At 65.0% G+C, this 227,275-nt stretch carries 218 protein-coding genes, 1 tRNA gene and 3 rRNA genes (2 of these 222 running past the window's edge); 135 read left to right on the forward strand and 87 right to left on the reverse strand.

The annotated features are described in order from the left end of the window. From C3E77_RS05370 to C3E77_RS05410, 9 genes are all read left to right on the forward strand, one after another. A protein-coding gene (locus C3E77_RS05370; protein ID WP_108390688.1) for a DEAD/DEAH box helicase crosses the window boundary here: on the forward strand, positions 1-1,117 show its 3' end. 1,406 nt of this gene lie to the left of the window's left edge; 1,117 of the gene's 2,523 nt are visible here — the last part of the coding sequence; the start codon falls outside the window, past its left edge; its stop codon occupies positions 1,115-1,117. Positions 1,118-1,349: 232 nt separating this feature from the next. Beyond that, complete coding sequence (argC, locus tag C3E77_RS05375) at positions 1,350-2,405, forward strand: N-acetyl-gamma-glutamyl-phosphate reductase (protein WP_108390689.1); 1,056 nt, start codon at positions 1,350-1,352, stop codon at positions 2,403-2,405. After that, positions 2,402-3,553, forward strand: a complete 1,152-nt coding sequence (argJ, locus tag C3E77_RS05380) for a bifunctional glutamate N-acetyltransferase/amino-acid acetyltransferase ArgJ (protein WP_108390690.1) — start codon at positions 2,402-2,404, stop codon at positions 3,551-3,553. The genes argC and argJ overlap by 4 nt, the downstream gene beginning before the upstream one ends. Positions 3,554-3,555: 2 nt before the next feature. After that, a complete protein-coding gene (argB, locus tag C3E77_RS05385) occupies positions 3,556-4,482 on the forward strand; it encodes an acetylglutamate kinase (RefSeq protein ID WP_108390691.1) in 927 nt (308 codons plus the stop codon). After that, on the forward strand, positions 4,479-5,714 hold the full coding sequence (locus C3E77_RS05390) for an acetylornithine transaminase (protein WP_108390692.1): 1,236 nt from the start codon (positions 4,479-4,481) through the stop codon (positions 5,712-5,714). Before argB ends, C3E77_RS05390 begins: the two co-directional genes overlap by 4 nt. Beyond that, a complete protein-coding gene (argF, locus tag C3E77_RS05395) occupies positions 5,711-6,634 on the forward strand; it encodes an ornithine carbamoyltransferase (RefSeq protein ID WP_108390693.1) in 924 nt (307 codons plus the stop codon). Before C3E77_RS05390 ends, argF begins: the two co-directional genes overlap by 4 nt. Positions 6,635-6,706: 72 nt before the next feature. Next, a complete protein-coding gene (locus C3E77_RS05400) occupies positions 6,707-7,906 on the forward strand; it encodes an argininosuccinate synthase (RefSeq protein WP_108390694.1) in 1,200 nt (399 codons plus the stop codon). Positions 7,907-7,910: 4 nt separating this feature from the next. After that, positions 7,911-9,347, forward strand: coding sequence for an argininosuccinate lyase (gene argH / locus C3E77_RS05405; RefSeq protein ID WP_108390695.1), 1,437 nt, complete (start codon positions 7,911-7,913; stop codon positions 9,345-9,347). A 2-nt stretch (positions 9,348-9,349) separates the two neighbouring features. After that, positions 9,350-9,940 carry a DNA-3-methyladenine glycosylase gene (locus tag C3E77_RS05410; RefSeq protein WP_198410459.1) on the forward strand — a complete coding sequence of 197 codons (591 nt, stop codon included), beginning with the start codon at positions 9,350-9,352 and terminating at the stop codon, positions 9,938-9,940. Positions 9,941-10,156: 216 nt separating this feature from the next. Here the strand turns inward: C3E77_RS05410 and C3E77_RS05415 are convergent, their stop codons facing one another. Then, positions 10,157-10,765, reverse strand: a complete 609-nt coding sequence (locus C3E77_RS05415) for a hypothetical protein (protein ID WP_108390697.1) — start codon at positions 10,763-10,765, stop codon at positions 10,157-10,159. Beyond that, positions 10,762-11,391, reverse strand: a complete 630-nt coding sequence (locus C3E77_RS05420) for a DNA-binding protein (protein ID WP_108390698.1) — start codon at positions 11,389-11,391, stop codon at positions 10,762-10,764. The genes C3E77_RS05415 and C3E77_RS05420 overlap by 4 nt, the downstream gene beginning before the upstream one ends. Positions 11,392-11,523: 132 nt before the next feature. Between C3E77_RS05420 and tyrS the strand changes: the two genes are divergently transcribed. From tyrS to rrf, 4 genes are all read left to right on the forward strand, one after another. Continuing rightward, positions 11,524-12,819, forward strand: a complete 1,296-nt coding sequence (gene tyrS / locus C3E77_RS05425) for a tyrosine--tRNA ligase (protein WP_108390699.1) — start codon at positions 11,524-11,526, stop codon at positions 12,817-12,819. Between the two features lie 576 nt (positions 12,820-13,395). Further along, positions 13,396-14,919: ribosomal RNA gene (locus tag C3E77_RS05430) — 16S ribosomal RNA — on the forward strand. A 452-nt stretch (positions 14,920-15,371) separates the two neighbouring features. Continuing rightward, a 23S ribosomal RNA gene (locus C3E77_RS05435) occupies positions 15,372-18,492 on the forward strand. Positions 18,493-18,660: 168 nt separating this feature from the next. Continuing rightward, positions 18,661-18,777 (forward strand): 5S ribosomal RNA (gene rrf / locus C3E77_RS05440). Together the 16S, 23S and 5S rRNA genes form the textbook arrangement of a ribosomal RNA operon. Before the next feature lie 461 nt (positions 18,778-19,238). On the opposite strand, the gene C3E77_RS15595 is transcribed toward rrf, so the two are convergent. After that, positions 19,239-19,865: a hypothetical protein gene (locus C3E77_RS15595; protein WP_234031301.1), complete on the reverse strand. Its 627-nt coding sequence runs from the start codon at positions 19,863-19,865 to the stop codon at positions 19,239-19,241. Between C3E77_RS15595 and C3E77_RS05450 the strand changes: the two genes are divergently transcribed. From C3E77_RS05450 to der, 16 genes are all read left to right on the forward strand, one after another. Then, the gene (locus C3E77_RS05450) at positions 19,833-20,900 is read left to right on the forward strand and encodes a hypothetical protein (RefSeq protein ID WP_234031302.1); all 1,068 of its coding nucleotides are present in this window, start codon (positions 19,833-19,835) and stop codon (positions 20,898-20,900) included. The genes C3E77_RS15595 and C3E77_RS05450 overlap by 33 nt on opposite strands. Further along, complete coding sequence (locus tag C3E77_RS05455; protein WP_108390701.1) at positions 20,872-21,900, forward strand: HAD-IIA family hydrolase; 1,029 nt, start codon at positions 20,872-20,874, stop codon at positions 21,898-21,900. Before C3E77_RS05450 ends, C3E77_RS05455 begins: the two co-directional genes overlap by 29 nt. A gap of 22 nt (positions 21,901-21,922) precedes the next feature. Next, positions 21,923-22,087 carry a hypothetical protein gene (locus tag C3E77_RS15380; protein ID WP_162924917.1) on the forward strand — a complete coding sequence of 55 codons (165 nt, stop codon included), beginning with the start codon at positions 21,923-21,925 and terminating at the stop codon, positions 22,085-22,087. Next, positions 22,084-22,932: a TlyA family RNA methyltransferase gene (locus C3E77_RS05460; RefSeq protein ID WP_234031303.1), complete on the forward strand. Its 849-nt coding sequence runs from the start codon at positions 22,084-22,086 to the stop codon at positions 22,930-22,932. The genes C3E77_RS15380 and C3E77_RS05460 overlap by 4 nt, the downstream gene beginning before the upstream one ends. Before the next feature lie 5 nt (positions 22,933-22,937). Continuing rightward, the gene (locus C3E77_RS05465) at positions 22,938-23,855 is read left to right on the forward strand and encodes an NAD kinase (RefSeq protein ID WP_108390702.1); all 918 of its coding nucleotides are present in this window, start codon (positions 22,938-22,940) and stop codon (positions 23,853-23,855) included. Further along, positions 23,848-25,566, forward strand: a complete 1,719-nt coding sequence (gene recN / locus C3E77_RS05470; protein WP_108390703.1) for a DNA repair protein RecN — start codon at positions 23,848-23,850, stop codon at positions 25,564-25,566. Before C3E77_RS05465 ends, recN begins: the two co-directional genes overlap by 8 nt. A gap of 9 nt (positions 25,567-25,575) precedes the next feature. Beyond that, positions 25,576-27,261 (forward strand): CTP synthase, encoded by a 1,686-nt coding sequence (gene pyrG, locus C3E77_RS05475; protein WP_108393098.1) that lies wholly within the window; start codon positions 25,576-25,578, stop codon positions 27,259-27,261. Between the two features lie 67 nt (positions 27,262-27,328). Then, entirely contained in the window at positions 27,329-27,964 is a 636-nt protein-coding gene (locus tag C3E77_RS05480) for an NUDIX domain-containing protein (RefSeq protein ID WP_234031347.1), read from the forward strand. Between the two features lies 1 nt (position 27,965). Further along, positions 27,966-28,871 carry a site-specific tyrosine recombinase XerD gene (xerD, locus tag C3E77_RS05485; protein WP_234031304.1) on the forward strand — a complete coding sequence of 302 codons (906 nt, stop codon included), beginning with the start codon at positions 27,966-27,968 and terminating at the stop codon, positions 28,869-28,871. A 300-nt stretch (positions 28,872-29,171) separates the two neighbouring features. Beyond that, on the forward strand, positions 29,172-30,056 hold the full coding sequence (locus C3E77_RS05490) for a ParA family protein (RefSeq protein ID WP_108390705.1): 885 nt from the start codon (positions 29,172-29,174) through the stop codon (positions 30,054-30,056). After that, a complete protein-coding gene (locus C3E77_RS05495; RefSeq protein ID WP_108390706.1) occupies positions 30,040-30,882 on the forward strand; it encodes a segregation and condensation protein A in 843 nt (280 codons plus the stop codon). Before C3E77_RS05490 ends, C3E77_RS05495 begins: the two co-directional genes overlap by 17 nt. Next, the gene (gene scpB / locus C3E77_RS05500; protein WP_234031305.1) at positions 30,872-31,534 is read left to right on the forward strand and encodes an SMC-Scp complex subunit ScpB; all 663 of its coding nucleotides are present in this window, start codon (positions 30,872-30,874) and stop codon (positions 31,532-31,534) included. Before C3E77_RS05495 ends, scpB begins: the two co-directional genes overlap by 11 nt. Before the next feature lie 88 nt (positions 31,535-31,622). Beyond that, positions 31,623-32,417 (forward strand): pseudouridine synthase, encoded by a 795-nt coding sequence (locus tag C3E77_RS05505; RefSeq protein ID WP_232529014.1) that lies wholly within the window; start codon positions 31,623-31,625, stop codon positions 32,415-32,417. 14 nt (positions 32,418-32,431) lie between these two features. Continuing rightward, the gene (locus C3E77_RS05510; RefSeq protein WP_108390709.1) at positions 32,432-33,517 is read left to right on the forward strand and encodes a prephenate dehydrogenase; all 1,086 of its coding nucleotides are present in this window, start codon (positions 32,432-32,434) and stop codon (positions 33,515-33,517) included. A 2-nt stretch (positions 33,518-33,519) separates the two neighbouring features. After that, positions 33,520-34,188: a (d)CMP kinase gene (gene cmk / locus C3E77_RS05515; protein WP_108390710.1), complete on the forward strand. Its 669-nt coding sequence runs from the start codon at positions 33,520-33,522 to the stop codon at positions 34,186-34,188. Positions 34,189-34,233: 45 nt separating this feature from the next. Continuing rightward, the gene (gene der / locus C3E77_RS05520; protein WP_108390711.1) at positions 34,234-35,748 is read left to right on the forward strand and encodes a ribosome biogenesis GTPase Der; all 1,515 of its coding nucleotides are present in this window, start codon (positions 34,234-34,236) and stop codon (positions 35,746-35,748) included. A 3-nt stretch (positions 35,749-35,751) separates the two neighbouring features. Here der and C3E77_RS05525 read toward each other — a convergent pair whose 3' ends face one another. After that, entirely contained in the window at positions 35,752-36,354 is a 603-nt protein-coding gene (locus C3E77_RS05525; RefSeq protein ID WP_108390712.1) for a TetR/AcrR family transcriptional regulator, read from the reverse strand. A gap of 86 nt (positions 36,355-36,440) precedes the next feature. Here C3E77_RS05525 and C3E77_RS05530 point away from each other — a divergent pair, with 86 nt between their 5' ends. From C3E77_RS05530 to C3E77_RS05540, 3 genes are all read left to right on the forward strand, one after another. Next, a complete protein-coding gene (locus tag C3E77_RS05530) occupies positions 36,441-37,145 on the forward strand; it encodes a type 1 glutamine amidotransferase domain-containing protein (protein WP_108390713.1) in 705 nt (234 codons plus the stop codon). A gap of 62 nt (positions 37,146-37,207) precedes the next feature. Beyond that, complete coding sequence (locus C3E77_RS05535; RefSeq protein ID WP_108390714.1) at positions 37,208-38,206, forward strand: NADP-dependent oxidoreductase; 999 nt, start codon at positions 37,208-37,210, stop codon at positions 38,204-38,206. A 120-nt stretch (positions 38,207-38,326) separates the two neighbouring features. Next, complete coding sequence (locus C3E77_RS05540; protein ID WP_108390715.1) at positions 38,327-39,226, forward strand: NUDIX hydrolase; 900 nt, start codon at positions 38,327-38,329, stop codon at positions 39,224-39,226. Between the two features lie 179 nt (positions 39,227-39,405). Here the strand turns inward: C3E77_RS05540 and C3E77_RS15725 are convergent, their stop codons facing one another. Beyond that, the gene (locus C3E77_RS15725; RefSeq protein ID WP_257791024.1) at positions 39,406-39,528 is read right to left on the reverse strand and encodes a hypothetical protein; all 123 of its coding nucleotides are present in this window, start codon (positions 39,526-39,528) and stop codon (positions 39,406-39,408) included. Positions 39,529-39,570: 42 nt separating this feature from the next. On the opposite strand from C3E77_RS15725, the gene C3E77_RS05550 reads away from it, so the two are divergent. Continuing rightward, positions 39,571-40,530, forward strand: a complete 960-nt coding sequence (locus C3E77_RS05550; RefSeq protein ID WP_108390717.1) for a nucleoside hydrolase — start codon at positions 39,571-39,573, stop codon at positions 40,528-40,530. A 6-nt stretch (positions 40,531-40,536) separates the two neighbouring features. On the opposite strand, the gene C3E77_RS05555 is transcribed toward C3E77_RS05550, so the two are convergent. The 6 genes from C3E77_RS05555 to C3E77_RS05580 all read right to left on the reverse strand — a co-directional run bounded on the left by C3E77_RS05555 (position 40,537) and on the right by C3E77_RS05580 (position 47,226). Next, a complete protein-coding gene (locus C3E77_RS05555; RefSeq protein WP_108390718.1) occupies positions 40,537-41,133 on the reverse strand; it encodes a GNAT family N-acetyltransferase in 597 nt (198 codons plus the stop codon). Between the two features lie 112 nt (positions 41,134-41,245). After that, positions 41,246-42,259 carry a glutaminase A gene (glsA, locus tag C3E77_RS05560; RefSeq protein WP_108390719.1) on the reverse strand — a complete coding sequence of 338 codons (1,014 nt, stop codon included), beginning with the start codon at positions 42,257-42,259 and terminating at the stop codon, positions 41,246-41,248. A gap of 87 nt (positions 42,260-42,346) precedes the next feature. Continuing rightward, the gene (locus tag C3E77_RS05565) at positions 42,347-44,002 is read right to left on the reverse strand and encodes a glycoside hydrolase family 13 protein (protein ID WP_108390720.1); all 1,656 of its coding nucleotides are present in this window, start codon (positions 44,000-44,002) and stop codon (positions 42,347-42,349) included. After that, a complete protein-coding gene (locus C3E77_RS05570) occupies positions 43,986-44,906 on the reverse strand; it encodes a carbohydrate ABC transporter permease (RefSeq protein ID WP_108390721.1) in 921 nt (306 codons plus the stop codon). The genes C3E77_RS05565 and C3E77_RS05570 overlap by 17 nt, the downstream gene beginning before the upstream one ends. Next, complete coding sequence (locus tag C3E77_RS05575) at positions 44,903-45,868, reverse strand: carbohydrate ABC transporter permease (RefSeq protein ID WP_108390722.1); 966 nt, start codon at positions 45,866-45,868, stop codon at positions 44,903-44,905. The genes C3E77_RS05570 and C3E77_RS05575 overlap by 4 nt, the downstream gene beginning before the upstream one ends. A 95-nt stretch (positions 45,869-45,963) precedes the next feature. Then, positions 45,964-47,226, reverse strand: coding sequence for an ABC transporter substrate-binding protein (locus tag C3E77_RS05580; RefSeq protein ID WP_418288072.1), 1,263 nt, complete (start codon positions 47,224-47,226; stop codon positions 45,964-45,966). 144 nt (positions 47,227-47,370) lie between these two features. Here C3E77_RS05580 and C3E77_RS05585 point away from each other — a divergent pair, with 144 nt between their 5' ends. Next, complete coding sequence (locus C3E77_RS05585; RefSeq protein WP_108390723.1) at positions 47,371-48,630, forward strand: ROK family protein; 1,260 nt, start codon at positions 47,371-47,373, stop codon at positions 48,628-48,630. 46 nt (positions 48,631-48,676) lie between these two features. On the opposite strand, the gene C3E77_RS05590 is transcribed toward C3E77_RS05585, so the two are convergent. The 3 genes from C3E77_RS05590 to C3E77_RS05600 are packed head-to-tail and all read right to left on the reverse strand — an operon-like array spanning position 48,677 to position 51,949. After that, positions 48,677-50,350, reverse strand: coding sequence for a tripartite tricarboxylate transporter permease (locus C3E77_RS05590; protein WP_108390724.1), 1,674 nt, complete (start codon positions 50,348-50,350; stop codon positions 48,677-48,679). Between the two features lies 1 nt (position 50,351). Further along, the gene (locus C3E77_RS05595; RefSeq protein WP_108390725.1) at positions 50,352-50,942 is read right to left on the reverse strand and encodes a tripartite tricarboxylate transporter TctB family protein; all 591 of its coding nucleotides are present in this window, start codon (positions 50,940-50,942) and stop codon (positions 50,352-50,354) included. A 2-nt stretch (positions 50,943-50,944) separates the two neighbouring features. Further along, positions 50,945-51,949 carry a Bug family tripartite tricarboxylate transporter substrate binding protein gene (locus C3E77_RS05600; protein ID WP_108390726.1) on the reverse strand — a complete coding sequence of 335 codons (1,005 nt, stop codon included), beginning with the start codon at positions 51,947-51,949 and terminating at the stop codon, positions 50,945-50,947. Between the two features lie 185 nt (positions 51,950-52,134). Here C3E77_RS05600 and C3E77_RS05605 point away from each other — a divergent pair, with 185 nt between their 5' ends. The 12 genes from C3E77_RS05605 (at position 52,135) to C3E77_RS05660 (ending at position 66,062) form a co-directional block, all read left to right on the forward strand. Continuing rightward, the gene (locus C3E77_RS05605; protein WP_108393104.1) at positions 52,135-53,802 is read left to right on the forward strand and encodes an ATP-binding protein; all 1,668 of its coding nucleotides are present in this window, start codon (positions 52,135-52,137) and stop codon (positions 53,800-53,802) included. Then, on the forward strand, positions 53,799-54,497 hold the full coding sequence (locus C3E77_RS05610; protein ID WP_162924918.1) for a response regulator: 699 nt from the start codon (positions 53,799-53,801) through the stop codon (positions 54,495-54,497). Before C3E77_RS05605 ends, C3E77_RS05610 begins: the two co-directional genes overlap by 4 nt. A gap of 46 nt (positions 54,498-54,543) precedes the next feature. Then, the gene (locus C3E77_RS05615) at positions 54,544-58,023 is read left to right on the forward strand and encodes an FUSC family protein (RefSeq protein ID WP_108390728.1); all 3,480 of its coding nucleotides are present in this window, start codon (positions 54,544-54,546) and stop codon (positions 58,021-58,023) included. A gap of 123 nt (positions 58,024-58,146) precedes the next feature. Next, on the forward strand, positions 58,147-58,452 hold the full coding sequence (locus C3E77_RS05620) for an urease subunit gamma (RefSeq protein WP_108390729.1): 306 nt from the start codon (positions 58,147-58,149) through the stop codon (positions 58,450-58,452). A 1-nt stretch (position 58,453) separates the two neighbouring features. Then, positions 58,454-59,389 (forward strand): sirohydrochlorin chelatase family protein, encoded by a 936-nt coding sequence (locus C3E77_RS05625; RefSeq protein WP_108390730.1) that lies wholly within the window; start codon positions 58,454-58,456, stop codon positions 59,387-59,389. 16 nt (positions 59,390-59,405) lie between these two features. After that, complete coding sequence (locus C3E77_RS05630; RefSeq protein ID WP_108390731.1) at positions 59,406-59,834, forward strand: urease subunit beta; 429 nt, start codon at positions 59,406-59,408, stop codon at positions 59,832-59,834. Next, complete coding sequence (ureC, locus tag C3E77_RS05635; protein WP_108390732.1) at positions 59,834-61,558, forward strand: urease subunit alpha; 1,725 nt, start codon at positions 59,834-59,836, stop codon at positions 61,556-61,558. Before C3E77_RS05630 ends, ureC begins: the two co-directional genes overlap by 1 nt. 7 nt (positions 61,559-61,565) lie before the next feature. After that, entirely contained in the window at positions 61,566-62,261 is a 696-nt protein-coding gene (locus C3E77_RS05640) for an urease accessory protein UreF (RefSeq protein ID WP_108390733.1), read from the forward strand. Between the two features lie 39 nt (positions 62,262-62,300). After that, positions 62,301-62,936 carry an urease accessory protein UreG gene (gene ureG / locus C3E77_RS05645; RefSeq protein ID WP_108390734.1) on the forward strand — a complete coding sequence of 212 codons (636 nt, stop codon included), beginning with the start codon at positions 62,301-62,303 and terminating at the stop codon, positions 62,934-62,936. Continuing rightward, positions 62,933-64,012: an urease accessory protein UreD gene (locus C3E77_RS05650; RefSeq protein ID WP_108390735.1), complete on the forward strand. Its 1,080-nt coding sequence runs from the start codon at positions 62,933-62,935 to the stop codon at positions 64,010-64,012. Before ureG ends, C3E77_RS05650 begins: the two co-directional genes overlap by 4 nt. A gap of 22 nt (positions 64,013-64,034) precedes the next feature. Beyond that, positions 64,035-65,132, forward strand: a complete 1,098-nt coding sequence (gene nicT, locus C3E77_RS05655; protein ID WP_162924919.1) for a Nickel transporter NicT — start codon at positions 64,035-64,037, stop codon at positions 65,130-65,132. Beyond that, a complete protein-coding gene (locus C3E77_RS05660) occupies positions 65,133-66,062 on the forward strand; it encodes an urea transporter (protein ID WP_108390737.1) in 930 nt (309 codons plus the stop codon). Positions 66,063-66,275: 213 nt separating this feature from the next. On the opposite strand, the gene crcB (C3E77_RS05665) is transcribed toward C3E77_RS05660, so the two are convergent. From crcB (C3E77_RS05665) to C3E77_RS05675, 3 genes are all read right to left on the reverse strand, one after another. Then, on the reverse strand, positions 66,276-66,653 hold the full coding sequence (gene crcB, locus C3E77_RS05665) for a fluoride efflux transporter CrcB (RefSeq protein ID WP_108390738.1): 378 nt from the start codon (positions 66,651-66,653) through the stop codon (positions 66,276-66,278). Beyond that, positions 66,650-67,114: a fluoride efflux transporter CrcB gene (gene crcB, locus C3E77_RS05670; protein ID WP_232529007.1), complete on the reverse strand. Its 465-nt coding sequence runs from the start codon at positions 67,112-67,114 to the stop codon at positions 66,650-66,652. Before crcB (C3E77_RS05670) ends, crcB (C3E77_RS05665) begins: the two co-directional genes overlap by 4 nt. 114 nt (positions 67,115-67,228) lie before the next feature. After that, positions 67,229-67,789, reverse strand: a complete 561-nt coding sequence (locus tag C3E77_RS05675; protein ID WP_108390740.1) for a TetR/AcrR family transcriptional regulator — start codon at positions 67,787-67,789, stop codon at positions 67,229-67,231. 115 nt (positions 67,790-67,904) lie between these two features. Here C3E77_RS05675 and C3E77_RS05680 point away from each other — a divergent pair, with 115 nt between their 5' ends. The 10 genes from C3E77_RS05680 to C3E77_RS05720 all read left to right on the forward strand — a co-directional run bounded on the left by C3E77_RS05680 (position 67,905) and on the right by C3E77_RS05720 (position 76,574). Then, positions 67,905-68,948 (forward strand): hypothetical protein, encoded by a 1,044-nt coding sequence (locus C3E77_RS05680; RefSeq protein WP_198412197.1) that lies wholly within the window; start codon positions 67,905-67,907, stop codon positions 68,946-68,948. A 125-nt stretch (positions 68,949-69,073) separates the two neighbouring features. Continuing rightward, positions 69,074-69,147 (forward strand) — tRNA-Pro (locus C3E77_RS05685). A gap of 181 nt (positions 69,148-69,328) precedes the next feature. Then, entirely contained in the window at positions 69,329-69,583 is a 255-nt protein-coding gene (locus tag C3E77_RS05690) for a helix-turn-helix domain-containing protein (protein ID WP_234031306.1), read from the forward strand. Positions 69,584-69,604: 21 nt separating this feature from the next. After that, a complete protein-coding gene (locus C3E77_RS15600) occupies positions 69,605-69,832 on the forward strand; it encodes a hypothetical protein (protein WP_234031307.1) in 228 nt (75 codons plus the stop codon). Beyond that, on the forward strand, positions 69,829-70,353 hold the full coding sequence (locus C3E77_RS15605) for a tyrosine-type recombinase/integrase (RefSeq protein ID WP_234031308.1): 525 nt from the start codon (positions 69,829-69,831) through the stop codon (positions 70,351-70,353). Before C3E77_RS15600 ends, C3E77_RS15605 begins: the two co-directional genes overlap by 4 nt. Then, positions 70,247-70,774 (forward strand): tyrosine-type recombinase/integrase, encoded by a 528-nt coding sequence (locus tag C3E77_RS15610; RefSeq protein ID WP_234031350.1) that lies wholly within the window; start codon positions 70,247-70,249, stop codon positions 70,772-70,774. The genes C3E77_RS15605 and C3E77_RS15610 overlap by 107 nt, the downstream gene beginning before the upstream one ends. Before the next feature lie 408 nt (positions 70,775-71,182). Then, positions 71,183-71,713 carry a hypothetical protein gene (locus C3E77_RS05705; RefSeq protein WP_162924920.1) on the forward strand — a complete coding sequence of 177 codons (531 nt, stop codon included), beginning with the start codon at positions 71,183-71,185 and terminating at the stop codon, positions 71,711-71,713. 351 nt (positions 71,714-72,064) lie between these two features. Next, positions 72,065-73,687 (forward strand): SIR2 family protein, encoded by a 1,623-nt coding sequence (locus C3E77_RS05710; RefSeq protein ID WP_162924921.1) that lies wholly within the window; start codon positions 72,065-72,067, stop codon positions 73,685-73,687. Beyond that, on the forward strand, positions 73,684-74,199 hold the full coding sequence (locus C3E77_RS05715) for a hypothetical protein (protein WP_108390745.1): 516 nt from the start codon (positions 73,684-73,686) through the stop codon (positions 74,197-74,199). The genes C3E77_RS05710 and C3E77_RS05715 overlap by 4 nt, the downstream gene beginning before the upstream one ends. After that, on the forward strand, positions 74,196-76,574 hold the full coding sequence (locus tag C3E77_RS05720; protein WP_108390746.1) for an AAA family ATPase: 2,379 nt from the start codon (positions 74,196-74,198) through the stop codon (positions 76,572-76,574). Before C3E77_RS05715 ends, C3E77_RS05720 begins: the two co-directional genes overlap by 4 nt. Positions 76,575-76,725: 151 nt before the next feature. Here the strand turns inward: C3E77_RS05720 and C3E77_RS05725 are convergent, their stop codons facing one another. Both C3E77_RS05725 and C3E77_RS05730 read right to left on the reverse strand, forming a co-directional pair. After that, on the reverse strand, positions 76,726-77,514 hold the full coding sequence (locus C3E77_RS05725; RefSeq protein ID WP_108390747.1) for an MBL fold metallo-hydrolase: 789 nt from the start codon (positions 77,512-77,514) through the stop codon (positions 76,726-76,728). Then, on the reverse strand, positions 77,515-78,039 hold the full coding sequence (locus C3E77_RS05730; RefSeq protein WP_108390748.1) for a GNAT family N-acetyltransferase: 525 nt from the start codon (positions 78,037-78,039) through the stop codon (positions 77,515-77,517). Between the two features lie 17 nt (positions 78,040-78,056). Here C3E77_RS05730 and C3E77_RS05735 point away from each other — a divergent pair, with 17 nt between their 5' ends. Further along, positions 78,057-78,620 (forward strand): helix-turn-helix domain-containing protein, encoded by a 564-nt coding sequence (locus C3E77_RS05735; protein WP_108390749.1) that lies wholly within the window; start codon positions 78,057-78,059, stop codon positions 78,618-78,620. A 516-nt stretch (positions 78,621-79,136) separates the two neighbouring features. Further along, the gene (locus tag C3E77_RS05740; protein ID WP_108390750.1) at positions 79,137-81,542 is read left to right on the forward strand and encodes an MFS transporter; all 2,406 of its coding nucleotides are present in this window, start codon (positions 79,137-79,139) and stop codon (positions 81,540-81,542) included. A gap of 518 nt (positions 81,543-82,060) precedes the next feature. Here the strand turns inward: C3E77_RS05740 and C3E77_RS05745 are convergent. The 5 genes from C3E77_RS05745 to C3E77_RS05765 all read right to left on the reverse strand — a co-directional run bounded on the left by C3E77_RS05745 (position 82,061) and on the right by C3E77_RS05765 (position 85,352). Further along, entirely contained in the window at positions 82,061-82,528 is a 468-nt protein-coding gene (locus C3E77_RS05745; RefSeq protein WP_234031310.1) for a single-stranded DNA-binding protein, read from the reverse strand. Positions 82,529-82,673: 145 nt separating this feature from the next. Further along, the gene (locus tag C3E77_RS05750; protein WP_234031311.1) at positions 82,674-83,447 is read right to left on the reverse strand and encodes a glycosyltransferase; all 774 of its coding nucleotides are present in this window, start codon (positions 83,445-83,447) and stop codon (positions 82,674-82,676) included. Between the two features lie 153 nt (positions 83,448-83,600). Further along, on the reverse strand, positions 83,601-83,939 hold the full coding sequence (locus C3E77_RS15805; RefSeq protein WP_108390752.1) for a glycosyltransferase: 339 nt from the start codon (positions 83,937-83,939) through the stop codon (positions 83,601-83,603). 212 nt (positions 83,940-84,151) lie between these two features. Beyond that, positions 84,152-84,763: a hypothetical protein gene (locus C3E77_RS05760; protein WP_108393110.1), complete on the reverse strand. Its 612-nt coding sequence runs from the start codon at positions 84,761-84,763 to the stop codon at positions 84,152-84,154. Between the two features lie 76 nt (positions 84,764-84,839). Continuing rightward, positions 84,840-85,352: a DUF421 domain-containing protein gene (locus C3E77_RS05765; RefSeq protein ID WP_108390753.1), complete on the reverse strand. Its 513-nt coding sequence runs from the start codon at positions 85,350-85,352 to the stop codon at positions 84,840-84,842. Positions 85,353-85,583: 231 nt separating this feature from the next. On the opposite strand from C3E77_RS05765, the gene C3E77_RS05770 reads away from it, so the two are divergent. Beyond that, positions 85,584-86,930, forward strand: coding sequence for a DUF2254 domain-containing protein (locus tag C3E77_RS05770; protein ID WP_108390754.1), 1,347 nt, complete (start codon positions 85,584-85,586; stop codon positions 86,928-86,930). 104 nt (positions 86,931-87,034) lie between these two features. Here the strand turns inward: C3E77_RS05770 and pdxY are convergent, their stop codons facing one another. Then, positions 87,035-87,886 (reverse strand): pyridoxal kinase PdxY, encoded by an 852-nt coding sequence (pdxY, locus tag C3E77_RS05775; RefSeq protein ID WP_108393112.1) that lies wholly within the window; start codon positions 87,884-87,886, stop codon positions 87,035-87,037. Positions 87,887-88,061: 175 nt separating this feature from the next. On the opposite strand from pdxY, the gene C3E77_RS05780 reads away from it, so the two are divergent. Beyond that, on the forward strand, positions 88,062-88,289 hold the full coding sequence (locus C3E77_RS05780; protein ID WP_108390755.1) for an RNA-binding S4 domain-containing protein: 228 nt from the start codon (positions 88,062-88,064) through the stop codon (positions 88,287-88,289). 21 nt (positions 88,290-88,310) lie between these two features. Here the strand turns inward: C3E77_RS05780 and C3E77_RS15385 are convergent, their stop codons facing one another. Both C3E77_RS15385 and C3E77_RS05785 read right to left on the reverse strand, forming a co-directional pair. Next, positions 88,311-88,493, reverse strand: a complete 183-nt coding sequence (locus C3E77_RS15385; RefSeq protein ID WP_162924923.1) for a hypothetical protein — start codon at positions 88,491-88,493, stop codon at positions 88,311-88,313. A gap of 58 nt (positions 88,494-88,551) precedes the next feature. Beyond that, positions 88,552-89,196 carry a hypothetical protein gene (locus C3E77_RS05785; protein ID WP_108390756.1) on the reverse strand — a complete coding sequence of 215 codons (645 nt, stop codon included), beginning with the start codon at positions 89,194-89,196 and terminating at the stop codon, positions 88,552-88,554. A gap of 179 nt (positions 89,197-89,375) precedes the next feature. On the opposite strand from C3E77_RS05785, the gene C3E77_RS05790 reads away from it, so the two are divergent. From C3E77_RS05790 to C3E77_RS05815, 6 genes are all read left to right on the forward strand, one after another. Further along, complete coding sequence (locus tag C3E77_RS05790; RefSeq protein ID WP_108390757.1) at positions 89,376-90,959, forward strand: SLC13 family permease; 1,584 nt, start codon at positions 89,376-89,378, stop codon at positions 90,957-90,959. Between the two features lie 103 nt (positions 90,960-91,062). Continuing rightward, positions 91,063-91,347, forward strand: a complete 285-nt coding sequence (locus C3E77_RS05795; protein ID WP_162924924.1) for a hypothetical protein — start codon at positions 91,063-91,065, stop codon at positions 91,345-91,347. 143 nt (positions 91,348-91,490) lie between these two features. After that, a complete protein-coding gene (locus tag C3E77_RS05800; protein WP_198412198.1) occupies positions 91,491-93,125 on the forward strand; it encodes an FAD-dependent oxidoreductase in 1,635 nt (544 codons plus the stop codon). Between the two features lie 108 nt (positions 93,126-93,233). Next, a complete protein-coding gene (locus C3E77_RS05805) occupies positions 93,234-93,797 on the forward strand; it encodes a PadR family transcriptional regulator (RefSeq protein WP_108390759.1) in 564 nt (187 codons plus the stop codon). 7 nt (positions 93,798-93,804) lie between these two features. After that, positions 93,805-95,511, forward strand: a complete 1,707-nt coding sequence (locus tag C3E77_RS05810; RefSeq protein WP_108390760.1) for an ABC1 kinase family protein — start codon at positions 93,805-93,807, stop codon at positions 95,509-95,511. A 257-nt stretch (positions 95,512-95,768) separates the two neighbouring features. Next, entirely contained in the window at positions 95,769-97,406 is a 1,638-nt protein-coding gene (locus tag C3E77_RS05815) for a beta-N-acetylhexosaminidase (protein ID WP_162924925.1), read from the forward strand. Between the two features lie 62 nt (positions 97,407-97,468). Here the strand turns inward: C3E77_RS05815 and C3E77_RS05820 are convergent, their stop codons facing one another. Together C3E77_RS05820 and C3E77_RS05825 are read right to left on the reverse strand one after the other, a co-directional pair. Further along, positions 97,469-98,533, reverse strand: coding sequence for a 2,3-butanediol dehydrogenase (locus tag C3E77_RS05820; protein WP_108390762.1), 1,065 nt, complete (start codon positions 98,531-98,533; stop codon positions 97,469-97,471). 97 nt (positions 98,534-98,630) lie between these two features. Continuing rightward, the gene (locus tag C3E77_RS05825) at positions 98,631-100,031 is read right to left on the reverse strand and encodes a glucose-6-phosphate dehydrogenase (RefSeq protein ID WP_108390763.1); all 1,401 of its coding nucleotides are present in this window, start codon (positions 100,029-100,031) and stop codon (positions 98,631-98,633) included. 196 nt (positions 100,032-100,227) lie between these two features. Here C3E77_RS05825 and C3E77_RS05830 point away from each other — a divergent pair, with 196 nt between their 5' ends. The 5 genes from C3E77_RS05830 to C3E77_RS05850 all read left to right on the forward strand — a co-directional run bounded on the left by C3E77_RS05830 (position 100,228) and on the right by C3E77_RS05850 (position 105,113). Beyond that, positions 100,228-101,598 carry a TrkH family potassium uptake protein gene (locus C3E77_RS05830; RefSeq protein WP_234031312.1) on the forward strand — a complete coding sequence of 457 codons (1,371 nt, stop codon included), beginning with the start codon at positions 100,228-100,230 and terminating at the stop codon, positions 101,596-101,598. Then, positions 101,591-102,373 carry a potassium channel family protein gene (locus tag C3E77_RS05835; protein WP_198412199.1) on the forward strand — a complete coding sequence of 261 codons (783 nt, stop codon included), beginning with the start codon at positions 101,591-101,593 and terminating at the stop codon, positions 102,371-102,373. Before C3E77_RS05830 ends, C3E77_RS05835 begins: the two co-directional genes overlap by 8 nt. A gap of 174 nt (positions 102,374-102,547) precedes the next feature. Beyond that, a complete protein-coding gene (locus C3E77_RS05840) occupies positions 102,548-103,543 on the forward strand; it encodes a ThuA domain-containing protein (RefSeq protein WP_146188116.1) in 996 nt (331 codons plus the stop codon). A gap of 168 nt (positions 103,544-103,711) precedes the next feature. Next, the gene (locus C3E77_RS05845; protein WP_108390765.1) at positions 103,712-104,443 is read left to right on the forward strand and encodes an IclR family transcriptional regulator; all 732 of its coding nucleotides are present in this window, start codon (positions 103,712-103,714) and stop codon (positions 104,441-104,443) included. 4 nt (positions 104,444-104,447) lie between these two features. Continuing rightward, positions 104,448-105,113, forward strand: coding sequence for an IclR family transcriptional regulator (locus tag C3E77_RS05850; RefSeq protein WP_108390766.1), 666 nt, complete (start codon positions 104,448-104,450; stop codon positions 105,111-105,113). Between the two features lie 107 nt (positions 105,114-105,220). Here C3E77_RS05850 and C3E77_RS15760 read toward each other — a convergent pair whose 3' ends face one another. Then, entirely contained in the window at positions 105,221-107,908 is a 2,688-nt protein-coding gene (locus C3E77_RS15760) for a BamB-related PQQ repeat family beta-propellar protein (protein ID WP_162924926.1), read from the reverse strand. A gap of 269 nt (positions 107,909-108,177) precedes the next feature. Between C3E77_RS15760 and C3E77_RS05860 the strand changes: the two genes are divergently transcribed. Continuing rightward, a complete protein-coding gene (locus C3E77_RS05860; protein ID WP_108390768.1) occupies positions 108,178-108,993 on the forward strand; it encodes a hypothetical protein in 816 nt (271 codons plus the stop codon). 28 nt (positions 108,994-109,021) lie between these two features. Here C3E77_RS05860 and C3E77_RS05865 read toward each other — a convergent pair whose 3' ends face one another. Then, the gene (locus tag C3E77_RS05865; protein ID WP_108390769.1) at positions 109,022-109,492 is read right to left on the reverse strand and encodes a winged helix-turn-helix transcriptional regulator; all 471 of its coding nucleotides are present in this window, start codon (positions 109,490-109,492) and stop codon (positions 109,022-109,024) included. A 107-nt stretch (positions 109,493-109,599) separates the two neighbouring features. Between C3E77_RS05865 and C3E77_RS05870 the strand changes: the two genes are divergently transcribed. Continuing rightward, on the forward strand, positions 109,600-110,094 hold the full coding sequence (locus C3E77_RS05870) for an SRPBCC family protein (RefSeq protein WP_234031313.1): 495 nt from the start codon (positions 109,600-109,602) through the stop codon (positions 110,092-110,094). Positions 110,095-110,113: 19 nt separating this feature from the next. Here C3E77_RS05870 and C3E77_RS05875 read toward each other — a convergent pair whose 3' ends face one another. Both C3E77_RS05875 and C3E77_RS05880 read right to left on the reverse strand, forming a co-directional pair. After that, positions 110,114-110,779 carry a cation efflux transmembrane domain-containing protein gene (locus C3E77_RS05875; RefSeq protein ID WP_108390771.1) on the reverse strand — a complete coding sequence of 222 codons (666 nt, stop codon included), beginning with the start codon at positions 110,777-110,779 and terminating at the stop codon, positions 110,114-110,116. 2 nt (positions 110,780-110,781) lie between these two features. Further along, positions 110,782-111,132 (reverse strand): ArsR/SmtB family transcription factor, encoded by a 351-nt coding sequence (locus tag C3E77_RS05880; RefSeq protein WP_108390772.1) that lies wholly within the window; start codon positions 111,130-111,132, stop codon positions 110,782-110,784. Positions 111,133-111,220: 88 nt separating this feature from the next. Here C3E77_RS05880 and arsB point away from each other — a divergent pair, with 88 nt between their 5' ends. The 3 genes from arsB to C3E77_RS05895 all read left to right on the forward strand — a co-directional run bounded on the left by arsB (position 111,221) and on the right by C3E77_RS05895 (position 114,285). After that, positions 111,221-112,321, forward strand: coding sequence for an ACR3 family arsenite efflux transporter (gene arsB / locus C3E77_RS05885; protein WP_108390773.1), 1,101 nt, complete (start codon positions 111,221-111,223; stop codon positions 112,319-112,321). 26 nt (positions 112,322-112,347) lie between these two features. Continuing rightward, positions 112,348-112,758 (forward strand): arsenate reductase ArsC, encoded by a 411-nt coding sequence (locus C3E77_RS05890; protein WP_108390774.1) that lies wholly within the window; start codon positions 112,348-112,350, stop codon positions 112,756-112,758. 78 nt (positions 112,759-112,836) lie between these two features. After that, positions 112,837-114,285 (forward strand): FAD-dependent oxidoreductase, encoded by a 1,449-nt coding sequence (locus tag C3E77_RS05895; protein WP_234031314.1) that lies wholly within the window; start codon positions 112,837-112,839, stop codon positions 114,283-114,285. Between the two features lie 98 nt (positions 114,286-114,383). Here the strand turns inward: C3E77_RS05895 and C3E77_RS05900 are convergent, their stop codons facing one another. Continuing rightward, positions 114,384-114,893, reverse strand: a complete 510-nt coding sequence (locus C3E77_RS05900; RefSeq protein WP_108390775.1) for a DUF1269 domain-containing protein — start codon at positions 114,891-114,893, stop codon at positions 114,384-114,386. Positions 114,894-115,178: 285 nt separating this feature from the next. On the opposite strand from C3E77_RS05900, the gene C3E77_RS05905 reads away from it, so the two are divergent. After that, a complete protein-coding gene (locus C3E77_RS05905) occupies positions 115,179-115,922 on the forward strand; it encodes an SDR family NAD(P)-dependent oxidoreductase (protein ID WP_108390776.1) in 744 nt (247 codons plus the stop codon). An 82-nt stretch (positions 115,923-116,004) separates the two neighbouring features. Here the strand turns inward: C3E77_RS05905 and C3E77_RS05910 are convergent, their stop codons facing one another. Further along, positions 116,005-116,487, reverse strand: coding sequence for a DUF1269 domain-containing protein (locus C3E77_RS05910; protein WP_108390777.1), 483 nt, complete (start codon positions 116,485-116,487; stop codon positions 116,005-116,007). A 227-nt stretch (positions 116,488-116,714) separates the two neighbouring features. Between C3E77_RS05910 and C3E77_RS05915 the strand changes: the two genes are divergently transcribed. Both C3E77_RS05915 and C3E77_RS05920 read left to right on the forward strand, forming a co-directional pair. Continuing rightward, positions 116,715-116,954 carry a PLDc N-terminal domain-containing protein gene (locus tag C3E77_RS05915; RefSeq protein ID WP_108390778.1) on the forward strand — a complete coding sequence of 80 codons (240 nt, stop codon included), beginning with the start codon at positions 116,715-116,717 and terminating at the stop codon, positions 116,952-116,954. Then, positions 116,951-117,511, forward strand: coding sequence for a hypothetical protein (locus C3E77_RS05920; RefSeq protein WP_108390779.1), 561 nt, complete (start codon positions 116,951-116,953; stop codon positions 117,509-117,511). Before C3E77_RS05915 ends, C3E77_RS05920 begins: the two co-directional genes overlap by 4 nt. Before the next feature lie 3 nt (positions 117,512-117,514). Here C3E77_RS05920 and C3E77_RS05925 read toward each other — a convergent pair whose 3' ends face one another. Continuing rightward, positions 117,515-118,300 carry an alpha/beta fold hydrolase gene (locus C3E77_RS05925; RefSeq protein WP_108390780.1) on the reverse strand — a complete coding sequence of 262 codons (786 nt, stop codon included), beginning with the start codon at positions 118,298-118,300 and terminating at the stop codon, positions 117,515-117,517. 397 nt (positions 118,301-118,697) lie between these two features. On the opposite strand from C3E77_RS05925, the gene C3E77_RS05930 reads away from it, so the two are divergent. Both C3E77_RS05930 and arfB read left to right on the forward strand, forming a co-directional pair. Beyond that, positions 118,698-118,898, forward strand: coding sequence for a hypothetical protein (locus C3E77_RS05930; protein WP_108390781.1), 201 nt, complete (start codon positions 118,698-118,700; stop codon positions 118,896-118,898). Between the two features lie 23 nt (positions 118,899-118,921). Beyond that, positions 118,922-119,344: an alternative ribosome rescue aminoacyl-tRNA hydrolase ArfB gene (gene arfB, locus C3E77_RS05935; protein WP_108390782.1), complete on the forward strand. Its 423-nt coding sequence runs from the start codon at positions 118,922-118,924 to the stop codon at positions 119,342-119,344. Between the two features lie 53 nt (positions 119,345-119,397). Here the strand turns inward: arfB and C3E77_RS05940 are convergent, their stop codons facing one another. Then, positions 119,398-120,999 carry an alpha-amylase family glycosyl hydrolase gene (locus tag C3E77_RS05940; RefSeq protein WP_108390783.1) on the reverse strand — a complete coding sequence of 534 codons (1,602 nt, stop codon included), beginning with the start codon at positions 120,997-120,999 and terminating at the stop codon, positions 119,398-119,400. Between the two features lie 109 nt (positions 121,000-121,108). Then, positions 121,109-123,250: a M6 family metallopeptidase gene (locus C3E77_RS05945; protein WP_108390784.1), complete on the reverse strand. Its 2,142-nt coding sequence runs from the start codon at positions 123,248-123,250 to the stop codon at positions 121,109-121,111. A 207-nt stretch (positions 123,251-123,457) separates the two neighbouring features. Here C3E77_RS05945 and C3E77_RS05950 point away from each other — a divergent pair, with 207 nt between their 5' ends. Then, positions 123,458-124,126, forward strand: a complete 669-nt coding sequence (locus C3E77_RS05950; RefSeq protein ID WP_162924927.1) for a hypothetical protein — start codon at positions 123,458-123,460, stop codon at positions 124,124-124,126. A 12-nt stretch (positions 124,127-124,138) separates the two neighbouring features. Here the strand turns inward: C3E77_RS05950 and C3E77_RS05955 are convergent, their stop codons facing one another. After that, positions 124,139-124,744, reverse strand: coding sequence for a LysE/ArgO family amino acid transporter (locus tag C3E77_RS05955; RefSeq protein WP_108390786.1), 606 nt, complete (start codon positions 124,742-124,744; stop codon positions 124,139-124,141). A gap of 71 nt (positions 124,745-124,815) precedes the next feature. Here C3E77_RS05955 and C3E77_RS05960 point away from each other — a divergent pair, with 71 nt between their 5' ends. Further along, positions 124,816-125,715 carry a LysR family transcriptional regulator ArgP gene (locus tag C3E77_RS05960; RefSeq protein WP_108390787.1) on the forward strand — a complete coding sequence of 300 codons (900 nt, stop codon included), beginning with the start codon at positions 124,816-124,818 and terminating at the stop codon, positions 125,713-125,715. Positions 125,716-125,778: 63 nt separating this feature from the next. Here the strand turns inward: C3E77_RS05960 and C3E77_RS05965 are convergent, their stop codons facing one another. Beyond that, positions 125,779-126,435: an ion channel gene (locus tag C3E77_RS05965; protein ID WP_158270301.1), complete on the reverse strand. Its 657-nt coding sequence runs from the start codon at positions 126,433-126,435 to the stop codon at positions 125,779-125,781. A 159-nt stretch (positions 126,436-126,594) separates the two neighbouring features. Between C3E77_RS05965 and C3E77_RS05970 the strand changes: the two genes are divergently transcribed. The 4 genes from C3E77_RS05970 to C3E77_RS05985 all read left to right on the forward strand — a co-directional run bounded on the left by C3E77_RS05970 (position 126,595) and on the right by C3E77_RS05985 (position 129,856). Continuing rightward, on the forward strand, positions 126,595-127,383 hold the full coding sequence (locus C3E77_RS05970; RefSeq protein ID WP_108390789.1) for an SDR family NAD(P)-dependent oxidoreductase: 789 nt from the start codon (positions 126,595-126,597) through the stop codon (positions 127,381-127,383). 144 nt (positions 127,384-127,527) lie between these two features. Next, complete coding sequence (locus tag C3E77_RS05975) at positions 127,528-128,655, forward strand: alcohol dehydrogenase catalytic domain-containing protein (RefSeq protein ID WP_198412201.1); 1,128 nt, start codon at positions 127,528-127,530, stop codon at positions 128,653-128,655. Continuing rightward, positions 128,652-129,401 carry a 3-oxoacyl-ACP reductase FabG gene (fabG, locus tag C3E77_RS05980; RefSeq protein WP_108390791.1) on the forward strand — a complete coding sequence of 250 codons (750 nt, stop codon included), beginning with the start codon at positions 128,652-128,654 and terminating at the stop codon, positions 129,399-129,401. The genes C3E77_RS05975 and fabG overlap by 4 nt, the downstream gene beginning before the upstream one ends. Beyond that, positions 129,398-129,856 (forward strand): MaoC family dehydratase, encoded by a 459-nt coding sequence (locus tag C3E77_RS05985; protein ID WP_108390792.1) that lies wholly within the window; start codon positions 129,398-129,400, stop codon positions 129,854-129,856. The genes fabG and C3E77_RS05985 overlap by 4 nt, the downstream gene beginning before the upstream one ends. 148 nt (positions 129,857-130,004) lie before the next feature. Here the strand turns inward: C3E77_RS05985 and C3E77_RS05990 are convergent, their stop codons facing one another. Both C3E77_RS05990 and C3E77_RS05995 read right to left on the reverse strand, forming a co-directional pair. Further along, on the reverse strand, positions 130,005-131,228 hold the full coding sequence (locus tag C3E77_RS05990) for an acetyl-CoA C-acetyltransferase (RefSeq protein WP_108390793.1): 1,224 nt from the start codon (positions 131,226-131,228) through the stop codon (positions 130,005-130,007). 11 nt (positions 131,229-131,239) lie between these two features. Continuing rightward, positions 131,240-132,442, reverse strand: a complete 1,203-nt coding sequence (locus tag C3E77_RS05995) for an acyl-CoA dehydrogenase family protein (RefSeq protein WP_108393120.1) — start codon at positions 132,440-132,442, stop codon at positions 131,240-131,242. Positions 132,443-132,558: 116 nt separating this feature from the next. Between C3E77_RS05995 and C3E77_RS06000 the strand changes: the two genes are divergently transcribed. From C3E77_RS06000 to C3E77_RS06020, 5 genes are all read left to right on the forward strand, one after another. Beyond that, entirely contained in the window at positions 132,559-133,233 is a 675-nt protein-coding gene (locus tag C3E77_RS06000; RefSeq protein WP_108390794.1) for a QsdR family transcriptional regulator, read from the forward strand. Next, complete coding sequence (locus tag C3E77_RS06005; RefSeq protein WP_234031315.1) at positions 133,233-133,640, forward strand: acyl-CoA thioesterase; 408 nt, start codon at positions 133,233-133,235, stop codon at positions 133,638-133,640. Before C3E77_RS06000 ends, C3E77_RS06005 begins: the two co-directional genes overlap by 1 nt. A gap of 105 nt (positions 133,641-133,745) precedes the next feature. Continuing rightward, positions 133,746-134,804: a phosphotransferase family protein gene (locus C3E77_RS06010; protein ID WP_108390796.1), complete on the forward strand. Its 1,059-nt coding sequence runs from the start codon at positions 133,746-133,748 to the stop codon at positions 134,802-134,804. A 5-nt stretch (positions 134,805-134,809) separates the two neighbouring features. After that, on the forward strand, positions 134,810-136,012 hold the full coding sequence (locus C3E77_RS06015; RefSeq protein WP_108390797.1) for an acyl-CoA dehydrogenase family protein: 1,203 nt from the start codon (positions 134,810-134,812) through the stop codon (positions 136,010-136,012). A 44-nt stretch (positions 136,013-136,056) separates the two neighbouring features. Beyond that, positions 136,057-137,643, forward strand: a complete 1,587-nt coding sequence (locus C3E77_RS06020; protein ID WP_108390798.1) for an AMP-binding protein — start codon at positions 136,057-136,059, stop codon at positions 137,641-137,643. Between the two features lie 855 nt (positions 137,644-138,498). Here C3E77_RS06020 and C3E77_RS06025 read toward each other — a convergent pair. The 9 genes from C3E77_RS06025 to C3E77_RS06065 all read right to left on the reverse strand — a co-directional run bounded on the left by C3E77_RS06025 (position 138,499) and on the right by C3E77_RS06065 (position 146,576). Then, positions 138,499-139,785, reverse strand: a complete 1,287-nt coding sequence (locus C3E77_RS06025; protein WP_108390799.1) for an ABC transporter substrate-binding protein — start codon at positions 139,783-139,785, stop codon at positions 138,499-138,501. Between the two features lie 3 nt (positions 139,786-139,788). Beyond that, the gene (locus C3E77_RS06030) at positions 139,789-140,913 is read right to left on the reverse strand and encodes a branched-chain amino acid ABC transporter permease (protein WP_234031316.1); all 1,125 of its coding nucleotides are present in this window, start codon (positions 140,911-140,913) and stop codon (positions 139,789-139,791) included. Between the two features lie 8 nt (positions 140,914-140,921). Next, positions 140,922-141,800: a branched-chain amino acid ABC transporter permease gene (locus tag C3E77_RS06035; RefSeq protein WP_108390801.1), complete on the reverse strand. Its 879-nt coding sequence runs from the start codon at positions 141,798-141,800 to the stop codon at positions 140,922-140,924. Next, a complete protein-coding gene (locus C3E77_RS06040) occupies positions 141,800-142,516 on the reverse strand; it encodes an ABC transporter ATP-binding protein (protein WP_108390802.1) in 717 nt (238 codons plus the stop codon). The genes C3E77_RS06035 and C3E77_RS06040 overlap by 1 nt, the downstream gene beginning before the upstream one ends. Beyond that, positions 142,513-143,304, reverse strand: coding sequence for an ABC transporter ATP-binding protein (locus C3E77_RS06045; protein WP_108390803.1), 792 nt, complete (start codon positions 143,302-143,304; stop codon positions 142,513-142,515). The genes C3E77_RS06040 and C3E77_RS06045 overlap by 4 nt, the downstream gene beginning before the upstream one ends. Before the next feature lie 121 nt (positions 143,305-143,425). Then, positions 143,426-144,160, reverse strand: a complete 735-nt coding sequence (locus C3E77_RS06050; protein WP_108390804.1) for a glucose 1-dehydrogenase — start codon at positions 144,158-144,160, stop codon at positions 143,426-143,428. A 58-nt stretch (positions 144,161-144,218) separates the two neighbouring features. Next, complete coding sequence (locus C3E77_RS06055) at positions 144,219-145,229, reverse strand: NADPH:quinone oxidoreductase family protein (protein ID WP_234031317.1); 1,011 nt, start codon at positions 145,227-145,229, stop codon at positions 144,219-144,221. Next, positions 145,222-145,806, reverse strand: a complete 585-nt coding sequence (locus tag C3E77_RS06060) for a TetR/AcrR family transcriptional regulator (RefSeq protein WP_108390805.1) — start codon at positions 145,804-145,806, stop codon at positions 145,222-145,224. The genes C3E77_RS06055 and C3E77_RS06060 overlap by 8 nt, the downstream gene beginning before the upstream one ends. Before the next feature lie 32 nt (positions 145,807-145,838). Further along, a complete protein-coding gene (locus tag C3E77_RS06065) occupies positions 145,839-146,576 on the reverse strand; it encodes an SDR family oxidoreductase (protein WP_108390806.1) in 738 nt (245 codons plus the stop codon). Positions 146,577-146,789: 213 nt separating this feature from the next. Here C3E77_RS06065 and C3E77_RS06070 point away from each other — a divergent pair, with 213 nt between their 5' ends. Next, on the forward strand, positions 146,790-148,061 hold the full coding sequence (locus C3E77_RS06070; RefSeq protein ID WP_108390807.1) for a glycosyltransferase: 1,272 nt from the start codon (positions 146,790-146,792) through the stop codon (positions 148,059-148,061). Between the two features lie 8 nt (positions 148,062-148,069). Here the strand turns inward: C3E77_RS06070 and C3E77_RS06075 are convergent, their stop codons facing one another. After that, positions 148,070-149,503 carry a serine hydrolase domain-containing protein gene (locus C3E77_RS06075; protein WP_108390808.1) on the reverse strand — a complete coding sequence of 478 codons (1,434 nt, stop codon included), beginning with the start codon at positions 149,501-149,503 and terminating at the stop codon, positions 148,070-148,072. 151 nt (positions 149,504-149,654) lie between these two features. Continuing rightward, positions 149,655-150,254, reverse strand: coding sequence for a M23 family metallopeptidase (locus tag C3E77_RS06080; RefSeq protein ID WP_158270300.1), 600 nt, complete (start codon positions 150,252-150,254; stop codon positions 149,655-149,657). A 168-nt stretch (positions 150,255-150,422) separates the two neighbouring features. Between C3E77_RS06080 and C3E77_RS06085 the strand changes: the two genes are divergently transcribed. Further along, the gene (locus C3E77_RS06085; protein WP_108390810.1) at positions 150,423-151,358 is read left to right on the forward strand and encodes a pseudouridine synthase; all 936 of its coding nucleotides are present in this window, start codon (positions 150,423-150,425) and stop codon (positions 151,356-151,358) included. A 2-nt stretch (positions 151,359-151,360) separates the two neighbouring features. Here C3E77_RS06085 and C3E77_RS06090 read toward each other — a convergent pair whose 3' ends face one another. Beyond that, positions 151,361-152,125, reverse strand: coding sequence for an SDR family oxidoreductase (locus C3E77_RS06090; RefSeq protein WP_108393124.1), 765 nt, complete (start codon positions 152,123-152,125; stop codon positions 151,361-151,363). 228 nt (positions 152,126-152,353) lie between these two features. Between C3E77_RS06090 and C3E77_RS06095 the strand changes: the two genes are divergently transcribed. Continuing rightward, positions 152,354-152,641: a DUF1905 domain-containing protein gene (locus C3E77_RS06095; RefSeq protein WP_108390811.1), complete on the forward strand. Its 288-nt coding sequence runs from the start codon at positions 152,354-152,356 to the stop codon at positions 152,639-152,641. Positions 152,642-152,820: 179 nt separating this feature from the next. Continuing rightward, positions 152,821-153,534, forward strand: a complete 714-nt coding sequence (locus tag C3E77_RS06100) for a M23 family metallopeptidase (RefSeq protein WP_108390812.1) — start codon at positions 152,821-152,823, stop codon at positions 153,532-153,534. A gap of 8 nt (positions 153,535-153,542) precedes the next feature. On the opposite strand, the gene C3E77_RS06105 is transcribed toward C3E77_RS06100, so the two are convergent. After that, positions 153,543-154,574 (reverse strand): S66 family peptidase, encoded by a 1,032-nt coding sequence (locus C3E77_RS06105; RefSeq protein ID WP_108390813.1) that lies wholly within the window; start codon positions 154,572-154,574, stop codon positions 153,543-153,545. Positions 154,575-154,781: 207 nt separating this feature from the next. Here C3E77_RS06105 and C3E77_RS06110 point away from each other — a divergent pair, with 207 nt between their 5' ends. The 3 genes from C3E77_RS06110 to C3E77_RS06120 all read left to right on the forward strand — a co-directional run bounded on the left by C3E77_RS06110 (position 154,782) and on the right by C3E77_RS06120 (position 157,737). Further along, a complete protein-coding gene (locus C3E77_RS06110) occupies positions 154,782-156,137 on the forward strand; it encodes a hemolysin family protein (RefSeq protein ID WP_108390814.1) in 1,356 nt (451 codons plus the stop codon). Further along, entirely contained in the window at positions 156,130-157,170 is a 1,041-nt protein-coding gene (locus C3E77_RS06115; protein WP_108390815.1) for a hemolysin family protein, read from the forward strand. Before C3E77_RS06110 ends, C3E77_RS06115 begins: the two co-directional genes overlap by 8 nt. 102 nt (positions 157,171-157,272) lie before the next feature. Continuing rightward, positions 157,273-157,737, forward strand: a complete 465-nt coding sequence (locus C3E77_RS06120; RefSeq protein WP_108390816.1) for a MarR family winged helix-turn-helix transcriptional regulator — start codon at positions 157,273-157,275, stop codon at positions 157,735-157,737. A gap of 1 nt (position 157,738) precedes the next feature. On the opposite strand, the gene C3E77_RS06125 is transcribed toward C3E77_RS06120, so the two are convergent. From C3E77_RS06125 to C3E77_RS06150, 6 genes are all read right to left on the reverse strand, one after another. After that, positions 157,739-158,575, reverse strand: a complete 837-nt coding sequence (locus C3E77_RS06125; RefSeq protein WP_108390817.1) for a class II glutamine amidotransferase — start codon at positions 158,573-158,575, stop codon at positions 157,739-157,741. 56 nt (positions 158,576-158,631) lie between these two features. Further along, positions 158,632-159,186: a hypothetical protein gene (locus C3E77_RS06130; protein ID WP_146188115.1), complete on the reverse strand. Its 555-nt coding sequence runs from the start codon at positions 159,184-159,186 to the stop codon at positions 158,632-158,634. 94 nt (positions 159,187-159,280) lie between these two features. Then, entirely contained in the window at positions 159,281-160,351 is a 1,071-nt protein-coding gene (locus C3E77_RS06135) for an NYN domain-containing protein (RefSeq protein WP_108390819.1), read from the reverse strand. A 125-nt stretch (positions 160,352-160,476) separates the two neighbouring features. Next, the gene (locus C3E77_RS06140) at positions 160,477-161,238 is read right to left on the reverse strand and encodes a GH25 family lysozyme (RefSeq protein WP_108390820.1); all 762 of its coding nucleotides are present in this window, start codon (positions 161,236-161,238) and stop codon (positions 160,477-160,479) included. Between the two features lie 29 nt (positions 161,239-161,267). Further along, on the reverse strand, positions 161,268-162,098 hold the full coding sequence (locus tag C3E77_RS06145) for a VOC family protein (protein WP_108390821.1): 831 nt from the start codon (positions 162,096-162,098) through the stop codon (positions 161,268-161,270). Between the two features lie 143 nt (positions 162,099-162,241). Further along, entirely contained in the window at positions 162,242-164,041 is a 1,800-nt protein-coding gene (locus C3E77_RS06150) for a DEAD/DEAH box helicase (RefSeq protein WP_108390822.1), read from the reverse strand. A 212-nt stretch (positions 164,042-164,253) separates the two neighbouring features. Here C3E77_RS06150 and C3E77_RS06155 point away from each other — a divergent pair, with 212 nt between their 5' ends. After that, a complete protein-coding gene (locus C3E77_RS06155) occupies positions 164,254-164,805 on the forward strand; it encodes a nitroreductase/quinone reductase family protein (protein ID WP_108393126.1) in 552 nt (183 codons plus the stop codon). Positions 164,806-164,826: 21 nt separating this feature from the next. Here the strand turns inward: C3E77_RS06155 and C3E77_RS06160 are convergent, their stop codons facing one another. Continuing rightward, complete coding sequence (locus C3E77_RS06160) at positions 164,827-165,255, reverse strand: YybH family protein (protein WP_108390823.1); 429 nt, start codon at positions 165,253-165,255, stop codon at positions 164,827-164,829. Between the two features lie 218 nt (positions 165,256-165,473). Here C3E77_RS06160 and msrA point away from each other — a divergent pair, with 218 nt between their 5' ends. After that, positions 165,474-165,995 (forward strand): peptide-methionine (S)-S-oxide reductase MsrA, encoded by a 522-nt coding sequence (msrA, locus tag C3E77_RS06165; protein ID WP_108390824.1) that lies wholly within the window; start codon positions 165,474-165,476, stop codon positions 165,993-165,995. A gap of 98 nt (positions 165,996-166,093) precedes the next feature. Here msrA and C3E77_RS06170 read toward each other — a convergent pair whose 3' ends face one another. The 3 genes from C3E77_RS06170 to C3E77_RS06180 all read right to left on the reverse strand — a co-directional run bounded on the left by C3E77_RS06170 (position 166,094) and on the right by C3E77_RS06180 (position 167,789). Continuing rightward, positions 166,094-166,819 carry a DUF72 domain-containing protein gene (locus C3E77_RS06170; protein WP_108390825.1) on the reverse strand — a complete coding sequence of 242 codons (726 nt, stop codon included), beginning with the start codon at positions 166,817-166,819 and terminating at the stop codon, positions 166,094-166,096. Positions 166,820-166,941: 122 nt separating this feature from the next. Next, entirely contained in the window at positions 166,942-167,442 is a 501-nt protein-coding gene (locus tag C3E77_RS06175) for an SRPBCC family protein (RefSeq protein ID WP_108390826.1), read from the reverse strand. Beyond that, on the reverse strand, positions 167,439-167,789 hold the full coding sequence (locus C3E77_RS06180) for an ArsR/SmtB family transcription factor (RefSeq protein ID WP_108390827.1): 351 nt from the start codon (positions 167,787-167,789) through the stop codon (positions 167,439-167,441). Before C3E77_RS06180 ends, C3E77_RS06175 begins: the two co-directional genes overlap by 4 nt. Before the next feature lie 762 nt (positions 167,790-168,551). On the opposite strand from C3E77_RS06180, the gene C3E77_RS06185 reads away from it, so the two are divergent. After that, positions 168,552-170,231, forward strand: coding sequence for a DUF222 domain-containing protein (locus C3E77_RS06185; RefSeq protein WP_162924928.1), 1,680 nt, complete (start codon positions 168,552-168,554; stop codon positions 170,229-170,231). A gap of 199 nt (positions 170,232-170,430) precedes the next feature. On the opposite strand, the gene C3E77_RS06190 is transcribed toward C3E77_RS06185, so the two are convergent. After that, the gene (locus C3E77_RS06190) at positions 170,431-171,009 is read right to left on the reverse strand and encodes a TetR/AcrR family transcriptional regulator (protein WP_108390829.1); all 579 of its coding nucleotides are present in this window, start codon (positions 171,007-171,009) and stop codon (positions 170,431-170,433) included. A gap of 29 nt (positions 171,010-171,038) precedes the next feature. Then, entirely contained in the window at positions 171,039-171,851 is an 813-nt protein-coding gene (locus C3E77_RS06195) for a ribonuclease H family protein (protein WP_108390830.1), read from the reverse strand. A gap of 206 nt (positions 171,852-172,057) precedes the next feature. Here C3E77_RS06195 and ligD point away from each other — a divergent pair, with 206 nt between their 5' ends. Next, positions 172,058-173,101: a non-homologous end-joining DNA ligase gene (gene ligD, locus C3E77_RS06200; RefSeq protein WP_108390831.1), complete on the forward strand. Its 1,044-nt coding sequence runs from the start codon at positions 172,058-172,060 to the stop codon at positions 173,099-173,101. On the opposite strand, the gene C3E77_RS06205 is transcribed toward ligD, so the two are convergent. Both C3E77_RS06205 and C3E77_RS06210 read right to left on the reverse strand, forming a co-directional pair. Next, complete coding sequence (locus C3E77_RS06205; RefSeq protein WP_108390832.1) at positions 173,098-173,667, reverse strand: AAA family ATPase; 570 nt, start codon at positions 173,665-173,667, stop codon at positions 173,098-173,100. The genes ligD and C3E77_RS06205 overlap by 4 nt on opposite strands. 47 nt (positions 173,668-173,714) lie before the next feature. Next, the gene (locus C3E77_RS06210; RefSeq protein ID WP_108390833.1) at positions 173,715-174,767 is read right to left on the reverse strand and encodes an ATP-dependent DNA ligase; all 1,053 of its coding nucleotides are present in this window, start codon (positions 174,765-174,767) and stop codon (positions 173,715-173,717) included. Between the two features lie 70 nt (positions 174,768-174,837). On the opposite strand from C3E77_RS06210, the gene C3E77_RS06215 reads away from it, so the two are divergent. The 4 genes from C3E77_RS06215 to C3E77_RS06230 all read left to right on the forward strand — a co-directional run bounded on the left by C3E77_RS06215 (position 174,838) and on the right by C3E77_RS06230 (position 178,071). After that, on the forward strand, positions 174,838-175,359 hold the full coding sequence (locus C3E77_RS06215; RefSeq protein WP_234031318.1) for an MSMEG_6728 family protein: 522 nt from the start codon (positions 174,838-174,840) through the stop codon (positions 175,357-175,359). Then, a complete protein-coding gene (locus tag C3E77_RS06220) occupies positions 175,349-176,239 on the forward strand; it encodes a DUF72 domain-containing protein (RefSeq protein ID WP_234031319.1) in 891 nt (296 codons plus the stop codon). The genes C3E77_RS06215 and C3E77_RS06220 overlap by 11 nt, the downstream gene beginning before the upstream one ends. Before the next feature lie 158 nt (positions 176,240-176,397). Then, entirely contained in the window at positions 176,398-176,622 is a 225-nt protein-coding gene (locus C3E77_RS06225) for a hypothetical protein (RefSeq protein ID WP_108390834.1), read from the forward strand. A gap of 66 nt (positions 176,623-176,688) precedes the next feature. After that, positions 176,689-178,071, forward strand: a complete 1,383-nt coding sequence (locus C3E77_RS06230; RefSeq protein ID WP_234031320.1) for a maltokinase N-terminal cap-like domain-containing protein — start codon at positions 176,689-176,691, stop codon at positions 178,069-178,071. Between the two features lie 8 nt (positions 178,072-178,079). Here C3E77_RS06230 and C3E77_RS06235 read toward each other — a convergent pair whose 3' ends face one another. The 5 genes from C3E77_RS06235 to C3E77_RS06255 all read right to left on the reverse strand — a co-directional run bounded on the left by C3E77_RS06235 (position 178,080) and on the right by C3E77_RS06255 (position 181,298). Continuing rightward, positions 178,080-178,595 (reverse strand): mycothiol transferase, encoded by a 516-nt coding sequence (locus C3E77_RS06235; protein WP_108390835.1) that lies wholly within the window; start codon positions 178,593-178,595, stop codon positions 178,080-178,082. A 46-nt stretch (positions 178,596-178,641) separates the two neighbouring features. Continuing rightward, complete coding sequence (locus tag C3E77_RS06240; protein ID WP_108390836.1) at positions 178,642-179,334, reverse strand: hypothetical protein; 693 nt, start codon at positions 179,332-179,334, stop codon at positions 178,642-178,644. After that, the gene (locus C3E77_RS06245) at positions 179,331-179,678 is read right to left on the reverse strand and encodes a DoxX family protein (RefSeq protein WP_234031321.1); all 348 of its coding nucleotides are present in this window, start codon (positions 179,676-179,678) and stop codon (positions 179,331-179,333) included. The genes C3E77_RS06240 and C3E77_RS06245 overlap by 4 nt, the downstream gene beginning before the upstream one ends. A 107-nt stretch (positions 179,679-179,785) precedes the next feature. After that, a complete protein-coding gene (locus C3E77_RS06250; RefSeq protein ID WP_108390838.1) occupies positions 179,786-180,034 on the reverse strand; it encodes a hypothetical protein in 249 nt (82 codons plus the stop codon). A gap of 82 nt (positions 180,035-180,116) precedes the next feature. Then, positions 180,117-181,298: a baeRF2 domain-containing protein gene (locus tag C3E77_RS06255; protein WP_108390839.1), complete on the reverse strand. Its 1,182-nt coding sequence runs from the start codon at positions 181,296-181,298 to the stop codon at positions 180,117-180,119. Positions 181,299-181,597: 299 nt separating this feature from the next. Here C3E77_RS06255 and glgX point away from each other — a divergent pair, with 299 nt between their 5' ends. From glgX to treZ, 3 genes are read left to right on the forward strand one after another with little or no spacing between them, the layout of a single operon-like run. Further along, complete coding sequence (glgX, locus tag C3E77_RS06260; RefSeq protein ID WP_108390840.1) at positions 181,598-183,805, forward strand: glycogen debranching protein GlgX; 2,208 nt, start codon at positions 181,598-181,600, stop codon at positions 183,803-183,805. Then, positions 183,802-186,135, forward strand: a complete 2,334-nt coding sequence (gene treY, locus C3E77_RS06265) for a malto-oligosyltrehalose synthase (protein WP_108390841.1) — start codon at positions 183,802-183,804, stop codon at positions 186,133-186,135. The genes glgX and treY overlap by 4 nt, the downstream gene beginning before the upstream one ends. Beyond that, positions 186,132-187,895, forward strand: coding sequence for a malto-oligosyltrehalose trehalohydrolase (gene treZ / locus C3E77_RS06270; RefSeq protein ID WP_108390842.1), 1,764 nt, complete (start codon positions 186,132-186,134; stop codon positions 187,893-187,895). Before treY ends, treZ begins: the two co-directional genes overlap by 4 nt. 17 nt (positions 187,896-187,912) lie before the next feature. On the opposite strand, the gene C3E77_RS06275 is transcribed toward treZ, so the two are convergent. From C3E77_RS06275 to C3E77_RS06285, 3 genes are read right to left on the reverse strand one after another with little or no spacing between them, the layout of a single operon-like run. Beyond that, complete coding sequence (locus C3E77_RS06275; protein WP_108390843.1) at positions 187,913-188,410, reverse strand: O-acetyl-ADP-ribose deacetylase; 498 nt, start codon at positions 188,408-188,410, stop codon at positions 187,913-187,915. Between the two features lie 8 nt (positions 188,411-188,418). Then, positions 188,419-189,195 (reverse strand): MBL fold metallo-hydrolase, encoded by a 777-nt coding sequence (locus C3E77_RS06280; RefSeq protein WP_108390844.1) that lies wholly within the window; start codon positions 189,193-189,195, stop codon positions 188,419-188,421. Positions 189,196-189,221: 26 nt separating this feature from the next. Continuing rightward, positions 189,222-190,196, reverse strand: a complete 975-nt coding sequence (locus C3E77_RS06285) for a TIGR03557 family F420-dependent LLM class oxidoreductase (protein WP_108390845.1) — start codon at positions 190,194-190,196, stop codon at positions 189,222-189,224. 142 nt (positions 190,197-190,338) lie between these two features. On the opposite strand from C3E77_RS06285, the gene C3E77_RS06290 reads away from it, so the two are divergent. Together C3E77_RS06290 and C3E77_RS06295 are read left to right on the forward strand one after the other, a co-directional pair. Then, entirely contained in the window at positions 190,339-190,716 is a 378-nt protein-coding gene (locus tag C3E77_RS06290) for a VOC family protein (RefSeq protein WP_108390846.1), read from the forward strand. A 51-nt stretch (positions 190,717-190,767) separates the two neighbouring features. Next, the gene (locus C3E77_RS06295; protein ID WP_108390847.1) at positions 190,768-192,306 is read left to right on the forward strand and encodes an SDR family oxidoreductase; all 1,539 of its coding nucleotides are present in this window, start codon (positions 190,768-190,770) and stop codon (positions 192,304-192,306) included. A 10-nt stretch (positions 192,307-192,316) separates the two neighbouring features. Here C3E77_RS06295 and C3E77_RS06300 read toward each other — a convergent pair whose 3' ends face one another. Genes C3E77_RS06300 through C3E77_RS06310 form a run of 3 tightly spaced genes read right to left on the reverse strand, consistent with a single transcriptional unit; the run spans position 192,317 to position 194,677 of the window. Then, the gene (locus tag C3E77_RS06300) at positions 192,317-193,435 is read right to left on the reverse strand and encodes an acyl-CoA dehydrogenase family protein (RefSeq protein WP_198412220.1); all 1,119 of its coding nucleotides are present in this window, start codon (positions 193,433-193,435) and stop codon (positions 192,317-192,319) included. Positions 193,436-193,463: 28 nt separating this feature from the next. Beyond that, positions 193,464-193,844 (reverse strand): Hsp15 family ribosome-associated heat shock protein, encoded by a 381-nt coding sequence (gene hslR / locus C3E77_RS06305; RefSeq protein ID WP_108390849.1) that lies wholly within the window; start codon positions 193,842-193,844, stop codon positions 193,464-193,466. Next, entirely contained in the window at positions 193,841-194,677 is an 837-nt protein-coding gene (locus tag C3E77_RS06310) for an MBL fold metallo-hydrolase (protein ID WP_108390850.1), read from the reverse strand. Before C3E77_RS06310 ends, hslR begins: the two co-directional genes overlap by 4 nt. A 239-nt stretch (positions 194,678-194,916) precedes the next feature. On the opposite strand from C3E77_RS06310, the gene C3E77_RS06315 reads away from it, so the two are divergent. Both C3E77_RS06315 and C3E77_RS06320 read left to right on the forward strand, forming a co-directional pair. After that, positions 194,917-195,249 carry a DUF7882 family protein gene (locus C3E77_RS06315; protein ID WP_108390851.1) on the forward strand — a complete coding sequence of 111 codons (333 nt, stop codon included), beginning with the start codon at positions 194,917-194,919 and terminating at the stop codon, positions 195,247-195,249. Next, complete coding sequence (locus C3E77_RS06320) at positions 195,246-195,476, forward strand: hypothetical protein (RefSeq protein WP_108390852.1); 231 nt, start codon at positions 195,246-195,248, stop codon at positions 195,474-195,476. The genes C3E77_RS06315 and C3E77_RS06320 overlap by 4 nt, the downstream gene beginning before the upstream one ends. Here C3E77_RS06320 and C3E77_RS06325 read toward each other — a convergent pair. After that, complete coding sequence (locus C3E77_RS06325; protein ID WP_108390853.1) at positions 195,473-196,018, reverse strand: Dps family protein; 546 nt, start codon at positions 196,016-196,018, stop codon at positions 195,473-195,475. The two genes, C3E77_RS06320 and C3E77_RS06325, sit on opposite strands and share 4 nt — an antisense overlap. A 205-nt stretch (positions 196,019-196,223) precedes the next feature. Between C3E77_RS06325 and C3E77_RS06330 the strand changes: the two genes are divergently transcribed. Together C3E77_RS06330 and C3E77_RS06335 are read left to right on the forward strand one after the other, a co-directional pair. Continuing rightward, the gene (locus C3E77_RS06330) at positions 196,224-197,405 is read left to right on the forward strand and encodes a type III polyketide synthase (RefSeq protein WP_108390854.1); all 1,182 of its coding nucleotides are present in this window, start codon (positions 196,224-196,226) and stop codon (positions 197,403-197,405) included. A gap of 49 nt (positions 197,406-197,454) precedes the next feature. Then, the gene (locus tag C3E77_RS06335; protein WP_234031322.1) at positions 197,455-198,189 is read left to right on the forward strand and encodes a methyltransferase domain-containing protein; all 735 of its coding nucleotides are present in this window, start codon (positions 197,455-197,457) and stop codon (positions 198,187-198,189) included. Here the strand turns inward: C3E77_RS06335 and C3E77_RS06340 are convergent. Then, the gene (locus C3E77_RS06340; RefSeq protein ID WP_108390855.1) at positions 198,186-199,052 is read right to left on the reverse strand and encodes an SGNH/GDSL hydrolase family protein; all 867 of its coding nucleotides are present in this window, start codon (positions 199,050-199,052) and stop codon (positions 198,186-198,188) included. The genes C3E77_RS06335 and C3E77_RS06340 overlap by 4 nt on opposite strands. Positions 199,053-199,167: 115 nt before the next feature. Between C3E77_RS06340 and C3E77_RS06345 the strand changes: the two genes are divergently transcribed. The 4 genes from C3E77_RS06345 (at position 199,168) to C3E77_RS06360 (ending at position 201,761) form a co-directional block, all read left to right on the forward strand. Beyond that, the gene (locus C3E77_RS06345; RefSeq protein ID WP_234031323.1) at positions 199,168-199,800 is read left to right on the forward strand and encodes a CDP-alcohol phosphatidyltransferase family protein; all 633 of its coding nucleotides are present in this window, start codon (positions 199,168-199,170) and stop codon (positions 199,798-199,800) included. A gap of 109 nt (positions 199,801-199,909) precedes the next feature. Then, positions 199,910-200,323: an FHA domain-containing protein gene (locus C3E77_RS06350; protein WP_108393136.1), complete on the forward strand. Its 414-nt coding sequence runs from the start codon at positions 199,910-199,912 to the stop codon at positions 200,321-200,323. A 3-nt stretch (positions 200,324-200,326) separates the two neighbouring features. After that, a complete protein-coding gene (gene ftsR / locus C3E77_RS06355) occupies positions 200,327-201,067 on the forward strand; it encodes a transcriptional regulator FtsR (RefSeq protein ID WP_108390856.1) in 741 nt (246 codons plus the stop codon). 148 nt (positions 201,068-201,215) lie between these two features. Then, positions 201,216-201,761, forward strand: coding sequence for a MerR family transcriptional regulator (locus tag C3E77_RS06360; RefSeq protein WP_108390857.1), 546 nt, complete (start codon positions 201,216-201,218; stop codon positions 201,759-201,761). 456 nt (positions 201,762-202,217) lie between these two features. Here C3E77_RS06360 and C3E77_RS06365 read toward each other — a convergent pair whose 3' ends face one another. Next, positions 202,218-203,036 (reverse strand): ParA family protein, encoded by an 819-nt coding sequence (locus tag C3E77_RS06365; protein ID WP_108390858.1) that lies wholly within the window; start codon positions 203,034-203,036, stop codon positions 202,218-202,220. 75 nt (positions 203,037-203,111) lie between these two features. Here C3E77_RS06365 and C3E77_RS06370 point away from each other — a divergent pair, with 75 nt between their 5' ends. The 3 genes from C3E77_RS06370 to def all read left to right on the forward strand — a co-directional run bounded on the left by C3E77_RS06370 (position 203,112) and on the right by def (position 208,457). Next, the gene (locus C3E77_RS06370) at positions 203,112-206,519 is read left to right on the forward strand and encodes a pyruvate carboxylase (RefSeq protein WP_108390859.1); all 3,408 of its coding nucleotides are present in this window, start codon (positions 203,112-203,114) and stop codon (positions 206,517-206,519) included. 73 nt (positions 206,520-206,592) lie between these two features. Then, a complete protein-coding gene (locus C3E77_RS06375; protein WP_162924929.1) occupies positions 206,593-207,969 on the forward strand; it encodes a MinD/ParA family ATP-binding protein in 1,377 nt (458 codons plus the stop codon). Then, a complete protein-coding gene (gene def, locus C3E77_RS06380; protein WP_108390861.1) occupies positions 207,966-208,457 on the forward strand; it encodes a peptide deformylase in 492 nt (163 codons plus the stop codon). The genes C3E77_RS06375 and def overlap by 4 nt, the downstream gene beginning before the upstream one ends. Positions 208,458-208,592: 135 nt before the next feature. Here def and C3E77_RS06385 read toward each other — a convergent pair whose 3' ends face one another. Beyond that, positions 208,593-210,416: an AMP-dependent synthetase/ligase gene (locus tag C3E77_RS06385; protein ID WP_108390862.1), complete on the reverse strand. Its 1,824-nt coding sequence runs from the start codon at positions 210,414-210,416 to the stop codon at positions 208,593-208,595. 174 nt (positions 210,417-210,590) lie between these two features. Here C3E77_RS06385 and C3E77_RS06390 point away from each other — a divergent pair, with 174 nt between their 5' ends. The 3 genes from C3E77_RS06390 (at position 210,591) to C3E77_RS06400 (ending at position 213,686) form a co-directional block, all read left to right on the forward strand. Further along, positions 210,591-211,550 carry an ROK family glucokinase gene (locus tag C3E77_RS06390; protein ID WP_108390863.1) on the forward strand — a complete coding sequence of 320 codons (960 nt, stop codon included), beginning with the start codon at positions 210,591-210,593 and terminating at the stop codon, positions 211,548-211,550. 17 nt (positions 211,551-211,567) lie between these two features. Beyond that, entirely contained in the window at positions 211,568-212,257 is a 690-nt protein-coding gene (locus C3E77_RS06395) for a lysophospholipid acyltransferase family protein (RefSeq protein ID WP_108390864.1), read from the forward strand. A gap of 103 nt (positions 212,258-212,360) precedes the next feature. Further along, positions 212,361-213,686: a class II 3-deoxy-7-phosphoheptulonate synthase gene (locus C3E77_RS06400; protein WP_232528849.1), complete on the forward strand. Its 1,326-nt coding sequence runs from the start codon at positions 212,361-212,363 to the stop codon at positions 213,684-213,686. Positions 213,687-213,788: 102 nt separating this feature from the next. Here the strand turns inward: C3E77_RS06400 and pknB are convergent, their stop codons facing one another. Beyond that, positions 213,789-215,723 (reverse strand): Stk1 family PASTA domain-containing Ser/Thr kinase, encoded by a 1,935-nt coding sequence (pknB, locus tag C3E77_RS06405; RefSeq protein ID WP_108390866.1) that lies wholly within the window; start codon positions 215,721-215,723, stop codon positions 213,789-213,791. A 109-nt stretch (positions 215,724-215,832) separates the two neighbouring features. Then, positions 215,833-216,906: a lytic transglycosylase gene (locus C3E77_RS06410; RefSeq protein ID WP_418288073.1), complete on the reverse strand. Its 1,074-nt coding sequence runs from the start codon at positions 216,904-216,906 to the stop codon at positions 215,833-215,835. Between the two features lie 206 nt (positions 216,907-217,112). On the opposite strand from C3E77_RS06410, the gene C3E77_RS06415 reads away from it, so the two are divergent. Further along, positions 217,113-217,445 (forward strand): Rv2175c family DNA-binding protein, encoded by a 333-nt coding sequence (locus C3E77_RS06415; RefSeq protein WP_108393138.1) that lies wholly within the window; start codon positions 217,113-217,115, stop codon positions 217,443-217,445. A 42-nt stretch (positions 217,446-217,487) separates the two neighbouring features. Here C3E77_RS06415 and C3E77_RS06420 read toward each other — a convergent pair whose 3' ends face one another. Beyond that, a complete protein-coding gene (locus C3E77_RS06420; protein WP_108390868.1) occupies positions 217,488-218,594 on the reverse strand; it encodes a polyprenyl synthetase family protein in 1,107 nt (368 codons plus the stop codon). A 79-nt stretch (positions 218,595-218,673) separates the two neighbouring features. Between C3E77_RS06420 and C3E77_RS06425 the strand changes: the two genes are divergently transcribed. The 8 genes from C3E77_RS06425 to murD all read left to right on the forward strand — a co-directional run. Beyond that, a complete protein-coding gene (locus tag C3E77_RS06425; protein WP_108390869.1) occupies positions 218,674-219,057 on the forward strand; it encodes an SCO2097 family morphological protein in 384 nt (127 codons plus the stop codon). A gap of 455 nt (positions 219,058-219,512) precedes the next feature. Next, a complete protein-coding gene (gene mraZ / locus C3E77_RS06430; RefSeq protein WP_108393140.1) occupies positions 219,513-219,944 on the forward strand; it encodes a division/cell wall cluster transcriptional repressor MraZ in 432 nt (143 codons plus the stop codon). A 103-nt stretch (positions 219,945-220,047) separates the two neighbouring features. Continuing rightward, entirely contained in the window at positions 220,048-221,004 is a 957-nt protein-coding gene (gene rsmH, locus C3E77_RS06435; protein WP_108390870.1) for a 16S rRNA (cytosine(1402)-N(4))-methyltransferase RsmH, read from the forward strand. Next, positions 221,001-221,591 carry a cell division protein FtsL gene (gene ftsL, locus C3E77_RS06440; protein ID WP_108390871.1) on the forward strand — a complete coding sequence of 197 codons (591 nt, stop codon included), beginning with the start codon at positions 221,001-221,003 and terminating at the stop codon, positions 221,589-221,591. The genes rsmH and ftsL overlap by 4 nt, the downstream gene beginning before the upstream one ends. Positions 221,592-221,622: 31 nt before the next feature. Next, the gene (locus tag C3E77_RS06445; RefSeq protein ID WP_162924930.1) at positions 221,623-223,407 is read left to right on the forward strand and encodes a peptidoglycan D,D-transpeptidase FtsI family protein; all 1,785 of its coding nucleotides are present in this window, start codon (positions 221,623-221,625) and stop codon (positions 223,405-223,407) included. 79 nt (positions 223,408-223,486) lie between these two features. Continuing rightward, entirely contained in the window at positions 223,487-224,902 is a 1,416-nt protein-coding gene (locus C3E77_RS06450) for a UDP-N-acetylmuramoyl-tripeptide--D-alanyl-D-alanine ligase (RefSeq protein ID WP_108390873.1), read from the forward strand. Continuing rightward, positions 224,896-225,990 (forward strand): phospho-N-acetylmuramoyl-pentapeptide-transferase, encoded by a 1,095-nt coding sequence (gene mraY / locus C3E77_RS06455; RefSeq protein ID WP_108390874.1) that lies wholly within the window; start codon positions 224,896-224,898, stop codon positions 225,988-225,990. The genes C3E77_RS06450 and mraY overlap by 7 nt, the downstream gene beginning before the upstream one ends. Positions 225,991-225,992: 2 nt before the next feature. Further along, a protein-coding gene (gene murD / locus C3E77_RS06460) for a UDP-N-acetylmuramoyl-L-alanine--D-glutamate ligase (protein ID WP_108390875.1) crosses the window boundary here: on the forward strand, positions 225,993-227,275 show its 5' portion. It continues 235 nt past the right edge of the window; 1,283 of the gene's 1,518 nt are visible here — the first part of the coding sequence; the start codon lies at positions 225,993-225,995; its stop codon lies beyond the right edge, outside the window.

Raw genomic sequence — 227,275 nt, forward strand, 5'->3', positions numbered from 1 at the left:
GTTCAAGCGTCAGCTCGAGCTCGCTCGACGTGCCCTCGGCATCTACCGCACGCTCCGCGACTCGGGCATCGTCGAGCAGTCCGCAGACGGAACGATCCGACTCACCGTCGACCTGCAGCCGAACTTCGCGCTCAACCAGCCGTTGTCGCCGTTCGCGCTCGCCGCATTCGAGCTGCTCGACCCCGAAGACCCGAGCTACGCGCTCGACATGATCTCCATCGTCGAGGCAACCCTCGACAACCCGCGTGCCGTGCTCAGCCAGCAGCAGTTCCTCGCCCGGGGTGAGGCCGTCGCCGCGATGAAGTCCGAGGGCATCGAGTACGACGAGCGGATGGAGCTGCTCGAGGAGGTCAGCTACCCCAAGCCGCTCAACGAACTGCTGACGATCACCTTCGAGACCTACAGCGCCTCCCAGCCGTGGATCCGCGACTTCGAGCTCAGCCCGAAGTCCGTGGTGCGCGACATGTACGAACGCGCAATGTCGTTTGGCGAGTTCATCGCGTTCTACAAGCTCGCCCGCAGTGAGGGTGTCGTGCTGCGCTACCTGTCCGACGCCTACCGCGCCGCCCGCCAGACGATCCCCGACGAGGCCAAGAACGAAGACCTGCTCGACCTGATCGAGTGGCTCGGCGAGCTCGTGCGCCAGGTCGACTCGAGCCTGCTTGACGAATGGGAAGAACTCACCCACCCCGACCCGGAGAAGCACGCCGAGCACGCGGGCGAGATCGTTCCGCCAGCACCGCAGCGCCTCAGCTCCAACGTCCGGGCGTTCCGCATCCTCGTGCGCAACGAGCTCTTCCGCCGGGTGCAACTGGCGGCGCTGGAAGACTACGACGCCCTCGGGGAGCTGGACGCGGCATCCGGATTCGACGCCGACCGCTGGGCCAACGCGCTCGACGGTTACTACGAACTGCACGACCAGATCCTCACCGGACCTGACGCCCGCAGCTCCAAGCTCCTCATCCTCGATGAGTCGGGGCCGGTCTGGACCGCCCGGCAAATCTTCGACGACCCGGCCGGCGACCACGACTGGGGGATCAGCGCGACGGTCGACCTCGCCGAGTCCGACGAGCAGGGGTTCGCCGTTGTCACCGTCACCGCGGTGGATTCCCTCTGACGGGTGCCGTTCAGCGCAGATCGATTGGCGGATGCCGCTCGGAACCCGCTAAAGTCGAGGAATGGCCATCATCGACAGCAGTGTTTCAGCCCAGGGCTTCGCCCCGAGCGCACTCCGTCGACGCCGTAACACCTCAGAGCGACGATAGGCGACGCTGGGCGAACGGTGCATGGCACGGTTCCGAGAGGCGCCGCCGACCATCCATCGTTCATCCCCTCAATAAGGTAGAGCCATGTCCTTCTCTGTAGCCGTAGCCGGAGCATCCGGATACGCCGGGGGCGAGTTGCTGCGATTGCTCGCGGCCCACCCCGATTTCGACATCCGCACGGTGACCGCGCATTCCAACGCCGGCCAGCCACTGGCATCCGCACAACCACACCTGCGTTCCCTCGCGCACCTGACCCTGACCGACACCACACCGGAGAATCTCGCCGGGCATGACGTCGTTTTCCTCGCCCTGCCGCACGGCAAGTCCGGTGAAGTCACCGCCCAGCTAGACGCCGACACGCTCGTCATCGACTGCGGCGCCGATCACCGCCTCACCAGCGAGGCCGACTGGGCACAGTTCTACGGCGGCGACTACTTCGGCGCCTGGCAGTACGGCGTACCGGAGCTCCAGCTCAGCACCCCGACCGGCCCCATCAAACAGCGCGACAACCTCGTCGGCGCACGGCGGATCGCTGCCCCCGGCTGCAACGCGAGCACCGTCGCCCTCTCGCTCGTGCCAGGCATCCTCGCCGGTGTGATCGAGGCGACCGACATCGTCTCGGTACTCGCCGTTGGGCCCTCCGGTGCCGGCAAGGCGCTCAAGACCAACCTGCTCGCGAGCGAAATTCTCGGCTCCGCCAACCCGTACGCGGTCGGCGGCACGCACCGGCACATCCCGGAGATCGCGCAGAGCCTCCGCACGGCGGGCGCCACCGACGTGAGCGTCTCGTTCACACCGGTCCTCGTGCCGATGTCGCGCGGCATCCTCGCGACCAGCACTGCCCGCATCGTGCCGGGAACCGGTGCGGATGCCGTCCGCGCGGCCTGGCAGGACGCCTACGGTTCCGAAACCTTCGTGCAGCTGTTGCCGGAGGGGGAGTTTCCCCGGACCGCCGATGTGATCGGCGCGAACACCATGCTCATGGGGCTCGCCGTGGACGAAGCGGCAGGCCGCGTCGTCGTCGTGACCGCCGTCGACAACCTCGCCAAGGGCACCGCTGGTGCCGCCATCCAGTCAGCGAACATCGCACTGGGACTCGACGAAGCAACTGGGCTTCCTCTGAACGGAGTAGCACCGTGACCGTCACCGCAGCACAGGGATTCGAAGCGTCAGGGATCGCAATCGGCCTCAAGGACTCAGGCGGCAAGGACCTCGCGCTCGTCGTCAACCGCGGGCCCCGCTACGCATCCGCCGCCGTGTTCACGAGCAACCGTGCGCAGGCCAATCCGATCCTCTGGTCGAAGCAGGTCATCGACGACGGAACGGTCAACGCGATCGTGCTCAACTCGGGCGGCGCCAACTGCTTCACCGGCCCCGAGGGCTTCCAGACCACCCACGCCACGGCCGAGGCCGTGGCATCCGCACTCGAGGTCTCAGCCGGCGACGTGCTCGTCTGCTCGACCGGCCTCATCGGCGTGCAGCTCGATCGTGACAAGCTCCTGCCCGGCGTCGCCACGGCGGCAGCGGCACTCAGCACCGACGGCGGAACCGACGCCGCCGAGGCGATCCTCACCACCGACAGCCACGCGAAGACGGCGGTCGTCGAGGGTGACGGCTGGGTGATCGGCGGAATGGCGAAGGGCGCAGGGATGCTCGCGCCCGGGCTCGCCACGATGCTCGTCGTGCTCACAACCGACGCCGACCTCGCCAGTGACCAGCTCGACCGCGCGCTGAGGGCGGCCACCAGGGTCAGCTTCGACCGCCTCGACTCGGACGGCTGCATGTCGACGAACGACCAGGTCACTCTCCTCGCGTCGGGGGCATCCGGGGTCTCACCCGACGCCGATTCGTTCACCGCTGCCGTCCGCGAGATCTGCCTCGACCTGGCTCGCCAGCTCCAGGGCGACGCCGAGGGCGCGAGCCACGACATCACCATCGAGGTTCACGGGGCCGTGAGCGAAGACGACGCCGTCGAGGTCGGCCGCTCCGTCGCACGGAACAACCTCTTCAAGGCCGCCGTCTTCGGCAACGACCCCAACTGGGGACGGGTCCTCGCCGCGATCGGGACCACCCAGGCCGTGTTCGACCCATACGCCGTCGACGTCTCGATGAACGGGGTTCGGGTCTGTCACGCCGGGGCGCCGGACGCCCCGCGTGAGGACGTCGACCTCACCGGCCGCGCGGTCTCGGTCGTCATCGATCTCAAAGAGGGCACCGAGTCTGCCACCATCCTGACCAACGACCTCACGCACGACTACGTGCACGAGAACAGCGCGTACTCGAGTTGATGATGACGGATACAGCAGCCACCACAGACGCTATAGCGAAAGCCGCGGTGCTCATCGAAGCGCTGCCATGGCTCAAGCGCTACCACGGCGCCATTGCCGTCGTGAAGTTCGGCGGGAACGCCATGGTCAGTCCCGAACTCACCCGTGCATTCGCCGAAGACATGGTCTTCCTCCGCCACGCGGGCCTCAAGCCGGTCGTCGTGCACGGCGGTGGGCCGCAGATTTCGGCACGGCTCACCGAGCTGGGCATCGAGAGCGAATTCCGTGGCGGCTACCGGGTGACAACGCCCGAGGCCATGACCGTTGTTCGCGACGTCCTGAACCACGACGTCAACGCGCACCTCGTCGACCTCATCAACGAGCACGGCAGCTTCTCGATCGGACTCAGCGGCGAAGCGGCGAGCAGCACCGAGTCCGGAGCGGCAACAACGCTCTTCACTGGAGCGCGCCGCGGAGCGGTCGTGAACGGCGAAACCGTCGACCTCGGTCTCGTCGGGGACGTCGTGTCGGTGGCACCACAGACCGTGCTCGACGCCATCGACGCCGGTCTCATCCCCGTCATCTCGTCGATAGCGCCCGACGGCGACGTGCCGGGCCAGGTTCTCAACGTGAACGCTGACGCCGCGGCATCCGCTCTCGCTGTGGCACTGAACGCTGACAAGTTCCTCATCCTCACCGATGTCGCAGGCCTCTACAGCGACTGGCCCGACCGTGATTCCCTCGTGTCGGTCATCTCGACGACGGCGCTGCGCGAGCTTCTGCCGGCTCTCGAATCGGGAATGATCCCCAAGATGGCCGCGTGTCTCGAAGCCGTCGACGGCGGAGTGCGCAACGCGGCGATCATCGACGGCAGGCTCGAGCACTCGATCCTGCTCGAGGTCTTCACCCAGCAGGGCATCGGAACACAGATCGTGGGGGAGGACTCATGAAGGACTGGCACCTCGTCGCCGCGCACGACATGATGCGCGTCTTCGGTGAACCTCAGGCGCTGCTGACCCACGGCTCTGGCTGCACGGTCTGGGACGAGGACGGTCGGGAGTACCTCGACTTCCTCGGCGGGATCGCCGTCAATGCGCTCGGCCACGCCCACCCGGTGCTGGTCGAGGCCATCGCCACCCAGGCGGCAACACTCATCCACGTGTCGAACTACTTCGTCACAGCACCGCAGCTCGAACTGGCCGCACGGCTCAAGCGGCTGACCGGTGCAGGGGATGCCGGCCGGGTCTACTTCGCAAACTCAGGGGCAGAAGCCAACGAGGCGGCGTTCAAGCTCGCGCGGCTCAACAACGGTGACGGCCGCCGGACCCGTATTCTCGCGCTCAACAATTCGTTCCACGGCCGCACCATGGGCGCGCTCGCGCTCACCGGCAAACCGTCCATCCGCGAGGCGTTCGAGCCGATGGTGCCCGGCGTCACCCACATCGATGCCACCCTCGAAGCCCTCGAAAGCGCGTTCGACGACACCGTCGCCGCGATCATCGTCGAACCGATCCAGGGCGAGGCAGGCGTGCGCGAGCTGCCGGCCGGGTTCCTCGGTCGCGCCCGAGAGCTCGCCACCCGGCACGGCGCACTGCTGATCGTCGACGAAATCCAGACCGGCGCCGGCCGCACCGGATCCTGGTTCGCGTTCCAGCGGGAGGGCATAGTTCCGGATGCCGTGACCCTCGCGAAGGGAATCGGCGGGGGAGTGCCGATCGGTGCCCTCGTGACCTTTGGTGCGGCATCCGACCTCTTCACGCCAGGCCAGCACGGCTCGACATTCAGCGGCAACCCGCTCGCGACCGCGGCAGCGAACGCCGTGCTCGGCGAGATCGAGACCGCTGGCCTCGTCGACAACGCCCGGGCGCGCGGTGAGCAGCTGAGTGGCGCGATCACCGGCATCGACTCACCGCTCATCGCCGGCGTTCGGGGCCGCGGACTGCTTCTCGGCATCGAGCTGACCGAACCTGTCGCGCCGGCGCTCGTCTCGGCGGCACTTGCCGAGGGCCTCATCATCAACGCACCCAACCCGGAAACGATCCGGCTCGCGCCTCCACTGATCATCGGCGACGCCGAGCTCGCTGAGTTCGACCGACGCTTCCGTGCGGCACTCGCTCGCGTGACAGCGATCGCCGACGGCACACCTTCGCCCACCACAACACCGATTGCAGGCACGACATGACCCGGCACTTCCTCCGCGACGACGACCTCAGCCCCGCTGAGCAAGCCGAGATCCTCGATCTCGCGATCGAGATGAAGCGCGACAGGTTCTCTCGTCGTCCCCTCGAGGGCCCGCAGACCGTTGCGGTGATCTTCGACAAGTCGTCGACCCGCACCCGGGTTTCGTTCGCCGTCGGCATCGCCGACCTCGGCGGATCACCGCTCATCATCTCCACCGCGTCGAGCCAGCTCGGCGGCAAGGAGACCGCTGCCGACACCGCGCGCGTGCTCGAACGCCAGGTCGCAGCGATCGTCTGGCGCACCTTCGGCCAGGCCGGACTCGAGGAGATGGCGAACGGCACAACGGTTCCCGTCGTCAACGCGCTGAGTGATGAGTTCCACCCGTGCCAGTTGCTCGCCGACCTGCTCACGATCAAGGAGCACAAGGGAACCCTCGCCGGTCTCACCCTCACCTTCGTCGGTGACGGTGGCTGCAACATGGCGCACTCCTACCTGCTCGCCGGTGCGACGGCGGGGATGCACGTGCGGATCGCCTCGCCGGAGGGGTTCACTCCCGACCCAGCAGTAGTCGCCGACGCCACCCGCATCGCGGAGACCACCGGCGGTTCGATTGCCCTCTTCGGCGACGCCCGCGAGGCGGCATCCGGTTCGGACATCCTCATCACCGACACCTGGGTGTCGATGGGCAAGGAAGAGGAGAAGGCGGCACGGGTTGCCGTCCTTAACCCGTTCAGGGTCGACGCCGAGATGATGGCGCTCGCGAAGAGCGACGCCGTCTTCATGCACTGCCTCCCGGCCGACCGTGGCTTCGAGGTCACCGCCGATGTCATCGACGGACCGCAGTCGATCATCTGGGACGAAGCAGAAAACCGACTGCACGCCCAGAAGGCGCTGCTCGTCTGGCTGCTCGAACGCGCCTGACCCACAGGGCCAGCCCGGACCAGCCGGGCACTTTCACTACACTTTTAACCACAAGCAATCAAGGAGAATCTCATGGCGGAACGCGTCGTACTCGCATACTCGGGCGGCCTCGACACCTCGGTCGGCATCGGATGGCTGAAGGATGCGACAGGTAAAGAGGTCGTGGCACTCGCCATCGACGTCGGACAAGAGGGCGAGGACATGGAGGTCATCCGCCAGCGCGCCCTCGACTGTGGCGCCGTTGAGTCGGTCGTTGTCGACGCCCGCGAGGAGTTCGCCAGCGACTACCTGATGCCGGCACTCAAGGCCAACGCGCTGTACCAGAAGCGTTACCCGCTCGTCTCTGCACTCAGCCGTCCGCTCATCGCGAAGTACCTGGCATCCACCGCCAAGGAACTCGGCGCGAACAGCGTCGCACACGGTTGCACCGGTAAGGGCAACGACCAGGTCCGCTTCGAAGCCGCCGTCGCCGCACTCGCGCCAGACCTGACGAGCATCGCTCCGGTCCGCGACCTCGCGCTGACCCGCGACAAGGCCATCGTCTACGCCGAGCAGCACAACCTGCCGATCGCACAGTCGAAGAAGAGCCCGTACTCGATCGACCAGAACGTCTGGGGTCGCGCCGTCGAGACCGGCTTCCTCGAAGACCCGTGGAACCCGCCGATCGAAGACCTCTACACCTACACGAAGGACCCGGCTCAGGCCGGAGCGCCGACCGAGGTCGTCATCACCTTCGACCAGGGTGTTCCCGTTGCCTACGACGGCAAGTCCATTACGCCGCTCCAGGCCGTTGAGCTCATGAACCGTCTCGCCGGTGACCAGGGCGTCGGCCGGATCGACATCGTCGAAGACCGCCTCATCGGCATCAAGAGCCGTGAAGTTTACGAGTCCCCGGCGGGCATCGCGCTCATCACCGCTCACGAAGAGCTCGAGAACATGACCATCGAGCGCGACCTCGCTCGCTACAAGCGCACCGTCGAGTCGAAGTGGGCAGAGCTCGTCTACGACGGACTCTGGTTCTCCGGCCTCAAGAAGGCGCTCGACGTCTTCATCGACGAGACCCAGAAGCACGTCTCAGGCGACATCCGCCTCAAGCTGCACGCCGGTTCTGCTGTCGTCACCGGCCGCAAGAGCGACTCGAGCCTCTACGACTTCAACCTCGCGACCTACGACACGGGCGACACGTTCGACCAGTCGATGGCGAAGGGCTTCATCGAGCTGTGGTCGCTGCCGAGCAAGATCTCGGCTCGCCGCGACGCAGGTCAGGAGTAGCGCCGTGTCGGGTGACGACTCCACCAACCGGGCGAGTGAAGCGGGTGCTCTCTGGGGCGGACGCTTCGCCAGCGGGCCGTCACCCGAACTGGCTCGCCTGAGCAAGTCAACGCAGTTCGACTGGCAGCTTGCGCCATACGACATCGCCGGTTCACGGGCACACGCCAAGGCACTCGCCTCGGCGGGTTATCTCAGCGACGACGAGTTCGCCGCGATGCTGGATGCCCTCGATCGACTCGAAGAGGACGCCGCGTCCGGCGCTTTCACCGCTGACGAAGCCGACGAGGACGTGCACTCCGCACTCGAGCGCGGTCTCATCGACCGCGCCGGTGTCGAGCTCGGCGGCAAGCTCCGCGCCGGCCGCAGCCGGAACGACCAGATCGCGACCCTGGTTCGGCTGTACCTGCTGAACCACTCGCGCGTAATCGGGCACCTCGTCATCCAGCTGATCGATGCCATCGCCTCACAGGCCGAGGCACACGCCGACGCCCCGATGCCTGGACGTACGCACCTCCAGCACGCTCAGCCGGTGCTGCTCGCGCACCACCTGCTCGCCCACGCCTGGCCGCTCGTTCGTGACCTCGAGCGCCTCACCGACTGGACGAAGCGCGCCTCGGCGTCGCCGTACGGATCCGGTGCGCTTGCGGGAAGCTCGCTTGGCCTGGATCCGCAGCTTGTGGCATCCGAACTGGGCCTCGACCGCCCGACCGAGAACTCACTCGACGCGACGGCCAGCCGTGACGTTGTCGCGGAATTCGCCTTCATCGCGTCGCTCATCGGGATCAACCTGTCGCGGTTCGCCGAGGACATCATCGTGTGGAACACGCGCGAGTTCAACCTCGTGACCCTCGACGACGGATACTCGACGGGCTCGAGCATCATGCCGCAGAAGAAGAACCCCGACATCGCCGAGCTCGCCCGGGGCAAATCGGGTCGACTCATCGGCAACCTCACTGGGCTGCTGGCGACGTTCAAGGGACTTCCGCTCGCGTACAACCGCGACCTGCAGGAAGACAAGGAGCCGGTCTTCGACACTGTGGAACAGCTCGAAGTGCTGCTGCCCGCGTTCACCGGCATGGTTGCGACGCTGCGTTTCAACACCGAGCGCATGGCCGAGCTTGCCCCGCAGGGCTTCTCGCTCGCGACGGATGTTGCCGAGTGGCTCGTTCGGCAGGGCGTCAGCTTCCGCGACGCCCACGAGATCTCGGGTGAGCTCGTGCAGTTCTGCGAGAAGCGCGGACTCGAACTCCACGAACCGTCCGACGAAGACCTCGCCGGAATCTCCGAGCACCTCGTGCCGGCGGTTCGTGACGTGCTCACGGTTCAGGGGTCGATTGCGTCACGCAACGGCGTCGGCGGAACCGCTCCCGACCGGGTGGCCGAGCAGCGCCAGCAGCTGGTCGAACGTGTCCGTGTGCTGTCGCAGGCACTCCGCGCCTGAGCGTGTTCGACCGCGCGTTCTTCGAGCGCCCGTCCGTTGACGTAGCACCGCACCTTTTGGGTGCGGTGCTTCGTCACACGACGGATGCCGGCACCGTCGGGGTGCGCATCACCGAGGTTGAGGCCTATATCGGCCAGGGCGTCGACCCGGGTTCGCACGCGTTCCGCGGTAAGACGGCTCGGAACGCGAGCATGTTCGGCGAGCCAGGGCACCTGTACTGCTACTTCACCTACGGGATGCACGTGTGCGCCAACGTTGTCTGCTCGCCCGATGGCGAAGCATCCGCGTGTCTGATCCGTGCGGGCGAGGTCGTCGAGGGTATCGAGCTGGCGCGGTTTCGGCGGACGACCTCGAAGAGCGACCGCGACCTGGCACAGGGACCGGCGCGCCTCGTCGTCGCCCTTGGCATCAGCCTGGCTCAGAACGGGAGCGATCTGTTCGCACCGCCGTTCTCGCTCGAACCAGCTGCTGAGCCGGCCGCGTACGAGACGGGCCCCCGCACCGGTGTGGCTGGCGGGGCCGACCTGCCCTGGCGGTTCTGGATCCCCGGCGAGTCGAGCGTGTCACCCTACAAGCGGCATCCGAAGGTCTGAGCCGCGGCGACCGGCCCCGCGCAGCGCTGAGTGGTCGCGTTTGGTCGTTTGGATCGCTGTTTGACGACACTTTGTGACAACTGAAGGGTCTGCGACACGATGCCGAGGCCCGGCGCAGCGTTGAGTGGTCGCGTTTGGTCGTTTGGATCGCTGTTTGACGACACTTTGCGACAACTGAAGGGCCTGCGACACGGCGCGGCGACTCGAGGCGGCGGATCAGCTCAGCGCGAAGTGGAACAGCGCCGCACTCGATGACGCCCAGATCAGGCTCGTAAAGGTGCCGATGATGAACCGCTCGCGAGCCTCGGGTGCTTCGAGCTCGGTGAACCGGCCGACGCCCTTGATGGCGACGATGATCGCTATGGCTTCGGGAAAGCCGGCCATGAGAGTGGCGGCGACCGAAAAGCGCTCGAGGTAACCGATCGTGCGTCCGCCGCGAAGGACCTCATGCTGGGAGCCCCCGGCGGATCGCACGGTGCCGCGCCCGCTCCGGTCGGTGTCTGAGACGAGGATGCCGCCGAACAGTCCCGGTCGAACGAGCCCCCGGGTCGCGAGTCTCAGCACCCAGGTGGTGGCAGTGCCACCGCCGAGCACAGCGATGGCGACGCCCAACACGCCGAGCGAGACGAGAACGCCGAGCGGAACCGTTGGGGACGGGATAGCGAGGAGCGCAACGTCAACAGCGAGAATCGCGGCAGCAATCGTGATCCATCGGGGCTGCTGGCGCCAGTGGGCGAGGACGATGACCGCGAGGCAACCCACTGCGAGCACGAGCGCGAGTGTCCAGTAGACAGTTCCGGGAACCGTGCCGACGATCGGTGTCATGCCTCGGTCTCCTCACTGCCGTTGATGGTGTCGAGTAGCCTAACAAGCGCCTCAGACGCCGCTCGTTCGACACGGATTCCTGCCGCGCGGGCCCTCAGGCTGGCTGCTCCCGCGGTGATTCCGAGCCGTGAAGCGGATTCCGACTGGGTGAGGCCGGTCGACAGCAGGTCGTAGAGTTCCCAGCCGCCGTCGGTTCGGCGGTCACGCAGGTGGAGCAGGAGAGTGATGAGCGCTTCGACGTCGGCGCCACGGATGGCGGGGGAGTCCTCGTTCTCCGCGCCGGCGAGGGTGAGTGCGAACCGGGTCGGCTGCTTCTTTGCGCGCGTGACAGCATCCCGCGCCGCGTAAAACGCTTCGCCGGTGGCCTCGCGGGTGTCGGCGGGGAGCGGCAGCCGTACGGACCCGACCCCAACCCCCACACTCCACTCACCCGCGCGGGTGAGTTCGAGAACCAGGGTCAGGAGGAGGGCGGCGTCATCGACGAGCAGTTGCAGCTCATCGCCCGCGGTTCGGTCGGCGGGAAGCAGCAGCTGGTCGCCATGGTCGGTGTTGAGCGCCGTGAGGGTGGCCGCAACACGGTCCGTGGTGTGGCGGCTGTCGATCTGGTCGGCAGTGAGAACGAACATGACCCTCTCCTATGTTTAGCCTAAAAGCATAACTAGACCGATATTAGGAAATAACCTAAAGTAAGTCAAGAGTGAGGTTATGGCCTCACATCGGCACACGTCGTCGAGGGGCGCGCTGGTATCGTGTCAGTCGTGTCCACGTCACTACTGTCCAGCCAAGCGAACGATTCCACCTTCGATGACATCTGGGAGGAACTCGTCTGGCGAGGACTCGTGCACGTGTCGACCGATGCGGGCGAGCTGAAGGAGCTCCTCGCCGGCGCGCCGATCACCCACTACTGCGGGTTCGACCCGACCGCCCCGAGCCTGCACCTCGGCAACCTCGTTCAGCTCCTGCTCATGCGCCGCATCCAGCTCGCCGGCCACAAGCCGCTCGGCCTCGTCGGCGGATCGACCGGGCTCATCGGTGACCCGCGCCCCACTGCCGAGCGCACTCTCAACACGCGCGAGACCGTCGCCGACTGGGTGGAGCGACTGCAGGGCCAGGTCTCCCGGTTCCTCAGCTTCGAGGGTGACAACGCTGCACGCATGGTGAACAACCTCGACTGGACGGCGCCGCTCTCCGCCATCGACTTCCTCCGCGACGTTGGCAAGTACTTCCGGGTCGGGACCATGCTCAAGAAGGATGCCGTCAGCGCACGCCTCAACTCCGACGCGGGCATCAGCTACACCGAGTTCAGCTACCAGATCCTGCAGGGGCTGGACTTCCTCGAGCTGTTCCGCAGCTACGGCTGTGTGCTGCAGACCGGTGGCAGCGACCAGTGGGGAAACCTCACGAGCGGAACCGACCTCATCCACAAGGCCGAGGGGAAGAGCGCGCACGCCATCGGCACCCCGCTCATCACCAACTCCGACGGTACGAAGTTCGGCAAGAGCGAGGGCAACGCCGTCTGGCTCGACCCCGAGATGACGAGTCCTTACGCGTTCTACCAGTTCTGGGTCAACTCCGACGACGCGGATGTCATCGCGCGGCTCAAGGTGTTCACCTTCCTCACTCGCGAAGAGATCGAGCGGCTCGAAGGTGCTGTGGCCACTGAGCCGTTCCGTCGTGAAGCGCAGAAGCGACTCGCGTACGAGGTCACGTCTCTCGTTCACGGTGTCGACGCAACGGATGCCGCGATCGCCGCGTCCGCAGCCCTCTTCGGCCAGGGCGAACTGTCGGGCCTCGATGCAGCGACGCTCAGCTCAGCGCTGTCCGAACTCCCGCATGTGACGGCTGCGCTCGGGGTTCCCCTGACACAACTCCTTGTTGACACGAAGCTCACCTCGAGCATCGGCGAAGCGCGCCGTGCGATTGCGCAGGGCGGCGTGTACCTCAACAACGCCAAGGTCACCGATGAGTCGGCTGTTCTCGACGACACCCTGGCCGGGGGAGTGGCGGTCCTCCGGAGGGGCAAGAAGACTCTCGCCGGCGTGTTTACGGAGTAAACGACCGCCCCCCGGACGGGGTGTTCGCGGGGTCGGCTAGGCCGACACGCCCGACCTGCACCGGTGAGTTGCGAGCTGGCCGGACTGAACGTAAAGTACTTACTTGTCACCCCAAAGGTGCGGCTGAGCTTAGCTCGCCGGCCTCATGCGGGACGAACTTCTTCAGATACGAAGACACTCGATTATTCGGGTTCATCGTCGTCTGAAGATGACCCTCACCAGGGTCCAACTCGATACGAGTCTGAACGAACTTCGGTTCGGAATGAGCGTGGTCAGGATGGCAAATAACTGGTGCTAGGGTAGAGAAGTTGCCCTGCGGAGCAGCCCGAGAGGGTGAAAAGCGGGAGCATCCGATCCTTGAGAACTCAACAGCGTGCACAATGTCAAATGCCAAATACCCGTTGACTCGACCTTTTCTGGTTGGGTTACGGATTCCTTTGGAAAACATTTAAACAACAAAGCAAGTCAGTAATGATTTGTTCTGTCAGTTTCAAACTCGCGGTTTCTGAACCTATTCCGGTTCGTTACCGCAAACAATGTGCCGGCCGCTCTTCGGAGTGGTTGTGCAATTAAACATTTACGGAGAGTTTGATCCTGGCTCAGGACGAACGCTGGCGGCGTGCTTAACACATGCAAGTCGAACGATGAAGGAGAGCTTGCTCTCCGGATTAGTGGCGAACGGGTGAGTAACACGTGAGTAACCTGCCCTTGACTCTGGGATAAGCGTTGGAAACGACGTCTAATACCGGATACGAACCGCGAAGGCATCTTCAGTGGTTGGAAAGAATTTTGGTCAAGGATGGACTCGCGGCCTATCAGGTAGTTGGTGAGGTAATGGCTCACCAAGCCTACGACGGGTAGCCGGCCTGAGAGGGTGACCGGCCACACTGGGACTGAGACACGGCCCAGACTCCTACGGGAGGCAGCAGTGGGGAATATTGCACAATGGGCGAAAGCCTGATGCAGCAACGCCGCGTGAGGGACGACGGCCTTCGGGTTGTAAACCTCTTTTAGCAGGGAAGAAGCGAAAGTGACGGTACCTGCAGAAAAAGCACCGGCTAACTACGTGCCAGCAGCCGCGGTAATACGTAGGGTGCAAGCGTTGTCCGGAATTATTGGGCGTAAAGAGCTCGTAGGCGGTTTGTCGCGTCTGCTGTGAAAACTGGAGGCTCAACCTCCAGCCTGCAGTGGGTACGGGCAGACTAGAGTGCGGTAGGGGAGATTGGAATTCCTGGTGTAGCGGTGGAATGCGCAGATATCAGGAGGAACACCAATGGCGAAGGCAGATCTCTGGGCCGTAACTGACGCTGAGGAGCGAAAGGGTGGGAGCAAACAGGCTTAGATACCCTGGTAGTCCACCCCGTAAACGTTGGGAACTAGATGTGGGGACCATTCCACGGTCTCCGTGTCGCAGCTAACGCATTAAGTTCCCCGCCTGGGGAGTACGGCCGCAAGGCTAAAACTCAAAGGAATTGACGGGGGCCCGCACAAGCGGCGGAGCATGCGGATTAATTCGATGCAACGCGAAGAACCTTACCAAGGCTTGACATATACGAGAACGCGCGAGAGATCGTGAACTCTTTGGACACTCGTATACAGGTGGTGCATGGTTGTCGTCAGCTCGTGTCGTGAGATGTTGGGTTAAGTCCCGCAACGAGCGCAACCCTCGTTCTATGTTGCCAGCACGTAATGGTGGGAACTCATGGGATACTGCCGGGGTCAACTCGGAGGAAGGTGGGGACGACGTCAAATCATCATGCCCCTTATGTCTTGGGCTTCACGCATGCTACAATGGCCAGTACAAAGGGCTGCAATACCGCGAGGTGGAGCGAATCCCAAAAAGCTGGTCCCAGTTCGGATTGAGGTCTGCAACTCGACCTCATGAAGTCGGAGTCGCTAGTAATCGCAGATCAGCAACGCTGCGGTGAATACGTTCCCGGGCCTTGTACACACCGCCCGTCAAGTCATGAAAGTCGGTAACACCCGACGCCGGTGGCCTAACCCTTTATTGGGAGGGAGCCGTCTAAGGTGGGATTGGTAATTAGGACTAAGTCGTAACAAGGTAGCCGTACCGGAAGGTGCGGCTGGATCACCTCCTTTCTAAGGAGCACGTGCCAGTCCGTCTGTATACAGCGGAATTCACTGGCCAGTCAGTTCAGGGACGAACGTTCCTGCTGGCGCTCATGGGTGGAACATTGACATTGATACGGATCGTAATGATTCGACACGAGTACGCCCTGGTTTTGCCGGGGAAGGAAAGAGTCGGGCCGGCACGGTTCGTATGTTGCACGCTGTTGGGTCCTGAGGGACCGGAACGAAACATGAAAGTGTTTCGGACTGTACTTCTGGACCTTCTCCTGTTCAACGGGAACCTTCGGGTTGTTGGATGGGGTGGGTACCGCCCGTACTTTGAGAACTACACAGTGGACGCGAGCATCTTTTGACTCGGACTTCGGTTCGAGTCGAAAACAACAATTGACTCAAGCATTTATGTTTGAGTCCATTGGTCAATTTTTTCGAGATAGATTTTCGATTTTCAAAACTCATGTGATTGGCAAGTTTTTAAGAGCAAACGGTGGATGCCTTGGCATCTGGAGCCGAAGAAGGACGTAGTAATCTGCGATAAGCCTCGGGGAGCTGATAAACAAGCTGTGATCCGAGGGTGTCCGAATGGGGAAACCCCGCCAGGGGCTGCAAGGTTACCTGGTGACTCCCGCCTGAATATATAGGGCGGGTAGAGGGAACGTGGGGAAGTGAAACATCTCAGTACCCACAGGAAGAGAAAACAACAGTGATTCCGTTAGTAGTGGCGAGCGAACCCGGAAGAGGCTAAACCGTGCATGTGTGATACCCGGCAGGGGTTGCATGTTCGGGGTTGTGGGACTTTTCTGCACTTGGCTGCCGCCGGTGCGACGTTACAGAGCGTGATAGACGAACAGGATTGAAAGCCTGGTCATAGAGGGTGCGAACCCCGTAGTCGAAATTTCGTGATGGCGTGAAGAGTATCCCAAGTATCACGGGGCCCGAGAAATCCCGTGTGAATCTGTCAGGACCACCTGATAAGCCTAAATACTCCCAGATGACCGATAGTGAACAAGTACCGTGAGGGAAAGGTGAAAAGTACCCCGGGAGGGGAGTGAAATAGTACCTGAAACCGTTTGCTTACAAACCGTTGGAGCCTCCTTGTAGGGGTGACAGCGTGCCTTTTGAAGAATGAGCCTGCGAGTTAGTGATATGTGGCGAGGTTAACCCGTGAGGGGTATCCGTAGCGAAAGCGAGTCTGAATAGGGCGATTCAGTCGCATGTCCTAGACCCGAAGCGAAGTGATCTATCCATGGCCAGGTTGAAGCGTGTGTAAGAGCACGTGGAGGACCGAACCCACTTAGGTTGAAAACTGAGGGGATGAGCTGTGGATAGGGGTGAAAGGCCAATCAAACTTCGTGATAGCTGGTTCTCTCCGAAATGCATTTAGGTGCAGCGTTGCGTGTTTCTTGCCGGAGGTAGAGCTACTGGATGGCTAATGGGCCCTAAAAGGTTACTGACGTCAGCCAAACTCCGAATGCCGGTAAGTGAGAGCGCAGCAGTGAGACGGTGGGGGATAAGCTTCATCGTCGAGAGGGAAACAACCCAGACCACCAACTAAGGTCCCCAAGCGCGTGCTAAGTGGGAAAGGATGTGGAGTTGCACAGACAACCAGGAGGTTGGCTTAGAAGCAGCCACCCTTGAAAGAGTGCGTAATAGCTCACTGGTCAAGTGATTCCGCGCCGACAATTTAACGGGGCTCAAGCACGCCACCGAAGTTGTGGCATTGATATTTATAGGCAGGCCTTCGTGGTCCAGCCGTATTGATGGGTAGGAGAGCGTCGTGTGGCGAGCGAAGCGGCGGTGTAAACCAGCCGTGGATGCCACACGAGTGAGAATGCAGGCATGAGTAGCGAAAGACGGGTGAGAAACCCGTCCTCCGAAAGACCAAGGGTTCCAGGGCCAGGCTAATCCGCCCTGGGTAAGTCGGGACCTAAGGCGAGGCCGACAGGCGTAGTCGATGGACAACGGGTTGATATTCCCGTACTGACGAAGAACCGCCCAAGCTAATCCAGTGATGCTAAGAGTCTGAATCCCACTGATTGATCCCTTCGGGGTGAGACGGTGGGCCTAGCGCTCGACCCTATGCTGGTGCGGTTAGCGTATTAACAGGTGTGACGCAGGAAGGTAGTCGGTCCTGGGCGATGGTTGTCCCAGGCCAAGGTTGTAGGCCGAGAGATAGGCAAATCCGTCTCTCATATAAGGCTGAGAGCTGAAGGGGAGCCCGTAAGGGCAAGATCCGATGATCCTATGCTGCCAAGAAAAGCATCGGCGCGAGGTTCAAGTCACCCGTACCCCAAACCGACTCAGGTGGTCAGGTAGAGAATACCAAGGAGATCGAGAGAATCGTGGTTAAGGAACTCGGCAAAATGCCCCGTAACTTCGGGAGAAGGGGGCCTGACACGTCAACGGACTTGCTCCGGGACGCGTGGTAGGGCCGCAGAGACCAGTGGGAAGCGACTGTTTACTAAAAACACAGGTCCGTGCCAAGTCGCAAGACGATGTATACGGACTGACGCCTGCCCGGTGCTGGAAGGTTAAGAGGAACGGTTAGCCGCAAGGCGAAGCTGAGAATTTAAGCCCCAGTAAACGGCGGTGGTAACTATAACCATCCTAAGGTAGCGAAATTCCTTGTCGGGTAAGTTCCGACCTGCACGAATGGCGTAACGACTTCCCAGCTGTCTCAACCGCGAACTCGGCGAAATTGCACTACGAGTAAAGATGCTCGTTACGCGCAGCAGGACGGAAAGACCCCGTGACCTTTACTACAGCTTGGTATTGGTGTTCGGTGTGGCTTGTGTAGGATAGGTGGGAGACTGTGAAGCTGGCACGCTAGTGTCGGTGGAGTCATTGTTGAAATACCACTCTGGTCATATTGGATATCTAACTTCGAACCGTAATCCGGTTCAGGGACAGTGCCTGGTGGGTAGTTTAACTGGGGCGGTTGCCTCCTAAAAAGTAACGGAGGCGCCCAAAGGTTCCCTCAATCTGGTTGGCAATCAGATGTCGAGTGTAAGTGCACAAGGGAGCTTGACTGTGAGACTGACAAGTCGAGCAGGGACGAAAGTCGGGACTAGTGATCCGGCAGTGGCTTGTGGAAGCGCTGTCGCTCAACGGATAAAAGGTACCTCGGGGATAACAGGCTGATCTTGCCCAAGAGTCCATATCGACGGCATGGTTTGGCACCTCGATGTCGGCTCGTCGCATCCTGGGGCTGGAGTAGGTCCCAAGGGTTGGGCTGTTCGCCCATTAAAGCGGTACGCGAGCTGGGTTTAGAACGTCGTGAGACAGTTCGGTCCCTATCCGCTGCGCGCGCAGGAAATTTGAGAGGATCTGACCCTAGTACGAGAGGACCGGGTTGGACGAACCTCTGGTGTGTCAGTTGTTCCGCCAGGAGCACCGCTGATTAGCTACGTTCGGGATGGATAACCGCTGAAAGCATCTAAGCGGGAAGCCGGCCTCAAGATGAGATTTCCATGCCTTCGGGCGAGAGGCTCCCAGCTAGACTACTGGGTTGATAGGCCGGATGTGGAAGAGAGGACTAAAGACTCTCGGAGCTGACCGGTACTAATAAGCCGATAACTTACCAATCATCCCACCCTTGTGGTGGAGCATGAGTTTTGAGGTAAATCGAATTTCGTGATCGATAAAATTCACGATGCGTAGCGTCCACTATGTGGTTCTCGATGTACGGTCGAGAACCGAACACACACATTATGTGTTTGTTCGATTCAGTATTTGACTAACGTCAATAATTGTTTCGGCGGCCATAGCAAGAGGGAAACGCCCGGTCACATTCCGAACCCGGAAGCTAAGACTCTTTGCGCCGATGGTACTGCAGGGGGGACCCTGTGGGAGAGTAGGACACCGCCGGACTTAACTTAGTAAAATGGCCACCCAAGTGCGGGTGGCCATTTTGCGTTTTAACACAGTTTTTTCAACATAATAGGGAGTACTTCATGCCGGATTCTGCGGACAATTCGGGCGCCAGGCGCCCCGATCGCGGACCGAACGACCGCCAATCTGGCGAGAATCGTCGTTCCAACGACTCCGGCCGAAGTGACTCGCGTCCTCGCTCCGACGGTTCCGGCCGTCCAGCCGGCGACCGTCCCTCCTACGGGAGTGGGCAGGGCCGCTCGCGGGATGAGCGCCCTCGCACAGGAGGTAGCGAGCGTCCACGTTACGGTGCCGGTTCTGACCGGACCGAGCGTCCGCGCACAGGCGGCACCGACCGTCCGCGTTACGGAGCTGGCTCTGACCGGACTGATCGTCCGCGTTCAGAGGGCAGCGACCGTCCGCGTTATGGAGCGGGTTCTGACCGGACTGATCGTCCGCGTTCAGAGGGCAGCGACCGTCCGCGTTATGGAGCGGGTTCTGACCGCACCGAGCGTCCGCGCTCGAGCGCCGGTCGTGACGAGCGTCCTCGTGGAGAGCGTCCTTCGTACGGAGACAAGCCCCGCGGTGACCGTCCGGCTTCCGGCGATCGACCGCGCACCGAGCGTCCCTATGGTGATAAGCCGCGTGGGGATCGTCCGTCCTATGGTGATAAGCCACGCGGTGACCGGTCGTCCTATGGTGACAAGCCACGTGGGGACCGTCCGTCTTACGGCGACAAGCCGCGTGGAGATCGTCCCGCGACCGGTGATCGGGCCCGTTCCGACCGGCCCTCGTACGGTGACAAGCCCCGCGGTGACCGGCCGTCTTATGGCGACCGGCCGTCTTATGGCGACAAGCCGCGCGGCGACCGGCCGTCTTATGGCGACAAGCCTCGTGGGGATCGTCCGTCGTACGGTGACAAGCCACGCGGTGCCCGTCCCGATCGTCCGCGCGAGGATCGCCCCCGTGGTGGTCGTGACCGCGACGAGAAGCTCTGGACCCGTGGCGGCGCCCCCGCTCGCGGCGACAGGGAGGCAAGCCAGGTCGAAGACGACATGACCGATGAGCAGCGCATGCAGCGCGAGCACCGCATGGTGCGCTCGGAGCACTACGACCCCGACCTGCCCGACTCAGTGACGGCGAACGACCTCGATCGGATTGCCCGCAACGAGCTCAAGACACTGACCGCAGACAACGCTGAGCGCGTTGCCCGGCACCTGGCGATGGCTGCGATGCTCATCGAGGAAGACCCGGAACTCGCGCACCAGCACGCCCTGTCGGCGGCGCGTCGTGCTGGCCGCATCGGCGTTGTGCGCGAAACCCTCGCGATCACGGCGTACGAGACGGGGGACTACGCCCTGGCGCTTCGCGAGCTTCGCACCCACCGACGCATCACCGGGTCGAACGACCAGGTTCCGCTGATGGTCGACAGCGAACGCGGCGTCGGCCGTCCCGAGCGTGCGCTCGAGCTGGGCCGGAGCGTCGACAGGGCGAGCCTTGCCTCACCCGTTCGTGTGGCTCTGGCCATCGCCATGTCCGGAGCTCGACTCGACCTCGGTCAGCCGGAACTCGCGCTTGCTGAACTGCAGATCCCCGAGCTCAATCCCGACCGGGCATTCGAGTGGAGCCCCGAGCTGTTCGCGGCTGAGGCTGAAGTGCTCGAAGAACTCGGTCGCGGTGAAGAAGCCGCCCTATGGCGGAAGCGCGCCGAAGTTGCCGGAGCCGCGATCGCCGAACAACGCGGAGACAACGAGCTCGAGACCATCGAGGTCTTCGAGATTCTCGAGGAGTCGGACGACGACGACGACACCGACGTGACGGAGTCCGAGGGCATCCCGATCGCGGTCGACGACTCGACGGACCTGGCCAGCGCTGTTGCCGCCGGTGCGTTCGACGATGTCGAGGCTGACGATGTCGAGGCTGACGTTGTCGAGTCTGACGCTGTCGAGTCTGGCGCTGACGAGGCTCACGAGTCCGATGATGCTGAGCGTGACGTCGTCGAGTCCAGCGATGACGAGATCGACGTCGACGCAGCGGATTCAGTGGCAACCGACACCGACACCGACACCGAGGAGAACGAGGGAGTTGAGCCGGATGAGTCCGCTGCTCAGCCGGAAAAGTAAGGCGTCGACGCCGCTCGACGGCGTCGATGTTGTGCTCGCAGACCTCGACGGCGTTGTGTACGCGGGGCCGAACGCGATTCCGCACGCTGTCGAAAGCCTCAACAAGGTGGCCGAGAGCATCCGCGTTGGCTACATCACCAACAATGCATCGCGCACCGACGCATCGGTCGCCGAACACCTGACAGAACTCGGGCTGCACGTTGCACCGAGTGACGTCGTCACGAGTCCGCAGGCCGCGGTTCGCCTCCTCGGCGAGCACGTACCAGCGGGCTCGACGGTGCTCGTCGTGGGGGGAGACGGTCTCGTTTCCGAACTCGAAAAGGGCGGATACACCGTCACGCGCTCGGCGGACGACTCGCCCGCTGCGGTCCTGCAGGGATTCGCGCCCCACGTCAGCTGGAGCGACCTCGCCGAGGCCGCATTCGCGCTTCACCCGCGTGAAGACGGCGTCGAGATCCCGTGGATCGCGACGAACACCGACTGGACGATCCCTCAGGCGCGCGGCATCGCTCCGGGAAACGGCACCCTGGTCTCGGCTGTCCACACGGCGGTTGGCCGGCTCGCGACGGTTGCGGGCAAGCCGGAGACGCCCATCTTCGATGAGGCAAAGATCCGGTTCGAATCGACCAGCCCGCTGTTCATCGGCGATCGCCTGGACACCGACATTCTCGGCGCCAACCGGGCGGGGATTCCATCAGTGCTCGTGCTGACCGGGGTCGACAAGGCCAAGCACGTGCTCGCCGCCGATAAGCACTCCCGGCCGACCTTCATCGTCGACGACCTTCGCCAGCTGCACGAGGCATACCCGGTTACCCGGATGTCGCGGGACAACTCCGAGGCGACCGTCGGTGACGCGGTCGTGCGGATCGTCGGAAACGATGTCGTCGTGGTCCGTGACGGAGCGCGTCGCATCGATCTCCTTCGCGCCGCGTGCGCCGCCATCTGGGCATCGGGTCGGGCGATCTACGGGTTCAACGTGCCGGAGCACCTCTATTCCTGAGGTCGCGGGTAACGTAGGTCCCGTGAGCGATGACACCCAGTCCAGTGACGATGCACTCGTCCCTCGGCTCAAGCTGATCGAAGATCAACCGCTCGAGGCCCGTGCTGAGGCGTATGCCCAGTTGCACGAGGAGTTGCGCGCGCAGCTCGAGGGCGGCGACAGGATGCCGTCGAGGGCCGCGGGTTGAGCGACCCGGATTCAATCGACGGCGCCCAGCGCCTCGACGCAGCCCTGGTTGCCCGGGGCTTCGCGCGCTCGCGCACCCTGGCCGCTCGGCTCATCGCCGACGGCCTCGTCACCGTCGATGGCCGCGCGGTGGTCAAGCCCGCAGCCAAGGTCCGCGCGAGTTCTGAACTCAGCGTCGCCGGAGCCGACCACTACGTCAGCCGAGGTGCGCACAAGCTCCTCGGAGCGCTCGACGCCTTCGGCATCGACCCCACCGGGAGGCTCGCGCTCGATGCCGGCGCCTCCACGGGCGGTTTCACCCAGGTGCTGCTCGAACGCGGAGCACGCCACGTGATCGCGCTCGACGTCGGACACGGGCAGCTCGCACCCGAGATCGCCGTCGACGAACGGGTGAGCGTGATCGAGGGCTTCAACGTCCGCGAGCTCACGCCGGAAAACCTCGCCTGGGCATCCGGGCAGTCAGAGCGCCCCGACCTCGTCGTCGGCGACCTGTCCTTCATCTCGCTGACCCACGTGCTTGGGCCTCTCCAGACATCGGTGGCACTTGCCAGCGATTTCATCCTCCTGATCAAGCCGCAATTCGAAGTGGGGCGCGGCGGCATCCGTGAGGGCATCGTCCGCAATGACGGGCTCAGGCAGGACGCCATAGCGACAGTGCTCTGGCACGCCTGGGATCTGGGCCTCGGAACAGCCGGCCTCATCGAGTCGCCCATCGTCGGCGGCCACGGCAACCGCGAATACCTGGCGTGGTTCCGGCCGGTCGGATCCGATGTCAAGGGGCCAAGCGATACCGCACGCAATCCGACAGAATGGTTGACGACGATAACCGAGATAGCTGGAGCGTGACCCGGATGAATTCTGAACACAGATTCATCCTCGTGGTCTCCCACACGGGCAGAAAAGACTCGGTCGACGCCGCCACCCAGGTCATTCGGCAACTGCAGGAGTCCGGAGCGCACCCCGTGCTCGCGCGCGTCGAATGCGACGAACTCCGGGCAGCGGGTGCGGTGTTCGAGAACGTCGCGATCCTCGATGATGACGTCTCGGGAGAAGAACTCGAACTCGTGATCGTGCTCGGCGGCGACGGCACCATCCTGCGCGCGGCCGAACTGGTTCGCGGATTCGCGGCACCGCTGCTCGGTGTGAACCTCGGACACGTCGGATTCCTCGCCGAGAGCGAGAGGGACGACCTCGCGGATGCCGTCCACCGCGTTATCGCCGGCGATTACCTCGTCGAAGAGCGACTGGCGCTGAGCGTCCGGGTCAAGGTGGGCGACGACGTCGTCTGGGAGAGCTGGGCACTCAACGAAGCGACGGTCGAGAAGGGCAGCCGAGAGCGGATGCTCGAGGTCGTCATCGAGGTGGATGGCCGGCCGCTCTCCTCATTCGGTTGTGACGGCGTCGTGGTGTCCACTCCCACAGGCTCGACAGCGTACGGTTTCTCCGCCGGCGGTCCCGTCGTGTGGCCGACGGTGGAAGCGATGATGCTCGTTCCACTGAGCGCACACGCCCTCTTCGCACGGCCACTCGTCGTCGGCCCCGACTCGTCCCTCGCCATCGAAGTGCTCCAGCGCACAAGCGCGACGGGCGTCCTGTGGTGCGACGGACGCCGAACCCACGAACTTCAACCGGGCGCCCGCGTCGTCGTTCGCAGGTCACCGATCCCGGTGCGCCTTGCGCGCCTGCACCAGAGCCCGTTCACCGACCGGCTGGTGAAGAAATTCCACCTGCCCGTCACGGGCTGGAGGGGACCAGACGGCAATGATTGAGGAAATCGGCATCCGCGACCTGGGGGTCATCGCTGAGGCGTCGCTCCCGCTCGGGCGCGGCTTCACAGCCATCACCGGTGAAACCGGAGCCGGCAAGACCATGGTCGTCACCGCCCTCGGCCTTCTGCTTGGCGGGCGCGCAGACTCCGGCGTCATCCGTCAGGGCAGCGGCCAGGCCAGTGTCGATGGACGGTGGGTGATTCCAGCCGACGGTGCCGTCGCCGACCGCGTGGTCGAGGCAGGCGGCGGGGTCGACCCGTTCGGCGAGTCGCAGGCGGAACTCACGCTTGGACGATCGATCTCAGCCGAGGGCCGCAGCCGCGCACAGGTCGGCGGGCGCAGCGCCCCGGTCGGCGTCCTCGCCGAGCTGGGCGAGCAACTCGTCGTCGTGCACGGTCAGTCGGACCAGGTGAGGCTTCGGTCACAGTCGGCGCAGCGCGATGCCCTCGACAGATTCGCCGGCGCCGAGCTGACCACCACCCTGAACGACTACCGAACTGTCTACTCGCGCTACCTCGAGAACGTAACGGAACGCGACAGGCTGGTCCGTGAGCGCGACGCGCGGAGTGCCGAAGCCGCTGAGCTTCGCGAGATCATCGCCGAGATCGAGGCGGTCGCACCGCAGCCGGGTGAAGATGAAGAACTCGCCGTGAGGGCGGAAAAACTCACCAACCTCGAGGATCTCCGTATCGCTGCGGCGAGTGCGCGTGAAGCGATCTCCGCTGAGGAGTCAGACGGGCCCGACGTCGTCGTCCTGCTCGACTCCGCCCGCAGGCAACTCGAACGGGTGGCGTCGTATGACGCTGAGCTCGGCACCCTGTCCGAGCAGGTCGCGAACGCGAGTTACCTGCTCTCGGAGATCGCGCTCGAACTCTCGAGCTACCTCGCCGGCCTCGACGCCGACGGTGCCAGGGAACTGGAGATCGTGCAGGACCGCCGGAACGAACTGAGCATCCTCATGCGCAAGTACGGCCCCGGCTTCGACGATGTGCTCGCGGTTCTCGAGAACGGCAACGCCAGGCTGCTCGAACTCGACAGTGACACCGACAGGATCGAAGAGCTCGACGCTGTCGTTGAAGCGGATGCCGCGCTCGTCGACACCCTGGCGACGCGCCTGAGCGAGGTGCGCCGCGATGCCGCCGAACGACTGGCATCCGCGGTTTCCGACGAGCTCTCAGCTCTCGCCATGCCCGACGCGACGCTCGTCATCGAGGTCTCCACGAACGATGAACTGACGTTCTCCGGCCGTGACAACGTGCAGTTCCTGCTGAGGCCGCACGCCGGTGCCGAGCCGCGCGCCCTGGCGAAGGGTGCGTCAGGCGGAGAGCTCTCGCGCGTCATGCTCGCGATCGAGGTCGTCATTGCCGGTACCGATCCGGTGCCGACGTTCGTGTTCGACGAGGTCGACGCCGGCGTCGGGGGAGCAGCCGCGATCGAGATCGGCCGGCGACTCGCCCGGCTGGCAGAGACCGCGCAGGTCATTGCGGTGACCCACCTCGCCCAGGTTGCTGCCTTCGCCAACAACCACCTCGCCGTCGTGAAAGATTCCGACGGCACGGTCACGGCATCCAGCGTTCGACAGCTCACGGGCGATGAACGGACCGCGGAGATGGCACGACTACTCTCCGGACTCGCCGACAGTGAATTCGGACTCGCCCACGCTGAGGAGCTCCTGACGCTCGCTCGGTCAGCAACTCACATGGTAGGATAGAAGCCCGTGGTGAACATTACAGACGCGGACCTTTCGAACGACACGACCAAGCACATTTTTGTGACCGGTGGTGTCGTTTCTTCGTTGGGCAAGGGACTCACGGCGGCAAGCCTGGGCAACCTGCTCACAGCTCGAGGACTGCGTGTTGTCATGCAGAAACTCGACCCATACCTGAACGTCGATCCTGGAACGATGAACCCGTTCCAGCACGGCGAAGTCTTCGTCACCGACGACGGCACCGAGACCGACCTCGACATCGGTCACTACGAGCGCTTCCTCGACATCGACCTGAGCCAGGCGGCAAACGTCACCACCGGCCAGATCTACTCGACGGTCATCGCGCGCGAGCGCCGCGGCGAGTACCTCGGTGACACCGTGCAGGTCATCCCGCACATCACCGACGAGATCAAGCGCCGGATGCGCCTGCAGGCATCCAACGACCCGAAGCCCGATGTGATCATCACCGAGGTCGGCGGAACCGTCGGTGACATCGAGTCGCAGCCGTTCATCGAAGCCGCACGCCAGGTGCGTCACGAGCTCGGCCGCAAGAACGTCTTCTTCGTGCACGTCTCGCTCGTGCCGTACATGAACGCCTCCGGTGAGCAGAAGACCAAGCCGACGCAGCACTCAGTCGCGGCTCTCCGGTCGATCGGTATCCAGCCCGACGCTCTCGTTCTCCGAAGCGACCGCCCGGTCTCCGAGTCGAACAAGCGCAAGATCGCGCTGATGTGTGACGTCGATGAGGCAGCCGTCGTCAACTGTGTCGACGTGCCCAGCATCTACGACATCCCGAAGGTTCTCAACGACCAGGGACTCGACGCCTACATCATCGACCTCCTCGGACTCGAGGCGGGCGAGGTCGACTGGTCAGCGTGGTCACCGGTGCTCAAGGCCGTTCACGAACCCAAGCACGAGGTCACGATCGGCCTGGTCGGCAAGTACATCGACCTGCCGGACGCCTACCTCTCCGTCACCGAAGCGCTCCGCGCCGGTGGGTTCGCCCACGAGTCCAAGGTCAAGCTGCAGTGGATCCCGTCGGACGAATGCGAAACCCCCGAGGGTGCTGCCAAGGCGCTCGGTGACCTCGACGGCATCTGCGTTCCCGGTGGATTCGGCATCCGCGGTATCGAAGGAAAGCTCGGGGCGCTCAAGTTCGCCCGCGACAACAAGATCCCGACGCTCGGACTGTGCCTCGGCCTCCAGTGCATGGTGATCGAGTACGCGCGCAACGAAGCGGGTCTCGCCGGTGCGAGCTCGAGCGAGTTCGACCCCGACACCGAGTTCCCGGTCATCGCGACGATGGCCGAGCAGGTTGAGATCATCGCCGGGGGAGACCTCGGTGGGACCATGCGCCTCGGTCTCTACCCGGCACACCTCGACGAGGGATCGCTGACCGCCGAGCTCTACGGCTCCACCGAGATCTCCGAGCGTCACCGTCACCGCTACGAAGTCAACAACCGTTACCGCCAGCAGATCGCGGATGCAGGCCTCGTCTTCTCGGGGACGAGCCCGGACGGGCAGCTGGTTGAGTTCGTTGAACTCGGTCGCGACGAGCACCCGTTCTACGTTGGCACCCAGGCCCACCCCGAGCTTCGGTCACGCCCGACCCACGCTCACCCGCTGTTCCGTGGCCTGATCGGTGCGGCCCTCGAGCGCCAGCAGGCCAGCCTGCTGTTCGAGGTCGCCGGTGCCTGAGTCCGGCCAGGGCGCGGAGTCCGCGTCCGGCGCCGGGCTCGGAACCGGGTCTGCCTCGAGTGCTGAGTTGGGCCCGCTCGAAGACGAGCCCACCGAGGTCGAGGTTCGCTCGAGCGAACGCGTCTTCGACGGCATGGTGTGGGGTGTTCGCCGCGACGTCTTCGACTACAACGGTCAGGACATCGCCAGGGAGTACCTGGACCACACCGGTGCTGTTGCCGTCTTCGCCATGGACGACAACGACAGGGTGCTGCTGATCAAGCAGTACCGGCATCCGGTTCGCCTGCGTGAGTGGGAAATCCCTGCGGGCCTTCTCGACATCGAGGGGGAGGACCCACTCGTCGCCGCGAAGCGCGAACTCGCCGAGGAAGTCGACATCGAGGCGCGCGACTGGAGTGTGCTCGCCGAGTTTGCGACCTCACCGGGCGGCAGCGACGAAGTGATCCGGGTGTACCTTGCCCGGGGCCTCACGGCCACGGCTGAGGCGTTTGAACGCACCGACGAAGAGGCGGACATCGAACAGCGCTGGGCGCCGCTCGACGAACTCGTCACGGCGGTACTTGAGCGGCGCATTCAGAACCCGTCGCTCTCGATTGCTGTGCTCGCTGCTGCTGCAGCTGAGCAACGCAACTGGGAGACGCTCGGCGCCGCTGATGAGCCGTGGACGCGGCATCCGAAGCTCGGATCTTCGTCGGCGAGCTGACGTGTCACTCACGCGTGACCTCGACCAGTACCTGCGTCACGTTTCGATCGAGCGAGGGCTGTCGGCGAACACGGTAGCCGCGTACCGCCGCGACCTGACGATGTACGTCGAGTGGCTGGCATCGCGGTCTGTTCCCGGCATCGCCGGCGTTGAGCGCGATCACGTGACGGAGTTCCTCCGTGACCTGGGCACGCGCGAGGACTCGCCGTTGACCGCGTCGTCGCTGGCACGCGTGCTGTCGTCGGTGAGGGGCATGCACCGGTTCCTCCTCGACGAGGGTGCCGTTGAGGCCGACGTCGCCCACGAGGTCAAGCCGCCGAAGCTCCCGAGCCGGTTGCCGAAAGCACTCACGGTCGACCAGGTGACCGCGCTGCTCGACGCGGCATCCGGCGACGACCCGCAGTCGCTTCGGGACCGCGCCCTGCTCGAGTTCCTCTACGCCACCGGTGCACGCGTGTCGGAGGTGGTCTCGCTCAACGTCGACGACGTGTTCGACGAGGACATCGTGCGGCTGACGGGCAAGGGCAACAAGGAGCGGATCGTTCCCGTCGGCTCGTACGCCAGGACAGCGCTCGACTCGTACCTCGTGCGGGCACGGCCCGTCTTTTCGGTGCGGGGCGTCGCAACACCCGCGCTGTTCCTGGGGTTGCGCGGGCAGCGGGTATCTCGGCAGAACGCGTGGCTGATCATCCGGGCCGCCGCCGAACGCGCGGGACTCGCGGCGCACGTGTCGCCGCACACGCTCAGGCACTCGTTCGCGACCCACCTGCTGCAGGGCGGCGCCGACGTGCGCGTCGTGCAGGAGCTGCTCGGGCACTCCTCGGTGGCCACGACCCAGATCTACACGCTCGTGACGGCGGACACGCTCCGCGACATGTACACGACCGCCCACCCGCGCGCCCGCTGAGTCCTGTCACTCCCGAGATCACTCGCCGCGGACCAGAACACCCGGCATGACGGGTGATGTCGACCGGGACGGGTGAATTCGCGGCGCCCGACCCGGCGAGAGCATCACTTCCGGTCGAGAGCATCAGGCGCAACTGGTGGGCTCGACCGCAAGTGATGTTCTCGGGCTGCGTGTGGGCGGCGCGGGCCGCAACGACGCCCAAACCGCGGCTCTCTGCGTGGGCGCACCGCCGATCCGGAGCTGGCGGATACAATCAATACCGCAGCACGACACGAAAACGCGAGGAGCGGGGCAAGCCAGGTGGCCAAAACAAACGAAGAGCTCTTCTCGGTGGAGACACCGATCGCAAAGAAGGGCCCGACGGGTCGGACCCTTTCCGAGTTCGCCGTACCCGCACCGCTCAAGAGTCACGGCCCCGCCCGCATCATCTCGCTCTGCAACCAGAAGGGTGGCGTCGGCAAAACGACGACGACCATCAGCCTCGGTGCTGCCCTCGCCGACTACGGTCGCCGCGTCCTCTGCATCGACTTCGACCCGCAGGGTGCCCTCTCCGCCGGCCTCGGCGTCAACACCCACGACGCCGTCACGATCTACGACCTCCTGCTGAGCAACAAGCACGATCCACTGGATGCCATTCAGCACACGTCGGTCGACGGCCTGGACATCATCCCAGCGAACATCGACCTGTCTGCGGCAGAAGTCCACCTCGTCAACGAGGTGGCCCGCGAGCAGATCCTCGCCCGGGTGCTCCGCAAGCTGGCGCCGCACTACGACGTCATCCTCATCGACTGCCAGCCCTCGCTCGGTCTGCTCACCGTCAACGCGCTCACCGCGAGTCACGGCGTGCTGATTCCGCTCGAGTGCGAGTTCTTCGCCCTCCGTGGCGTCGCGCTGCTCATCGAAACGATCGAGAAGGTCAAGGACCGGCTGAACCCCGCGATCGAGCTCGACGGCATCCTCGCCACGATGTTCGACTCGCGGACCCTGCACTCCCGCGAGGTGCTCGAGCGCGTCGTTGACGCCTTCGGTGACGACGTGCTCGAGACCGTCATCGGTCGCACGGTCAAGTTCCCCGACGCCAGCGTCGCCGGGAGCCCCATCACCGAGTTCGCTCCCGAGCACGCGTCGGCCAAGGCCTACCGCCAGCTCGCCAGGGAACTGGTTGCGCGTGGCGCTGTCGCCTGACACCGCTCCAGCGGAAACAGGCACGCCCGATCAGGCCCAGGGCCCGGTCGGTTTTCAGGTGGCTCTCGGCAACTTCGAGGGACCGTTCGACCTCCTGCTCTCGCTGATCACGAAGCACGAACTCGACATCACCGAGATCTCGCTGTCTCGCGTGACCGACGAGTTCATCAGCTACCTGCGCGGCCTCGACTCAGCCGAGGAGATGGATCAGGCCAGCGAGTTCCTCGTGGTCGCAGCGACCCTGCTCGACCTCAAGATCGCCGGGCTCCTGCCGCAGGGCGAACTGGTCGACGCCGAAGACGTTGCGCTGCTCGAGGCCCGCGACCTCCTCTTCGCCAGACTCCTGCAGTACCGCGCCTTCAAGGAAGCATCCGCCTGGTTCTCGGGAAAATTCGAGAACGAGTCGCTCCGCCACGCCCGCTCGGTGCGGCTCGAGGAGAAGTTCAGGCAGCGCAAACCGGAGCTGGTGTGGACCGTCACCCTCGACGACTTTGCCGCGCTGGCAACCCTCGCACTCACCCCGCCGGAGATCCCCGTCGTCGGGCTCGACCACCTGCACGCCCCGCTCGTGAGCATTCGGGAACAGGCGGCCCACGTCGTCGCGATGCTCAAGCACGGCGAACCGATGAGCTTCCGGCAGATCATCGCCGGTGCGGATGCGAAGGGCGTCATCATCGCCCGGTTCCTCGCCGTCCTCGAGCTGTACCGGCGGGCGGCGCTGAGCTTCGAGCAGCTGGAACCGCTCGGCGAACTGACCCTCAAGTGGACCGCCGAGAACTTCACCGAGGAGACCCTGGCCAACCTGGGAGCAGACTATGACAATTGAGACAGGCACCATGGACACGGGCATTCGTGGAGCCGACGCTCCCGCTGACGACAGCCAGGCACCGGATGCCGCTGACGTCACCGCCGCGGCCCCACCCATCGCCGACGTCGAACGGGCTCTCGAAGCCATCCTGATGATCGCTGACGAGCCGCAGAGCATCGTGAGCCTCGCGACGGCTCTCCGCAGGCCGGTGAAGGTCGTGCACGCTGCGATCGAGCGTCTCGTCGCTGATTACGACGGTGTCGACGGTTCGGTTCGTCGCGGCTTTGAGCTGCGCGAGGTCGGCGGCGGCTGGCGCATCTACGTGCGCAGCGAGTTCGACACAGCTGTCACCGATTTCGTTGCGAGCGAAAACCCGAGCAAACTATCTCAGGCGGCTCTCGAGACGCTCGCGGTGATCGCGTACAAGCAACCGATCACCCGCGGTGCGATCGCCTCGATCCGTGCCGTCAACGTTGACTCGGTTGTTCGAACCCTCGCTGGCCGTGGACTCATCACCGAACTGTTCACCGACAGTGAGACCGGCGCGATCAACTACGGCACGACAGACGTGCTGCTGCAACAGCTCGGCATCAACTCGATCGACGAACTGCCCCCCATTTCACCCCTGCTCGCCGATGGCACCGAAGGATTCGACAGTGACTTCCGATAACACCACCCCAGACGAGGACTTCGAGTCCCACGACGCCGAACAGGCCGAGAAGCCGCGCTTCGACCCGTTCGAGCCGGAGGGCGTTCGCCTGCAGAAGGTCCTCGCCGCTGCCGGTGTGGCATCCCGCCGGGTCTCCGAGCAGTACATCGTCGAGGGCCGCGTTCGCGTCAACGGCACCGTCGTGCGGGAACTCGGGCGACGGATCGACCCCGAGAACGACCTCGTCGAGGTCAACAACGTCCCGGTCCAGCTCGACACCACGAAGCGCTATGTCGTGCTGAACAAGCCGGTCGGCGTCGTCAGCACCATGGCAGACGAGCGCGGCCGCGCCGACCTCACCCAGTACACGACCGGTTACGAGGAGCGACTGTTCAACGTCGGTCGCCTCGACGCCGAGACCAGCGGACTGCTCATCCTCACGAACGATGGCGACCTGGCGCACATGCTCGCCCACCCGTCGTTCGGCGTGCTCAAGACCTACATCGCCAAGGTGTCCGGCCGCGTGACCGCCCAGGACATCGCAACCCTCATGCGCGGTGTCGAACTCGAGGACGGCGTCATCGCCGCCGACAAGGCTCGGCTTCTCGCCGGCCAGAGCACGGGCGACAGCAGCCTCGTCGAGCTCACATTGCACTCCGGCAAGAACCGTATTGTGCGACGGATGCTCGCGGCGATCGGTCACCCGGTTCTCGAGCTCGTTCGCCGTCAGTTCGGTCCCGTTTCGCTCGGCACCCTCCGCCCCGGCGAAACCCGTGAACTGACTAAAGTTGAACTCGGTGAGCTCCTGACCATCTCGCGAGAGGTGACCAAGCTCGACAAGGCCGAGCGAGACGCCGAGCGTGATTCTGCTCGCGCCGCTGCGGCATCCGAATCGTCCGAATAGAGCACACTGTGAGCATGTCCCCGCCCCGGCTGACCGGCCAGGTCCGCATCGTCGGCGCTGGTCTGCTCGGCGCGAGCATCGGCCTCGCCCTTCGCGCGACGGGCGTCGACGTGATCCTCGCCGATGCGTCGCCTGCGCAGCTGAGGCTCGCCGTCGACTACGGAGCAGGCCGGGCCGAGCTCCCCGATGACGAGCCCCGGCTCATCGTCGTGAGCGTGCCGCCGGATGTCACGGCGAACGTGATCGAGGCTGAGCTCGCCCGGTTCCCGACCGCTGTGGTGACCGATGTGGCGAGCGTCAAGCTCGAGCCGTACCTCGCGCTGGTGAACCGTGGCGTCGACCTCACGCGGTACATCGGGTCGCATCCGCTCGCCGGACGTGAGCGCGGGGGAGCGATCTCCGCCCGCGCGGATCTCTTCCTCGGCAGGCCGTGGGTGATCTGCCGCGACGAGGAGACCCCGCCGGAGGCGCTCGCGCTCGTTGAAGACCTCGCGCTCGATCTCGGCGCGAGCCCGATCGAGATGACGCCGGAAGAGCACGACAGCTCGGTCGGCCTCGTTTCGCACGTGCCGCAGCTCGTCGCGAGCGTGCTGGCCAAACAACTCGTGCACGCGCCGGACTCCGCCGTTCGCCTCACCGGGCAGGGCCTCCGTGACACCGTGCGGATCGCGTCGAGTGCACCCGAACTGTGGGTCCAGATCCTCGCGTCGAACGCCGCGCCTGTCGTCGAGGTGCTCGACGCGTTCGCCGCCGATCTCGCCCGGGTGACCGACGCACTGCGTGACCCCGATGCAGCCGGCGCGCGGCGAACCGTCGCAGACGCCATTGCCCAGGGCAACTCAGGCGTTGCGAGGCTCCCCGGAAAGCACGGCCAGGACCGGCGCTTCGAAACCATCGTCGTCATGGTCGACGACACCCCAGGCCAGTTGGGAAAGCTCCTCACCGAACTCGGTGACATCGGAGTGAACATGGAAGACCTGCGACTCGAGCACTCACCGGGTGCAGAGATCGGCCTTGCCGAGATCGCGGTTCTTCCCGAGGTCCAGCAGCGTGCCATCGATGACCTCGAGGCGCGCGGCTGGCGGATTGCGAGCACGTAAGAGTGACGAAAACAGTAGTGGCCGTCGACGGTCCAGCCGGGAGCGGAAAGTCGAGTGTGTCGAAGGCCGCCGCAAAGCGCCTGGGCTTCGCCTTCCTCGATACCGGTGCGGCGTACCGCGCCCTGGCCTGGCACGTTCTCGATTCGAGCGCGGACCCGGAGCAGGGAGCCGCGGTGATCGCCTCGCTCGCGAGCTTCGACTACTCGATCGGCACCGACCCTGACGGGTACGCCGTGCACGTCGGCGAGACCGACGTGACCGAGAGCATCCGTGAACCCCGGGTGTCAGCGGCGGTCAGCGCCATCGCACGCGTTCCCGAGGTGAGGACGCACCTCACCGAGCTGTTCCGCAGCATCATCCGTGACACCGACAAGCCCGGAATTATCGTGGAGGGGCGGGACATTACGACGGTCGTCGCCCCGGATGCCACAGCGCGCATTCTGCTCACAGCCAGTGAAGAGGCTAGAATGTCAAGACGCTCTGCAGAACTTGCGACTGAGTCGGCTTCCGACGTTGCAATTGCGTTGCAGAAGCGTGATCGCGCGGATTCGCGCGTCGTCGACTTCATGACAGCAGCGGATGGCGTTGTCACCGTCGATTCCACCAACCTGAACTTTGACGAAACCGTCGATGCTGTACTCGACGTGATTCGTACCTCGCAAGAAAAGTAGATCGATCCGCCCAACCGCGTGGCACGATCGCAGAGAGAGACAACCATGGCTGACGCCTTTGACGAAGAACCCACCGAGACGGACGACCGACTCGCCGAACGCATGAGCGACATCGACGAGGAGCTCGCCACCCGTCGGGCCGAGGCGCTCCGCACCGGTCTCGACGACTACGACCTCGCCGACGACGACCTCGACATCCTCGGTGCCGCCACCGACGACCCGGATGCCATTCGGTACCTCCCGGCGCTCCCGGTGCTCGCGATCGTCGGGCGACCGAACGTCGGCAAGTCCGCGCTCGTCAACCGAATCCTCGGCCGGCGTGAAGCCGTCGTCGAAGACACCCCCGGTGTCACGCGCGACCGCGTCAAGTACAAGGCCGAGTGGAACGAACGCCAGTTCACCCTCGTCGACACTGGCGGCTGGGAGCCGGATGCCAAGGGCATCGACGCCTCAGTCGCCGCCCAGGCCGAGGTCGCTATCGACCTGTCCGACGCCGTTCTCTTCGTCGTCGACGCCAACGTCGGGGCAACAGCCACCGACGAGCAGGTCGTCCGCATGCTGCGGAAGATCAACAAGCCCGTCTTCCTCGTCGCCAACAAGGTCGACGATGTGCGCCAGGAGCCGAACGCCGCATCGCTGTGGTCGCTCGGCCTCGGCGAGCCGTACCCGGTCTCCGCCCTCCACGGTCGTGGAGTCGCCGACCTGCTCGACCTCATCATGACCAAGCTGCCCGAGGTTTCGGCAGTGGCCAAGGAAGAGGTCGGCGGACCCCGCCGCGTCGCGATCCTCGGTCGCCCGAACGTCGGCAAGTCCAGCCTCCTGAACAAGGCCGCCGGTGAAGAGCGCGTCGTCGTCAACGAACTCGCCGGAACCACCCGCGACCCGGTCGATGAGCAGGTCGAAATCGGTGGCAAGGTGTGGCGGTTCGTCGACACCGCAGGCATCCGTCGTCGTGTTCACCTGCAGCAGGGTGCCGACTTCTACGCCACGCTCCGCACGAGCGCCGCGCTGGAGAAGGCCGAAGTTGCCGTCGTCATGCTCGACGTCTCGGAGCCGATCAGCGAGCAGGACGTTCGCATCATCGACCTCGTTCTCGAGTCGGGCCGCGCGCTCGTGCTCGCGTTCAACAAGTGGGACCTCCTCGACGACGAACGTCGCCGCTACCTCGAGCGTGAGATCGAGCAGGACCTGGCCCACGTGGCCTGGGCTCCCCGCGTCAACATCTCCGCCCGCACCGGTCGGCACATGGAGAAGCTCGTTCCAGCGCTCGAACTCGCGCTGCAGTCGTGGGACACGCGCCTGCCGACGGGCAAGTTCAACGCGTTCCTCGCCGAGCTCACGGCGGAGCACCCGCACCCGGTCCGTGGTGGAAAGCAGCCGCGCATCCTGTTCGGTACCCAGGCCTCGAGCCGCCCGCCGACATTCGTGCTCTTCACCACCGGCTTCCTCGACCCGGGTTACCGTCGCTACATCCAGCGTCGTCTCCGCGAGATTTACGGATTCGAAGGCAGCCCGATCAACGTCAACATGCGTGTTCGGGAGAAGCGCAAGCGCACATAAGCGTTACGCCCGCGGTTCTACCAGCCGCCGTGCAGCCTCTCGAACGGCTGCGCGGCGGCTGTCGCTGTCGTCGGGCTCGGATTCACTGACCGAGCGTAATTCAGCCGGTGCGCGTTCCCAGCTGCTGGCGATGGCGAGCAGCAGTGCGAGCAGTTCTTCCGGCTTCCAGGTGGGCTCCACCAGGCCGGAACGTTGCGCGTCGCGAATGACGTCGAGCTTGCGGCGGTAACCGTCGACCCGTCCCGCGGAGAACGACCCCTGGGCTGCGGCGTCGTGGAGCCACGCCCACACGGCGACGCGCTCGGCGCTCGGGTCGGCCACGAAGTAATCGTGCAACTGCACGGTGTATTCAACGAGGTCGGTGTCGATCGGCACGGCGTGGGCAAGCCGGTCGAGGCCGATCTGCATCACCTGATCGAACAGCGCATCCTTGTCGCCGAACCAGGCGTAGATGCGTTCCTTGCTCGCTGCCGCTGTCTGTGCGATGCGATTGATTCGCGCGCCAGCGACGCCGTGCTCAGCAAACTCGGCCGCCGCGGCCTCGAGCACGCGCTGCTTTGTTTCGCGCCCGCGGAGTTGATCACGCGGAACGTCTGTCGAAACCATCAGGAACCTCCATATCGAACCAAAAGGTTTGACTCAGCCTACAACGCACCATACAGTCGAACCAATTGGTTTGATAAGGAGACTGTATGACCAACGTACTCATGGTTCTCTCGGCGGCATCGCGCTGGACGCTCGCCGATGGCACGAAGCATCTCACCGGAGTCTGGGCCGAGGAATTTCTCGAGCCATACCGCATCTTCACTGAAGCAGGCTGGACGGTCGACCTCGCCAGCCCCCAGGGAATCGCTCCCACTTTCGACGCCGTCAGCCTCAGCGACGGTGGCGCCGGGTCAGCCGAGCGCGCCGCTGAATTCGCCGCGCGAATCGCCGACCTGCAGGGCGTGCTCGAGCAGCCTCTGCGTCTGGATGCGGTCAACGCCGCGGGTTATGACGTTATCTTCTACCCGGGTGGACACGGCCCGATGGAGGACCTCGCCGTCGACGACGACTCGGGTCAGCTCATCGTCGCAGCCGTGAACTCGAACACCACACTCGGTGTGCTGTGCCACGCACCTGCGGCGCTGCTGCCCGCGACAGACCCCGCCACAGGCGAGTGGGTGCTCAAGGGCCGCAGGATGACCGGATTTGCCAACAGCGAAGAGCAGATCGGCGGACTCGCCGACAAGGCGTCATGGCTCGTGGAAACCCGCCTCGTCGAACTCGGCGCTGACTACTCGAAGGCCGCGGAGCCGTTCGCCCCGTACATCGTCGTGGACGGTGAGCTGTACACCGGGCAGAACCCTGCATCATCCGTCGCCCTCGCCGAACGCATCGTCGCCGACAAATCGTAACGTCCGATCGTTCGGATCGGCACACCATATTTCCCACGAATCAGCCCCCCAAGGAGTAGTACATGATCAGCACCCAATGGCACCTCGCATCACGTCCGACAGGAGAACCAACGAGCGAGAACGTGGTCAAGGTCGAGGTTGAGCTTCCTGAGCTCACCGCTGGCGACGTTCGCGTGCGCAACACGTTCCTCTCGGTCGATCCATACATGCGCGGACGCATGAATGAGGGTCGCTCCTACGTCGCCCCCTATGCGCTCAACGAGTCCATGGGTGGAGCCGCCGTCGGTGAAGTCATCGAGTCCACCGTCGACTCGTTGCCCGTCGGCACCCTCGTGCAACACCAGCTCGGCTGGCGCGACATCAGCCAGGCGCCCGCTGGCCAATTCTCCGCGCTCCCCATCGTTCCTGGCGTCTCGCCCTCCCTGTTCCTCAGCGTGCTCGGACTCACGGGAATCACCGCCTGGACGGGACTGACCCAGATTGCGCACGTGAAAGAGGGCGATACCGTCTTCGTCTCCGGCGCAGCCGGTGGGGTCGGCACCATGGTTGGTCAGATCGCCCGCCTCCTCGGCGCGTCGCGTGTCGTTGGCAGCGCTGGATCAGCGGAGAAGGTCGAGCTGCTCACGAGCAAGTACGGCTATGACGCTGCATTCAACTACCGCGATGGAGACATCGCCGGCCAGCTCAAGGCTGCGGCACCGGACGGCATCGACGTGTACTTCGACAACGTCGGCGGTGAGCACCTTTCTGCAGCACTCGGCGCCTTCAACGATGGCGGGCGCGCAGCGATCTGCGGTGCGATCTCGCTCTACAACGCAAACGGCGGCAGTGGAATCCGGAACAGCCAGAACATCGTGACCCGTGGCCTGACTCTCAAGGGCTTCACCATGGGCAACTACTACTTCCTCGCACCACAGTTCGCTGAGGTGATGCGCGGCTGGCTGACCGACGGCAAGATCGCCTACGACGAGACCATCACCGACGGCATCGACAATGCATTCACGGCGTTCCTCGGAATGATGAACGGCAAGAACGTGGGCAAGGCCGTCGTTCGGCTGTAGGGCGGAGCAGTCGCATCGAGCCTCTGACAACCGCGGATGTCGCGACGGGCGTTCCTGAGAAGAACTTGGTGAACGCACGGAATTCGTTGTCAGGGGCTCGGTGCGTGAGAAGCTGATGAGGTGACTAGCGAGTTCCTGCCGCCGCATCCGAAGAATCCGGGCGACGCCTGGGTGCACGCTGACGACGGCTCCAAGTACTGGGGTCGTTTTGGCGCAGCCGGGCTTCTCGTTGTGGATGCCGAGCGTGGAATATTGCTGCAGCACCGTGCGCTGTGGAGTCACTTCGGTGGCACCTGGGGCCTGCCCGGTGGTGCTCGCCACGAGGGGGAGAACGCCATCGACGGCGCGATCCGTGAGGCGAGCGAAGAGGCGGCTGTGCCGACGGATGCCGTTCGGCCACGTTTCTCGATGACCCTCGATCTCGGTGTCTGGTCGTACGTCACGGTGGTGGCCGACGCGGTGCGTCCGTTCGACTCGTACATCGCCGACCCCGAGAGCCTCGAGGTGCGCTGGGTTCCGGTCGACGAGATCGATGCGCTTCCGCTGCACCCGGGGTTCGCGTCCGCGTGGCCGCGGCTGCGCGACGACATCGACCGCAGGCCCGTGATCGTCGTTGATATGGCCAACGTCGTCGGCTCGCGCCCCGACGGCTGGTGGAACGACCGCGCCGGTGCCGCCGAACGGTTGGGCAGGCAGCTCGTCGGGCTCGCTTCGTCCGGTGTGCCAGCCGCCGAGCTCGGACTGCCGCAGTCCCACTGGTGGCCTGAGATCGTCGCTGTGCTCGAAGGCCGGGCGAACGACGCCGTCCTCGACGCGACCGACCGCTTAGAGGTGGTGCGGGCATCGACAGACGGCGACTCGCGGATCGTCGACGAGGTGGCGCGCCTGACCGGGCGGCCGGGGGCATCCGTCACCGTCGTCACCAGCGATCGCGGACTGCGCGAACGGGTCGAGGCGCTCGGTGCGACCACTCGGGGAGCCGGCTGGCTGCGCGACCTGCTCGACGCGCCTGCCGGCTGAGCCTTCGGCGCCGGAGAAGGACATCGGCGCGAGATAAGGACGCTCGGCTGCTTTCTGTCCTTGTCTGGGCGTTTTCTCCTTGTGTGGGGGAGTCCGGGCGGCTGGGCGGTCGCACGGTTAGCAGGAGAGAGGGCGTCTATCAGGACGGTTTCTCGAGTTTGGTCCTGATAACCGTGCGATTACCTGCACAGCAGCGTGTGGGCGGGTGCGTGGCATCCTGGCATCAGCGGCATCAGCGGCATCAGCGGCATCAGCGGCATCAGCGGCATCAGCGGCATCAGCGGCATCAGCGGCATCAGCACCGCGGCACCCGCGGCATCCCGCGCAGCTTCTAAGCTGGTCGGATGCGCACACTCCCGATTCTCCTCGACGTCGACACGGGCGTTGATGACGCTCTCGCCCTGATCTTTGCCATCACGCATCCGTCGCTCGACGTTCGTGCCATCACGTGCGTGGCGGGCAACGCCCCGCTCGCGCAGGTCGTTGAGAACACCCTGCGCATCCTCGACGCCGCGGACGCCCCGCCGATCCCGGTCGCTGCCGGTGCGGTTCGACCGTTGCTGTCGCCCGGACGTGCGGCGTCGCACGTCCACGGGGAAGACGGGCTCGGCGGGCTTGTGCTTCCCGAAACGTCACGCGTGCCCGAATCGGTCAGCGCGGTCGAGCTCATGCGCCGTACGCTGGCCGACAGCGACGAGCCACTGACGCTCGTCGCACTCGCGCCGCAGACCAACCTTGCGCTGCTTCTGCGCACGCATCCCGAGGTCATCGACAAGATCGAGCGGATCGTGTTCATGGGCGGGTCGGCGAGCGTCGGCAATGCGACCGCCCTGGCCGAGTTCAATGTCTGGCACGATCCCGAAGCCGCCGCGATCGTGCTCGGCTCCGGCATCCCGATCTTCATGTACGGCCTCGATGTGTTCAACCAGGTGACCGTTGCCGAGGATGCCGCGGCAGCCCTCGCGACGGGCGGCTCGCCGCTCGGGGCGGTCGTCGGCGCCCTGCTCGGCAACCGGGTGGCGCTGAGCGAAGACTCGAGCCTCGTTTACACCGGGCTGATCGGGGATGCCGGAGCGCTCTGTGCCCTCGTCGAACCTGAGTCGCTGCGGGTGGAGCGGCGGCCGGTGCGGGTCGAGCTCGCCGGCTATGGCCGTGGGCAGACCGTGGTCGACCGGCGGCGCTACTCGGGCGAAGACGTGATCTACGGGGGAGCCGGCGACTGGTCGGTCATCGACGTCGCTCTTGACGTCAACGCACCCCGCTATGCGGAGCTGTTCCTCGAGACGCTCGGCCTTGACGGCTGAACCGCATCAGGTCGCGAACTCGAGCCGCATGAGCGCACGGGACGGCGTCGGCCTCGTGACCTCGGTGAAACCGTTCGCAGCGAACTGCGACACGACACCGTAGTAGAGCTCGGCTGACGACACCTTGTCACGTGCGGCCGGGTCGACCGGGTAGCCCTCGAGCACCCGCGCGCCGTGAGCCCGAGCGTGCCCGGCCGCTGCGGCAAGCAAAGCGGTAGCGATGCCTCTCTTGCGGAAGCCGACCCGCACGACGAAACACGTCACGGCCCAGACCGTCGGGTCATCGGTCGGCTCCGTGCTCGCCTGCACTACCTTTCCTCGGCCGAGTCGCGGGTAGTGCTTACGTGGCTCGACGGCGCACCAGCCGACCGGAGTGCCGCCCTGGTACGCGATGAGTCCCGGAGGCGGATCCAGTTCCAGCACCTGCCGTTTGAGCAGTGGCTCGCAAGTCTCCCGGCTCGCCGTCTTCCACTCAGCGTTGTCCAGCTTGAAGTACTGGCACCAGCAACTCGACGGATCTCCACGCGTACCGAAGACCGCCTGCACGTCGTGCCACGCGGCATCTGCTGCCGAAATCACCCTGATGTCCGGATCGTCTTCCATGCCAGCATGCTAAAGCGTATAAAGGACACCGGTCCATGGTTCGGCGCCGGTCGTCCGATCCACCCGACGCTGCTTGTGCTCATCACGAGCGTTCCGGCGACAGGACTCTGACTCAGCGGGGACTGTCGCCGGAGGGGTCGTGGGGACGGGAGGCAAAGAGATCGAACCCGAGCCTCCGGCTGAGATACGCGGTGGCACGTTGCCCACGAACGCTGTTTCCGGCAGCGTCGAGTCGAGGCGAGAAGGTTGCGATTCCTGCCTTCCCCGGTGCGATGGTGACAATTCCACCGGTGACTCCGGATTTGCCCGGCAGCCCGATTCGGAACAGCCACTCACCCGAGTTCTGATAGAGACCGCTCGCGGCGAGCACCGCGAGAGTGTCGTGGCAGACGGTTTCAGACACCACACGCTCGCCGGTAACCGGGTTGATGCCACCATCGGCGAGGGTCGCACCCATCACCGCGATATCGGTCGCGGTCACGAGGAGCGAGCACTGCTTCGTGTAGACATCGACGACGTCGAGCGGGTTCGATCCGATGCGCCCGTAACCCTCCAGCAGCCGGGCAATTCCCTGGTTGCGTTGGTTTGACGCGGACTCCGAGCGGTACACGGCCTCGTCGAGTTCGAGTTCCTTCCCGGCAAAGCGGCTGAGCCCCCTCCGGATGAACTCCCACTGCTCGTCGGGGCTGTCGCCGGGAACGAGCGCGGTGGTGGCCAGCGCACCGGCATTGCCCATTGGATTCATGGGGTGGCCGTCGTTGAGTTCAAGTGACATCACCGAATCGAACGCCAGGCCGGTGTTATTGACACCGATGAGGTCTATCAGTTTTTCGTCACCGATCTCCTCACACACCAGAGCCCACACGAAGGCTTTGGAGATCGACTGGATGGTGAACGGGTGATCGACGTCGCCGACACCCTGCACCGTGCCGTCCACCTCTGCCACACAGATACCGAAGAGATCGGGGGAGGTGTCGGCGAGTTCAGGGATGTAGTCGGCGACCGCGCCATCGGTGAGGTCCAGGCTTCGGTCATAGGCGACGTGAATCGCCTCGACGACGTCGTCACTGCTCGGCGGTGCGCCCGTGGCAACCGTGTACGGTATTGCGCTGACATCCAGATCCATCTGTTCGCTCCCTGCGTCCCGTCGCATTATTCCGTACGGGCGCGAGCAGGAGCTGGCAAGGTCACCCGGATGGCGGACGAGCGGGCACTATGACGGTTGCATCCACACTGTCGTCTCGGCGGGCAGCCGGCGACCGGCGAGGGGGCTGCTCGCGAGCACCACGGTTCCGGCCGGCAGCTCCGCTGGTTCGGCGCCGAAGTTCATCGCGACCTCCCAGCCGTTCGGGCGGCGGAACCGAACGACATCCGGTGTTGAATCGAGCCACTCGAGTGGTTCCGCAGTCTGCAGGCGGTGCCTCAGTTCGAGGGCCTTCCGATACAGCGAGAGCGTCGAGTCGGGGTCGTGTTCCTGAACGGAAACCGCGACCGAGGCGAACCAGTCGGGCTGGGGGAGATGTGCCGGCGCTGTACCGAACCCGAACGACGGCCGATCGGTGGTCCACGGCAGAGGGACCCGACAGCCGTCCCTGCCGACCTCCACCCCGGGATTGCGGAAGAAAGCGGGGTCCTGTCGGCTCTCAGCGGGGATGTCCGCGACCTCGTGCAGTCCGAGTTCTTCGCCCTGATAGATGTAGGCCGACCCAGGCAGCGCCAGCACCAACAGGCTGGCCGCCCGTGCCCGCCGCAAACCTCGCTCGCGGTTGAGAACGGGGGAGACGCCGCCGGACATCAGCCACGCGTACCCGTGCTTCTCGTTCGGGCTGGCGGGTTCAGGCAGCCCATACCGGGTGGCGTGCCGAACGACGTCGTGATTCGACAGCACCCACGTCGTCGATGACCCGGACTGCGCCGCGAGCGCAAGGTTGTCTTCGACGATGCGACGGAAGGCATCCGCATCGAAATCGGCCTCGAGAAGATCAAAGTTGAACGCCTGCCCCAGCCCCTCCGGGCTCGCGTACCGGGGCACCCGGTGCGACGGAACCCACGCCTCCGCAACGGCCGTGCGCGGCGGCGAGTAGCTGTCGAAGACGGTGCGCCACTCTGCGTAGATGTCGTGCACCTCGTCGCGATCCCAGAGCGGATGGCCGCCGTCACCCTTCGGCAGGGCGTCCAGCTCCGCCTGGCTCGGCAGGTGCTCGTCGAGCTTTTTGGCGAGTCCGTGGGCGACGTCGATGCGGAAACCGTCGACACCGCGGTCGGACCAGAACCGCAGCGTTCTCAGGAAGTCGTCGCGGACCTCCCTGTTGTCCCAGTTGAGGTCGGGCTGTTCCACGGCAAAGTAGTGCAGGTACCACTGGCCGTCTCCCACGGGTTCCCACGCCGGGCCGCCGAACGCGCTCGTCCAGTCCGCGGGTGGCTCGGCACCGTCGGGTCCGCGGCCGTCACGGAAGATGTACCGTGCGCGCGACGAAGATCCGCGGGGGGATGCCAGGGCCTCACGGAACCACTCGTGCCGGTTCGACGTGTGATTGGGCACGATGTCGACAATCATCCGGATGCCGGCGGCATGAAGATCGGTGACGAGGGCATCGAAATCCCCGAGGGTACCGAGCCGCGGATCGACGTCCCGGTAGTCGTCGACGTCGTACCCGCCGTCCGCAAGCGCCGAGGGGTAGAACGGGCTCAACCACACAGCATCGATGTGGAGTGCGCTGAGGTAGCCGATGCGAGAACGGATGCCGGCGAGGTCGCCAATTCCGTCGCCATTGGCGTCGGCAAAGCTGCGCGGGTAGATCTGGTAGACGGCGGCCTGGCGCCACCACGCGGCGTCGGTCTCCGACGCGACGTCATCCCTTGACAGCACCCTGGGTCACCCCTTCCATCACCCACCTCTGGGTGAACAGGTAGACGATGATCGCGGGCGCCATGGCCATGAGGTAGGAGGCGAACGACACGTTGTAGTTGGTGCTGAACTGGGTCTGGAAGATGTTCTGCACCACGGGGATGGTCTGTTGCGAGGCGTCGGCGATGATCAGCGACGGCATCATGAAGTCGTTCCACGAGGCGAGGAAAGCAAAGATGGCGACGGTGGCGCTCATCGGTGCGAGCAGGGGGAAAATCAGCTGCCAGAAGGTCTGCCACGTGGTCGCGCCGTCAATGCGCGCACTCTCCTCCAGTTCGAGCGGTATCGAACGCAGGAAGGCGGTGAACAGCAGGATGCTGAACGACAACTGGAACATGATGTGCAGGATCGTCACGCCGACGGGGTTCGCCAGGCCGACCAGCCCGGTGAGCTGGATCTGCGGCAGAGCGACCACCGGGAACGGAAGGAACATCGCCGCGAGCAGGTAGAAGAACGAATACCGGAACAGGCGGCGTTCCCAGTTGCGCACGATCGCGTATGAGGCCAGCGCGGCGAGAAGGACAGTGCCGACGACCGTCCCGATCGTCACCAGCACGGAGATGGTGAAGGTCACCGGAAAATTCGTGAGCTCCCACGCTTCGGCGAATCCGGAGAAGTCGAAGGGCGCCGGGAGCGAGAACGCATTGCCGTCGACGGCCTGCGCTGTGGATTTCATCGACATTGAAATCGTGACGTACAGCGGCAGCAGCACGGTCAGTGAGCAGAGCAGCAGGATGATCATCACCGGCCAGTTGGTGGCCTCCTGCCCGACGCGGCCGCGTCGACGGATCTGCGTCGGCCGGGGTCCGGCACTGCGCGGGGTGATCGCCGGGCCCCCGGCCGGACGAAGTGCTTCCTGCGTCATGAGAGTGCCGCCTTTCCGCGGGTCAGCCGGAGCTGGAGGATCGAGATAATGACCGCGATGATGAAGAAGATCGTCGCGTTGGCCATCTGGTAGGCGTAATCGCCGCCGGTGAATCCGGTGAAGATCGTCATCGCGATGCTTCGGGTCGCCGTGCCTGGTCCGCCGTTGGTGAGGCCGACGATGATGTCGTACACGTTGAGGTAGTTCTTGAACCCGAGGATGACATTGATCACGACGTAACCGGCGACCAGCGGGAGCGTGACCGAGCGCAGCCTGACCCAGGCGCTCGCACCGTCGATGTCCGCGGCCTCATAGACCTCGCCCGGGATCGACAGCAGCCCGGCGATGTAAATCAGCAGGGCGCTGGGGATCGACTGCCACGCCGCAACGATGACGATCCCGAGCCACGCGAGATTCTCGTTGGCGAGGATCGATTCCTGCAGCCAGCCGATTCCGGTGGCGGCGCCGAAAGCCGGCAGCGAGTTCGAGAAGAGGAACTTGAACACGAACGCGATGACGATGCCCGAGATGACCATCGGAATGACGAAGATCGCCCGCAACGGAGTCTTCAGCTTGATCCGGGATGTCAGCGCAACGGCCAGCAGGAACGCGATGACGTTGACAATGATCACGGTCACGAAAGCGAAACCGAAGGTGAACACGTAGCTCGACAGGATGGCCGGATCGGAAAACACGGCGATGTAGTTGGTGAACCCGACGAGCTGCCAGTCACCGAAGCCGATGAAGTTCGTGAAGCTGTAGAAGATGCCGAGGATCGCCGGGAGAGTGATCGCCAGCGTGAAGAGCACCAGCGTCGGCAGGAGAAAGACGTAGTACATCGCGTCGACCTTGGGCTTCCCACGACGCGTGCGCAGCCCGGCGATGTGGTCAGTTTGCCCGCGTTCGGCGCTGGCAACCAGCGAACCAGCGGATGCTGCCGCCGGAGTAATCGGAGTCGTCATATCCTGGTCTTCCTCTCGGTGCCTGTCGGTCGGTGCCTGTCGGTGGGTGCCCGCGAGTCGGGGTGTGTCAGTCGGTGCCTGTCGGTCGCGTCGCGTCAGTCGCGCAGGGCGAGGCGCGCCCAGTCGGAATCCAGCCGGCTCAGGGTCGCCTCGACATCGGCGCCGGTCGCGATGGCCTGCACGTAGTTCTGGGTCGGGATGCTGAGATGCACGCGCTGCGAGGCGCCCTGGTAAAAGCGGCCATCGTCGTAGTACTCCTGCATGCCGAGGATCCGCTCATCGGTGACGGGAGCGGCATCCGTTGTGGTCCCGAAGCCCAGGTAAGCGGCGTTGTACTCGTCCATGATGTCCGGCTGCATCAGGAACGAGACGAACTCACGCGCTGCTTCCTTGGCGTCACTGATCTCGGGAATCCACAGCGCGAGGTCGAGGTTGACCCGAACCCTGAGGTCGTCGGGGTCGTCGGTGGCAGGCAGCGGAAAGGTGCCGAGCTCGAGGTCCTCGTTGGTCTTGGCGATTTCGCCCAGCGCCCACGGACCCTGCAGCAGCATCGCGGCTTCACCGTTGGCGAAGGCCACGTTCCCGTCCCCGTAGGTTCGACTTGCGGCATTGCCGTTGGAGAACGCGGCGAGTTCCACCATCTTCTCGACGGGTTCTTTCAGCGTCTTCTCGAAGGAGACCGGGGAGTCCGGCCCGACCTCGGTGCCCAGGTCATTCATCTGTTCGAAGAAATCCGCCACGTCGACTGAACCGCCGACCGTGTAGTCGAACAGGCCCTGCGCGACGGTCCACGGCTCCTGAAAGGTGCTGTAGATCGGCGTGATTCCCGCGGCCTCGAGGGTCTCGCACGCCGCGATCAGCTCGCTCCAGGTTGTGGGCACTTCGATCCCGTTGTCTTCGAAGACCTGCACGTTGTAGATGACGGATGCCGCTGCAATCGAATACGGCAGCACGCTGGTGCGCCCCGGGTAGGTCGCGTACTGGTCGACCAGGTCCTGCACCTCTGGTCGGATCCGGTCGGCCTCCGGCATGTCGGACAGGTCGGACAGTGCGCCTCGCTCCATGAACCGCGACATCTCCATGTTGTAGTTGAGGAGCCCGACGTCCGGCGGGTTGCCGCGGAGAAAGCCCGCGGAGAGGTTGGACGCCGTATCGAGGGTGACCTCGACCTCCGACTGCTCGCTGTTGAACTGCGTCACGAGGTCGCGGAAGAACGGGATCGCTTCCGGCTTGCTCATGTGGAAGGTGACCTCCGTGGGGCCGCTTCCCGCTGCGGCGCACCCGGTGAGGGAGATCGTTGCGGCGGTGATCACCGCGACGGCGAGGCCGAGTCGGGTTCGAGGACCGGTAGAACGAATCACGACATTGTCTCCCTTGACGAATGTGTGGGCAGGACTTGTGGCCCGATATGTCCTCACGCGACCAACGCGGGAGGATTATATTTAGGCTGTAAATCTAATCGTGTCGTAATCTTGCGCCTCGACGAATGAAAGGTCAAGGCTTTGGCTCAGAGCGTTACCGCGTCGTCACCGCAACTGTTGCGCACGCTCAATGCACGCACGGTGCTCGAGCACGCCTGGCAAACGCGCGTGTTCACGGCGTCGGATGTGATGGCATCCGTCGGGCTGACCCGGTCCACCGTGATCGGGGTTTGCGATGAGCTCGTCGATAAGGGCTGGCTCGATGAGCTGGAAGACGTGCAGGGGACCGGGCGGAAGGGTCGACCCGCGCGCCGCTACGCGCTTCGGGAGCGAGCGGGCGTGGTTGTCGGTATCGACGCGGGGTATGACCGGATGTCTGCCAGGGTTGCTGACCTGCGCGGTGCGAGCCTCGGGACTGCAGAGGTCCGGATACCCGCCCGCTCGCCGAACAGCGTTGATCGGTTGGCCGATGCGGACGAACGGCGCCGCCTCGCCCTGGAGACGTTCGATCGGGCGATGGCAGCGTCAGGCGTCGACCGCTCGCGCGTGCTGGCGCTCACCCTCGGGGTGCCGGCACCCGTTGACGATCGGGGACGGTCGCCCGAGGGCCAGAGCGGGTTCTGGGCCGTGATGAACCCCGACTTCAGCCGGGCCTTCGAGGACGTCGCCCCGATCGTCACCGTCGAGAACGATGCGAACCTCGCGGCGATCGCCGAACGCGCAACAGGGACGGGGCAGGGCCGCGATGTGGGCTCGTACATCTCGATGCTCGTCGGTGAGGGAATCGGCTCCGGGCTGATGATCGAGGGCAGACTCGTGCGCGGCAGGAGGGGCGGCGCCGGCGAAATGCGTTTTCTCGATTACGTCGACGGCGTGGGTTCGGCCAACGGGCTGGCCCTGCTTGCCCGGCGGTGGGCCCTCGATGCACTGGCGGCGGGCGAGGTTGACGCTCGCAGCCCCCTTGGCAGCGTGAACCCCCAAGCGCTGACTGAGAGCGACGTTGCGCAGGCGGCCGAGCTGGGGGATGCTGTTGCGCGCGGAATCCTCGATCGTCTCGCCGAGCGTCTGGCACGAATCTGCATCGTGCTCGGTGATCTGCTCGACGTCGACAGGGTCATCGTTGGCGGCGACCTGGCTGAGTCGCTGCCCGCCGTGATCGCCGGGGCAGCCCTCAGGGTCGCGGGCAGCGGTGACCCGACGGCTCCTGAACTCGTGGCGTCGCGGCTGGGCGGTGGAGCCGTGAGTGTCGGAGCCGTTGAGCACGCGTTGTCCCTGGTGAGGGAACGGGCGCTGGTGCTCGAACCCGGTGCCCGCACCACCGCGGAGCCGGCACCTGTCTGAGTGGTCCGGCCCCGCGGCGAGGCGCTACGGCGTGTTGCCGGTGCGCCTACGGCTTGTTGTCCGTCCCGTCTGAGTCCTTGCGCGGCCGCTTGGGCTCGTCGTCCTTCCACGGCACCACACGGATGTCGGACGTTCTCACATCCGTGGGGCGATCGCCGGCATCCCACATCTGGTTCACCGCAGCCTTGACCGAGGTGTCGGCAGCTGCAGCCGCGGCCAGGGTGCGCTCGAGCCGGCTTTGCCGCTGGCGCAGCCAGAGCCCGAGAGCGATGATGAGGATCAGGGCGATGTAACAGATCGCCGCGAACGGGCGCGTGAACAGGGCACCGAGATCGCCCTGACTGAGTTGAAGCGCTCGCCGAAGCTGTGCTTCCGCCATCGGTCCGAGGATGAGCCCGATGACGAGGGGAGCGATCGGGTAGCCGTACCTGCGGAGGAAGTAGCCGACGATACCGATGATCAGCAGGATCACGATGTCGACGATCGAGAAGTTCACCGCGTACGCGCCCAGGGCCGCGAAGGTCAGGATCCCGGCGTAGAGGTACGGTCGCGGGATCTGCAGGAGCTTCACCCAGATACCGACGAGCGGCAGGTTGAGCACGAGCAGCAGGACGTTTCCGATGTAGAGACTCGCGATCAGCGCCCAGACCAGCGCGGGCTGGTTGGTGAACAACTGCGGGCCCGGCTGGATGCCGTATGACTGGAATGCCGAGAGGATGATCGCTGCGGTCGCCGTCGTCGGCAGTCCGAGGGTGAGCAGCGGAACGAGCACACCGGCGGCCGCAGCGTTGTTCGCCGCCTCCGGCCCGGCGACGCCCTCGATCGCCCCACGGCCGAACTGCTCCTTGTGCTTCGAGAGTTTCTTCTCGCTCGCGTAGGACAGGAAGGTTGCGACATCCGCTCCACCGGCAGGAATGGTCCCGATCGGGAAACCGATCGCCGTTCCGCGCAGCCACGGTTTCCAGGACCTGCGCCAGTCGTCCTTCGACATCCAGCTGCGCCAGCCACGGGTCACGGGGATGAGGGCGATCGCGCCGTGTCGCATCCTGCTCGCGACGTAGAGCGTCTCGCCGACGGCGAAGAGCCCGACCGCGACGAGCACGACGTCGATTCCATCGGCGAGCGGCAGCAGCCCGAACGTGTAGCGCTGCTGGCCGGAGAGAATCTCGGTGCCGACGAGCCCGAGGAACAGGCCGATGCCGAGGGAGGTAAGGCCGCGCCAGACCGACGAGCCGAGAAGCGCACCGACGGTGATGAAGGCTACAACCATGAGGGCGACGTAATCGGCGGGGGCCAGGGTCACCGCCCACGACGCGATGATCGGGGCGAACAGCGTCAGGCCGACTGTCGCGATCGTGCCCGCCACGAACGAGCCGATGGCCGCCGTTGCTAGTGCAGCGGCCCCTCGGCCGAGCTTCGCCATCTTGTTGCCCTCGAGCGCCGTGACGATCGAGGCGGATTCGCCGGGCGTGTTCAGCAGGATGCTCGTCGTCGAGCCGCCGTACATGCCGCCGTAGTAGATACCGGCGAAGGTGATCAGCGCTGCGGTCGGATCGAGCGAATAGGTCAGCGGCAACAGCAGGGCGACGGTCATGGCGGGGCCGATGCCGGGGAGCACGCCGACCGCGGTGCCGACGAGCACGCCGATGAAGCCGAAGATGAGGTATTGCGGCTGGAGGGCCGTTGCGAAACCCTCCATCAGGCTCAGGATGTTGTCCATGTCAGCCTCTCAGGGTCGCGAGGAGCGGGTTCAGCCAGGTCAGCAGTGGCCCGGATGGCAGGGAGAGGCCGAGGAGGCCGCCGAAGAGGATGAAGATGATGAGGCCGAGCACCAGTCCGATGACCAGCGCCATCCACCAGCGTTTCGCGCCGAGCGACCAGGCGACGCCACCGAAGAGGACGGCGGCGGCGAACGGCCAGCCGATCACCTCGATGAGTGCGATGTGCGCGACCACGAACGCCGTGATCTTTGCCAGGGTGATCCAGTCCGTCTTCGCGGTGCTGTCGATGTCCTCACCTTCTTCGAGGTCGGCGAGCTTGCCGCGGAAGACGTCGACGACCACCATTGCGGCCGAGACGATGAGGATGGTGCCGACGAGGAACGGGAAGACCCGGGGACCGACCTGGGTGCCGGCCCCCGGCACCCGAATGGCGAAGGCACCGGCGAAAACGAAGATACCGAGCGCGAGGGCGAGAGCGGCGAAGATGTACTCGCCGAGCTTCGACCGCGCCGCGGGAGCGGCAACCGGGTCGTTCCCGGTCGCCGGGTGTGCCTGGCCGTTGCCGGGCACACCCGTCGATGGGCTCGACATGGTCAGCCGACCAGGCCGATGTTCGTGAGCGTCGTGGTGACCTCGGTGATGTTCTCGTCGAGGTACGTCTCGAACTCGTCACCGGTGAGGAACGCATCCGCCCAGCCGCGGGTCTCGAGCTGCTCGGTCCACGCGCCGCTGTCGTGCAGTTCGGTGACCGTTGCGATGAGTGCGTCCCGGTCAGCGTCGGAGATATCCGTCGGCGCCAGGACACCGCGCCAGTTGGTGAGCGTGACGTCGTAGCCCTCATCGGTGATGGTCGGCACGTCAGGCAGGTTCTCGGCCGGTTCGGCACTCGACACCGCGAGTGCCCTCATCGTGCCCGATTCGATGTGCTCGACGAACTCGCCGATGCCCGAGATGCCCGCCGCTGCGTTGTTGCCCAGGATGAGGTTCACCGCCTCGCCGCCGCCGGAGTTCGGGATGTAGTTGAGGCTCTCGGCGATCTCGGTGCCGGAGAGCCCCGCCTCTTCGAGCAGCAGGCCGGCGAGGATGTGGTCGGCTCCACCGGCAGAGCCGCCGGTCACCGACACGTCCTGGCCGTTTTCGACGATGTCTTCGACGAGATCCTCGAGGTTCTTGTACTTCGAGTCGGCCGGCACAACGACGACGAGTGCTTCCTCAGTGAGGCGTGCGATGGGCGTTGTGTCTTCCATCCGGTTCTGGGCCGCGTTGGTCTCAACCGCGCCGACCATCACGAGCCCGGTGACCATGAGCGTGTGCGGGTCTTTCTCGTTGGCCAGTGAGGCAAGGCCGACGGTGCCGCCGGCTCCACCGATGTTGGTGACCGGTGCGCTGTCGACGATGCCCTCGGCCGTGAGGGTCTCGGACATCGCGCGTCCGGTCTGGTCCCAGCCGCCACCCGGCTCTGCGGGGACGATGATCGAGAGGTCGGTGACCTCGGTGCTCGCTTCCGAGTCTGTGGCGGGATCGGCGGCCGGTGAGCTGCAGGCCGCGAGCGTGAGAGCTGTTGCTGCAGCAACGATGACCAGGCTGTGTCGTCGCATGATGTCTCCTCATTGAGTGATTGCGAGTGGGGTCGCGTCGGTGCGCCCCATGCTGATCAGCACGATAGTTCGGTCGGATGCCCCGGCGCGGCTTTCGTAAGTATTGGCCGCGGCTCTTCACCGGTTCGACCCGGCATCCGCTCGCCGCCGACGGCGGATCGCGCGACAATGGGGGAGTGAAAGCAATGTCGCTTCGCCTGCAGTTGCTCCTTCTCCAGGCCCTGATCGTGTGTTCCGTGGTGCTGGTGACCGGCGTTGTGGCCGCCGGCCTGTTCGAACGCCAGGTGCGCGACGCCTACCTCGACCGCATGATCGGCGTCGCACAATCGGTGGCCACGCTCCCCGCCATCCGTGATGCGTACGACGACCAGGACCCGGCCGCGGTGATCCAGCCGATCGCCGAGGTCATCCGGGAGGCATCGAACGTCACCTATGTCGTCGTGACGGATGCCGACGGCATCCGTTATTCGCACCCAGACACCGATCGCATCGGCGAACCCGTCTCGACCGACCCGTCTGTGCCGCTGTCAGGCAAGATGTTCGTCGGTACCGAGACCGGCACCCTCGGCGAATCCTGGCGGGCCAAGGTGCCCGTTCACAGTGCTGACGGCGAGGTCATCGGCACGGTATCGGTCGGGATTCTGGAGTCGGCGCTTCGCGAGGACTTCGTCGGCGGGCTCGGCGCGCTCGTGTTTCCGCTCGCGGCATCCGCCGTGGTCGGGATCTTCGGTGCCGCCGGGGTGACCGCCATCATCCGCCGCCGGATATACCGTCTCGAGCCGAAGGAGATCGCGTCGCTCGTTGGGTCGCGGGAGACCATGCTGCACGGCATGAGTGAGGGAATGATCAGCGTCGACGAGGCCGGCGTGATCGTGCTCGTCAACGACGCGGCGCTCGAGCTTCTCGGGCTGGAGGAGGATTCCCTGACCGGGCGGGTGGCCGCCGAGGTACTCGATCCATCCCTCGTCGGCGTGCTGCAGCGCGGAGAGCCCGGCGGTCAGCTGGTGCTCGCCGGTGAGCGGATCCTCGTGGCGCGAAGCACGGGCACCGAGCTGCACGGTCGTGCCGTCGGTGCGACCCTGCTGGTGCGCGACCACACCGAGCTGCACCAGCTGCTGGGCGAAATGGACGGCGCGCAGTCGCTCACCAACGGGTTGCGGGCACAGGCCCACGAGTTCGCGAACAAACTGCACGTGATTTCGGGGCTGCTTGAGCTTGGCCTCATCGACGACGCTCGCGCATTTGTCGAACGCACCGGGACCGGGGGAGCGTTGCGGGTTCCCGGCGAAGAGGTGATTCTCGAGATCCCCGAGCTTGCCGCCCTGCTGCTCGTTAAGGCCAGCCACGCGCGCGAACTGGGGATGTCGGTCTCGATCCTGCCGACAGATCCTCTGCCGGCGTGGTTGAGGTCGGATGCCGCGTCGACGTTGCGAGGTGATCTCGTGACGGTGGTGGGCAACCTGATCGACAACGCACTCGAGGCGTGCTCGGCGGGCAACCACATCGAGCTGGGCTTCGGGATCGACGGCGCCCGGATCCGGGTGACGGTCCAGGACGACGGAGATGGCATCCCGCCGGATCAGTATGAGCGGGTGTTCGAGGAGGGCGTCAGTTCGAAGGCGATCGCGGCCGACGCAAGCCCGACGTTGCGGCGCCGGGGGATCGGCCTTGCCCTGGTGCGGCGCACGGTGCTCCGGGCGCGAGGCACCGTCACGGTCGGGCGCTCCGAGCGTGGTGGCGCGCTGTTCACCGTCGAGCTGCCGGTGGGTGACCTGCCCGAGCGAGGCCGGCCATCGCGAGAATCCGCCGCCGGTGCCGGTGCCGCCGGTGCCATCAGTGCCGGTGCGTCGTGACCGTCGCCGCTGTTCTCCGGACCATCATCGTGGACGACGACATCGAGGTGGCGTCGTTGCACGGCAGATTCGTCGGCGCGCATCCCGCGTTCGCGGTGGCTGCGACAGCGCACAACGGGCCGGACGCACTCCGGCTCATCGCCGAACACCGTCCCGATCTGGTGCTGCTCGATTTCGACCTGCCCGGGCTCACCGGGCTCGAGGTGCTTCGCGGGGTGCGGGCACTGGGCGGTGTGCAGCCCGAGGTGATCGCGGTCACCGCCGCGCGCGATGTTGAGAGCGTGCGGCACGCGCGGAGCGCCGGCATCCAGCACTATCTCGTGAAGCCGTTCACCGCACGCGGCCTCAACGAGCGACTCGACGATGTGGCCCGTGACCGGCTGGCGCTCGTCGAGTCCGGGGTGCGGGCGGAACTCGCCCAACGCGAGATCGACGCTCTCATGACCACGGGCATCCGTTCGCGTACCGTGCTGCCCAAGGGGCTGAGCAGCGAGACGCTCGACACGGTTGAGGCCGCGCTGGGTTCGGCGCCGAACAGTTCGGCGGTGCAGATCGCTGAGCTGTCCGGCATCTCACGCGTGAGCGCGCGCCGGTACCTCGAGTACCTCGTCGCCGTGAACCGGGCCGAGAAGACGCTCGACTACGCCACAGCGGGGCGCCCGTCGACGCGCTTCTCGAGGGCAGCGTCCGGCTGAGTCCTTCGCATCTTGTGCTCGATTGGCTGAGTCCTATGCTGACCGCGTGGATGCCCTGTGGATAGGACTCGGATTCGTCGTTCTGGCGGTCACGCTCGTCGACGTGTTTCTGAGCGCGCTCAACTACGACGAAGCGGGCTTCGTCGCCGGGCGGGTTGCCCGCTGGCAGTGGGCGCTGACGAGGCGCTTCACCCGGCGGATGTCACGGCGCTGGCGGCCTGTGGTCCTGCGGCAGGTCATCGGGCTGCAGGTGATGGGCACCGTGATCACCTGGATCGGCGGAACCATCATCGGTTACGGGCTGATCTACCTGGGCTCGATGCGGGGCAAAAACTTCACCTACGACGGCGTTCACGGCGACCTGTTCGGTGCCATGTACTTCAGCACGGCGCAGCTGTCGACGGTCGGGACGTCACAGCTCACCCCGAACACCGACTTTCTGCGGATTCTCTCGGTCATCGAGACCCTCACCGGGGTTGTCCTGGTCTCGCTCATCCTGACCTTCCTGCTGGGGGTGTACGACGCGATCTCCAATCTGCGCTCCCTGTCGTCGCAGTTCTACAGCGCGGGAGATGGGGTCAGCGACCCGATCTCGAGCCTGGCGCCGTACTTTCCCGGCGGCACCGAAACCGGTTTGGATTCCCACCTGCAGAGCGTGTCGGACAGTTTCAGCTCATATACGGACGGAGTGCGGCTGCACCACGCCGCGTACTACTTCCAGAGTGGTCGCGACACCTTCTCGTTGCCGTACTCGATCCAGATGCTCGCCGGGATTATCGGCGGGTTGCGCTGGGGACTCCCCGCATCGAACCCGGTCACCTCGGAGCCGACCCTCATTCCGCTGACGGACCAGTTCGATGACTTCGCGACGTACATGCATCCGTTGCTCCAGTGGACGAGCACCGATGTGCCTGAGACGGTGACGGCCGGTGAGTTCTCCCGGCAGGTCCGGGCCGAACTCGCGAAGGACCGGCCGAGGGCGCGTCGGCGGGTACAGCGCAGGGACGACGGCGATCCCTGGGTTCACCGGTTCGTGCTCGTTAACCGCGACATGGCCAGGCTCGCGGGTATCGAACCGCTGGAAGACATCGACGAGGCCTACACCCGGTATGTCGAGTGGCTGCCATTCGCCTACCGGGCCCAGCAATTCAGCACAGCGGTGAGCCGGGACCTCGACTACCAGCCGATCTACGCGAACCCGGAAGACGAAGCGCCCGAAGCGGTCCTCGCGCCAGCGCCTGACGAGATCGACCGCAACAAGGGCGGTGGCGGCCTCAAGGGATTCCTGTCCCGACGTGTCACCCTGATCGACCCCGGTTACTCCCGTCTTATCGGTGCCATCAGGGCTCTTCTCTCCGCGGCGCTCGCCGTGACGGTTCTCGTGGTCGGCCTGCCCCTGATCGGTGCCTCCCCGTTCCCGGCCGCGATCTTCGGGGGGATGATCGCGATGTTCACCGGTTCGGCCGCCGGCGGTGGCCACGGGATCCGGCGTCTCGCCGCCCTCATTGCCGTGATCCCCGTGTTGATCTCGCTCGGGATCCACGCCGTGGTTCCGCACGACCCTCTCCCGCAAACCGCCGCCCTTGCCGTTTTGGCCTTCGTCGGCGTCGCCGTCACACGGTTCGGCCCCAAATTCCGTGGCTTCGGCCAGCTCGCGTTCATGACGTACTACTTCACGCTGATCCTCGATCTCCAGGGGGACGAGTTCCTGCTGTTCGGCGGCACGGCGATTGTCGGCGTCCTGAGTTCGGTTGTACTCCAGATGATCCCCAACAAGGGAGCTCACGCCCGGGTTGTGAAAGGCGGAGTCGTCGCTTTGGAGAACCGGCTGGCGCGCGCCCTCGACCCGGTCATCGATGCGGTTTCCGCCGCGAGATGGGACCCCGATCTGATGCGCCGAACCCGGAACGAACTCCGGCAGACGCACCAGATGGCATCCTTCCTCGCCGGTCAGCTGACGGGGGAGGACCCGGATATCGGGCTGACCGCCGCTCAGGCGAGTGCGCTGCAAATACGGGTGCACGAGGCCGAACTTGCGCTGGTCAATCTGTCGTCCGAGGCTCGACAGGCCACGGGAGCCGGCATCCCATTCGACGTTCGTGCGCGCCTTGCCGGCGCGGTGCAGTCGGTGCAGAAGCGCATTGCCGAATACCCGGATGTTCCGGCGTGGGTGTCACCAGCAGCGGATGCCGACCAAACGTCCGATCGCGGTCTGCCGTCCGATGCTGCGCCAGCACCGGACCCGGCCGACTCTCTCCCGTCGCTCCAGTCCGCCGTGCACTGGCCGCGTGCGGCGCGACGGGTTCTCGGTGCGGCGTACGAGTTGCAGCACGCCGTGGACGTGCTTCACTCTGCGCGTGCGGTTGACCTCGCCTCGACTCCCGCGTGGACCGACCCGTCCACGCAATCGGTCCCGACCACGGAGACCGCCGTCGAACCGGCGTCCACCGGTGAGACGGCAATCGCAACAACTGCCGCAGCCGGGCAGCCTCCGGTCTCCGGTGATACCGCGCCGATCTGGCGCAGGGCCATCCAGGCGGGGGTCTCGACGGCGGTAGCGCTGTTCCTCGGCTCGTATGTGTCGACAACACACCAATACTGGGCGGCCATGCCCGCGTACCAGGCCATCGGCGGAACTGACGGCGAGACCTTCGTGAAGGGCTCGCAGCGGATCGTCGGTACGGTGCTCGGCGCCATCGTCGGTTTCGGCATCGCCATTGCGGCAGGGCCGAACCCCGCCGTTCTCGTGCCGGTGCTCGCCGTCAGCGTGTTCGCGATGACCTACTTCCGTGGGGCATCGTCACCGCTCACCTCGTTCTTTATGACGATGATGTTTGCCCAGCTGTACGAATTCCTGGGCCGGCTGAACTCCGAGACGATCGGTGTGCGGATCGTGGAGACGATCATCGGAGCCGGTATCGCCCTGATTGTCGCTGCACTGATCCTGCCAACGCGCACGAGCGACAAGTTCGCCAGGCAGGCGGTCCAGCTGACCAGGACCGTGGAGTCGATCACGATGACGACGCTGGAACTGTGGAAGCGGAACCGGCAGCCGTCGACCGACGACATTACAGCGCTGTCCAGGCAGGAGAGCGTCATGACCAGTCAGTTGCGTGACCTTCAGGCAACGGCGGGTCCGCTGCGCCACGGCTCCGGCGCGTTCGAGCCGGGTGGGATCGAGAACAGGCTCACCGGGTTCTGGGAGTTGCTGTACTACACGAGGCACTTCATCGGATCAGCCGAACAGGGACACCGTGTTCGCGCGCACCTGACCGAAGAACAGTGGGAGCAGCTCGAAACGGCGACCGAGCAGAACTTCGATGCGCTCATTGCGGCATACGAAGGGCGAGCGTCAGGCCCGGTACACGGTGACATCGGCGTCGATGACCTCGGTGATTCGGATGAGCCACGCGCTGCAGAGGCGGCTCTCCGTGCTCTCGCCCGGGCAAACCAGACCGTCGCGATCATGGCGGTCGACCTCGCCCCGGAGGCCGCGAATCTCCCGCCACAGCGGCAAGGCGCGTAGGGCCCAAATCCCCGTGGGCCTTTCGGCCCTGCTGGGGTTGTTCCCAGCGCCGTAGCGTTCACGTCAGTGGTAGCCGGATGGAGCTGTCCACCCGGCAGGACAGATCGAGAAATCGGGGACGACATGAATCTCACTCCACGCGAAATTGACAAGCTGTACATCTACCAGGTCGCGGACCTGGCCAGAAAGCGGCGCGATCGAGGTACCAAACTCAACCTCAGCGAGGCGCAGGCTCTGGTCTCGGAAGCGATTCTCGAGGGAGCTCGCGACGGCAAATCCGTCGCCGAGTGTATGGAACTCGGCAAGACCGTCGTCTCGGAGTCCGACTGCATGGACGGTGTGCGTTCGCGCCTGTCTTTGCTGCAGGTCGAGGCGACGTTCCCCGATGGAAGCAAACTGGTCTCCTGCCACGACCCCGTGAGCGTCTGAGATGACCGCGACCGCTGACTTCCGCGCCTCGGTGGTGCTGGTCGGTGGCCACGAGAGCCACCATGGCGCAGACATCCGTTATCTCCAGGACGATCTGGATCGAACGACGGTTTCTCCGGCGGGGCGTCCGCTGCACAACACAGTGAAGCGGCTGCTCGCATCGAGCGGGGAGCCGGTCGTGGTTGTGCCGATGACCTTCGGCCGTGACCCGAGTTTTGTGGCCGACGTGGCCAAGACGCTCAAGTGGTTGTCAGCGGGAATCGAAGCGCCGGCAGCAGCGGTGCCTCGGGTGGCCCTCGCTCCGGACTTCGGAACGCTCGATCACCTGACGGCGTGGTTGCGCACCGCGGCGACGCAGGTGCGGCAGAGCAACCCGGAAGCTGCCGTGCTGATCAGTGCGGCGAGCGCCAACCCGTTCGATGACGCCGAGGTCTTTCGGATCGCGCACCTGGTGCGAACGCACGGTGCGGGCAACGAGGTCGAGGTTGCCATCGACGACGGCCGGGGAGGACCCGCGGCGGTCGACAAGCTCAAGCGGCTCGGCTTTAACGAGATCGTCGTTGTGCCTGCCGGGTTCCAGCGATCACCAGCCGGGAGCTGGGACAACGACGCGGATGCCGGGGTGCGGTTCTACGGGCCGATCATGTCGGAGCGGGCCGTCACCCTGGTGGTACACCAGCGCGTCGCTGACGCGCTGCACAGCCTGGGTCACGGCAACGATGGCATCGACGCCGGCCTCATGGCTGACCACGGCCACGGCTACGCCCACTCGCACGCGTTCGAGGAGCACGAGCACGGGCATGACCACGGGCACCCCCATACACACTCCCACGGCGAGCACTCATCCAACCGAGACCACCCGGATGCGCTCACGCGCGAACCCGAGGCTGCCGTCCACATTCACCACCACGACAACTCGCTCATTCACACGCAGTGATTGGAAGGAACAGACAATGCTAGGCAGTCCGAAATATCAGCACGGGTCCGACGAGATAGAGATCAACGCCGGCCGCGACAGTGTCACCCTCACGGTCAGCAACACGGGGGACCGGGCCGTTCAGGTCGGGTCGCACTTCCACTTCTTCGAGATCAACAAGGCCATGCTCTTCGAGCGCGAACGGGCCTACGGAATGCACCTGGATATCCCGGCGGGCACCGGCGTCCGGTTCGAGCCGGGAGACACGAAGCAAGTGACGCTCACGGCGTATGCGGGAACTCGCCACATCGTCGGGTTCAACAACCTCGTCAACGGCGGTCTCGACTCCGAGGACACCAGGATCCGCGCGATCGCACGGATGAAGGAACTGGGTTATCAGAACGGCACGCCAAACGGGCAATCGAATTCGTCATCAGACGGTTCAGCAGAACAGGGGAAGAACTAATGGCCATCATCCCGCGCAAACAATACACGGACCTCTTCGGCCCGACGGTCGGAGACCGGGTACAGCTCGGCGACACGAACCTCGTGATCCAGATCGAAAAGGACTACGCAGAGGGTCACTACGGTGACGAGGTCGTGTACGGAGGCGGAAAGACCGCCCGCGACGGAATGGCCGCTGACCCGCAGGCCACCGACGCGCAGGGCGTTCTCGACCTGGTGATCACGAACGCGATCATCCTCGACCCGATCCTCGGTGTCATCAAGGGCGACATCGGCGTGCGCGACGGCAGGATTGTCGGAATCGGCAAGGCAGGCAACCCGCACCTCCAGAGCGGAGTCGACCCTCGCCTCGTCGTCGGCCCGGGCACCGAGTTGCTCGCCGGCGAACACTTCATCGCAACGGCCGGTGGAATCGACACCCACGTGCACTTCATTTCGCCCCAGCAGGCGCTCGCCGCGCTCTCGAACGGCATCACGACGCTGTTCGGCGGTGGAACCGGTCCGACGGATGGCACCAACGGCGTCACAACGACGCCCGGGGTGTGGAACATCCACCGGATGCTCCAGGCAGCGGAAGAGGTACCGGTCAACCTCGGCTTCTCGGGCAAAGGCAATGGCTCACGCCCACAGGCCCTGATCGACCAGGTCGAGGCCGGCGCCGCTGGGCTCAAGGTGCACGAGGACTACGGAACCACCCCGGCTGCGCTGAGCAACGCGCTCGATGTCGCCGACCAGTATGACGTCCAGATCACCGTGCACACCGACAGCCTCAACGAGTCTGGCTTTGTCGAGAACACCCTGGATGCCATCAACGGCAGGACGATTCACACCTACCACACGGAGGGTGCCGGAGGTGGGCACGCGCCAGACATCCTGAAGGCCGCGGGACATCAGAACGTCATTCCGTCGTCGACAAACCCGACGCTGCCGTACACCGTGAACTCGGTCGATGAGCTGCTCGACATGGTGATGGTCTGTCACCACCTGTCGCACGACATCCCCGAGGATGTGTCGTTCGCCGACTCCCGCGTGCGGGCTGAGACGATCGCCGCTGAGACCGTGCTGCACGATGAAGGTGTGCTCTCGATTGTGTCGTCTGACTCGCAGGCGATGGGCCGGGTGGGGGAGTCGTTCCTTCGGACCTTCCAGATCGCCCACCACTGCAAGGACCAGCGTGGCAAGCTGCCGCAGGACTCGCCCGACAACGACAACTTCCGGGTGCTGCGTTACCTCGCGAAGATCACGATCAACCCGGCCATCGCGCAGGGGCTCTCCGAACACATCGGTTCGCTCGAAACGGGGAAGGTCGCCGACATCGTGCTGTGGCCGGTCGACTCGTTCGCGGTCAAACCGAGGCTCATCGTGAAGGGTGGCCTCATCAACTGGGGGGTCATGGGAGACCCCAACGCCTCACTGCCGACGCCTCAGCCGGTGTACTACCGGCCGATGTTCGGCGCGATGGGTCCGGCGCAGCAGGCCACTCGGATCACGTTCATGTCGCAGGCCGCCATCGACCTGGGTGTGCCGGAGAAGCTCGGGCTCAAGAGCCAGATCCTCCCGGTCAAGCGGACCAGGTCGATCGGTAAAGCGAACATGGTGCGCAACAGCGAGACTCCGGTGATTGACGTTGATCCAGAGACGTATGTCGTGACCTACGACGGAGTCGAAGCAACGATCGAGCCGGCCCAGTCGCTGCCGGGCACCCAGCTGTTCTTCCTGGCGTAGGGCAACCATGGCCGAAACGGAGCTGCGGCAGCTGCTGACGAGTCTGCAATTCTCGGACTCGGCGTTTCCGAGCGGCTTCTACACGATGTCGCACAGTCTCGAGGGGTACAGCCAGGCGAAGCTCGTTCAGCGCGGAGACGTGTTGGGGCTGCTGGCCGATCTTCTGGTGCACTCGGTGGGTCCCGGCGACGCGACAGCGCTCGCCGCGGCCCACCGGGCGGCACAGGGGGAGGACTGGGATGCGGTGCAGGATGCCGACCAGCGGCTGTTCGCATCGAAGCTCAATGCCGAGATGCGGAAGGCGTCGGTGCGCAGCGGACACCAGATGATCGACATGGCCCGCGAGGTCGTCGGCGGTGCCGGTATCGAGGAGTATGCGCGGCGGGTGAGAGCGCGCGAGACACCGGGATGCCAGCCGGTTGCGACAGCTGTGGTCTACGCGACGAGCGGCCTCGAGACCGAGAAGGCTGTGGCATCCGACCTGTTCGCCTTCGCGGTGAGCTTCGTCGGGGCCGGGCTCAGGCTTCGGCTGACCGACCACAAGGACGCCCAGGTGGTGCTGCACGAAATCGCGCCGGTGATCGAGCAGGTCGCCATCGATGCGGCCGAACGTGATCTGGATGACCTCGGCGGGTGCGCCCCCGTCGCCGACATCATGTCGGCGCAACACGAACGAGCAGAAGCGCGATTGTTCGCCAGCTGAGCGAGCAGTTCCGAACGACCGAACGGGAAAGAGAACACCATGAGCGAAAACACACTGAGAATCGGCATCGGCGGACCGGTGGGATCAGGCAAGACGGCGCTCGCCGAAGCGCTGGTTCCGCTGCTGATCGCCGCGGGCCGGACGCCAGGGGTCATCACGAACGACATCTACACGCAGGAAGACGCGCACCATGTGCGACGTGAACTCAAGGGCATCCTCGACCCCGACCGTGTCGTCGGCGTTGAGACCGGTGCCTGCCCGCACACCGCGGTGCGCGACGACCCCACGATGAACCTGGCCGCTGGGGCCGAGATGCTCGAGCGGTTCCCCGACATCGACACGCTGATCTACGAGTCCGGTGGCGATAACCTCACGCTGACCTTCTCACCGTCGCTCGCCGACGTTTTCGTCTTCGTGCTCGACACGGCGGAGGGCGAGAAGATGCCGCGCAAGCGGGGCCCTGGGATCACCGAGTCCGACATCCTCGTCATCAACAAGATCGACATCGCCCAATACGTGCGCTGCGACCTCAGTGTGATGGAGAGCGACGCGCACAAGGTGCGGGACGGCAAGCCCGTCGTGCTCACGAACTCGCTCACCGGTGAGGGAATCGAGGAGCTGTACTCGCAGATCATGAAGGTCTGGAACGACGCCCGGTCTGAGTTGGTCGGATGACCACCCTCGACGTCTCCGCTGTTCCCGTGGTTCGCGACGACGATGCGCGAACCACGGGGGACACGGGGGAGAGCGAGCCGACGCCCGTGACTCCTGTCGCCGCCGACGCGGGTGCCCCGGCACCGCGTCACGGTGGCTACCGGCTGCAGCCCGATTTTTACGAACCGGCTCGGGTACCGGCGGAGGTACAGCGGTATGCCGGGACCCTGCCGATGCTCCAGGTGGGCAGCCCGGGCAAGGTCGGGGTGCTGCAGCTCGGGTTCGAGCTGAAGAACGGCACGACGCAGCTGACGCATCATTACCAGAAGTCGCCGCTGCAGATCATGCGGCCCTTGTACTTCAACCTCGCTCGGCCTGACCTGCCGTACGTCTATCTCACCTCGACCGGTGGCGGCATCCTTCAGGGCGACCGGCTGCGGACCGACCTGACCTTCGGGCCGAATGCGTCAGCGCACATCACGACGCAGGCCCACACCAAGGTCTACAAGATGGGTCACGACTACGCCACGTCGATCATGAACATCACCGTCGACGAGGGCGCGTTCGTCGAGTACCTGCCTGAGCCGATCATTCCGTACGAGCACGCACGGGTCTACCAGCAGACCTCCGTGGTTCTCGATGAGTCCGCAACGCTCATCGCGGGGGAGACGGTGTATGCCGGTCGCCTCGCGAGGGGTGAGCGTCACGAATACGACGTCTACGCATCCGACTTCGAAGTGAAGCGACCGGACGGACGGCTTGTTGCCCTCGACCGGGTGCGGCTGACCCCACCGGATGGTGGAGTAGGCGGACTCGGCCTGCTGGCCGGTCATGACGTGCTCTCGATGCTTTACATCTTCGTGCCGAAGGGCACCGTGGATCTCGAAGCGCTCGCCGCGGTGGTGCACGAGACCCTGACGCCGTTCGCCGGACCGGGGTTCCTGTTCGGAGTGAGTGCCCTCCCTGCGGACGTCGGGGTCTGGATGCGACTGGTCGCCAGCGACACCGTCGCCGTGTCCAAGGCCAACACGGCGGTCTCGGCAGCGGTGCATGAACTGCTGACGGGCAAGCCTGCCGCCGTCATTCGCAAGAGTTGAACCGATGAAGGGGGAGGCGGACGTGACGAAGCAGCGCTCTTTCGCGACCCAGGTGGTCTCGGCCTTTCTTCCGGTGCTGCTCATGCACGTCATCGGCTTCGGGGTGTTCTTCGCCCTTGTGCAACCGCAGCACCTCGAGCTTGGGTCGACGATTTTCGGGATCGGTGTTGCCGTGACGGCATACGTTCTCGGGATCAAGCACGCCTTCGACGCCGACCACATCGCCGCCATCGACAACACGACGCGCAAACTCATCGACCTCAAGAAGCCGGCGGTCGGCGTCGGCCTGTTCTTCTCGCTCGGTCACTCGACCGTCGTGTTCCTGATGGCGGCGCTGCTGGCCATCGGTGTCAGCTGGGCGGTCGGGCTGACCGCGGACGGCAACGGCGTACGCAATGCGCTCGGTGTGTTCGGCACGCTGGTGTCCGGAGTGTTCCTCCTGATCATCGGCCTCATCAACGCCGTCGCCTTCATGGGCATTTACAAGGTCTGGCAGGCATCCCGCAACGGCGAAATCAACCAGGAAGAGCTCGACAAGCACCTCCAGGGCCGCGGTTTCATCTCGCGGATTCTGGGGCCGCTGATGAAGTCGGTCGACCGGCCCGGAAAGATGTACCTCGTCGGGTTTCTCTTCGGGCTCGGCTTCGACACGGCAAGCGAGATCGCCCTCCTCGTGCTCGCGGGTACCGGGGCAGCGACCGGACTGCCGTGGTACGCGGTGCTCTGCCTTCCGGTGATCTTTGCCGCTGGCATGAGTCTCTTCGACACGCTCGATTCGACCGTGATGGTCAAGGCGTACTCGTGGGCGACCATCAACCCCATCCGCAAGGTTTATTACAACCTCACGGTGACCGGCATCTCGGTGATGATCGCTGTGGTGATTGGCGGGATCCAGCTCGTGGGTCTGCTCAACGAGAAGCTCGGCCTCCGCGACCCGATCACGGGCTGGGTGGCGAGCATCGAACTGGAGAACGTCGGTTACATCATCGTCGGCACCCTGCTGCTCGCCTGGCTGGTCTCGGTGTCGTACTGGAGGTTCGGCCGGGTTGAAGAACGCTGGTCAAGCCAAACCGCCGGGGCATCCGCGCCCGGAGTGTCAGCGTCAGACGGAGGTCGATAAATGTCATCAACACGCAGCGAAGCCCGCTCGCAGGATTCGAAGGCGACCAACTGGCTACTCGCATTCGCACACGGGGTCTCGCAGATCTTCTTCCAGGCCAACCTCTGGACCGCACTCCTCTTCCTCGCGGCGTTCGTCGTCGCCGACTGGCGGATGGCCCTGCTCGTCGTACTGGGTTGTGTGGCGCAAACGGTCACCGGCAAGTTGCTCGGTGTCAAAACGGATGACGTCGTCGCCGGGCTGCAGGGATTCTGTGGTGCTCTCGTCGGTGCCGCGACCTTCACCATCCTCGGCGGGCAACTCGCGTCGTATCCGATCGCGATCATCGGCGGTGCGCTCTGTGCGCCGATCACCCTGCTCTTCATCTGGCTCTTCACGAAGACGCCGTTGAAGATCTACGGGCTGCCGGCGACGACGGCTCCGTTCTGCATCGTGGCCACGATCATCCTGCTGTCGACGGTGCCGCTGCACGTGAGCTCATCGCCCGAGCTGACCACGAACTCAGAGGTGCTGGCATTCTTCCGTTCCGTTCTGACGAACGCGTCGCAGGTCGTTCTGATCGACAACGTGTGGGCGGGTGCGCTGATCCTGATCGGCCTGTTCGTCGCCAACTGGAAGGTCGGAATCGCCGCGGTACTCGGCAGTGTGGTCGGCAGCCTGTGTGCGCTGGCGCTGCAGGAGACGCTCACCGAGACCGCCAACGGCCTCGCCGGTTACTCGGGTGTACTGACCGCGATCGCGCTGTCGGTCACCTTCCTCAAGAGCAACGCGACGTCGTGGATCCTCGCGGTCATCGGCACGATCATCACCGCCCTCGTGACGCTGCTGATGCACCGGCTGGGGGCGCCCACCTACACCTGGCCGTACATCCTGACGACCTGGGTCTTCCTGGTCATCGCCCACTACATCCCCTCAGCGAAGAAACCCTGAGCGGGTAACAGCGGAGAAGGTGCCAGCAAGCCTGCGAGTGCGCTGGCACCTTCTTCTGTGTCTGGGCGACGTGTGTGGTGCCCTGCGTCACGTGGGCAGCGGATGCCAGTGGCGCGTGTAGCCATTGACCAGCGGATGCCGTTGGCGCGTGTAGTCGTGATCAGCGGATGCCGTTGGCGTGGAACCAGCGGATGCCGGTGGAGCGAACGTCGTTTAGATTGAGGCGCCGATCCACAGGCCGAGCGCGGCGAGGGCGACACAGAGAACGAGCATGACGACGCCGCTGATGAACGCGTGGCCGTAACGCTTCTCTTTGATGAGCTGCACGGTTTCGTAGCTGGCGGTGCTGAACGTGGTGTATCCGCCGAGGAGCCCGGTACCGATGACGATGCTGAGGTCGGTGGGCAGCAGGTGCACCATCGTCAGTCCGGTGAGGAAGCCGAGCACCAGCGAGCCGGAGGCGTTGATGATGGTGGTCGCCCACTGGAACTTGGTCTTCAGGTGCGACCGGAGAAGTCCGTCGACGGTGAACCGGATGGCGGCGCCGACGCCACCACCAATGGCGAGGAGCACGAAGATGAGCGGAGTCATGATGCCTTCCTGCTGCTGTCAGTCGACTGCGGGGTTTCGGGCCCGCGGGCGCGATTCACGGCGCTGGCGATGACGATGCCGAGCCAGGTGGCGCAGGCTCCGACGATCACGGTGGCGAGCGAGTAGATGATCGCTTCAACGGGGAAACCGTCACGGAAGAGGACGCCCGTGTCGGTCGCGAGGGAGCTGTAAGTGGTGAAGCCGCCGCAGTAGCCGGTGCCGAGCAGGAGCTTGAGGTTCTTGCCGGTTGGCTTGGCGCTGTCGAGCCGGGTCACCGCCTCATAGAGGTAGCCGAGGAGGAACGCGCCGATCACGTTGATGATGGCGATCGAGATGGGTACTTCGCCGAGCTTGGGGATGACGAGCGAGAGCCACTCCCGGGTCGCTGCACCGAATGCACCGCCGATGAAGACGAGGCCGATCGGAGCCCACTTGAGGTGCTCGGGTCGCACCGCCATCATGCTTCGCCCCGAGTCACGGTCGGATGTGTCGTCGCAAGTTCAGACTGAATGCCCATGGGTTGACGCTAGTGCCTGTCGGAGCAACCCACAGGGGCGAAAGCCCCGTGGCGCAGCTCAGGTACCGGGGCGAACCCCTCTGATGAACACCTCGACCATCTTCTCTCTGAGGTCGGGTGCTGCTGCGTGGAGCATGTCGGGCAGGGGTCGGGTGATCATCCCGATGGCGATGATCAGTTCGAGTGCGCTGATGTCCCTCCGCACGAGACCTGCATCGTGTGCAGCGGCGAGCAGCTGGTCTACTCCGCTGAGCGTCGTCGCCTGTGCGTCTCGAAGCTGCGCCGACATCTCGTCACGCACGAACCCGGACAGCGCTTCCGTCAGGGCACCCAGATCCATCGTCACGAGGCGCTTGACGTAGGACTCCCACGCGCCCGCGGGGGAGTCGTGGATTCCGGCAAGTGCCTCCGCTGCCGCTTGCTGGATGTCGCTGAGGATGGAGAGGGCGACCTCGTCGGCGAGCGCAGCCCTCGACTCGAAGTTCCGATAGAAGGTGGCGATACCGACGCCGCTGGCTTCGGCGATGGTCTCGAGGGCGACGGTACCGCCGTGGGCGGCAAAGATCCTCCGCGCCTCGTGCACGATTCTCTGTCGGCGTCGCACAGCGTCGGCCCTCATGATGATTCCTCTCTCGCGCGTCTTACCCGCACCTCTCAGCATATCCGGAGGGATATCATCCGCTCAAGGCGTATACTGGAGGAAATTCATCCGGTTATACCAATAGAAAGCAACGATGGGACTTCTCAAAACGGCAGACGAACAGGCGCCACAAGCACACGAGGGCACCGGTGGGTCTGCACCCGCCCGGAAAGCAACACCGATCTTCAAGGTGCTCGGACTCACGGTCGGGCTCGGCGCCATACTCGTGGTGCTCTTGATGGTCTTCATCATGCCCTCGCTGAAGAGTGGGCCCCATAATCTCCCGGTCGGCATCGTCGGCACGGCTGCGGAGACGGCTGCCTGGGAGGAGGGGTTCGACTCGGCAGTACCCGGTGGTTTCGTAGCGTCCGCGTTCGGCTCGGAGGAGGAGCTTCGCACCGCCATCTCCAAACGGGAAATCGTCGGAGGTCTTGTTGTCGCCGAGTCGCAGGTCTCTGTACTCACCGCGAGCGCGGGTTCCGCCGCGATCTCGTCCACGCTCTCCTCGACGGCCACTGCTCTCGCTGCCCAGGCAGGGGCGGACGTCACGGTGACGGATGTTGTGCCGCTTCCGAAGAGCGATCCGACCGGGATCGGTATCGGCGGACTGGCGTTTCCCCTGGTTTTCGGCGGCATCGTGCCCGCTGTCGCGTTCCGCAAGTTCTTCCCGAAGAGCCTCGCGTGGACCGTTGCCGGGATCCTGACCTTCGCCGCCGTCGGCGGCGTGAGCGTTGCATTCGTTCTCATGTTTGTGTTTGGCAGCATCAGCGGGGCGTTCTGGCCGGTTGCTGCGGCCATGGCGTTGGGCATCGCGGGGCTCGCGCTTCCGTTGGCGGGCCTCGCGGAGGCGCTCGGCGGTAAGGGCTTCACCATCGGCGCTATGGTCATGATGTTCCTCGGGAACCCCCTGGCCGGCATTTCGACCTCGGCGGCATGGCTGCCGAGCGGGCTGGGGATGCTTGGGCAGATCCTTCCTCCGGGTGCGGCAGGAACTCTCGTCCGTTCTGCGGCGTACTTCGGCGGAGCCGGAGGGGTCGCTGCCGGCCTGACGCTCGGAGCGTGGGCGCTTGGCGGACTCGTGCTCCTCGCCATCGGGCAGCGCCGTGCGGCAAGGGCTCCACAGGCTGTGACCGCGTAGCCCATTGCGCGCCGCCTTGCCGAATCTGTCAGCGAAATCGTCCCACTAGGGTTGAGCGGGCGTGACAAAGGGCGGCCCATTTGTCCTGTAGCATTGACGAGGTCGTCCGCGAGGATGACTGGTCGCGGGCTGTGGCGCAGCTTGGTAGCGCACTTGACTGGGGGTCAAGGGGTCGCAGGTTCAAATCCTGTCAGCCCGACCGAATGTCCCGGAAACTCAAGGGTTTCCGGGACTTTTTAGGTTAAGAGATTTGATTGAGTCATCACTACGTCATCACTTTGAGCACATTTCAGCCGCTGACCCGGCCCTGCCGTCCGAGGCCCTGAGGTCGGTTTCGGTCCGTCCCGATCGTCCGGGATCGTCGTACGTACCTCCTGGGTATGAGCATTCACGACGACAACCCAACCTCTCCTCCCACCGACAACTGGGGCCTGGAGCCCCTGATGGACGTCCACGAGCTGGCGGCCTACCTGGACATCCCGATCTCCACCGTCTACGACTGGCGGGTGCACGGCAAAGGCCCCGCCGCCTACCGGCTCGGCAAACACCTGAAGTTCGCCGTCTCCGACGTGCGGGACTGGATCGCCCAGCAACGCGAACCCACCAGCGAGCCCAGGCGCACCGATCGGCGGTGAGCTGAGATGCCCCGGCAACGGTTGACCATCGGCACCTTCGGCGACATCAGCACCTATATGTCGCCGAGCGGCAGATACCTGGCGCGGACCCGCTACCGCGACTGGGACGGCCACGCCCGCTTGGTTCAGGCCAGCGGCACCACCGCCAAGGCCGCAGAACGTGCGCTGAAGAGCAAGCTTGCCGAACGGGACCTGTTCCAGCCCGCCGACACGAGGCTCACGCCGGACAGCCTGTCAAAGACCTGGTGACCTACTGGCTGGAGGACATCGATTCGGAGGGCCGGATCTCCCGGACCACCCGGAACCTCTACGAGCGCAACATGCGCACCCTGGTCTCCCCGGTGTTCGACCACCTCGCCCTGCGTGAGATCGGTGTGGCCCGGTGCGACAAGTTCATCAAGCGGCTGGCGAAGATCTCCTACAGTCGCGCCAAACAGGCCCGGGTCGTGCTGCGACTGGCACTGGAACTCGCGGTACGGCACGAGGTTCTCCCGCGCACCCCCATGGACCACATTGGTCGTCTGCACCGCGAGCCGCATATCCCGGACGCCTTGACCGCCCCCGAGGTGAACGTCATTCGCGCAGCGATCGCTCGGTGGGAGGCCGGGGCGGAACATGTGTCCGGCCCGAAGCCTGACGGCCAGCTTGGCGCTCGTCGAGGTGATGCTCGGCACCTCGGCTCGGATCGGAGAGGTGCTGGCCATCCGGCGCCGCGATGTCGACGTCGCCAGTGCCGTGCCATCCATCCGACTCGCCGGCACAATCATTAGCCGTAACGGCGAGCAGACCTTCCGGCAGGACCACCCGAAAACCGCCAGGTCCGCTCGCGTTGTTGCCATCCCCACCTTCACTGCCGATGCAGTCCGTCGGCGGCTCGCCAAGGTGGGCAGTCTGAGCCTGGACGAATTAGTGTTCCAGTCTCGGGACGGTACCCCGCTGACAGCGACGAACGTGCGGGGGCAGTTGCGTCACGTGCTCGGGGGGACGGGGATTGATGGGGTGACCCCGCACATGTTCCGCCGCACGGTTGCGACCGCGGTCAACACCGCCGCCAGCATAGAACTCGCGGCAGAACTGCGCGGCCACACGGATACCAAGATCACGGTGCAGCACTACATACAACGCATCGAGATGGTGAACCCGGCCACCGCCGCGCTCCTCGACCGCGCATTCGCGAAGGATGAACAGTGAACGCGGTGCTGCCACGGTGGCAGCACCATCACCCGGGGTTTCGCCGCTTCTCAGCGGATCATGACCGACTTGTTGCGGTGCCGCCACGGCGGTACCAAGGGCCCTTGTTCTGAAGTTATGCCGAAAGCCGGAGAATCAGGTCCTGGATGCAACGTGCGGGTCTCCTCAGAACTACCTTCCATTGTGCGCCGAGGATTGAGGTTCGCAATCGCTCCATCCGTGAAAGCGGAACCCTCTGCGGGAACCCCAAGCGGGCGAGCTCGACCTTCGTCCTCTTCATCCCAGTTGCAGATCCTGTCAGTTGCAGGTCCTGCAGGAGCAAATCCTCGCGGACCACGGGACGCGCCGGAGACATCAGGCTCTTCTACAGGGAGGTTGGGACTCATCCGTCCGCGCTACTGTCTGGTCATGACACTTGCGACGCCCCAACCCGCCATCGAAACAGACCCGCTCGTTGTGGCCATAGTAAGCGTGGCTCTCACGCTGATTGTGGGACTGGTTGTTGGCGTTGTAACTGCTTTGCTCGCACGAAAAGGAGAGCATGCGAAATGGCTGCGTGAACAGCGCTACGCGGCATACGTGGCTTTCATGATCGACATGAGCACCTTGACGGCATTGCTCCAAACGGATGTCTCTCTCACAAACTTGGTCAAGGTGAGAGCCCGCGCCGACGCCTACACCAAGAGCGCCTCCGCCGCGTTTGAAGCAGTCTCCTTGCTTGGACCACGCAAGGTTAATGCCGCCGGTCAGCGTTGGTTCTCCGCCGCGAATAACTATGCGAAAACAAAGACGACACCCGCCCGAACCGCGCTCGCAGAGGCGCGCTGGGAGTTCTTGATTGTCGCCGGCGAAATTCTCAACTCGAAGAACGTCAGGACGGCGCCAACGACAGAACCAGGCTCAACCTCGGCGAGGGGCGTCACGCCAGCGCCGAGATGACGGCTTGCCACCCATCCAAGGCTGGAAGCAACAATCTGGGCCAGGGGTATGGCCGCTACTCGCGTGCCAGCACAGCAGCTGTAGTACCGGACCTGTTGTGCGGCCATGCGACAGATCGCTTGCGATGTCCGAACCTCCACACTCGAGATCGACCGCGAGCGCTAACATAATGAGCTCGATCTGGAGACGGACCGCGTAGAGGCGGTTGTTGGTGCCCGGTGCCCCCAGTTGTGGCGACTTATGCAGGCAGACGCGATGTCGCAGCGATTAAGTACGACACAATCGAGAGACCAGTGTCACGGGGGACATGCTTTGCCAAACCTAACGATTGCCGACCTTTATGAGTCTCTGTTGCGCGATCACAACCGAGTCGTCGAGAAGGTGGCGAAGGGCTACTACTGCTTCTGGCTCGGATCCGGCATTTCTAAGAGGCGAGCAAACACTGTACCTGAGTTTCTGAAGAGCCTCCTGGAGTTTCTGGTGTCAAGGCTAGAACCGGAGGACTTGGGGGCACACCGGGTCGCTCTATCCGAGATCCTCAGCATCGCTCGCATCTACCTCGACGACGCGCATCAACTAGAAGACCTCTTGACCTGGACAGACCTTGAGTCGATCTGTGAGGCCCTAGCAGACCACTATTCGGCGGCTCTGGACGTTGATGTCGACGGCTTCCCTGCCGACTACCTGCTCTGGGAAGGCATCGACGTTGTTACCCAGTATGCAGGCCCAATGGAACCGGATATCGAGCACGTCGCCGTTGCGATGCTTGGCGCGGAGGGCGCAGCGCCGATACTGATCTCGGCCAACTGGGACCCTCTGGTAGAGCGCGCCTACGATCTCCTTTTCGGCTCGCGTGCTGATCTTCTGAAGGTTGAAGTTCATCCTGATGAGTTCCGGCCGCCACACGCTCGAACGGAGCTGGTCAAGTTTCATGGCGACGCGACGCTGGCGTCATCAGAGGAGAATCGGTACCGACCGCTCATGATCGCGCGCAAGTCGCAGATCTCAGATTGGATCACCGACCATAGTTTTCGAGCGCTTCGTGAGCGCTTGACCGGGATAGTGCGGGATCACCCGAGCCTCATCGCTGGGCTCTCGGCTCAGGACGCCGATATCCAAGCTGTATTTGGCTCGGCAGCTGACATGAATCCATGGGTTTGGCCATCCGACGCTGGCGCGGTGGTCGTGGCGTCCCCGCACCTGGGTACAGACCAGAAGCAGGTTCTGAGGCAGGCTTACTCCAGTACGTACACTCCGCACGCGAGAGATATACAAGAGGATGCCTGCCTTGGTGCCTATCCACGCGTAGTCTTCCTCGCACTGCTCGTGCATGTGTGGAGGACAAAGCTGTTCGTCGCACTCGATGGGTTCGCCATTACGACAACTGTTGGCGATGCGATTCGCGCGGGCCTCAATACCTGGGCCCTACAGATCTCGTCTGCACTCGAGGCCGACGACCTCACAGACCTACTTACGCCCATCGCTACTTTCTCTCGCGGTATTGCGCGGTTCAGGCGCGGTCAGGCAGTCAAGGGAATTTACGAGCCGCTGACCGATGGTGCAGTCCTAGAGACGTCCAACGGGCAGATGGGTCGTCCGCAAGATAGGCAACTCACTGCGCTGTCACTCGCAATCGGCGTCCTCGCTTACGGGGCCCAGAGCGGCCGCTGGAAGCTAACGTCGTCGATGTTGGATGTCAGTTCGGTCGAGCTCAACCTCACTCGTGGCGTCGAACGAAACGTGCAGACTTTCGCGGATGATGGAGCTTTCGCTGCGGCGATGGCCCGGGAAGATTTGAGCGGCCCTTTGACCGTCATCGTGAGTAGCAGCCCATTTCAGCGGAGGTCGCCGCAACATTCGGTTGGTCGCACGGGTCGGTTTATTGCAGAGCCGTTCTACCTGGATGAAGTTTCCTACACCGACGACTCAATAGATGCGATTCTGGACTCACTGGAGGGATATCTAGTCCTATGAAACTCCGAGACAAAGTAGTCGAGTTGCTCCGCACGGGCGGCTATAACGAGATGGACGATGTGCTGAACATCGGATCAGCGACTTTCCAGTTCGATTTCGTGTTCTGGACCAGCGATGCCGGCTTCAACCTCGTCCTCGGCGCGGTTCCCGGAGAAAACCTGACGCGGAAAGTCGCGGCCTTGGCGAGGGCACTCGATTACGTTGAGTCGAAAGCGTCGATTACCGTCGTGGTTGACGCAGACGCGATGAACGCCACGACGCGATCAGAGGTAAGTCGATATGCACGAGTGTTGCTTGTTCGGACGGATAGTGCTGAAGATGACCTTCGGGTCCTGTTGCCCCTTCACCTCGAACGGAGGGTCGTGAAGTCGGTGGATCCAATTTCCGTGATGCGCCGTTCAAGCGGCGACCCGCTAATTGCAGGCAGCCGATTGCTCGGCGGGTCCACCAGCGAGGAGCGGGTACGCGACGCTCTGCGCACCTTTGTCCTCGAGCCGATGGTCAAGAAATGAAACTGCGTTCGCTCGAGGTGAGCAATTTTCGAAGCATCCGCGGCACTGTCCAATGCGACCTAGACGCGTCAGTAATCCTGGTGCACGGTGCAAACGGTGCCGGGAAGACTTCGATCATGTCGGCCATCGAGTTGGGCCTCACCGGTAGCGTCAGCATGTTGGAAGGCTTTGGCGGACAATTCGGACAGCACCTCCTTCATAGTGGGGCGGCAAGCGGCGCGGTGTCGTTGTCGGTCGAGGAAGGCGGAATCAAGCGAGGCCGTATTGAGTTGTCCGCGGACGCGCGCTCCGGTAAAGCTCTCTTGGGCGCGTCACACCGTGACTTTTTGCGAGAGCGCGCCTATCTGGCCCAATCGACCATGGCACGGCTCCTTGAGACGTACGAGCAGTCCGATCGTAGAGGCGACTCTGCACTGGCTCGTTTCGTGAATGAGCTACTCGGCCTCGAAACACTCGATGCGCTGATCGCTGGCCTAGAGCCCTCGCGGGATATCCGAAGAGTCCGCAAGCTGGTCCCAGAGTTCGCTGACCTCGAGGCGGAGCTGAAATTCCTTGCGAAACGAGCGAAGGAGACGAGGGCCGAAGTTTCGAGGGTCGAGCGAGCTCATGGCGTTCTGAGCGAGCAGGTCAAGATAGCTGGTGGTGAACGACTCGACGATGTCCCGAGTTTGGGACCGACTACCGCACTGCTTGAACGGGTCAGTATCCTCACCAGTCAATTCGAGTCCCTGCAAGGGGCCGAGTCGGTTGACTTCTTGAACTTTGAAGCTCAACTTCATGCCACTAATAGCCGAATAAATGGGTGGCAGGCGACTTCGCAAGCTGCATGCCAGAACTTGCTCAAGGAAGTGCTCAAATTCGCGAACGTCCAGCTGGATTTGTCCGCCGAACCTGGTACAGCGGATAAGAGTCTGGACATTGCGGAAAATCTCATCGCTGACTTACTCGCCGGGGCCGGCGCACAGATGAGCGCAGAGCGCGCTGCCCGGTCGCGGCTGGCGGTGCTCGATGAACAGATCGACACCGCGGAACAAGGAGTGTCGGAGACGAACGCGGAGATCGCAGCTTTTGCTTTGAGATCCGATGTGGGTGCGCTGGCGGAGGCGTTGTCGACCATAGCCGCTCACCTCGACGATGACGCCTGCCCGGTTTGTGGGCGTGATTTCGGCGAGATGCACGTTGGATCACTGTCTGCGCACCTTGCCGCGCGCATCTCTCAATTGGGCACGTTGGCGAAGCGAGTAGCGACGCTTGGAGAGCGTAGGACCAAGCAACAATCTCGCCTAGACGATCTAGTCCGAGAAAAGCGACAGATTTTGGACCGCTTACAGTCCGGGGAAGCGCTCCAATCGTTAGCGTCAACCATTAGGTTCGGGAATGACTTGCTAGCGCGGATCGCCGGTGCCCGACCGGGCGCAGTGGGCGTAGCGCGCGAGCTAGCGGAACGGCAGCGATTGGAGTCGTCTCTGAGCGCTTCCCGGGCGGCGGCAGACGGGCTGAATCGGCTTCGAGGGGAATTGTCTGCTATTGGTTTTGACGCCGGTGTCGGTCTGCGGCGGGATCCGGGGCTCTCTTTCCGGGAGCAGCTTGATGAGATCCTGAAGCGAGTCGAGGGACTCCACAGGGCCGCGGACGCTCAGTTAACCGCGTTCAACGAGCGCAATAACCTAGCGCAGGCACTTGAAGACCGCGCTAGAGAAATGTCGGACTTGCACGAAGTTCGCTCCTCGATCGAAAGTCGGATCGTGGTGGCGCAGGCGCAGCTCGATGCGGCGAAGGATCGCGTTGATTCGGCAGTACGCCTCAGCAAGAGCGCGGTCGAGCTTCGAACCAGGATCGTTGAACAAGTCTTTGACTCCACGTTGAACGGAACCTGGCGAGATTTGTTCACTCGTCTTGCTCCCGAGGAACCGTACATCCCTGAGTTCGTTACGTCTGACGGACCCCGCAGTGGCGTGAGCCTCCGCGCAGTGAACAAGCGCACCAAGATGGCTGGCCCGCCTGGTCTAGTGCTGAGCGCGGGGAACCTGAATACTGCCGCGCTGACGCTATTTCTCTCTCTGAATGCGACGGCGAAGTCGTCCGTAGAGTTGCTGCTCCTTGACGACCCGGTCCAAGCAATGGACGACGTCCACGTGGCGCAATTTAGCGCACTGCTTCGCTCCTTCGCTCACGACCTAGGTAGGCAGGTTGTCATTGCAGTACATGAACGGTCGCTTTTCGAGTACTTGTCGCTTGAACTGGCGCCAGCAAGTGTCGGCGAGTCGCTCGTGACGATTGAGCTCTCGCGCGCGCCGGGTCAGGAGACTGACTTGCAGGTGTCTCGAATCGAGTATCGACCCGATCCGATTGAGGCGGGCCTGTCAGCCGCGTAGACCTCGGATCGAAGCGGGCACATTGGAGTTCTGGAGGTCCCAAGGGATTCAAATGTCCCATGTTCTTGCCGAGGAACGCTCAACGGGAACGGTCATTGGAGCGCGGGTGTGGGCGAACGCAGTAGATCTCCGCCCGGGTCGGCTCGAAGTCCTATCTGATTGTGATCGTTGCTCCCGGTGTCGCGAACTCAATATGCCCGTCGTATGCCGTTGCTGCGCGTTCGAGCGCGTCATGTGGGGTAAGAAAACGGCCCACATGTGTGACGATGAGCTTTCCCGCTCGAGCAGCCGCGGCGGTCCTCCCGGTGTCTTCGGGCGTATGGTGCACCTGAGTTTCATCCTTCGGCGCTTCGTTGCTCTCTGACTCGCACAAGAGTGCGCTGCATCCCAGTGCGAGTTCTGTCAAGTTCTCGCATGGAGCCGTGTCGCCGGAGAACACGAGCGAGGCGGAGGAGCTGGAAACACGTACGCCGAACGCGGGAATGCCGTGGGAGACGCTTCTCGTCTTCAACGCCAAGCTTCCCACTTGAGCCTCGTGTCCGTCATGAAGCTCGTGCACGTCGAAGGCGGACGCGATAGGCGCGACCGTGCTCCCGTTGGTGAGGTAGTGGGCCAGCCGCCCCTCAATGCCCGGGGGCCCAAATAGTGGCAGTGGGCTGGATCTACGGTTGTCGCTGTACATCAAGCCGTAGAAGGCTGCGAGCAAGTCGGCGCTGTGATCCGCGTGAAGATGGGAGATCCAGACTGCGTCGAGTTGCTCAAGGCTCGTGTAACGCTGGAGGGGACCAAGGGTTCCCGTGCCAGCCTCCATCCAGAGTTTTGTGGAGCCCGATTCGACGAGATAGCCGGAGCACGGATTGTCCGCGCGTGGATACGGGGTAGAACTTCCTAAAACCGTGAGGCGCAAGTCCTGCGATTGGTCATGCACGCTGATGCTCATTCAAGAAGCAATCCGTGTCAACACGGGCGCGTCGTCCAGTTTCCGTTCCATGAAGACAAGATCCAGCCATTCGCCGAACTTGGTCCCCACCTGGTGGAGCGTCCCAGTGGTGGTAAACCCGAAGCGCTCGTGCAGCTTGATTGACGCCGAGTTTCCCGCCTCAATGTCTGCCACCATCACGTGCATCCCGGCACGCTGCGCCCGTTCAAGAAGCTCCGCAAGCAACAGTGCGCCGATACCCCGCCCCCTGTGTCCAGCGGCCACATAGACAGAGTTCTCCACGGTAAACCGATAGCCCGAGCGGGATTGCCATGGACCGTAACTCGCATACGCGATCACGGACCCGTCGACCACCGCAACGACGACTGGATGCCCCGCCTTCTGCCGCTCCGCCAGCCAGGCCTCCCGATCCTCGACGTGAACGGGCTCGTCAAGCCAGATAGCTCTGGAATTGAGTATGGCTTCGTTGTGGATCGCCAGAATGGCGTCCAAATCGGAAGAAAGGGCATCTCGAATATCGGTCATGCCAATATACTAGAGCCATGTCTAACAAATTAGTCAAAACGACAGACGTCGGGGCGATCGTGCGTGAAGCACGGGAGACCCGCGGATGGTCAGGCGCCCAGCTCGCGGTAGCGGCTGGGGTATCTCGCGCGATGATCGACCGCGTCGAAAAAGGGTTGAGTAGCCCGACCACCGAGCTGCTCGGAAAGCTCTCTGCGGCCCTCGGGCTGACGATGTCTGCACTTCTCAGCCGCCAGGTGGAGATGCGCCCGGCATTGCTTCGCATTGAGGAGCGCCCCACGTGGGTGGACCCCGTAACCAATTACTCGCGAAAACAAGTGGCCTCATCCCCCACTTTCCCCGTCGACGTCACCGAGATCCGATTGCCAGCGGGCGCTCGAATCACTTACCCCGCCGCGACGTATGCTTTCACGAGGCACCTGATATGGGTCTTGAGCGGCTCCCTGACATTCCATGAAGGCAACGAGATCCACAAGCTCGCCGCCGGCGACCGCCTCGTCCTCGGTGATCCCGTCGAATGCGAATACCTCAATCGCACAACGGATGAATGCGTGTACTGCGTCGTCGTTTCCCCGCGCTAATGAGCATGCGTCGATCGCGATGCCACAGATCATCAGCCACACCCGACGTCCATACGCTCACTGTGGCTGGTTCTCTCGCGAATCCCCGCATTCCGGTCGACGATCCACGCTCCCTGCCGCGCGCAGCATCTGAGGCGGCCTCGATGTCCGCTCGAGTATCGCGCCAATGCTTGCCGAGCTCGGTCACCTCCGCGCCGGTGCCCTCGAGCGGCCAATGGTAGATCGTCTCTTTCGAAGGCTGCAGATGCGCCGCGAGCTCCTCGATGGGCGAGATGGTCCCCGAGGCTCTCGATGAAACCGCGGGCGGGTGGGTGGTCGGCTCTGATGTGCTCATGCCCCTATTAGCGCGGCACAAACCCTCTGGCAGCGATTCTCACAATTCCGTGGCTGCGACTGGACTCGTCCGCCGAGAAAGCAGTCCGCTCACCTCGCCGATATTGGTCTTGCACCTATACCCCCGGGGGGTATAGGTTTTACCCCGCCCGGGTATCTAGGCGCCGTTCTCAGGAGGAAACCATGTCCAACCATCCGCCCCTACCGTCAGCGAAACGATGGCTCGGCCTCGGCCTCATCGCCGCAGCGCAGTTCGTCGTCATCATGGACACCTCGATCATCGGGGTTGCTCTCCCCGACATACAGAGAGAGCTCGGCTTCACACCGGAGTCACTGTCATGGGTGTTCAACGCCTATGTCGTCGCCTTCGGCGGCCTGCTCCTGCTGGGAGGACGACTGGCCGACGTGTTCGGGGCCAGAAAAATCTTCGTCATAGGCTGGGTCATCCTCATCGCGGGATCGCTACTGGCCGGGGCTGCCAGCAACATCGGCATCGAGATCGCAGGCCGCGCCATCCAAGGAGCAGGGTCCGCGCTCATTGCCCCAGCCGCTCTAACGCTGCTGATGATGCTCTTTGGTGGCACGTCAGACCTCCCGAAAGCGTTCGCCATTTATGGCGCAGCGGCGCCAATCGGAGGCACCGTAGGAGTCTTCCTCGGCGGTGTGCTGACTGAGTACGCCAGCTGGCCGTGGGTGTTCTACGTCACCATCCCGATCGCGCTCCTCGTCCTCGTGCTCACGACCACCGCACTCCCTCGTACCGTTCGACGTGCGTCTGGATCCGTCGACGTTGGCGGCGCGCTCGCTGTGACGGGCGGGCTCACCGCGGTCGTCTACGCGGTTGTAAACGCACCCGCGGTGGGTTGGTTCACGGCCCCCACCCTCGGCGTGCTGGTCGCGGGCATCCTGCTGTTGGTGATCTTTCTCTCCATCCAGAGACGAAGCCGCAACCCGCTTCTCCGGCTTAGTCTGCTCAGCGCGCCGCTGCTCGCAGCCGCGAACAGCGCACAGCTTCTCCTTGGCGCGGCATGGGTATCGATGTGGTTCTTCCTGAACCTCTACCTGCAGCAAGTACTCGGAGCGAATGCCTTCGCGGCCGGCGCAGCCCTCCTCCCGATGACTGGCCTGATCGTTCTCGTTATGGTCGCGCTGGCACCACGGCTCCAAGCCAGATTTGGCGCGAAGTCGCTGATCGTCACCGGACTCCTCATGCTTTCGGCCGGCCTTGTGTGGCTGTCCTTTGTCCGCCCGGACGGCAACTATGCACTCGACGTTCTTCCCGGATCGCTCTTGGCTGCCCTCGGAATGGCGATAGCCTTCGTGCCCTCTCTCGGGACCGCTATCAATGCGGCGCCGCCCGGGGAAACTGGCGTTGCCGCAGGGCTTGTGAGCACCAGCTACCAGATCGGATCCGCGCTCGGACTCGCGGTCTTCACGGCGGTCGCTTACGGCGTCTCCGGTAGCAACCCTTCCCCGGTAGAGCTGACCCACGGCTATTCCGCAGCCTTCATCGGCGCAGCTATCCTTGCCCTACTCGGAGCAATCATTACCGCCATCACGATGACCAAGCCTTTCCCCGATAGCGCGGAGACGGCGGGGCGAGCGAGCGGCGGCGGAAACATCGAGCACGCGTCCCCGCTTACGCGGCGCACGTCTGTTCTCAGGCGTTTCTTGCGTGGCGCGAGCATTATTACCGCAGCAACTGCGGCCGCCGTGCTTACGTCAGTTGGTACAAACGCCGTGCTGGAGCAGACAGAGCGGGCGCAACTGTCGTACGGCGAACGCGTAGAGGTGGGCGATGGCGCCCTGAACGTGCACCGACACGGGACGACCGGTCCGACGGTAGTCATGCTCACCGGATACGGCACTGCATCACCCGTCGCCGACTTCGGACCCCTCATCCGCGAGTTGGATGGCTTCCAGGTCGTCGTCGTCGAGGGCTTCGGATATGGCCACGCTGACGTGGAGGCGCCGCCGCGCACCGTCGAGAACATCACCGCCGAACTCCACACCGCGCTCACCGAGGTTGGGGTCGACGAGCCATACGTGCTGATGGGGCACTCCATCGCTGGGTTGTGCACCCTCTACTACGCGAACCAGTACCGCGACGAAGTGTCGGCAGTGGTCGGGATTGACGCTTCGGTTCCCGGGCAGATGAATGGGCTCGCCGGCGCGGTCAGCCCGTTCGATCGCCTAATCGGGTGGACGGGACTGCCGCGCTTGGCCACGACGATCATGCCGGCGCTGGCTGAGCCTGATGGCGAGGAATTCACGCCTGCCGAGAGGAAGCAAATCCGCCTAATGACGGCCTGGAACTACGGCAACCCAGCGGTCACCGACGAAGCCAACCAAGGCGCTCGGAACTTTGCGGCCGTGAAGGACCTGACCTATCCGAACGACCTGCCAGTCCTTTCCTTCGTAAAGAAGGAGGGCAACCAGCCGCGCTGGAAGGAACTACACGAGATCCAGCTAAGCAACCTCGAGCACGGTGAACTCATTGAGCTCGACGGCGGCCACTACCTCCACTGGACACACTCGCCCCAGATCGCGGACGAATTCACAGAGTTCCTAGGGGAACTGAATCTATGAGTGTCCAGGCGAGACCAGCAGATAGCAACGCGGGTTCGGTTCGGGCCGCTGCAAGCGCACCAATCGTGGTCCACGTCTTATGGGTGGTCCACGTCCGAAGGCGGGAGAATGGTTGAACCATCCGAGTCGCGCGCCCGCAAGCTGGATCTTCAATGCAAGAGTGAGTGGGATGACTGGCTTCCGCGGAAGGAGTTGAGAGTCGCGTCCGCAAGACCCGTTCGGTGGAATTCCCGTTGAGCGGAGGACAAACGAATCGCACTGACCGATACCGACCCGCCGGAGCCCAGACGCGGTATGACAATTTTCGGTGCATCATTAATAGTCGGCACGTTCGGAGAAGTGGCCCTCGGCCTCCCGCCGCCGCTGGACGTCCTCAACGACGAACTGCACAAAATCCTCTTCGCGGTCGGCGATTACGACGTCTTCAACGGCGCCCGTTGCCGGTTCGCCTGGCCAGGCTGTCTGGGGCGTCCTCTAGGTCAGGCGCCGGCTCCAACCAGGGTTCGGGCACCGCGACCTCACATACCCAGCGCGACAGAGTTGGTGCGCGGCGCCACGGCCGTGCGCGAGAAGACATTGTCGACGCCGCGAGAGTGTCTATCGGTGCCCGCTGCTTCGCGGCGAGCTCGGTCTACCGAGTAGTTCGTGCGTGCGAGGTCGTGTCCCATCTTCTTTGCAACGAACTCCTCGCGTTCAAGTACTGTGCCGTCGCGCTCGACCTCAAATGTTCGCACGTAGCCCTCCGCGACGAAGCTGTCGCCCTTCGCGAACCGCCTGAGCGCCCGCTCGGCGGTGGCGCGGTAGGCTACGAGGTCGTGGAAGGTTGGCTCGAGTTCGGTGAAGCCGCCGCCATCCTCGCGACGAAAGTGGGGCTGGCCTACTCGGACGTATAAGCGCGTGTCGCCGTTCTCCGCGACCGACTGCTGTGGCTCTGATGCAATGAAGCCCGAGAGCGATTGTTGTGTGTGAAATGTCAGGGGACTCAATCTCCTGCGAATCTGGCGGACCATGATGTCCGCTCACTACGAGGTGCGCATCCCGCTCCGCCTCGAAGGGGCCGTTACCAGTCACTCGGAGTAGGAGCCACGTCGCGGGTGAGCTATGTTCTGTCCTCACTCACGTTTCTTACTTTTAATCGTCCTCATCCGCGGGCAGACGCTGAGGTGACGCCTGCATCGACGCTTCGAGTGCAGCTCGGTTCTCTTGAAGGATCTGGGCATCCGGGCGCGTGGTCCACTTCCGAAGTCTCGCCGCGTACTCCTCCCGGAATGTCAGCTCCACGATTCGCTCCGCGAGGGTGTGCGGAGCCGCGCTGCGTAGAGGCAGAGGCAGAGGCAGAGGCCCTACGCCGAGTTCATCGACACGTCGGCCCCAGAACGGCTGGTCGCCCAAAACGGGGCAAATTAGTGTGGGCTTCCCGGCGCGAAGCCCGGCCGCCGTCGTGCCGGAACCTCCGTGGTGGACGACGGCGTCTACTCGCGGGAACAGCCAATTGTGCGGCACGTCGTCGACGAAGACGTCATCCGCTGATTGAGCAGCAAGTGAGCCCCACCCGGTTGCGAGCACGGCACGCACCCCAGCTTCCCGGAGGGCGTGCAGCACGATTCGACCGCGCTCTTCAGCTTTTGCCCCGAACCCCATACTGCCAAAACCGACGTAGACGATGGGCCGCCCTGCCTGGAGAAAGCCGAGGAGATCTCTGGGCGGCTCCCATGTCGAGGTAGTTTCCCGGAACCAGTAGCCGGTGACGTGCGCCGTGGCGGGGTAGTCGCTCGGTACCGGGACAACGTGACGGCTGAATGGGTACAGCACGGGTGCACGATCACCGCCCCGCATCGTCAGGTAGTCGCTGAGGCGGCTCATCCGCGGCAGCCCCAGCCGTTCACGTCGGAACCTGTTGATCATGTCGCCGTACGCCAGCGCCGTGAAACGGTTGAACTGGTATGTGAGCCGGTTGACCCGCACGGAAGCGCGCGCGCGAGAAACGGTATGGGAAAGGCATTCGTCGGCGTAAGAAACGGAAGCGGAAGCGACGCAACAAAAGGAACACCCAGCCGTTCAGCGAAATGAGGTCCCCCCCAGAGCTTTCGGGTGCGCGGCAACGATGGTCGGACGGAACCGTTGGGCAATCTCCCACTGTTCGTCGAGTGACGTACGCATCGCCGCAGACATCTGTCGAGCAAGCGTCAGGGCCTGCGCCGGACCGCTCAGCTCGCTCATACCGGCGCGCATGACCCGGTCCATCGCGGTCGCCATTGGTTCGAACTTGACGCCGAAGGAGACGGCGCCTCGGTACGGTTCGGGGGCCGCAAGCATGGCAACGTGGCCGGACGTGCTGAGTCGTTCGGCGAGGGCGGCGAACGGGTCGATGTCGCCTCGGGTGCCGAAGGTGAAGATGAGAACTCACATTGCTGAATCCAATCGTCGATTACTCGCCGACCAGGCTTCCCGGCACTCCCAGGCCGACTCTAAAACGCAGGGAGGTCAACGTTACGCCCGGGGTTAGACTGCGAAGTGCGGCCCACGCCTCGACCGGCGCTCTGGATACCCCCGTCCAGATATTGGTGGCTGGGGATCAGGGCGAACTCTTCGGGAGGGCTCGCGGCGATTCAACCGGGACGGTCTGCGTTTTGCGCGGCTGTTCCCCTGAGGAAGAACGCCCCAAGCGTTCCTGCCAGGGTGGCGAATACGGCCACGGAGTAGAGCGCGAGAAGGATATGGATAACGCGTGGGAAGCCGTCTGTGGGAGTGAGCCCCGTACCGGTGACCGTGGTGAGCGCCGCTTCGTAGAGGGCATCGGCGTAGTTTTCGTAGTATCCGCCTGCATACAGGAGCTGACTCGAACCGAGCGCCACTACTGCCGTCACGGCCAGAAGCCAACCGATCCTGCTGCTCAGAAGTCGCCCCGCCGAACGCGTTCCGCGGACGCTCGCCGAAACGATCCCACCCATACGGCTGAGGCGAGCCACTCGAATGAGTCGCAATCCCTGTAACGCGCGGAAGAACCGGAGGAAGGGCACGAGCAGGAAGACCACCTGCCACCAGTTCCGTCTCCAAAACGCTCGCTGAAACCGGGCGATATACGCTCGCAGAAGAAATTCGGCAACGAAGACGCCCCAGAGTAACCACCCGGCGACCGACAGCCCGGTCAGAATTGCATCGTCTGTGGCGAGGAGCTGACCCAGGATGACGAAGAGGAAGACCACTCCGAGTATGCCCATGGGCTTGTCGAGGGACCGAGCGAACAACTCCGCTCGAGTGAACTCCTCGTCTTGATCGGCGAGGTCTTTCGGTACATCAGGGATGGCTGGTCACTCCTTCCATCGCCGATCCATCTCCGTACTTGTCGGAGGTGATGACGCTCATCTTGCCGTTAGTTTCGAGAATGACGGCCGCGATCTGCGAAAGGTCTCCACATCCGCTTTCCCGAATCGCCTGATGGATTTCGGACGTGGTGAGCCGGTTCCGGCGCATCGCGTCGTCCTGCAAAATTCCCTCGCGCAAGAGCACAACTGGCTCAGCGGCGATGGCTTTCCGGGCGCGCGGCCAGCGAGTGGAAATCCGCGCCACCAGGAATTGGAGCAGGGCGAGCATCGCGAGGGCAGCGAACCCTTCGGCCCACGCGACGTCGGAGCTGAGGAGAATCGTTGCCAGCGTCGAACCGAGCGCGACGGTCACGACGAAGTCGAAGGCGTTGAGCTGACTGAGGGTCCGTTTCCCGGACACCCTCAGCACCACGACCACCGTCAGATAGGAGGCAGAACCCACGACTAATATCCGGACGATGTCTGCCCAGGAATCAAACCACATGTGAACGTCTCCTCGGTACTGCCCGATTTGTGAGCGATGACGAGGTGCCGTCGCCGTAGGGAGACAGTACGCTGGCTCGCCGATTCGGGACAGGGGATTGCACCCAACCGCGGTTCGAGCCCGAGGTGCGCAACTGCTTGCCCCGCCATCCAGCCTGTGGGGTATTGTCCGAAAGATGATTCCCACATCACCTGGGTGCGCGCTTAGGTCTCATCGTCCGTGGCGTTCGGCATGAAGCGCCGGGCGGGGTCGAGCGAGGTCAGGGACTCGCTCCGAACTCAACTCTGGCCAGTGCCGCTTGCAGCCGCTATCGCCGCCGTCGTTTTGGGCCAGTTTCTGCCGTTTCTCGACCGCCAGCTCGAGAACAACCTGTCCGATGCTGTGTCTGGGCTTCTCTTCGGCGGCGGCCCAGAGGCAGCCCAGGCGCTGATGCAGACCATCGCTGGTTCCCTGGTCACGGTCACATCATTGACCTTCTCGCTCACCGTCGTGACCCTTCAATTAGCGAGTAGCCAATTCTCGCCCCGCCTGCTGAGAACCTTTTCCCGCGACCGATTCGTGCACACAACGCTCGGGCTGTTCCTCGCAACGTTCCTCTTCTCCCTGACTGTCTTACGCAGCATCCGGTCTGAGACCAGCGAGGGGGACGGATTCGTTCCCAAAATTTCCATCACTCTAGCTTTTGGTCTGACGGTGGCGAGCGTCATCGCGCTGGTGTTCTTTCTCGGACACCTCGCCACACAAATTCGTGTCGAGACAATGATGCGTGACGTGCACAGTGAAGCAGACGAAGCAATCGCTCGCATCTTCCCTGAGGACGGGAGCCCTGAGCCGGAACCAGTGCTGTCACCAGAGTGGGATGCCGCGCACATCGAGAGCCCTGTATCCGGGTTCTTGTTGGGGGTTGATGTCAAAACCGCGCTTGCGGCAGCCATTGAGAGTGACACCTTCGTCGTTATTGACGCGGTTCCCGGGGCATCTCTGATCGCGGGAGTCCCATTTGCGCGGGCATGGGCGCTCGATCGGGCACCAATCGATGACGAGCGTAAATCGGTACTCAGCCTCGGTCTTGGCTCAAGCCTTTCGACGGGATTCGAGCGGACATCGACGCAGGATGCCGGATTTGGGCTGCAGCAGTTGCTTGACGTCGCTAGTCGCGCTCTCTCTCACGGCGTGAACGACCCGACCACGGCCGTTCACGCGATCGGGCACATCTCTGCGCTTCTTTGCTCTCTCGCCGGCCTTCGGACTGGACCGAAGTTCCACGCCGACGAGGAGGGCCGGCCACGCGTTGTCGTTGGCTACCCAACATTTGAGGACCTGCTCGACCAGGCGATGGTCCAGATGCGGACGTATGCACTGGACGACCCGAGGACTGCGGGGAGAGTCGTTCGGATGTTGCGTGAACTGAGTTGGGTGGTGCGTCAGGGCCCGCAGAGCGCTGCGCTCGGCCTGGAGCTCGACTTGCTCAGAGCAGAAATCACGACCGCGCACGTATCGCCGCAAACAAAGGAGCTGCTGCTGAGGGACTGCGCTGCTGTCACCGCGGCGAGCAGAGGTTCGTGGCTCTCGCCCTGAGGGCTCGAGTGCGCGCCTGAGTAGCCGAGCAGCGCTCGGTCCGTTGCATCCATGCCACGGTAAACGCCTGGCGGCCTTCCCGAAGTGCGACGTTTCTTTCGGACTTACCGCACCCGCGCGGCGGCGAACTGCAGTCGCGGGTGGGCGTAGAACTCCTGGGCCTCAATGAGCTGGAGTTCACGTTGCCCCGACTTGTAGGTGAGCTCGATCAGGTCGAACACGCTTGACGCGGTGCGCTCGAGAGCGACGGCGGCGCTGCCGGTCTCGCGGTAGTGCGCTGAAAACAGCGCTGCGGTCACATCCCCAGACCCGTTCGCCTTAAACGGCAGATGCGGAGTGCGCACGATCCACGCGCCCTCACCGTCGACGGCTAGCATTTCGATGGTGCCCTCCGGGCGGTCGGGCTGCTCCACGCTCGTGACGAGCACGGTCGACGGCCCCATCGCGCGAGCGAGATCGACCGAATCGAGTGTTTCCGCGAGGGTCAGCGGCTCCGTTCCCGTCAGATAACCCAGCTCGAACTGGTTGGGGGTGATGATGTCGGCCACGGGCACAACACGGTCGCGCAGCAGGTCAGGGATCTCCGGCGCGACGAAGCATCCGGACTTCGCATTGCCCATCACCGGGTCGCACGCGTAGATCGCTGAGGGGTTGGCGGCCTTCACCCGCGTCACCGCATCGACGATGACTTCACCGATTCCGGTGCCGCCCTGGTACCCCGAGAGCACGAGGTCGATTTGAGGCAGAATGCCGCGGTCCTCGATCCCGAGGATCACGTCCTTCACTTCCTCGGGCGAGATGAGGGACCCGCGCCACGCTCCGTAACCGGTGTGGTTCGAGAAATTCACCGTGAAAACGGGCAGCACCTCCACTCCGATTCGCTGGAGCGGAAAAACGGCGGCCGAATTGCCGACGTGCCCGTAGGCAACAGCCGACTGAATCGAGAGAATCTTCACGGAACCCATCCTGCCGCTACTTCGGCACAACATCAGCCATATGTACGGGGCGTCCCTCTGTTTTTTGCGGGTCGGGCCGGATAGAGACGCCGGCTCTATCTGGCGGGCAGGGTGACGCCGGTGGCCTCCCATTCTCGCCCCGGCAGGCCGGTACGTGGTCGGCTAGCATTCGGATATGACACAGCCGCTTCCGATCGACGATGTCTCGATCGGCGGAGAGAGCATTCGTCTCGGGCAGTTCCTGAAATTTGCCGGACTCCTCGACTCCGGTGGAGACGTGAAAGAGGCCATCATCGACGGCCTCGTGACGGTGAACGGCGAAATTGATCGCCGACGCGGCAGGCAGCTGCAGCTGGGCGACATCGTCAGTTTCGACGGACGCAGCGTTCGCGTCTGCCCGTGAGGAGAGCGGCGCGGACGGAGCCTATGACGGCGGAGGGGCAGTCGTAATCGGGACGGTCGCCAGATGCGCGTCATGCGGCTCGCTCCCGCTTGTCGACGCTTCAGTCGCGGGTATCGCGGCCTGAACGTCAACCGGGAAGAGATGATTCAGGCCAATGGATGCCGTCGGCGGCAGAGCGATGTCGGCGGGTCGTGGTTCGTACATGTGGTTCCTCCTGGATGGGGCGTGTGGCGTTGAATGGTTTCGGTAAGTCGGCGGTCGTCTAGTCGTCGCCGTCGAAGAAGCCGCCGTCGAGGATGCGGTTATAACGCAGCCGGAGTGCGCGTTCGGTGCTCGCCGCCACCGCTGCGACCGTGAGCGAAACGTTCGCCCAGGCCGGAAGCTGGACCGGGCTGGAGAACGTGCCGAGGCGCTCCGCGACGGGTGGGACCTGTGCGATCAGCTCGATAATCTGCGGAGCTCCCAGCACGAGTGCGACGATGAGGATCAACGCGGATGCAATGCCGACAGCGCGGCTCAGCGTCGGGGACGTCCGGTCCAGGTGGGCGCGCAGTCCTTCGGCCGATGCGGGATCGGGCACCAGCTGCTGTTCCCACCCGTCAGCGGTCACATAGTGGCAGCGCTTCAGCCCGAAGACGCTCAGCTCGACCTCGATGGTGCCACCCGGTACCGCGAAAGCCGCAGGGAGCTCAGAACGAGCGTGGTGGATACCGCCGCGGTAGAGCTCGGCGTATACGGTGCCGTTCTCATCGCCGGCTTGCCGGATGTCGACGGACCACGTCTCTGGTGTGCCGCCCTCGCCCGTGAGGTGGAGGTGAAAGAGGGAACGCGAGAACAGCTGCCACCAGTGATAGCGGGGGAGGACCCGGCCGTTCCCCGGCTTCACCGTGTGTTTCGACTCCAACATGTGCCCAGTAGAAACCGTGTCCTCGGAACACAGTCAAGCTTTTCTTCGAACGCGCCACAGTGAGCGGGCTATCAGCACTCGCCGAGAGCTCCACTCAGAACCGAATGAGACAATGAGGGCTGCGCGTTCGAGCGCGACATCGGACGCTTGAAACAAACGCAGGAAATGAGGCGCCGTCGATGGATCAGGTGACCGTAATCTTCGTCATCCTCATAGCTGTCGTGATCGCATTCGTCACGAATCGCCTTCCACCGGTGCTTGTGGCCGCGGCTGTTCCGCTGGCCCTCTGGGCCACGGGTCTGCTGACACTGGAAGACTCTCTCGCCGGTTTCGGCAACGAGCTGGTCATCTTTATCGCCACTCTCTTCATCGTCGGTGAAGCCTTGGTGGCCACTGGCGTCACCGCGTGGATCAGCAAGCAGATCATCGGCCGAGCCGGACAACGCCGCTCGCGCCTCACGATTCTCATTGGCGCGATGGCGGCAGCGCTGGCCGCTCTCATCAGCATCAACGGTGCTGTCGCGGCCCTGCTTCCGATCGCCGTCGTCGTCTCGGTGCGCGCGGGAATTGTTCCGTCACGGATGCTGATGCCGCTTGCCTTCGCAGCCAGCGCTGGATCGTTGCTCACGCTCACCGGAACCCCCGTGAACATCATCGTCTCCGACCTCGCTGCTCGCTCAGGGGGTCGCGAGTTCGGCTACTTCGAATTCGCGCTGGTTGGCATCCCGCTCGTCGTGCTGACGCTCGCTGTCACCGCCGGCCTGGGCGGCCTTCTGCTCCCGCATCGCGAGGCCGAGAGACTCGCCGAGGAATCGAGCGACCCCGAGGAGCGCGCGCAGGCATGGCGGGCAACCTACGACGTCGACGTCACTGCGCGGCGCCACTTCGGCCCGCGCGAGGGCGTCCTCGAGGTTCTCATCGCACCGCGATCGTCGCTGATCGGTCGCTCGGTACGCGCGGGCATGCGGACCCGCGATGAAGATCTGGTCATCCTCGCGCTCAACAGGCCCGGTGAAGGAACCGGACTCGAGGCAAACGGAGAGGCACTCACGCTCCGTGCCGGTGATTCCGTGCTCGTTCAGGGGCCATGGGAGGCCCTGCACCGATACGTCAGCTCCCCGGATGTCATCGCTGTGACCTCGCCCCGGTCGCTGCAGCGGGGCGTTCCGCTCGGACGCGGCGCACGCCGCGCGCTGGCGGTGCTCGCCGGGATGATTCTTCTCCTCGCGACCGGGGTTGTTCCCGCGGTGGTGGCCGGGGTGCTCGCTGTTGGCGCACTCATCCTCATCCGGGTCCTCACGCCGACGCAGGCATTCCGTTCGGTCGCATGGGAACCCGTCGTTCTCATTGCGTGCATGATCCCGCTTTCCTCCGCGTTCATCGCGACGGGCGCTGCTGACGTGGTCGCGGATGCCCTGCTCGCCCTTGTTGGGCAGGCCTCGCCACACCTCGCACTGCTCGCCATCTGCATTGTGACCGTCATCCTCGGGATGTTCATGTCGAACGTTGCAACGGTCCTCGTGGTCGCGCCGGTTGCCGTCTCCGTCGCGAGTGTGCTCGGGGTCAGCATCCTTCCCTTCATGATGGCGCTCACCGTCAGCGGTGCCGCGGCGTTCCTGACGCCGATCTCGACGCCGGTCAACATGATGGTCATGCAGCCTGCTGGGTACCGCTTCGGAGATTACTGGCGGATCGGACTCCCGCTCACGGTGATCTTCGTCGCGGTGGCAGTGCTCTACGTCCCGCTCGTGTGGCCGTTCTGACTCTCCGCGAATCGCTGACGTTGCCACCGGTGCACCTCGCGAAGGACTCGTAGCCAAGCGCCGTTCTCAAGGGATCGACCTCTCGCCCCAGTAGGGTGGCGACATGACAGGACCGGAAGTTCCCCAAGCGGCCCGGGCGCGCCATCGAGGGCCGGCGCCCGTCGCTAGCGAACTCGAGGAGCTGATGGGTACGGATGTCATCGACGTCGAGGTTGAACCCGCGGTGCAGCCACTGCTTCGGTTCACGGTCGCCGCAACACTGTGCGTCCTGGGTGTGACGTTCCTCGTGGTCCTCCTGATCTGGGGCTCCCTGTTGCCGCTGGCGGTGTTCTTGTGGCTGGCTGCCTGGTCCTTCACGGGCACTGCCGGTTGCTTTCCGGGCTGTTAGCTGAATACCGACTCGGGAAGGGCGAGGACGCGGAACTCGCCGTAGACAGCATGGCGGTCGACGAGCAGACTCAGATGTGTTTGTTTCGCTGACTGGGGCGGCTCACGACGGCCGCCGCGTTTACCGAAAGCTGAGGCGCTGCCATGGTCGACTACTACGCGGATCCTGAAACCATCCCGATGCTCAGCGACGCGCAGTGGTCGCGACTGACGCAACACGCGACGCGTTCCGACGTCGCAGCTGGCGAGCAGATCATCGCGACGGGTCACGAGAACTATCCGATGATCCTCGTCGAGTCTGGTGAACTCGAACTCGTTCGAGACTCTCTCTGGTGGCTCGATGAAGAGGTGCTGGCACTCATCGGGCCGGGCCACTTTGCCGGTGAACTCGGGCTGCTCAACGGTCAGCGCGCATTCCTGTCCGTGAGGGCAAAGGCCCCCAGCCGGATCTGGCGTCTGGAAGCCGCCGCGCTCCGGCAGGCGCTCTCCGAGGACGACGAACTTGGGGACCTCATCCTGCACTCTCTGTGGGCGCGCCGCGAGTCGCTTCGGAAGGGCTCGGCGGCGCTGACCCTGAAATTCGTGGGCGTCGGTGACTCCCGTGAATTTCTTGCGCTCCAGCGGTTTGCGGAACGCCTGGACCTCATTCACACGGCACTGGCACTCGAACTCGAACCGGATGCGACCATTTCGCACCCCGGCTTTGAGTGGGAGGCGGAGGACCTGCCGGTGGCCTTTATTCAAGGCGAAGCCTTCGTTCGAGCGACTCCCGCCGTGGTCGCTGAGCAACTCGGGCTCAGTTATGAGCCGACGAGTGAGGGCGCAGTGGACCTCGTCGTGATCGGCGGTGGACCGGCGGGACTGGCAGCGGCCATCTACGGCGCATCCGAGGGGCTCAATACACTTCTTCTGGAAGCCGTTGCGCCTGGCGGTCAGGCCGGGGCGACCTCGCGCATCGAGAACTTCCTCGGATTCCCCTTCGGAGTCAGCGGGGCGTCGCTGATCGGACAGGCGACGCTCCAGGCGATCAAGTTCGGCGTGCGGGTGTTCGCGCCCTGCGCGGCATCCGGTTTGCGTTCCACCGGCGATGGACTCGAGGTGGTGCTGACGGACGGGAAGGTGATTCGCGCGCGCTCGGCCGTCGTGACATCCGGTGCCGCCTACAAGCGACTCCACCTGGACCGGTGGGACTTCTTTGAGCGAACCAGCATCTACTATGCCGCGACGGCCCTGGAACTGAGGCAGGTGCACGGGGCTCCGGTCGTCGTCGCCGGCGGCGGGAACTCGGCCGGTCAGGCAGCGCTGTATCTCGCGAGCAACGGCTGCGACGTTCACCTGGTGGTGCGCGGCGGCGACCTCGGCGAGCGGATGTCGTCGTACCTGGTCGACCGAATCGTTGACGACCCACGAATCCACCTTCACCCCTCGTCGAACATCGTCGGGCTTGACGGCGAGCACACCCTCGAAGCCGTGCACATCGATACCGCCGGAACGGTTGAGGCGCGCGGACTGTTCTGTTTCATCGGCGCTGACCCGGCGACCGGCTGGATCGGCGGCCTCGATTGTGATGAGGACGGATTCATCCGGACCGGAACCGACATCTCGCAGCAGACGCTGCAACGCTGGCAAGACCTGGGGCGGGAACCTCTGCCGTTCGAGACCTCGACCCCTCGCGTGTTCGCGGCCGGGGATGTCCGCCGCGGGTCGATGAAGCGCGTCGCCGCCGCTGTCGGTGAGGGGTCGAGCGCGATCGCCTCAGTTCATCGGGTGCTCGCGTGACACGGTGTACCGCCCGGAAATAAGCCGGATCTCCGCTTCACGCCTCTATCGCTCGCTGAGCGAACGATATATCGTTGACCATCGCTCGGAAACCACAGGAGGTTCATCATGGGCAACTCATTCCCCGCAGGAGGATTCCCCGCAGGAGGATTCGGCGCAGGCATCCCCACGGACGGCATGTGGCAATTCATGGAGCAGCTGCGATCCACCTTCGACAAACAACGTCCAAGCGGTCGGATGGGCCGTGGTGACGTCCGGGCCGCTGTACTCGCGCTGCTCGCAGAGAAGCCGATGCACGGCTACCAGATCATCCGCGAGATCGAGGAGCGCAGCAACGGCAGCTGGAAGCCGAGCGCCGGCTCGGTGTACCCGACACTGCAACTGCTCGCCGACGAAGGGCTGATCGCGTCAGAGGAATCGAATGGCCGCAAGACCTATTCCCTGACCGAGGCCGGGCGCGCGGTGACCGTCGACTCCGGCAGCACAGCGCCGTGGGAGACGACGGGCGCGAACGACAAGTCCGGGGTCACCGCGCTGCCGAAGGCAGGCGTTGAACTTGCCCAGGCGGCCGCACAGGTGGGTCGAACCGGGTCGCCGGAGCAGATCCGGGAAGCGGTCGCGGTGCTCGACGAGGCGCGGCGGCGGCTCTACTCGATTCTCGCCCAGGACTGACAGAGAGGTGCCGTCGGTTCGCCAGGATCGAGGACATTCGCCGTCCGGAGCTGGAAATACGCGTGCCCGGTACCGCCGCATCCTGCGGTTCGCCGGGTGGAATCTCGCGGTGACGTGGTGGTACGAACTCGTGCTCCCGCGCATCGGATTGCGGAGGGTCGCCGACAGCACGCGAACACGGCGGATGCAGCGCTTCGCACGGCGCTTCCACGTGCTCGCGGTCGACCTCGGCGGGCTGATGATCAAGGTCGGCCAGTTCCTATCGTCCCGGCTCGACGTCCTGCCGCCGGAGATCACGGCCGAACTCGAGGGGCTGCAGGACGAAGTGCCCCCCGTGCCCTTCGCCGCCATCCGGACCCTCGCCGAAGCGGAACTCGGCGTGCGGCTCGAGTTGGCGTTCCAGTGGATCGACGAGACGCCCGTTGCAGCGGCATCCCTCGGCCAGGCCCATCGCGCCACCCTCGGTGCGCTCGATACCGCCGACACGGGGCTGACCGGCGCCGTGATCAAGGTGCAGCGCCCCGGTATCGACGAGATCGTCGACGTTGACCTGGCCGCGCTGCGTAAGGTGGGCGGGTGGCTCAGCCACGTGCGTCTCGTGTCCGACCGTGTTGACGCGCCCGCGCTGGTGGAGGAGTTCGCGGTCACGAGTCTCGAGGAGATCGATTACCTGCACGAAGCGATGAATGCGGAGCGGTTCGCGGCCGATTTCGCCGGCGACGACCGGGTGGCCGTTCCCGCCGTGGTGTGGGAGCGCACGACCCGGCGGGTGCTCACGCTCGAAGACGTGACGGCGATCAAAATCAACGATACGGATGCCCTCCGTGCGGCCGGAATCGAACCGGGCGATGTGGCATCCGTCTTCGCCACCGTAATGTTCGACCAGCTGTTCACCAACGGCTTCTTCCACGCTGACCCGCACCCGGGCAACATCTTCGTCACGCCGATCGACGCCCCACCCGGTCAACGGTCGTGGAAGCTGACCTTCATCGATTTCGGGATGATGGGGGAGGTGTCCGCCAGCACCCGTGCCGGCCTGCGGAAACTGCTGATTGCCGCGGCGTCTCGCGATGGGAAGGGACTCGTCGACGCCATGGGTTCCGTCGGAGTGCTGCTGCCGACCGCTGAAACAGCTGAGCTCGAACGGGCGATGGTTCAGCTGTTCGCGCGGTTCGGTGGCATGGGCTTCGCCGAGCTGCGCGACGTCGACCCGCGCGAGTTCCGTGATTTCGCTATCGAGTTCGGTGACGTTGTGCGCTCGTTGCCGTTCCAGCTGCCCGAGAATTTCCTGCTAGTCATCCGGGCCATGTCGCTGACGTCCGGTGTGTGCAGCTCGCTCGACCCCAAGTTCAACCTGTGGGATTCCATCGAGCCGTACGCCACGCAATTGCTGCGCGACGAGGGTGGGAACGTGGTGAAGGATGCTGCCCAGCAGGTTCTCGACGTCGCCGGCCTCGCCCTGCGGTTGCCCCGGCGCCTGGACGACCTCATCACCCGGTTTCACGACGGCACGGTTTCGGTGCAGAGCTCCGCCCTCGACCGCCGGGTGGCACGGCTGGAACGGATCGCACAGCGTGCGGTATCGGCGATCCTGTTCGCCGGTTTGCTCGTCGGCGGTGCCCTCGTCCGCGACGCGGATGCCGTGTTCGGCACGGTTCTGATGGCCGTGTCTGCAGTACCGTTGCTGCACGCGCTCTTCGCGCCCCGGCGCTAAGCGACGCCGGGGAAGGCACGCGCGTTAAGGACGCACCGAGCGGTGAGTTCATATCGCGTCACGCAACCGGTCGCTGCCGCCCGGGAAGAAGGGCGTCAGTCGGCGAGCCCGCCTCCCGCCAGCCAGGCCCCTGACCCGCGTCTCCAACCCGGTTCGCGAATTAGATAAGTCGCCTGCATCATTAACTCACCCGCTCGCCCTCATCGACGTACCATTCGCGATCACGTTGAGGCATCACCTTCATGAAAGTCCACCGTATGCACACGCTCATTCCTCGTCCCCGGCTCTTCACCGAAGCAGAGGGCGAATTCGTTCTCAACGGAACCGTCGCGATTGCCGCGGTTCCGGATGCGACGGATGCCGTCGCGCTGCTGACCGAGCGGTTGTGGGCCGGTGCGCGGATCCGTGTCGACGTCGTCGATCAGGCGCCCACAGGCATCCGATTCGTGATGGACGCCACGCTGGCGCCGGAATCTCACCGCGTCGACGTTGCAACGGACGGCCTCAGCATCACGGCGGCAGATGCGGCCGGGTTCCTGCACGGCACCGCCACTGTTCTCCAGCTGATGGGCGACGGTATCTGGCGTTCAGTGAGCGCCACAGCCCGTACCGTCACGGTGCCGGCCTGTCACATCGAGGACGAGCCGGCCTTCGCCTGGCGGGGCATCATGCTCGACGTCGCACGCCACTTCCTTCCCGTACGCGAGGTGCTCCGCATCATCGACCTCATGGCGATGCACAAGTTCAACCGCCTGCACTTTCACCTCACTGATGACCAGGGTTGGCGGATCGAGATCCGTGCGTTCCCCCGACTGACGGAGGTCGGTGCGTGGCGAAATCGCACCCAGGTGGGTGCGGACGACGCGACGGCTCCCGAGATCGAGCGACCACACGGCGGTTTCTATACCCAGGACGACATCGCCGAGATCGTGGCGTATGCCGCGAACCGCGGAATCGTCGTCGTGCCCGAGATCGATCTTCCCGGTCACTCGCAGGCCGCGATCGCGGCGTACCCCGATCTCGGGGTGCCCGACGCTGACGGGCACCCGCCCACGGTCGAGGTGTACCCGCGGTGGGGAATCAGCCCGTACCCGCTCAACGCTGAGACCAGCACCGTCGACTTCTTCCGGATCGTGCTCGACGAGGTGCTCGCGCTCTTCCCGTCCGTCGACATCGGGCTCGGGGGCGACGAGGTGCCGTCCGGTGCCTGGGAAGCCGATGCCCGGTCGCGGGAGCTCGCGCTCGAGCGTGGACTGTCGCACCCGCGCGAACTGCAGTTCTGGTTCCTCGACCACCTGCGCGCGCACATCGAACAGCGGGGTCGACGAATGCTCGCGTGGGACGAGGTACTCGAACACGACGTGAGTGCGGACGTCACGGTTCTCGGCTGGCGGGGGGATGCCGGGATCGGTGAGTCGCTGCGTCGCGGCATCCCGGTCATCGCCTGCCCCGACAACCGGCTGTACTTCGACTACCGCCAGTCGGATGATCCGCGTGAGCCGATTCCTGTCGGTGTCGTCGTCGGACTTCGAGATGTGTACTCGTTCAGCCCGGTTCCGGAGTGGGCCACGGCCGAGCAGGCCGTGTTGCTGCGGGGAGCGCAGGCGAACCTGTGGGCTGAACACATGGAGGACGCCCGATCACGGGACTACATGCTCTGGCCGCGGGCGTGTGCCCTCGCCGAGGTGCTGTGGAGCGGGCCAGGAGGAGCCTTCGAGGAATTCGAGACGCGGCTGCAGTCGCACCTCGGCAGGCTCGACGAGCGTGGCGTTGAGTATCGCCGTGCGGGCGGACCCCTCCCGTGGCAGGAGCGTCCGGGTGTGGGCGGTCGGGTGCAGAAGCCTGAGCAGCGCCAGCAGGAGATCGACGCGCTGACCGCCGCGATCGTGCGCTGACCGAACCGGCCTCGAACCGACCTCGAGCCGCCCGTCAGCGAGGGGCGCCGGTGGGTCGAGGTCTAGTGCATCGACACCAGGATCTTGACCTCGTTGTCCTTGTTCGAGACGAGGCGTTCGATGCCTTTCTCGATCAGGTCGTCGACGACGATCTTCGAGGTGATGAACGGCGCGAGATTCACCTTGCCGCTTCGCGCGAGTTCGATCGCCTCAGGGTGATCGTTCGCGTAACCGATCGAGCTGCCGAGCACACGATCACCGAACGTCAGCTCGGCGGCGATGTCGATTTCGATCGGGTGGGTGTGAATGGCCACGATCTCCAGCCGGCCGCCAGGGGCAAGAACGTCGAGAAGCTGGTGCACCACAACGTCGATACCCGCAGCGTCGAACGCGACATCCGCTCCGGCGCCGTCGCTGTGCGCCGCCACCACGGCTTTGAGGTCTTCGGTCGACGGGTCGACCGCGACATCCGCGACGCCCGAAGAGACAGCTTTCTCGCGGCGAGCCTGTGAGACCTCGCTGACGATCGTCTTCACGCCCTTGGCCTTGAGCACGGCTGCCAGCAGCAATCCGATGGGACCGGCGCCACCGACGACGGCGACCTGGCCCGCTGTCACTCCGGCGTGCTTCGCGGCGTGCAGCCCGACCGCGAGCGGCTCGATGAGGGCGGCCTGGTCAAGCGGGAGGTCGCCGACGGGGTGTACCCAGCGTTTCTCAACCACGATGTGCTCGCTCATGCCGCCGCCGAGCCCCGAGATGCCGATGAAGCCCATTTGCGCGCACAGGTTGTACTTGCCCGCCTTGCATGCCGCACAGGTGCCGTCGACCATCAGTGGTTCAACAACCACCGAATCACCGACGTTGAGTCCCTCGACGCCCTCGCCGATTTCTTCGACGACACCCGAAAATTCATGACCGAAGACGACAGGCAGCGTCTCGTGAGACAGGGGATGCGGGGTGTCGGTCGACGGCGCGGGAGGTATCGGTCCGTCGTGGAACAGGTGCAGGTCGCTGCCGCAGATGCCGCAGAATGCCGGCGCGATTTTGACGGTCCCCGCTCTCAGCTGGGGCTCCTCAATATCCTCGACACGAACATCTTCCTTGCCGTAGTAGCGTGCAGCCTTCATGTCTCGCTCTCCTTCGTCGCGTTACCCGAACCGGGCACTCACGATCCCCGATTCGGCGTCGAAGGTCACCGGCCATAGGTCCCGACGGGGGAGAGCATCACCAGCCGTCCGGCCCACTGCTCCCGGCGGGGTATTCCTCCAACGGCGCCTCGCCCGCCTGCCAGGCGTTGAGTACCGGGGTAACGATGCGCCAGCACTGCTCGGCAATGTCGCCGCGAACAGAGAGCAAAGTGTCGTTCTGCAGGATGCCCGCAAGCACCTGTGCGTACGCGTCAAGTTCCGGCTCACCGGGTCGCGCCTCGAGGGTCACGCGTCGCAGTTCCGCCGCGTCGTCGGCACCGTTGACGAACAGGTCGAGGTCGACGTCACCGTTCTCGAGCGACATCCGCAACACGGTGCCGGTGTCTGCACTCGCACCGCGGAACCCGGCGGGAGGCGTCGACGCGCGGAAGTGCACCGCAGCCTCTGCACGGGGATTGCCGATGGCCTTGCCCGAGCGCAGCACGAACGGAACGCCCTCCCACCGGGGAGTGTCGATCTGCAGCAGCAGCTGAGCGAGGGTCTCGATGTCACGGTCGCCATCGACGTCGGCTTCATCGACATACGAGGGGAACAGCTTCCCGTCGACGCGCCCCTCGGTGTAGCGTGCCCGGCGAGCCGAGGTCGGGTCGTCACGCCAGATACGGGTGACGCCGAGGACCTCAGCCATCCGTTCGTGCACGTCACTCGCGGTGATTTCTTCTGGCCGTTCCATGGCGATGAGGGCGAGCACCATCAACAGGTGGCTCTGCAGCATGTCGCGCAGCGCCCCGGTCTGGTCGTAGAAGGCGGCACGACCCTCGAGTCCGAGCACTTCGTCGTAGACGATCTCGACCTTCTCGATGTGTTCGGCGCTCCAGGTGGCTTCGAGCAGGCGGTTTCCGAATCGGAGTCCGAGCATCCCGAGCACTGTGGCATTCCCGAGGAAGTGGTCGATGCGCCACAACCGGTCGGCGGGAATCACGGCCGCCAATGCCTCGTTCAACGCCCGGGCGTCGTCGAGGTCCTCACCGAACGGCTTTTCGATCGCCACGACAAGGTCGTCGGGAAGCTCGATCGCGGCCAGTGCCTCAGCGACCCGACGGCCCATCGCCGGCGGAAGTGCGATGTAGAGCACCGGTGCTGACGGGCAGGCGTCCAACAGGGCTTTCAGCTCGTCCGGATTGGAAGCATCCGTTTGAACAAATCGTGCCCGCTTGGACAGCGCGTTGACAGTCTGTGCCGAGATTCCGGCATCCTCGAGGCTGCGACGCACGAGCGACTGCCACTCTTCGTCGCTCTGCGCTGTCCTGGCGGCTCCGATCAGCGTGAGGTCCAGCCCCCGGGCTGATTCGACGACGCGGGCAAGTCCCGGCAACAGCAACCGCTCGGTGAGGTCACCGCCTGCACCCAGGATCGCGATCGTGCGGGCGTCGGGCGAGATCGACTCTGCGTCAGGGATTCCGGGCTGGTCGGTCATCGTTGCTCCTTGCGGTGAGAGGCGTGCACGTTTCGGCACCGGGTCGACTCTGGACCGGTTCCCGTGACAGTCGACGATACGCCGAGGCCTTTCCCTGCGACACGTCTTGACGGTGGTCGGCCCAACAGAGTACGAACCCGGCGGGTCGCGTTCAGATGCGGCCGATACAGCCGACGCAGGCCACTAGTATTGCCCGGTGCAGACACCGACCCGGTCTTCGTCCCCGCCCTTGTGGCGACGGCTACTGCACCCCCACCCCGCCCAGGCCGTATTCCTCGGCTTCGCCGGCGCTGTCCTCGTCGGCACCGCGCTACTCATGCTCCCCATCGCCAAAGTGGGACCGGGCGGAGCGTCGTTCCTCGAGGCGCTGTTCACGGCAACGTCGTCCGTGTGCGTCACCGGGCTCATCGTCGTGGACACTCCCGTGTACTGGACGACGTTCGGCCATGTGGTGATCCTGGCCATGATCCAGATCGGCGGCTTCGGGATCATGACGTTCGCCTCGGTCATCGGCCTCGCGGTCATCCGACGGATGTCGCTGCGGTCACGGATTACGACAGCGGCCGAAGTGAAGAGCCTCGGCCTTGACGACGTGAAGGGATTGATTCTCGGTGTTGTCCGGATCTCCCTCGTCGTCGAGGGAGTCGTCGCGCTGCTTCTCACCATCCGTTTCATCCTCGGTTACGGTGAGCCGGTCGGTCGGGCGCTGTGGCTTGGCGTGTTCCACTCGATCTCGTCGTTCAACAACGCGGGCTTTGCGCTCTTCAGTGACAGCCTGATGTCCTACGCGACAGACCCGTTCATCTGTCTCCCGATCGCCGCGGCCATCATCCTCGGCGGTCTGGGCTTCCCCGTCATCATGCAGTTGCGTAAGCACTTCCGCAGCCCGCTCAAGTGGTCGATGAATACCCGGATCGTGTTGTGGGGAACGGTCATCCTCCTGGCCGGCGGCACGGTGTACATCACGGTTCTGGAGTGGAACAACCCCGCTACGCTCGGGCCGATGGAATGGCCGGGCAAGATCCTCGCCGGTTTCTTCCAGTCGGTGCAGACGCGCACGGCGGGGTTCAACAGTGTGGATACCGCAGCGATGTATCCCGAGTCGTGGCTCGGAATGGACGTTCTGATGTTTATCGGTGGCGGGCCTGCCGGTACGGCCGGCGGAATCAAGATCACCACCTTCGCTGTGCTCTACTTCATCATCCTCACGGAGATTCGCGGCCAGGGCGCCGTCAACGTGTTCGGAAAGCGCCTCTCCCGAGCGGTCCACCGCCAGGCGATCACCGTTGTGCTCCTCGGCGTCGCGGTGGTCATGGTCGCGACGGTGTTCCTGATGCTGATCACCGACCTGCCCCTCGACAAACTCCAGTTCGAGGCGATCTCCGCTTTTGCAACCGTCGGGATGTCGACAGGGATAACTGCGTCGCTTCCACCGGCAGGTCAGGTCGCCCTCATCCTGCTGATGTTCATCGGCCGACTCGCCCCCATCACCTTCGCGTCCGCCCTCGCGCTCAACGAGCGACGGGTAGTGTACGAGCTGCCGAAAGAGAGGCCCATCATTGGCTAATTTCCACCTGTTCCGCGGAGCCGACCCCACACGGATCGCGGAAGCTGATTCCGTCGCTGTGATCGGGCTGGGCCGCTTCGGCAGCGCTCTGGCGCTTGAGCTCATGGCCAACGGCACCGAGGTTCTCGGCATCGACGCCGACGAAGACACAGTTCAGGGCCTCAACGGCCTGCTCACCCACGTCGTTCGGGCCGACACCACCAAGGAGGAGGCGCTCCGGCAGCTCGCGATTCCGGAGTTCGACCGGGTTGTGGTCGCGATCGGCAGTGACATCGAGGCCAGCATCCTCACCACATCGCTCCTCCTGCGGTTCAACATCCCGCAGATCTGGGCGAAGGCGGTCAGCGATCCGCACGGCGCGATCCTGGAACAGCTCGGCGTCAAACGGGTCATCTACCCGGAGAAGGACATGGGCCGCCGCGTTGCGCACCTCGTGCGAGGGGCGATGCAGGACTACCTCGACGTCGGCGACAACTTCGCGCTGGTGAAGACCCAGCCGCCCTCGATCGTGGTCGGAATACCGCTGAGAGACACGAACATTCGTGCCCGCTACGGCATCACCATCAGCGCCTACAAGCACGGTGATCAGCCGTGGACGTATACGACGATGGATACGGTGCTGGCGAGCGGAGACACGGTGCTCGTCGCCGGACAGACAGAGCACGCGGAGGCGTTCAGCCAGCTCCGCCGACCGCCGTATCTCAATCGCGGGTTTCGGCGACCCGCGCCTTCGAGGTGCGCTCACAGCGGTGTCGTGTCGACACCCGCGCGTTGAGGTGCCGAGCGGATGTGAGGGCGCGGCTTACTGGGCGGAACCAGCGTTGCCCCGTTGCCCGGGCGAGCCTACATTCGCAGCAACCGGGCCCGGATTCCACTGGCTGCGGGACGCATCGCCGTCGCCGATCGAACCGTGCACCCGGGCACCGCACGACTGATCAAAGGGGATCACATGAAATCGCTGAAATCGATATTAAGCACGGGAACCGCCATCGCTGCCACAGCGGTGCTCAGCGCAGGTCTCGTGTTCGCGGGAACTGCTGCAGCCGACTCACGGGGACACGGACACGGAAACGGAAACGGCAACAAGCCGACCACCGCCGACTCGATCTATCTGGATGAGATCAAGGACTACGGTGTGTGCCGAGGCACAGACGCCGCCTGTTACAACGAGTGGGGCAATGGCTGGAAAGAGGGCGAACCGAAACGCATCCTGATCTGGAGCCGCACAGCCGGCCCTCGTCACGCGCACCTCGGAACGCCGCTCGGCCCAGGCCTGAACCCGCCGCTCAACGCAGACAATGTGGCCCAGGCCTCACTGAAAGCATGGGCAGCCGAACGCGGCATCCAGGCCGACTACACGGAAGACCTTGCGAGCTTCTCACGCCTGAACTCGTACCAGGCCGTCGTGTTCCTCGGCTCCAACCGCGATACCCTCGATGACCCCGCCCAGACCAACCTGATGCAGTACGTGCGCGGTGGCGGTGGCTTCGTCGGGGTTCACAACGCGTTCGGTGCTGAATACCACTGGGAGTGGTACGAGGGGCTGCTGGGCGGAGCGAACTTCTACGACCACGCCCCGAACCGCCCAGGCACGATCGAAACGATCAACAAGAAGGACGTTTCGACCAACTTCATGCCGCGCAAGTGGGGGTTCACCGACGAGTGGTACAACCTCGTTCCGTACCCGAGCTACGTGAACGTCCTGCTTGAGGTCGATCCGAAGACGAGCCTCAACGGTCGGGCGACCGGACACCCGGGTCACGGTGAGCAGCACGCCGTCAGCTGGTGCCAGTACTACGACGGCGGGAAGTCCTGGCTGACGACGCTCGGACACGACGTGGCCGTGTGGACGGATGCCCCGATCGCCGGCGATGACCTGTTCAAGGAACACCTGATGTCCGGCCTCGAGAGCGCGATGGGCATCAAGCCGTTCTGCGCGGTCTGATGTTCCCGGCGTAGCCGAACACGAGGAGCCCGCACCCGGTATCGCCGGGGGCGGGCTCTTCTGCGTCGTGAGGCGTTTTCGGGCGTCATTGGTCCACTCAGTGGGACATCGTTCGGGTCTGTTGGCTCGATCGTTGCCGCGGTCTTGGCGCGGTCACATACTGGACACATGCGCAGCGGGCGATGGGACGAGCCGGTATCGGTGCTCGACCGGATCATCGCCATTCTCGAGGCCGTCCGAGAGTCAGAAGGGTCGACGTCGATTACCCGAATCGCCGTCGCCACTGGCACTCCGAAGTCCACAGTGTCCCGCCTGGTTCGGGATCTGGTTCGGCAGCGGTACCTGGCCAGGACCGACGACGGGGTGGTCATCGGTCTCAGGCTCTTCGAGCTCGGTGCGCGCGCGAGCGGCCCTCGCCGGCTGAGCCTGGCCGCTGTTCCGGTGTTGGCTGAACTGTTCAACGCGACGGGTGAGCACCTGAACGTCGCGGTGCAGGACGGGCGCGATATGGTGTCGGTGATCTCTGTACAGGGACGCCTGCGACCGGCACCATCGCGCGCCGGGGTTCGGGTGCCGTCGGCAACGACCGCCCTGGGCAAGGCGGTGCTGGCGTTCTCGAACGATGAGTCCGAGCTTGGCCACATCTGGATGGGACTCGATCGCAGCGCGCGGGCTGCCTGGGAGCGGGAACTCGCCTGTGTGCGCACGAGTTCCGTCGCGATCGACCGCTGCGGGACGTTCCCTGGAGTGGTCGGCGTCGCGAGTCCGGTCCTCTCTCCTCAGCGCCAGCCGGTGGCCGCCATCTCGGTGGCGGGACCTGTGGCCGACATGGATCCCCAGCGGATGGCCCCGCTCGTCAGGCACGCCGCACGCCTCCTCTCGCAGCGGCTCGCCCTATAGCGGCATGACCGATGGAGCGGGCCGCGGGGATGAACTCTTCGGCGTGCTCGATCGGATGACGGTCATCTTCGACGCGTTCGACGACGGGCGTGGCCTCGGCCTCTCCGAACTTGCATCGCGTGCCGGCCTCCCCAAGTCCACGGTGTCCCGGATTGTTTCCGGGCTCGTCCGGCAGCGGTATCTGGAGCGAGACGGCAAACTCATCTACCTTGGTCTTCGCCTGTTCGAACTGGGACAGATGGCTGAGGTCCCGCGGGAGCTGAGGGCTGCGGCCCTCCCGGTCATGGCAGACCTGCGGACCGTCACGGGGGAGACCGTCCACCTGGCTGTTCCTGAGGGGGACCGGATGGTCTGCATCGCGATAATGCGGGGCAGGGGATCCCCAGCGGATGTTTCGTGCATCGGCGCGAGTGTGCCGGTGCGGTCCAGCGCGTGGGGCGCAGCAACCCTCGCGCCTGCCGCTGGGGTCGCGACCAGGGTTGACGAACCGGACCCCGGGTTCACCTGGGTGGCCGGCGCCATCTGCCCGGTTGGTAGCGGCGCGATCGCTGCCCTCTCCCTGTGCGGGCCATCGGCCGGATTCGACGTCGATCACGCCGCGGCCCGGATCGATGAGGCCGCTCGGGCCGTCGAACGCCGCCTTGCACTTCGGGCACACCCGACGCCGTAAGGCTCCCGACACGGCCAGCACGCCAAACCGCCTCCTCGGGTTCGGCCCTCACCGTCCTGGTGAGGGCCGAACCGTCGGAGGCGGTCAGTGGTGCCGGGGGAGTCGTGTTACTTGACGATCCTCACCGTCACCGTCGACGTGATCTGCTTCTGCACCCCCTTATGGAGAACATTGACCACGAGCGTCAGTGGCACCTTGCCCTCAGGCACGTTGTTATCAAGATCCGCCTTATTGAACTGTATGAACAGGTGGTTCCTGAAGTCGGTGACCTTCGCGGCCGTCACCGGTGTCGACGACAGCGGAGTGAGAAGAACGGCCCCGCTTTCGTACCTGTGGCCGGCGGGCAACTTGAAGTATGCACCGACCTTGCCATCGACATCCGTGAACATCCCGCTCCTCGCACCGAGATTGAGAGTGCTCGGTATGAAGGAGGCGGCACCCGGTGTGTCCTGAGGAGTGAGATACACCTCGATCATTCCGGTCGGCCTTGGGTCGGTGCAGTCGTTGAAGTAATACTGACCGGCTCGGTCGAACGTGTGCTGGTAGGTTTCACCCGGTGCCAGCTTGGCGTTGAACTCTCCCTCGAAGAACTGCGTCGCGCAGTGCGGCTTCAGGTTCGGGAAGTTCGGGAACGTCTCTGCCCCCGGGTTCTTGAAGGTGACCGTAGTGCCGACGGGCACTCGCAGCCGGGTGGGCTGCATGGCATTCTGCGACACGCTGTCCCTGGCGGCTGCGGTGTCATCGGTGCGGCTGGTGCGGGCAAGGAGAACAGTGTTGTCCACTGTTGAGCCCTCGACCGCGTTTCCGTTTACCGGACGACGGATCGACAACGGTGCCGTGTTCGGACCTTCCTGGCTGCCGGACTCGGTGGTGTACTTGCCGCCGATCTTGAACGCCCACAGTGAGTCGCCCTGTGTGACCGACGCGCCGTAGGGGTTGGTCGATCCCGCCGCGAAGACAGCGACGTACTGCTCGCCGCCGACCTCGTAGGTGATCGGTGCGGACGCGATGCCCGAACCGGTCTGGAAGTCCCAGAGGACATCTCCGCTTGAGGAGTCCATGGCCAGCAGCCGACCGTCGATCTGCCCCGCGAAGAGCAGGTCGGATGCTGTTGCCAGCGGACCCTGGCCGTGGGACATGTCTGTGCCGAGGTGGTTCTGCCAGCGAACCTTCCCTGTCGACGCGTCGTAGGCGAGGATGCCGCCGGTCTGGTACTGGCCCATTGCACGCTGGCCGTTTGCGGCGGCGCCGTTCCAGTGCGCGACCGGGTTGGTGCCGTACGGGAAGTACACGAGATTGGTTTTGTGGCTGTACGCGTTGTTCGACCAGTCACCGCCGCCGTTCTGGCTTGTGGTGGACAGGATCGGCAGATCCCACTGCGGGTCGTACATGCAGCCCTCGCGGTGATCCGACGGGTATCCCTCCGGATAGGTCAGGAAGGGCTCGTCGGCGGCGACATAGCTGTCCGGGTTGAAGACGAGGTTGCCGTCCTCGTCGGGCTGGTAACCGTTGTAGTTCGGGACAGCCCGCCAGGGGTCACCCGGGATGTTCTCCGGGTCGAGCTTCTCCCAGACCAGGCAGTCAGGGAGCAGGCGGCTCTCGGGGAACGGCTGGGTCTCGGCGTGGTTCTGACGCGAGTCGGTGATCATCGGCTTCTCGGTCACGGGGAGGACAGGCTTGCCGTTCGTGCGGTCGAGCACGAACTGGTGTCCGGACTTGCTGCCATAGAACAGGACCTTGCGCTCAACGCCGCTGTACTTCACGTTGGCCAGTGTCGGCGGGTGCACGTTGTCCATGTCCCAGACATCGTGCCGGATGGACTGGTAGTGCCACTTGTATGCGCCAGACGTTGCGTCGACGGCAACCATCGTGCTGGAGAACAGGTTGTCGCCTGGACGCTGGGAGCCATCCTGCGAGGAGTTACAGCTCCGCGCGTTGCCGAACGTCATGTAGTACATGTTCAGTTCGGGGTCGACGGAGCCATGAATCCATGGTGTTGACCCGCCAACGAGCGGGCAGTCAACACCGCCGGGCGTGACGGGCCCCCACGTTGCACCGGCGTCGACGGAGTTTCCGTTCACGTCCGTGTACACGGTGCCGCGGTCTGGCCCGCCGAAGAAGTGCCAGAGGTAGCTGCCGTCGGTCGCGTCGAGTCCGACGACCGCGGCGCGGTCGCCGTTCGCCGCGTGGGCATAGACGATGCCGTTGTGATAGACCGTGGCAACACGGTCGAAGTTGCCCAGCGATTCACCGTTCGGGCCGGCAGGCTGCACGACCCAGGCCTCCTGGCCTGTGGCCTGGTCGAGGGCGACGACGCGGTCGTCGGCCGCCATGGTGAAGATCTTGCCGTCACCGGAGGAGACCCCGCGTCGGGTGTCTGCGGTGCCGTAGGCGGTCGGTTCCCACTTCCACACGGACGCGCCGGATTTCCCGTCGACGGCAATCACACCGCCGCTGGGGGTGTCGAGGTAGATGATGCCGCCGACGACGATCGGCGTGGTCTGCTGGCCGACATCGTCGGATGCCGGCGCTACGCCCGAGACGTGGGTACGCCAGGCGGGTCCCACCTTGTCAATGTTCCGCTTGTTGATCTTGGTGAGCCCGGAGTAGTGCTGGTTTCCGAGGTTGCCTCCCACGGTCGGCATATCCGCGCCGGTGGGTTCGAGGCCCGTGAGCCCCGCCGGTGGCACCGGTGCAGCCGGGTTGGCCCCGTAGGCCGGTGAGACGGCGACTGTCACCACCACCAGCGCTCCGAGGCCGAGTGCTCCCAGCCTCCTGGACAGATGTTTACGCATCAGGAACTCCTTGATCGTCATTGATCGATCGCGGACGCGCGATGCACGCCCGCGTTGAGGTGAGTCGGGCGTCCCGCTGAATTCCCTGAAACCGCTGGCCCCCCGGCGCCTCGCACACTATCCGCGGGTGTTGCCTCGCGGCAACGGCGCGACCCACCGAGTGGCACAGGTCATCGCATCCATCGGGGTGACCGGCGTCGCCGGTCTCCCGCCGATAGTCACCGGGCATCCGTCATTGCTGCGAAGATAAATGGTGGAAAGGTCGATGAATGGCAAGCGAGCAAGATGCAGTGACTCTCGAGGCGGAGCTGTTGCTTCCTGAGGTACCGGAACTGACCTCCGCGTACCCGGCCTCGCTCCCGACGCCCACGCTCCACGCGCGGTGGCTCGAGGAGGAGGAAGTGACCCTCACGTTCATTGAGATCGGCGACATTGCGATGCACGTCGAGTCGACCGATGACGATGTCGAGTGGCACCTTCACGTCGGCGGCCACGACGGACCTCCGCTGGACGGCACTCCGTGGGATGAGAAGACCACCGAGGAACTCCTCAACTGGATGTCTGAATTCGTCGCCAAGGTTCACGCCTGTATCGAAATGGTCGACGAGGATATTTATGATGCCGTCGACCTCTTCGAAGCAGGTGCCACCACCGCACAACTCTCCGCGGCCAGTTTCGAACCCGAAGACTGGGAAAGATTCACCCCGGCAGACTTCAAAGTGTTCCGGGTGACCGTCCCCGGGCATGCAGAGCCGCAGATCTGGACCGGCTCCGGCGACGCATGGCACATGCACGACGAAGACCGGAACGGTGATGCCGAACTCCTGTGGACGCCGCCGAACGTCGAAGAGCCGATTCACCTCGGCGCCGTCATCATCTCGCCCGAGACCGGTCTGCCCGCGACGTTCGCAAACCCCGGCATCAACTGGGACGACGTCGGAATGAGCGAGGACGACGCCATGGACTGGCTGCTTCGCGAACACCGGAACTGCGTGTGGGCATCCACTGTTCACGATGCACTGACCGAAGAGGTCCTGAAGGTGCTGGCGGGTTTCGCGCCGGCTGTCCCGTCACCTCACCGATAATCAGACCGCCAGCGCGGGCAATGAATCGCTAGTTCTGAGCTGACGCGGACAATGCCGCAACGACGCTGTCGCTGCCCACGAAGATGCTGCCGCCGGCGCGCACCGTCGCGGTGATCAGCTCCGTCATGGCGGTTTTGTCGCGATGAACCGCCTCAATCCACTCCGGTGGGGCGTCGGTCTCGGCGTCGACCCCGGCGCTCCAGTTCGCGATCTCGAGCAGGACCGGAATCAGGGCGAGTCCGTTCTCGGTGAGTGTGTAGACGACGCGCCTGGCGTCGCCGGGATCCGGGGTTCGGTTCAGGATGCCGTTCGTCTCCAGTTCGGCGAGCCGTGCGGTCAGCACGCTCGGAGCAACGCCTTCGTCCGAGTCCGAAAACTCAGTGAAGGTGCGTTTGCCGAAATAGACAATATCGCGGATCACCAGAAGTGACCACGGATCTCCGAACGCCTCGAGTCCGAAATTGATGGGGCAGTGAGATTTGCCCTTCGTCCGCTTCATCAGAACCCTTCACACTGCGAGACCGTGGTGGTACCGTCTTTCACTACGATCATGATAGTTAAAGGAGACGAATCATGGGCAACTCTTCATCCACTTTCGAGGTTCGGGTGACCCGGGAGTTTCCGGTGCCGGTGGACTCCGCCTACGCTGCCTGGACCACGCCCGAGCTGTTGATGCAGTGGTGGGGCCCGCTCGGTTTCACCTGTCCGGTCGCCAACCTGGATGTCCGAGTCGGCGGGGTCTCACTGGTTGCGATGCGCGCGCCGGCGCAGTTCGGCGGCGGAGACATGTTTAACACCTGGACCTACACGCTCGTCGACCCTCCGAATCGACTCGAGTTCGAGATGCGGTTTACTGACGCGAACGGCGAAGCGATCAGCCCGGCCGATGTCGGCATCCCTGCGGGGGTTCCTGACACGGTCCCGCATGTTGTGACGTTTGAGTCGGTGGGCGAAGGCGGCAGCCGGTTGAGCGTCACCGAGTACGGCTACACGGTCGAGGAGGCGCGCGATGGGTCGCAAGCCGGTCTGGATCAGTGCCTGGACAAGCTCGCGACGCTTCTCGGCGACGGCAGCACTGCGGCCGTAGATACGCGCCGCTGAGTCGGGGGAGGCGGCGGGCTCAGCGCTGAGGTTCCGTCGCGTGCTCGGTGTCGTCATCCGAAAGCACATCGAACGGCGACTCGACCTCGCCCTTCCATGCTTCGATTCCCTCCCGGATAGCGAAGCCGGCGATAACGAGTGCCGCGACAGCATCCGCCCATTCCCAGCCGAACAGGGTATTGAGCAGGAGACCCAGTAGCACGCTCGCCGACAGGTAGACGCAGAGCAGGAGTTGCTTGGAGTCAGCGACCACGCTGGCGGATCCGAGCTCCCTGCCCGTCCGGCGTTCGAGCCACGCGAGAGCGGGCATCACCAGGAGGCTGGTTGTCGCAATGGCGATCCCGAGGGGGCTGTGGTCGACGTCCTGCACGCCCGCGAGCGAGAGGACCGAGTCGGTGATCACGTACGCGGCCAGGGCGAAGAAGGCGATGGCGATCACCCGGACCGTGGGCTTCTCCCACCGTTCAGGATCGCGGCGGGTGAACTGCCACGCGACGGCAGCCGCCGAGAGGACCTCGATGACCGAGTCGAGTCCGAACCCGATGAGCGCGGCGGAGGACGCGATGGCCCCGGCGGTGATGGCGACACCCGCCTCGATCATGTTGTACGCGATCGTGAACCCCACGATCCACCGCACCCGCCGGTGAAGGACGGCCCGGCGGTTGGCGGTGGGCTGAGCTGTCATCGTCACAGTTCGCTGATGAGGCCGGATACCGACGCGAGTGAGTTGGGCGTCAGGCTGTAGTAGGCCCAGGTTCCGCGCTTCTCTCGGTGGAGATAGCCGGCGTCGACGAGCACTTTGAGGTGGTGGGAGACGGTGGGCTGGCTCAGGCCAAGTGGTTCCGTCAGATCGCAGACGCACGCTTCGGCGTCCTCGTGCGACGCCACGATCGACAGCAACCGCAGCCTCGCCGGGTCGGCCAGCGCTTTCAGTGAACGGGCAAGCTTCTCGGCACTGTCTGCATCCATGGGCTCGCGCGTGATCGGAGTGCAGCACGCGTTGAGGTCGGTGATCGGCAGCGACTCGGTAAGCGTCATCTGAACAAACTCCCTAGATTGACATGCATCGATGCATGGGTCACGATGAGTACATCGACGCACATCAATCTATCAGTCACGGAGCTTCATGTCTCTTGCCCCGGTGAAGCCCGCAACTCTCGGAACAACTGACCGGTTCCTCCCGGTCTGGATCCTCGCCGCGATGGCGTTGGGACTGGCGCTCGCGGTTTTCGTCCCCGCATTCGGTGACGCCCTGCACGGCTTCTCCGTCGGATCGGTCAGTGTGCCGATCGCGGTCGGACTGCTGGTGATGATGTACCCGGTTCTCGCGAAGGTCCGGTACTCGGATGCGCGTGCGGTCGCCGGTGATCGGAAGTTGCTGGTCTCGTCGCTGGTGATGAACTGGCTGGTCGGGCCGGCTCTCATGTTCGCCCTTGCCTGGGCCTTTCTGCCCGATCTGCCGGAGTACCGCACCGGCCTGATCATCGTTGGGCTCGCGCGGTGTATCGCCATGGTGCTGATCTGGAACGATCTCGCATGTGGCGATCGAGAGGCCGCCGCCTTCCTCGTTGCCGTGAACTCGGTGTTCCAGGTCATCGCCTTCTCCGGGCTGGGCTGGTTCTACCTCCAGATTTTGCCGTCATGGCTCGGACTGGCGACAACGAGCGCGTCGTTCTCACTGTGGGCAATCACGCTGAGCGTCCTGGTCTTCCTCGGTATTCCGCTGGTCGCCGGATACCTGTCGCGGCGGCTCGGTGAGGCCACGCGCGGCCGCACCTGGTACGAGGGCACGTTCCTGCCGAAGGTGGGACCGTTCGCCCTGTATGGACTCCTCTTCACCATCGTGATGCTGTTCGCGCTGCAGGGGCAGCAGGTCATCGATCGGCCACTCGACGTGGTTCGAATTGCCCTGCCACTGCTGGTGTACTTCGCGGTCACATTCATCGTTGGCTTTGTCCTCGGCAAGCTCATCGGGCTGTCGTACGAACGCACAACGACGCTCGCGTTCACAGCGGCAGGCAACAACTTCGAACTTGCCATCGCCGTCGCGATCGGAACATTCGGCGCCACGAGCGGCCAGGCACTCGCCGGCATCGTTGGCCCGCTGATCGAAGTGCCCGTGCTCGTGGCCCTCGTCTACGTCGCGCTGTGGCTGCGCCCCCGCATGTTCCCCGCAAAAGACACACTCCCGATCCATCCCGAACTTCCGGTCGCGGACCGGGTTTGAACACACCCCGAAAGAAGGAGACCCTGATGAGCGAGAAACCGTCAGTACTGTTCGTCTGCGTCCACAACGCGGGCCGGTCGCAGATGGCCGCCGGCTACATGCAAGCCCTGTCCAACGGGCAGGTCGACGTTCTGTCTGCCGGCTCGGAGCCGAAAGACCAGATCAACCCGGTCGCGGTCGAGGCGATGGCCGAGGAAGGCATCGACATCGCCAACAACATCCCCAAGATCCTGACAACGGATGCCGTCAAGGACTCCGACGTGGTGATCACGATGGGCTGCGGCGACACCTGCCCGATCTTCCCGGGCAAGCGCTACGAAGACTGGGAGCTCGACGACCCGGCTGGGCAGGGCATCGAGGCTGTCCGTCCGATCCGCGACGACATCAAAGCCCGGATCGAGCAGCTGCTGAAAGAGATCCTCCCGGCGAAGGCCTAGGTTGCGGTCGATTGTGGCGCACATGAATCACACGAGAAACGAAGAAGAATGACTATCGCAGAACTCCCGACTTTGACCATGCCCTCACCACGGACGCTCGACAAGCTGCCCGTCGCCATCATCGGCGCCGGACCGGTCGGCCTCGCCGCCGCCGCACAGCTGCTCGAACGCGGAATCGACGTCGTTGTCTTCGAAGCGGGGGAGACCGCTGGCAGTGCTGTGGCAGCGTGGGGTCACACCCGGCTGTTCTCGCCGTGGGAGTATCTCGTCGACGAGGCTGCCGGTCGACTCCTCGACAAAACCGAGTGGCACGCACCCGCCGCGAAGAAGCTGCCCTTCGGCCGGGAACTTGTCGAGGATTACCTGCTGCCGCTGGCAGCGACCCCGGAGCTCGCCCCACGGATCCGCTATCAGAGCACCGTGACGGACGTCAGTCGGCAGGGGATGGACCGTACCCGGTCCGCCGGACGGAGCTCCACACCGTTCCTGCTGCGGATTCGAACCGGCGACGCAACGACAGAGCAACTCGCGCGTGCCGTCATCGACACCTCCGGTACCTACAGCAGCCCCAACGGACTCACCGCCAGTGGACTTGCGCCTGCCGGAATCGATGGCATCCGTGAACACCTCAGTTCCGCCCTGCCCGACGTCCTCGGGGTCGACCGGGACCGCTTCGCGGGACGGCACACGCTCGTCGTCGGAGCCGGCCACTCCGCAGCGAATACGCTGCTGAAGCTGGCCACCCTCGCGAAGGAGGAGAGCGCCACGACGATCAGCTGGGCCATTCGGGGACGAAGCCCGGTGCGCGCGTACGGGTCGGAGAACGACGAGCTCGAAGCACGCGGCCAGCTCGGCAGCTCAGTACATGAGCTGGTTCGCCAGGGGCGGGTCACGCTGATCGACCAGTTCGAAATCGACGACCTCGAGCCGGCCGCTGACCAGCGTGTTGCCGTGGTCGGTCGCCGCCAGGGGGAGAAGACGAGAGTGGAGGTCGACCGGGTCGTCAACGCGACGGGCTTCCGCCCCAACCTCGAGATGCTGCGGGAAATCCGGCTGTCTCTGGACGAGATCGTTGAAGCCCCTCGCGCCCTCGCCCCGCTGATCGACCCGAACATGCACAGCTGCGGCACTGTCTACCCGCACGGCGTTATCGAACTCGCGCATCCGGAACCGAACTTCTACATCGCCGGAATGAAAAGCTACGGTCGCGCACCGACCTTCCTTCTGGTGACCGGTTACGAACAGGTGCGCTCCATCGCGGATGAGCTCGCGGGCAACCACGGTGCCGCCCGTCGGGTGCAACTCGTGCTGCCAGAGACCGGGGTGTGCGGGCCGTCCTCATCGGCTGGAGGCTGCGGCCCCGACGCCGAGGCACCCGCTTCATCCTGCGGCAGCGCGGTTGAGGCCGAGCCATCCGCTTCATGCTGCGCCCCCGAGGTTGAAGCCGAGGCATCCGCTTCATGCTGCGCCCCCGAGGCCGAGGTCGAGGTTGAGGCCGAGCCATCCGCTTCATCCTGCTGCAGCTAGACGCTGCGGGCTTTCCGGCGCGGCGGAGCGCAAGACCACCGGGGCACAGAGAAGGCCGGTCGCTGTGGGCGACCGGCCTTCTCGTTGTAGGACTGCGCTCAGCTGAGTTCTGAGGCAGCTTCTTTCACTGCCGCGTCGATGTCTGACTTCTTCACACGGAGCTGCTTCGCGATCTTCTTCTCCGCCTTCAGCTCTGCCTTCGCAATCGCGTCTTCGAGCTTGCTCTCGCCGACGACGAGCAATGCAGCCTCGCCGGAGTCGATGGCCTCGCCGAGCTCCCTGACGTCAGAGCGCGAGACGCCACGCCACAGGTGGCCGGTCACAGCGCCGATCGCGCCACCGACAATCGCGGTTCCGATGATGGCGGGAGGAAACAGCAGTCCAACCACAGCACCGGCGACGGCTCCGCCCCATCCACCGTGGCGGAATGCCTGCTCGTCTTTGTTGACGTGCACCTTGCCCTTGTCATCTTTGGTCACGACCGCGGCGTCGTAAGTGCCCACGGCACCGTCTTTGTGCAGCTCTTTGACGACGCCGTAGTCGGAGCGCGCGTCAGCTTCGTTCGGGTAGGTGCCGATGTACAGGAATGTTCCGTCGGATTCAGCCATTGTGTCTCCATTCATAGTTGCGTCTCGTGCTGAGACGTCCATGCACCCGTTCGCAGTGAGCGCGCGATTGTGCGGCGCACTCCGAAAGCTTTGGGCGCCTGCCCAGATAACAGGGTCACGTTCGCGCGTAGTAGAGCCTTTCGTCCGTCGGGCGAGACCTGCACCCACCTGGCCCGGAACTCCTGTGCAGGCGGCCGACATATACTGTCCCGAAGACAGTAAATGGTTCGTGCCGGGACGACCCGAGCGCCGGACGGGTGCGAAAACGAAAGAAAAGACACAGCTATGCAACTGCAGAACAAGACAGTCATCGTGACCGGTGGGGCATCCGGAATCGGTGGAGCCATCACCCGCACCTTCGTTGAACGCGGCGCGAAGGTGGTCGCGGTGGACATCAACCAGGAAGCCGGCGCGGCACTCGTCGCGGATCTCGGCGATTCGGTGCACTTCCTGCAGGGGGACGTTTCCGATTCCGCCGTCGCTGAGAAGGCGGTTGGCGCAGCGGTCGAGCACTTCGGAGGCCTCCACGCCCTCGTCAACAACGCGCACGCGTCACGTCAGGCACCCTTCCTCGAACTCACCCCGGAGATGTGGGAGCTGTCGTTCAACACGGGCCTTCGCGCCACCATCAACTTCATGCGTGCCGCTCACCCCGAGCTGAAGAAGACGTCAGGCTCAGTCGTGAACTTCGGTTCGGGTGCGGGACTGGACGGGCAGGTGACCCAGGGCGCATACGCCTCGGCCAAGGAGGCTATTCGCGGCCTGAGCCGGGTTGTTGCGAACGAGTGGGCTCCTGACGGCATCCGGGTCAACGTCGTCTGCCCGATGGCGATGACCGAGGGCGTGCAGGCCTGGTCTGAGGCATTCCCCGACCTCTACAACACGACTCTGGGCAAGATTCCGCTGGGTCGCTTCGGCCACCCCGGGAACGATGTCGCTCCCGCCGTGGCGTTCCTGGTCTCGGATGACGCCAGCTACATCACCGGCCAGACCCTGATGGTCGATGGCGGAACGATCAAGCTCCACTAACGAGCCGCGGGTCACGCGACAACGGCGGCTGGATCCGGGGTACGAAACGCCCCGTCTCCAGCCGCCGAAGGCCGCAGGTCGATCAGATGTTGTCGGCCAGCTGCGCTTCCTGTTCCTTCGATAGCGACGTCTGGACGACGGTGCCGTTGTACGGAGCAAGCGCCTCGGTGAACTTGTCCTGGGTCAGCTTCGTTGCGTAGAGAACAATCGCCGATTTTCCGGCGCTCACGGTGTCCTGGACCCGCTCACGGAACTCGCTGTTGATTCCCGCCTTGTCGAGCGCTGCGAAAAGCGCTCCAAAAGCGCCGCCGATGACGAGCCCGACCAGCGGCATGAAGAAGAGAATGCCGAGCAGTGCTCCGAAGACGGCACCACCAGCAGCTCCGATGCCGACTTTTCCAACGGGACCGGGGTGCGTGACGTGGGTCTTTCCTTCGTCGTCGACCGTCACGAGGGCAAGGCCGGCAAGCTGGACGATCAGGTCGTCCTGCAATTCCAGAACTTTGTTATACGCCGCTTCCGCGTCGGTTTTGGTGTCGAACGAGATGACGATGAGATCGGCCATGGGGTGCCGCCTTTCTTGGTTTGAGCAAAGGTGCCGAGTGCACTGCTTCGGGCCTCGCCGTCCAGGCGAGGGCGTTCGTAGGCATGGTGGCTTTGGTCCCTGCTGCCGGGCAGGGTCGATGGTCCCGTTAACGGGATCTCCGCAGAAAGCAGTCACGGGGATTCGTTGACAACCCACGTGCCGTCGCCGAGACTTGCGCTACCTACCCCGGCAGCGAAAGGACAGCTGTGACCGCGAATCCGCTCCTTCCCGTTTGGTTCGATATCGTCTGGACCCTCGTCCTCGCCGTGGTCGTTGTGTCGCTCGTGCTGGCGCTCGTTCAGATCGCTCGACGGCGCGACCTCGACGCTGTGGCCCGCGCCGCCTGGGTACTCGTCGTGATCATCGCCCCGATCATCGGCCCTGTTGCCTGGTTTGCCATCGGCAGGCGCCTTCCGCCGCCCCCGAGTTCGGTCGTGGACCCGTGAGGACGGATTCCGCCCTCCGACCAGACCCGGCCGTTCCGCTCGACGTCGATGACCTCGCCGCCGCTGCTGAAGGCGAGGTCGAGGAGGTACCGCTTGGGCGCAGCTCTGTTCAGGCTGCAATCGCCTCCCTTATCTCAGCGGTGGTGGTCGTCGCTTTGTTGCTCGTCGTCGTTCAGTGGGTTGAGGCAGCAGCCACTGACGCTGCCAACGGCACGGAGTGCCGGGGGCCGGACTGCGTTGAGGTGCAGCTTGGTGACCTCGCCATTCCGGCGGCGACGGCGCTGCCGGCAGGGACCACAGTGGTCGCGTCGAACAGGTTCGCCAAGCTCGACGAACAGTTTGTTTACTTCGAGGTACGGATGCCGCCTGATTCGGCCTTGCCCGCTTTTCCGCAGCCGTGGGTCGGTGTGTCTGACTCAGGGGATGACGAGAACAGGAATGCGCGGAGGATGCTTGGGCGCGGGTACACCGATGTGTTCTGGTCGGGTGACTACGCGGCGGGCACCGATGACGACGGTTCGATCCTGATCATCGGGCAGTACCAAACCGGCGACTGACGGTCAGCGCGCCGATTGCGACGCGAACCTGGCGAGCTCGTCAGCCATCGGGCCCGGCTCCCACGAGTGCTCGGCCCCCGGCATCCGTTTCCACGTGGCACCGGGTATCGCCGCGGTGATCATTTCCGCCGCAGGCACCATCACATCGTCGTAGCTCGTTGTTCCCACCATGGTGAGAACCGGAATCCTGATGTCCGCGAGCAACTCCGACAGCGGGGCTGACTCGGCCCAGGCCAGTGAGTCGGCATCCGGCTGAAGAGTTGGTGCCTGCGGCACCATGGCCGGTATCGACGCCACCATCTCGAGAATTTCGGGCGGCATGTCTTTCATGTAAAGGGTGAGCGCTGCTTTATTGTCGCCAGCGGCGATGAGGGCGCGAAGCTCGTCGGCCCACTCGCGCGCTCCGCTGTCGGGGGGAGCGAGGGGTGCTTCCCAGAGCGCCAGACCCGCGACGGGGAGGCCGCGTATCGCGGCGAGAAGCGAGATCGAACAGCCCGAGGAGTGACCGCAGAGCACAGCGGTCCCGCCCACGTGCTCGATCAGTGAGGAGAGCGCGGCGAGTTCCCGGTCGAGGGTGAACGGGCCATCCGCGACGCTCTCGCCGCGACCGGGCCGGTCGTAGACAACTGTGGTGCAGCCCTTCTGCGCCAGCAGCTCGGCAGTCTCGGTCGTCGTCGGGTCTATCTCGCGCCACGGTCCGGCGCCGGCGACGAAGATCACGGCGGGGCCCTCGCCGCGCAGGTCGAAAGCGACCCGATCGTTCAGGCTGGTGGTCACGACACTCGACACGATTACCTCGATCCTTCGGATGCCCTCACGGTAGACCCGGGGGAAAGCGGCGGCAACCCCCGGTGGAGCGTGCCTTCCGCCGGAAGTGACGCTTGTCTTGTCTGGTCGGGTTTCTCTAGCGTGGACACCGTGCAATCAGCAGTCTCTCCGTCATCATGGCGGTGCTGCCGAGCAGGCCGAACCGCTGACTCCGGAGGGGCGGCCGGTGGATTAAGGGCCCTCGATCATGGCGTCTACCTCTTTTTCCGCTCGCGGGCCAGAGGAGAGGTATTCGTCGACGGCAGACGCAATGGCGTCTAGCGTAGGAGAAAGCAGTGCGCCAGCCCGTTTTCGCCGCGGTGCAGAACCAGGTGCCGCGGTCGGGCCGGTCACGACGAGCAGTTTGAGGAGAATCACGATGAGTCCCAATGCCGGCGGCGCAAACTTCGGTGGTCCCAAAGAGAACGAAGGCACGAAAGGATATTCAGCAGACGACCGTCCACTCCGGGACGGACACAATCCCGAACCCGACCTCCCGGATCCGGAGGAGGCGTTCGAAGAGGCTGAGGAAACCGACGGCCTCTCCCTCGAGCCCGGTATCGACCCGGAGGACGCGTAGCCAGATCGCGGGACATTTCTGTCATGGATTTAGAGGTGTCGACCGCGCTCACAATTCCGGCCGGTGAACTCGGCTGGCGGTTTTCGCGTTCGTCAGGGCCCGGCGGGCAGCACGTCAACACCTCGGACAGTCGGGTCGAGCTCTCGTGGAACGTGGCCGACTCGACCGCTCTGACCGACGAGCAACGGGAGAGGCTCCTGACCCGCCTCCGCGGACGCCTCGTCGCTGGCGTGGTCACGGTTACAGCGTCTGAGCAGCGGTCGCAGCTCCGTAACCGTGAGATTGCGCTCCGTAAGCTCGCCGAACTCGTGAGTGCCGGCCTCGCGCCCGACGGCCCACGTCGGCGTCCGACGAAACCGACGCGCGGTTCGAACCATCGCCGCCTCGCGGCCAAGGAACGGCGCTCGACGACCAAGCAACACCGCCGGCGGCCACCCCTGGATTGAGCCGGTCGCTGAAGGCGGTGCCGGATGTTACTGCCCGATGTCGGTGCCGGATGTCAGTTCCGGCGCCACATCCAGGCGGTACTGTCCGGCCGCAGGACGGCATCCGTTTCACCGTCGGTACGGAACAGCACCGTCCCATCGGGGAGTGGCACCGGTTCATCGCCCATGGCAATCGCGACGGTCATGCCTCCCTCCCGGTCGCAGGTAACCAGCCCGTTGAATTCCGAGCGCCACGACACAGGCTCGTCGGGCGGGATCCTGCCGGTCCGCAGAAGGGACTCCCGGCACCGGATGGCCGCCCGCACCAGGGTGAGATTCGAGTGCGGGTCGGCCTCCTGTCGTTCGACCGACCAGGATCCCCACCCGGTCGGCGTCGGCAACCAGGCCGTCACGCCATCGTTCACCGTGAAGCCGTTGACTTTCTCCGGCGAGACGGTCCACGGCATCGGGATGCGCGCACCGTCACGTCCCGTGCCGCTGGAGACCCAGATGGGATCGACCCGCGCCGAGGGCGGAACGTCGACCTCGGGCAAGCCAAGCTCCTGGCCCTGGTACAGATACACGGCCCCGGGTAATCCGAGCAGGGCCACCACAGCAGCAGCTGCCCGCCTGGCGCCACGTTCACCGCCACCGAACCGGCTGGCCGTTCGCACGAGGTCGTGGTTCTCCAACGCCCAGCTCGGAGCAGATCCATGGGTTCGTCGCGCCCGCTCGAGGCGTTCGCCGACCGCAGCCCACTCGTCGCCGTTCCACTCGAGCCGCGCAAAGGCAAAAGCGAAGGCCTGGTGCAGTTCGTCCGGCCTGGTGTACCTGGCGGCCCGGTCGGGTTCCAGATTGACCTCGCCGACGAGCAGACGGGCGGGTTCGTACTGGTCGGCGATCCGCCGCCAGCGGCGATAGACCTCGTGAACCGGTTCCTGGTCGGTCACCAGCGGGTTCGAGCGCAGGCCATCCGCAACGGCCGGCACGTCCGGCGCGTCAGGCATCCCCTCAGCCTTGAACATGCCGTGGGCCACATCGATGCGGATGCCGTCGACCCCGCGATCGAACCAGAACCGGAGCACACCGTCGAAGTAGTCCGCCACGGCGGGGTTGCGCCAGTTCCAGTCGGGCTGGGCCGGGCTGAACAGGTGCAGGTACCACTGCCTGTCGGTGGCAGAGTCGGGCCAGACCCGATGCCAGGCCGGGCCGCCGAAGACACTCGTCCAGTTGTTGGGCGCTCGATCACCGACGCCGTCGGCGACGTGGAACATCGCGCGCTCGGGTGAACCCGGGCCCGCTGCTGCCGCGTTCTTGAACAGCGGATGCTGTACCGAGGCATGGTTCGGGACGATGTCGACCAACACCCGGAGACCCAGCGTGTGTGCCTCCGCGAGCAGGTCATCGACGTCGGCGAGGGTCCCGAAGAGCGGATCGACGTCGCAGTAATCGCTGACGTCGTACCCCTGGTCGACCTGCGGGGAGCGCTGGAACGGGGTGATCCAGATGCCATCCACGCCCAGCGAGGCGATGTACGGTAACCGCTCGCGGATGCCACGAAGGTCGCCGATCCCGTTTCCCGTTGAGTCAGCGAATGACCGGGGATAAACCTCGTAGATGACGGCGGTCCGCCACCAGTCGTCCGACGCGGCGGGCGGTTCATCAGTTCTGGCCATGCTGCTCTTCCGTATTCGTCTGCGCCGCGGGGTGGAGTGATCGCCCACCGTGCGGGTCAGGCAGAAGCGGCGCCCTCCCAAGGGGAAGGGCGCCGCTTCTGCCGTCGCGTTACTTCTTCTTGCCGTTGCCGGTATTCGTGACGCTGAGGACGTAGTCCGCATCGAGGAACATCAGGTCGCCGCTCGGCATGTTCGAGACGAGGGTCGCGAAGTCACGATCCTTGCCGTTGGCACACTTGGTGTTGAATCCGGACTGCGAGATGTTGTCACCCTCGAGCCGGTAGACGTAGTTGCCCGCGCCGTCGGTGATTTCGAACGGCGATACAACGCCGGGAGTCAGGTCACAGCTGGCGACGACCTGGACGGTCCAGTTGTTGTCCTGCAGCCCCGTCGTCTCGAACCACTCGCCCTCCGCACTCGTCACGGTCGCCGCAGCACCGTTGACCCGCACATCATCGACGAACCAGCCCGTGTCGAGGTAGGCCGCATCGGTTGAATAGCGGAAACGAACATCCGTCGCGCCGGCAGGCAGCTGCGCGGTGTAGTGCACGTACTCCGGGTCATCAACGAAGTAGGAGCCACCGGACGTGCCGGTGAGCCCGTTGCCCTCGGTGTTTCCACCGTGCGGGTCATCGTTGCTCGTGACAACCGTTCCGGCGTCGTTGACGAGCGGAACCGTGACCCAGTCAGAGCCAACGAGCGCCTCGACGAATCCGTAGTCCCAGCCCTCTTCGATGAAGTGCCAGGTCCAGAAGTCGAGCGACGTTGCCGTTGACGCCACGTCGACGTCCAGCACGTTCTCCGACTGGCTCACGTATCCCGCATACCAGTGGGTGTCTCCGGTGTGCGGCGCGATCTGTGTGCCGTCTTCACCGTCGAGGCCGACCGTGACGGTCGGGCCCGGGTTGCGGAATCGCTCAACCTGGAGACCGTATGGCAGTGCGGTCGGCGTCTGTCCGTTGGCGCGCTTGTCCCACTTGGACGACGGCTGAGCGCCCTGGTTGTTGCCGCGGCCGCCCCAGAACTGGTCGTCAGCGATGTCGATCGTCCAGTCGGTGTACGCGGAGTCGCCGAAGTCGACGGCCTTGATATCGAAGCGAGCGGATGCCTCATCATCGAGGTAGACCGCGACGGCCCAGTCCTGGAACAGTTCGTCAGCGGTGCGAAGGGCCGCGCCGGACTCGGCGTTGAACAGGTCGATCGCCGCCTGCACCCCGTCGATCCCGTCGCCCTGGTTCTCGAAGATCCGCTGGATCAGCAGGTCGCCGCCCGTGCCGTCATTCTGGAGATCGGGCGTGAAAGTGCCGTCCCCGTTTCCGCCGGCCTGCTCCCAGACGTACTGGAAGAACGTGTATGCGGCTCCGTAGTTCTCGAGCCCGCCGCCCCATCGGGTCAGAGACGTTTCAGCATAGAAAACCTGGTGATTCGACAGGTGCGAACCGCCAACGTCATATCCGTTGAGGAAAACGGCGAAGTCAGCGAGTCCCTCGTCGACCCACGAGAGTTCCCCGGGATCACTGTAGTTGTGTAGCAGGTGCTCGAGCTCGTGGGCGATGACCCCTTCGTAGAGCGTCGGCGAGTCATTCTCGGGGTCATCGTCGCGCCACTCGGAGTCGTTGGGTCCTACGCGGTTCGCCCAGTCGAATGCATCGATGACGATGACGTTCATCCCGACAGAGTCGATGAAGTCAGGCGCAAAGTACCCGGCGGTGTACGTGTCTTCCGCGCAGTCGTAGTAGTTGGCATCCTGAACGTTGTAGACGACCATCACGAGTGAATCGCTCGCGGGTTCATCGGGATCGGCCGCATCCATCGGGCCGAAGTGCTCTTCGTCGACGGCGACGATCTGGCTCGACAGTTCGTTGCCCATGTAGTCGATCTGTGCCTGGGTGAGCGCGTATTCGGATGCCGCGCGGTCGGTGCACGGAGCGAACTCGTCGTCGGGGTTGTGGTCGAACGCCGGATCGAGGCTCGCGACGCCCGTTGGCGCTGAGCCATCGAGCGGGGTCCCCGCTGGCACATAGATGTAGACGGGAGTGCCGTCGGGTGTTGCGCCGGCGTAGGCGCGTTCGAAGTCCTGGTCGTAGGTGCCGCCGGCTTCACTGTCGTTGATCGGCAGCGTGAGGCCGGGTTCCCCCGGCAGGTTTTCGTGATCGTCGGCAACGGCGGGAACCGCTGCCGTGGCAACAAGGGTGAAAGCTAACGCGCAGCCCAGTGAAACACCGAGTGCGCGGGCGCGAGGCTTGTGCACGGTTGTACCTCCAAAGAAGGGTCCAACCGTCGACGACTCGTAATCTCCGGCGACCGGACCGATGAGGGCAGGCGGATGCCTGTCGATTGCACATCAGTAGAGCATCAAACCGGCGCGAGGGGAATGGAATGATCGAGAAATGCAGTCGCGCTGGGAGGATGAGGTCTGCGTCACCTGTCCACGGTGCCCGTTGTGTACTCTGGGCCGATGGAGCCAGAGCAGATGGAGGCCAAGCCGCCGGAACCCGCGTCGGCGGGCGCCCCGGCTTCCCGCCTGCCACACGGCTGGGTACCGATCGGGGAACGGCAATGGAGCATCGTCTGGGTGGGGGCTTCCTCGCTCGTCGGAACGCTGATCATCTACCAAACGCTCTTCTTCATCACCCAGGTCGGTCGTTTGCTTGAGCTTCCGCTTCCCGTCGTTGCCATCGTCGCCGTCGGCGTCGTGACAACCGTCCTGGTTGTGATGACACTCGTGCACCGCTGGCGCTGGCCGCAGCCGGCCGTCAACCTGGATACCTCCGAGCTCCGATCAGGAACGAAGGTGGTGCCACTTGCCGCCGTCACCACTGCGTCGCTGGCCGTGGTGTCTGTGAGAAAGACTCGCGTGCTGGTCCTGCGTGTTACCGCCGACAAGGAGGCGCGGGCCGAGTTCGTGCTGCGGAACCGGAACAACCACACCCCCGACGCCGAAACGCTTGGCGTCCTCTCCGAAGCACTGCGGCGCACGAGCATCGCGATGCCGGTCTCGAAAGACGATCCAGACGGGCGCTTCGCGCGCTATAACTTCCCTGGCTTCCTCACGCGTGAGCAAGCGGTCGCTCTCGTACTTGACCCGCCGGAGAGCGACGAGCCGTTGCCAATCCTCATAGCGTGAGGGCCGCTGCCGTCAGAGTCCGAGCAGCAGGCTCGCGGCGATCCCGATCATGACAACGGCAATCAGCGCATCAAGAATCCGCCACGCTACGGGGCGGGCGAAGAGCGGCCGAAGGAGCCGGGATCCGAATCCCAGTGCGGTAAACCAGGCAACGCTGCCGAGAGCGGCGCCGAGGGCGAACCACCATCGGCCATCGCCGTAGGTCGCTCCGATCGACCCGAGCAGGACGACCGTGTCGAGATAGACATGCGGGTTGAGCCAGGTGAGCGCGAGCGCCGTGACAATCGCCGTCCGAAGGGAGGTTGGAGCACCCGCGGGGTTGGCGTCGAGGGCGCCGGGTCGAGCCGCCCGAATCGCGGAACGAACGCCGTACCAGGTGAGAAATGCCGCACCGCCGATGCGCACAACGACCAGAAGCACATCCGCGGCCTGGATCAGGGCGCCGAGGCCCCAGATGCCGAGTGCGATCAGAATGGCATCCGAGGCCGCGCAAATCGCAACGATCCATCCGACATGCTCGCGACGAAGACCCTGCCGGAGGACAAAAGCGTTCTGAGCGCCGATGGCGATGATGAGAGAGAGGCCAAGGCCGAGGCCGGCGAGGAGGGGTACAAGCACCTTCTCACGGTAGGGCGCTTCCTCTCACAAGGCCAGCTACATATTCTCGTGGCACATTAGAATCGCTAACTATGGACACTCTCCAACTGCAGGCGCTGGCGGCCGCCGTCGAAGGCGGCACCTTCGACGCGGCTGCGCGGACGCTCAGCGTCACGCCGTCGGCCATCAGCCAGCGCATTCGGGCGCTGGAGAACTCGGTTGGCGGAGTCCTCGTCCGGCGCACCAAACCGATCACCGTGACGCCCATGGGATCGACGTACCTCCGGCTCGCGCGGCAGATCGCCGCGTTGAGCGAGGAGGCTGCCGCCGAGACATCCCGTGAAGCCGCGGCGGCCTGGCCGACGGTATCCCTCGCGATCAACGGTGATTCGCTGGCAACCTGGGTGATGCCGGCGCTCGCCGAACTCGCGAGCGAGTTTCTCTTCGACATTCATCGGGAAGACGAGGACCACTCGGCACAGTTACTCCGTGACGGCACGGTGATGGCCGCCATCACAACCCAGTCGCGACCGGTGCAGGGCTGCACCTCGACGCCGCTCGGCGTGATGCGTTACCGGCCGATGGCATCCCGTGCGTTCATTGACCGATGGTTTTCGAACGGGACGGATGCTGCTTCGCTCGCGGTTGCGCCGGTCGTGATTTTCGACGCAAAGGATGACCTGCAGCACCGCTATCTGCGCAGGTTCTCGGGCGCTGACCTGGCGCCGCCGCAGCACTTCGTGCCGGGCTCGGCCGATTTCGCCGAAGCGGTTCGACTCGGCTTCGGCTGGGGGATGCAGCCGGACCAGCAATCGCGTGAACTCGAGTCTCGCGGCGAGCTGGTCGAGTTGGACGCCGGGGGACCGGTCGATGTCACGCTGCACTGGCAGCAGTGGGCGTTGCAGATGTCGTCACTCAGCCGGGTCGCCGAGGTGATGTCCGAGGCGGCGCGCCGTGAGCTGGGTGGGTCGCGCCGTTCTCCCTCGGCCTGAGAGCCTGCGGGGTGCATCCCCGCCGCGAGCCTCAACCGAAGTGCGGAGGGGGCACTCCCTGCATCAGCGCGGCTGAGGCTGCCAGCCCGAGACGAACTTGGCCACAGCGATGACGAGGAAGAGCTGCCCGGTGATCGCCTCGCTTATCGCCACCGTCTGTACCAGGGGCGCGTCCGGGACGAGGTTGCCGTATCCGGTCGTGGTCAGTGTCGTGAACGAGAAGAACAGCTGGCTGGTGAGCGAGTCGTGGCTCGCCTCGCCGAACAGGGGCGTCGGAGTCGTCAGGCTGATCAGGTTGTACACGAAGGTGAAGAACATGCCAACCATGACGTACGCGGCGATCGCGCCGAGGAGCGTCTGGACATCGACGGTGACCTTCCGAAACTCATGCGCGACGATGGCCATCGGTGCAACGAGGTAGGCCACCATCGAGGTCGCAGAGAGAACAATGTCGAGGAGCCGCCCCTCCAGGCCGGCCAGGTGAACGACAACGGTGGCCAGCCCGGTGACGGCAAGCGCGAGCCAGCCCGCTCGCCGCGCGGACGTTTTCACCTCGGCAACCCAGAGCGTCGCCGCCACGGTAAACAGCTGATACAGCAGAGCGATGGGGTTCGGGTTCAGCGAGGTTTGTGTTGCGCACAGCAGATACGACACCCCGAGGAGGCCAAGAACCAGCCAGTAACCCGACTCCAGAATCGGGTGGTGCGGTTGTGCGTGCACACGCGCGTCCATAACCATCACCCCTCGAGATCGACGACCGGAAGCGACAGGGTATCGGCGTCGGGCAGCGGTGTATGAGGCCAATGGTCGGCTCCGCCGTCCATCGATGGCCGATTCGTTCGTGTTCTACTGTTGAGATTCGCCCATCGAAGGAGACCCATGACCAGTCCCGCCGTCTCTCCGCCGTCGAGATCGGTCCTCGTGACCGGTGCATCGGGCGGCATCGGCGCGGCGGTCGCCCAGCGGTTCGCGCGAGCGGGCGATCGGGTCGCCGTGCACTATCGAAGTGATCGCGGCGGAGCCGAGGAAACCTTGCGCTCGCTCGAGGGTGACGGACATTCGCTCGTCGTCGGGGACATCGGTGAACCGGATGACGCCGCACGCGTGGTCGAACAGGCCATTTCGGCGCTCGGTGAACTCGACGTGCTGGTGTGCAACGCTGCTGTGGCACCCTCAGCGGCGAACCGCCACGTGCTCGGCGAGGTGTCGTTTGCCGACTGGACCGCAGCCTTCCGGTCGATGGTCGACGTCAATCTGCTCGGTGCGGCCAACCTTGCGTGGGCATTCGCCAACCATCTCATTGGCAGGGGGGCGCCGGGTGCCATCGTCAATATCGGCTCGCGCGGCGCCTTCAGGGGCGAACCGGAATATCCGGCATACGCCGCGAGTAAGGCGGGACTCCACGCGCTCGGGCAGTCGCTCGCGGTGACCCTGGCTCCCCACGCTATTTCGGTGACGAGTGTTGCGCCGGGCTTCGTCGCCACTGCGCGCCAGTTCAGCAAACTCGACGGTGGTGAGGGCGACGCTCTTCGCGCACAAAGTCCCTTCGGTCGCGTCGGCACGCCCGAGGAGATCGCCGCCGCGGCATTCTGGCTCGCCTCCCCGGAGGCAGCCTGGTGTTCCGGGGCGATCCTCGACGCCAACGGTGCGTCATATCTCCGCAGCTGACGCGCGGCGTCCAGCTCTGCGGTCTCGACGAACGCCGCCATGTGGTGGTTTCGAGACTCAGGGATCGACTACATACCGCGTAGTCGGTATGCTCAGGAGAACGGGCGAACGGATGCTGCTAAAAGCCCCCGACGAGGAGGTCGCGTGGAGATCACTGGAGCAGTCCTTGAGCGCTCGGGTGCTGAGGCACCGTTTGCCGCATCCCGCCCGTTTACCGTTGGGCCGATCGAGCTTGACCCGCCTGGCCCCGGAGAGATGCTGGTGCGGATCGAGGTGGCTGGACTCTGTCACTCCGACCTCAGCGTCGTCGACGGCAGCCGCCAGCGGCCGACGCCCATGCTGCTCGGCCACGAAGCGGCCGGAATCGTCGAATCACTCGGCGACGGCGTTGACGACATCGCGATCGGGACCCGCGTCGTCATGACCTTTCTGCCGCGCTGCGGTACCTGCGCCGAGTGCCTCACCGACGGCAGGCTGCCCTGCAGCGTCGGGAGCGCAGCGAACAACGCGGGCACACTGGTCGGCGGCGGTCTTCGACTGCACCGCGGGGGAGAGCGCGTGCGTCACCACCTCGGTGTCTCCGGCTTCGCCAGTCACGCCGTTGTCAGTCGCACATCGGTGGTGCCCGTCGATTCCGACGTGCCCGCCGAGATCGCGGCCCTTCTCGGTTGCGCGGTCCTGACCGGCGGCGGTGCGGTGATCAACGCCGGGCGGCCAGTGGCTGGATCGCGGGTGATCGTTGTCGGACTCGGCGGCGTCGGCATGGCCGCGCTGCTCGTTGCCGTTGCCCTCGGCCACGAGGTGATCGGCGTCGATGCGCTCGATGCCAAGCTCGACCTGGCGACAGAGCTCGGCGCATCCGGCAGTTTCACTCCGGGGGATGCCATCGACGCTCACGTCGCTGCTCCGCTCGTGATCGAGGCCGCAGGTTCGCCCCGCGCCTTCGAAACAGCGCTTACGCTCACGGCGCCCGGCGGCACGATGGTGACCGTCGGCCTCCCCGCCCCGGATGCCATGGCGAGCATCGCCCCGCTCCTCGTCACCGCGCAGGCCAAGACGATCATCGGCAGTTACCTGGGCTCGGCAGTACCAAGCCGCGACATCCCGCGCTATGTCGACCTCTGGCGACGCGGGGTACTGCCTCTCGAACGACTCGTCTCGGCCCGCATCGGTCTTCACGACATCGCTGAGGGCATGGACCGGCTCGCCTCCGGCGCAGCGTTACGCCAACTCATCACTTTCGACCCACCCCAACGAATGGACACCGTATGACCCGCACCGCCATCGTCACAGGAGCAGCACGCGGCATTGGCGCCGCGACCGCCAGAAGGCTCGCCGCAGACGGCTGCCAGGTTGCCGTTCTCGATCTTCACGCCGAACACGCGGCCGACACGGTTGCCGCCATTGAGGCTGCCGGAGGGCGCGCGATAGCCGTCGGCGCCAACGTCGCAGATTCGGATGCCGTGGCCGCCGCTGTCGCGCGGGTCGTCGACGAACTCGGCACACCCACGATCCTGGTGAACAATGCGGGCATCCTTCGCGACAACCTGCTGTTCAAGATGACCGAAGACGACTGGGACGCCGTTCTCGGCGTGCACCTGCGTGGTGCGTTCCTGATGAGCCGGGCCGTTCAGGCCCACCAGGTCGCCGAGGGCTGGGGGCGCATCGTCAACCTCTCCAGCACGTCGGCCCTCGGCAACCGCGGGCAGGCCAACTACTCTGCGGCGAAGGCGGGCATTCAGGGCTTCACGAAGACCCTCGCTTTCGAACTCGGCCGCTACGGCGTGACGGCCAACGCTGTCGCTCCGGGCTTCATCGAGACCGAGATGACACGAGCGACCTCTGAGCGCATGGGCATTGCCTTCGACGACTTCCTCGCCGGCGCCGCGAAGGAGATTCCGGTTGGCCGCGTCGGCCAGCCCGAGGACATCGCCGCGGCCGTCTCGTTCTTCTGCCGTGAGGAGTCCAGTTTCGTCTCCGGCCAGGTGCTCTATGTGGCGGGAGGGCCGCGGTCATGACGATCACCGTTTCGTCACCCGCAACGCTGGCGGATGCCATCGGCCAGACGGCGACGGGGGACTGGTTCAGAATCGACCAGGACCGAATCGATGCGTTTGCCGAGGCGACCGAAGACCGGCAGTGGATTCATCTCGACGCCGAGCGCGCAGCATCCGGACCGTTCGGAGCCACGATCGCGCACGGTTACCTCACGCTCTCACTCATTCCCCGGCTGACCGAGGGTCTCGTCGAAGTGGGAGGCGCTGCGATGGTGGTGAATTACGGCCTCGACAAGGTGCGCTTCCTGCAGCCGGTGACCGCCGGATCGCGGGTGCGGGCGAGTTCGACGATCACGAGCGCAGAAACGACGCCGCAGGGGACCCGTGCGGGTGTTGCAGTGACCATCGAGATCGAGGGTGCGTCGCGACCGGCGCTCGTCGCCAACACGATCGCGCTCTTCGTCAGTTCGGACTGACGAGCCTCGACTGACGGGCCCCGACTGACGAGGCCCGACCGACAAGCACTGTGGTGACACAGAGCTGAGGCGCTCGTCTTTCGGCGAGCGCCTCAGGTCTGTCGTTCAGCGCTTCTGTCTTTCAGCGATTCTGTCTTGTCAGCGCTCGTCAGACGCGCTCGAGTACGAGCGCCATGCCCTGGCCGCCGCCGACGCACATCGTCTCGAGACCGTAGCGGCCGCCCGTCTGTCGCAGGCCGTTGATCAGCGTTGACGTGATCCGGGCCCCGGTCATCCCGAACGGGTGGCCAACGGCGATGGCCCCGCCGAAGACGTTGAGCTTCTCCGAGTCGATACCGAGTTCGCGTGCCGACGGAATGACCTGCGCGGCGAAGGCCTCGTTGATCTCGACCAGGTCCATGTCGTCGATGCTGAGACCGGCGAGCGCGAGCGCCCGTCGGCTCGCTTCAACCGGCCCGAGGCCCATGATCTCGGGGGAGAGGCCGCTCACCCCTGTCGAGACGATGCGGGCCAGCGGCGACAGTCCGAGCTCGTCGACCACACGCTCGGAGACCACGACGACGGCTGCGGCGCCATCGTTGAGCGGGCAGCAGTTGCCCGCCGTTACCGTGCCGTCCGGCCGGAAGACGGGGTCGAGCTGGCTCAGCGCCTCGACCGTGACGCCCCGGCGTGGTCCATCGTCCTTCGACACCACGGTGCCGTCATCGAGCGTCACCGGCGCGATATCCGTTGCCCAGAAGCCACTGGCATCCGCTCTCTCCGCGCGCTGCTGGCTCCTGGCCGCAAATGCATCCTGCTCGTCTCGCGTGATGCCACGCAGCTCGGCGACGTTCTCGGCTGTTTGCCCCATGGCGATGTACGCATCGGGCAGTTGCCCGTCCTGCCGGGGGTCGTGCCACGGCGGCAGGCCGCCGCCGGCCCTCGCCTCGGTGCGGGCGATTGCCTCATCGAACACGGGATTGGTGAGCGTCTCGCCGGGGATGTAATCGCTCGACCCGCGCATCGACCGGCTGACCGATTCCACCCCGGCGGAGATGAACACATCTCCCTCACCGGCCTTGATGGCGTGGAAGGCCATCCGCGTTGTCTGCAGGCTCGACGAGCAGTAGCGATTGACCGTGGTTCCCGGCACCTCGTCGAGGCCGAGGAGAATCGACACGATGCGGGCCATGTTCATTCCCTGCTCGCCTCCCGGCAGCCCGCAGCCGAGCAGCAGGTCGTCGATGCGTCCAGGGTCAAGGGCGGGAATTTTTGCCAGTGCGTCGCGCACCATTCGCGCCGCGAGATCATCAGAACGGATGCCGGCGAGCGAACCCTTGCGGGCCCGGCCGATCGGCGAACGGGCGGTGGCGACGATGAATGCTTCAGCCATGTGGTTCCTCTCTAAACGAATGCCTGGATGCCGGTTATGGCACGACCGACGATGAGCGTGTTCATGTCGAAGGTGCCCTCGAACGTGTAGACCGCCTCGGCGTCGGCGAAGAAGCGGGCGACTCCATGGTCGAGCTGGATCCCGTTTCCTCCGACGATCTCGCGGCAGAGCGCGACCGTCTCGCGCATCCTGGCGGTGGCAAACGCCTTGGCCATTGCCGAGTGGTGGTCTTTCTGTACGCCCTCGTCCTGCATGGCGGATACCCGCATGCACAGCGCGATGCTCGCGGTGATGTTTGACAGCGAGTTCGCCAGCTTCTCCTGCACCAACTGGAACGAGGCAATCGGCTTGCCGAACTGGTGGCGCTCTGTGGCGTAGGCGAGTGCTGCTTCATAGGCGCCGACCGCCACCCCGATGGCCTGCCAGGCCACCTCGGCGCGGGTCAGCCTCAGCACGATGGCCACTTCGCGGAACGAGTGAATGTTGGCCAGGCGGTCGCTCTCGGGAACCCGGACATCCTCAAGGACGATGTCGGCGTTCTCCACGGCACGGAGCGACTGCTTGCGCTCGATCTTGGTCGCGGTGAAGCCGGCGGACGGCTGTCGCACGATGAAGCCCTTGACCTGGTTGTCCGCGGTGTCACGGGCCCAGATCACCACGATGTCGGCGAAGGTGGCGTTGCCGATCCAGCGCTTCTTACCGTTGAGGACCCACTCATCGCCGTGTCTGGTCGCCGTGGTCTGCAGACCGCGCGCGGTGTCGGATCCGCTCGTCGGCTCGGTGAGCCCGAATGCACCGATGACTTCGCCACGGCCCATCGGGCCCATCCACTCAGCGCGCTGTTCCTCGGAGCCGCCGACCCCGATGGCGTTCATGGCGAGTCCGCTGTGCACACCAATGAATGTCGCGGTCGACGGGTCGACCCTGGCGATCTCGAGCGCGATCCAGGCGCGATAGACGGCGCTGTTATCGAAGTGCCGGGTTTCGGGCCAGCCCGCCCCGAACATGCCGAGTTCGGCGAACCCGGGGATGAGGTGGCGGGGGCTCCGTGCCTCTTCCCACAGCCGGTCAGCGTGTGGCCGCACCTCGGCGTCGAGGAAGGCGCGGATGCGAGCGACCGAGCGCAGCTCCTCCTCGGTGAGCTGGTCCTGGAAGCCATAGAAATCGGCGTCGAGCACCTCGGGCCGATCGGTTTGTTGCGTGGTGAGCGTCATTGCTTCTCCGTTCGTCGACGACATCGTCTTGCGGTTCGTGAACCGCGATGTACCGTAGTATGCATCATTTTCCAGAATGTTGCACGCATCCGCTGGGCGCGCGATAGAGTTCCGGCATGAACACCACGACAGACGCTGTCACCGCACGCGCCGGAAGTGCAGTCTCCGCGGCAACCATCGGAACCGTTGGCCTCGAGTTCGCTCCGTCCTGGCTGTCGAACCGGCTGGCCGAGGCGGCGCACGAGGGTTCGGCACGGGCCTTCGCGCTGGCCCGCGACGAGTTCATCGCCGGCCGCCGCATCGACATGAGCGCTCTCGCGGCCGACCTCGGCGTCGACCGCACCTCTCTGTTTCGCTGGGTGGGCAATCGTGACGCGCTGCTCTCGGAGGTCCTCTGGTCTCTCGCTGTACCGACTCTTCTCCAGGCGGAGGATGCCACGCGAGACCTGCGCGCCGAAGAGCGGGTAGCCGGCGTCCTCACCCATTTCGTCGATGACCTGATCAGCGCGCCCTACTTCCGGCAGTTCCTGCAGCGTGAGCCCGCTCGGGCGCTCCGGCTGCTGACGACCACCGAGAGCGAGATCCAGCGCCGGTACGTCGCAACGGCCGACTGGCTCGTCCGGCGGGAGCTCGGCGACGCACCCCTTGGCGGTGCCATCGACCCAGCGGAACTCGCCTACCTGCTGGTCCGGATCTCTGAATCCTTCACCTACGCCGACCTCATTGCCGGCGACGAACCCAGCACCGATCGAGCGCGAGTGGCGTTTCGCGTGCTGTTGAGGGTTGTCTGATGCACTACGGAGTACGCCTGCCATTCGCCACGCGCTGGAACGACAACGACCAGTACGGACACCTCAACAACACCGTCTATTACGAGGCGATGGACACCGCCATCAACACCTGGATGATGGCCAATGGAGGCCTCGATCCGCAGGGCGATGCTATCGCCCTGTGCGCCGCATCGTCGTGCGAGTTCCGCGCCTCCGCGTCGTTTCCTGAACCACTCGAGGTCGGCATCGGCATCGAGCGGCTGGGCAGGACGAGCATCACCTGGGCCCTCGGAATCCTGCGACCGGGCCAGGAGGAGCCGATCGCCGTCGGTCGATTCGTGCACGTCTTCGTCGGCGCGGCTGACCGTACCCCGACGCCGATCCCCGCCGGCATCCGCTCGGTGATCGAACGGGATCTGCTCGGTTGATTCCCGTACGGTAGTGCGAACATACCGACCACGCGGTATGCTGGCGGAACGCGGTCCCGCTGGGTCGCTCGCTGCGCGGCACTCGCGCGTGAAAGGTGGTCGACGATGACCGACTCTCCCGGGCTGGATGTCAGAGGTCTCACCGAGTGGCTTGCCCGCGAACATCCCGAGCTCTCGAGCGGTCCGTTGTCGGCACGCCTCATCACCGGCGGGCGCAGCAACCTCACCTACCGCGTCGACGGGGCGCTTCGGCCCCTGGTACTGCGTCGTCCTCCGCTTGGTCATGTATTGTCGAGTGCCCACGACATGGCGCGTGAGTACCGGGTGATTACCGCACTGCGGGGCAGCGCTGTGCCGGTGCCGCCGACCATTGACCTTGTCGACGACACGGCGGCGGGCGAGGTCACCGGGACGCCGTTCTTCCTCATGGACCTCGTTGCGGGCCGCGTCCTGTCCGACCCCGCGCAGAACACCGATTTCAGTTCCGGTGAGCTGCGGGCGCTTGGGCTCAGCCTCGCGGGAATTCTGGCCGAACTGCACGCGATCCCACCGGCATCCGTCGGGCTCGACACCTTTGGTCGCGCAGACGGCTACCTGCACAGGCAGCTGAAAACGTGGCGCAGGCAGCTCGATGCGTCGCGCACGCGCGAGGTGCCACGGCTTGACGAACTGCAGGCCGGGCTCGGCGAACGGATGCCGTCGGCCGGCCGTTCCGCGCTCGTGCACGGCGATTACCGGCTGGATAACGCGCTCGTGGACGGCGGTCGTGGCGCGTCAGCGGCCCCGCGCATCACGGCGATCCTCGACTGGGAGATGGCCACCCTCGGTGACCCGCTCGTCGACCTCGGCATGCTCGGCCTCTACTGGAGTATCGCCGACCTGCCCGGCGGGCGGGGCGTCGCGCCGAGCGCCGTCGACCTCGACGCCGGCTATCCCGGCTTCGACGAGATGGTGGACGCCTATGCCGCGCACGCCGGAATCGCGACACCCGATCTTGGTTGGTACCGCGCGTTCGCGGCGTACAAACTCGCCGTCATCCTCGAGGGCATCCACTGCCGCTACCAGGCCGGCGAGACCGTCGGTGATGGCTTCGACCGCATCGGTCAGCTCGTGGAGCCCCTCGCTGAAGAGGGACTCGCCCGCTCCGCCCTGAGAGGACTCTGACGACCATGGACTTCGCCGAAGACCCCCGCACGATTGAACTGGCCGCAACGCTGCGCGCTTTTCTCGATGAGCACGTGATTCCCGCCGAGCCGGTGCTCGACGCTCAACTTCGAGCGACGCCGGACGAATGGGGATTCCGGCCCGTCGTGGATGAGCTGCGGGCGCTCGCACGTGAGCGCGGGCTGTGGAACCTGTTCCTGCCTGGGGAGCACGGGGCGAACCTCACCAACCTGCAGTACGCGCCGCTCGCGGAGCTCACCGGGTGGAGTCCGCGACTCGCGCCCGTCGCGCTCAACTGTGCGGCGCCCGACACGGGCAACATGGAGGTCCTCGCCGACTTCGGTACAGAGGAACAGAAGAAGCGCTGGCTCGAACCGCTCCTCGAGGCCCGCATCCGTTCGGCGTTCTGTATGACCGAGCCGGACGTGGCGTCGTCCGATGCGACAAACGTCGCCACCAGCATCCGTCGTGACGGAGACCACTACGTGATCTCGGGACGGAAGTGGTGGTCGACCGGTGCAATGAACCCGAACGCCGAGATCCTGATCGTGATGGGCAAGACCGACCCTGCGGCCGAGCGGCACCGGCAGCAGTCGATGATCCTGGTGCCGAGGGAGGCCGCCGGCGTCGAGATCGTGAGGCCGCTGACCGTATTCGGCTACGACGATCGGGACCACGGCGGGCACGCCGAGATCGTCTTCCACGACGTGCGGGTGCCGGCGTCGAACCTGATCGGGGCTGAGGGAGATGGCTTCGCTATCGCACAGGCGCGGCTCGGACCCGGCCGCATACACCACTGCATGCGGGCGCTCGGGATGGCGGAGCGCGCCGTTGCCCTGGTGCGCGACCGCGCCAACGATCGCGTCGCCTTCGGCTCGCCGCTCGCGAACCAGGGAGTCGTCCGCGAATGGGCCGCCGAGTCGCGCATCAGCATCGAGTCGCTCCGGCTGCTCGTGCTGAAAACCGCCTGGCTCATGGACACCGTCGGCAACCGCGCCGCGATGACCGAGATCCAGGCCATCAAGATCGCCGTTCCCCGCGCCGTCCAGACGATCCTCGACCGGGCCATGCAGCTCTTCGGTGGCGCAGGTCTGTCTCAGGACGTCCCGCTCGCCGAGATGTTCGCCGGGGCCAGGGCGCTGCGGATCGCCGACGGTCCCGATGAAGTCCACCTCGCCGCGCTCGGAAAAGCCGAGCTGCGGCGCTGAAAAGTCGTTACCCCCAACCACCCCTGTGATCAAAGGAGATCCCCATGGCACACCACCCAGACCTGGCCATCGACGGCGAGGGCTTCGGCACGCTCTCGGTCGCGAGCATCCTCTCTGAAACCGCGAACCGGAGACCCGACAGCCCCGCCATTCATTTCTACGGCAACACCATTAGCTACGGGCAGCTGTGGGACGAGGCGCGTGCCTACGCCGGCGCCCTTCGGGACCGCGGCATCGGACGCGGCGACCGGGTCGCGATGCTCGTTCCGAACGTGCCCGACTTTCCGCGGGTGTACTACGCGGCGCTGTCGCTCGGCGCGATCGTCGTCCCGATCCACCTCCTCTTCAAAGCCGAGGAGATCGCGTTTGTGCTGAAGGACAGCGGGGCTGACGTGCTCGTTGCCGCAGCGCCGCTGCTCGCCGAAGCGATCCCGGCTGCTGAGTCTGCCGGGGTGCCCCTCGTCACGGTGCTCGCCCCACCGCCCGAGGCAGGCGGGCCTGCCGTGCCGCGTCTCGAGGCCGAAGCTGCGGCATCCGAACCGATCGAACGACTCGTCTCGATGAACCCGCTCGAAGCGGCAACGATCCTCTACACGAGCGGGACCACCGGGACGCCCAAGGGAGCCGTGGGTTCTCACCTCGCTGTCGTCGAGCAGGTGCACTGTTCACTTATCGACTCCTTCGATATGCGCACCGACGATGTGATCTTCGGTGGGCTGCCGCTCTTCCACACCTTCGGGCAGACCGCCGTCATGAACATCGCCTTCCGTCGTGGGGCATCGATCATCCTGTTGCCGCGGTTCGACCCGGACGAGGCCCTCGCGCTGCTCGTCGCGCACCAGGCGACGGTGTTCACCGCGGTGCCGACGATGTTCGTCGGCATGATCCAGGCCGCGTCCCGCACGGGGGAGCGCCCGCCGCTCCGCTACGCGGTATCGGGCGGGGCAGCCCTGCCGGTTGCGGTGCTCGAGGCCTTTCAGCAGGCGTACGGTGCCGAGGTGCACGAGGGTTACGGCCTCACCGAGACGGCGCCGACCGTGTCGTTCAACAGTGTGTACGAGCCGATTCGCCCCGGCACCGTCGGCCGAGCACTCTGGGGCGTCGACATCGCGATCGCCGAGGCCGAGGTCGAGGGGCGCATCGAGTTTGCGCAGGCCGGAGATCTCGGCGAGATCGTCGTGCGCGGCCACAACCTCTTCAAGGGGTACCTCGGTCGAGCGGATGCCTCGGCGGAGGCGGTCGTCGACGGCTGGTTCCGCACGGGCGACCTCGGCACGTACGAGGACGGGATCGTCACGATCGTCGACCGCAAGAAGGACATGATCGTGCGCAACGGATACAACGTGTATCCGACGGAGGTGGAGGCTGTTCTGTCCCGTCATCCGGATGTTGCGATGGCCGCGGTGTTCGGGCTCGCCCACGACACGCACGGCCAGGAGGTGCACGCCGCTGTGGTCGCGCTCGACGGGCGGGAACTCGACTCCGATGAGCTCATCGCGTTCTGCAAGGAGCGCATCGCGGCGTACAAGTACCCCCGGGTGGTGCACCTCGTCGACGCCCTGCCCCTCGGCGGCAGCGGCAAGGTGCTGAAGCGGCACCTTGTCGACCAGTTCACCGTGCTGCAGAGCTGATCCGGGCCGCGGCGGCATCCGTTCGTCTGTCGCAAAGTGCGCTTATGCACGGGGTTAACCGCCGTTTGTGACAGCTGAGCCCCGGGCGGTGACGCGTGCCCCCACAGACAAGCGGATGCCGCGAACCCTCCAGGTCTGCGGCATCCGTTCGTCTGTCACAAAGTGCGCTTATGGCGCGGGTTTAACCGCCATTTGTGACAGTTGAGCGCCGGGCCGGCGCATGCCCCACAGACAAGCGGATGCCGCGGACGCTGTAGGTCTGCGGCATCCGTTCGTCTGTCACAAAGTGCGCTTATGGCGCGGGTTTAACCGCCATTTGTGACAGTTGAGCGGCGGCCGGGCGGTGACGCATGCCCCCACAGGCAAGCGGATGCCGCGGACCCTCCAGGTCTGCGGCATCCGTTCGTCTGTCACAAAGTGCGCTTATGGCGCGGGTTTAACCGCCGTTTGTGACAGTTGAGTGCCGGGCGGGGTTCGTTCGTCCCGGATGCGGGCGGTGGCATCCGTTCGTCTGTCACAAAGTGCGCTTATGCGCGGGTTTGACCGCCGTTTGTGACAGTTGAGTGCCGGGAGGGGTTCGTTCGTCCCGGATGCGGGCGGTGGCATCCTTTCGTCTGTCACAAAGTGCGCTTATGCCGCGGGTTTAACCGCCATTTGTGACAGTTGAGCGGCGGACGGGCGGTCGTCGTCGCTGGTCGTGCGTGCGGCGGTGCTTCGTCTGTCACAAAGTGCGCTTATACGCGGGCTTGACCGCCATTTGTGACAGACGAACGCCGGGGCGGCGGCGGACGCCCCCGCAGACAAGCGGAGGCCGCGGACCAGCAGGTCCGCGGCATCCGTTCTCTCTGTTGCGGCTTAGTCCTCAGGCACGCCCTCGTTGCTCAGCGACACGGGTTCGACGTCGTCCTTCGAGACCTTCCCCTTGCCGTCACTCACGTAGGTGGAACCGACGAAGTCCTGGACGCCGCCGTCGACGGTCGTGATGCCGACGCCCATGAAGGCCGCGTGGCTGTCGTCGCCGAACGACAGCGGCACGACGCCGTTCCCCTCGAGGTCGCCCGAGCTGATGGCCTCGATCAGGCTCTCCCTGGTGGGGTCTTCGCCTGCTGCTGCGAGTGCCTCGGCGAAGAGGTAGGCGACACTCATGCCGTAGACGGTGTTGCCGTCGAACGGAGCGTCATCGTTGTACTCGGTGTTGATCTCCTCGAACAGCGCACGCCACTCGTCGTCCTGGCCGAAGGGCAGGTAGTTGGTGCTGACGAATCCCTGCAGCAGCTTCGGGGCAAGGTCAGCGCCGAGGAAGGTGACGAGGGTCGGGTAGTCGCCGCCGGAGGAGGACGAGAACCACTGCGGTGCGTAGCCGAGCTTCGCCGCTGTGCCGACCGCGAGGGCGGTGAAGCCATTGACCGTCGCGAGCATGTTGATCTCGCAGCCCGCCGCCTTCATGGCGCTGATCTGCGCGACGACATCCTGGTTGGACACCGAGTACGTCTGAACGCTCGCGAGTCCATCAGCGCCGAGGACGTTCTGAAGCCCGGTCGTGAACTCCGTGCCGAAGTCATCGTCCTGTCCCAGTACACAGACGCTCTTGCCGGGGAACTCGTCCTCGGCATACTGAGCGAGCGCTTCGCCCTCCGCGACGTAGTCGACGTTGTACGCGAAGGTGTAAGGGTACTTCTCGGGCTGGTTCCAGCTCGTGGATCCCGAGGCGACGAACAGATCCGGCACCTTCTTCTGGTTGAGGTAGTCGAGCACCGAGGTGTGCGTCGGTGTGCCCAGCCCGTTCACCACGGCGAAGACCTCGTCCTCCTCGACGAGTTCACGCACGACGTTCTGGGTGTTCGACGGGTTGTAGCCGTCATCCTTGACGACGTACTCGATGGTGCGGCCGTGGATTCCGCCCTGCTCATTGAGGTACTCGAAGTACGCGGTCGTCGCCGCGGAAATCGAGGCGTACCCCGCGGCGGCTGGCCCGGTGAGCGGGTGGTGGGTGCCGATGGTCACCGTTTCTTCGGTGATCCCCGGCGTGCTGGCGGCCTCGCCCGCCGGCGCCGGGGTGCTGCATCCGCTCAGCGCAATGAGCATGACGGATGCCGCTGCGACGGTAATGGCACTGCGTGGTGGAGCGCTTCGATGTGACATGGGTCACCTCTCTGATTCGGTGGAGACGGGTTGGATGGTGAGGGGTTCTGTGGTGAGGGGTTCGGTGGAGATGGGTTCACTCGGGCTGTGTCCGGTGGTTCCGGATGCCGCGGTTCCGGATGCCTTCCGCCCACGGAGCGCCCCGCGGATGCCTCCCGGCCAGACGGCGGTCACGACGATGAGCAGGGCACCGAAGACGAGGACCGGGAGGTTGCCGGAGAGCCGCTGCTGGAGTTCCCCGGGCAGCGACAGCGCCCCGGTACCCGTCTGCACGAGCCACGGCAGCAGAACGATGAGGGCGGAACCGATGGCTGCGCCAAGGATGCTGCCCAGGCCACCGACGACAACGGCGACCACGAGCAGGAGCGAAAACGCCAGCGTGTATGCGCCGGGGCTGACCGACTGGGTGACGAAGCACAACACGGCTCCGCCGGCGCCGGCGCCGAGTGCGCTCACGAGGAAGGCGTGCACCTTCACCCGGCCCGCGGGGATGCCGCTGAGACGAGCTGCCACTTCGTCGTCCCGCACCGCACGCATCCGTAGCCCTGCTTTACCGTTTCTCACCAGCGTGAGAAGTGTGAGCGTGATGCCCGCGACGAGGATAGCCACCCAGGCCTGCCACTGCTCGACGGCGATGAGGGCCGACAGCGCTTCGGGAACCCCGTCGTAAGCGATTTGCACTCCCTGGTCGCCGCGGAAGACCCCGACGAAGACGCTGGTGAAGGCGGGCAGGGCAATGACGAGCGCGAGCGTGACGCCGGCGAGGTACGGGCCGTGCAGCCGCGCCGCAGCGAGTCCGAGCAGCAGGCCGATGACGCCAGCGGCAACAACGCCTGCGATCAGCCCCAAAATGAACCGGGGGAGACCCTCGACACCGGCATCCGTCAGCGCGTTCGCGGTGAGGGCGTACCCGTACCCTCCGGCCGCCATCAGCGCGGCGTGGCCGAGCGACAGCTGCCCGGTCAGGCCGATGAGCAGGGTGAGCCCGGCGGTGGCACAGAGGTACGCAGCGACGAGCGCCAGCTGGTAGTTCCGGTACGGGTCGAGCAGGAACGTGCAGGCGATGGCGAGCACCGTCAGCGCCACGCCTCCCGCGATCACGCGTGGTGTGCCGGTGAGAGAAGTCATTATCCGGTTCATGCGACCCTCACCTTGCCCGTTGAGAAGACGCCGCCGGGGCGCACGAGCAGCACGCAGACCAGGAGCGCGAGTACCGCGATCGGCGCGACTGTCGAGCCGAGAAAACCGGTGACGAGCGTGATCAGGATGCCGACCGCAAGACCGCCGAGAAGCGCACCAACCGGCGAATCGAGGCCGCCGACGACAGCGACAGTGAACGCGTATACGAACAGCATGTCCGTGGAGTGCGGGTTCAACCCGAGTTCGGTCGGTACGAGCAGCAGTGCCGCGAGGGCACTCACCGCCGAGGAGAGCATCCAGCCGAGGGTGAGCATGCGCGAGACCCGGACTCCGAGCAGCCGGGATACCTCCGGGGCGAACGCGGATGCCCGCAGCTGCAGGCCAAGCGAGGTCCGCGTGAAGAGCAGGCCAAGCAGCGACATCACGACCACGGCGACGATGAGGACGAACAGGTCGTACGGCGACAGAATGGCAACACCGCCGATCAGGATGGGGCTTTCGTCGAACGGGGCATCCATCGGCCGGTATTGCTGGCCGAACAGGATGCCGAGGGCTGATTGCAGCACCATGACGAGTCCGATGGCGATGATGACGCCGGCGAGCGGCTGGCCCGCTGGAGCGAAACGCATGACGCCGCGTTCAACGGCGAAGCCGACCAGGAGCCCCGCGAGGATCGCCGCACCCAGCCCGGCGAAGTACGAGCCGGTGAGGCCCGTCACGGCAAAGGCGACGTAGGTGGCGACGAGGGCCATGGCCCCCTGCGCGAAGTTGACGATGCGTGCCGCGCGCCAGATGAGCACGAGCGAGAGCGCGAACAGGGCGAAGATCGCGCCCCGCGCGAGGCCCGTGGCGAGCAGGAAGATGAGTTGATCCATCAGAACCCCAGGTAGGCGTGTCGGAGGGCGTCGTCGGAGGTGAGTTCGGCGGACGGTCGGTCGGCGACGAGTGTGCCGAGGCCAAGCACGACACCGTGGTCGGCGATGGAGAGGGCGCTCACCACGTTTTGCTCGGCGAGCAGCACGGTGAGCCCCGTCGTGTCGCGAAGCCGCCGCAACACGGTCATGATCTGCGCGACCACCCGCGGCGCGAGCCCGAGCGATGGCTCGTCGAGCACGAGCAGCTTTGGCCTCGCGATGATGGCCCTGCCGAGCGCGAGCATCTGGCGTTCTCCACCGGAGAGCTGGTGGCCCGAACTGTTGCGGCGCTGGGCGAGCGGTTCGAACATGGCATAGATCTCGTCGACCGCCCCGACGAGTTCGCGGGGAGAAAACCGCCACAGGCCACCGAGGCGGAGGTTCTCGTCGACAGTGAGCTCGGCCACGATGCTCCGTCCCTCGGGCACCTGGGCAAGCCCCCGCCGAACCCGGTCCTCGACGCCGACCGGAGCGAGGTCGACGCCGTCGAAACGGATGCTGCCAGACGTGGGGGAGATGAGACCCGCGATCGACCGCAGCAGGGTGGTCTTGCCCGCTCCATTCGCTCCGAGAAGGGCGACGATGCCGCCGGTCTGCACGCTGAAGCTGACCTCACGGAGCACCGGTGTTTCGCCGTAGCCCGCGCACAGTGCGTCGATCTCGAGCAGCGCGGTCACGATGCGACCTCAACGCCCAGGTAGGCCTCCTCGACGCGCGGGTCGGCCTGCACCTCACCGGGGGTTCCGCAGGCGATGACCCGACCGAAGTCGAGAACCGCGACCCGGTCGGCGAGAGCCATCACGAAGTCCATGTGGTGTTCGACGAGCAGGACCGAGCATCCCGTCGCCGCGACCCGGCGCACGATGGCAGAGAGATCGGCGATATCGCCGGCGCCAAGCCCGCCCGCCGGCTCGTCGAGGAGCAGGAGGGTCGGTTGGGTGACGAGGGCGCGGGCCAGTGCCACGCGCTTCCGCTCCGGGTATGGCAGCGAGTCGACCGGCCGATGCGCCTCGGCGTCGAGGCCGAGGTCACGCAGGGTCTCGGTGGCGACCGTCGCGGCGTCGGCGTCTGTTCGCCCGGGGCCAGCAGGTCGGCCTGACCTGCCCGGCGCCGCCAGAGGAACGAGCACGTTCTCGAGCACGCTCATGCCGCCGAACAGTCCGAGTCCCTGGAGGGTGCGAGCGACGCCGTGGCGAATGAGGCCGGTCGGCGACGCCGGTGCAGGCACCCCGTCGATCCTCACGCTTCCCGCCGACGGTTTGACCAGCCCGCACACCGCGTTGAAGACCGTGGTCTTGCCGGCACCGTTCGGCCCGATGAGCGCGACGGTCTCCCCGGCTCCCACCTCGAACGACACGGCATCGAGGGCGGTCAGGCCGCCGAACCGCACGGTAAGTTCGGCGATCTGCAGGCGTGGATCGGCGTCGCGTGAGTCGCTCGATCGGACAGGGTGTTGCGTGGACATCGGCACCTCTTCGTGTCGGGATGAGGTCACTCTACAACAGATACCGACTAGCCGGTATGGAAACTTTGGCGAGAGCATCCGGGCGGCATCCACAGGGGTGGATGCCGTCTGCGTCGGTCGGCTAGCGGTGGGCGATGGCGGTGGTCATGCCGCCGTCGACGACAAACTCGGCGCCCGTCGTGTAGGCGGACGCATCACTCGCGAGAAAGACGATGGTGCCTGCCACGTCCTCGGGCAGCGCCGGGCGGCCGAGCGGAATGGACAGCGCCTCCGGGTCGATGCGCGTCGTCATGTCGGTGAGGATGAGGCCGGGGTGCACCGAGTTGACGCGGATGCCCGCCGGACCGAGTTCGACGGCGAGCGACTTCGTGAGTCCGCGCACGCCGAACTTCGAGGCGGTGTAGCCGTGCAGGCCAGGGCTGCCCCGCAGCCCTTCGACCGAGGAGATATTGATGATGGATCCGGATGCCTGGCGCTTCATCGCCGGCACCACCGCGCGACAGCCGAGAAACACTCCGGTGAGATTGACCGCGATGACGGCATCCCACTTGGCCGTCGTGTAGTGCTCGATCGGCGCCGCGTTCGCGATGCCGGCATTGTTGACGAGGACGTCGAGTGACCCGAACGCCGCGATTGCGGAGTCGACCACCCTGGACCAGTCGTCTTCGCTCGTCACATCGAGGTGTTCGAAGACCGCGCCATCGCCGAGCTCGGTCGCCAGCGCGGTGCCTTCGTCGTGGAGCAGGTCGGCAATCACTACGCGCGCGCCTGCCGCGTGAAGTGCGCGCGTGTACGCGGCACCCAGTCCGCGGGCGCCGCCCGTCACAACGGCTACCCGCCCTTCGAGGTTGGTCACGGAAAGCTCCCTGTGTCGGTGTTCAGTCGACGGATGTGGTCAGTCGAAACGGATGATGTCAGTCGAAACGGATGATGAGGCGCCCGACGGTCTGCCCGCCGGCCAGCTCCTGAATCGCCGCCGGTGCGTGGTCGAGCTCCACGACGCCGCCGATGAGCGGCGAGATGGCGCCCGACTCGGCGAGTTCTGTCAGCGCGGTATGGGCCTGCCGAACAAGCTCGGGCCGACGCTGGGAGTACAGCGCCCAGTGCAGGCCGAGCACCCCATAGTTCTTGACGAGGGCATGGTTGGCCTTGACCTCGGGGACCGCGCCGCTCGCAAAGCCAACGACGACGATGCGTCCCTCGAAAGCGATGCACTTGGTCGAGCGTTCAAAGCTCTCGCCGCCGACAGGGTCGAACACGACGTCGGCGCCGCGGCCGCCGGTGATCTCGTTCACTCTGGCGACAAAGTCCTCGTCGGCTCGCACGATGACGGTCTCGGCACCGGCAGCGCGCGCGGACTCCGCTTTGGCTGCGCTGCCGACAACCCCGATGACCCTCGCCCCTGCAGCGACGCCGAGCTGAACCGCGGCGCTTCCGACGCCACCTGCTGCAGCGTGAACGAGAAGGGTCTCGCCAGGATGGATCGCCGCACGGCGATGCAGGGCGAACCACGCGGTCTGGTAGGCGATCATGAGGCCGGCGGCCTGCTCATCGCTGAGGCTGGCGGGGGCGAGGTGTACGGCGCCCACGGGGAGCACCGCGTACTCAGTGAGCACTCCGATGCCGGTGCCAACGACCCGGTCGCCGATCGCGAACGACGCGCCGCCATCGGCATCCGTTGTTTCACCGATGCCCACGATCTCACCGCACAGCTCAATGCCAGGGCTGAACGGGATTTCGGGACGCACCTGGTATTCGCCTCGAGCGAGAAGGACGTCCGGGAAGTTCACGGCGACGGCGCGCGTGCGAATCAGGACCTCGCCCGCGCCCGGTTGCGGGATCGGAACGTCGTGGAGTTCGAGGACCTCTGCCGGTTCTCCGTGGCGGACGACTCTCCACGCCCGCATGAGCTCAGTGTCAGGCATTGTTCGCCGCAATGCTGACGAGGTAGAGATCCGTGAGCTGCTGGGCCAGGAGGGTTTTGTCTTCGGGGCCCTCGGGGGAGTACCAGTGCGACAGATAGTGCACGTCACTGAAGAAATGGGCGATGAGCACAGGGCGCGGAATGTCTGTGCGGTAGATACCCTCGTTCTGCCCGGTTTCGATGAGCGTGCTGAACACGTCGTTGTACGCGCGCCGGCGGCGGGTGACCTCGTGCTGGCGTGGCTGGGAAAGCATGTGCATGCTGCGGAAGAAGACGGTGCCCTCGGGCAGGAAGTCGATCGAGGTCTCAATCACGTCGATGCAGGCCGCGCGCAGCACGTCGGCGACGGGGCCGCCGCGCTCGACGATCGCGTCGAGGTTTGCCTTCTGTTCGGTGAGAATGCGCTCATAGATGGCGAAGAGGAGATCGTCCTTGGACTGGAAGTAGTGGTACATCGCACCCTTGGTCACACCAGCCTTGTCGACGACCTGCTGTACCGACGTGTTGGCGTACCCGTTCGCGGCGAAAAGCTCGACCGCCGCTCGGGTGATGTCGTCTACGACTGTGGTTTCTCTCATCCGTCTTTCCTTCGTCAGTTCTCTCGTCATGGTCAGCCAACCGGGCGGATGCTGCCGCCGCCGTCGATGACAACGCATTGTCCGGTGATCCAGGCGGCGTCCTCCGAGAGCAGGAACGCTACAGGACCCGCGACGTCCTCCGGTTCGCCGAGCCGGCCGAGTGGATACTCCTCGGCGACGGCTGCCTCCCTGCCCTCGTAGAGCGCACGTGCAAAGTCCGTCTTGATGACCGCCGGTGCTACCGCATTGACCCGGATGTCCGGCGCGAGTTCAAAAGCGAGCTGCGTCGTCAGGTTGATGAGCGCGGCCTTGGAGACGCCGTAGAACGCGATTCCCGGGCTCGCTGCCAGTGCCGAGATCGACGCCAGGTTGACCACCGACCGGCTGAGTCCGGCGGCGACCGCGTCGCGGGTCCACTCGAGGGCGGCGATCACGTTGACGTCGAGGATTTTGCGGATGATCGACGGCTCGATCTCGAGAACCGGTCCGTACGCGGGGTTGATGCCGGCGTTGTTGACCAGGTGATCGAGCCGACCGTGGCGATCCAGCACGTGCGCAAGCGTTGCGGCCCTGTGGTCGGCGTCATCCGCTTTGCCCTGAACAGCCGAAGCGCGTTCGCCCAGTTCGGCGACGGCCGCGTCGAGAGCATCCTGCTTCCGACCTGTGATGACGACGTGTGCGCCCTCCGCGACAAGTCGGTGGGCGATAGCCAGGCCGATTCCGCGGCTGCCGCCGGTGATCAGGGCAACCCGGCCCTCGAATCTCTGCATTCGCTCTCCTTTGAGTTCTCTGCCTGTGGCGTCGGGATGCCGGTGCGACCGGGTACCAACCGACCAGCCGGTATGTCACTGGCGAGACTACACCACTGGCTCGGCGCCGCGTACGACCGGCGTGAATTGTTCGAGCGCTGTGCCCTGTTTCTGGCAGTCCGCTCGGGCGGGACCCCGTTGCCCGGTCGGTGCGGGGTGCCTAGCATGGCAGGCATGACCGGTGGTGAGGCACCGCAAAAGTCCGCACGGGGTGCGCATCCTCGTCGTTATCTGTTCGCGCTCATCGACGCCGGCGGCACGGTTCCACCGGAGCTCGGGGTTGTTCGCCGGCTCGTCGACAGGGGGCACAGTGTCACGGTGCTCGCGGGCGAATCGATCGCGGATCAGGTGCAGAGCACCGGCGCCGACTTCCTGCCCCGAGCGTCAGCCCCATCCGGTGTCTTTCGGGACTGGGACCTCTCACCGCTGGGACTCGCCCGAGCCATGGCCGACCACATGATGATCGGGCCCGCGCCGGCGCAGGCCATCGATACCGTGGCGGCGATCGATTCACTCCAGCCCAACCTCGTCGTTGCATCCGCTTTCGCGGTCGGTGCGATGGTCGCTGCGGAGGCCCGCGGCATCCCGTTCGATCTGCTCGTTCCCAACGTCTATCCCTTCCCGGCCGAGGGAATGCCGCCGTTCGGAGCGGGGCTCACGCCTTCTCACGGGCCTCTCGGCCGCACACGCGACAGGGTCTTCTCTGCCGCGGGCGTCCGGCTCTTCGACAGGTACGCCCTGGCCGGGACCAACGCGCTCCGTGCTGAATACGGGCTGAGCCCGGTAACGACGGCATGGGATCAAATGCGCCGGGCACAGCGCCACCTTCTCCTGACGTCGCGGTCATTTGATTTCCCGGGACGGCTTCCGGCCAAAGCGCGCTATGTCGGACCGATTCTGGATGATCCGGGCTGGGCCGCGGGCGAATCATGGGCTCCGCCAGCCGGGGACGATCCGCTCGTGCTCGTTGCGATGTCGTCAACGTTCCAGAACCACGTCGGGAGCATGCAGCGAATTGTCGATGCGATGGGGATGCGGCCCGTGCGCGGACTCGTCACGACAGGCCCCGCTGTGCGTCCAGACGACATTGCTGCCGAGCCCAATGTCACGGTGATCGAATCAGCACCCCACCAGGAGGTCCTGCGTGACGCTGACGTCGTCATCACGCATGGCGGTCACGGGACGGTGATCAAAGCTCTCGCTGCGGGAGTGCCGCTCATCGTTCTCTCCCACGGCAGGGACCAGGCCGACAACGCCGTCCGTGTCACAACGCGAGGGGCCGGAATCGCGCTGTCACGCCGCGCGTCCGCTCCACGAATCGCCCGGGCTCTCGATGACGTTCTCAACACACCGTCCTACGGTGAGGCCGCGAAGAGACTTGGCGCGGATGTTGCGCGTGAGGCATCCGGGAGCGCGCTGTTCGAGGAATTGGAGCGGCGGCTGTGAGTCGCGCCTCAGCCTCCGTCGGTCGTCACGGCGACCGGGGGTTTGCGCATCGACGCGAGCGGCGAGAAGTGCAGTGGGGCGGTCTCCCACCGTGTTGTGAACGAGGATGCCGCCACATCCAGAACGACGTGCAGCCGGTGCGGGGTGTCGAGGAAAATGACGTCGACGGCCAGGATGCTGCCACCCGGCTGCCAACCGGCACTGGCGGAGGTCGCATCGTGCGTGATCCAGGCACCAAAGCCCGCCGGAACCTCGAGTCGACCGTCACGCTCGACAAAAACGAGGCGCAGCTCGCTGTCGGTGGCGCCGGGCTCGATGAGCAGATGCGTGAGTCCGGGGTAAGCGGTTTCGGGAAGCATGGGCGTGAAGGTGCCGCCGTCGATCCGCTGGTCGCTCGAACCTCGTTCGACCGGGGCGATAGCGAGTGACGCCAGCTGTTCGGCGAGCGCGGCATCCGCTTTCTCGCTCCCGCGTTCCTCGGCGGGCTGTCCGATCGCGGGCAGCAGGTGAGTCCACGCCAGATCGAGGACGCCCTGCATGTCGGTGCTCTGGCCGGTCATCGCGAGAACGACCCCGTGCTCGGGCAGAACCACGCAGAACTGTCCGTACGCGCCGTCTCCGCGGTAGCCGTGGCGCGCCATCCAGAACTGGAAGCCGTAGCCCTGCTCCCAGTCTGAGGCCGGGTTGGAGCCGTTGGACACGTGCGCCCTCGTCGCTTCATCCACCCATTCCCCGGGTATCAGCTGTGCTCCGTTCCACTCGCCGCGCTGCAGGTAGAGCTGGCCGAGGGACGCGATGGCTTCGGTCTGTGCGTGGAAGCCGCTGAACCCCAGTTCGTGGCCGGCGGCATCCGTGATCCAGCCTGTGTCGTCGATTCCGAGCGGATCGAAGAGGCGGGGCCTGAGGTACTCGGTGAGCGACTGTCCTGTGGCGCGCTGCACGATGAGGCCGGCGGTGTACGTGCACGGCTGGTTGTACGCGAACACCGAGCCCGGCTCCTCGTCGGGCGGGAGCAGCAGGAATCCGCGCACGATGTTGACCGGGTCGATGGCGAGGGCGCGATCCAGGGTTTCTTCGCGGTGCCCGCTCGCCATCGCGAGGATGTGCCTGATGCGCATCGAACGGCTGCGGGGATCGGTGATCTCTGCGTCGAGCTCGGGAAAATGACTGAGAACTGTGTCGTCGATGCTCAGCAGGCCCTCCTCGACGGCAAATCCAACCGCGGTCGACGTGAAGCTCTTGCTGAGCGAGTAGAGCAGGTGCGGGCGGTCCGCCGTGTACGGGGTCCACCAGCCTTCGGCGAGAACGTGGCCGTCGCGCAGCACCATGAGACTGTGCGGTTCGATGTCGGGGGCGGACTCGAGCGCCGAGATGAAGGATGCTATCCCTCGTGCGTCAACGGAGTGGGCTGCGGGAGTGCTTCTCGGCAGTGAGCTGTGCATGGGCTCAATCGTATGACCCTTGGGCGCGCGGCCGGGCGCTCTCGCACGAGAACATCAGTTCCGGTCGAGAACATCCGGCGCAACTGTTGCACTCGTCCGGAAGTGATGACCTCGGTGCTGGATGACGTGACCCGCGGCGGCCGGGTGCGCTCTACAGCGATATCCCCCGGAAGGTGAGGAACGGGGTCGGGTCGGTGTATGCCCCTGTGCGGATCTTGAGGTCCAGGTGGCAGCCGGTGGCCACGCCGGTCATGCCCACCTTCCCGATGATCGTGCCAGCCTGGACGAGCTGTCCGGCCTTCACGGTAAACGAACCCGTCTGCATGTGACCGTAGACCGACTCCAGCCCGCTGCCGTGGTCGATGGTTACCCGCTCGCCGAAAGCGCCAGCGTTCCGCGCCTCGACCACCCGGCCCGGCGAGATCGCTTTGATCGACGTGCCGCACGCGGAGCCGAAGTCGATTCCGTCGTGGAACGTGCTTGAGCACCCGCCCGCTGTGCAGATCACGGGACGCGGTCCGTACCACGATGTGATTTTTCCGGCGACGGGACGGACCCACGCTGCGTCTGCGCTGTGCATGTAGTTGCCACCGCTGCTCTCCGGACCGGCGTTGAGCTGCGAATCGTCGGTCGCGGTCACAACGACAGTTGGTGCGGAGGCCTGGACAGCATCGACGGCGTTCGCCGGAATCGACAGCCCGGTGACGAGCGAGGGAACAGCGATGCACAACGCCACGAGTGACCGAACCATACGCGGACGCTGGCGTCGCGAGTGCTGACCTGGATCTGACACAGTTCTCCTCGATATCGGTGAAGCGCGCGCTTCGTCACTGATGCTATCGCTGTGGGCGCGTGAAACCGTGCCCGGGGGCCCGAATCGTGTCACGAACCCACAGCGGATGCCGGTTACCATCGGTGGATGCCCCCACGCTCACCACTCCCGCAGCGCCACGGGCTCGATCCGGCGTGGATGCGCACCGCCGACCTCGATCGAACGCGGGCCGATCCGTGGTCGACGATGGGCGCGTGGCTTGACGCGCGGCTCTCCGAGTTCATCGACGTCGATGCGTTTCTCGCCGATGGACGGTTTGTCTACGAGTCGGGTGTCGCCGTTGCGGGGAGCGATCAATATCAGCCGCATACGTTTGTGTGGTTTCACCGGGATATGCGGGACGAACCATCCGTACCGGGAGATATCCACATCGTTCACCGCGACGAGCGGATCGTGGTCATCGACAAACCGCCGTTTCTCGCGACGATTCCGCGCGGCAGGCACGTGCAACAGAGTGTTGTGGTGCGGCTTCGCGCGGAACTCGACCTGCCGGAATTGTCACCGCTGCACCGGCTGGACCGGGTGACATCCGGTCTGCTCATCCTCGCCACCGAGAAGCGCTGGCGGGCGCCGTACCAAACCATGTTCCAGCGGGGCGAGGTTGGCAAGGTCTATCGCGCACTCGCGCCGGTGCGGGCTGATCTGGAACTGCCCACAACGGTGACCAGTCACCTGATCAAACGCCGCGGCAACATGCAGGCGGAGACCGTCGCCGACCTGCCCGCAAACTCGGAGTCGCTCATCGAACTCGAGACGGCACTCGATGATGCGCGAGCCGTGTACCGCCTCACGCCCCGAACCGGTCGCACCCACCAGCTTCGGATGCACATGCTGAGCCTCGGTATCCCGATCAGCGGCGATCCGCTCTACCCGATCGTTCGGGACGTATCGGTGGATGATTTTGCGAATCCGCTGCAGTTGCTCGCGAGCGAGCTGAGGTTCACCGATCCGATCGATGGGACGCTGCGTCGGTTCGAGAGTGTGCGGGCCCTGCCGTTGCTCGGCGAGAGCACGTCGGTCTGAGCTCAGACCGAAAAACCACCGTCGGCCTTGATCAGCTGACCGGACACCCAGCGTCCCTCAGGCGACGCCAGGAAACTCACGACGCCGGCGATGTCGTCGGGTGTGCCGAGTCGGCCGGTCGGCTGGCGGTCGATCGCTGACGCACGGATCTCGTCGTTCATCCAGCCGGTGTCGACGGGGCCGGGGTTGAGCACGTTCGACGAGATGCCGAGCCCGCCCAGTTCGCGGGCAGCCGCGATGACGATCCGGTCGAGCGCGCCCTTGCTCGCGCCGTACGGCATGTTGTCGACGACGTGGTCACTGGTGAGAGCGATGATCGACCCGCCACCGTGTGGGATCTGTTCCGCGAGCGCACGGATGAGAAGCCACGCCGCGCGGGTGTTCACCGCAAAGTGGCGGTCGAAGCTCTCGATTGTCGTATCCAGGATGCCTGAATCCACCGACTCGGAGTGCGCGAGTACGAGGGTGGAGACCGGTCCGAGCTCGGCAGTTGCCCGCTCGATCACGGAGGCGGGGCCGCTGGGATGCGCGAGGTCGGCCTCGATCGGAAGCACGCGCCTGCCTGTCGCGCGGAGCTCATCAGCGATGTCGGCTGGATCGGCCGGCGAACCGCCCAGCGACATCCGCTCTTCGTATGGTGCCCAGTAATTGAACGCGATATCGAACCCGTCGTGTGCCAGGCGAAGTGCGACCGCCCGTGCGATTCCGTTTCTGCGCCCGACCCCGGTGACGCAGGCGATGCGGGGCTGGTTGTTCTGGTCTGCCATGATGCCAACGTAGCGGACCGCGACCTGCTGCGCGGGCGCCGAGCGCTGCACATCCACGCCCGCGCTGCACAAGCTTCTGTAGCGCAGGCATGGAACTGGAGCGCGCGATGACGGGTCGCTCGCACCCCGGCCCGGGCGTGCGGCTGGTTCGGGGTGGCCGTCGGTTCCGGTGCTCGGTACACTTCGGGCGAGAGAGCGAGCAGCCACCGAGGAAGAGGAGCACGCCCCGTGAGCACGAGTGCCGGTCCTATCGATGTCACGTTCACCGCGCCGATCGGGGTCGATGTGAAAGGCGATCTTTGGTCGTGCATCGAGGTTCCCGGCTCTGTCGAGTTGTTCGGCACGGCCAAGGCGGTGAAAGTGGTCGGCACCGTCGACGATGAGCCGGTCACGGCCGGGCTGATGCCCACCGGTTCGGGTGGGCACATGCTCTCGGTCAGCGCGAAGCTGCGGAAGAAGCTCGGCAAAGAGCTGAGGGACCAGGTCACCGTTCACCTGTCGGAGCGCCTGACCTGACGGAGCGCACCGTAGCGGCGCTCAGGCAGTAGTCGCGTCAGGCTGATCGGCGGCGCCCGACCGCCGAGCGCTGCACATCCATGCTCGCGCTGCACAAGCTTCTGTAGCGCAGCGATGGATGTGTAGCGCTCGATGCTGAGGGGGGCGACCGCACGCGGATGCCGTCGTAGACTGCACCGATGACGGCAGCGCAGCCCGGAGCCGATGCGGAACCCATCACCCTCGCCCTCCCTTTCCACGGATTGTGGCTGGTCCAGAACAGCCCGGCTCGGCGAGTACCGAGCCACGGGACCGACCTGCTCGGGGAGAGATACGCGATCGACTTTGTCGGTGTCGACGCTCGTCGCCGCACCGCGGAGCATTCCGGCTGGGGAGCCCTCGTTGGTACCGAGCCACCGGAGATGTTCTTCTCGTTCGGGCGGCCGATCCTCGCTCCGTGCGATGGCACAGTGGTTGCCCGTCACGACGGAGAGCCCGACCACGAGGCTCGCCGTTCGCCACTCACGCTCGTGCCGTACCTGCTCGGCCAGCGCGACAGGCTTCAGCAGGGAGTCGCAGCGATCGCCGGCAACCACGTCATCCTCCGTCTCGACGACCGCGACGCATATGTCGGCCTCGTGCATCTGAAGCGGCACTCGTTCCGGGTCGACGTCGGCGATCGGGTGACCGTGGGGCACCAGCTTGCCGAGTGCGGCAACTCCGGCAACTCCACCCAGCCCCATCTGCACGTCCAGGCCATGGACAGTGCCGACCTTTCCGTGGCTCGCGGCATCCCCATCCTGTTTCGCGACTTCAGCGAGCAGTCGCACCGCACTTCCGGGTTTCGGTCGCGCGACTCGGGTGTGCCGGGTGAGGGTTCTGTCGTCGAGTCCACCGCAGCACGACAGGACTGACCGCAGGCTCAGCCGATGCGCTGCTCCAGGTAGCTCTCCGCGTCGCTGTGCACGACCCTGGCCATGGCACCGTTCACCAGACTCATCTGGGGCGGGACGTGGCCACACTCGATGTCGGCAACAATAGGCACACCGAGCGAGCCCAGAGCATCGACGACCGCCTCATCCTGGCTGAGCGAATCCATGTCCGGTGCCGCCGTGCGACCGATGAGAATTGCGGATGCTCCGTCGAAGAACCCCGCAAGGCGCATTCCGTGCAGGTTCCTGCAGATGTCGAACGCGTTGTCCTCGGCTGCCTCGAGGTAGACGAGGGTCGGCTCCTGCCCGGAGCCGCCCCGGAGAAGCGTCGGCGAACCGAACGGTGTGCCCACGACGTTCGCGAGTGTTTCGATACATCCGCCGATCAGCCGGCCGACGGCATCCACCGGTTCGAGCCCGGCGTCGAGGCGGCGCCAGGTGCCCGTGCCCGTCCAGTTGTGCGTGGTCACATCTGGCTGTACGGACCAGTCGTCGTGGTCGTTCGCGCGGTGCAGGTTCGCGGGGGACTGACGGATCACCGTTCCACGTGGCGCCATCACGATGTCGAGCCAGCTCGCGAGGGTCTCGGGAAGCTCGTACGGGGTGTCCATGAGGTTGGGGCCGTGGATCGTCGCCCAGCCTGAGCGAAGGGTGAGGGGCGTGAGGAGCGTCGACACGTCTGAATACCCCACGAACCAGGTCGGCTCCGCCCCGGCCAGCGCGTCGAAGTCGAGCAGGGGCAACAGGTCGATCGCCGTCTCGCCTCCCCACGGCGGGATGACCGCGCGAATCGCGGGGTCGAGCAACATCCGCATCAACTCGGCAGCGCGAGCGGATGCCGGTGCGCTGATATGCCCGGTTCCATCCATGCACTCGCCGACCTCGACCCGGAAGCCCTTGTCGCGGAGCCACTCGATTGCGAACTCCAGCCGCCGTCGTTCTCTCTCACCGACACCGCTCGACGGCGCCGTGACCCCGATGAGGTCGCCGTGCTGGAGTGGGGCGGGGAAGACAGGATGCATCGGGCCAGAATGCCACAGTTCGTCGGTAGGACGCGTGCGACGGCGATGTCCCTGCCGCAGCGATGCGTGTACGTCATTGCTCATCCCTCTCGGCTTCTTCCCGGCGACGCCCCGGTATCCTGTTAAACATCATGGATGACCCTCCCTCTCACAGACCTGCGCCCTCTCTCGACAACGTTCTAGCGACGGATCGGAGGGGGCTGCGATATGTATGAGTGGATAATGCTTGGCGTCGGCCTTCTGCTGACCGCCGGAACCGGAATGTTCGTCGCCTCCGAGTTCGCTCTGGTGAACCTGGACCGAAACGACCTCGAAGCTCGACAGGCCCGGGGCGAGAAGCGCCTCGCACCGACAATCAAGGCGCTTCGGATCACCTCGACGCACCTGTCCGGTGCGCAGCTGGGCATCACGCTCACGACGCTGCTTACGGGATACACCTTTGAACCGGCGATCAGTTCGCTTCTGCGCGGCCCGCTTCTTGGTATTGGCATCCCCGAAGGACTCGTGCCCGGAATCGGGTCGGTCGTTGGCATCGTGCTCGCGACCATCTTCTCGATGATTATCGGCGAGCTCGTCCCCAAGAACTTTGCACTCGCCCTCCCGCTCGCGACGGCCAGGTTCGTCGTTCCTTTCCAGACGCTCTTCACCGCTGTGTTCCGGCCGGTGATCGCGCTGTTCAACAACACAGCCAACGCGATCATCCGGTCCTTCGGTATCGAGCCGAAGGAAGAGTTGTCAGGTGCCCGCAGCGCCGAGGAACTCAGCTCCCTCGTGCGCCGGTCAGCGCTCGAGGGTGTTCTTGACCAGGATCACGCCACCCTGTTGAACCGGACCCTTCGGTTTTCGGATCGTTCGGCGGCGGATGTTATGACGCCGCGGGTTCGAATGACGTCCGTACGCGCCGACGAGACGGCCGCAAGCATCATCCGTCGTGCGAGCTCAACGGGGTTCTCCCGATTCCCTGTGATCGGTCGCGACCCTGACGACATCCTGGGTGTGCTGCACGTCAAGCAGGCCTTTGCCCTCGACCTCGCCCAGCGCGAATCGACGACGGCCGCCGAACTCATGGGTGCGCCGCTGCGGGTGCCCGAGTCTATGGGCGTCGACACGCTCCTCGGGATGCTGCGCAAGCAGGGACTGCAGGTTGCGATCGTCTCGGATGAGCACGGCGGCACCGCGGGTATCGTCACGCTGGAAGACCTTGTCGAGGAAATCGTCGGCGAACTGGAAGACGAGCACGACCGGGCACGGACCGGGATCGTGCGTACGGGACGCTCAATCACGTTCGATGCCTCACTCCGTCCGGACGAGCTGCTCGAACGGGCAGGCGTCACGGTTCCGGAAGACGGCGACTATGACACCGTCGCTGGTTTCGTCAGCGACGAACTCGACCGGATTCCTGAGCTCGGCGACGAAGTGGCGATCGACGGTGGCATTCTGCGTGTCGAGCGGGTCGACGGAACCCACGTGGACCGGCTTCGTTTCACGCCGACCGACCCCGACGCCGAAAACCCCCACGACCACATTGTCGACACACTGATCAAGGAGCTTGGACATGAGTGAGTACCTCCCCGGAATCATCTGGCTGGTGGTGCTGCTCGTCGTCAACGCGTTCTTCGTCGGCGCCGAATTCGCGGTCATCTCCGCGCGGCGTTCGCAGATCGAGCCCAAGGCTGAAGCCGGTAGCAAGGCAGCGAAGACCACGCTGTGGGCCATGGAACACGCGACTCTCATGCTCGCCACGAGCCAGCTGGGCATCACCGTCTGCTCGCTCGTGATCCTCAACGTCTCGGAACCCGCGATCCACCACCTGCTGGAGATTCCGCTCGGGTTCACATCGTTGTCTGCCGAGGCAATCGGCATCATCGCCTTCATCGTCGCCCTCCTCATCGTCACGTTCCTCCACGTCGTGATCGGCGAGATGGTGCCGAAGAACATCTCGTTCTCGGTGCCCACCCGCGCCGCGCTTCTTCTTGCGCCGCCGCTCGTCCTGGTCGCGAAGATCTTCAAGCCGGTGATCTGGTCGCTCAACACCGTGGCGAACGGCGTGCTGCGCCTGTTCAAGGTCGAGCCGAAGGATGAGGCCACCAGCGCGTTCACCCTCGACGAGGTCGCCAACATCGTCGAGCAGTCCACCCGTGAAGGCGTACTCGTCGATGCTTCAGGCACGCTGAACGCAGCGTTCGAGTTCACCGGCAAGACGGTCGCCGACGTGGAAGTACCCATCGGCGAGATGGTTCAGCTTCCGCTCACAGCGACGCCAGCCGACATCCGTCTCGCAGTGGCCGAATACGGCTACTCCCGCTACATCCTCACCAACGGGGTCCATGAACCTACCGGATACCTGCACCTCAAGGACGTGATGGACCTCACCTCGCCGGAGGCATTCGACAGCCCTGTTCCCGCCAAACGGATTCGACGTCTCGCCTCCGCCTACAGCGGAAGCGAACTCGAAGACGCGCTGGCGACCATGCGCCGAACCGGGGCACACGTCGCCCGGGTCTTCGACGCCGACGGAAACACCACGGGAGTGCTCTTCCTGGAGGACATCATCGAGGAGCTCGTCGGCGAAGTCCAGGACGCTACGAGCAACTAAATGACACCGGCCCGCTCTCCCGCTCCTGCAGCGGGGGAGCGGGCTCTCACTGCGACGACCACCCGGGCAAAAGAGTGGCGGCGGGCACCCTAGGCTGAAGCCATGGAAAACGCCCCAGCCGCAGCTGAAGCCACGACCCTCGACCCCCGTGAGCTCGCCGTTGCGCTCATGGACATCTCCGCCGATGTACGGCGGAAGTCGCACGAGGGCACCGGGGTTTCGGCGCTGTCCAACGGCGCCTTCGACATCGTGCGGGTCATCGAGAGCAATCCGGGAATCACCGTCGCCGATCTCGCCTCCCGACTGGGTCGACAGCTCAGCAACGTGAGTACCCAGCTGAAGGAACTCGTCGTCAGGGGCCTCATCATCCGCAAGCACAACCCCGCAGACAAACGGTACGTCGCGCTGTATCCGACCGAGGAATCGCTCGGGATCAAGACGCTCCTCGAGACGGCGTGGTCTGATGCGCTTGGCAATGCCGCATCGCAACTCTCCGCCGAGGAACTCGAGCAGGTCCAGTCGAGCCTTCCCGCTCTCCGGCGCCTCGCCGAGATCCTCAGCAAGTAAGTCAGGGACGCTCGGGTGTCGGCGCGAAATCGTGTACTTCTGCCTCGCCACCCTGCACGGTGACACAGGACGACTCAGGGATTTCCTGCCACGCTCCGCGCAGGTCCCCGAAGGGCTCTGACACGATGAGCCGAGCATCGTCGGACAGTTCGTGAAGCACAGGGTTGTCGGGGTACTGGTGGCGGAGAGTGGAAATCTCTGTGCTGCGAAACAGTGACCGCGACAACCTCTCACTGGAGTAACGAAACGCCCACGTGGTGTTGCCGTCGGTCGTGGCCACGGTCATCTGAAGCGGAAACGGGATCCCGTGGCGCCGACCGGTCTCCTCGATGAGGCTGACCGCTCGGGCAACGGCCAGCCGCGGATTCTGTTCCAGGCCGAAGGTGAGAGCGAGGAAGAAGAACACCTCGGAGTCCGTCGACCCCTCGATCTCCGGATACAGCGACGGGTCAACAGCCATAACCAGGTCCCGCTTGACCGAGTGGAAGTTCGCGATCGCACCGTTGTGCATCCACAACCACTTGTCATGCCTGAACGGATGACAGTTCGTTTGCTGGATCGGTGTGCCTGTTGACGCGCGAACGTGCGCGAAAAAGCGACCGGTGGCTGTCTGTGCTGACAACTCCCGGAGGTTGCGGTCGTTCCACGCCGGCTCCATGCTGTGAACGATTCCGGGTGTGGCTCCTCGGCCGTACCAGCCGATGCCGAATCCATCACCGTTGACGGATTCGACGCCAAGCGTCGAGTGCTTACTTTGAACGATGAGGGAATTGGCCGGCTTGTAGAGCAGGTCTTCAAGCATCACCGGTGAACCGGAATACGCAAGCCACCGACACATGGGGTTCTCGCTCTCGTTTCGGCACCACTGGATCCGTCAAGCAAGCGGCCATTCTCTCACCGGCTCAGCGCCGCGAACCGGGCAAGAAGCCACCCACCGGGAACCAGCGCACACCCGATCGCTGGGAGCGCCGGTACCAACAGCAGCACGACCGAGAGGATATCTCTCTCGACACCCGGGTTGTCCGGCACGAACTGGATGAAGTAGACGTTCTGGTTGACGACCCCGATGAGGATCAACACAAGACCGAGGAGGACCGAGACGCGCGGACTCAGCCTGGGCGGGATGCGCGATTCGTCCCGCTCGTCACGAGTGCCTTCTTCTGTGCCGAGGGAAACGTGCGCAGGCGCCGGGACGCCTCGTGCGACGACCGCGGCGACGAGGAACCCGGCGCCGAGAGCCACGGAACTGCCCAGCAGTGCGAGGAGCGACATCACAGGCCAGCTCACCCAGAGTTCCTGACCACCCTGGGAGCCCCCGGCCACAGTGAGAGCCCACGAGCCGTAAACGCCAACGAGGATCAGCACGATGCCCAGCCAGAACGCGCGTCCTGGGTCGAGCCAGTCCGCGATGCCCCGGCGCGGCCGGTGGCGCATGGTTTCGGATGTCATGGCCCGAAGGTACTGGACGTCGGGAAACCGCACCAGAGTGGCCGCGGTTCTCGTGCGGAGTTCGCCCGCCCCGGTGCTCGTCCGCGTCTGGTGCCTAGTTGTCCGCGAGCGCGGGCAGGAGCCGGACGAGCCTCGCCGTGTTCGACTCATCGATCTCGGCGATGGAATCCCGCGACTTCACGAAATCGGAGAACGAACGGTAGCCGAGGGCTTTCTCGCTGAACGACGGGTCCATGCGCTTCATCTGGGTCTTCACGTTTGAGCTGTGCAGCCAGTCGGCGTCGTCCTTCTCGTGACCGAGCCGCAGGGCACGCTCGAGGAGGCCCGTTGCGACTTCCTGGGGGTCCGGCTCGTCCTCGGGCTCGTCCTCGACGATCGGGTCGGGGGAGGCCGCTCGCCTCGACGCGCGCCGCCGGGGCGGTGCCGCAGCGATGTCGGGTCCGGAGAAGACCAGGGCCGTCGCGGGCACGGCGTCCTTCGGGGTTTCTTCGGCGACAGCATCCGTTGGCGTCTTCTTCGACCGTGACGGTCGTTTCTCGGGCGCGGGTGTTTCGGGCGCCTTCTTCTCCACGACCGGCGTCGCGGGGAGCGCCTTGATGCCGGGGAGCGCGTCGTAGGTCGCGAACTCGTCACACGCGGCGGCGAGGGAGCGGCTTGTCGACCCGGCGACGCCGATGCCGACAACGTACCGGCCGAGGCGCTTGCAGCGCTGGGCGAGGGGGATGTAGTCCGAGTCACCGGCGACGATGATCACGTGCGTGAGGTCGGGAAGGCGGAACATGTCCTCGACCGTGTCTACCGCGAGACGGATGTCTGCACCATTTTTCGCGTATGCGGCGGCGGGGAACAGCTGCACCAGGTCGACGGCGCGGTTGACCAGCTGGCCGCGGTAGTCGGCGTTGACCGGGGCTGACCAGTCCGCGTACGCGCGCGTCAGCACGAGCGTGCCGAACGACGAGGCGAAGTCAATGATGGCGCCGACGTCGACAGTGGCCAGGGCGAGCTTCTCGGCTGCTTCCGGGTCGGCCTGCCGGTCTGCGGGGCTGAAGCCGCGGGCACGATCGCGCATGAACTGGCCGCGGCCGTGCACCTGGTCGTACCGCGAGATCACTATGTTGTCGAAGTCGATATAGACGGCGACGCGAGAATCGACGGGTTCAGGCATGGGGAAAAACTCTTCTCAATTAATCGGGGTGTGTAACCAGTTTGGACGCTCAGGGGGTGGCACGCCAAAAGAGGGGGCAGGATGCCGCCCGGTCACCACCGGCAGGAGGAGGCGGATCCGCGCTCTCAGCGGGTCAGCGCGCGGAGATCGTCGACGGTCCCATCGAAGACGTTCATGTCGATGAATTCCTCTTCGCCGTCGTAGCCGGGCAGGCGGTCACGGTCGGAGTACTGCCAGAAGGTCCAGTCCCGATCGTCGGGGAGGGTCGGCTCTTTCGCGATCGACCGGATCCAGATCGGGTTGTCCGGATAGGCGTCGAGGAGGTACCTGTCGTAGGCCTTTTGCGTCGCGTAGATGATCGGCGGCATGCCGTAGTGCTCCTCGAGATCCGCGAGAAGCGGGTCGAGAATGCTTTTTACATGGCTCCTGGTCGGCGGATTGTCGTGGAAGTCGCCGTAGTACTCGAGGTCGACCGTGATCGGGAGTGTTCCGGGATCCGCTGGCACCGTGTTGATCACGTTCTCAGCCTGCGTTTCGCCCGCGCTCTCGAAGCTCATGAAGTGGTAGGCGCCGACGACGAGATCGGTGTCTTGTGCGCCGGCCCAGTTCGCGGCGAACTGGGAATCCTGCGAACCGGATCCCTCGGTTGACTTGATGATCGCGAAGTCAATGTCTTCGCTGCCGAGAACCGTCCAGTCGATGTCGCCCTGGTAGACCGAGACGTCAACTCCGCGCGTCTCATACCCGGCGGCGGCGACGCGGTTCGGCCAGATCACCCCGGCGGCAATCAGGGCAGCGACCACGGCGATGATTACGCCGACAGCTGCAGCGGCAAAAAGGACATGTCGTCGTCGGCCGGTGGTGCGTGACGCTGATTCTGTGGACACGCCCCACAGTCTCACAGAAGCTCAGCGCTTCACGCGTCCGGCGGGCGGAATTCGCTCAGGGTCACTTCACCCCCTTGCGGGTCACGGATGGTGGCGAGAGCGGCCCATTCGGACTCCCATGTCCCCAGCACTGTGGCACCGAGCTTCTCGGCGAGCTCCACGCTTTCGGCGCGGTTGTCCACGCTGAATGTCACCCGCCAGTGCGGTCGTTCAGAGTCGGATGCCGGCTGCAACGCTCCGATGACGTCGGCGAACCCGTCGGGAACATCCGCCTGCCTGACGTAGATGTCGGGGTCTGCCGTCGCGGCGAGGTGGTTGCCGTAACCCGGCACACTGATCATCGCTTCGAGCCCGGGGCCGAGGTCCGCGTACGTCCAGCCGAACACACCCGTGTAAAAGGCGGATGCCGCGTCAGGGTCCGTTGTGCGCAGGTCGCTGAAATTCCAGGAACCGGGAGTATTCACCGCCTGGGCGCCCAGCCGTCGATAGGGCTGCCAGAGGCGGAACTCGGCGCCCTGTGGGTCTGCGCAGATGGCCGCGCGGCCACCGGGCCCCACATCGGCCGGGCCCGACAGCACTGTGCCACCGTTCGCGAGCACCGAGTCCGCTGTGGCGTCAGCATCCGTTACTGCGATGTAGGTGTTCCACACGGCGGTTCCCGTGCCGGTGCCGATGGCCGCAACGTCGTCGCCGGCCAGATGGGCGATCAGGTATTGCGCCGGCGCTCCAGGCGGCAAGGCGTTGGTGAACGTCCAGCCGAAAAGTTCGCCGTAGAACACGCTCGCCACTGTTGGATCCGGTTGTTCTGTGTCGACCCAACAGGGCACGCCGTGCGGATAGGTTCGCGGGATTCCCGACATCGACTCTCCTTCGTCGCGGCAACACGCCTCGCGCGCGCCCCACGGGTCAGGCTAGTCCTCTTCCCCGATCACGAACAGGCACGAAAAAACCGCCCTCCGCTCGACGAGTCGAGTGGAGGGCGGTTTTCGCACATCGTTCGCGATCAGCTTCGCGGCTTGCGCGTGTCCTTGTCTTCGCGCCGGGCGGATGCCGAGCGGTCGGGACGGAGTTCGATCAGCTTGCCGCTGATCCGCGTGTCCTTGAGCTTTTCCAGCGTCTCGGGGGAGAGGTTGGCCGGCAGCTCGACGATCGAGAAGTCGGGCAGGATCTTGATCCCGCCGAAGTCTTCGCGGCTTAGTCCACCCTCGTTCGCGAGGGCACCGACGATCTGGCGCGGTTCGACCTTCTGGCGCTTGCCAACCTCGATCCGGTATGCGGAAAGCTGCTGGTCGCTCGACCGCGGACGGCGCTCGGGACGCTCGCCGCGTGCCGGGCGGTCGTTCCTGTCGTTTCCACGGGCGGGGCGGTCATTACGGTCGCCTCGGGCGGCACGGTCGTCGCGCTCCATCCGCTCGCGGTCCCTGCGCTGGTTGCGCTCGTCCTCTGCCGTCAGCAGGAGGGGCGTTTCGCCCTGTGCGACAACAGCGAGAGCCGCGGCGACATCTGCCTCAGGCACATCGTGGTGTTCGACGTAGTGGTTGATGATGTCGCGGAACGTCTCGATCCGGTTCGACTGGGTCAGCGCCTCGGTGATGGCGTCGTCGAATCGCGCGAGGCGCGTGACGTTGACGTCCTCGACGCTCGGCAGCTGCATCTGCGTGAGCGGCTGACGGGTCGCCTTCTCGATCGCGGTGAGCAGGCGGCGTTCACGCGGGGTGACGAAGCTGATCGCCGCGCCCGATCGGCCAGCGCGGCCGGTGCGGCCGATGCGGTGCACGTAGGACTCGGTGTCGATCGGGATGTCGAAGTTGACCACGTGGCTGATGCGCTCGACGTCAAGGCCACGAGCCGCGACATCCGTTGCAACGAGGATGTCGAGCTTGCCCGACTTGAGCTGTTCGACGGTGCGCTCGCGCTGGGCCTGCTGCACGTCACCGTTGATCGCCGCTGCGGCGTACCCGCGGGCACGGAGCTTTTCGGCGAGGGTCTCGGTCTCGTTCTTGGTGCGGGTGAAGACGATCATGCCCTCGAAGTTCTCGACCTCGAGGATGCGGGTGAGCGCATCGACCTTCTGCGGGTACGACACCATGAGGTACCGCTGTGTGGTGTTCGCTGAGGTCGTCGTCTTGTTCTTGACGGTGATCTCTTCGGGGTCGTGCAGGTACTTCTTGGAGATCCGTCGGATCTGCGCCGGCATGGTGGCGGAGAACAGTGCCACCTGCTTGTCTTCGGGGGTGTCGGCGAGGATCGTCTCTACGTCTTCGGCGAAGCCCATCTTGAGCATCTCGTCGGCCTCATCGAGCACGAGGTACTTGAGCTGCGAGAGGTCGAGTGTGCCCTTCTCCAGGTGGTCCATGATGCGGCCGGGCGTACCGACGACAATGTGGACACCGCGACGGAGAGCCGACAGCTGAACGCCGTAGCCCTGTCCGCCGTAGACCGGGAGAACGTGCACGCCGCGCATGCCACCGGCGTAGCTCTCGAATGCCTCACAGACCTGGAGCGCGAGCTCACGGGTCGGTGCGAGGACGAGCGCCTGCGGGGTTTTCTGCGACATGTCGAGGCGGGAAAGGATCGGCAGGGCGAACGCTGCGGTCTTTCCCGTGCCCGTCTGCGCGAGGCCAACGACGTCGCGGCCCTCGAGGAGGACGGGAATGGTAGCTGCCTGAATAGCGGAGGGGGTTTCGTACCCGACTGCCTTGAGGCCTTTAAGAACTGAGTCGCTCAGTCCAAGATCGGAAAATGTGAGAGCTTCGCGGGCAGTTTCTGCCTCGCTCAGCGTCGTCGTGTCAGAAGACGTCATAGGTTCAACGGTAGCCCCTCTTGGGGGATGCCGTGTCAAGAGGCTATTGTGTGCGTCGGCTGCGGGGGCGCAAATGGATCAAACTCGCACGTTTGCGCGAATATCGCTGACCGGGATGCGTTACACGGGTAAGCATTTCTTCGTGACGATCGCGTGCCAGCGCCCTCGTGGCATCCGCCCCGCAGGCCACAGCTCAGGGCCACAATGGGGACATGCCTTCAGTGACCCAGGTTGTCCGCTCGGTTCTTGCTCCACTGACCCGCACTCGCGTGTTCCGTGCGGCCGGACCGCGGCTGCTGCCGGTCGCTGAACGGCTACTGGAGCGGCTAACCGGTGGCCGGGTCCAGGTCAGCGGCCTGCTCGTGCCGTCGCTGGTGCTGCAGTCGGTCGGCGCTCGGAGCGGCGAGGAGCGACTGACACCCCTGATGTACACGCCGGACGGCCGTGGCCGTGCGATCGTCGCCGGGACGAGTTTCGCCCGGGAACGGCATCCGGCGTGGACCTACAACCTCCTCGCGCACCCGGATGCTGTCATCACTGTGAAGGGTCGTCGGCGACTCGCGGTGCACGCGACGCTCCTGGAGGACGACGCGGACCGGGAGCGCGCGTGGCGCCTGATCGAGCGGCAGTGGCCCGGGTACCGCAGCTACGAACGCAACTCCGGTCGGCGGGTTCGCCTGTTCGTCCTGCAGCCGGTGCGCGAACTGGCACAGGATGCCGCGGGGCGCGACGGCGGGATATCGGCGGATGCAACCGGTGGCTAGGCGCCAACCGGAGCTGCGGGGTCAGACAGCGAAGATCGCTGAGTTCGATTCGGGATCGATGGGAAGCGATGTGTGCTCGTGGACGATCCGCCACGCGCCGTTCTGCCGTTCGAGCCCGACACTGAAGCGATTGGTCATCGAGTGCAGCCGTTCGCCATCGGGGGAAATCGCGGAGAAGGTCGCGTCGGCGTGGCCAAACGCGACGTCATCGCCGACGAACGTCCTGAGGTCCGTGAACTCGACCCGAACCGATGTGTCGCCCAGCGAGTTGAACCATCCCGTCGCCATCGCGCGCCAGGCCTCAATGCCCAGGTACTGCCATTGCTCCCAGGAGTCGAAAACGTGCACATCGTCCGCGTAGATGGCGGCGAACGCACTGACATCGCGGGCAGCTACCGCGGCGCGATATGCCTCGAGGACGGCAGTCACCGGGTTCGTGTTCGCGCTCATGTCTGACTCCCTTGTCGTCGTGTTGTCGTCGCGTTGTTGCGAATGCTAGCGGGGTCGACCGGCGGCGGGCCAGAGGTCCGTGTGTGACGTGCACCGCGACATCCGCCCGCCATCGGCGTTCGGAGACCCACGGCTGGTATTCAGGAACGAGGGAACACGAAGGGTGTCGCGTGCGTTCTCCTTCTCCGGCAGACTGTTTTGAGACAAGGGAGCCACTTATGACGAACACAACACAGACCGCGATTCTCGCCGGCGGATGCTTCTGGGGTGCCCAGGAGCTGCTGCGCAAGCGTCCTGGAGTGATTTCCACCCGCGTCGGATACTCCGGCGGCGACACCCCCAACGCGACGTACCGCAACCACGGCACACACGCTGAGGCCGTGGAGATCGTCTTCGACCCCGAGCAGATCTCGTACCGTGATCTGCTGGAGTTCTTCTTCCAGATCCACGACCCCTCCACCAAGAACCGCCAGGGGAACGACGTGGGCATGAGCTACCGCTCGGCGATCTTCTACCTCGACGATGAGCAGAAGCGAGTGGCGCTCGACACGATCGCCGATGTGGACGCGTCAGGCCTCTGGCCGGGACCGGTCGTCACCGAGGTCACCCCGGCAGGCGACTTCTGGGAGGCCGAGGAGGAGCACCAGGACTACCTGGAGAAGTACCCGAACGGATACACCTGCCACTTCGTGCGCCCGGGGTGGAAGCTCCCGCACCGTGAGGCGGAGCGCGTCTCCTAGGTTCAGTTCGATGCGCCCTGGCGGTTAACGCCAGGTGCACGTCACGAAACGCCGCGGCCCAGTGCCGCGGCGTTTTGTCGTTAACGAGGGCGGGTGGCTCAGCCGACCATTGAGCGCAGGGTGATCGCGTTCCGAACCGCGTTGCCGCCACCATCGTTGTTGAAGTAGACGTAGACATCCGTTCCGGCGTCACGCCATTCGCGCAGCCGGTCGGCCCACCAGGCGAGGTCACGGTCGGAATATGAGCCGCCATAGAGATGATCGTGGTCGGGGCCGTGCATGCGGACATAGGCGACGGATGCCGTGACCCGCAGCACGCAGGGAAGGCCTGCGCCGCTCATCACGCAGTAGGCAGCACCGTGGGACTCGAGCAGCCGGTAGACGCCTTCGTCGTGCCAGCTGGGATGCCGGAACTCGACGGCGACGGTGATCCAGTTGGGCAGGCGCCCGAGGAAATAATCGAGCCTCGCGTCGTCGCGCTCGAGCGACGGCGGCAACTGGACCAGGAGCACGGCGCGCTTGTCGCCGAGTTCGTGCCAGGCGTGGGCGATCCTGTCGATCCAGGCCTCTGGTGCGTAGAGCTTCTTGCCGTGGGTGAGTCCTCGCGGGGCTTTCACCGAGAGCCGGAAGCCCGGCGGAAGTCGGTTGCGCCAGCTCGCGAACGAGGCGTCGCGCGGCCAGCGGTAGAAGCTCGCGTTGAGCTCCACGGTGTCGAAGGTGCTCACGTAGTGCGGGAGGCGGTGCCAGCGGGGGAGTCCTGACGGATAGAGAACGCCGTCCCAGTGGTCGTAGCTCCAGCCTGAGGTGCCGATGTGAATGCCCATCCGACCTCGCTCTCGTCAGCCTCCACGCTAATCCATTGCGGCGCGCGGGCGGGCGGCTGGCGTGCGAAGGTGGCGGTGGTATCGAACCACCGCCACCTCCGTCGCGACTCAGCCGCCGCGCGCTAGTGCGAAACGGCTGACTCCGCGAGGACCGCGTCGATCTGGCCGAGAGCCTCAGTCAAACCTTCCACCATTCCCATCTCGACCATCGCTTCGAGTTGCTCGGTACTACTGAAAGTGTTGACCAGGGTCATCCGGGTGCCGCCATCGAAGGGTTCGAGGGTGGCCACGACCGCGGCGACATCGTCGACGTCGAGTGGGTCGCCGTTATCGTCGGCAAACCCGTCAACGAATTCGAGGCGATTCGGGGCATCCATCGCTATGAATTTCCACCAGCCCCGCGGTTTCGCTCCATCCGGGGTGGTCATGTAGTAGCGCGCTTCGCCGCCCGGCGTGAACTCGAATCGCTCGAATGTGGCGGGGACGGTGGGCGGTCCCCACCAGCGTTCGAGCTGCCGCGGGTCTTCCCAGACCTGCCAGACACGCTCAGCTGGCGCCTCGAACTCGGTGATGAAGGTCAGGGTGAGGTTTTCGACATCCGTACGTGAATTGACAAGAGTCACTTGTCGCTTCCTTTCTCAGGCTCGGAGAGGATCTCCCCGATGCGACTGGCACGGTCGTGCCAGATCTTTTCGTAGGCGTCGAGCAGCTGGGCTGCCCGACGAAGCGCTTCGGTGTTTCCGTGCACGATCTGCTCCCGACCTCGACGCTCCTTGGTGACCAACATCGCGCGCTCGAGCACCGCTACATGTTTCTGGACTGCGGCGAAGCTCATGTCGTAGTGCCCCGCGAGGTCGGAGACCGACTGCTCGCGGCGCAGTGTGTGCGCAACGATGTCTCGGCGGGTCGTGTCTGCCAGTGCCTGGAAGATGCGGTCCACCGCGATGTCACTCAGCTCATGTACAACCATTTGGTTGTAGGTTAGCAGGTCGGTTCGGGGTGCGCTAGGGGTTGGTGTGGGGAGCTGGGGAGCGGATGCCTGGGGTCGATGTCTTCGACGTGCAGGGCGATATCGATTCGAATCGATTTGGACCCCGGCGGAACACGCGTCACCAATGTAGACAATGACTGGATAGTGAGTTGCAATGATCTTTGCGACGGATAGATTAGCACGCATTCGCCCGTGATTCCGGGGTTCGCGTGATCAGGGTTGCACTTGATGTGGTCGGACCGGGTTCGGCGGGGATTGGTTTCTCGGCCATCCGGCAGGAAGTTTCTGCGGACTTTAGTAGAAACTACTTTCGAATTTAAGGTTGATGCGATATTATGAAGTATGGCAAAGGTGTCCGAGCAGATTCGAGAGGTCGCCCTTCGGGTGTGCGACCAGATTGCTCGGTATGAAGACGCCATTGAGGCGGTTGGTCGTGCGGCGGGGGATGCCGCGGGGCCGGAGCCAGCGTCCGGTCCTGAACCTGCGTCCGGTCCTGAACCTGCGTCCGGTCCTGAACCTGCGTCGGGATCTGAGCCGGCGTCGGGATCTGAGCCGGCGTCGGGATCTGAACCGGCGTCGGGCCTACAAGTTTCGCGCAGGGGCGGGTCTTCATCTGCTGAGGTTTCGACCGGCATCACCGAGTTCGGTGGTGCCGGTTCGTCGTTTAAGCGGCCGAGGTTTGTGCCGGTGGAGCCGGTTGCTGGCCACAGTGTGGGTGTGGGTGCGGGTGTGGGTGTGGGTGTGGGTGCAACGTCGGCGTCCGACGCTGATTTGCCGTTGTCGATGGTGTTGGAGCGGGCGGCGAATGCCGAGCTGGAGGAGCTGCTGCGCAATGCGGCGCGGGCGAAGTCCGAGCTGGATGCGGTGATCGCGGCCGGTGCTGGGGTGGCGGCGAAACGGTCAGCGCGTGATCTGGGGTATTCGGGGTGGGCGCAGTCGACGGGGGATCGCACGGCGGTGAATCTGGTGCAACGGTTGACCGGGTCGACGAAGTCGGAGGCGTTCCGTCAGGTTCGGCTCGGCGAGGCGATGGGTGAGGCGGATGCCGCCATTCACCCGACCGGGTTCGGACCCGGCACTGGCCCTGATAGTTCTGCTGGGCCGGGTGGCGATAGTGCTGACGACCCACTGATCGATGTGGATGGGAACCTGCTGGTTGATCCCGACGCTGACCCGGACGCGGATGCGCGGGTGTCGGTGTTGCGTCCGGTGCCGGTGGTGCCGTGGCACGAGCCGATCTCTCGGGCAGCACGTGAAGGTGTGATCCGGTCCGAGGCGGTGACGATCATCATGCGGGGGCTCGGGGTGCCGAATGAGCGGGTGGATGTGGAGATGTTGCGGGCCGCAGCGGTGGAGCTCATCGCGGACGCTGCCGGTGTGAATGCTGACGAGCTCGGCGCACGTGCGCGGCATTTGCGGGATCGGATTGATCCGGCCGGGGTGCAGGTGCGGTGGGATGAGCGGTTCGCGAACCGGAAGTGGCGGTTCGGCCGTAATGAAGACGGCACGAAAACAGCGTACGTGGCCTTCGATGAGGAAGGCGCCGCCTGGGTGGAGTCGATCGTGGGTGCGGCTTTGCGGCCGCGGCGGGGTGGGCCGCGGATGGTGGATCCGGTCGAGGCGGAACGGGCCGAGAAACTCCGGGTTGATGAGCGCAGTAACGACCAGATTGTGTACGACATTCTGATGGGTGCGATGCGCACCGGTGTGCAGGCCGACCCGTCAACGACGTATGGGTCACGTCAGCCCGGGATCCGGGTGGTGATGACCGAGGAGAACCTCGACAACCGTGCCACCGACAGTGAGGGCGCGGAGCACCTGGTCGGTACGGGGTATCTCGAAGACAGTAAAGATGCGGTTCCGGGCAGTGTGATCGAGAAGCAGATCTGTATCTCCGGGATCTCACCGATCCTGATGGACACTTCCGGCACCATCCTCGACGTCGGCCGGGAACAACGACTCCACACCCGGAAACAACGGGTCGCGATGGCGGTCCGCGACGGTGGCTGCCGGATCGAAGGCTGTGAGTGTCCACCGTCGATGACCGAGGCGCACCACATCAACGAATGGGTCGCCCACGAAGGCTGCACCGACCTCGCCGACGGGATCCTGTTGTGTCCGTACCACCACACTTTGGTGCACACGTTTGGGTATCGGGTGGTCCGGATCGAGGGCGAGTATTACCTGATCCCACCGCCGGGTGAGAACGGCGAACGAATTCCGATCCGGATGCCCTCGAAATCACCGTTGGAAAAGGAACGACTCCGCCTGGCCGGGATCAAAGCTGCGACCGAGGCTGCGGACGCCGCGGCACGAGCCGCAGCCGCCGGGGCGACGGATCGGGAGGGCAGACCCGTTGGGCAGGGGCCAGGGGAGAGCTCTGCCGTCGATCCACCGACACGACGCGCCGTCACTGGGTAGGCGGAGGCGGCACATCGCCCCTCGGATCGCGACCGGAGCCTTTCGTGGCCACCGCGAAGACATTCCAGATAAGCCTTACCGCATCCTTTTTGGGGAGAGCCGTGACCGCATCCTTTTCGGGAGAGGAGTGACCGCATCCTTGATTCCGACTCACTGGAAACGGTTTTGGGACAGGTGGCCGGGGCCGTTCAGCGACGGTTTAGTGACCGACGCGGCCAAAGAGGAACGACGCCGAAACGCGGACAGCGTCATCGACAGTGGCCCCCATTTCCTTCGGCAGGGCACCCTGCAGCCAGAGAGTGGCAAACCCATGGACAAAGGCCCACGCACTGACGTTGGTGAGGATGGTGTCACCACCCCGGCGCTCCGGTGGCAACGACGCAACACCACGGAACAGGGCCGATCTGCTTCGGTTCCGAGCCTTGACCAGGTCAGGATCATCGTTTCGCAACAGGTCGGGTCGGAACATGACCTCGAAGTAGGCCTCGTGATCGACGGCAAACCGTACATAGGCCACACTGAGCTCAACCAGGTCGGTTGCGGGCTCAACCCGCCCGAGGGCATCCGTCAACCGGGTGTAACCCTCGGTTGCCACCGCGGTGAAGAGACCTTCCTTGTCACCGAAATGGTGAGCCGGTGCCGCGTGGGATACCCCGATCTTGCGTGCAAGGTCGCGCAGGCTGACGGCGGCGGGGCCGTTCTCGCTGATGACCTCGACAGCCGCATCGATGACGGCCTGCCTCAGATCACCGTGGTGATACGGACGCTCAGTCACCATGCTCTCCTGTCTGCTCAAATCAGGTCTGCTCAAATCAGGCCGCGAAGAAAGTCCTCAACGCTGACACCCTTCTGGCGTGCTCGTTCCTGCAAGCGAATGTTCTCGGCCGCGCTCAGTGACAACGTGACGGTGTGCCACCCGGTACCGCTGGCCTCGTCGTCGAGGTCAAAGAGACTCGGTTCGAGGTCAATCGGGGTGGACGGTTGGGCAGCTGAGGTCTTCCGAGCAGCCGAACCGGTCGTCGTGGTTGCGGAGGACCCGACCGTGGCGGATCGGGGTGTTGAGGGCTGTGACGCTGTCGAGAGGAGTGCAGGGTCGCCATCAGCGGTCGCTGTGCCCTCGGCGGTGGCGGTGGCCTGCCCGACGGCACCCGACCCCGCCCCGGGAAAACCGGGACCGTAGGGAATCTCCTTGCCCCGCTGGAACGCCTCGGCGACGGCCCGGGCGCGGGCATCAGCCGCTTCATTGAGCTCGTGACCGACGTGACCGCGTACCCATTCGAATTTGTACTTGCGCCCGACGAGTGCTTCGTCGAGTTCCTTGAGCAGCTCGATGTTCAGAACAGGCTTGCCGTCGCTCTTACGCCAGCCCTTCGCCTTCCAGCCGCGCATCCATTTGGTCACCGAGTTGATGACGTACTGGCTGTCGCACATGACGAGCAGATCGTCGTCGATATGTGCGGTCGAACGGAACAACTCAAGAACGGCCTTCAGCTCGGCCTGGTTGTTCGTGGCGTGTTTCCAGCCACCAGCCCCCCAGCAGTCGTCGTCGACATACCAGGCCCAACCCGCGGGACCCGGGTTGCCCAGCGCCGAACCATCAGCGGAGGCGGTGATCGTCATTCTGCCCTTTCAGCCGCGACCGGTCGTCGCGGGACTGACCAATCGTACCGACGAGGAGCCGTTCGGCAGGGGAGGTCAGCGGGGGAGTCGAAACGTCCGCGCGGGCTCGTCTCACCAGCGTTGCTGGCCGGAACGGCAGCCCAAACGTGGCGGACTCGTCTGGACTCGGGGGTGACTCGACCCACGCCCCCAAGTAGGTTTGTCGCATGGCATCCGACGCAGTCGTCCTCCCCGTCGACGGACCTCATGGCACCCGCGACGTTCGCATCTCCAGCCCGGGCCGGGTGCTCTGGCCCGAACCCGGCATCACCAAACTTGACCTCGCGAAGTACCTGGTCGACGTTGGAGAGGCATTCATCGCCGCCAACGGCGACCGCCCGGTGTCGCTGCAGCGGTTCCCCGGCGGAATCGACGGTGAGCAGTTCTTCTCGAAGAACCCGCCCAAGGGCGCACCGGACTACGTGCGCGCGGTGACCGTCACCTACCCGAGCGGGCGATCACACCCCCAGGTCGTTCTCGACGAACCGGCCGCGGCGGTGTGGGCAGCCCAGATGAACACCGTCGTCTTTCACCCGTGGCCGTCTCTCGCCGGAAACTCCGACAACCCCGACCAGTTGCGCATCGACCTCGACCCACAGCCGGGCACCGATTTCGACGACGCGATCCCCGCGGCGATCGAATTGCGCGCACTTCTCGCCGAGGCCGGGTTGACGGCGTTCCTCAAGACCAGCGGCAACCGCGGCATCCACGTCTTCGCTCCCATCGAACCCACCCACGAATTCCTCGAGGTGCGGCACGCGGTCATCGCTGCGGCCCGCGAACTCGAACGCCGGATGCCCGATCAGGTCACCACCAACTGGTGGAAGGAAGAGCGCGGCAAACGCATCTTCGTCGACTTCAACCAGGCGAACCGGGACCGAACGATGGCCGGTGCCTACAGTCCGCGCGCCCTCGCGCATGCCCCGGTGTCGTGTCCGATCGAGTGGGAAGAACTCGAGAACGCCGACCCGAAAGCCTTCACCATCGAGACGGTTCCGGAGCGGTTGCGCACGGTGGGCGACCCGTGGGCAAACATGGCCGAGAAGCCCGGCACCATCGACGTCCTCCTCGAGTGGTGGGAGCGGGATGTGGGAAACGGACTCGGCGAACTGCCATTTCCGCCAGACTTCCCGAAAATGCCCGGCGAACCGCCGCGCGTACAGCCGAGCCGGAAGAACGCCGCCAACTGGGACGACGAGAAGACCGACTAAACCAGCGCACCCCAGGAGCTGGTCCCGCTTCGAAGCAGGTCGAGAACGCGCGAGTAGGTCTGCTCGACGGTGAGCGCAGACGTATCGACGCGGGCGGTGGCCGGCCGGTCAGCGAGGTATCGGGCGAGGTCGCCGTGAATGCGCTCAAGCAAGTCGCTGTCAGATCCGGTCAGTGCTTCCCGCAGATACACGTCCACGGCGTGCTCGGCTTCCTTCTCCCGCACTCGGTTGCGAGAGACGTCGCCGTCGGCCAGGAGCGCGATCTCGACATAGTTGGCTCGGGCCTGCGCCGCGACCGCCTCTGCCCAGGGCGACGCGTCGAAACTCGTGATCAGCTGTGGCAGCACCACATCATTGCCCGTACCGAGATGGTCGATCGCAATGGCGATTCCGCGTTGACGAGTGACGGCGAGCGCGCTTGGAAAGTCATCTCGCCAGCCGTCAACCTCGGCAACCATTGCGTCCAGGTCGAGGTTCAGAACCCCCGGGTGTTCCGCGGCGAGGCGCCGTGCCACCGTCGACTTGCCGACGCGTGACGGCCCATTGAGGTGGATGAGGCAGGCCATGCCCTCACCCTAATCGACAGCCTCACGCGGCTCGCTCCGTCTCCCGGCTAAACCAGCACGCCGTCGAGGTCGTAGGCAATCGGCCGGTCCAGCTGGTCGAAAGTGCATGACGTCGCCTCGCGGTCGGGCCGCCACCTCGCGAACTGCACGGTGTGACGGAACCGCATCCCCTCCATCTGGTCGTACTGCACCTCGACGACGCGACTGGGCTCAAGCGGAACAAACGACACATCCTTCGACCCCGAGAACCTGCTGCGCTCCGTTTCGGCCGCAACGATCTCACCGTCGGCATCCCGTCTCACGAGCGGCGCGAGTTCGTCCACCAGCTCAAGACGGCGGGCATTACTGAAAGCGGATGCCCCGCCAACATTCACGAGGACGCCATCGCCGTTGTACAGGCCGAGGAGCAGCGAACCCACCCCGTTGCCGCTCTTGTGCACCCGGTAACCGGTGAGAACGACATCCGCGGTGCGGTGATGCTTGACCTTGAGCATCACCCGCTTGCCCGGTGCGTACGGCTGCAGGAGCGGTTTCGCGACGACACCATCGAGTCCCGCCCCCTCGAATTCGACGAGCCACTGGCGGGCGAGCGCCACATCCGTCGTCGTCCTCGTGAGGTGGAGCGGGTGGGGGAGAGAACCGATGAGCGCCTCGAGCCGCTCCCGTCGTTCGGAGAACGGAGCGTCGAGCAGCACGTCGCCGCCGCTCGACAGCAGGTCGAACGCCACGAACATTGCCGGCGTCGACTCCGCGAGGAGTGCGATTCGGCTCGCCGCCGGATGGATCCGGGCGGTCAGGGCCTCCCAGTCGAGTTTCTGTGAGCCCTCGGCGCCCTGCGGTACCACGATCTCACCGTCGAGAACGCAGGGCCCAGGCAGAAGCCGGCTGAAGGCATCCGTCAGTTCGGGGAAGTACCGCGTGAGCATTTTCGAGCCGCGGCTGCCGATCTCCACGTTCTCGCCGTCGAAGTACACGATCGCTCGGAACCCGTCCCATTTGGGCTCGAAGCTCAACCCGCCGGGAACGCTGTCGGGCTCCGGCACTGAGCCAACGGCCTTGGCGAGCTGCGGGGTAACCGGGTCGAGCGGCGAAAGTTCCATGCGTCGATCCTGCCCGAGTCGGAACGATTCCGACAGGCCGTGCCAGGGCACCCGCCCTGCGTGAGGGGGAGTGAGTGCGGTGCGAGAGCGTTCGTCAACCCGTATCCGGCCGCTCAGCTTCTGGGTTACCGTCGGCGGCACCGTGCAGACCTTTCTCCCATACCCGTCATTCGCCGAGAGCGCCGCTGTTCTCGATCGCTCACGCCTCGGCAAGCAGCGCGTCGAGGCGCTCCAGCTGCTGCGCGCGGTGACGATCCCCACCTACGGCTGGCGGCATCACCCGGCTGCGAAGATGTGGCGCGGTTATGTGCCAGCCCTCACCAAATACGCCCTCGATATGACGGATGCCTGGATCGCACGCGGTCACAGCGACACGGTACGCCCGCAGGTGCTGCCGTTTGCACCCGAGGTCGAGGGGCTCAGCCAGGACGAGCTGGAGCTGCCGCCGTGGATCGGTGACGAGGCCTTCCACCTCAGCCACCGGTCGAACCTCGTCCGCAAGGATCCCGAGTTCTACGGCGAGGTCTTTGCCGGCGTGCCGGACAACCTGCCGTACGTGTGGCCGGGGGAGACGGTGCGCCATGACGGTTGAGGAGCCCAGGGTCGCCGCGGTAAGCGGCGCGGCTGAAATCGGCGACGCCAGAATCGGGATCTCCGGCTGGCGATATGCGCCGTGGCGTTCGGTCTTCTACCCGAAGGGACTCACCCAGAAGCGGGAGCTGGAGTTCGTCTCGGGCCGGATGAACAGTGTCGAGATCAACGGTTCGTTCTACTCGCTGCAGACCCCGAAGAGCTACGCACGCTGGGCGGAGGAAGTGCCTGACGACTTCCTCTTCTCGGTCAAGGGCGGCCGGTACATCACCCATATCCTCCGGCTGCGGAATGCGGAGAAGGCGCTGCCGAACTTCTTCGCATCCGGTGTCCTCGCGCTTGGACCCAAGCTCGGTCCCGTGCTGTGGCAGTTGCCGCCGAACCTGGCCTACGACCGGGATACGGTCGCGGCGTTCCTCGCCACGCTCCCGCGGACGACGACGGCCGCCGTCGAGTTTGCCCGAGGCCACGATGACCGGATGGAGGGCAGGTCCTGGCTGAAGACGGATGCCGAGCGTCCCATTCGGCACGCCGTTGAGATCCGCCACCCCACGTTCGACTGTGAAGACTTCGTAGACCTCGCGCGAGAACACGATGTCGCGGTGGTGGTGTCCGACAGCGCGGGCAGGTTCCCCCAGCTGTTCGAGGTGACGAGTGACTTCATGTACGTGCGGCTGCACGGCGCTGAGGAGTTGTACGTCAGCGGTTACCCCGAAGACCTGCTGCAGACCTGGGCTCAGCGTATCCACGGCTGGCGCACCGGCTCAGCGACCGATGGCAAGCCGCGAGACGTCTACGTGTACTGCGATAACGATGCGAAGGTGCGCGCACCGTTCGACGCCATCCGGCTGGCCGAAATCGTCGCCGAACTGGCGGGCTGAGCTGGCGGCTGCGTCGACGGGCTGATCGGGGCTCTGACCGCCGCTGGCTGTGACCGCCGCTGGCTGTGGCCGCGCCTCGCCGCGCACTCAGCGGGGCGCGTGTTCAGCAAGGAAGGCGTGTACCGCCCCGACGACGACTGAGCCCTCGCCGACGGCGGATGCAACTCGTTTCGCTGAGCCGCGGCGAACATCACCGTGCCCTCGTCCAGGCCCAGCTGGTCAGCCTGGGGTTCATCCTCGCGGGGATTGTGCTCGGCTGGTCAACCCTCGACTTCTCCCGCCCGGCCGCGTGGCTGCTCATCCCGGGTCTCTGCGGTTCTCTCCTGGTCTACGCCGCGGTTTACCGCCGGTGTGAGGCCAGCGTGAGGCGTGCTGGCGACTGAGCCGGAACCTGTCAACCCCCGAGCCGCGTGCAGAGCGCGAGCGCTTCGAGGCAATAGTCTCGATGTATGTCCTCGCCGGCGCGTCCCCTCGAACACAGTCCGCTCACACACATTTCCCCCTGGCTCGTCTCCCAGCGCTGGTTTGCCAGCAAGGGGCGCGTTCCCCAGCTCGAACTCATCGGAAGCTGGGAAATGGCATCCGATGATGCCAGGGTCTTCACCCACCTGATCATGGACTTCTCGGGTCGTGACCCCGTGCTCTACCAGGTACCGGTCACCGAGCGAACCTCACCGCTGCCGGACGCGGAGTCGGCACTCATTGCTGAGATCGTGCTGGCCGACGGCCAGACGGGCTACCTCTACGACGGACCGCACGACCACGCATACGCCAAGGCCCTGCTCACTCTCATCGGGTCCAACCAGGAGGCGACAGCGCTCGGCGCTACCGCGAACGGTGAAGCATTCGGTCAGATCGAGATTTCCGACATCGTCTCGTCGCGGGTTCTCCGTGGCGAGCAGTCGAACACCTCGATCATTTACCACGTCCGCAGTGAAAACGGCATTGACCGTGTGATCTGCAAGGTGTTCCGTGCGCTGCACAACGGCGAGAACCCCGACGTCGTCCTTCAGGCGGCGCTCGCCGCATCCGGGTCCCTCAACGTCCCACACTCCATCGGCTGTGTCGTCGGGGAGTGGGATGACATCGGCCAGGCCACGGGTCGGGCCAGGGGCCACCTCGCCTTTGCGCAGGAATTCCTGTCCGGGTCGGAGGACGCGTGGAGATTCGCTCTTCGCTCAGCCGAGAACGGCGAAGACTTCACGGCGCGGGCGTACTCGCTCGGCACAGTGACCGCCGAGGTCCACGGTTTGCTCGCCGGTTCGTTCGGCACTGCGGCACCGAGCCGGGACGAGATCGATGCGACCCTGGCCAGTTGGCGCTCGCGACTGCTGCTCGCCATCGACGAGGTCCCTGCTGTCGCGGAATTCCGCGAAACGATTGAGGCCCTCTACGAGTCGACGGCGTCGATCGAGTGGCCGGCGCTCCAGCGCATCCACGGTGATTACCACCTCGGCCAGGTGCTGCTCGCGGCTGATGGACACTGGGTACTCCTCGACTTCGAGGGCGAACCGCTCAGGCCGATGGAGGAGCGCTCCCAGCCTGACTTCACGCTCAGGGACGTCGCCGGCATGCTGCGAAGCTTTGACTACGTCGCCGGCTCTCTCGGCAGCACCGAGGAGGCCCGGAACTGGACCAGTGCGTCGCGGAAGGCATTCCTCAGCGGCTACATCGACGGATCGGGGGTCGACCTCAGGGACCACCGCGAACTCCTCGACGCGTTCGAGATGGACAAAGCACTGTATGAAGCCGTCTACGAGGCGCGCAACCGCCCCGACTGGCTGTCGATTCCGCTCACTGCGCTCGGACGGCTCGCCGAGCGTCAGCGCTAGGCCCGCCCTTAGCGATTCTCCCGGTCAAGGATCCCGCGAAGGAATGCCGCCTGACCGGCATGCTGTAGGTCGTCGGCGAGAACGCTGACGAGGCGGACCCCGAGGGTAACCGGAGGATCCCACCTCTCATCGACGATCCGGTCAAGCTCGTCATCGGCGAGTCCGCTGACGAAGTGGGCGGTGCGATCGCTGACCTCGTCGAAATACCCGAGCAACAGCTCGGGCGAGCTCACCACCACCTGGGCGACATCGTCGCTTGAGTGCCCGTATCCGGTGTCCTCGGGCGGGAACGGCAGCCGGAAACGGTCGACCCACCCCGCCGTGATCCAGATCTGACCGGTGTCGAGCAGGTCGGCAATGTGATCGTCCTGTACCCGGGTGAGGTGCCAGATGAGCCACGCGATGGTGTTCGACTCCGGGTCAGCTCGCGCGAGCAGTCGCTGTGCATCAATGCCGTCGAGCGCGCTGTGCACGCCCTCCGAAATCCGCCCGAAGGCATCCGCAAGAATGTCTGACGTCTTCATGTCCTGCCTTTCTGTGTGATGTTGCTGGTGGCGTTACGTGTTGGCGTTACTGGGTGTGGCGCTGCACGCTCAGGTACGAGGGCTCACGCAGCCGGCGTTCCCACCGGTATGTCGTTGTGCCGGGCAGCGGGTGTCGTACCGGGTCGTACCGGTCGATGGTGTCGATGGCACCGGGTTCCCGCCACAGTTCGACAATGGCAAACGGATGCCAGTGGCCGAGCGGGGTCGCGTGGTACAGCTTCAGCCGCCAGCTCGTCGACTCCAGTCGGGTCGCGAGCTGACCGACGTCGGTCGGCAGATCGGCCGGTTCGAGCGTACGTGCGGCGATCAGGAGCGGGCCGTTCGGTGTTCGGAGCGGCATCAGGGTTGTGAGCCGTGCGCGGCTCGGTGACCGGTGCGCCGCGAGCCAGAACCGCGATGGCACGCCGAATCCGGTTGAGGCAAGCAACAGGTCCGCCGGAGCTCCCGTCGTCTCGAAGCGAAGGGCAAGACCGATGACATCGGGCAGCGGTGCCGGTACCCCGATCGATCGCGACACTCGCGCCGTGAGCGGGAGTTCGCTGGTGTGCGGATGGTCGATGAAGTCGATGCCGGACGCGCCGCGGCCGGTGAGCCAGCGGAGCGAACCGGTGAGTGCGACCCCGTGCGGATGAATCGGTCGCGGTGGGCGGAGCGCCCGCAGCAGACCGAAAACCCCCGCGAGCGTGCCACCGGCGATGCCGGATGGCGTGAGAGTCATCGGTCGCCCCGTCCCACCCGCAGGGCGAGTGCAACGAGGGGGAGTTGCAGGGGCAGGCGGGCAAGAGCGATCAACCGCGCAGGCCACGGCTTTCGGCGGAGGATACCCACGGTACGCACATTGGCGGGGAACACCGCAACCAGGAACACCGCAGAGAGGAGCCCGGCGAGGTTCCGGGTTGGCCGGTTCCAGGCCAGCAGGGCCAACGCCCACTCCGCGACGCCCGACGCGACGGTCCAGAATCTGCTCGGGCCGGGCAGGGCGCGCGGAACAATCGGGTCGAACACCGACGGACGCACGAAATGGATGGCGCCGGTGACCGCGAACATTATCGCGAGTGCCACGGCAGGCGCGCTGCTCCGGTCAGATCGTCGTGGTCTGGCTCTCGTGAAGTGGCGCATCCGAAACACAGTAGGGCTCGACGCTTCCCGGTGGCAATGGGTTGTGCGGCTCAGCCGGCTGAACCGTCGCCGTACTCGGTTGCCTTTCGCTTGAGCGCCCCGAGGTCGGATGCGTCTCCCGTGCGGTCCGGCAGGTCGTCGAGCGTGACCAGGCCATCCATGTCATCCGGGTCGTCCTCGCCGGTGATGCGCTCAGCGTAGTTGGGCGCCCGACCCGGGGCTTCGTGCTTCACGGCGGCGGGCGTGCTGTCGGTGTCGCCCGCCGGAGTTCCCTGGTTCTTCTCGTCTTCCGGCGTCATGGGCGTCGTCCTTCCGATGCAATCGTCGCTCCGATCGGTATCGATCGGATTCGGCTGCCAGCGTATCGCGTGGGCAACCGACTCAGCCCTGGCCCTGTGCCTGTCCCTGTCCCTGTGCCTGCTCCTGCTCCCACCTCGGCGTGCCCGGGATCGCCGGTCCCGTCGGCCACCGCAGAACGGCCGCTACCTCGGCTGATTTCGGCAGGACGCCGTGGTCGACGAACACAACGCGCGACTCGGTCAGGGTCGCTGCCCTGACGATCGCGAGTACGGCAGGTACCGGGCCGATGACGCGCGCGCCGAGTGCTTCCTCCGGTACTGTCGCAACCCAGGGTGCATCGGCGAGGGCGAGGAGGGTCCTGCCGTCCGTTCCCTCCGAGTCGATGAGCACGGTGTCTGCCTGGCTCTGTTGCAGGCTGTGTACGACGGCCCCGAAGCCCAGCGCCCCGTTCTCGGAGTCGCCGGCGGAGAGTTTGTCGAGCAGGAGCGACTGGGCCCTCTGCCGAATCTCCTCGAGTTTGCGCGAGATGCGTGCCTGCAGCGACTCCCGGGATGATCCCGCCGCCAGGAGGTTCGCTGGTACTACGGTACTGATGTCCCTGGCCGCTGCCGACAGTTCCTCGCTCAACAGCTGGACCGCGCGAACGTCACCCGCGAGCAGGACAAAGCCGGGTCGGAGCTCCCGAACGAGTTCATTGACTGCCGTGGCCAGCTGAGACTGGTTCTGCTTCCAGATTTCTTCCGAGTGGTGCTGATAATTGCTGTGGGACCACCCGCCCGCCTGTACCTTGTTGAGGCTGTCGGTCCTGCCCTCGATGTTCTCGTGCCGGAGAGCCGCGACGTGGGAGGCGCGATAGGCGTGGATCTCGCCATTGCCCCGTCCTGCTTCGACCACCAGGTAGACGACGTCGTTCTGCTTGTACTTCACAAGCGGGACAAGGTCGGGGATTTCGAGGTAGGCAACGGTTTCCGGCCACACCAGCGGGCCGGAGAGGACTTCATCCAGAAGCGGCTCGCCGTTGTGCACGACGAGGAACCTCGAGTGCGGTCCGGCGGTGCCTGTCGGAACGGCAAGAATCCTCTCGACAGTCGCGAGATCGGCATCCGGAGCGCCGGCCCTGGCCAGCCGGTCAAGCACCTGTCGCCTGCGCGCCTCGCCGTCGTGGCCCGGCCCGTCCCATGTTCCGTTGGCGTCAATGAAGACCGATGAGAAAGTGCCGTCCCTGCGCCAGAGTTCCGCCAGTTCGTGCGTCTGTGAATCCACTCGCTCGTCCTCTCGTCGACAGGCGACCACCCCGTCGCCGGTGCCGTCCCGCCGGTTCGGTTCCGCAGGCCCCATCGAACTCGCGGGCTTCCGGCACCGCAAGAGCCGATATGCCCTGTTCCGTGTGTTGCGGGCCCGGACCTGCCACTCAGCGGGACGGTTCCCGCGATTTCTATAGCATCCGATCGCCGCGAAAGCTAGACCCACCTCGGTCGAACGGGACGATCGTGCGAACGAACTAGATTTGAGGGACCCGCGCGAATTTTTTGCGCGCGCGATAACGCTTTACGAGGAGATCGATGGAAAGCTGGCCAGGAACCGCGTACCCGCTAGGTGCAACCTACGACGGCAGTGGGACAAACTTCGCAATTTACAGCGAAGCCGCTGAGCGGATCGAGCTCTGCCTCTTTGATGAGGACGGCACGGAGACCCGGGTCGAGCTGCGGGACTCAGAAGCCTACGTCTGGCACTGCTACCTGCCTGAGGCGCAGCCGGGCCAGCGGTATGGCTACCGCGTCCATGGCGAGTACGCCCCTGAGCATGGCAAACGGCTCAACCCGAACAAGTTGCTGCTCGACCCGTACGCCAAGGCAACGTGCGGCACGTACGACTGGGACCAGTCGCTGTTCTCGTACAACTTCGGCGACCCGGATTCCCGTAACGACGAAGACAGCGCCGCGCACTCGATGCTCAGCGTCGTCGTGAACCCGTTCTTCGACTGGTCAGGCGACCGGCACCCGCGCACGCCGTACAACAGCAGCGTCATCTACGAAGCACACGTCAAGGGGCTGACGAAGCTCAACGACCAGATCCCGGAAGCCCAGCGTGGCACTTACGCGGGTATCGCTCACCCGGCAACGATCGAGCACCTTCAGCGGCTCGGCGTCACGGCGATCGAGCTCATGCCGGTCCACCAGTTCGTCCAGGACTCCACCCTCCTCGACAAGGGACTCCGGAACTACTGGGGCTACAACACGATCGGGTTCTTCGCGCCGCACAACGAGTACTCGTCGACGGGCGAGGCCGGCCAGCAGGTCCAGGAATTCAAGGGCATGGTCAAGTCGCTGCACGCGGCAGACATCGAGGTCATCCTCGACGTGGTGTACAACCACACCGCAGAGGGCAACCACATGGGCCCGACCCTCTCCTTCCGTGGCATCGACAACGAGGCCTACTACCGCCTCGAAGACAACGACAAGCGCTACTACACCGACTACACGGGCACGGGTAACACGCTCAACGTGCGTCACCCCCACTCGCTGCAGCTCATCATGGACTCGCTGCGCTACTGGGTCACCGAAATGCACGTCGACGGATTCCGGTTCGACCTGGCATCGGCACTGGCGCGCGACCTCTACGAGGTTGACAAGCTGTCGACATTCTTCGAGCTCGTCCAGCAGGACCCCATCGTTTCGCAGGTGAAGCTCATCGCCGAGCCGTGGGACGTCGGTCCCGGCGGCTACCAGGTGGGTAACTTCCCCTCGCAGTGGACCGAGTGGAACGGAAAGTACCGCGACACGGTCCGCGACTTCTGGCGCGGTGAACCATCGACGCTCGGCGAATTCGCCGCCCGTATCACCGGTTCCGCCGACCTCTACGAGCACTCGGGACGCCGGCCGGTTGCATCCATCAACTTCGTGACGGCGCACGACGGTTTCACCATGCGCGACCTCGTGTCGTACAACGAGAAGCACAACGAGGCCAACGGCGAGGACAACAACGACGGTGAGTCACACAACCGGTCGTGGAACTCCGGCGTTGAGGGTGACACCGACGATCCTGAGGTGCTCGGTCTCCGCGCCCGCCAGCAGCGCAACATGATTGCGACGCTGCTGCTCTCGCAGGGTGTCCCGATGATCCTCCACGGTGACGAACTCGGACGCACACAGCACGGCAACAACAACGGTTACGCCCAGGACAACGAACTCACCTGGCTGCACTGGGACGTCGTCGACGTACCGCTGATCGAGTTCACGTCCGCCGTTGCGCGACTCAGGAAGGAGCACCCGGTGTTCCGCCGGAGCCGCTTCTTCGACGGCCGGCCCGTCCGCCGTGGCGAGGGGGAGCCTCTGCCCGACATCGTGTGGCTCAACGAAGGCGGCATGGAAATGCAGCCGGAGGACTGGGACGAAGAACTGGCCAAGACGGTCGGTGTCTTCTTCAACGGTGAAGGCATCCGTGAACGCGACGCTCGAGGCCAGAACGTCAGCGACGTGCACTTCCTGCTCTATTTCAACGCTGACGCCGAAGACGCCGAGTTCACCCTTCCGCCGGAGGAATACTCCGCCGAATGGGAGATCGTTGTCGACACGGCCGGTGAAGGAGCCGACAGCGTTCCCCGCGCCGCAGGATCGACGCAGACGGTCAAGGGCAGGAGCCTCCTCGTCATGCGCGCATACACCGCGCCGGAAGCCGAGCCTGACCACTCGGTTGCGGCATCCCTCGCCGTACTGAGCGGTTCGCAGACGACGTCGAGCACCGACGTCAAGCCGGGAGCTGTGAGTTGAGAATCCCCGCATCCACGTATCGACTGCAGATCCGGCAGACGTTCGACCTCGATGCCGCCCGTGGCGTCGTCGACTACGTTCACGACCTGGGCGCCGACTGGCTCTACCTGTCGCCTCTGCTCGAAGCGGAGGCGGGAAGCGACCACGGTTACGACGTCGTCGACCACTCGCGCGTCGACCAGGCCCGCGGCGGCCCCGAAGCGCTCGACCGGCTTGCGAAGGCCGCGAAAGCCAAGGGAATGGGCATCCTCGTCGACATCGTCCCCAACCACATGGGTGTCGAAACCCCCGTGTCGAACGGGTGGTGGTGGGACCTCCTCGCCAAGGGCGAAGGGTCCCGCTACGCGGAGGCCTTCGACGTCGACTGGGCGGCGGGCGGCGGCAAGATCCGCATTCCCGTGCTCGGTGACGGTGACGACGAACTCGATGCGCTTACCCTCGTCGACGGCGAGCTGCACTACTACGACAACCGGTATCCGGTTGCCGCTGGTACCGCTGACGACGGCGCAGACCCCCGCACCGTGCACTCCCGCCAGAACTACGAACTGGTCAACTGGCGCAGGGCAGACGCCGAGCTCAACTACCGCAGGTTCTTCGCGGTCAACTCGCTCGCCGGCATCCGCGTCGAGGTGCCGTGGGTATTTGCTGAATCCCACGCGGAGATTCTCCGCTGGGTGAACGAAGACCTCGTGCACGGCATCCGGGTGGACCACCCGGACGGACTCGCGCACCCCGGCGACTACCTTGACGCACTCCAGAAGGCCACGGGCGGCGTGTACGTCCTGGTCGAGAAGATTCTCGAGGGCGATGAGGGACTGCCGCCGAACTGGGCAGCAGCCGGCACCACCGGTTACGACGCGCTCGGCGACATCGACCGCGTTCTCGTCGATCCCGCCGGCAGGGCACGCCTCGATGCGCTCGAGGGCAACCTCGAAGACACGACGGCGTCGATGGATGATGTCTGGCCGGAGCTGATCTACGAGAACAAGCGGCGAATCGCCGACGGCATCCTCCGCTCGGAGGTGCTGCGGCTGGCCCGTCTCGTTCCGGAGATCTCCGGCGCGGACGATGCCATCGCTGAGCTGCTCGCGTGCTTCCCGGTGTACCGGTCATACCTTCCGTTCGGCGAGGACCACCTCGCTGAGGCCGCCCGCTCGGCGGCGGCACGCCGCCCGGACCTCGCCGAGCGAATTGATGCCCTCTACCCGGTGCTTGCCGACGCGGAGCACCCCGCTGCCATCCGGTTCCAGCAGACCTCGGGAATGGTCATGGCGAAGGGCGTGGAAGACACGGCCTTCTACCGGTTCAGCCGCCTGACCTCACTCAACGAGGTCGGGGCAGACCCTGGTGAGTTCGCCATCAACGTGGCCGAGTTCCACCGCAGGCAGCAGGCGCGACAGGCCGCCCTTCCGGCGTCGCTCACCACGCTCTCGACGCACGACACGAAGCGTGGCGAGGATGTCCGCAGCCGCATTTCGGTCATCGCCGAGATCCCGCGTGAGTGGGAGGAGACGCTCGGACGGCTCCGCGCACTGGTACCGATCGGTGATGGACCATTCGAGCAGCTGCTCTGGGAAGCGGTCATCGGCGCGTGGCCGGCCTCGCGGGAGCGACTGCACGCCTACGCCGAGAAAGCTTCGAGGGAAGCGGGGACGTCGACGACGTGGACCGCTCCGAATGAGGAGTTCGAGACGGCCATGCACGGCCTGATCGACGCCGTCTTCGATAACCCCGAGGTGAACGAGATCGTCACCGGTTTCGTTGACCGTGTTGCCGCCGCCGGCTGGTCGAACTCGCTGTCGGCGAAGCTCATCCAGATCACGGCACCCGGTGTGCCCGACGTGTACCAGGGCAGCGAACTGTGGGAGACATCCCTCGTCGACCCTGACAACCGGCGACCAGTGGACTTCGACCTCAGGCGCGACTACCTCGCCAGGGTCGACAGGGGCTGGCTCCCGCCGATCGACGAGACGGGAGCAGCAAAGCTCCTCGTGACGGCACGGGCACTCCGCCTGCGCCGTGACCGGCCCGAGTGGTTCTCCCGCTACCTGCCGCTGCCCGCATACGGCACAGCGGCCGCACACCTTGTCGCGTTCGACAGGGGAGACGCGATCACCCTGGCGACGCGGCTTCCTGTCGGTCTCGAGAAAAACGGAGGCTGGGGCGACACCACGGTCGTCGTCGCGGGACGGCCCCTCGTCGACGCCTTCACCGGAGAACGGTACGCCGGTGGCCCGCTCAAGGTCGCTGACCTGTTCGCGCAGTACCCGGTGGCGCTCCTCGTTCCCGATGACACCGACCTCACCTCACTTCTTGGAGAGAACGAATGATCCGACGACACCGCGAACCGTTCACCGTATGGGCGCCGAACGCCGAGCACGTTGAACTCGTCCTCGGCGACAGTTCAGCCGAGATGACGCGGGGGACCGACGGCTGGTGGGTTCCGGCATCCGACGTCGTCGCGAGCGACAGCGATTACGGCTACCGCATCGATGGGGCCGGGCCGTTTCCCGACCCTCGCTCGCGTCGCCAGCCGAACGGCGTGCACGAGCTGTCGCGCACGTTCGATCCCACCGAGTACCGGTGGAACGACTCGGCGTGGAGCGGGCGCCAGCTCGGCGGCGGAGTCATCTACGAGATGCACATCGGCACATTCACGCCTGAGGGCACCTTCGACTCGGCGATCGCCAAACTCGACCACCTGGTCGACCTCGGCATCGACTTCGTCGAGGTTCTCCCCGTCAACGCGTTCAACGGAACGCACAACTGGGGATACGACGGAGTGCTGTGGTACGCCGTCTCCGAGAGCTACGGCGGTCCCGCTGGCTACCAGCGCTTCGTCGATGCCTGCCACGCCGCCGGGCTCGGCGTCATCCAGGACGTCGTGTACAACCACCTCGGCCCGAGCGGAAACTACCTGCCGAACTTCGGCCCGTATCTGACCGACGGCCCTGGCAACACCTGGGGATCATCGATCAACCTCGACGGTGAGCACTCGGACACCGTGCGCGAGTACATCCTCGAGAACGTGCTGATGTGGCTCGACGACTACCACGTCGACGGACTCAGGCTCGATGCGGTTCACGCGCTCGTCGACTCGCGGGCGACCCACCTGCTCGAAGAGATGGCGACACGTGTTGCCGCACTGAGCGCGGCTGTACGTCGCCCGCTCAGCCTCATCGCCGAGTCCGACCTCAACGACCCCACGCTGATCACCCCGCGTGAGGCGAACGGGTACGGACTCGACGGCCAGTGGAGCGACGACTTCCACCACGCGGTGCACGTCGCTCTCACCCGCGAGACCACCGGCTACTACGCCGACTTCGAGCCGCTCTCGGCCCTCGCGAAGGTCCTCACCCGTGGGTTCTTCCACGACGGCACCTTCTCGAGCTTCCGTGGCCGGACACACGGTCGTGCGATCGACACCCAGCGGATGCCGTCGTGGCGGCTGGTGGTCGCCAACCAGAACCACGACCAGATCGGAAACCGCGCAACCGGTGACCGGTTGGGCGCCACCCTCGACCCGGGACAGCTCGCCATCGCCGCGACGCTGACCCTGGCCTCCGGCTTCACACCCATGCTGTTCATGGGGGAGGAGTGGGGCGCAAAGACCCCGTGGCAGTTCTTCACCTCGCACCCCGAACCCGAACTCGGAAAGGCAACGGCCGAGGGCCGGATCGCCGAATTCGAACGCATGGGCTGGGACCCGAACGTGGTGCCTGACCCGCAGGAGCTGTCGACGTTCGAGAACTCCAAGCTCGACTGGAACGAACTCGAGAGTGTCGACTCGGCGAGACTGCTCGACTGGTACAAGGAACTCACGGCGCTCCGCCGGGCACGGCCCGACCTCGTCGACCCGCGTTTCGGCGCGACGGGAGTCGAGGTCGATGAGGACGAGCGCTGGCTCGTGCTCCGTCGTGGCAGCGTGGCTGTCGTGATCAACTTCGACGAGGAGGAGCACACGATTCCCGCACGTGTGGGCGGCGAACTGCTGTCGTTCGCCTCGGATGGCGACGCGGTCCGCGGGCGGCACGACAGTGCGATCACCCTCGCGCCGCACGCCGTGCTGATCGCCGAGTTCCTCGCCTAGGAAGTACAGGACGCTGCTTACTCCGCAGAGCGGAAAGCATCGAGCGTCTGCTGTGAGAACAGCACAAAAGTGACGTCGGCTGGCGGGTCCACCTCGCGGACCGTCCGGACAGCGATCCGGGCGGCATCCGCGAGGGGCCAGCCGTACACGCCTGCGGAGATCGCCGGAAACGCCACGGTTGCAGCGCCGAGTTCGTCGGCGACTCTCAGGCTGTTTCGATAGGCGGATGCCAGAAGCTCCGAGCGGTCCTCGTTCGGGTCCCAGACCGGGCCGACGGTGTGGATCACGTGTTTCGCCGGTAGTCGTCCAGCCGTGGTCGCCACAGCCTCGCCGGTCGGCAGTCCGTGGGGGAGCACCGTGTCGCGGAGCTTCATGCACTCGGCGAGGATCTCCGGGCCGCCGGCGCGGTGGATCGCACCGTCGACGCCGCCGCCGCCGAGCAACGAGTTGTTCGCGGCGTTCACTATGGCGTCCACCCGCATCGTGGTGATGTCGCCCCGCACGAAGGTGATCATCTGCCCTCCTACGACGCTCCGAAGGCGCGTGCGGCGTCGACAGCCCTGCGGACGCCTCCCGTCCACGGCTCACCGTGCCCGGGAAGCACCAGTTCCGCATCGGTGTCGGCGAGCGCGCTCAGCGTGTCGAGCGCCATCGCCGAGTCCGCTGTTGCTGCGCCGGCGATGATCTGCGCCCCGCGCGTTCCCTTGTATGGGTCGAGCGTGACGAGCGCATCGCCGGACAGCAGGGCGCCGCGTTCGGGGAGATGCAGCGCGGTGTGCCCGAACGTGTGGCCGGGAGTGAAGACGATCTCGGGTCGCCCCGGAACATCCAGCACGCCGTTCTCCGGAAGGTACTCCACCTTCTCGACGCCTTTGACGGTGAGTGCGCCAGCGGCTGTCATGCCGGCGAGCACGGGGATGGCGGCCGGGTACTTCAACGGGTAGACGAACGGTGTGCGTTCCCGCTGGTAGTGGTACGGATGAGCGGCGAGGTGTTCGTCCGCCCGGTTCACCCAGATCGGCACTCGAAGTTCAGCCTGGGCCCGAGCGGCGAAACCGAGGTGGTCGAAGTGGGCGTGCGTGAGCACGACGGCCTCGATGTCGCGCCTCGAACGCCCGATCTCGTCGAGCGCGAGCAACAACGGCGCCCAGGTGGATGGGAATGCCGCATCCACGAGGGTGACCGCGTCTCCCTCTTCGATCAGGTAGCAGTTGACATACGCATGCTCGAGGCGATGCACCCCCGGTGCGACGTTCCTGGTCAGCGTCGGTCGGCGTCCCTGCCGTTGTCGGTGTGCCATAGTGCTCCCTGTGGGTGTCCGGCCGCTCACAGCGCGCGCAGCTTGTCGAGGAGTGGCTCAGCGGCCGTGGCGAGGAACTCATCCTGGCGCTCGTCGCCGATCTGGATGAGGGCGATATCGGTGAAGCCGGCGTCGATGAATGCGCGCGCGCTTTCGGCGAGCTCATCGAGATCGGGACCGCACGCAATCGATTCGGCAATGTCATCCTCGCGGACGAATTGCGAGGCGCCGGCGAATCCTGCCGGCGTCGGCAGGTCTGCGTTGACAGCCCAGCCACCGCCGAACCACCGGAACTGCTCGTGTGCCTTCGCGACGGCCTCTTTCTTGTCCGGTCCCCAGCAGATCGGAATCTGCCCGATCACCCGGGACGAATCGGCGTTCTCCCCGCGGGCCTCGCGCCACTTCTCGACCGCCGCGCCGTCCGGCACCGTCGAGATGAAATGGTCGGAGAGGGGAGCGAACCGCGAAATCGACTTCTCGCCGGACACGGCGATCCCGATCGGCACTCCGCCATCCGGTGCATCCCACACGCGGGCCGAGTCGACCCGGAAATACTCGCCCTGCCAGGTGACGAGTTCACCGGTGTGCAGCTCGCGGATGATGGTCGCCGCCTCTACGAGCATGTCCTGTCGCACGTCAACCGACGGCCAGCCCTCGCCGACGACGTGCTCGTTGAGGTTCTCGCCCGATCCAAGACCAAGAATGAAACGGCCTTCGGAGAGCAACTGCATGGTCGCTGACTTCTGGGCGACGACGGCGGGGTGGTACCTCATGGTTGGGCAGGTGACGAAAGTGGCGAGGTCCACCCGGTTTGTCGCCTGGGCGACGGCGCCGAGCACCGACCAGGCGTAGGATGCGTGGCCCTGTTCCGTGAGCCACGGCGAATAGTGGTCGCTCGAAACTTCGAAGTCGAAGCCCGCGTTCTCCGCGGCGATCGCGTAACGGACGAGTTCCCTCGGCCCGCTCTGTTCGGTCATGAGTGTGTATCCGAATCGAGTCATACTGCGACCGTGCCACCCGGCTGCCCGAGATTCAAGGGCTTGCGATGTGGTGCGGATGCCCCCTCGCAGCTGCCCTTTCCTCCCTTGCCGTCCGCGGGGGCGCGGAGTAAAAACGAGAACATAACCAGGCAAGGGAGCGCACATGCTAACGACCAGCCAAGCATTCGGTGGATTCAGTGTGAACGATCTGGATGCCGCCAGGCGTTTCTACGGTGAAACGCTCGGCCTCGACGTTTCGCCGGGCGAGATGGGTGTCCTCCAGCTCACGCTGCCGGGTGGCGCGAGGGTCATCATCTATCCGAAACCGAATCACTCGCCCGCGTCGTTCACCATTCTCAACTTTGTTGTCGACGACGTCGGCGTGGCTGTCGACGAACTCAATGCAGCGGGCGTCACCACCAAGATCTACGACGATGACGAGCTGCCGACCGACGAAAAAGGCATCAGTCGCGGCAACGGGCCTGACATCGCGTGGTTCCGGGATCCGGCCGGCAACGTGTTGTCTGTGATCACGGAGTGAGTTCGAGCGGGAAGGGGGCCCACCGGCGTCCTGGGACGTAGTCTCGGCCGTATGTCCTCTTCCCGCGTTCTTGTCACAGGTGCCACCGGCTACGTCGGCGGGCGACTCGTCCCTCGACTCCTCGACGCCGGATTCACCGTTCGTGTCTTCGTCCGCAACGCCCGCAAGCTCATCGACGTGCCATGGCGGGACGACGTCGAGGTGGTTGAGGGCGACCTGACAAACGCGGATGCCGTCGCCGACGCGTGCGTCGATGTCGACACCCTCTACTACCTCGTGCACTCCATGGGTGCCGGTGGCAGGTTCGAGGAGGTAGAGACCAGTTCAGCCCGCAACGTCGCTGCCGCTGCCGCCGACGCCGGGGTGTCCCGCATCATCTACCTGGGTGGACTCCACCCAGCGGGAATCCCTCTCTCGGAACATCTGCGATCCCGCGTGGCTGTCGGCGACATCTTCCTGTCGTCACCTGTACCAACCGTTGCTCTTCAAGCCGGCGTCGTGATCGGCTCCGGTTCGGCGTCATTTGAGATGATCAGGCACCTCACCGACGTGCTTCCGTACATGCCGGCGCCCCGGTGGGTGCGCAACAGGATCCAGCCGATCGCGATTCGCGACGTGCTGTACTACCTCGTGGAGGCGGCGAAGCTGCCGGGCGATGTCAACCGCACGTTCGACATCGGCGGCCCTGACGTCCTCAGGTACGGGCAGATGATGAACGGGTACGCCCTCGAGGCCGGGCTGAAGCAGCGGCCCATTGCTGCACTGCCCGTGCTCACGCCGTGGCTCGCGTCGCAGTGGGTGAACCTGGTGACGCCAATCCCGCGGAGCCTCGCCGTTGCGATCATCTCCTCACTGCAATATGACTGCGTCGCCCTTGAGCACGACATCGACCGCTACATCCCACCACCTGCCGGCGGCCTGACCGGCTATCGCGCCGCCGTGAGGCTCGCCCTTGCCCGGATGCGCGAGGGCGACATCGAGACCAGCTGGCAGGACGCGTCGGTTTTCGGAGCGCCGAGTAACCCGCTCCCGAGCGACCCGCTCTGGGCGGGGCACATGGTCTTCACCGACATCAAGGAGCGCGACACCACCGCGAGCGTCGCTGACCTCTGGGCAATCATCGAGGGGATCGGGGGAGACAACGGCTGGTATTCGTTCCCGCTGGCATGGGCGGCACGCGGCTGGATGGACAAGCTCGTCGGTGGCGTTGGACTGAGGCGCGGGAGGCGGCATCCGTCACGACTGCAGACCGGTGATGCCCTCGACTTCTGGCGGGTCGAGCTGATCGACCGGGGAACGAGACTGAGGCTCCGCGCGGAGATGCGAGTGCCGGGCCGGGCATGGCTCGAGCTGGAGGCAACACCGACGCCGACGGGGTCGCACTATCGCCAGCGGGCCATCTTCTTCCCCCAGGGACTCGGCGGCCGCCTGTACTGGTTTGCGATCCTGCCGTTCCACGGCATCATTTTCAACGGGATGGCCAACCGCATCACCATCGAGGCCGAGAAGCGTACGCGTGCCGGCGTCGAACCTGCCCCAGTGGCGGCATCTTCAACGCCGGCGGCAGCCTCAACGCCAGCGGCAACCTGAGCGGGACCCGTCACTCGCGGGTGGACACCGGCCCGAGCAGGTGCGAGGCGACCGTAGCGTGCGCTGACTCGGGATCGCTCGGGTGAAACAGCCCGGCGAGCGCATCCCGGTACAGGCGGCTCAGCTCGTTGTCGGCGGAGTACGACGACCCGCCCGAGCACCGGATCGCCGACTCGACGACCGACCTGGCGACGTCGACCGACCTGGTCTTGGTGCCGGCCAGCAACCGGGACCACGCGGCGCCGTGATCGACGCGCGAGTCGACATCCGCGGCGAGGGACTCAATCTGCGGTTTCAGCGAATCGAGAGCGATAGCGGCGTCGGCCAGTTGCCAGCGGATGTCGGGGTCATCGGCGTAACTGCGCCCACCGGCCTTCATCGATGTCCTGCGGTGAGCAGCCTCGCCGCCGAGCTCGAGGGCCCGGTCGGCGATGCCGGCGTAGACCGCGCTGATGAGCAGGAGGAAGTTGCTGAAGATGCCGAAGATGTATGGGTCGGAGCTCGGCCCGACCGGCAACCTCCTCGCGATCCGCTCCGGCGCCACCCGCGCGTTCTCGAGCACAGTGGTGAAGCTCTGCGTCGCCCGCATCCCCAGGGTGTTCCACTCACCGGCCGTTCGGTGCCCCGGCGTCTCGCGGGTGAGGTATCCGTGCACGAGGACCGGCGCGTCTGGGTCGGAATCGTCCCTGCCGAAGATTCCCAGTCGCGTCCACGCCGGTGACAGCGAGGTGAAGATCTTGGTGCCTGTGAACAGGTACGAACCGTCGTCCTGGGGTTCCGCGCGGGTTCTCGAGTCGAACATCACCTGGTCGTTGCCGGCCTCGCTGTTGCCGAACGCGAACAGCTCGCCCGCACGTGCGTCGTCGAGGATCCAGTCGAGGCTTGAGTCCCCGCCCGCCGACACCACTCGGGCGACACCGACGACAACGTGGTGCATGTTGACGCCGAGCGCCGTCGCCGGCGCGAACCGGGCGAGCATGCGCTGGTTCCTGACAGCGTCCAGCAGTGACTGCGGCGCGAGGTACCCCACGTCGCGGAGGTCGGCCAGATCTTCGGTGAAGAAGGCGTTGCGCTGGTCGTACCCGGGTGCACGGGAGCGGAACCGCTCGAGCAGGTCTGAGGTCAGCATGTCCACGCGCCCAGCCTAGACGGAGCAGTCACTGCTCGGGTTGTTCCCGACCCCGGAGTTTCTCCAGGTCGCGGCGCTCGCGCTTGGTTGGGCGCCCGGCGCCACGATCGCGCGTCGGCTGCAACGCAATTTCCTCCCGCGGCGGTGGCGGGGGAGTTCGGTCGATGAGGCACTCTGCGGCGACAGAGGCGCCAACGCGTTTCGTCACCAGCCGGTTCACGACGACGATCCTGTCGAATCCGTTCTGCCGGACCCGCACCTCGTCGCCGATCTTCACCGGATGCGACGCCTTGACCCTGTCGCCGGCGACGCGCACGTGCCCGGCCCGTGCCGCCGTCGTTGCCATCGACCGTGTCTTGTACACGCGGACCGCCCACAGCCAGCTGTCCACCCGAACGGTGGTGGTCATCCGCTGACATCCCCAGAGGCAAGGAGGGAGTATCCGCGGTGAACGCCCGCCTCGGCAAAGTCCAGCGGCAGAGCCGTCGCCCCCGCTATCCGTTCGGCAACGAGTTCGACCGGTTCGGCACGCGCAAACGCTTCACGGATGCCGTCGGCGACGGTGCCGAGGAGATCCGCCTGCGCGCGGACAAACGCACGGTCGACGGGAGCACCATGACCGGGCACCACGACGTCCGAATCGGCGATCATCCCGGCGAGAGTCTCGATCTGGCCCGGCCAGTCCAGCGGGAAGCTGCCCGAGCCGTACATCGGCGGGCCGGATTCCTCGATAACGTCGCCCACGATCCAGGCACCAGCATCGGGGACCTGGATCACCAGGTCGGTGTCGGTGTGCCCTGGCCCGAGGGGAATGAGGCGAACGATCCGGTTGCCGATGTCGAGGTCGGTCGGTGACTCGAGGAGTTCCGTCGGCGGTGTGAGCGAGACGCCGTGCCAGTCGTACTGTGGTTGCGCCTCCGGGTTGGCCTGCCACTCGACGAGGCGGGGGGATTCGAACTCGGCGAAGTGCCGAGGAATGAGGTGGTGCCCGAAGATAACGGCCGTCTCAGCGAACCGCTGGTTCCCGAAGGTGTGGTCGTAGTGGGCGTGTGTGTTCACCACGTGGGTGATCTCCCGCCCGAACGAGGCGGCGTCACCGAGGATATCGTCCGCCTCGCGCGGGTTGCAGCGCGTGTCGACGAGCAGCGCGCCGGTCTCACCCAGAATCAGGGCGACCGAGATATCGAGCGGTTGGTAGCGCCGCACAAACACACGGTCGGCGACTTCAGTCCAGAGCGGCATGGAGCCGATTCTACGTGGCGCACCTCGACAGTGAATCGCGCTCGGGAGTCCCCGGCCGCACGCATCGCGCCGGGGCTCGCGTACCGGAGTCCTGCGGGCAGACGGCTCGTCGCCGGCCACTTACCTCCCCGCGTTGGTCAGGATAAGGTTCTCACCGAGCAGTGTTTACCGCGGAACCTTGTGCGGTGAACGCAGCGCGGTTCTGGCGGCTCGGATCGCCAGTTGAGAAAGGGTGCGGCATGGGCAAGTTGTTTTACGATTCAACGCTGACCGTCGATTTCGACGACCGGGTGCTGGCGCACCTGCAGATCGTCATCGGCGCGAAGCTCCGGCGGGGTGAATCGTTCTACTTCAGCTGGAAGGATGACCCAGCGGTCGGCGACGGCCGGAGCACGATCTGGCTCGCGCCAAACATCCCCCTGCACTACAAGTACTTCGGTTCGCGCCTGCCCGCGCTCAATCGTGACTGGATCCTGGCGTTGAGCGCATCGTCGAATTCAGCGAGTGGACTTCAGATCGTGCCGGAACCGCAGCAGCGACCCGCGGGTGCCGCACTGGACGACGAGTCGTGAAGCGGGTCGAGATCGCGTACGGCGGCCAGAAGTACTCGGTCCCCAACCGCGACATCGCCGACCTCCGGTCGGAGATCGGCGATGCGCTTGGAGCGGGAAAAACGCACTGGCTCGAGGTCAACAGCGGCGAGGGCATCCTCGAACCCGCTTACCTCCTGATTTCGCCCGGCGTTCCGATCGCGCTCCTGGACGTCATGCGCACAGTGTCGCGCTCAGAGGCAGGTTAGCCCCGCGACGTTGTGCGGTTTTCGGCACTGACCATCCACGCGTACTGCTCGAGCTTGGCGATGATCGCGTGCAGAATATCGGCCGTGGTCGGATCTTCCTCGTCGATGGAGTCGTGCACGTCGCGCATCGTTCCGACCGTCGCTTCGAGGCGAACGGTGATGAGGTCGACGGTCTGGGCAGTGTCCACCTCGCCGTTCGGGAAAGCGGGGAGCGTCGTGGTTGACGCCACAGTGTCGCTCCGGCCGTCCGGCACAGCGTGCAGTGCACGCATCCGCTCGGCAACCTCGTCGGAGAATTCCCGTGCTGCATCGATGATCTCGTCGAGCTGAAGGTGAAGGTCCCTGAAGTTTTTGCCGACAACGTTCCAGTGCGCCTGCTTGCCCTGGATGTGGAGTTCGACGAGGTCGACGAGCACTTTCTGCATGTTCTCGGCGAGTTCGCGCGAGGCGATGAATCCTCGCTCCGGCTTCTGCCTCCGCGTGGTTTTCGCGCCGGAGTTCGTTGCGGTTGTCCTGGTTCGTTCCTGCGTTGCGGTTGCCATAGTCTGCTGTCCTTTCGCCCGGCGTCGTTTCAGCCGGTGTGGGTTGCAACAGGTTATGGCGTTTCGGCCGGGCGGCTCAAGCCCTTGCGGTTTCGGCGTGGATCCGACAGGGCGGGTTCAGCGAGAGTGGGAGATATTCTCTGTGCTTCCTCCGCCGGAATGCAACCGGCAGAGCAAAGGTGTGCGCTGTGCTTAGAGTGTGAGCATGCCTACCCATGTGCGAACGATCCAGACCGCTGTCCCACCGACGAGTCTGGACCAGACGGTCGCGCGCGACATCTTTGCCGGTCAGGACGGGCTCACGAGGCTCGGTGAACGCCTCGTGCGAGCATCGTTCGACGGCTCGGGTATTTCCACTCGGCAGACGGTCATCGAAGACCTGGGTGCCGCTCCGGTTACCGGAGACCCTGTGTTCTACGACAGGGAGAGCGGCGTTCTGCTGTCGCCGTCGACCCGCACGCGCAACGAGGTCTACATCGATGCCGCGAGCCGTTTGTTCGTTGAGGCGGCAGAACGCGCGCTGGACGCGTGCGCGGACATCGAGGCGAGCGACGTGACGCACGTCGTCACCGTCTCGTGCACCGGGTTTTTCGCGCCGGGCCCCGAGTACCGGATCGTGCGCTCTCTTGGCCTCGCGCCGACGACCGAGCGCCTGCACATCGGTTTCATGGGCTGCTACGGCGCATTCGCGGCCCTTCGGGTCGCCGCCGCGTTCTGTGAGTCGAATCCCGACGCCGTTGTCCTCGTCGTCTGCTGCGAGGTATGCACGATCCACGTGCGATCGTCCAACGACCCCGACCAGATCGTCGCGTCAAGCGTCTTCGCTGACGGTGCTGCCGCGGCGATCGTGACCGGTCGGCCCGGCCCTGCCGGTTCCACCAGCCTCACCGTCGACCAGCTGTCGACCGAGCTCACCCCGGTCGGCGAGGATGACATGGCGTGGACGATCGGCGACGCCGGCTTCGACATGGTGCTGAGCGCAGCGGTTCCGAAAATCATCGACACGTACATCAGGCCAGCCCTCGAACCGCTGTTTGTGAACGAGCCTCACCTGTCGGCTGACCCGGCCGGCGCCATCACCCACTGGGCGATTCACCCGGGCGGGCGCAGCATCCTCGACAAGGTCGAGTCGAATCTCGGACTCAGCGTCTCGCAGCTCGTGCCGTCGAGGCGGGTTCTGCGTGACTACGGCAACATGTCGAGCGGCACCGTGCTCTTTGTGCTCAAAGACATCCTCGACGGCGACGGCGACGGCGACCTCGACCTCGACGGCGATGGCGGCGGTGACGTGGGCGGCGATCCCGAGCAGGGAGAACGCGTGTGCGCCATGGCATTCGGGCCAGGCCTCACCGTCGAAACCGGGCTGTTCACCAGGGTCACACGGTGAGCCACAGCCAACCCGTGAGCCACGCTCGCGCCGTCGCGGCGGCCAAGCCGTGACCGTGCTTGCCGGAGTATCCGGCTGGCTGCGGTCGCGGGACACCGAGACCGCCGAGTGGATGGATGACCCTGACTGTGATCTGCCGACCCTGCTCCGCACGTACGCACACTTCCGCATCGTCAACGCTGTGGTCGCCGGCTGGCGGCTGACGTATCTCACGGAACTCAAACCCCGATTCACCGGAACGTCCCATACCCTCCTCGACATCGGCACAGGGGGAGGGGACGTCGTCCGGGCCCTCGCACGGCTGGCTCGGCGCGACGGTGTGCGCCTCGACATCACGGCGATCGATCCTGACCCGCGCGCGGCGGCATACGTCGACAGCCTGCCAGCCACCGACGGAATCCGTTACCGCCGTGCCTCGAGCGCCGACCTCGTTACCGAGGGAGCAAAATTCGACTTCGTCATCTCTAACCACGTCCTCCACCACCTCTCGGCGCGGGAGCTCGGGGCGGTGCTTGCGGATTCGGAGCGGCTGGCATCCGTTCTCGCCGTTCACAGCGATATCCGGCGAACACGACTCGGCTACGTGCTGTACTCCGTCATCACCGGAATCTTCTTCCATCGGTCGTTCGTCCGCGACGACGGGCTGATTTCCATCCGCCGGAGTTACCTGACTCGCGAGCTCGATGCGGTGCTCCCGGTGCGCTGGATGGCACGGTCACAGCCGCTCTGGAGAACACTGGCCGTCTTCGAGCCAGCGGCAACGACGACGGCGCAACCGAATTAGCGAGTGAGCGCGCTGATCACCGTCGCGGCGGTCAGCGCTGACCCGACGGGCGCCGGGTGGAGGAGATCGGGCAGCAGCAGGGCCGGGACATCTCCCGACTCGAGGTAGGCCGAGTGGACGTCGATCGGGCGGACCGCCTGGTGCTCTACCAGCCAGCCGGCGACGTGGCCAATCACTTCATCGTGCGCTGCGGCGTACTGGTCGAGTCGCGGGTTCTCGAGCAGGGCGGCGTAGCCGATCGTTGCGGGCCACCGTTGCTCGATCCCGGCGATCAGCGAGGTGAACTGTTCTCCGACCTGCGCCGGTTCGAGAACGTTGTTGAGTCCGTGATTGAGGATGACGAGGTCAGGTTCGCCTGGCACCAGGGCGTCGATGTGAGTGAGCGAGTACGCGGCGGTCTTTCCGCTGGCAGAGCCGTTCCAGACAATCAGGGGAGCGTTCGATGCTTCAGCGTTGAAGGTGATTGGCGCGAGGTATGAGCTGGAGAGAACGTCCCACGGATGCTGGACAAGCGGCCGGTCGAGCCGGAGCGCGAGTTCGCGGAACGCGAGGTCGACCCATTCGCCCTGTTCGTTCCCCGTCGAGTCACCGATGACCTGGGCGACGAACGTTCGTTCGTTATCGTCGATCCGGTCCATGGCATCGGCGAACGACGCAAGAGTCAGGCTGCTGGCACCGGCGTTGGTGCCACTCCCGGCGTCGCTGACGGCGGCCGGCGCGGCGGCCGGGCGAGGGGTCATGGTGAAGAACGCACCGGCAAGCATGGCCGCCAGTACGGCAGGAACAGCGACCTTCAGCAGGAGACCGCTGCGCAGGGCGGGGGCGCGGCGTTCGGCTCCACCTGCTCCTGATACCCGCTCCATGAGTACAGGCTACGACAGAGTGCGCGTAATCGGGCTCCCCAGATCGGGCCGCTGCCGTGCTCAGTGGCCGGCACGCGGCTGTCCACGGGAGATAAGTGTCGTCTAGGCTGGCGGGGTGAGCACAGAGGGTAACTTCGGGGTGAGCGATCGGATCCTGACGCTCCCCAATTTGCTGAGCTTCCTCCGGCTTGCACTTGTCCCCGTGTTCCTCGTTTTGCTCGTCGAAGGCCAGGACATCTGGGCGCTTGTCGTGCTCGCCGTCTCCGGTTTCACCGATTTTCTCGACGGTTTCCTGGCCAGGCGGCTCAACCAGGTGACACGGCTCGGCCAGTTACTCGACCCGGCCGCAGACCGGCTGTACATCCTCGCCGCACTGCTGGGCCTCGCGTGGCGTGAGCTGATTCCGTGGTGGCTTGTCGCCGTTATCGTCTCCAGGGACGTCATGCTTCTGGCGATCGGGATCTTCCTCGCCCGCATCGGGCACGGTGCCTTCCCGGTCAACTGGGTGGGGAAGTGCGCAACGGCATCCCTGTTCCTTGGCCTGCCGTTGCTCATGCTCGCTGCGGCTCTTCCGGATGTCCAGGAGTGGGTCCAGCCGTTCGGGATGTTCTTCGCGGTGCTCGGCGCCGTGCTTTACTGGTGGGCCGGGATTCTCTATCTGGTCGACACCATCAGGGTAAGAAGAGTGAACCGAAAGCCACGGGGGTCGGCACAGACCGACGCCCCATCCGATACGCTGGAAACCTAGGAGGTTCACGGTGCAACTACCCGATGAGCAGAACCCCGCAACCGGGGCATTTCTGCGCCAGCCTGCCGCCCAAGACGGTGCCGCAGGACAGGCTGCAAATGACTCGACCATGAGTTTCAGCCGCGATCTTGGTGCTGCGCTCCAGGCTGTCGAGGCTGACGTCAGTGCAGACGAGCGGGAGGCCATTGCGGCGCTTCCCTCTGGTTCTGCCTTGCTCATCGCTCGTCGTGGCCCGAACACCGGTGCACGGTTTCTGCTGGATGCCGACGTCACGACTGTTGGCAGGCATCCGGACGCCGATATCTTCCTCGATGACGTTACGGTCTCCCGTCGGCACGCTGAGTTCCTCCGGCACGGTGTTGCCTTTGAGGTACGTGACCTCAACTCGCTCAACGGCACCTATTTCGACGGCGTGCGCATCGACAGCGCCCTGTTGAGTGACGGTGCGGAGGTTCAGATCGGAAAATTCCGCCTGACTTTTTACGCGTCGCGCGATGACCTGAGCCCGACCGCGGGCGCCTAGCGCATGTCGGCTCAGGCAGCCAGGCGGCAGGGGGCTGAGCAGGGGCGCGCCGAGAGCGGGCGGGCGCGGCAGGAACAGTCGTCGTCTGCGCTTCTCAGCATCGGACAGGTCCTCGCACGACTGGCCAACGACTTCCCGGATCTCAGCAACTCGAAACTCAGGTTTCTTGAGGAGCAGGGGCTCGTGTCGCCGAGTCGCACCCAGTCCGGCTATCGCAAGTTCTCCCCGGCGGATGTCGAGCGGGTTCGCATCATCCTGTCGATGCAGCGTGATCACTACCTGCCGCTCAAAGTCATCCGCGGCTACCTGGCCGACCTCGACGCCGGCCGATCTCCAGCGATGCCAGGCGCGACCGGGACAGTATCGACGATCATTCCCCCCGGCCGGCGTTACGGGCGAGAAGAGATCATCACGGAGACGGGGGCTACGGCCGCCCTCTTCAACGAGGCCATCTCGGCGTCGCTCATCACTCCATCCGAGACATACACCGACGACACTCTCGAGGTGGTGCGCTCACTCGTCGCCCTCAAGAGGTGCGGGATCGAACCGAGGCACCTGCGCGGTTATCGAGCAACGGCCGAGCGTGAGGTCAGCCTCATCGAGAGCGCGCTCCTGCCCATTTCCAGGCGTGACGATGCGGCGAGCAGGGCTCGTGCCGCAGAGTTGTCCGGCGAGATCGCCGGAAGACTCGATGTGATCAGGGCGAGCCTCGTCCGGTCGGCGCTCGGCAGGCTCACCTCGTGACTTTCACCGGCGTCCAGGGTCACAGAATGATCACGGCCACTCGACACGCCGGACCATGTGAGCGGATGTCGTTGATCAGAACGGCCCGGCTCTGTAGCGTGGACAACGCGGTACACACCGCAGCCTTTTTCGACAGGAGCACACACGGATGAGCGAGAATACCGCCAACGAGAATGCTCGGTACGATCTCGGACTTCTCTTCACCGACGGAATGCCCGACCTCGATGACCAGTCCGGCTACCGCGGCGCCGTTGCCGCCCGTGCCGCTGGAATCAGCTATCGCCAGCTCGACTACTGGGCGCGTACCGGCCTCGTCGAGCCGACCGTTCGCGGCGCTGCCGGATCGGGGTCGCAGCGACTCTACGGCTTCCGCGACATCCTCGTTCTCAAGCTCGTCAAGCGGCTCCTCGACACCGGAATCTCGCTCCAGCAGATCCGCACGGCGGTTAACCAGCTCCGCGAGTCCGGCATCAACGACCTTGCCCAAACCACCCTCATGAGCGACGGCGCCAGCGTCTACCTGTGCACGTCAAATGACGAGGTCATCGACCTCGTGAGCCGTGGCCAGGGTGTCTTTGGCATCGCCGTCGGCAAGGTCCTCCGCGAGGTGGAGAGCACACTCATCGAGTTCGACAGCCAGGCTGCCGACCCGATGGACGAGCTCGCCCTGCGTCGCGCTGCTCGCACCGCCTGAGCCAGCGTCGCGCTCTCTCTGCACGAGAGCATCACTTCCGGTCGACCACGTCAGTTCCGCGGGGTGTTTTCGACCGCAACTGATGCTCTGGCCGCGCCCGGCGTCTGAACACGCCCGCGGCGGGCACCGACCCGAGATCACTCGCAGCGCCCCGAGATCACTCACTGCGGTCGAGAGCACTCACTGCGGTCGAGAGCACCCGGCGGAACGGGTGATGTGGTCCGCGTCGGGTGAACTCGCGGGTGTGGTGGTGCCGCTGTCGGCTCGGCGAGACCAACACTTCCGGTCGAGAGCATCAGGTGCACGGGGTGCTTTCGACCGCAACTGATGCTTTCGCGATACCTACTGGCGTGGGAACACGCCGGCGGTCGCCGGACTGAGACCACTCGCTGCGCCCGAGATCACCCGGCGGGACGAGTGATGTCGTCGGCGTCGGGTGAACTCGCGGGGTGATGCTTAGCGCGCGGCTTTCGCGGGGTCGGCGTATTCGCCAACCCGGCCCGTCCGGAGTACGCGGTCGAGGAGGAGGTCGAAGTTGTTCGCCATCTCCTGCGCGCTGTCGCCTGGCCAGATGTGGAGCGGCTTCGCCGCGCCCTGCGCCTGCTGAAGTGAGGTGCGCTCCGGCAGCTGCGGGCTGAGGACGAGCGGACCGAACATGTCGCGGAGTTCCTTGATCCGGAACTGGTGCTCGAGTGACTGCGAACGCACGCGGTTCACAACGATGCCGAGCGGCTGGAGCCTCGGGCTCAGGCCGCGGCGAATCTCCTCGATCGCGCGGAGGGCACGGTCGGCTGCTGCGACGGAGAACAGGCCGGGCTCGGTGACGACCACGACGCGGTCACTCGCTGCCCACGCTGTGCGGGTCAGCGCATTGAGCGACGGAGCGCAGTCGATGAGGACGAGGTCGTAGTCGTCCTCGACGTGCGCGAGCGCCTCTTCGAGCTTCCAGATGTCGCGGATCGACGGGTGTGGCCCGTCGAAGTTGATGGCGGACGGGCTGCCGATGAGCACGTCGATGGTGCCTGGATGTGTTTTCGTCCAGCCGCTCGGCGAAATCGCCTGGCGGACGGTTTTCTCCTTCGGCGACGCGAGAACGTCGGCGACATTCAATCGACCGGTGAGGTCGATATCCATGCCGGTGGAGACATCCGATTGGGGATCGAGGTCCACAACGAGCGTTCGAACGCCCTTCGCAAAGGCCGCGGAGGCCAGACCAAGGCTGACTGTAGTTTTCCCGACGCCTCCCTTGAGGCTCGAGACGCTGAGTACGTGCACAAGTAGATACGTTACCTTCACTAAGCTGGCAGAACCTAACTGTTCCCTGTGCGCTGTGCTGCCAGAGAGGTCTGCATGTTCAAAAAAATTCTCGTCGCCAACCGAGGCGAAATCGCGATCCGTGCCTTCCGGGCCGCTTATGAGCTCGGAGCGAAAACCGTTGCAGTGTTCCCGTTCGAGGACCGCAACTCCATGCACAGGCTCAAAGCCGATGAGGCATACCAGATCGGTGAACCGGGTCACCCCGTTCGCGCCTACCTCGATGTCGCCGAGATCATCCGGGTGGCTCTCGAGTCAGGTGCAGACGCCATCTACCCCGGATACGGGTTCCTTTCGGAGAACCCGGATCTCGCCGAACAGGCCGCCGCCAACGGAATCACGTTCATCGGACCGACCTCCGACGTGCTCGAGATGGCCGGAAACAAAGTCACCGCGAAAGAACACGCGATCGCGGCCGGCGTGCCGGTGCTCGCATCGACTCCAGCGTCACGCGACATCGACGTTCTCCTCGCCGGTGCTGACGAGGTCGGATTCCCCCTCTTCGCCAAGGCGGTCGCCGGCGGCGGCGGGCGCGGTATGCGCAAGGTCGCAACCAAGGAAGAGCTCGCTCCTGCCCTCGCCGAGGCCATGCGCGAGGCAGACAGTGCTTTCGGTGACCCCACGATGTTCCTCGAGCAGGCCGTCATCCGCCCCCGTCACATCGAGGTCCAGATCCTCGCGGATGCCACCGGCGAAACGGTGCACCTCTTCGAGCGCGACTGCTCCGTGCAGCGTCGCAACCAGAAGGTCGTTGAAATCGCGCCGGCACCGAACATCAGTGATGAACTGCGCCAGTCCCTCTACCGCGACGCCGTAGCTTTCGCCCGCTCGATCGGTTATGTCAACGCCGGCACCGTCGAGTTCCTCCTTGACACCGCGGGGGAGCGCAAGGGTAAGCACGTGTTCATCGAGATGAACCCGCGTATCCAGGTCGAGCACACGGTGACCGAAGAGATCACCGATGTCGACCTCGTCCAGTCGCAGATCCGCATCGCCGCGGGGGAGTCACTCGCCGACCTCGGTCTGAGCCAGGACACCATCCAGATGCACGGCGCAGCCCTGCAGTGCCGCATCACCACAGAGGACCCGTCCCAGGGCTTCCGTCCGGACACCGGAAAGATCACCACCTACCGTTCTCCCGGTGGCGGAGGCGTCCGCCTCGACGGTGGAACCATCAACCCCGGCGCCCAGATCAGCCCGCACTTCGACTCGATGCTCGCCAAGATGACCTGCCGCGGCCGGGATTTCCCCGCCGCCGTCGCGCGCGCAAAGCGAGGCCTCGCTGAATTCCGCATCCGCGGTGTGTCCACCAATATCTCGTTCCTGCAGGCCGTGCTCGAGGACCCGCAGTTCGTCGCCGGTGACCTCAGCACGTCCTTCATCGACGAGCGCCCCGAGCTGGTCCGCGGCCGGGTGTCGAAGGACCGCGGAACCAAGATCATGAACTGGCTCGCGGACGTCACGGTGAACCAGCCCAACGGTCCTCGCCCCACCAACCTGCACCCGGCCGAGAAGCTGCCGACACTGGACCTGAGCGTGCCAGCGCCCGCCGGTTCGCGCCAGCGCCTGCTCGAGCTCGGCCCGCAGGGCTTCGCCCGTGCCCTGCGCGAGCAGACGGCACTCGCCGTCACCGAGACGACCTTCCGTGACGCGCACCAGTCGCTCCTCGCCACCCGGGTGCGCACCCGCGACCTGCTCGCCGCGGCACCGTACGTCGCCAGGCTCACACCCGAGCTGCTCTCGGTCGAGGCCTGGGGCGGTGCGACATACGACGTCGCGCTCCGCTTCCTCGGTGAAGACCCCTGGGAGCGGCTGTCGAGCCTCCGCGAGGCCCTCCCGAACGTTGCCATCCAGATGCTGCTCCGCGGCCGCAACACCGTGGGATACACGCCGTACCCGACAGCGGTGACGGATGCCTTCGTGCGCGAAGCCGCAGACAGCGGCGTTGATATCTTCCGGATTTTCGATGCCCTGAACGATGTCAACCAGATGCGCCCGGCGATCGACGCCGTGCTCGCAACCGGGACGACGGTCGCCGAAGTCGCCGTGTGCTACACCGGTGACCTGCTCGACCCGGCCGAGGATCTGTACACGCTCGACTACTACCTCCGGCTTGCCGACGACATCGTGTCAGCGGGCGCACACGTGCTCGCCATCAAGGACATGGCCGGCCTCCTGCGCCCGGCCGCAGCTGCGAAGCTCGTCTCGGCGTTCCGCGAGCGGTTCGACCTGCCGGTGCACGTCCACACCCACGACACCGCCGGTGGCCAGCTCGCGACGCTCCTGGCCGCAAGCGACGCCGGTGCGGATGCCGTCGATGTTGCGAGCGCTCCGATGGCGGGCACCACCAGCCAGCCGTCGGCATCCGCGCTCGTCGCCGCTCTCGCACACACGGAGCGCGACACCGGACTCTCGCTCAAGGCCGTCACCGACCTCGAGCCGTACTGGGAATCGGTTCGGCACATCTACAAACCGTTCGAATCAGGCCTCGCCGGCCCGACGGGTCGCGTGTACACCCACGAGATCCCCGGTGGCCAGCTGTCGAACCTGCGCCAGCAGGCAATCGCGCTTGGACTCGCAGACCACTTCGAGCTGATCGAGGACATGTACGCCGCCGCCGACCGGATCCTCGGCCGCGTGCCCAAGGTCACGCCGTCGTCGAAGGTCGTCGGAGACCTCGCCCTGTACCTCGCCGCGGTGAAGGCTGACCCCGACGACTTCGCCCAGAACCCCGAGAAGTACGACGTCCCCGACTCGGTTGTCGGCTTCATGGCCGGTGAGCTCGGTGACCTTCCCGGTGGCTGGCCCGAGCCGTTCCGCAGCAAGGTCCTTGCCGGGAAGAACATCAATATCGAGGTATCCCCGCTCAGCACCGATGACCAGGCCCAGCTTGACGGCACGTCCGTCGAACGGCGAGCCGCCCTCAACCGGTTGTTGTTCCCCGCACCGACCCAGACGTTCCTGCAGACGCGTGAGCTGTTCGGCGACCTCTCCGTTGTCGACACGATCGACTACCTCTACGGTCTCGACCAGGGCCAGGAACACGTCATCGAGATCGACAAGGGCGTGCGCCTTTACGCCGGTCTCGAAGCAATCGGTGAGCCAGACGACAAGGGCATGCGCACGGTCATGACCACGCTCAACGGTCAGCTCCGCCCCGTCTTCGTTCGCGACACCAGTATCAAGGTCGAGTCAAAGCCGGTCGAGAAGGCCGACACGTCGAAGCCCGGCCAGGTTGCGGCACCGTTCTCCGGTGTCGTCACGGTGAAGGCAGCCGAGGGCGATGTTGTGGAGGCTGGTCAGGCCGTTGCATCGATCGAGGCCATGAAGATGGAAGCGGCGATCACCGCTGCGGTCAGCGGCACTGTGGAGCGGGTCGCCATTTCGACGACCCAGCAGGTGGAAGCGGGAGACCTCATCATCGTGATCACGCCCCGGGCGTAGGCGACTGTTGACTGCCGACGGTGAGGTGACCCCTACACTGGGAGGCTGAACCCGAACGAAGGGGGTTGCTCGCATGGCACCAACTGAAGCCACCGGAGGAAACGCTCGTCACTCCGGTCGCAGGTCCGCATCGGATGCTGCCGCAGCGTCACCGTCTTCTCCGGCCCCGGTCGAGGCGGAGTCGATTGACTCCGCCTCGACCGGCACATCCTCGATGGATGCCGGGGCGATCGACACCGCGTCAATCGACATCGAAGCGGCGTCACCGCGAGCGACGGTATCCGTGCAACTGCCCGCTGCGCCGATCCACGATATCCCCGAGGACGAAGAGGCTGTCGCCATCGACGACGTCGCGGTTCAGCCCGATTCGCTCGGGTCTGGTGAGGTGACGACCCGGTCAGTCACGCTGGCCGTAGCGACGCCGGTGGTGGACGACGCACCTGTGCGCGCCAGACGATTCGGCCAGGGCACCCCCGAAACCGCGGCGCTTCTGACGAGCGAACGACTGCTCGACGGCGCGAGGGGGTCCAGGACACCACCCGAGGGTTTCTGGCAGAAACTCCTGTTCGACGCGACGGGAAAGCGCGTTCACATCGGCGATTCCGCCCGGGCGGCCGCGCGCAAGGAGCTCGACGAGCGCATCCGCAAACGGTTCGTCGGCGAGGCAAGGTTCGTCCCGGTGCTCACCCGGAAGGGTGGAGTCGGCAAGACCACGGTCACGGCGCTGCTTGGGATGGCACTCGCTGACGCCCGTGACGACAGGATTATTGCCATCGACGCCAACCCTGACCGGGGTACATTGTCCGAACGGATTGGCCAGCGCACCGATCGCACGGTCAGGGACGTGGTGCGCGAGGCAGACGCGATCCGCGGCTACACCGAGTTCTCGACCATGGTCGCGCGCGACGAAACCCGCCTCGACGTGCTCGCTTCCGACACGGATCCGCACCTGTCCGAAGCTTTCAACGCGGAGGATTACGAGACCGTGGCCGAGCTTGCCTCGCGGTACTACTCGCTCGTGCTCACCGATTGCGGTACGGGCATCGTGCACTCGGTCATGTCTGCAACGCTTCGGCGAGCGGATACCATCGTCATCGTTTCGGGGTCGAGCGTCGATGAGGCGCGTCTCGCGTCTGAGACCTTGAGCTGGCTCGAGCAGAACGGCTTCGAGGATCTCGTGTCGAATGCCATAGTGGCGCTGAATACCGCCACCCAGGGCTCGCACATGGTCAATCTCGGTGAGATCGAGAGCCACTTCAAGTCGCGGGTGCGCGAAATCGTGCGGATTCCGTATGACCCCCAGCTCGCGGCGGGCGCGGCGATCTCCTTCAAGGACCTCAAACCGGTGACGAGGCACGCCGCGCGAACGCTCGCCGCACTCGTCGTCGAAGGAATGCCGACCACACGTCCGACATTTTCCCGTTCAACCCAGAGTGAAAGGCCCCAGTGACAGAACGACAGATCCGGCTCTTCGGAGATCCCGTCCTCAAAACCCCCTCCGAGCCCATCGACGTAATCGATGACAGAGCGCGGAGCCTCGTCGAAGATCTGCTGGACAGCGTGCGGCCTCCAGGCCGAGCGGGAGTGGCAGCAAGCCAGATCGGCGTCAATCTGCGGGCGTTCAGCTACAACGTCGACGGCGACATCGGGTACATCATCAACCCCGTGCTGGCCGAGACGCGCGGAGAGATCGAACTTGTCGAGGAGGGGTGCCTCTCGGTACCTGGCCTCTGGTACCCGACACCCAGGTACCCGTTCGCACGGGTGACCGGAATCGACCTCGACGGCAACGAGATCGAGGTGTCAGGCACCGGTTTGCTCGCGCAGGCGCTCCAGCACGAGACCGACCACCTCGACGGCATGCTCTACCTGGACAGGCTTGGCAAGGAACACCGGCGCGCGGCCATGAAAGAGGTCAGGGAAAGCAGCTGGTTCTAGCCGCGGGCTTCCCTGCGTCGTTCAGCCCGCTCGCGGTTGAGACGGTCGCCTCGAACATAAGAACACCCGTTCCGGATTATCCGGAACGGGTGTTCTCATTCTGCTGAGGAGTGCTGCCGACCGGCAGTCACCGACCTACTTGAGCGACATGCCCTGCGTCGGTGCGTCCGCGTAGATTCCCTCGATGTCGCCGGCGAAGTCCTTGAGGATCACGTGCCGCTTGATGCTGAGTTTCGGCGTCAGATGGCCGCTCGCCTCGGTGAACTCGGTTGCGAGTACGACGAACTTCCTGATCGATTCGGCGCGAGACACCCGCGTGTTCGCGAAATCGATCGCCCGCTGAATCTCGGCCAGCACGGCGGGGTTCTTCGAAGCGTTGACCAGGGAAAGACCGGAGTCCTCACCGTTGTTGCCGAGCCAGGTGCCGATCATCTCCGAGTCCAGGGTAATGAGCGCTGAGATGAACGGTCGCTGGTCACCGATGACGACAACCTGGCCGACGACGGGGTTCGACCTGATCGGGTCTTCGAGAGCGGCGGGAGCGACGTTCTTGCCCGCTGCCGTGACGATGATCTCCTTCTTGCGTCCCGTGATGGTGAGGTTGCCGTCGGCGTCGAACGCGCCGAGGTCACCGGTGCGGAACCAGCCGTCATTGAAGGCTTCAGCTGTCGCTTCGGGGTTCTTCCAGTACTCCTTGAAGACGTTGAGACCCTTGACCTCGATCTCACCGTCGTCGAGCGTCCGGATGGACACACCGGGAAGGGGAGGTCCGACGGTACCGATGGGGGTCTTGCCCGGTCGGCCGACCGTCGCTGGCGCGGTCGTCTCGGTCAGCCCGTAGCCTTCGAGGATCTCGATGCCAAGGCTGTGGAAGAAGTGACCGAGGCGAGAGCCGAGTGGCGCTGAGCCTGACACCGCGTACCTGACGTTGCCGCCCATGGCGGTGCGCAGCTTGTTGAAGACGAGCTTGTCGAATGCGAGGTACTTCGCCCTGAGCGCGAACGGGACCTTTCCGGCCTGCTTCGCCTTCGAGTACTCGACGGCGACGTCGGCAGCGGCACGGAAGATCTTGCCCTTCCCGCCCGCTTCTGCCTTCTGCTCGGCCGAGTTGTATACCTTCTCGAACACGCGGGGAACGGCGAGCAGGTACGTCGGTTTGAAGGAGCCCAGCGAGGGGAGCAGCTGCTTGGTGTCAGGCTGGTGCCCCGTCTTCACTCCGGCGTGCACGTTCAGGACCGAAATGAAGCGAGCGAAGATGTGGGCGAGGGTGATGAAGAGGAGCGTCGATGCGCCGTTCTTTCCGTCGACCACTTCGTGCAGAGCCACCGCGGAGTTCCTGGAGAGTTCGACGAAGTTGGCATGGGTGATGACACAGCCCTTGGGCTTGCCCGTCGAACCCGACGTGTAGATGAGGGTCGCGATGTCCGATCCAACGGCCAGCGAGCGTCGGCGCTCGATCTCGGCGTCAGTGACGTCGGTGCCGGATGCGGCGAGTTTGCCGAGGTCGCCGAGGGCGATCTGCCAGACGTTCCGCACCAGGGGGAGGTCTGCGTGGACCTCGTCGAAGCGTGCGAAGTTATCGGCGGTCTCGACGATGACGGCGACCGCTCCTGAGTCCTCCATGTTCCACTGGACCTGGCTTGGCGAGCTGGTCTCGTAGATGGGCACGAGGATGGCGCCTGTGAACCAGGTGGCGAAGTCGATGAGCGTCCACTCGTAGCTCGTCTTGCACATGAGCCCGATCTTGTCGCCAGGCTGAATTCCGGCGGCGACGAGGCCTTTGGCGAGAGCGACGACCTGACGGAGGAATTCTTCACCGCTGACGTCTTGCCACCCGCCATTGACGGGGAGGGCAAAGAGTGGCGCTGTTGGCGTGAGCTTCACGCGCTCGACCAGCAGATCCGTTGTGTTCGCGTTCGGGTCGGCGGCGACAACTGCTGGTGCATCGAACTGTTCCAAGGTATCTCCTTCGGTACCTAGAGGGGCAGGGTACGTCTACTCTAGGGGTGCGGGGCCCCCAACGCCCGTCAGATGGCGGCGGTTGGGCCTGATCGCTAAACTGTTCGGTACCGACGCGGTCCGCCCTTGTCGCTTCTGTCAGGTCTCGAACCCATCCCTTCTGGAGGATTTCGCGTGCACGCAATCGGTATCGACATCGGTGGAACGAAGATCGCCGGTGCGCTCGTCGATGAAGACGGCGAGATCGTGAGCGAAACCCGGGTGCCGACGCCGACGACCACCGAATTGATCGAGGATGCCGTTGTCTCGATGGTGAGTGTCCTCGCGGCCGGCAGGAACATCGACGGGGTCGGTGTCGCTGCCGCCGGCTTCATCGACGCTGCCCAGTCCACCGTGTATTACGCGCCGAACATCAGCTGGCGCAACGAACCGTTCCAGGCTCGACTGTCGGCGCGGCTCGACCTCCCTATCGTCATCGACAACGACGCGAACGCCGCAGGCTGGGCCGAGTTCCGTTACGGGGCGGGTCGACTGTTCAGCGACATGGTCATGCTCACCATCGGAACGGGGGTCGGCGGGGCCATCGTCACCGATGACAGGCTCTTCCGCGGCGGCTTCGGCGCCGGCGCCGAACTCGGACACATGCGGCTCATCCCCGACGGTTATCCGTGCGGATGCGGCCAGCACGGCTGCCTGGAGCAGTACGGTTCAGGACGCGCGCTTCTCCGGTTCGCCAATGAACTCGCCGATGCCGGTGGTATCGGGCAGATCCTCGCCGATCGGCGAGCCGAGGTGGGAACGCTCACCGGACACGACATCTCTGAGCTGATCGTTGCCGGAGACGGCGGCGCCGTCGCTGCGCTCCGACAGCTCGGGAGCTGGCTCGGGCAGGGGTGCGCGAGCCTCGGGGCGGTTCTCGACCCGCAGCTGTTTGTGATCGGCGGCGGAGTGGCCCAGGCCGGAGACCTGCTCCTCGAACCCATCCGTGCGTCATACCTCGAGCACCTCCCGGCCAGGGGATACCACCCCGAGCCTGAGTTCAGGATCGCTGAACTCGTCAACAACGCCGGTGTCGTTGGTGCGGCCGATCTTGCGCGCGTCGCCGCCAGGCGCACACTGCCGGTCGAGCTGTAGAGGATACTGGGACGACGATGTTCTACTGGTTCATGAAGCACATGGTGGCTGGCCCCATCCTGAAATCCATCTTTCGCCCCTGGGTGATCGGGCAGGAGAACGTGCCGAAGACCGGGGGAGCCATCCTCGCCTCCAATCACCTCTCGGTGATCGACTCCGTCTTCCTCCCGCTCTATCTGGATCGGCGGATCTCCTTTCTCGCCAAGAGTGAGTACTTCACGGGCAAAGGCCCCAAAGGCTGGGCGACCCGCATGTTCATGACGGCGACCGGAATGCTGCCGATTGACAGGTCAGGCGGTAAGGCGTCGGAAGCATCCCTCAACACAGGCCTCCGGATTCTCGGGGGAGGTGACCTCCTGGGCATCTACCCGGAGGGAACCCGCAGCCCCAACGGGAAGATGTATCGCGGCCGTACCGGTGTCGCGCGTATGGTTCTTGAGGCCGGAGTCCCGATCATCCCCGTCGCGATGATCGACACCGAGAAGATGATGCCGATCGGCACGACGCTTCCGCGCATCCGCCGCATCGGTATCATCATCGGCAAGCCGCTCGACTTCAGCCGTTTCGAGGGCATGGAGGGCGACAGGTTCATCCTTCGCTCCATCACCGACGAGTTGATGTACGAACTGCAGCGCCTCAGCCTGCAGGAATACGTCGACGTGTATGCGACGAGCGTCAAGGATAAGGGCGCAATCGAATCGCGCTAGTCTGGAACTTGGCCCGTTCGCACTCGAAACGGGCATTCCTCATTTCAGAACAGGACGTTCCGTGGCAGATCCAATCGATCCGGTGGTAGTGGCAGATGACTCTGTGATTTCCGGTCTGGACTATTGGCGCCAACTGCCGATCAAGCAGCAGCCGTCATGGCCCGACGCGGATGCCGTTGCGCGCGCGTCAGCACAGATCGCCTCGTTCCCCCCGCTCGTCTTCGCGGGTGAAGTGGACATTCTCCGCGAACGGCTCGCTCGCGCGGCATCCGGCGATGCTTTCCTCCTCCAGGGTGGGGACTGCGCCGAGACGTTCGCCGGTGCCACAGCCGACCAGATCCGTAACCGCGTGAAGACGATCCTGCAGATGGCTGTCGTGCTCACATACGGCGCATCGATGCCCGTCATCAAGATGGGCCGCATGGCCGGCCAGTTCGCGAAGCCGCGCTCGAGCGACACGGAGACCCGCGGGGACGTGACCCTTCCGGCGTACCGCGGCGATATCGTCAACGGGTACGACTTCACGCCTGAGTCACGCCGTGCCGACCCCGCCAGGCTGGTCGAGGGGTACCACACGGCCGCCTCGACGCTCAACCTCATCCGCGCGTTCACGCAGGGTGGGTTCGCCGACCTTCGTGAGGTGCACAGCTGGAACAAGGGCTTTGCGTCCAACCCGGCGAACCACCGCTACGAGCAACTCGCTCATGACATCGACAAGGCCATCAGGTTCATGGAAGCCGCCGGCGCGGATTTCGACGAACTCAAGCGCGTCGAGTTCTACACGGGCCACGAAGGCCTGCTCATGGATTACGAGCGCCCCATGACGCGGATCGACTCCCGAACGGGAACTCCGTACAACACCTCGTCCCACTTCCTCTGGATCGGGGAGCGCACGCGTGACCTCGACGGCGCGCACGTCGACTTCCTCTCGCGGGTTCGCAACCCGATCGGGGTCAAGCTTGGCCCGACGACGACTCCGGAGACGATGCAGAAGCTCATCGACAAGCTCGACCCGAACCGTGAGCCAGGACGTCTGACGTTCATCACGCGGATGGGCGCTGGCAAGATCCGTGACGCACTTCCTCCGCTGCTCGAGGCGATCAAGGCAACCGATGCCAACCCGCTGTGGGTCACCGACCCCATGCACGGCAACGGAATCACGACGCCGAACGGGTACAAGACACGTCGGTTCGACGACGTCGTCGACGAGGTGAAGGGCTTCTTCGAGGCACACCGCCACGCGGGGACCCACCCGGGCGGGATCCACGTCGAACTCACGGGCGACGACGTCACCGAGTGCCTCGGCGGTTCGGAGCAACTCGACGAAGCGGCACTGGCGACGCGGTACGAGTCGCTGTGCGACCCGAGGCTCAACCACATGCAGTCTCTTGAGCTCGCCTTCCTCGTTGCTGAAGAGCTCGCCAAGTAGTTTCAGCTCGTTCGACAACGAAACCCCCTGACCAGCGGTCAGGGGGTTTCGTGCGTACCGGGTTCGACCGCGGCGGCAGGCGCGTTCACCACGCCCCGCTGGCTAGGGCGCTTCGAAGAGGTATGAGGTCAGCGTGACCGTCGCCCCACGCTTGATCGCCGTTCCGCCCGCGGGGTCGGACTGGTCGACGGTGACGAGCGGGAAGCCCCAGTTCGTCTCGGCGACGTCGCTGATCACCTTGACCGTGAATCCAAGGTCCTCGAGTTCGGCCTTCGCTTCGGCGAGCACCTTCCCGACGACATCCGGAACCGTAACGAGGTCTTCGCCCTTCGAGACGACGAGGGTAGCGGTGTCGGTTGGACGGATGGTGCCATCGGGCAACTCAGCCCTGATCACAACGCCCTTGGCGACCTCGTCGCTGAATTCTTCCTTGCTCTTGTCGGCGACAACGAGTCCGCGCCCGGTGAGCGCACTCCTCGCCTCGTCCGGGCTCATCCCGCCGACGGAGGGGATACCTCCGAGCGAAACAGCGAGGTTGATCGTCTCGCCCTGGAGGATCTCGCCGCCGCCCGAAACATCCGCGCCCGATGCGGCATCCGCAGCGGAGAGGACAATGCCGTCGGCCGCGTCGTCATTGAACTGCTGGTCGACGCTGCCCAGGGTGAGGCGGTTGTCGTTGAGATATGCCTCGGCGTCGGCCAGGGGCATCCCGGCGAGGGCAGGTACGGTGACAGGCGCGCGCCCGAGCGACACATTGACCGTGACGCTCGAGCCCTTGTCGACCAGGGCGCCGTCTCCTGGGTCTGTGCTCGATACGAGACCGACAGGGACGTCGAAGCTGTATTCCTCGCCGGGCGTTACGGTGAGGCCGAGATCGGTGAGGATCTGGCTGGCGGATTCTGGGCTTTCGTTGACGAGCGACGGTACCGAGACGTGCGAACCGGGACCGGCAGCGAAATACCAGCCGGTGCCTCCGGAGAGTGCGGCAAGGATCAGGACAAGGCCGAGGATCCAGTACCCCCTGGTCCGTCTCTTCGCCGTCACCGCGCTGAGCGCAGACGCAGGGTCATCGGGATCCACTGGGTCCGCACGCATCGAGGGGGATGTCAGAACCTGCGTGAAACCCGCGGTATCGCTTGCGGGCGGGCTAGCCATGACCATCGTCGCCTGGGTGCTCGCTGCACCGCCGAAACCAAGCTGCTTCTCTACTTCGCGCAGCCGCTCGAGCATTTCCCTGGCGTCGCTCGGACGCTCGTCCGGTGATCGTTCCGTTGCCCAGAGGACGAGGTCGTCGAGGGCGTCCGGCACATCCGGGTTGACCGCACTGGGCCGTGGGACCGACTCATTGGCGTGCTGGTACGCGATCTGCATGGGCTGTTCGCCCTTGTACGGCTGCTCGCCGGTGAGCATTTCGTACATCATGATGCCGAGGGCGTAGATATCGCTTCTGGCGTCAGCGATGCCTCGGGTGACGAGCTCGGGGGAGAGGTAGGCGATGGTTCCGAGCAGGGACTGTCCTGTCGCGGTGTTCGCACTCGCGGCACGGGCCAGTCCGAAGTCGCTGATCTTGATCCGGCCGTCGTCGGCGAGGAGGACGTTCTCCGGTTTCACGTCCCTGTGGATGATTCCGGCGCGGTGCGCTGCTGCGAGGCCGCTCGTCACGGCATCCATGATGTCGATGACCTGGCGTGCCGTGAGCTTGCCGTGGTCGCGAAGCAGTTCCCTGAGGGTGATCCCCGGCAGGTATTCCATGACCAGGTACGCGAGGTCGGAATCCTGGCCCTGGTCGAACACGCTCACCACGTGCGGATCGGCAAGCCTCGCCGCGCTCCGCGCTTCCTGCACGAACCGATTGCGGAAGTTGCTGTCGTCAGCCAGGTGCCCGTGCATGACCTTGATGGCCACGCGGCGTTCAAGACGCAGATCGGTGGCGAGGTAGACCGTCGCCATGCCGCCCCGCGCGATGCGCGAACGCACGTCATATCGGTCGTCGATGAGACGGCCGATAATCGGGTCGGTCTGCTGGCTGGTTGTCACGAACGAAAGTCTATGGATGGTCGCGGCCGTGGCGCTGACAAAACACCGCAAGGCCCACTAATCAGGGGCAATTCGTGACCCGATCGTAGTATTGTCGGCGCCAGCCTGATCAACCGAGCTCGGAGACCCAGCTCCGCGCTGACGCTTCCCACTTCGAGTAGGCGTCGGGGTGAGCAGACTTCTGGACAGCCTGGGCGGCGGCGCTGATCGTGAGCGACTCCCACCCGTCGATGTCGAGGAGTCCCGTCGTGAGTCCGGGGTTCGGGTTGACGTGCCCGCCGAAGAAAGCTTTCGTTGCGCGAACGGGGTCGAGGGCCTGTTCCGCGGTGCCCCAGCCCATGCTCGGGCGCTGCTGGAACAGGCCGAGCGAGTCCCTGTCGCCGTGCTGAACGTTGCGGAGGCTTGACTCCTGCGCAGCGGTGACGAGGGCGATGACGATCCCGTGGTCGCTCACGCCGATGGCCCGGGCGGTCGAGACGATGATCGCGGCGTTTGAGCGCATCTCGGCGGTCATCGGTGTGATCGCGGCTTCGGTCGGTGGCGCCGGGGCTGGCGCGGGGGCGGGAGCCGGCACCGCCGACGTTGGGCTGCCGCCGGGAATGGCGAGGTCCTGCCCCGGGTAGATGATGCTGCCCGAGCTCAGACCGTTCGCGGCGAACACCGCGGCGACACTCACGCCGTGTGCCGAAGCAATCCCGGACACCGTGTCACCCGAGACGACGGTGTAGGTCGACGACGATGGGGCGGGAGGCGGAGGCGTGGGCTGCGCGGCGTCCGGGCTCGCTGTTGCGCCGGTGAGAAGAAGAGTCTGCCCAGGAAAGATCATGCTCGACCAGCCGAGCCCATTCAAGGCGAGAACGGATGCCGTTGCCAGGCCGAACTTCGACGCGATGCCCGAAATAGTGTCGCCGGACTCCACCGTGTACTGGGCGGGCGCTGCCTGAATCGTGAGGGGCGTCGGCGCGGCTGTCGTGGGAGTGGGAGCCGGGACGCTCGAGCGGGGCTTGGGCGAGGACATCGGCGAGTGGGCGGCTGCCGGCAGGGCGATTTGCATGCTGGCGGCGAGTGATCCGGTCAGGACCAGCGGGAGAGTGAGGTTGCGCGCCCGACGGCGTCCGTGTGCACGCGAGTTGGTCGCGCTCTCGGTGAGGGCGCGCTCGGCCGACCCGTCGACAGCTGGCAGGTTCTGGGAAAGCAGGTGAGACGCTGGTGGCAACGACATGGAATGACCCCCGTTCGTGTGACATCCGGTTCATACGCTCCCATAGATCTGTGCCGGGAGTCAATCATCGGGGCCCGTGTGACCCGTGTGGCTGGTGTGAACTGCGTGCGCGTCGGCCGGAGGTGAGATCGATCGGCGCGACGTGGCAGACTCGTACCGTGACGAACATGTTTCCTGAGCGACAGTGGCTGACCCTTTCCGACCTCGCCGACGCACTCGGGGTGACCCAGAGCCGCATCCGCAAGCTGATCGAGGAACGCCAGTTGCTCGCCGTCAAGCGCGACGGGGTCCTGAGCGTTCCCGCCGATTTCCTTCGCGACAACGAGCCCCTCAGTGAACTCCGCGGCACGCTCTTCGTGCTGGCTGACGCGGGGTTCCGCGACGACGACGCCATGCGCTGGCTGCTCGAAGAAGAGGAAAGCCTCCTCGCCGCCCCGATCGACGCGCTGCGCGCCGGTCGCAAGGCCGAGGTCCGTCGAGTGGCTCAGGCGCTGGCCTGATCAAGACTCACGTGACCGGGCCGGCCCCGGTCAGCGGGTGCGTCAGTAGGTTCGGCGGGTAACGGCATCCGCCAGCTCTCTGAGCTGTCCGGTCGCCGTCGCCGAGAGCGGGGCCGCGTCGAGCGCCGCTATGGCACGGGCGACATTGCTGTCGATCATTGCCTCGACGTCGTCGACCGCTCCGGATTCGCGAATGGTTGCCTGGAGCGAGGCGATCTGGGAATCGTTGAGATCGGGATCGCCGAGTAATTCATCGAGGATGTTCCTCGCGGGTGCCGGGATCGATGCGCGGGTTCGAGCGATGAGTACGGTGCGCTTGCCCTCGCGGAGGTCGTCTCCGCTTGGCTTGCCCGTCACCGCTGCATCGCCGAAGACGCCAAGCAGATCGTCCCTGAGCTGGAAAGCGACGCCGAGGGGGAGTCCGAACGCCCGAAGCGATGAGAGCTGCGCCGGGGTTGCTCCGGCGAGAAGACCGCCGAGCGCGAGCGGGCTCTCGATGCTGTACTTCGCGGACTTGTAGATCAGGACCTGCTGCGCGCGGCTGAGCTGCGAGCTGTCGTCCTGCGAGCGCCATGCTCGTTCCTCGAGGATGTCGAGGTACTGGCCAGCCGTGACCTCGGTTCGCATCCTGTTGAACTCGGCCCTGGCGCTCCGCGCGACGGGCCTCGAGCATCCGTCGAGCGCGTCGTCGAGGAGCTCGTCGCTCCAGCCGAGGAGCAAATCGCCGAGGAGCGTCGCCGCCGCCCGGCCGTACTCTGCCGCGTCACCAGCCCATCCACCGTCGCGGTGCAAGCGCTCAAAGCGACGGTGAGCGCTCGGGGCGCCCCTCCTGGTGTCTGAGTTGTCGATGATGTCGTCGTGAATCAGCGCGGCGGCGTGGAAGATCTCGAGCGCACTCGCGGCAGAAACCACGTCGGAGACCGACGCTCGACCGTCGCTGTCACCGACTGCCGCCGAGTCGGCAACGCTCTGCCAGCCCCAGTAGCAGAAGCGGGCGCGGAACCGCTTGCCACCGCTGAGAAACTCCCGAGAAAAGGAAGCAAAGGGATCGAGTCCTGACCCGACCTGGGCGAGAATTGACTCCCGCGATGAAATGAACTCACCGATCCGAGACTGGACAAGGTCGTTCAGGTTGGCGGTTTCATTCACACAGCTAGCCTAGCCATCCGCGCAAGGCTAGAATCGACAGGGATGAACCTGCGTCGCACCCGAGTTGGAGGGGAACATCATGCCACTGTCTGAACAGGAGCAACGGCTTCTCGATGAGATGGAGCGCAACCTCTACAGGAACGACGCTGATTTCGTATCGACCGTCGGAAACCGTAAGGGCCGCCCGAGTTATCGCAATATCGCGATCGGCTGTGTCATCACCATCGTCGGCGCGGGAGCGCTCATCGCCGGAGTAATCCTGCAGCAGCCCATCATCGGGATTATCGGATTCGCCGCCATGCTGGCCGGCGTGATGTTCGCCATCAGTCCAGGCAAGGGCGAAGCGACCTCGGAGCCGCAATCCCCGTTTCCTGCTTCAGGCAAGCGTTCGCAGTCTGCGGCATCCCCGTCGTTCATGGATCGAATGAACCATCGCTGGGACAAGCGCCAGGACGAAAACTGAGAGTGCGTTAGCACCCCATGCCTGAGCGGACGTGAGTCCGCGGCACCCCGCTGAGGGCCGACCATCTGGTCGGCCCTTTTTTTGTGCCCGATTTCGCATCGCGCCCGCACACATTTCTCGGGTCGCTCGTTTGCGCGCGGCACCTCCGCCGCGTCCTCCACCGCGTCCTCCACTGCGCTCCACCTGTTCCTCCACTGCGCACCACCGGCCGCACCTACCCCGGCTTGTTGAGCCCACGTGTGTGCCTTCTGGTGCCGGGTACCCGCCCTGGGCCGCGCTCGATCCATCGCCGCGCTCAATTTCGCTCCATTTCCCTCCACCTGAGTGTTCGTTGCAAATTCAGGCCTGTTTACGAGAAAAAACCCGAATAGAGCACTAATTCCGACATATGTGGTGCAAAGTGGAGTAAAGTGGAGTCAACCTGATGCTTGGCCGGAACGAAGGGGGATGTGCCGATGTTTCTTGGCACGTATGCCCCCAAGCTCGACGAAAAGGGCCGGATCATCCTCCCCGCGAAGTTCCGCGATGAACTCGCAGGGGGAGTTGTCATGACCCGCGGACAGGAACACTGCGTGTACGTGTTCAGCACCCGCGAGTTCGAAGCGCTTCACGACAAGATCCGCCAGGCGCCGGTGACGAGCAAGCAGGCCCGCGACTACCTCCGGGTTTTTCTTTCCGGGGCGAGCGCCGAGACACCGGACAAGCAGAACCGGATCACGGTTCCGGCCTCGCTGCGGAGTTACGCGGGTCTCTCTCGTGACCTGACGGTCATTGGAGCGGGAAGCCGCGCCGAGATCTGGGACACAGAGGCGTGGGAGAAGTACCTCGAAGAGCAGGAAGCTGCATTCGCCGATACCGCAGAGGAGGTGATTCCTGGATTGTTCTAGTCCCTGAGCTCTGACTCCCAGCCGTTCGCTCGCCCTGGCACACTTCCCCGGTGCCAGGTCCGAATGGATGGGGATCAGGATTCAGGGGCAGTCCGGAGAAGCTATGGAATTCAACAACATTCACACACCGGTCATGCTCGAGCGGACCATCGAGCTGCTCGGCCCGGCAGTGTCACACCCGGGCGCTGTCCTCGTCGATGCCACCCTCGGCATGGGAGGACACGCTGAGGCATTCCTCGAACGGTTCCCCGAGCTTCAGCTGGTTGGCCTCGACAGGGACCTCGAGGCCCTCGCGATCGCCGAAGAGCGGCTCAAGCGCTTCAGCGACCGGTTCCACCCCGTTCACACGGTCTACGACGGGATCGCCGAAGCCCTCGACAGCCTCGGGTTCCCCGAGGCGCATGGCATCCTGTTCGACCTCGGAGTGTCATCGCTGCAGCTGGACCGGACCGAGCGCGGTTTCTCCTACTCCCAGGACGCACCTCTCGACATGCGCATGGACTCAACGAGCGACCTGACGGCCGAGACCATCCTTGCCACCTACCGGGAGGGCGACCTCCGGAGGATCTTCGAAGACTACGGCGAAGAGAAGCTCGCGGCGCGGTACGCCCGCCGCATCGTCGAGGCACGACAGGTCGAACCGATTACCCGCTCGGGCCAGCTCGTCCAGGTGCTGCAGGATGCAACGCCTGCGGCGCTCTCGCGGGCCGGTCACCCTGCCAAGCGTGTGTTCCAGGCACTTCGCATCGAGGTCAACACCGAACTGAGCGTCCTGAGGCGCGCGATCCCGGCCGCTCTCGGAACCCTCGCCGTTGGGGGACGCATCGTGGTGCTCTCGTACCAGTCCCTCGAGGACCGGATCGTGAAGCGCGACCTCGCCGCAGCGAGTTCGTCAACCTCGCCCGCCGATCTGCCGGTCGAACTGCCAGAGCACAGCCCCCGTTTCCGGCTGCTCGTGCGCGGCACCGAGATGGCGACAGAAGAAGAAAAAGCATCGAACCCGCGAGCGACGCCCGTCCGCTTGCGCGCAGCTGAACGACTGAAAGCGGAAAACTCATGAGTGCGAACCTGGCGACGACGTTTCCGGCGACTCTTCCCGGTGTTCCGCAGAGAACCCCGGCGCCGGCCCGTCCGCTCCGGGCGCTCCCCGCGAGCGACGCCCACCGTGCCCGGCCGAAGATTGCGTACGCCATCGGTGCGGTCACCGGCGTGCTCGCCATCGTCGTCACACAGTTGCTCCTGAGCGTTGGACTCAGCCACGGCGCTTACGAGATTTCCGCATTGACGAAGCAGCAGACCCAGCTGACCTGGCAGAAGCAGGCGGTTACCGACGACCTGCTCGAGGTGTCGTCACCGCAGTTCATCGCTGCGAACGCCCAGGCACTCGGCATGGTGATCAGCGGCACTCCGGCTTACCTCCGGCTTTCGGACGGTGGAATCGTGGGAGTGCCCGCCGCAGGAACCACGGAAAGCAGCGTTCCCGTCGGCGCATCGACACTCGTTGCCAACTCGCTCATCACTGATCTCCCGCTCGTCACAGTGCCTGACCAGGTTGTGGATCCGGCGGGTGCTGGCGTGGCAGACCCTGAGGCGTCCACCGCCCCCATATCGTTGGACAACGGGATCCCGTCGCCTCAAACCCACTAGACGCCGGGCTTAGGTGCGAAGGACCAACTCAGTGAAACACTCGCTCTCGACGCGTCGCAGGGTGGCAGCGGCCATAGTCTGCGTGATCGCCATCGTCGGCGTCTTTGTCGTCCGCCTCGTCGACATCCAGGTCGTCCGCGCCAACCAGCTCGTCGGTGATTCTCTCGCCAAGACCTCGAGTGAGGGGACCATCTACGCTCCACGCGGGTCGATTGTGGACACCAACGGGACCACCCTCGCCGGGAGCGTCACGCTCTTCGACGTCACTATCTCGCCGAAGGATGTCGACGAGTTCAAGCGCACCGCTGAAGACGGCACCACGTCCACCGTCACTGTCGAACAGGCGATGAGTGAGATCGGCGCTGTCACCGGCCAGAGTGCCGACGACCTGATGGCGATCGTGGACAGCGCGCTTGCCGCCGATCCATCGAGCAACTTCGCGTATCTCATCAAGGGCGTCGAGTACGACACGTACCAGGACCTGCTCTCGCTCAAGTCATCGGGCATCTGGTGGATCTACCCCAAGCAGACCTCGGGCAGGACCTATCCGAACGGTGCTGTCGCCGGTGGAGTGGTGGGATACGTCGGAAGCGACAACGCGGGCCTCGGTGGCCTTGAGCTCGCCAAGAACAGCTGCCTGACGGGCGTGAATGGCCAGCAGGCGTACCAGCGAAGCAAGGATGGCGTCGCCCTTCCCGGCACAACGACGACCACGAAAGAGCCGGAGCCGGGCGGAGAACTCAAGCTCACCCTCGACGCCGACCTCAACTGGTACCTCCAGCAGCTCGTCGCATCACAGGTCGAGGCGCAGCAGGCCGCGTGGGGCACCATCACGGTCACCGAGGCAAAGACCGGCAAGATCCGCGCCATCGCCGAGGCGCCATCGCTGGATCCGAATGATGTCACGGCCACGGCGCCAGACGACCGCCGATCCCGAGTTTTCCAGAACCGTTTCGAACCCGGATCAGTATTCAAGCCGCTCACCGCGGCGTCGCTCATCGACGCGGGCCTGGCCACGCCGGCCTCGCAGGTCGTCGCTGACTACCGGTACAAGCCATCCAACGGTGCAAGCATCAAGGACGCGCTCCCTCACGAGCGGCAACAGCTCACGCTCGCCGGAGTACTGCAGACGTCGTCCAACACGGGAACGAGTCAGCTCGGTGAGAAGCTCAGCCCTGAGAAGCGCTACAACTACCTCGACGCGTTCGGTATCGGGCACAAGAGCGGCATCGATTTCCCGGGCGAGCAGCAGGGAACGCTTCACCCCTGGCAGGAGTGGGACAACCAGACGTACTACACGACGATGTTCGGCCAGGGCGTCGACGTCACGGGTATTGAACTCGCCGGTGCGTATCAGGCGCTCGGCAACCTCGGTGAAAAGCTCCCGCTTCAGCTCGTGGAGGGCTGCAGCTACCCCGACGGCACTGTGACCGATGTGCCGGAATCGGCCAAGCCCGAACGGGTGATCTCCGAGGAGGCCGCCATGCAAACTCTCGGAATGATGGAGACCGTCGTCACCGAGGGGTTCTGGTCCGAGGAGCTTGAGATTCCCGGATACCGCGTCGCGGCGAAGTCCGGAACTGGCGAGCAAATCATCGGCGGTATACTTCAAGATACGTTCTACTCATCCATGGCCGGCGTTGTACCGGCCGACGACCCTGAATACGTCGTTACTGTGACCCTGAAAGACCCGCTCTTCAAGCGTTCTTCCGCGGCAGCAGCACCCGTTTTCAAGGAAGCCGTCCTCCAGGTGATCAAGAAGTACGGACTCCCACCGTCCACAACACCCGGCGCCGACTACCCGGGCTACTACTAACCCCGTGCGCGAGGCAACAGCCACTTCTCGCGCCTGTGGCACCAGCGACTGCGCTCGTGTGCCTGAAAGATAACTCCCTATGATTCGATTGACCCTGTCCGAGATCGCCGATCGGCTGTCCGGCGTCCTCCACCTCGAGGGCACCGACGCCACCCCGGGCACGACAGTCGACGGACCCGTCGAGACCGACTCCCGCGAGATCGTGCCAGGCGGGATCTTTGTCGCGAAGCGCGGGGATGACACCGACGGACACCTCTTCGTCGGCGCGGCCGTCGAGCGCGGTGCTGCCCTGGCCATCGTTGAGCACCCGGTGTCGGATTCGATCGCTCAGATCCTCGTCCCCGACGCCGTCGTCGCGCTTGGGGAACTGGCGCGGTTCGTCGTTGAGCGCGTTCGCGCATCAGGTGACCTCACGGTGATCGGAATCACGGGCTCGAACGGCAAGACGACCACGAAGAACATGCTCGAGCGCATTCTCTCCGGCGAGGACGAGACTGTTGCGCCCATCCGTTCGTTCAATAACGCGGTGGGCGCGCCGACCACGATGCTCAGGATCAGCGAGTCGACGAGATACCTCATCGTCGAAATGGGGGCGAGCGGCATCGGGCATATCTCGAAGCTCGTCGCCATGGCAAAACCAGACATCGGCGTGGTTCTCAAGGTTGGCCTCGCCCACGCCGGTGGGTTCGGTGGCATCGAGTCGACCCTTCAGGCGAAGACGGAGATGGTCAAGGACCTCGACGAAAACGCCGTAGCGATCCTCAATGCCGATGATTCCCGGGTCGCGTCGATGGCCGAGAAGACCAGGGCACGCGTCGTCATGTTCGGGCAGGAGGACACGGCATCCGTTCGGGCTACCGACGTCGCCGGAACTCGGACAGGCACGAGCTTCACTGCGCACGTGCCAGGCGAAGAGCCCGTACGAATCACGCTTCGCGTTCTTGGCGAACACCACGTGTCGAATGCACTCGCGGCCATCGCCGCGGCGTCGACCCTCGGTGTTCCGCTCGCACGGAGCGCTCGCGCCCTCGAAACCCTGGAGCGAGCGGAACGCTGGCGAATGGAAGTTCTCGGCGGCAAGGACGACGTCACGATCATCAACGACGCGTACAACGCCAGCCCCGACTCGATGTCGGCGGCGATCAAGACTCTCGCGCAGATCTCAGAGCCCGGAAAGCGTACGATCGCGGTGCTCGGCGCGATGAGCGAACTCGGCGAGTTCGCCGGTGATGAACACGACAGAATCGGGCTTCAACTGGTGCGGCTCAACATCTCTCGCCTCGTCGTCGTCGGGCCCGAGGCCAGGCGAATGCACATCAGCGCCATCAATGAAGGCTCGTGGGACGGAGAGAGCGTGTACTTTGGCGATATGGATGCTGCGTACGACTACCTCGCTGCAGAGATCATCCCCGGAGACACTGTCCTCGTTAAATCCTCGAACTCGGCCGGCCTGCGGTTCCTCGGCGACCGGTTGGGAGCGCTGTACTCGTGGTAGCACTTCTCACGGCGGGCGCCCTCTCGATGGCCTTCTCGCTCTTCCTCACCCCGGCGTTCGTCAGACTCTTCCACAAGCTCCAGTGGGGTCAGTTCATCCGGGATGACGGTCCCAAGTCGCACCACGCCAAGCGCGGTACAGCGACGATGGGTGGCATCGTCATCATCGCCGCAACCCTGTTCGGCTTCTTCACCGCGATGATCATCACCGGCGATGCGATCAGTGTGTCGTCGCTCCTTGTGCTGTTCATGATGGTCGGGCTCGGTGTCGTGGGGTTCATTGATGACTTCACCAAGACGCGCAAGCAGCGCAGCCTGGGGCTCGGGGGATGGGCCAAGGTCTTCGGCCAGGTCATCGTCGCCGTGATCTTCGGCGTCCTCGCGATCAACTTCCCCAGCGCTGAAGGGGTGACCCCGGCATCGACAGCGATCTCGGCCACCCGCGACCTCCCGATCAACCTGATGATTCTCGGACCGATCATCGGAGTGGTGCTCTACCTCTTGTGGACGAGCTTCATCGTCACCGCTACCTCGAACGGCGTGAACGTCACCGACGGCCTCGACGGACTCGCCACAGGGGCATCGATCCTTGCGATCGGTTCATATGTCATCATCGGTTTCTGGCAGTACAACCAGTCCTGCTTCGGCGCTTCGCTCGCCGACGAGGTGGCCTACAAGTGCTACGAAGTGCGCGACCCGCTGGCTCTCGCCATCGTCGCGGCGGCCATCTGCGGATCGCTCATCGGTTTCCTCTGGTGGAACACCTCGCCGGCACAGATCTTCCTCGGCGACACCGGATCGCTCGCACTCGGAGGGGCGATCGCTGCGCTGGCGATCCTCACCCGCACCGAGCTGCTCCTCGTCCTCATCGGTGGCCTGTTCGTCATCGAAACCGGATCAGTGATTGTTCAGCGGGCGTACTTCAAGATCACCCACGGCAAGCGGATCTTCCGAATGAGCCCGATCCACCACCACTTCGAACTCAAGGGGTGGGCTGAGGTGACCGTCGTGGTCCGCTTCTGGATTGTCGGTGGCCTCCTCTGCGCCGCCGGCGTCGGAACGTTCTACCTCGAATGGATCCTGCGCTGACAATGACTGATCGCTTGAACACACTGACGAGCTGGCACGCCGACTGGACCGGGCTGCGTGTCGCAGTACTCGGCCTCGGTGTAACGGGGTTCGCCGCGGCGGACACCCTGGCCGAGCTCGGTGCTGACGTACTCGTACTCGCTCCCGTCGGTACGGACGAGCGTGCCGGACTCGTTGACGTCATCGGTGCGCGCCTCGTGCAGACCGACCTCACCGAAGTGCCGAACGAACTCGAGGCCCACCGGCCAGAGGTCGTCATCGTCTCGCCGGGGTTCCACCCCGACCATCCACTCCTCGAGTGGGCCGGCGCTAGCGGCATCCCGGTGTGGGGCGATATCGAACTCGCCTGGCGGGTCAGGGACAAGGTCGGCACGCCGGCCGAGTGGCTGCTCGTGACCGGCACCAACGGCAAGACCACGACGGTCCAGCTGGCGGCAGCAATGCTCGCCCAGGCGGGCCTCAGGGTCGCCCCGTGCGGCAATATCGGTGTTCCAGTGCTCGACGCCGTTCGTGATCCGCAGGGCTTCGACGTCTTCGTCGTTGAGCTCTCCAGCTACCAGCTGCACTATCTGGCCGGCCAGGCCGGCCCTGACTTCGTCACGCCGTATTCGAGCGCGTGCCTGAACATCGCCATGGACCACATCGACTGGCACGGGTCGTTCGAGGCATACGTAGCGGCAAAGGGGCACGTCTACGATCGCACCAGGGTGGCCTGCGTCTACAACAAATCCGACAGGCGCACCGAAGCGCTCGTGCGCGAAGCCGAGGTCGAAGAGGGCGCGCGCGCCATCGGTTTCGACCTGGGTGTTCCCGGCCCGAGCGATTTCGGCATCGTCGACGGCATCGTCGTCGACAGAGCCTTCCTCGAGGAGCGGTTCTCGTCCGCGCTCGAGATCACCACTGTGGATGACCTCGCTGCCGCGGGGCTCGCTGCGCCACACATCGTTCAGAACGTGCTCGCCGCGAGCGCGCTGGCTCGGTCTTTCGGCGTGACGCCCGCACAGGTGCGCGAGGCGCTCATCAACTTCCGACTCGACGCCCACCGGATCCAGCCGGTCCTCACGAGCGGCGAGATCAGCTGGGTCAACGACTCCAAGGCGACCAACCCGCACGCAGCCGAAGCGTCACTCGGCGCGTACCCTTCGGTGGTCTGGATTCTCGGCGGACTGCTCAAGGGCGTGGACGTCAGCGACCTCGTTGCCCGGCACAGCGACAGGCTCCGCGGTGCCGTGATCATCGGCAAGGACCGGAGCGCCGTGCTCGGCGCATTCGAGCGACACGCGCC

Origin of the sequence: Mycetocola zhujimingii (assembly GCF_003065425.1) — a bacterium.
GTDB classification, from domain to species: Bacteria; Actinomycetota; Actinomycetes; order Actinomycetales; family Microbacteriaceae; genus Mycetocola_A; species Mycetocola_A zhujimingii.

Excerpts from the sequence above, each read along its gene's own strand:
- C3E77_RS05800 (WP_198412198.1), top strand. The coding sequence starts at position 91,491 with ATGGTCGACTACTACGCGGATCCTGAAACCATCCCGATGCTCAGCGAC.
- C3E77_RS06360 (WP_108390857.1), top strand. The coding sequence starts at position 201,216 with ATGAGCGAGAATACCGCCAACGAGAATGCTCGGTACGATCTCGGACTT.
- C3E77_RS05740 (WP_108390750.1), top strand. The coding sequence starts at position 79,137 with ATGTCCAACCATCCGCCCCTACCGTCAGCGAAACGATGGCTCGGCCTC.
- C3E77_RS06250 (WP_108390838.1), bottom strand. The coding sequence starts at position 180,034 with ATGACGCCGGAAGACGAGAAGAACCAGGGAACTCCGGCGGGCGACACC.
- C3E77_RS06055 (WP_234031317.1), bottom strand. The coding sequence starts at position 145,229 with ATGCCTGACACTGAGCTCATGCGGGCGTGGAGAGTCGTCCGCCACGGA.
- argF (WP_108390693.1), top strand. The coding sequence starts at position 5,711 with ATGACCCGGCACTTCCTCCGCGACGACGACCTCAGCCCCGCTGAGCAA.
- C3E77_RS06225 (WP_108390834.1), top strand. The coding sequence starts at position 176,398 with ATGCAACTCGTTTCGCTGAGCCGCGGCGAACATCACCGTGCCCTCGTC.
- C3E77_RS05990 (WP_108390793.1), bottom strand. The coding sequence starts at position 131,228 with ATGGCTGAAGCATTCATCGTCGCCACCGCCCGTTCGCCGATCGGCCGG.
- C3E77_RS05720 (WP_108390746.1), top strand. The coding sequence starts at position 74,196 with ATGAAACTGCGTTCGCTCGAGGTGAGCAATTTTCGAAGCATCCGCGGC.
- C3E77_RS05750 (WP_234031311.1), bottom strand. The coding sequence starts at position 83,447 with ATGATCAACAGGTTCCGACGTGAACGGCTGGGGCTGCCGCGGATGAGC.
- C3E77_RS05785 (WP_108390756.1), bottom strand. The coding sequence starts at position 89,196 with ATGTTGGAGTCGAAACACACGGTGAAGCCGGGGAACGGCCGGGTCCTC.
- C3E77_RS06160 (WP_108390823.1), bottom strand. The coding sequence starts at position 165,255 with ATGAGCGCGAACACGAACCCGGTGACTGCCGTCCTCGAGGCATATCGC.
- C3E77_RS05605 (WP_108393104.1), top strand. The coding sequence starts at position 52,135 with ATGTCGCTTCGCCTGCAGTTGCTCCTTCTCCAGGCCCTGATCGTGTGT.
- C3E77_RS06115 (WP_108390815.1), top strand. The coding sequence starts at position 156,130 with ATGAGTGAGTACCTCCCCGGAATCATCTGGCTGGTGGTGCTGCTCGTC.
- der (WP_108390711.1), top strand. The coding sequence starts at position 34,234 with ATGGCTGACGCCTTTGACGAAGAACCCACCGAGACGGACGACCGACTC.
- C3E77_RS05600 (WP_108390726.1), bottom strand. The coding sequence starts at position 51,949 with ATGCGACGACACAGCCTGGTCATCGTTGCTGCAGCAACAGCTCTCACG.
- C3E77_RS06005 (WP_234031315.1), top strand. The coding sequence starts at position 133,233 with ATGCACTACGGAGTACGCCTGCCATTCGCCACGCGCTGGAACGACAAC.
- C3E77_RS06315 (WP_108390851.1), top strand. The coding sequence starts at position 194,917 with ATGGGCAAGTTGTTTTACGATTCAACGCTGACCGTCGATTTCGACGAC.
- C3E77_RS06035 (WP_108390801.1), bottom strand. The coding sequence starts at position 141,800 with ATGGATCAACTCATCTTCCTGCTCGCCACGGGCCTCGCGCGGGGCGCG.
- arfB (WP_108390782.1), top strand. The coding sequence starts at position 118,922 with ATGGATTTAGAGGTGTCGACCGCGCTCACAATTCCGGCCGGTGAACTC.
- C3E77_RS05705 (WP_162924920.1), top strand. The coding sequence starts at position 71,183 with ATGACACTTGCGACGCCCCAACCCGCCATCGAAACAGACCCGCTCGTT.
- C3E77_RS06415 (WP_108393138.1), top strand. The coding sequence starts at position 217,113 with ATGTTTCCTGAGCGACAGTGGCTGACCCTTTCCGACCTCGCCGACGCA.
- C3E77_RS06145 (WP_108390821.1), bottom strand. The coding sequence starts at position 162,098 with ATGTCGGGAATCCCGCGAACCTATCCGCACGGCGTGCCCTGTTGGGTC.
- C3E77_RS05760 (WP_108393110.1), bottom strand. The coding sequence starts at position 84,763 with ATGGGCATACTCGGAGTGGTCTTCCTCTTCGTCATCCTGGGTCAGCTC.
- treZ (WP_108390842.1), top strand. The coding sequence starts at position 186,132 with ATGATCCGACGACACCGCGAACCGTTCACCGTATGGGCGCCGAACGCC.
- C3E77_RS06425 (WP_108390869.1), top strand. The coding sequence starts at position 218,674 with ATGCCACTGTCTGAACAGGAGCAACGGCTTCTCGATGAGATGGAGCGC.
- C3E77_RS06375 (WP_162924929.1), top strand. The coding sequence starts at position 206,593 with ATGGCACCAACTGAAGCCACCGGAGGAAACGCTCGTCACTCCGGTCGC.
- C3E77_RS06130 (WP_146188115.1), bottom strand. The coding sequence starts at position 159,186 with ATGACATCCGAAACCATGCGCCACCGGCCGCGCCGGGGCATCGCGGAC.
- C3E77_RS06170 (WP_108390825.1), bottom strand. The coding sequence starts at position 166,819 with ATGGGCATTCACATCGGCACCTCAGGCTGGAGCTACGACCACTGGGAC.
- C3E77_RS05905 (WP_108390776.1), top strand. The coding sequence starts at position 115,179 with ATGCAACTGCAGAACAAGACAGTCATCGTGACCGGTGGGGCATCCGGA.
- C3E77_RS06190 (WP_108390829.1), bottom strand. The coding sequence starts at position 171,009 with ATGGTGACTGAGCGTCCGTATCACCACGGTGATCTGAGGCAGGCCGTC.
- C3E77_RS06210 (WP_108390833.1), bottom strand. The coding sequence starts at position 174,767 with ATGGAACTTTCGCCGCTCGACCCGGTTACCCCGCAGCTCGCCAAGGCC.
- C3E77_RS06000 (WP_108390794.1), top strand. The coding sequence starts at position 132,559 with ATGAACACCACGACAGACGCTGTCACCGCACGCGCCGGAAGTGCAGTC.
- C3E77_RS05525 (WP_108390712.1), bottom strand. The coding sequence starts at position 36,354 with ATGGTTTCGACAGACGTTCCGCGTGATCAACTCCGCGGGCGCGAAACA.
- msrA (WP_108390824.1), top strand. The coding sequence starts at position 165,474 with ATGACGAACACAACACAGACCGCGATTCTCGCCGGCGGATGCTTCTGG.
- C3E77_RS05840 (WP_146188116.1), top strand. The coding sequence starts at position 102,548 with ATGAAATCGCTGAAATCGATATTAAGCACGGGAACCGCCATCGCTGCC.
- C3E77_RS05570 (WP_108390721.1), bottom strand. The coding sequence starts at position 44,906 with ATGACGCAGGAAGCACTTCGTCCGGCCGGGGGCCCGGCGATCACCCCG.
- C3E77_RS06045 (WP_108390803.1), bottom strand. The coding sequence starts at position 143,304 with ATGTCCACGCAACACCCTGTCCGATCGAGCGACTCACGCGACGCCGAT.
- C3E77_RS15610 (WP_234031350.1), top strand. The coding sequence starts at position 70,247 with ATGCTCGGCACCTCGGCTCGGATCGGAGAGGTGCTGGCCATCCGGCGC.
- ftsR (WP_108390856.1), top strand. The coding sequence starts at position 200,327 with ATGTCGGCTCAGGCAGCCAGGCGGCAGGGGGCTGAGCAGGGGCGCGCC.
- C3E77_RS06350 (WP_108393136.1), top strand. The coding sequence starts at position 199,910 with ATGAGTTTCAGCCGCGATCTTGGTGCTGCGCTCCAGGCTGTCGAGGCT.
- C3E77_RS06105 (WP_108390813.1), bottom strand. The coding sequence starts at position 154,574 with ATGCATCCTGTCTTCCCCGCCCCACTCCAGCACGGCGACCTCATCGGG.
- argB (WP_108390691.1), top strand. The coding sequence starts at position 3,556 with ATGACGGATACAGCAGCCACCACAGACGCTATAGCGAAAGCCGCGGTG.
- C3E77_RS06085 (WP_108390810.1), top strand. The coding sequence starts at position 150,423 with ATGCCCCCACGCTCACCACTCCCGCAGCGCCACGGGCTCGATCCGGCG.
- C3E77_RS05620 (WP_108390729.1), top strand. The coding sequence starts at position 58,147 with ATGAATCTCACTCCACGCGAAATTGACAAGCTGTACATCTACCAGGTC.
- C3E77_RS05725 (WP_108390747.1), bottom strand. The coding sequence starts at position 77,514 with ATGAGCATCAGCGTGCATGACCAATCGCAGGACTTGCGCCTCACGGTT.
- C3E77_RS05845 (WP_108390765.1), top strand. The coding sequence starts at position 103,712 with ATGCGCAGCGGGCGATGGGACGAGCCGGTATCGGTGCTCGACCGGATC.
- C3E77_RS06205 (WP_108390832.1), bottom strand. The coding sequence starts at position 173,667 with ATGGCCTGCCTCATCCACCTCAATGGGCCGTCACGCGTCGGCAAGTCG.
- C3E77_RS06110 (WP_108390814.1), top strand. The coding sequence starts at position 154,782 with ATGTATGAGTGGATAATGCTTGGCGTCGGCCTTCTGCTGACCGCCGGA.
- C3E77_RS05825 (WP_108390763.1), bottom strand. The coding sequence starts at position 100,031 with ATGACCGACCAGCCCGGAATCCCTGACGCAGAGTCGATCTCGCCCGAC.
- C3E77_RS05555 (WP_108390718.1), bottom strand. The coding sequence starts at position 41,133 with ATGGAAGACGATCCGGACATCAGGGTGATTTCGGCAGCAGATGCCGCG.
- C3E77_RS06120 (WP_108390816.1), top strand. The coding sequence starts at position 157,273 with ATGGAAAACGCCCCAGCCGCAGCTGAAGCCACGACCCTCGACCCCCGT.
- C3E77_RS06220 (WP_234031319.1), top strand. The coding sequence starts at position 175,349 with ATGACGGTTGAGGAGCCCAGGGTCGCCGCGGTAAGCGGCGCGGCTGAA.
- recN (WP_108390703.1), top strand. The coding sequence starts at position 23,848 with ATGATTGAGGAAATCGGCATCCGCGACCTGGGGGTCATCGCTGAGGCG.
- C3E77_RS06075 (WP_108390808.1), bottom strand. The coding sequence starts at position 149,503 with ATGCACAGCTCACTGCCGAGAAGCACTCCCGCAGCCCACTCCGTTGAC.
- C3E77_RS05690 (WP_234031306.1), top strand. The coding sequence starts at position 69,329 with ATGAGCATTCACGACGACAACCCAACCTCTCCTCCCACCGACAACTGG.
- hslR (WP_108390849.1), bottom strand. The coding sequence starts at position 193,844 with ATGACCACCACCGTTCGGGTGGACAGCTGGCTGTGGGCGGTCCGCGTG.
- C3E77_RS06060 (WP_108390805.1), bottom strand. The coding sequence starts at position 145,806 with ATGAGAGAAACCACAGTCGTAGACGACATCACCCGAGCGGCGGTCGAG.
- C3E77_RS05940 (WP_108390783.1), bottom strand. The coding sequence starts at position 120,999 with ATGGCCAGAACTGATGAACCGCCCGCCGCGTCGGACGACTGGTGGCGG.
- argC (WP_108390689.1), top strand. The coding sequence starts at position 1,350 with ATGTCCTTCTCTGTAGCCGTAGCCGGAGCATCCGGATACGCCGGGGGC.
- C3E77_RS06150 (WP_108390822.1), bottom strand. The coding sequence starts at position 164,041 with ATGACGTCTTCTGACACGACGACGCTGAGCGAGGCAGAAACTGCCCGC.
- C3E77_RS05675 (WP_108390740.1), bottom strand. The coding sequence starts at position 67,789 with ATGAGGGCCGACGCTGTGCGACGCCGACAGAGAATCGTGCACGAGGCG.
- C3E77_RS06070 (WP_108390807.1), top strand. The coding sequence starts at position 146,790 with ATGACCGGTGGTGAGGCACCGCAAAAGTCCGCACGGGGTGCGCATCCT.
- C3E77_RS05455 (WP_108390701.1), top strand. The coding sequence starts at position 20,872 with ATGAGTCCGCTGCTCAGCCGGAAAAGTAAGGCGTCGACGCCGCTCGAC.
- C3E77_RS06285 (WP_108390845.1), bottom strand. The coding sequence starts at position 190,196 with ATGACTCGATTCGGATACACACTCATGACCGAACAGAGCGGGCCGAGG.
- mraZ (WP_108393140.1), top strand. The coding sequence starts at position 219,513 with ATGTTTCTTGGCACGTATGCCCCCAAGCTCGACGAAAAGGGCCGGATC.
- arsB (WP_108390773.1), top strand. The coding sequence starts at position 111,221 with ATGTCTCTTGCCCCGGTGAAGCCCGCAACTCTCGGAACAACTGACCGG.
- C3E77_RS06310 (WP_108390850.1), bottom strand. The coding sequence starts at position 194,677 with ATGCCGCTCTGGACTGAAGTCGCCGACCGTGTGTTTGTGCGGCGCTAC.
- C3E77_RS06340 (WP_108390855.1), bottom strand. The coding sequence starts at position 199,052 with ATGGAGCGGGTATCAGGAGCAGGTGGAGCCGAACGCCGCGCCCCCGCC.
- C3E77_RS06395 (WP_108390864.1), top strand. The coding sequence starts at position 211,568 with ATGTTCTACTGGTTCATGAAGCACATGGTGGCTGGCCCCATCCTGAAA.
- fabG (WP_108390791.1), top strand. The coding sequence starts at position 128,652 with ATGACCCGCACCGCCATCGTCACAGGAGCAGCACGCGGCATTGGCGCC.
- C3E77_RS06450 (WP_108390873.1), top strand. The coding sequence starts at position 223,487 with ATGATTCGATTGACCCTGTCCGAGATCGCCGATCGGCTGTCCGGCGTC.
- C3E77_RS05465 (WP_108390702.1), top strand. The coding sequence starts at position 22,938 with ATGAATTCTGAACACAGATTCATCCTCGTGGTCTCCCACACGGGCAGA.
- C3E77_RS05680 (WP_198412197.1), top strand. The coding sequence starts at position 67,905 with ATGGGACTTCTCAAAACGGCAGACGAACAGGCGCCACAAGCACACGAG.
- C3E77_RS06025 (WP_108390799.1), bottom strand. The coding sequence starts at position 139,785 with ATGTCACATCGAAGCGCTCCACCACGCAGTGCCATTACCGTCGCAGCG.
- C3E77_RS05770 (WP_108390754.1), top strand. The coding sequence starts at position 85,584 with ATGAAGCGCCGGGCGGGGTCGAGCGAGGTCAGGGACTCGCTCCGAACT.
- C3E77_RS05715 (WP_108390745.1), top strand. The coding sequence starts at position 73,684 with ATGAAACTCCGAGACAAAGTAGTCGAGTTGCTCCGCACGGGCGGCTAT.
- C3E77_RS06010 (WP_108390796.1), top strand. The coding sequence starts at position 133,746 with ATGACCGACTCTCCCGGGCTGGATGTCAGAGGTCTCACCGAGTGGCTT.
- C3E77_RS05535 (WP_108390714.1), top strand. The coding sequence starts at position 37,208 with ATGATCAGCACCCAATGGCACCTCGCATCACGTCCGACAGGAGAACCA.
- C3E77_RS06230 (WP_234031320.1), top strand. The coding sequence starts at position 176,689 with ATGTCCTCGCCGGCGCGTCCCCTCGAACACAGTCCGCTCACACACATT.
- C3E77_RS05890 (WP_108390774.1), top strand. The coding sequence starts at position 112,348 with ATGAGCGAGAAACCGTCAGTACTGTTCGTCTGCGTCCACAACGCGGGC.
- crcB (WP_108390738.1), bottom strand. The coding sequence starts at position 66,653 with ATGACTCCGCTCATCTTCGTGCTCCTCGCCATTGGTGGTGGCGTCGGC.
- C3E77_RS06295 (WP_108390847.1), top strand. The coding sequence starts at position 190,768 with ATGTCCTCTTCCCGCGTTCTTGTCACAGGTGCCACCGGCTACGTCGGC.
- C3E77_RS05960 (WP_108390787.1), top strand. The coding sequence starts at position 124,816 with ATGGACACTCTCCAACTGCAGGCGCTGGCGGCCGCCGTCGAAGGCGGC.
- C3E77_RS06370 (WP_108390859.1), top strand. The coding sequence starts at position 203,112 with ATGTTCAAAAAAATTCTCGTCGCCAACCGAGGCGAAATCGCGATCCGT.
- C3E77_RS06275 (WP_108390843.1), bottom strand. The coding sequence starts at position 188,410 with ATGATCACCTTCGTGCGGGGCGACATCACCACGATGCGGGTGGACGCC.
- C3E77_RS05950 (WP_162924927.1), top strand. The coding sequence starts at position 123,458 with ATGGAGCCAGAGCAGATGGAGGCCAAGCCGCCGGAACCCGCGTCGGCG.
- C3E77_RS06280 (WP_108390844.1), bottom strand. The coding sequence starts at position 189,195 with ATGGCACACCGACAACGGCAGGGACGCCGACCGACGCTGACCAGGAAC.
- C3E77_RS05765 (WP_108390753.1), bottom strand. The coding sequence starts at position 85,352 with ATGTGGTTTGATTCCTGGGCAGACATCGTCCGGATATTAGTCGTGGGT.
- C3E77_RS06235 (WP_108390835.1), bottom strand. The coding sequence starts at position 178,595 with ATGAAGACGTCAGACATTCTTGCGGATGCCTTCGGGCGGATTTCGGAG.
- C3E77_RS05510 (WP_108390709.1), top strand. The coding sequence starts at position 32,432 with ATGTCCCCGCCCCGGCTGACCGGCCAGGTCCGCATCGTCGGCGCTGGT.
- C3E77_RS06290 (WP_108390846.1), top strand. The coding sequence starts at position 190,339 with ATGCTAACGACCAGCCAAGCATTCGGTGGATTCAGTGTGAACGATCTG.
- C3E77_RS05735 (WP_108390749.1), top strand. The coding sequence starts at position 78,057 with ATGTCTAACAAATTAGTCAAAACGACAGACGTCGGGGCGATCGTGCGT.
- C3E77_RS06330 (WP_108390854.1), top strand. The coding sequence starts at position 196,224 with ATGCCTACCCATGTGCGAACGATCCAGACCGCTGTCCCACCGACGAGT.
- C3E77_RS06100 (WP_108390812.1), top strand. The coding sequence starts at position 152,821 with ATGACGGCAGCGCAGCCCGGAGCCGATGCGGAACCCATCACCCTCGCC.
- glsA (WP_108390719.1), bottom strand. The coding sequence starts at position 42,259 with ATGGATCTGGATGTCAGCGCAATACCGTACACGGTTGCCACGGGCGCA.
- scpB (WP_234031305.1), top strand. The coding sequence starts at position 30,872 with ATGACAATTGAGACAGGCACCATGGACACGGGCATTCGTGGAGCCGAC.
- C3E77_RS05860 (WP_108390768.1), top strand. The coding sequence starts at position 108,178 with ATGGCAAGCGAGCAAGATGCAGTGACTCTCGAGGCGGAGCTGTTGCTT.
- C3E77_RS06325 (WP_108390853.1), bottom strand. The coding sequence starts at position 196,018 with ATGGCAACCGCAACGCAGGAACGAACCAGGACAACCGCAACGAACTCC.
- C3E77_RS06020 (WP_108390798.1), top strand. The coding sequence starts at position 136,057 with ATGGCACACCACCCAGACCTGGCCATCGACGGCGAGGGCTTCGGCACG.
- C3E77_RS05590 (WP_108390724.1), bottom strand. The coding sequence starts at position 50,350 with ATGGACAACATCCTGAGCCTGATGGAGGGTTTCGCAACGGCCCTCCAG.
- C3E77_RS05550 (WP_108390717.1), top strand. The coding sequence starts at position 39,571 with ATGCGCACACTCCCGATTCTCCTCGACGTCGACACGGGCGTTGATGAC.
- ftsL (WP_108390871.1), top strand. The coding sequence starts at position 221,001 with ATGAGTGCGAACCTGGCGACGACGTTTCCGGCGACTCTTCCCGGTGTT.
- C3E77_RS05850 (WP_108390766.1), top strand. The coding sequence starts at position 104,448 with ATGACCGATGGAGCGGGCCGCGGGGATGAACTCTTCGGCGTGCTCGAT.
- C3E77_RS05985 (WP_108390792.1), top strand. The coding sequence starts at position 129,398 with ATGACGATCACCGTTTCGTCACCCGCAACGCTGGCGGATGCCATCGGC.
- C3E77_RS05640 (WP_108390733.1), top strand. The coding sequence starts at position 61,566 with ATGGCCGAAACGGAGCTGCGGCAGCTGCTGACGAGTCTGCAATTCTCG.
- C3E77_RS05930 (WP_108390781.1), top strand. The coding sequence starts at position 118,698 with ATGAGTCCCAATGCCGGCGGCGCAAACTTCGGTGGTCCCAAAGAGAAC.
- C3E77_RS05795 (WP_162924924.1), top strand. The coding sequence starts at position 91,063 with ATGACAGGACCGGAAGTTCCCCAAGCGGCCCGGGCGCGCCATCGAGGG.
- C3E77_RS05780 (WP_108390755.1), top strand. The coding sequence starts at position 88,062 with ATGACACAGCCGCTTCCGATCGACGATGTCTCGATCGGCGGAGAGAGC.
- C3E77_RS05400 (WP_108390694.1), top strand. The coding sequence starts at position 6,707 with ATGGCGGAACGCGTCGTACTCGCATACTCGGGCGGCCTCGACACCTCG.
- C3E77_RS05660 (WP_108390737.1), top strand. The coding sequence starts at position 65,133 with ATGTCATCAACACGCAGCGAAGCCCGCTCGCAGGATTCGAAGGCGACC.
- C3E77_RS06080 (WP_158270300.1), bottom strand. The coding sequence starts at position 150,254 with ATGGTTCGGTCACTCGTGGCGTTGTGCATCGCTGTTCCCTCGCTCGTC.
- C3E77_RS05790 (WP_108390757.1), top strand. The coding sequence starts at position 89,376 with ATGGATCAGGTGACCGTAATCTTCGTCATCCTCATAGCTGTCGTGATC.
- C3E77_RS05880 (WP_108390772.1), bottom strand. The coding sequence starts at position 111,132 with ATGACGCTTACCGAGTCGCTGCCGATCACCGACCTCAACGCGTGCTGC.
- C3E77_RS05595 (WP_108390725.1), bottom strand. The coding sequence starts at position 50,942 with ATGTCGAGCCCATCGACGGGTGTGCCCGGCAACGGCCAGGCACACCCG.
- C3E77_RS05865 (WP_108390769.1), bottom strand. The coding sequence starts at position 109,492 with ATGAAGCGGACGAAGGGCAAATCTCACTGCCCCATCAATTTCGGACTC.
- C3E77_RS05450 (WP_234031302.1), top strand. The coding sequence starts at position 19,833 with ATGACCGATGAGCAGCGCATGCAGCGCGAGCACCGCATGGTGCGCTCG.
- C3E77_RS06180 (WP_108390827.1), bottom strand. The coding sequence starts at position 167,789 with ATGGTTGTACATGAGCTGAGTGACATCGCGGTGGACCGCATCTTCCAG.
- C3E77_RS05530 (WP_108390713.1), top strand. The coding sequence starts at position 36,441 with ATGACCAACGTACTCATGGTTCTCTCGGCGGCATCGCGCTGGACGCTC.
- C3E77_RS05420 (WP_108390698.1), bottom strand. The coding sequence starts at position 11,391 with ATGTTCGTTCTCACTGCCGACCAGATCGACAGCCGCCACACCACGGAC.
- C3E77_RS06135 (WP_108390819.1), bottom strand. The coding sequence starts at position 160,351 with ATGCCTGAACCCGTCGATTCTCGCGTCGCCGTCTATATCGACTTCGAC.
- C3E77_RS05815 (WP_162924925.1), top strand. The coding sequence starts at position 95,769 with ATGCACACGCTCATTCCTCGTCCCCGGCTCTTCACCGAAGCAGAGGGC.
- C3E77_RS06090 (WP_108393124.1), bottom strand. The coding sequence starts at position 152,125 with ATGGCAGACCAGAACAACCAGCCCCGCATCGCCTGCGTCACCGGGGTC.
- C3E77_RS05730 (WP_108390748.1), bottom strand. The coding sequence starts at position 78,039 with ATGACCGATATTCGAGATGCCCTTTCTTCCGATTTGGACGCCATTCTG.
- ureC (WP_108390732.1), top strand. The coding sequence starts at position 59,834 with ATGGCCATCATCCCGCGCAAACAATACACGGACCTCTTCGGCCCGACG.
- C3E77_RS06065 (WP_108390806.1), bottom strand. The coding sequence starts at position 146,576 with ATGCAGAGATTCGAGGGCCGGGTTGCCCTGATCACCGGCGGCAGCCGC.
- ureG (WP_108390734.1), top strand. The coding sequence starts at position 62,301 with ATGAGCGAAAACACACTGAGAATCGGCATCGGCGGACCGGTGGGATCA.
- C3E77_RS05900 (WP_108390775.1), bottom strand. The coding sequence starts at position 114,893 with ATGGCTGAATCCGACGGAACATTCCTGTACATCGGCACCTACCCGAAC.
- C3E77_RS05805 (WP_108390759.1), top strand. The coding sequence starts at position 93,234 with ATGGGCAACTCATTCCCCGCAGGAGGATTCCCCGCAGGAGGATTCGGC.
- C3E77_RS05630 (WP_108390731.1), top strand. The coding sequence starts at position 59,406 with ATGCTAGGCAGTCCGAAATATCAGCACGGGTCCGACGAGATAGAGATC.
- C3E77_RS05995 (WP_108393120.1), bottom strand. The coding sequence starts at position 132,442 with ATGACGCTCACCACGCAACAAACCGATCGGCCCGAGGTGCTCGACGCC.
- C3E77_RS05625 (WP_108390730.1), top strand. The coding sequence starts at position 58,454 with ATGACCGCGACCGCTGACTTCCGCGCCTCGGTGGTGCTGGTCGGTGGC.
- C3E77_RS06030 (WP_234031316.1), bottom strand. The coding sequence starts at position 140,913 with ATGACTTCTCTCACCGGCACACCACGCGTGATCGCGGGAGGCGTGGCG.
- rsmH (WP_108390870.1), top strand. The coding sequence starts at position 220,048 with ATGGAATTCAACAACATTCACACACCGGTCATGCTCGAGCGGACCATC.
- glgX (WP_108390840.1), top strand. The coding sequence starts at position 181,598 with ATGGAAAGCTGGCCAGGAACCGCGTACCCGCTAGGTGCAACCTACGAC.
- C3E77_RS06240 (WP_108390836.1), bottom strand. The coding sequence starts at position 179,334 with ATGACTCTCACGCCATCCGGCATCGCCGGTGGCACGCTCGCGGGGGTT.
- C3E77_RS05650 (WP_108390735.1), top strand. The coding sequence starts at position 62,933 with ATGACCACCCTCGACGTCTCCGCTGTTCCCGTGGTTCGCGACGACGAT.
- crcB (WP_232529007.1), bottom strand. The coding sequence starts at position 67,114 with ATGATGGCGGTGCGACCCGAGCACCTCAAGTGGGCTCCGATCGGCCTC.
- ligD (WP_108390831.1), top strand. The coding sequence starts at position 172,058 with ATGGCATCCGACGCAGTCGTCCTCCCCGTCGACGGACCTCATGGCACC.
- C3E77_RS05820 (WP_108390762.1), bottom strand. The coding sequence starts at position 98,533 with ATGAAGGCTGCACGCTACTACGGCAAGGAAGATGTTCGTGTCGAGGAT.
- C3E77_RS05895 (WP_234031314.1), top strand. The coding sequence starts at position 112,837 with ATGCCCTCACCACGGACGCTCGACAAGCTGCCCGTCGCCATCATCGGC.
- C3E77_RS05415 (WP_108390697.1), bottom strand. The coding sequence starts at position 10,765 with ATGACACCGATCGTCGGCACGGTTCCCGGAACTGTCTACTGGACACTC.
- C3E77_RS06015 (WP_108390797.1), top strand. The coding sequence starts at position 134,810 with ATGGACTTCGCCGAAGACCCCCGCACGATTGAACTGGCCGCAACGCTG.
- C3E77_RS05390 (WP_108390692.1), top strand. The coding sequence starts at position 4,479 with ATGAAGGACTGGCACCTCGTCGCCGCGCACGACATGATGCGCGTCTTC.
- C3E77_RS05575 (WP_108390722.1), bottom strand. The coding sequence starts at position 45,868 with ATGACGACTCCGATTACTCCGGCGGCAGCATCCGCTGGTTCGCTGGTT.
- C3E77_RS05910 (WP_108390777.1), bottom strand. The coding sequence starts at position 116,487 with ATGGCCGATCTCATCGTCATCTCGTTCGACACCAAAACCGACGCGGAA.
- C3E77_RS06155 (WP_108393126.1), top strand. The coding sequence starts at position 164,254 with ATGCCTTCAGTGACCCAGGTTGTCCGCTCGGTTCTTGCTCCACTGACC.
- C3E77_RS06195 (WP_108390830.1), bottom strand. The coding sequence starts at position 171,851 with ATGACGATCACCGCCTCCGCTGATGGTTCGGCGCTGGGCAACCCGGGT.
- C3E77_RS06300 (WP_198412220.1), bottom strand. The coding sequence starts at position 193,435 with ATGCTGACCTCAGACCTGCTCGAGCGGTTCCGCTCCCGTGCACCCGGG.
- C3E77_RS15385 (WP_162924923.1), bottom strand. The coding sequence starts at position 88,493 with ATGTACGAACCACGACCCGCCGACATCGCTCTGCCGCCGACGGCATCC.
- C3E77_RS05970 (WP_108390789.1), top strand. The coding sequence starts at position 126,595 with ATGACCAGTCCCGCCGTCTCTCCGCCGTCGAGATCGGTCCTCGTGACC.
- C3E77_RS05875 (WP_108390771.1), bottom strand. The coding sequence starts at position 110,779 with ATGACAGCTCAGCCCACCGCCAACCGCCGGGCCGTCCTTCACCGGCGG.
- C3E77_RS15760 (WP_162924926.1), bottom strand. The coding sequence starts at position 107,908 with ATGCGTAAACATCTGTCCAGGAGGCTGGGAGCACTCGGCCTCGGAGCG.
- C3E77_RS06125 (WP_108390817.1), bottom strand. The coding sequence starts at position 158,575 with ATGTGTCGGTGGCTTGCGTATTCCGGTTCACCGGTGATGCTTGAAGAC.